The sequence below is a fragment of the Belliella baltica DSM 15883 genome, from assembly GCF_000265405.1.
GTDB classification, from domain to species: domain Bacteria; phylum Bacteroidota; class Bacteroidia; order Cytophagales; family Cyclobacteriaceae; genus Belliella; species Belliella baltica.
Genome location: NC_018010.1, coordinates 1,439,284 through 1,669,969, shown reverse-complemented (window position 1 = coordinate 1,669,969; position 230,686 = coordinate 1,439,284). Strand labels below are relative to the sequence as shown.

Below are 230,686 nucleotides of genomic sequence, written 5' to 3'. Positions count from 1 at the left end.
GCCAATAGAAAATCAAAAAGGCGAAGGTGTTCATTCTCTAGTAAGTTCCCCTCGACATCGGAAATTTCAGTATCCCAAACATGAACCCGGAAGGCTGAAAAACCAAGCCTTGCCATATGATAAACATCTCCGGTAATACTTTCCTCAATGTTAATTTGTTTCCTGGTCAAGGCCCTGAATCCATAAGCAAAGGGAGAGGAATAGTTGACTCCAAAAAAGGAAGCTTCCACACCATCACTTTCCCATACAAGAAGTCCCTCATCACTTATCCTCACAATATCCTCCATTCTATTCTGGTTTTGGGAATACCCCGGCAGAACCTGAAACAGCAAAGCAGGTAAGAGAAAGAATATAGGTACTATCTTCTTAATATCATTCATGGATTGATTTTATATTTATTATTCAACAAATTCACATAATCAGCTCCATCATGGAGATTCCCTTCAAAGTCAAAAAAAGCACAGTTTTCCCAGGACGAACCTGTTCCCCATAAATCTTTCATATCAGAAGATATCCATCCTGGCTCCCAATAGATGATACCCAAGCCACCTGCATTGATCATACTTTCGGACATACTAACCATGATTTCTCTTTGTCCCTCAATGGTATAAGGAAAGCCGGGAAGAGGAGCTTGTCCCCCAAAAATATTAGTATAGTCATCGTTACCTTCCAAAGTCCAGGGATAGGCGGTTTCCAGCATCATTATATCCTTAGCGAATCTTGATTTGATACGGGAAACAGCACTTTCCAACTGGGTGAGGGAAATCGTGGTATGCCATAAAGGATAATAGGAAAAGCCAATAATATCAAAATCCACTTCATTGGGCGATCCGGTAAAATTTTCAAACCACCAGTCCAGATTTTCGGGATCGGCCACATGAAAAATAACTTTGGTTTCGGAATGACCGGCAGCATCATGAACGGCATTTACAGCAGCTTTTGCTACTGATTTAAAATTCTGCCAGTTCCCCTCACAGACGTTCAGCTTCGGGAAGTTCTCCGGTGCATCGGTAAATAACATACCGCAGTTGGTTTCATTACCTATCTGAACATATTCAGGGAAAAGGCCTTTTGATCCTAGATATTTCAGGGTCTTGTAGGTATATTGATAAATGGAGTCCTGTAGTACTTCAAGACTTTCTATTTCCCTCCATGCTGCTGGAATTTCCTGTCTTCCAGGATCAGCCCAAACATCTGAATAGTGAAAATCAAGGAGAATTTCCATTCCTTCAGATTTTGCCTTACCTATGGCCGATTCGACATCCTCTAAGTCATTGTATAAAGGTGTTTCCCGTCCATAAATTTCTCCCGTCCATAGTGGATTATGCCAAATTCTAAACCTGGCCAATTGTGTTCCGGCTTCAGCAAATATCCTGTAGGGGTCCTGTTGTTCTCCACCTACACTGTAAATTCCTCCGTGATCCAGGATTTGGTTGAGATAGGAAAGATCTGCGCCAAATAAAAAATCCACTTCCTGATCATGCGGTTCCTCCACTTCAGGAGTTTGTCCAGTATCTTGATCACATGCCGTGCACAGCATTGCAACAAAAAGAACAAAATAAAAAGCCTTTTTTATTCCGGTCATTGGGTTTGGGTATTTTGGGTTTGCTTTCCTGACAATAGTCTTGGAAAGTAGATACTCAAAAGTACTTTTTATTGAGACCAAGCATCGATTCAAATCGTACAGATAATGACACAAATCATTCAGAGCTGAAAAAAATGCTGATTTTTCACTTCAAAAGACTTATTATTAACCTTGGATCAAGGAGAGAACAATTCGAAAAATTCAAGATCCAAAAACCTGTGTTTAGTTTATAAACCTTGCCAAAACCCAAAATGATTTACAGGTTCTTCGTGTTTTTATTTAGTACCTTTCTACTTCTTTTCTGGTCAGCCAATGCCCAAAAGAATCCCTATTTTTTCACTTTAACAACTCAGGACGGATTACCTTCCAACACCATCAGTGCGATTACCCAGGATAAAAATGATTTTATTTGGGTAGGTACTGCCAACGGGGTCTCCAGGTATGATGGCAACAGTTTTCAGAACTTCAAAAAAGAGGTGTTCCCACTATTGGCAGCCAATGAAATAAGTGCTCTGGAAGCTGTTGGAGATGAAATTTGGATAGGTACCTGGAAAGGTCTTTCGAAGATCAATATTTACAATTTTGAGGTAATTCCCGTTGAGCTGGGCGCTTCCATTGCCGTAAGAACAATTTATTTGGATCCTGAGGGTACAGTCTGGGTAGGCACCCCTGCGGGGCTTTTCTACTTTAAGGAAGGAAAAACAGGAAAACTGGACAGGGAAAACAGTGGGTTAAGCCATAACATGATCAGATCAGTTTTTATGGACCGTTTTGACAACCTTTGGGTGGGTACATATGACAAGTTGAATAAACTAAGTCCGGGCAGCGAAAAGTTTGAGCAGTTCGAATTAAAAGAAAATTACAAGCCTTCTCTCCAAAATAACCTGATCATGGACATACAGCCCGACAACTACAACCCAGAGTGGTTATGGCTCGGAACTGAAACCGGTCTGGTACACTTTCATATTCATACCGGAGAAAAGAAAACCTATAACGAAGCAAACACAGCTTTAAGCAATGAGGTAATAAAAAGTATTTATACTTCTACCGATGGCAGCCTTGCTTTGGGGACTGATTTCGGGATAAACATTCTGAACCCCGAAAATGGTGACATCAAGCAGCTTTTCAACCATCCAGAACTGGCCTACTCAGTAGGCAGCAATGTCAATTGGCAAATTTTTGAGGATTCTGGCGGGGTGGTTTGGTTTGTGACTTCCAACGGTTTAAGTTTCACTAACAAAAACAACAGTTTTTACAGCTTTCATGAGATCAACCATAGGCAAAATAACCAAAAAATCGGAAGCCAGGTAAAGTCTATCCTGCATACCAAAAACGGAGATACTTGGTTGGCGACTCTTAATGGAGTAATACGAATAAGTCCTGATGGTAAGGAAGAAGTTTTTGATATCCACTCCGGAATGGGGAAGCAACTCCTTCTTAACAATGTGTATGCATTAGAGGAAGATGATCTGGGAAGAATCTGGATAGGAACAGCTGGGGGGATCAATATCTGGGATCCGAAAATCTTAAAAATGCATTCGATAAGTTCTGGTAACCAAAATGGACTTGACAGCAATTACATCGCAAAATTTATAAAAGCGAGTGATGGGACTTTCTGGGTAAGTGCATGGGAAGGCGGTTTATATAAAGTATCAGGCAAATTGAATGATATCGAGAGTTTATATTTTGAAAAAGCCAGTGAGGTAGGTTCTGAAAAGGTAGCTACAGGGGCCAATGCCCTATGGGCTGTCAACTATGATGAATTGTTTAGGATCGATTTACAGACACACAGAAACAGTAGTGTCAGTATTTTTAACGAAGTGTCAAACAGAAGAAGCCTAAATGCCATTTACTTTTCCAAAAAAGGAGTTTTGTGGGCTGCTACTACCAATGGACTTATAGAGTACCAACCACAGAATGACAAAGCTGTTTACCATCCTATACAGATGGGTACAGATTTTCTTTTTAACAGTATCACTGAGGACAATCAGGGAAATATTTGGGGTGCCGCATCAGGGCTTTTGATTAAGTTCAAGCCTGGATTGGATGCCTATGAACTATTTCCTTTGGATAGTGGACTGCCTATCAAAAGTTTCTTTGAAGGCTGCTTATCCAAGGATAAAGAAGGAAGGCTATTTTTTGGAGGGGACAACGGTTTTATAAGGCTAGCCACTGATGCAGAAGCCAGCAGCTTCAAGCCAAAACTGTTTTTCTCCAATCTAAGAATCAATAATGAAAGGATTCTTCCCGGAAAAAATACGGATTCGGGCCTTGAACTGCCCATGGATATTGCATTCATGAAAAAGCTCAGTCTGAATTATGCCCAAAGGTCATTTGCAATTGATTTTTCTGCTCTGCATTATTGGCAACCGAAAAGGAATATCTATGCCTACAAGCTTGAAGGATTTGATGAAGATTGGTCATATGCTTCAGGCTCCACAAATACAGCTGTCTATTCCAAACTTCCTTCAGGGAAATATATCTTAAAGCTCAAAGGGAGCAACAATCATGGTATTTGGTCAGATGAAATCCATACTTTGGACATAGAAGTCAAGCCACCACTTTTTTTAAGCACCCCTTTCATTGTCATTTATATTTTTCTTGTCCTGGCATTGTTGGCCTTCGCTTTCAGGTTTTACACTTTGCGCATACACTTCAAAAATGAAGTCAACCTTGCCAAAATTGAGAAGCAGCACAGTGAGGAAATCGCAAAAACCAAACAACAGTTTTTCACCAACATTTCCCATGAACTCAGGACGCCTATCAGTCTGATCCTTCCCCCTATCCAACAGGCCCTTAGCTCAAAAGAACTTGACCTAAAATCCAAGGAACTCCTTAGATTGGCTGAAAAAAACTCCAATAGGTTATTAAGGGTTGTCAATCAGATTCTTGATTTCAGAAAACTTGAGCAGGATAGTCTCGAGCTGAAAGTACGGGTTTTTGACCTTGTCAGCTTTAGTAGGGAAGTGTGTGAGCTGTTTAAAGACAAAGCTGCAAGAAAAAATATCAATTTCCGGTTTAATTCAGAAATAGAATCCTGTGAAATATGGGCAGACAGTGAGAAGCTTGAGACGGTACTTTACAACCTGCTGTCCAATGCATTCAAATTCACCCCAGATCAGGGGACTGTTGAGTTAAGTATTAGAAAACACCCTGATAAAAATCACTATAAGAACGGTGCAGTAGATATCCAGGTCCATGATACAGGTATAGGAATAGAGCCTCAAGAGATACCAAAGGTTTTTGACCGCTTCTATCAGGGCAGCAGGGGCAGACAGGTTGATTCAGGTTCGGGCATTGGACTTTCTATGGTGAAGGAATATACAAAACTTCACTTTGGAGAAGTCAATGTGGAGAGCCAGCCAGGTGAAGGGTCTTATTTTACAGTCACCTTGCCATTGGGCAATGTACATTTCCCTGTTGAGGTTGAGCAAAAAGACGAAACCATAAATCTTTTGGTGAGTAAGGACGCTGACAACTTTGAGGAATACGAATATGATTTTGACACTTCCAAGCCTGTGATCTTGGTAGTGGAAGATTATCCCGATATGGTTGATTATCTCCTTTTACATTTAAGGGAAAGTTATCACATTGTGGTGGCACAGAATGGACAGGAAGCATTGGATAAAACCAGAAACTTTACTCCTGAAGTGATTATCAGCGATATTATGATGCCCGTTATGGACGGGTTGACCTTGTGTAAAAAGGTAAAACAAAATCCAAAAACAAGTCATATCGGTGTCATACTCCTTTCCGCAAAAAGTCTTACCTCACAAAAAGTGGAAGGGCTGAGAACAGGTGCAGATGCCTACATAACAAAGCCCTTTGACCTGGAATTGTTAAAAGCAAACATTGAGCAGCTTATCAAAAGAAAAGATGTTTTACTAAACTATTTCAAAGCCGAGATCATAACGCAACCAGAATTCAAAGAAGAAGGTGAAAACATAGATGATAAGTTTGTGAAAAAAGTTGTAGGCATAATAGAAGCCAATATTTCTAACCCTGAGTTTACCGTAGAGCTACTAAGCGAGGAAATAGGCATGAGCACTGCACATCTCTATAGAAAACTTAAGGCATTGACCCATTATTCAGCAAAAGAAATCATCCGGAAATACAGATTGAAAAAGGCCTCCATTCTTTTAAGAAATAAAGAAGGAAATATTTCCGAAATCATGTATGAAGTTGGTTTTTCTAACCTTTCCTATTTCGCAAAATGCTTTAAAAAGGAGTATGGTGTTTCTCCTAGGGATTATCAACAAAACCCACAAAATGAGCAAACAAAAACGCTTGACAGAATTTAAGTGAAACAGAAAAATTTATATTTTGGATACAGTTGATTTTTTTCATGAAGAGCGATTTATGTTCTCCGTTCATTCAGCAAAATAATTGGAACACAGATCAATCGCGTACAACTAAACCACCTCATTTTCAGAGGATTCAAAATTTTTTCATAACTTTAAGTATCACCAAATCAACCCACATCATGACTGAATCACTCAAATCAAATCAGTCCAATCAATTGATCTTTTTAGGGCTGTTACTCTTCCTTCTAGGACTTATTTCCGGGCTTTTTGTTCACAATATGACCAATCTGCAAAAAATGATGAAGTTGACCCCCTTCTGACGATTTAAATTGACCCCCAGCTGGTGATTCAAATTGACCCCCGGCTGGTGATGTAAATTGACCCCCGTCAAAAGTTATTTTTCTGGAATGGAATAAGAGGCTTTTAAGTCCTGTTAGGAGTGCAAACAATTAAGCATTCCCATGGCCAATCGCACTCTTACCATGAACAAGATCAAACAAATTTTACGAGGCCATTTTGAAGGCCATGGCTCCAAGCAGCTCAGCAAATTGACGGGAGTCTCCCGCAATACTGTCAAGTCCTATCTTAAAAGATTTCAACAAACAGGCCTTTCCTTTGAAGAGGTTAATCAGCTTTCCGATGAAGGTTTAGCTGAATTAATATTAGGTCCACCAGCCCCTGTGCAGCAAAGTGACAGGCTGGAAGTATTACTTCCTTTATTGCCTGGGATCGTTAAGAAGTTGCGAATAAAAGGCATGACACGTCAGCGTCTCTGGGAAGAATACCGACAGAAGCATCCTGACGGTTTTCAGGCCAGCCAGTTCCGCAAACATATTCGGCAATACGTGGGTAAGCAGGGGCTAACGATGCATTTTGAGCACCTAGCCGGAGATAAAGTATTCATCGACTATGCGGGTAAAAAGCTCTATGTCACTGATCCCGATACAGGGGAGCATTTTCCTGTAGAGGTATTTGTGGCTACGCTGGGCTGTACTCAATACACTTATGTGGAAGCCACTTACACCCAGAAGAAACCCGACTTCATCGGAAGCTGCACAAGGATGCTGGAGTTCTTCGGCGGGGTTCCAAGGGTAATCGTGCCTGACAACCTCCGGTCTGCAGTTACCAAAGGCAGCAAATACTCTCCAGTCCTGAACGAGACCTTTGAAACCTTTGCTGAGCATTACAACACCACTATCATTCCGGCAAGACCGCGTCAGCCAAGAGAAAAGTCTCTGGTCGAAGGTGCTGTAAGACTGGTATATCAGCGGATTTATGTAGCTCTTCAGGGAAAGGTGTTTTTATCCTTAGAAAGCCTTAATGAAGCACTTGTTCCTTTGGTATCCAACTACAATGACTATGCACTCAGAGGTGAGGAAAGTCGCAGGGAACAGTTTGAGACACTTGAGCGGAACAGTCTGCTGGCACTTCCCGAACTTCCTTATCAGCTGATGAGTGTCAAAGTGTGCACTGTAATGAAAAACACCCACATATGTCTTGGGGAGGATAAACACTACTACAGTGTTCCCCATCAGTATATGGGAAAGAAAGTCAAAGTCCTTTTCAATGATGACCAGGTAGAGATCTTTTACAAGTATCATCCTATAGCCAAACACAAACGCGATAAAAGGAAGCATAAGTACACGACACTAAGGGATCATCTGGCCGGAAACCAGAAGTATGTATCCGATTGGAGTTATGAATTCTTTGTAAGTGAAGGCAATAAGATCAGCAAGGAGGTAGGGAAATTCCTATCCAGCCTGATGGAATCTATTCCCCATCCGGAGCAAGGTTATAGATCCTGCTCCGGAATCCTTCATCTTGCCCGTAAAGTGGGTTCACAGCGGATCACTGGAGCCTGCAAAAGAGCGTCAGAGTATGGTGTTTACACCTATCCTATGATTGAACAGATCCTTTCCAAAAATTTAGACGCAATCAGTTTTTCCGATGAACAGCTGGATGAGTCTTCCCAGATGCCCAAACACCACAACATCCGTGGCAACAGATACTTCAGTTAACAAACACCAATTCCAATGATACAAGAAACAATTGAAAAAATGAGAAAAATGAAGCTTTACGGCATGTCACGAAGCTTCAGTCATGCCACAGAATCCGGCTCTCTGTCATCCCTTACACCGGATGAACTGATTAGTCTGCTCGTGGAAAACGAATGGGATGACCGTCAAAACCGCAGGATGGATCGAAGCCTTCGTGGTGCACGTTTCCGATACAAAGCCACTGTCGAGGAACTGGATTTTCGTCCCGGGCGTGAACTGGACAAAAATCAACTATTGAGACTCGCAGACGGAGCATACATCCACAAAGGAGAAAACATTCTGATGACAGGAAGTACAGGCACAGGTAAGAGTTATCTTGCCTGTGCCTTGGGCAATCAGGCTTGTAGCAAGGGACACAAAGTCCTTTATGCGAATACGACTAAGTTGCTTACCCAACTGAAAATGGCTAAGGCTGATGGATCTTCTATCAAAGAGATGCTCAAACTCGAAAAACTTGATGTGTTGATACTCGATGACTTTGGGATACAACCCCTGGATGTTCAGAGCAGAATGTTGCTGATGGAGATTATAGAGGACCGACATGGTAAAAAGTCCACCATCATCACTTCGCAGTTACCGGTCAGTGCATGGTATGAAATAATCGGAGATCAAACTCTTGCAGATGCTATTTTGGATAGAATTGTGCACGATGCTCACCGGATAGAACTAAAGGGAGAATCCCTGAGAAGAAAACGTAATATTAATCCCGAAAAACAATAACTTTAACGCGATGTAAGTCCACTATTCCTGACCAAAAAAACTACTTAACTCCGGGGGGTCACTTTGCAGCGCTGATAGGGGGTCACTTTGACCGCTATATGCACCTTAAAGTAGCAAGAAGCATTAAATCCCGGACTTTTTGGATCGTCCGCGAGGCAGATGAGCTCATTGGTTCCTTTGCGCAAGATGATAAATTCTCCTTTTTCATCATATCCATAGACCATGGCACCAGCTTTCATTTCTTCTGGAGCAGCGAGCAAGGCTGTTTTGATTTGGATTTCTTTGCTTGGAATTTCTTGAGCTTTTGCCAGCGATAAACAAAGTATCAATACGATAAAAGTGATGTGGTATTTCATAGCTTCTCATAGTTTGGGGTTCTCTTAAAGTTAGGGAATAATCAGTGAAAAGGGAAATCTGGACTATGCATGATTATAACACAGTTTCGATTTAGTTTAGAGAAGCTTAATGTAAAATTAGAATATTAAAGATACTGTTATTGATCCAGTTTCAACTTAACATAGCTCATTTGATCATCGGTAAAGCTCGGACTATTCATATTATTAGTTGAGACATAAAGCCCTTCTTTACCAACAAGAAAATTATCTGAAGAGTGAACTTGAAATAAATCAAATATATGCTCTGAAAGAATATTCAAATCTGCATCAAGAACCATGATTCCTGTTTTTGGTCTTGATCTTTCCATTAATCTAAGTTCCTCTATTTCATACTGCTTTTCGATCGGATAAGGTGGGAGGAAAACTCTATAAAAAACATCTCTATATTTATCATATAAAAAAGTCTCATATTGACCTGACTCCAAGGTAGCGATTACTGATTTACTTTCGTTTTCAGGCATTTGATTCACCACATTGAAATTATCCACTTGACTTGACTTGACGGTTTTGACATTTACAACTTGATTTGTTTTGGTATCAAAAACCTGAATTTGATGATCGTAAAATGGAGAAATATAAATCAAATCACCACGCTTTGCCCAAGAAAAATAGGAAAGCTTTTTCCCTTCATCCCAATAAGTCGGACTATAAAAAACTTCATGCCAGGCCGCACCATCTTCCTCCAAACTCACACTGTAAACCAACTGCTGTTTTTGAACATCTTCCTTTGACATTCTATGATGATCCATTAGGAATGGCTGAGCACCATAAATTCTACCATTCGATTTGAAAAGTGGGATCATGCTCCCATTCCCGATATGTGAAACTCTATAATTAGATTCAGGTAATTTTTGTTCAAAGGTTAAATCACCTTTAAAATTTATCATTCCAAGTGAAGGAGGATAAAATGTCACAAAAATCGAATCTTCAGCAATCAGAGTTCCTCCTGTAAATCGCTTAGTTCTTTTCTCGCTCTCAAACTCTAATGGAATATTTAATTTCAATTTTCCAGATGGAAATTCTGAAATCTGCAGTTTGTTGATTACATGATTGTAAATCATTACATGTTCTCCAGAGTCTGAGTCGTAAATACTAATCATTCCTGGATTGGATAATGCGAAATCATTAACAGGGACAACAATCTCATCCAATTCCTTTAAAATAAATTTTCCATAATCTTGATCATTACATGAGAAAATGAAAATGAAAATTACCGGTATCAATTTTTTTTTTAAATACATATTTTTGTTTTTTAATTAATAAAGCCCACTTCAAAAATGATTGAAGTGGGCTAAAGAAATTATTCGCAAGGACAAATATGATCGAAATAAGCAACTTTACAACCATCTATTTCAGGTCTATCTGGTCTATCAATAAATTGACACCACTCATATTCATCATCCGGCACTTCTTCTTGACCTACCACAGGGTTCGAATAAAATGCAAAAACTCCAAGAATCGCCATTAATAATGTGTACTTTTTCATAATTCACTAAAGTAAAATAAATAAAAAACTTTGGCCAAAGTCAACTCTCGCCTAAGAGCTTTTGCAATATTATTATTATTATTATTATACGCAATAGTTAGTTTGATTTTTTTTATAAGATTCTAAAGTGGATCAGAGTTAATTAGTTTATCAGAAAAGTCACAAAAAAATCTTATATATTAATTATTACGTTTTGTTTCTAAAATTTGACTTTTCAAATTTAAATTTTCGTAACTACTCAGGTACATTATTTACTGACCGATATTCAAGTATTTGGAGTCTTGTTGCCCTCTGTGGTGTATTGATGCGTATTTGTATGTGAATGTACGAAAATCAGCTTTAAAGTTGGTTTATCCACATTTTTTTGTGGGGAAAAACAGCGTGGATTATTGGTATTCATGGGATTATGTGCTGATATTCAGGAAACATTTCTATAGTATATTGGACCACAGGGATACGCTTATTCAGGAACTGATCAAGATGAACCTCCAGCTTATGGAGCAGGTCAAGTCTTTAAAATCTAGGGTATCCGATTTGGAAAATGAGCTTGCCCGTTACCGTAATCCCAAAAACAGCCGCAACAGCTCGGTTCCCCCTTCAAAAGACGAGAACCGCCCCAAAAAAAATCAGAGTCTCCGTCAGGATACAGGGCGCAAAACCGGCGGTCAGCCTGGACACAAAGGCCATACCCTTGAAATGACATCCTCCCCGGACATAATAGAAAACCACATCCCTTTATTCTGTACCTGCTGTGGTGGTGATCTGTCGGCGGTTCCAGCAGAACTGTCCTCCAAAAGACAGGTCCTGGATCTTCCTGTGATTAAAGTGGTATGTACCGAGCATAGAATCTTTTCCAAAAACTGTTCCTGTGGAGAAAGATCAGTGGGTCATTCCCTGACAATATCAATGCCCCCATACAGTACGGGAGCGGTGTTGAAACCATTGTCGGTTATCTGCATGCCAGACAGTATGTTCCCTATAGAAGGATGAAAGAACTTCTCAGGGACTGCTTCGGTATTAATCTCAGCGAGGGGAGTATCGATAACATTATCGGTAGGTTTGCCCGCAAGTCTGCACCAATATATGCAAAGATAAAGACGGCAGTCTCTAAAAGTCCTGTGATAGGAGCTGACGAGACTGGGGCTAAAGTGGATGGAAACAAACAGTGGGTCTGGACTTATCAGACCGAGGAACTCACCCTGTTAGCTATATCTGAATCACGTGGACTTAAGGCGATGAATACACATTTTCCCGATGGGTTCGGAAAGGCAGTATTGTGCCACGATGCATGGAGGGCATACTTCAACTATTCGGAAAACCTGCACCAGCTCTGTTGTGCACATCTGCTTAGGGAGCTCAACTACATTGTTGAACGCTATAAATCTAAATGGGCTGACAGCCTTAGGGCCCTGTTCAGGGAAGCTATCTCACTGAAGAGAAAACTCAAAAAACTACCAGATCCAGAGAATAGCAGGAGTATTGCTTCCATTGAAGAGAAGATGGATAACCTACTCGCCCAACCTGTAGAGTCAAAACATAAAGAAGCAGTATCCCTACAAAAAAGACTCCTGAAATACAGAAAGTCACTTTTTACTTTTCTCTATCACCAAAAAGTACCACCGGATAACAATGCCTCTGAAAGAGCCATACGCAACATCAAGGTGAAACAAAAAATATCAGGACAGTTCAAATCCAACAATGGAGCTGAAAACTTCAGTGTTATAAGATCCGTCGTGGATACCCTGATCAAACGTTCGGGAAATATCTTAGAAAATCTAAATCATATAGCTAATTTACAACCTGAGTAGTTACATAACTTTTAATTAAAGGAAATCTTTGACTTCAAATGCATATTCGGTAATCGCTATATTATCAGGATTATTGGGGTCTGTTTGAATAAAATAGATCATGATTTTTTGATAATCTTCTATTTTTGAAAAGCCTTCTGCATAAAGTTCAGCACATTTTCTCGCTGTTCCTTCTTCATTGAGTCTCAGTGCTTCAGAATTTCCATTATAAAGCTTCAATTCAATGGTTCCGGCTGATTCACCATTTTCTGTTTTCTGCTGAACATTCACTTCAGTTCGTTGAAAAGCTCCTAAAGCAATTATTTCCTCAGAAGGCAAAAAGCCTTCTCCAATGAAACTATCTACACTCCATTTAAATACCTTAAATACATCCTCCACATCACAAGAAGACAGGGAAAAAACCAAGAAAAGGGCTAATAAAATAGAGTGTTTGTAACTACTCAGGTACATTATTTACTGACCGATATTCAAGTATTTGGAGTCTTGTTGCCCTCTGTGGTGTATTGATGCGTATTTGTATGTGAATGTACGAAAATCAGCTTTAAAGTTGGTTTATCCACATTTTTTTGTGGGGAAAAACAGCGTGGATTATTGGTATTCATGGGATTATGTGCTGATATTCAGGAAACATTTCTATAGTATATTGGACCACAGGGATACGCTTATTCAGGAACTGATCAAGATGAACCTCCAGCTTATGGAGCAGGTCAAGTCTTTAAAATCTAGGGTATCCGATTTGGAAAATGAGCTTGCCCGTTACCGTAATCCAAAAAACAGCCGCAACAGCTCGGTTCCCCCTTCAAAAGACGAGAACCGCCCCAAAAAAAATCAGAGTCTCCGTCAGGATACAGGGCGCAAAACCGGCGGTCAGCCTGGACACAAAGGCCATACCCTTGAAATGACATCCTCCCCGGACATAATAGAAAACCACATCCCTTTATTCTGTACCTGCTGTGGTGGTGATCTGTCGGCGGTTCCAGCAGAACTGTCCTCCAAAAGACAGGTCCTGGATCTTCCTGTGATTAAAGTGGTATGTACCGAGCATAGAATCTTTTCCAAAAACTGTTCCTGTGGAGAAAAGATCAGTGGGTCATTCCCTGACAATATCAATGCCCCCATACAGTACGGGAGCGGTGTTGAAACCATTGTCGGTTATCTGCATGCCAGACAGTATGTTCCCTATAGAAGGATGAAAGAACTTCTCAGGGACTGCTTCGGTATTAATCTCAGCGAGGGGAGTATCGATAACATTATCGGTAGGTTTGCCCGCAAGTCTGCACCAATATATGCAAAGATAAAGACGGCAGTCTCTAAAAGTCCTGTGATAGGAGCTGACGAGACTGGGGCTAAAGTGGATGGAAACAAACAGTGGGTCTGGACTTATCAGACCGAGGAACTCACCCTGTTAGCTATATCTGAATCACGTGGACTTAAGGCGATGAATACACATTTTCCCGATGGGTTCGGAAAGGCAGTATTGTGCCACGATGCATGGAGGGCATACTTCAACTATTCGGAAAACCTGCACCAGCTCTGTTGTGCACATCTGCTTAGGGAGCTCAACTACATTGTTGAACGCTATAAATCTAAATGGGCTGACAGCCTTAGGGCCCTGTTCAGGGAAGCTATCTCACTGAAGAGAAAACTCAAAAAACTACCAGATCCAGAGAATAGCAGGAGTATTGCTTCCATTGAAGAGAAGATGGATAACCTACTCGCCCAACCTGTAGAGTCAAAACATAAAGAAGCAGTATCCCTACAAAAAAGACTCCTGAAATACAGAAAGTCACTTTTTACTTTTCTCTATCACCAAAAAGTACCACCGGATAACAATGCCTCTGAAAGAGCCATACGCAACATCAAGGTGAAACAAAAAATATCAGGACAGTTCAAATCCAACAATGGAGCTGAAAACTTCTGTGTTATAAGATCCGTCGTGGATACCCTGATCAAACGTTCGGGAAATATCTTAGAAAATCTAAATCATATAGCTAATTTACAACCTGAGTAGTTACGAGTGTTTTTTCATTTGGCAGCTACGGCTTCAATTTCTATCAATAAATCAGGGTTAGCCAAAGCATAAACGGCTATGGTGCTTCTAGCCACTTTATTTGGATTTTCATCATTGTTGAAATACTCACCATACGCATCAAACCAAGCCTGCCAATCTACTTCACCTTCTTGATTTGGAGCTAAGTAAACTCGGAGAAAAAACACATCTTTCATCTCAAAATCAGCTTCTTTCAAGGTTGCTTTTATTTTTTCTAACGTGCTTATGCTTTGTTGATAAGTATTACCGTAGCGTTCGTAGGTACCTGCTTCTACATTGGGGTTGATAACATCAGCAACTAATCCGGAAGTATAAAAATATTCTTTATCAGAAGGAATATGCACCCCCTTCAAAATACTAGCATCTGGTCTATCAAATCTAGTGATCGTAGTTTCTAATTCTTCACTGCTCGTAACATCTGCTTTATCTTCGGTTTTTAAAACACAGGAATTTAAAGCCAATAATAAGACGAATAAAGAAAACAATCCCTTATTTTTCATATCATGTTTTTTTATTTTTCTAAGACCTTTAAACTGATTCTATCAAACTGTCTTTATTTCCTTGATTTTCTTTTCAACTCTAAGAATAAAATCGCTCAGAACATTCATATAGTTGATAAATGCATCATAAGGAGAATCATACGGGCTAAAGTAAGCGTGAATATCTCCATCAGAGAAAAACTTGGTGCACATATAATAGAAGTGATCTGAAGTTTGTAAATAAACCCAATCCCTCTGAATTTCAGCATCATCGATTTTCTTTACCTTATCTTCCAATTCATATAATTTCCCAAAAGCTTCATCTTGCAAATCATTACCCAACCAAGCTGTCAAATCTCGTTCTTCATCGGCCCAAGAAATCGGTGTTGGTACGTGAATTGGCGAAATCATCTTGGCATGCTTAAGAACTTCTGAAGGTGTAGAAAAACCAAAATCACTTCCATTAAACACAGCATTAGGCAAAGCCTTCATAAATTCAAATATCCCTGAGTCTGCCCACTGATGCTCTCCAAAAGTTTCATAATCCATAAAAAGATTGAGAGTTTCTTCTTCTTTTGGAATGTTATTGATCCACTTTACAAATTTATCAGTGGTCAAAGGGTAATCAGCCCAAGTTTTATTTGAAAACCTGAAAGCAATATCATCACTGAGTTGGAAGTTTTTCAAGAGAACTTTTAATTCAGGCTTGATTGAATTTTGATAAACATAGTTTGGACTTTTCCAACCTAATATATGCTTTGCTCCTTCAGTCAATATTCCCTCGTAACCCATTTCTGACACCGTTGCCCCAATAGTATCAGAATAAATCAACTCGGTGTTTCTAAATACCTTTGGCTCATATCCATCAAAATGTTTTTTTATTTTTTCCTTATGCTTTTTGACCATTCTGGTAAATTCATCCTTGCTTTTTAAAGCACATAGAGCATGTCCATCTGTTTCACTCAAAAGCTCTACATGCCCCGTAGCAACTAGTTTTTTGAAACTATCAAGCACATCTGGAGCATAAGCTTCAAATTGATCTAAACAAACGCCTGAGATTGAAAAACTTACTTTAAATGCACCATTATATTGATTGATCAAATCTAACAAAAGCGCATTCATAGGTAAATAGCATTTTTGAGCTACTTTACGCATGATACTTTTATTGCTATAATCATCCCAATAATAATGATCATCCCCTATGTCAAAAAAACGATAAGGCTTAATCCTTAAAGGTTGATGTACTTGAAAATAAAAACAAATCGTTCTCATAGCTATTCTTTAGTTATTTTTTCATAAACAGTGACTAATTTGGCAGCGACGTGTTCCCATTTCAAATTTTTCAATTCTTCGCTACCCAACTCTTTAAACATTTTAGAAATGCTGGGATAATGAAGTAGCGCAAAAACAGCATCTGCCATGGCATCAACATCCCAAAAATCAATTTTAACTGCATTTTGAAGCACTTCTGCTACCCCTGATTGTTTTGAAATAATCACAGGAGTATTGTGCCTCACCGCCTCTAGAGGTGCAATTCCAAATGGCTCAGAAACAGACGGCATCACATAAACATCTGACATGGCATACATGTCATCAACATCTTGACCTTTGAGGAATCCTGTAAAATGAAATCGCGTTCCCATTCCCAATTCAGCAACTCGGTCAATCATCCGATTGAGCAAATCCCCATTACCTGCCATCACAAATCGTACATTTGGGTCTCTGTCGATAACTTTCTTGGCAGCTTCTACAAAATACTCTGGTCCTTTTTGGAAAGTAATCCTACCTAAGAAAGTCACGATTTTTTCAGGAACCTTCTTCTTTACTTTAGACTCAATGATGCTTGCATCCAAAACGGCATTGTGAAGTACACTGACTTTATCTGGATGAACACCATATTTGTTAATTACAATATTCCTAGTCAAATGACTTACTGCTACTACATGGTCAGCAGCATGAAGCCCGGCATATTCAATATCAAAAACAGGCTTGTTTACTGATTCTCCAGAACGATCAAATTCAGTGGCGTGAATATGTGCTACAAGTGGCTTACCGCTCATGTGTTTGGCAGCAATCCCAGCAGGGTAGGCTAACCAATCATGGGCATGAATGACATCATGATCTTTTGATTTTGCTATTTGAGCTGCAACTAAGGCGTATCTAGAAACTTCCTTCATCAAGTCTTTCCCATATTTACCACTAAACTCAAACTTGTTGCTAAACACACTTTCATCTACATCAACTCTATCGTGCATAGCATAATCAGTGTATTTCTTAAATTCTTCTGGACTTAAATAAGGAACCAAGAAACTACCTACTTCTAAATAGGTGAGATTTTTCCAAATCTGCTTGAATTTCTTTTCTCTGTAATCGATGGTAACCCCACTGGCATTAACAAAATCTGCAAGTGGTTCTTCATCACCCCATAATTTTGGCACAACAAAAATTATATCTTGCTTATGATGCACAAGTCCCTTAACCAAGCCATAACAGGCAGTTCCAAGTCCTCCAGATATATGTGGTGGAAATTCCCACCCAAACATTAAAACCTTCATAAAATAGCGTTAAACTTTGTTCACTAGATACATCATTCTCAATAATTCACCAATACTCCAAGCTTGAGAAATAGCCCCTTTAGCACGATGTGGGGGATCCCCATCAAAAATCTCAGCAACAGTACCAACTCCATATTGGGTCATCACACTATCAAACCCTTTAATAATTTTTTCAATAAAATTCTTTCCTGACTTTCCATGAAGCTTCAGGTAAGCCTCTGAAAAATGACCTAAAAGCCATGCCCAGACTGTTCCATTATGATAAGCAATATCACGAGTATATTGGTTGCCAAAGTAATACCCTTTATACCCGGGGTCATCTGGAGATAAGGACCTCAACCCTCTTGGTGTAAGCAATTTAGATTTTACAATTTCCAAAACACTATCCATCTGACTTTCTTCTAAAGCACTATATGGCAATGAAGTAGCAATAACCATATTTGGTCTAATTGACCAATCTTTATACTCATTGTTAAAAAAGTCTGCCAAATAGCCTTTCTTTTCATCCCAAAACTCTTCAATAAAACTTGTTTTGACCTTCAATGCCAAATCTTCTATCTCCTTATCCCCAGTCAATTCATGATAAAAGGAAAGTGCATTGTACCAAAGTGCATTTATTTCTACTGGACAGCCGATTCTAGGAGTAACAGGTCCATCTGAGTTGACGGCATCCATCCAAGTAAGAGCAATACCTTCTTCACCACCGAACATTAGTCCATTTTCAAGCATGTGGATATTGTAGTCTGTTCCCGCCTTATAGCCTTCAATAATCCCTTTCATTTTTTCCAAATACTTCTTTTTGACAGTTTTCGAATCTCCAGTAAAGGCAATATATTGCTGCAGTGACCAAAAAAACCAAAGTGGAGCATCCATAGAGTTCATGTTTCGCATTACTCCACTACCTACATTGGGGAAAAGCGGTCCATGCAAATCAGCGACCATGGTATCCATAATTTCTAAAAAAGTATCTTTATCTCCATTTGGCAAGGTCAATCCAGGTGAGGCGATAAAGGTATCTCTTCCCCACCAACCAAACCAAGGATATCCAGCAATCACATGTGTTTTCCCTTCTCTTTTTTGAATAAACTGACCAGCAGAGTTTTTAAGACAATTTTCAAAATTACTTCTTGGGATTCTTCTTGCTAATTCTTTTTCAAAAGCACGTTGCCTAGTACTTGGATCAGCTTCTGTCAAACCTGCGGAAAATATTACAGATTCTCCTTTTTCAATGTCAAATTCAAAAAACCCTGGTACAAACAAATCTTCCTGGTAATCATAACCACGTTCTCTTTCTAGGATATACTCAATATTGTTGTACCAATTAGGGTTAGATTCAAAGTGGTTTTTCTTTGACAATTGTAAAAATAATGGTGAATAATTTGGATACAACTGGAAAATCGCACCATTTGGGGCCTTTTGAAAATCTTTGTTGATATCACCATTTTCTTTTGAAAGACTGTGATAACCTCGGAATGCTAAGAAAGGGCTGATTCTGATTTTGGTTGGTGAATGGGCATCCAAAAGAGTATATCTAATCATCACTCTATCTCGATTGGTGTCAAGAATCAGTTCTTTTTGCAAGACAACACCTCCCACACGATAGGTCAATTTTGGAATAGGCTCCGAATCAAAATCCTCCAAATATTTATGCCCACGAGGGGAATAATTTCCCGGATACTTATTGATACCTAAGTTAAAACTAGCTCCTCTTTGTATAACTGTTTCATGAACTGTAGAAAGCAAAACATGGAGCTGTGAGTCTATTTGTGGTTGAGGAGACACCAAAAGCCCGTGATATTTTCTTGTATTACATCCAATGATTGTTGTGCTGGTGTAAGAACCTCCTCTATTAGTTCTGATTATTTCGCGATCGAGAGAATAATTAAGATTTATTAGTTGGGTTTTGTCAAAATGGATATAACTCATTTGGTTAAAAGTTTGGAGATTTCCATAAAAATAGTTTATACTAATTGAAAGAAAAACTAATTAGACAAAAAATAAAGGTTATGTTTCCATAACCTTTAAATCTATGCTCAAATTAAGAGCTAACACTTTCTTTTTGGAGTTCTTCAAAAGTCTTAATTGACTCTTCAAACTTCTCAAAATATCGCTGAATGAATTTAACATTTAGCGGTTGCACCTTTGGGAATTTTGGTGAAGCTTTAAATAATGTAAACATTACAGTATAGTTGATTTGTTTTTTTACTTTTTTTAGACAAAATATATGCCATTTGAGTTCATTTTTATTCCTGAAAAATGAAAAAACCCCTCCATAGGAGGGGTCAAAGGGTGGAAGACCGGGTTCGAACCGGCGACCCCTGGATCCACAAACCAGTGCTCTAACCAGCTGAGCTACAACCACCATATAAATTACTTTTCAGATCATCTATCTGAACGGACTGCAAAAGTAGTATTTCGGATTTTTGTAAGCAAACAAAATCAATTTATTTTCTTGAAAATTTTATTCGCTCTCCTTTCTTTTCTTCATTGAATGTACCATTATCGTACGCCAAGTGACCCGAAACGATCGTATGCGTGATTTTTGACTTGAATGTATGGCCTTCAAAAGGTGACCAACCACATTTAGATAGTACATTTTCTCTATTTACTTCCCATGGACTATCTAAATCTACAATGACCAAATCCGCATGGTATCCTGGTCTGATATATCCCCTTTTTTCGATTTCAAATAAAATCGCAACATTATGACTCGTCTTTTGAGCTATCTCCTCAAGTCTAATCTTGCGGTCATGGTATAGATCCAATAAAGCGACTAAGCTGTGCTGTGCCAAAGGGCCTCCAGATGGAGCTTTGAGATACTTTTCGCTTTTCTCTTCCAATGTATGCGGCGCATGATCTGTCGCAATCACATCTATATTACCTTCCAGAACACCCTTTAATATCCCTGCTCTATCTTCAGCAGTTTTGATCGCTGGATTCCATTTGATAAAATTTCCCTTCTCTTGATAATCTTCCTCCGAAAACCAAAGGTGGTGAACACAAGCTTCTGCTGTGATCCTTTTTTCCTCTAGAGGTAATCGATTATCAAACAGCTCGACTTCCCGGGCTGTACTTATATGTAAAACATGCAATTTGGATCCATACTGTCTCGCTAAATCTACTACTCTTTTTGATGCATCGTAACAGGCCTCCTCTGTTCGAATTTTAGGATGATATTCAGTCGGGATATCTTCACCAAACTCTGCTTTGTACTTTTCTAGATTTTCTTTGATGATATTGTCATTTTCACTGTGTGTAGCGATCAAGAGTTTACATTCAGAAAAAATTCTTTTGAGACTTTCTTGATTATCGACCAGCATATTCCCGGTGGATGAACCTTGAAAAACCTTAATCCCACAAACATTTTCTGGATCTACTTTTAAAATTTCATCAATATTATCATTGGTTGCCCCTAAATAAAAAGAATAATTCGCCAAAGATTTTTCGGATGCGATTTTGTATTTGTCTTCAAGCAATTCTATCGTAGTAGCTTGAGGAACAGTATTGGGCATTTCCATATAAGTGGTGATCCCGCCTGCTACGGCAGATTTACTTTCTGTATAAATGTCAGCCTTATGCGTCAATCCTGGCTCTCTAAAATGAACTTGATCATCAATAAGGCCAGGAAAAATGTATTTTCCCTTTGCATCAATTTTGATATCCGCATCAAATTCTGACAGATCATTTCCAACATTATAAAATAAGCCATCTTGGATAAGAATATCTAGAGGGGTAATCTTGCCTTCATTTACTATATTTGCACCGGTGATCAAGATACTTTTCATGGAATTTTAATTTTGTATGAAAGGTTGTTCATATCTGTAATTGACATTGGGAGAAAATCAATTACAAAAATCAACCAGAAAAACTTTGTTTGAGTTTAATTTCTAATGTTTTCCCAATTCTTCAAAAATAATCAATCATGTCCGATAGCACTCCATCTTTTGAAAATTTTAAATTAAATAAACAGCTTTTAGAAGCAGTCAAAGAGGCAGGCTACACCAAACCTACCCCAATTCAGGAAAAAGCTATACCACTTGCTTTAGCTGGACATGATGTTTTAGGTATTGCGCAGACCGGAACAGGCAAGACCGCAGCCTATGTGCTACCGATTTTATTTAAAGCAAAATATGCTCAAGGACAACATCCGAGAGTTCTAATCCTTGCTCCAACACGTGAACTTTGCATGCAAATTGAGGAAGCTGTGATTGATTTTGGGAAATTCACAGACTTGAGATTTGTATGTCTTTATGGTGGACTTGGCCCTAAACCGCAAATCGAAAAATTAAAAGCAGGAGTTGATATTATCATTTCGACCCCAGGCAGATTTATGGATCTGTACAAAAAAGGTGAAATCTTCGTCCGTGAAATCAAAACCATGGTCATGGATGAAGCCGATAAGATGCTAGACATGGGATTCACCCCACAAATCAGAGCAATTCTAGAAGTGATCCCTACCAAAAGACAAAACCTTCTTTTCTCTGCCACTTTCAGTGAAAAAGTAGAACGACTTTCTACAGAATTTTTAGAATTTCCTGAAAGGGTAGAAATCTCAGCACAAGCGACAACAGCTGAGACCATTTATCAGATCAAGTATCTTGTCCCAAATATCAAAACCAAAACAAATCTCCTTGAACACATTCTAGCAGACGAAAATGTAAAACGAGTGATCGTTTTTACCAAATCGAGAAAAAATGCGGAATCTGTTTTTACATATTTAAGCAGGAAAAATCTTGGAGAAATCCGTGTGATTCACGCCAACAAAGGACAAAATACACGGATCAACTCCATGGAGGATTTTAAAGCGGGTGATGTAAGAATTCTGGTTGCAACAGACGTGGCGGCAAGAGGGCTTGACATCACCATGGTGAGTCATGTGATCAATTTTGATGTGCCTTTGATCTATGAAGATTATGTTCACCGAATTGGAAGAACAGGTCGCGCAGAGCAAGATGGTGCGGCCATTACTTTTGTCAATCCTGCGGAAATCTATCACTTCGAAAGGATAGAAGAAATCATCCGAATGACTGTTATGGAAGCCAACATTCCAGATGAAGTTTCCATTACTCCAACGCCATTTATAGAAAAACAAATCTATGATCGTGAGATTGATGGTCAGAAGCGGAAGGAAAACCCTGATTTCAAAGGGGGCTTTCACGAGAAAAAAGCGATCCCAAGACCCAACCCCAACAAGCCAAAAGAAAAACGTGGAAACAAAAACTCTAAGGCCAAACGCAACAGAAACCAAATGAAAACCCAAGGGAAATGGAAGAAGAAAGGGGGGTAGACGTTGGAAGATTGGGAAAGTTGGAAGATTGGAAGGTTGGAAAAGCTCGATTTTGGGAGAGGATAGAAGATTGGAAAAACTTGTCAGACGTGGCGGATTGAAAGATTGGAAAAACTTGCCCGCCATTGTTGATTAGAATTTTTTGGGAAGGTTGAAATGTTAGAAGATTCTGATGTTTTAAAGTTGGCTAACGCAAAATAATCTTTTTACTACAAAAAACGCCAAGGTTGCACAAAGAGCACAGTGATATTCCTTAGGGGAGTTAGACTTTGTGACCCTTGTGAATTCTTCGTAACCCTTGTGGTTAAAGATTTTTGACCAATCACTTAATCAACAAATAACTACCCTAATTCCTCGGTGGATTGATCATGATGTGGGCGCGGTGTGTTCCGGGATCCATGATCCATGGCATAGCTGGTCCAGAAGGGCGAAGTGGCAAACCTGTACTTTCTGAAGTTGCCCATGGGATATAGACCACATAGCGGAGATAAGAATCTTTGACTTCTCCAGTATTCCGATTGTAATCAGCATCTTCGGCTGTCAATACAAAAAGCGTCGCTCCATCCTTAGGCATTTTTAATTTTCCACTCTTTGCCTCTGCTTCTCTAATATCAAAAATTTCCTTAGTGTTTTTTCCTTCCTTTTTCAGCTGTCTACCTCTTTCCATAAAAATATCCAGTTCCTTAAAGTAGCAAGAAGCATTAAATCCCGGACTTTTTGGATCGTCCGCGAGGCAGATGAGCTCATTGGTTCCTTTGCGCAAGATGATAAATTCTCCTTTTTCATCATATCCATAGACCATGGCACCAGCTTTCATTTCTTCTGGAGCAGCGAGCAAGGCTGTTTTGATTTGGATTTCTTTGCTTGGAATTTCTTGAGCTTTTGCCAGCGATAAACAAAGTATCAATACGATAAAAGTGATGTGGTATTTCATAGCTTCTCATAGTTTGGGGTTCTCTTAAAGTTAGGGAATAATCAGTGAAAAGGGAAATCTGGACTATGCATGATTATAACACAGTTTCGATTTAGTTTAGAGAAGCTTAATGTAAAATTAGAATATTAAAGATACTGTTATTGATCCAGTTTCAACTTAACATAGCTCATTTGATCATCGGTAAAGCTCGGACTATTCATATTATTAGTTGAGACATAAAGCCCTTCTTTACCAACAAGAAAATTATCTGAAGAGTGAACTTGAAATAAATCAAATATATGCTCTGAAAGAATATTCAAATCTGCATCAAGAACCATGATTCCTGTTTTTGGTCTTGATCTTTCCATTAATCTAAGTTCCTCTATTTCATACTGCTTTTCGATCGGATAAGGTGGGAGGAAAACTCTATAAAAAACATCTCTATATTTATCATATAAAAAAGTCTCATATTGACCTGACTCCAAGGTAGCGATTACTGATTTACTTTCGTTTTCAGGCATTTGATTCACCACATTGAAATTATCCACTTGACTTGACTTGACGGTTTTGACATTTACAACTTGATTTGTTTTGGTATCAAAAACCTGAATTTGATGATCGTAAAATGGAGAAATATAAATCAAATCACCACGCTTTGCCCAAGAAAAATAGGAAAGCTTTTTCCCTTCATCCCAATAAGTCGGACTATAAAAAACTTCATGCCAGGCCGCACCATCTTCCTCCAAACTCACACTGTAAACCAACTGCTGTTTTTGAACATCTTCCTTTGACATTCTATGATGATCCATTAGGAATGGCTGAGCACCATAAATTCTACCATTCGATTTGAAAAGTGGGATCATGCTCCCATTCCCGATATGTGAAACTCTATAATTAGATTCAGGTAATTTTTGTTCAAAGGTTAAATCACCTTTAAAATTTATCATTCCAAGTGAAGGAGGATAAAATGTCACAAAAATCGAATCTTCAGCAATCAGAGTTCCTCCTGTAAATCGCTTAGTTCTTTTCTCGCTCTCAAACTCTAATGGAATATTTAATTTCAATTTTCCAGATGGAAATTCTGAAATCTGCAGTTTGTTGATTACATGATTGTAAATCATTACATGTTCTCCAGAGTCTGAGTCGTAAATACTAATCATTCCTGGATTGGATAATGCGAAATCATTAACAGGGACAACAATCTCATCCAATTCCTTTAAAATAAATTTTCCATAATCTTGATCATTACATGAGAAAATGAAAATGAAAATTACCGGTATCAATTTTTTTTTAAATACATATTTTTGTTTTTTAATTAATAAAGCCCACTTCAAAAATGATTGAAGTGGGCTAAAGAAATTATTCGCAAGGACAAATATGATCGAAATAAGCAACTTTACAACCATCTATTTCAGGTCTATCTGGTCTATCAATAAATTGACACCACTCATATTCATCATCCGGCACTTCTTCTTGACCTACCACAGGGTTCGAATAAAATGCAAAAACTCCAAGAATCGCCATTAATAATGTGTACTTTTTCATAATTCACTAAAGTAAAATAAATAAAAAACTTTGGCCAAAGTCAACTCTCGCCTAAGAGCTTTTGCAATATTATTATTATACGCAAGAATTAGTTTATTTTTTAATAAAGATTTTAAAGTAGATTAGAGTTAATTAGCTTGTCAAAAAAGTCACTATAAAAATCTTCTTTCTAAATTCTTACGTTTCGCTTCTTATATTTAAAGTTTCAAATTTAAATTTTCAAATCATTTCCCTTGCCAAAATAAAACAAAAAAACCTGCCAGACTTAATGTCCAGCAGGTCTTATTTTATAATTTTTTGAGATAAATCTAAAATCTGAATTCTAAAATCTTAAATCTTAATTGTAAGATTCTTCATCCCTTAGATTTCATCCTTTTATTATCTGTCTGTTCTTGTGTTCGTTCCGTCTACAGGAGTTCTTTGCTCTCTGTTGGCTAGGTCCCAAGAGGTATGGAAGATTAATTTTGCTCTTTTTGTCATCAATGGGAATTCGATTTTGTCCACTGTGTCCGTGTGCTGATGATAGTCATCATGAACACCATTGAAGAAGAAGATTACAGGAATATTGTTTTTAGCAAAGTTGTAATGATCCGATCTGTAGTAAAATCTGTTTGGATCATCCTCTGCATCATATCTGTAATCCAATTTCAAACCAGTGTAAGTAATGTTATTGTATTCGTTGATCACTTTCAATTGTGAAGAAAGCATCTCAGAACCGATGACATACACATAGTCTTGGTTTTCGGCGTCTTGATATTCATAATCAATTCTACCGACCATATCGATGTTGATGTTGTTCACAGTATTTTCCAATGGGAAAATTGGGTTATTGGAATAGTATTCAGAACCCAAAAGCCCTTTTTCTTCACCTGTGACGTTCAAGAAAAGAATGCTTCTTCTTGGTCTGATACCGTCTTTGGCGGCAGCAGCAAAAGCCTCAGCAATCTGCATTACAGAGACAGTTCCAGAACCGTCATCATCTGCACCATTGTTGATTCTTCCTTGGCTGTCGATACCAGTATGGTCATAGTGAGATGAAATCACCAAAACTTCCTCTTTCTTGTCAGTTCCTTCCAAGTAGCCCATTACATTTTCAGTAGGAACCAATTTTGTACTTTTCTTAATCAAATAAGAAGCTTTTTGAGACTTGATAGATTCAGGATTGTTTTTAGCTGCTTCTTTCAAAATCTCCACAGGAGTTCCAAATAAAGAAGACATTTTATCTGAGCTCACTAGGAAGATCGGTTCTTGTTTAGAAGGTTGTTCGAACCCTAATCTACCCCTACCGCTAAGTGATTTATATCTGTTTGCCAGTCTATCAAAATTTGCCTGACCTTCCATAGTTACGATTACGATACCTGCAGCACCTGCATCCATCACATCTCTCACAACAGTCTGTGCTCTTTCACCAATCGCCCAAAGGCCGACAAGCTTACCTTTTACATCTACTTTGGCTAAATTCTCTTCAGAAGCAAGACCCAAGAATACCAAGTCAGCTTTGGCAGCTTTTTTCATATCGCCATCACCTATGAAAACAAAATCTTCATTGTTGACTAATTTCTGTTTTCCAACTGTCATACTGACTTCGGAGAAAGAAACTGAGGCTAAGTTGAATTTTTGAAGGTACTCACCATTCACAGGGCCTGCTAAGCCTAAATTTTTATAATGATTTACTAGGTATTCCGCAGCCATTTTTTGACCTTTTTCACCTGTATCTCTTCCTTCCATTTCGTCAGAAGCTAGGTAAGTTAGTTTTTCTTCTAAGCCAGCAGCAGTGATTTTTTCTGCATATTTCAGTGCTGTAGCATCTTGTGCGCTTACCTGATAGGTTAGGCACAAGGATAACATTCCTGCTATCAAATAATTTCTCTTCATAAATAAAATCTAATGGTTTTCTAAACTAGACGATAAACTTAGAAATATTTCTTAATAGAATAAAACCGTTTATCAATTTGAACTGTTACGAAGGTATAAATCTTGAAGTTATCAAATTGATATACTGCAATAATTTATACCTTTGCGCTACGAAAAATCAATGAGGATATAACCCCAATAAATTCCCTTTACATTATTGATTATGAAGATTAATCTTTCCCCATCTACAAAGTTTGAAAATAGGCATAATGGATCATCTCAGGAAGATGTGAACATGATGCTTGAGAAAATTGGTGCCGCTTCAATTGACGAGTTAATTGATCAAACCATCCCAAAATCTATTCAATTGACGAAGCCTTTGGACTTGCCAAGCGCAAAATCTGAAGCTGCTTTTTTGAAAGAATTCAAGACTTTGGCTTCTAAGAATAAAATCTTCAAATCATTTATTGGTTTGGGGTATTATGATACTATTGTTCCTGGAGTGATTTTGAGAAATGTGCTTGAAAATCCAGGATGGTATACCGCTTACACTCCTTATCAAGCTGAAATCGCTCAAGGAAGACTTGAAGCTTTGATCAACTACCAGACGATGGTCATGGATTTGACGAAAATGGAAATGGCAAATGCGTCTCTTCTTGATGAAGCAACGGCTGCTGCTGAAGCGATGACGATGTTACACGCCTCTAAGCCTAGAGAAAAGAAAAACGCAAACAAATTTTTTGTAGATGAAAAAGTATTCCCTCAAACGAGAGATTTGTTGATTACGAGATCTATTCCTGTTGGAATTGAACTGGTGATTGCACCTTTATCTGAGTTGGACTTGACTGATGCTGATATTTTCGGTGTACTGATCCAGTATCCAAATATGGATGGAGAAGTAATCGATCACGCTGCTCTTGTCGCTGCTGCCAAAGAAAATAATGTATTGACTGCATTTTCAACTGATCTTTTGAGCTTAACGCTATTAACACCTCCAGGAGAAATGGGAGCGGATGTGGTAGTAGGTACAAGCCAAAGACTGGGTGTTCCAATGGGATTTGGAGGACCTCACGCAGCATTTTTCGCAACAAAAGAAACTTACAAGAGACAAGTTCCAGGTAGAATCATCGGTGTGTCTCAGGACAGAGATGGTAACAAAGCCTACAGAATGGCTTTGCAAACCCGTGAGCAACATATTAAAAGAGAAAAAGCAACTTCCAACATCTGTACAGCCCAAGTATTGCTTGCAGTGATGGCAGGAATGTATTCTGTATATCACGGACCAAAAGGCTTGAAAGAAATTGCAGCAAAAACTCATGGTTTAGCGAGTTTGACCGCTCAAGCCCTCAAAGAAATGGGATTTGAACAAGAAAACAATAATTTCTTCGATACGATAAAGATCAAAGTAGATCCTGTTCAGCAATCAAAAATTCAAGCGTTTGCACTTTCCGCGGAAATGAACTTCAGATATGAAGAAGGAGCTATTTTCCTTTCTTTTGATGAACCAAAAACGCTTGAAGATGTAAAAGATGTAATTGAAGTATTTGCTAAATCAACCAATCAAAAAGCGGAAATCAACTGGGACACTTTAGTCAATGGATTAGAACTCAACTTACCTGATGGTCTTGAGAGAACTTCTGAATACCTAACTCATCCAGTTTTCAATCAATTCCATTCAGAGCATGAAATGCTCAGATATATCAAGCGCTTAGAAAACAAAGATCTTTCCTTAGTTCATTCAATGATTTCATTGGGTTCATGTACCATGAAATTGAATGCAACAACAGAAATGATTCCTGTTACTTGGCCAGAGTTCGGTCAATTGCATCCATTCTGTCCACAGGATCAAGCAGCAGGATATTATGAATTGTTCCAAAACTTAAGAAATTGGCTAACAGAGATCACTGGTTTTGCTGACACTTCATTGCAGCCAAACTCTGGTGCTCAAGGAGAATATGCTGGCTTGATGGTCATCAGAGCTTACCACATGAGCAGAGGTGATCATCACAGAAATATCGCTATCATCCCAACCTCTGCTCACGGAACAAACCCTGCTTCTGCTGTCATGGCAGGAATGAAAGTGGTCTTAGTGAAGTGTGATGAAAAAGGAAATATAGATATCGATGATTTAAGACAAAAAGCAGAAGCACACAGCAATGAATTGGCTGCTTTGATGGTTACTTATCCTTCTACTCACGGTGTGTTTGAAGAAGCAATCCAGAAAATTTGTCAAATCATCCACGACCATGGTGGACAAGTCTATATGGATGGAGCAAATATGAATGCACAAGTTGGATTGACAAGCCCAGGCAGAATTGGGGCTGATGTTTGTCACTTGAATCTTCACAAGACCTTCTGTATTCCACATGGTGGCGGTGGACCTGGCATGGGACCTATTTCAGTAGCAGAGCAATTGGTACCTTTCCTTCCTGGAAACCCTTTGGTTCAGACAGGCGGAACGCAGGCGATCAATGCAATTTCAGCGGCTCCATTTGGTAGTGCGAGTATCTTGCCTATTTCTTATGCCTATATTGCTATGATGGGGGGAGAAGGCTTAACTAATGCTACAAGAATCGCCATTCTCAATGCAAATTATATCAAAGCAAAATTAGAAGCTCATTATCCAATTTTGTACACTGGTAAAGGAGGAAGAGCTGCACACGAGATGATTTTGGATTGTCGTGCTTTCAAGGAAGTAGGAATAGAAGTAGAAGATATCGCTAAGCGATTGATGGATTATGGATTCCACGCGCCGACAGTTTCATTCCCAGTAGCTGGCACCTTGATGGTAGAACCTACTGAATCAGAAACAGTTTCAGAATTAGACAGGTTCTGTGACGCGATGATCGCAATCAGAGCTGAAATTCAAGAAGTCTATGATGGAATAGCTGACAAAGAAAATAATGTGTTGAAAAACGCACCACATACAGCAAATCTAGCTTTGGCAGAGAATTGGGAACTTCCTTATTCAAGAGAAAAAGCAGTTTATCCACTTCCTTATGTGAGGGGAAACAAATTCTGGCCAACTGTCAGAAGAATTGACTCAGCCTTCGGAGATAGAAATCTAATCTGTAGCTGTATTCCTGTTGAGGAATACGCTTCGGAAGTAGAAGGATAAAAACAAAAAATCCCCTATCGGAAAACGATGGGGGATTTTTGTTAGATAAAATCTTTAAATAATTTTTTTAACATTTTCTGAATATTTTAAAACAAAAAAACCCTCTGATTGCTCAGAGGGTTTTTAAATTTTAGAATTGAGGGTTGATTAACCTTCAACAGTTTCTTCAACTTCAACAGCAACCTCTTCAGTAGCTTCAACAGCTTCTTCGATTACTTCTTCAGTTGCCTCTTCAGTCTCTTCGATTACTACTTCAATCTCAGTTTCTTCAGAAACTTCTTTGTTGCCACAAGATGCAGTGAATAACATTCCTGCTACAGCGAATAATGCAAATACCTTTTTCATTTTTTTGTTTGTTTCTTAAATTAAGCATGCAAATGTAACACCGTTTATGTAACTGTCAAGTGTTTTACACAAATTTATTTTTTACTTCTTTTTATACGTGATTTTGATCGGAACACCCTCAAAATCAAAGTTTTCTCTTAATCTATTTTCCAAGTATCTCGTGTAAGGATTCTTGATATATTGAGGTAAATTACAGAAGAAAGCAAAAACCGGATTTTTGGTCGGAAGTTGAGTCACATACTTGATCTTAATGTACTTTCCTTTCCATGCTGGCGGTGGATATTTTTCAATCTCAGCCAACATAACATCATTGATTTTTGAAGTCGGAACCTTTCTGGTTTTATTTTCATAAACCTTTACAGCAAGCTCAATTGCTTGAAAAATTCTTTGCTTAGTCAGCACCGAAGTGAAGATCATTGGAATCCAGCGATTCTCACCCAACTTCTCAAGCATATCCTTTTTAATGGTATCCATGGTCTTGTGATCTTTTTCGACCAAATCCCATTTATTCACCATGATCATGATTCCCTTATTATTTTTTATCCCTAGAGAGATCAAGTTCATATCCTGAGCTTCAAATCCTCTCTCAGCATCGATCATCACAATAATCACATCAGACTCCTCTAATGTTCTTAAAGAGCGCATCACTGAATAAAATTCGATATCTTCTTTTACTTTGGCTTTCTTACGAATACCCGCAGTATCTGTGATTATGAAATCCTGCCCATAAAGTTTGTATCTTGTATTGATAGCGTCTCTTGTGGTTCCAGCTTCATTAGTTACGATAGACCTTTCAGTTCCAAGAAGTGCGTTTAAAAAAGATGATTTTCCAACATTAGGTCTTCCAAGAATCGAAATTTTTGGAATTCCCTCGTCTGGATCCTCTATACCGCCTTCTGGAAAATGCTTGATTACTTCATCAAGCAAGTCACCTGTACCACTTCCAGAAACAGCTGCAATTGGAAATACATCATTGTCACCCAGCCCTAAAGCATAGAATTCAGATGCATTCAATTCTTTTTCTTGCGTGTCGGCTTTGTTGGCGACGATATAAACTGGTTTTTTAGAAGATCTAAGCACATTGGCAAAGTCCTTATCCAAGTCAGTCAATCCATCATGACAATCCACTACAAAAAGGATAACGTTGGCTTCTTCTATTGCCAAGGTCACTTGCTTTCTGATCTCAGCTTCGAATACATCATCCGAACCGATTACATAACCTCCAGTGTCAATCACTGAAAAGTATTTTCCGCCCCACTGCGCATGACCATAATGTCTATCACGGGTTACCCCAGACATATTGTCTTCTATCGCTTTTCTTTCTTCAACCAAGCGGTTGAAAAAGGTAGACTTCCCTACATTAGGTCTCCCTACAATTGCTACTATATTTGACATTTTCTTATTTCTTATTGGTCGTAACCAAATTTCTTCAACTTATTTTTGTTCTTTCTCCAATCATCTTCCACTTTGACATACGTCTCAAGAAAGATTTTCTTTCCAAAGAAATTTTCCATTTCAGCCCTTGCTTGGATACCAACTCGCTTGAGTGCTTTTCCACCTTCGCCGATGATGATCCCTTTTTGGCTATTGCGCTCTACATAGATGATGGCACGTACCCTGATGATATTTTCTTCTTCATAAAAATCCTCAATAGCAACTTCTGTACTGTATGGGATTTCTTTTTTATAATTAAGGAAAATCTTTTCGCGTACGATTTCAGAGGCAAAGAATCGCTCTGGTTTATCTGTCAGCTCTGCCTTGTCATAAAATGGCGGGTGAACTGGCAATCGATCTAGAATTTCTTGAAGAATTCGCTCGGTGTTGAAGCTTTCGGTTGCAGAAATCGGAATGACGGCTTCTGTTTTGATGCGCTGTGTCCAATAGGCTGTCACCTCTTCAAGCTGTCCTTCCTTAGAAAGATCCACTTTATTGATAACAAGGAGTACAGGTACTCCTGACTGGTTGATCTTTTCTATTACGTCTTCTATTTCTTCGTCTGTTTCGAATAGATCGGTTACGAAAAGTATCACATCTGCATCCTCCAATGACATGTGGACAAAACTCATCATGTTTTTGTGAAGCTCATATTTTGGCTTCAACATCCCCGGAGTATCCGAGAAAACAATCTGATAGTCATCATCATTGATCAAGCCCATAATCCTATGTCGGGTGGTCTGAGCCTTGGAGGAGATAATCGAAAGTCTTTCACCTATAAGCACATTCATTAAGGTGGACTTGCCTACATTGGGTTTCCCAACGATGTTGACAAAGCCTGCTTTGTGTGTGTTTTCGGTCATGACAATAATTTTGCACAAAGGTACTTGATTTTTTCCGAGGGATAATACATCATCAGAAATAAACCAAAGAAAGTTTGGACAATTTTATCTTTTCTTTAAATACTGGCGTGAAAAACTGTCCATTTTCTAAAAAAAAATTGAAAATTTTTCTTCTAAAAAATCATTCCTCTACATCTTCATCAGGAAGCATTTCAATGTCCTGAATCAAAACTCTTTTTGATATATTTTGACCAGTGAGCGTCGCTGCCAATCCTCCCATAGCGGTTTCTTTATACTTGCTCTCCATACTTGAGCCAATTTCACCCATTGCTTCTACACATTCATCTACGGGAATTACAGCACTTACATTGGCCAAGGCAATTTGAGCAGAACTGTTCGCAATAGCTGCTGCACTTGCATTTCTGACCACACAAGGAACCTCTACTAGACCTGCTACCGGATCGCAAACTAATCCCAACATGCATTGAATGGTTATCGCTACTGCATTAAAAATTTGATCAATCGATCCTCCAAGACAATAAACCATTGCTCCTGCAGCCATCGCCGCAGCAGAGCCAGTTTCTGCCTGACAGCCCCCAACAGCTCCCGCTAAACTTGCTTTCTCTTCAATAATTAAAGCGATTCCTGCTCCGACAAGTAGCCCCTCGAGGATTTTTCTATCTGCGAGTTCGTGAATTTCTTGGAGTGTGTATAAGGTTCCTGGTAGAATCCCTGAGGCTCCTGCAGTAGGTGCTGCCACAACTCTACCCATGCAAGAGTTTACTTCTTTCGCTGCTAGTGCTCTGGAAATCAATCTTTGAAACTCGGGGGATAAAACAGAAACAGGATGTTTATAAACTTTCTTTGCTCCATTATTGATCATGCCTGATCGAGAAGTCATTTCTTCGTTTAGGCCTGTTTCTACGGCATCTTTCATGACTTCATAAGCATGTTGCAATCCATCCCAAATGGCTTGCTCTTGCTTCCCCTTTTGGACTGTCTCGTATTCGATTACCGCCTCGAACAATTGTACTTTATTCGCTTCACAATACTGTTTCCAGCCTTCAAAACTGTTAAAAAGAAAACTCATAATTTATTTGGGTTTATAACTGAACAAAGTTGAACAATGAAACGCACAAAACAAATTTCAAGAGATTAAAAAAATCCCCTTCAAAACTAACTGAAGGGGATAAAAAAGCTTACTTGACTTCTTTTATGGTTGCCTTAAAATAAATCGGTTCGAATGGCCTCGCTACTGAGTTGAGTACTCCTCTATTGAATAAATCTTGCCTAATTTGATATGGAAAAACCTGAGCAGTAATCCCAAAGGCCAATTGCGAGGGTGAGAACACTTCGATTTGCATCCCCGCTTTAGAATCCTTTAAAATTAAATTTAAGAAATCTAAATTCCCCTGATCTCCCACCTTTACTTGCAAAGGTGAGTTTTCAGTAGATTTAGAAATTACTGCATCAGATCCCATTTGAGTTAATTCAAAATCAAAAACTACTATATCGTCCACAGCTGCTAATTCTGCGTCCGCTTCGCTTTCATCTATAACTTTGACATAAAGACCTTCTTCCGTTCTTTCAAAACCAACCTTCCCCTGCTCTTCCAAGTAAGCATGAATCAAACTATCCTCTAATTCTTCAACCTCTTCTTCAGAAAGTATATTTGCATACTTTATTTTGATTTCTAGGTTTGAGTTTGGCAAAATCAGCTGTTGGAAACTATATTCTTGATATGCTAGGTAGGAAGGTGCATAAATCTTAAATGTCTCTCCTTCTTTCGCTAAGCCTGCACTGAAATTCATCACACGAGGAATTAGACCTCCTTCATCATGAAGAAAAATTCTTGGTGGCTTTGTCTCATCAAGATAGCTATCAATCATTTGACCATCTATCGTTTTGATTTCATAATAAATCCCCAAAATATCTTTATTCACAATTTGGTTTCCTACGTCATTGGATTCTGTTTTTTGATAGAAATAACCCAAAGGATTTTCAATGGCATCAATTCCATTTCTCTCCAAGTAAGCTTCCAACAACCTCGTATCTCTGCTTACGATTCTTTCATAATCAGATTCTTGGTCGGTAATACAACTTGCCATCACTGTAACCAATGCGATTAGTAGCATCGGTATTTTCATTAATTTCATACTTTATAGATTACTTTTTGATTTGAAAATTCATTCTCAAGTTTAATCCGCCTATGGCAAATTGTTGATTGACGAAAGTTTGACCTCCTACTGATAACTTGTAAAAAGGCTCTACAGAAATAAACGTTCCGTTTTTCAAACTATATTCATAGCCCATGGAAAGATTCAACATTTGACCAACATTGACATCACTTCCATCATTCGAACTACTTGGCGTGACTGTTTCGGTAAATGTCTGCACAGCTTGCTGATTGAACATCAGTCCGCTACTTGCAAAGTTAGCCGAAGTAAATGTTCCAACATTCTTTTGATTCAAATAAACCATATTCGACACACCTGTAATTAGATAAAAATCTGAATCTTTGTTTTCAATGATCTTATACTTAAGATTCAGGGGGATTTCTAACTGACCAAAACTCAATTCATACCTTGCATTTACGAAATTATTTGAGAAACTCGCCGTGCGAAAATCTCCAAGTGGACTACCCATCCTACTAGTCGCTATCACTTCTTGATTGATACTTGGACTAATAGATTGTTGTGCATATGCGAGACCAACATCAAGTTTTAACCTTTTAGAAAAAGAAAATTCCGACATCAAGCCAGCTCCTAAATTCATTGTTTGCGTGTTGCTAGAAATAGTCTGTGGAGCTAAAATCACTCCCAATCTCATCACTTTATCAAGATCTTTTTTTGATTTTTCATCTAAGCCACTTTTGGGCAAATCTTCATTTAGCCAATTATCAATAACCTTTTGAGCATTTTGCTCATCTGTAGCCAATGCATTTTTAAAGTTGAATTCTGTAACAAGGTCTTTTGATTTTCCTACTTTTTCCTTTTCCAAAAGCTTATTTGTCGAACTATTGTTCTCTTGAATATCCTTGGTGATTAAAGTTCTATTTTCGTCTTTGCTATTAGGTGTGGTAGATTTGTCTGTTAATGCCGACATTGGATCAAGGTAAAGCTCTTTCTTTAAATTCTGTTGTTGAGCCAAATTTTTGCTAGATTCAATTTGATCATTTTCAATCTTAGTGGTTACTTCATTGATACTTTGTGTTATTTCTTTTTTGTTTCCTTCTGCTGTATTTTTTTCAATTTCATATTTAGGTTCATCAATTGAAGGAATTTCATCCTTTGAATTTGATTGAATATCTTGATTTACTTCTTCTGTATGTTCTAGTAAAGAGATCATTTCCTGTTCAAATTGATCTTCATCAATACTTGCTAAAAAAAGGAATGCACCGATCAACAAACTTGCTGCGATACCAGAAGCCCACCACGTCCATCCAAAGCGTTTGTTTGGAGTTTTTGAGGTAAAATAAGAAGCTGAGAATTTCTCCCATTGTTTGGGATCAAAAGGCTCTTGGTGATTAGCAAAGGAGTCTTTGATTTTTTCAGCAAGTTTTTTATCGAACTGCTCCTTCATTATTGATATGATTAAGTGCTATTATTTTTTCTCTTAAATTTTGTTTTGCTCGCGCAAGATAGGTCCTTGACGAACTTGCAGGAATGCCAAGTTTTTCTCCAATTTCTTTGTGAGAAAAACCCTCGATCTCGTACATATTAAAGATTATCCTCAATATTTCTGGAAGACTTCTCAAGGCTAGTAGAATATCCTCTAAAGAGAGCTGATCAATAATCTCAGGATTGCTACTTTCAAGCTCCGCGTGATCAATGTCCATCACTGCAAAGTGCTTTACATTTTTTCTATAGTAATCAATTGAGGTATTGACCAAAATTCTTCTAAACCAGCCTTTGAAGGAATTGTTTTCTTTATACTGATCAAGCTTATCAAACATCTTCATAAAGCTATCATTGACAATTTCACAAGCTTCGTCTCTAGAATTGGAGTATCGCAAAGCAATACTTATAGCATAGCCATAGAAATGCTTATAAAGCATTTCCAAAGATTTTGGATCTCCATTTCTAGCTTTTTGAATAAGGTGCTGCTCCAACGAACCGGTTAATTTTCCTAGGTATATTGATAAGACGCAAAAAATTATGAAAGTGCTACAAAGAAAAAAGAATTATGTTGGAATTACTCCTTTAAAAATTAAATATAATTGTTTGCTTGAGTTCTGGATGTAGGCTTAGGGCAACCGGGCAGGTTTTTGCTGCGTTTTTTAGTTTTTGAAGCATTTTTTCATCCTGAGGGGCATTTTCCCAATGAAACTCAACGATTATTTCTGCAATTTTTCTAGGTTGAGGATTCATGACTTTGGTTACTTCCCAACTCAATCCTTCCATCTCCAATCCATCTCTTTCCGCTACGATTCCCATGATCGTCACCATGCAACTTCCCAAAGCAGCGGCTACTAGATCTGTTGGAGAAAAAGCTTCTCCTTTTCCATTGTTATCTAAAGGCGCATCAGTGATTACTTCAGTCCCAGATTGAAGGTGATTCATTTGAGTTCTCAGATTTCCTAGATATGAACTTTTAATAGTAGGCATAAACTCTTACTTTTATTTTTGGTTTAGTAACTTAGAACCAAAATTAGCGTTAATTTCCTGATAACTATGACAAAGGGATTAAAATATATCATCACAGGCCTGTTTGCATTGATTTGGATCAACGGGTATGGACAGAGAGAAGATGCTGGGAATTATGAATATGACCAGGAAGTTTTTTTCGGTCTTAATGAAAACACGAATGGAGGGCTAATTGGAGGTGCTTCTTTTAAAATGGGTTTCAGATTGGACGATACTAATTTTCAGTTGTTCGGTCTTGATCTAGCCAATGTCAAAAACCCAAAAGAAGTAAGATACACCACAGTATTGGGCAACTCCTATGTTTTTGGCAAATCAAACTATCTCTACGCCATTAGACCTTATTATGGAAGAGAGATTATTCTATTCAAAAAAGCCCCACAACAAGGTGTTCAGATTTCAGCATTAGCAGCAGTAGGTCCATCAATCGGACTAATTTCTCCATACATTATAGAATATGCAGTGAGCAGAGTAGAGACAGTTCGCGAGCAATATAATCCAGAAGTGCATCAAAGTAGATTCAATATTTTAGGTCCTGGAAGAATTTTCGAAGGACTGAGTGAATCAGAAATCGCTTTCGGAGGAAATGCAAAGGCAGCACTATTTTTCGAATTTGGTACATTTAAATCAAGTGCCATTGGATTGGAACTTGGTTACCAATTAGAGGGTTTTACAAAGGAAATAGAATTGATGCCGACGACTGAAAACAGACAGTTTTTCCAATCAGCCTATTTCACTTTATATTATGGCTTCAGGAAGTAGCCAAACCATTGGGTTTATAAACCTAATACCTTTAATTTTGCCCAATCAATAAGCTAAAAGAGATGATTGAATTACCTGTAATTTCCGAAGAGACGACAAAAAGAAAAAAACCTGACTGGCTCAGGGTGAAGTTGCCTGTTGGAAAAGAATATGCTAAAGTCAGAAAACTCGTCGATCAACATAAATTAAATACCATTTGTGAAAGTGGAAATTGCCCAAATATGGGTGAATGCTGGGGAGCTGGCACAGCCACTTTCATGATTTTAGGAAATGTGTGTACGAGATCTTGTTCTTTCTGTGCCGTAGCTACAGGAAGACCGCCAGAGTATGACACTGATGAACCTAGAAGAGTGGCAGAAGCCATTCAACTTATGGGAGTAAAACATGCTGTAATTACTTCTGTAAACAGGGATGAATTGAAAGATAAAGGTGCAGAAATCTGGTATCAAACTGTCGTAGAAACTAAAAAACTTTCTCCTCAGACTACCATTGAAACGCTTATCCCAGACGTGAAGTCAAATTGGGACGCTCTTTATAGAATGATCAGTGGAGGACAAGAAGTAGTTTCTCACAACATGGAAACAGTGGAAAGTTTATATAGAAGAGTACGTCCACAAGCCAAGTATGCGAGATCTTTAGAACAAATCAAGTTGACCAAAGAATATGGTAAAAGAACCAAAACGGGCATTATGCTTGGATTGGGAGAAAGCAAAGATGAGGTGTTCAAAGCGATGGATGATCTTGCAGCAAATGGCTGTGACATCCTTACTTTGGGCCAATACCTTCAACCAACAAAAATGCACATCGAAGTAGCTGAATTTATCCATCCGGATATGTTTGCGATATATCGAGAAGAAGGACTAAAAAGAGGATTGAAATATGTAGAATCGGGACCATTGGTAAGGTCATCTTACCATGCCGAAAGACATGTTAATGTATAAAAAAACAGGCTGTGAATTTCACAGCCTGTTTTTTTTCTATTCATCAGCATAATTGAAAGCATCTACTTGCTCAAGCACCCAGTCTTTGTATTTGTCTAGTTTATATTCTGACCAAAGTCCATTGTATTTACCAGAATTGTCTATCAAGAACTTGAAACCGGTCGCAGCCTTAGGCTTGCTCAAGGCATTGAAGAGCTCGTCTTGGAAAGTTTTTTCCTTTACAACCCGATCTGCAAAATTTTCCATCATTTGATGTTCCTGATTGGAATCCATCTTGGTAAACTCAGCATAATTATCTGGATTTTCATCTATTTCATCCAAGACATCCTCTTCGTCGGGAGTTAGATCATAATTGAAATAGTCTTCGTCATCTGGTAGATGATAGATTTTTTTGTTGTTTAATTGATAAAAACAAATCATTCCTTTTTGAAGTAAGGAGGCGATTTTCTCAATTTCTTTTTCTGTGAGGGATAGCATTACAGAGTGTATGTAAATTTTTAGAAAATTAAGTAACTGTTGTTTAAAATCAAACTTTTTAAGGTCATGAAACGATTAAATTTTATTCAATTAGTTTTTCTAAAGTCGGTAGATGAAGTTCATGACCTCCAGGATATTCATATTTATCTACTTGAATATCTAAAACTGAAATTAGCTCATCTTGTTTTTGAATAGATTCCTTTGTGATAAATTCATCTTCATCACCCAAGACTAGTGTGACTGAAGTTTTTTTAAGATGATCTCCTATTTTTCCGATATTCAAATCATGCGCAAACCCTCCACCCCAGAGAATCAGTTTTCCTATAGAAAAATCAACCTGTCCAAGCCACCTACTTGCTGTTGCTGCACCTTGAGAAAAGCCTAGCACATTGATCTTCGGAATTTCATCATATTCTTCCAAGATATGATCAAGGAGTTTATTCAAATATTGATGATTATTGTCAATAGCCAACTCTCTTTCATGCTTGGTCATCCAGTTTGCACCAACTCTTCCTTGGAATCCTTGGAGATATCCATAATTCGTAGCCTCAGGAACAACAAAAAGACGATTTTCTGAAAAAAGTGTCTTAAACTTTCTCAAAAAATACTCTGCCAATTGCCCATAACCATGGAATAAAATCCAAACCTCTTTTTCTTTTCCCGTTGGAACCTGAGAAAGGTGATATTGTGCAGTGTGCTTGTAAGCAATTTCAAATTTCATCAACTATTCAAATCATTAAATCTAAATGGCAGCAATTGTTCAATCCCTGAAGCTTTGAGAATTTCTTCCTGAGGATTTAGCATCAAAATCTCTATTGGGCTTTCGAATTTGATCTCATATTCATTGATCGTCTGCCGGCAAAGCCCACAAGGAGTTACTGTAGCAAACTTCTTTTCAACCCTTCTCTTTGCTACAATTGCAATTTTCAATGGCCTGACTCCCGGAGAATTTGCCATGGCATAGCTTAAGACTGCTCGTTCCGCACATACACCAACAGGAAAAGAGACGTTTTCTTGATTATTGGCAGTGAAAACCTGTCCATTTTCCAAAAGCAATGCAGCTCCAACCAAAAAGTTGGAATAGGGCGCGTGGGCATGTTCGAGGATTGATTTAGCTTTTTCTATCAATTTTGCATCCACTTCCAACCACTCCTCTTTCGGGAAAATCTCCAAAGACACGTTTATTTCTATTTTTTTCACCATGTTTTAATTTAAAAAAGGGATTGAATTAACAAAAAAAAATCGGTTTTTGTTAATAATGATGTTTTTATTGATCTCGATTTTTTACAATCATTCATTTTTCACATCTTCGAATACCATTACTCTCAAATATCTTTTACTATGCACACCATTTTAATTTTAGGAACTGGAAAATCCTCAACTTATTTGATAGATTACTTAATTGGAACGGCAGAAGCAAAAAATAGACAAATCATATTAGCTGATATCAGTGAAAAAATAGCTGCCCAAAAAAGCGGACAAAGTACTTTCGTAACTGCAAAAGCAATTAATCTAAAAGACGACAAAAATCGACAAGAAATCATAAAATTATCGGATGTAGTAATTTCTATGCTGCCTGCCTTCTTGCATCCATTGATCGCTAAAGATTGTCTTGAACTTCACAAACATTTGTTTACAGCCTCATATGAGTCTGAAGAAATCAGAAGCATGAAGCTAGATGTTGAAGAAAAGGGTTTGCTCTTTTTGAATGAATGTGGTTTAGACCCTGGTATAGACCACATGTCAGCGATGAAAATTATCGACCAAGAAAAAGCAAAGGGAAATAAAATTAAAAGCTTCAAGTCCTATACGGGTGGAGTTTTGACCCCTGAAAGTGAGAACAATCCGTGGAAATATAAATTCACCTGGAATGCGAGAAATGTGGTTTTGGCAGGTCAAGGTGTTTCCAGATTTATAAGAAATGGAAAGTACAAATACATTCCTTATCACATGCTTTTTAGGAGACTTGAGACGATAAGTTTTGAAGATGTCGGTGATTTTGATGGCTATCCAAATAGGGACTCTCTAAGTTATAGACAAATTTATGGACTTGATGAGATCCCAACACTTTTAAGAGGAACGCTCCGTAGGGCAGGATTTTGTCAAAGTTGGGATGTATTTGTTCAATTAGGAATGACTGATGACAGCTTCACAATGGATCTTCCCGATGGATTTACTTACAAAATGTTTATCAATTCATTTTTGCCCTATGATGAAATCCAATCTGTCGAAAACAAAATTAAAGAGCTACTCCCTTGGGTGACAGAAGAGATTTTAGAAAAAATAGCTTGGCTTGGACTCTTCGAAGAAATAGAACTTCCACTTAGAAAAGGAAGTCCTGCGGCTATTTTACAGGTGATTTTAGAAGACAAATGGAGCTTGGAATCAGGAGACAAAGACATGATAGTCATGCAGCATTTATTTGAGATAGAAACTCCTCGCGGAACAAAAAAACTCACTTCAAGTCTAGTCTGTAAGGGCACAAACCAAACTTATACTGCTATGGCCAAAACTGTTGGATTGCCACTTGCGATGGCTGTCGACCTTTTTCTTGATGGGAAAATAAAAGTAAGAGGTCTTCATACGCCAATCATCCCTGAAATTTATGAACCAATTCTGAAAATGCTAGAAAAAGAAAATATTGGATTTCTTGAAAAAGTGAGTTTTAATTAGAAAATCAACAAGAAGTCTTTCAAAAGTTTTTGATAAGCTTTGGCAAAAGAACCATCAGGGTTTTTGATAAATAATTCATTTTCTAAAGTGAATTCGCTCCCGTATGAAAAACCTTGAATCACACGAATTACTTTTGTTTCCTGCTTGTCTTTTAGGTTTACTTTATGAAATGGAAGCAGCTGATGTATTTTGCAAATTTCTTCCAAATCCTGCATTTGCCGAGGAGGAAGTATAACCCAAAATTCTCCTGATTCATCTAGGCATTTAATCACTCCTGCCACAAGATCCTCAAAACTTAATGAATCATTGTGAAGCGCTTTATTTCTTTGAGCATCATTAGTTTTGATATGATCTGGAAAGTATGGAGGGTTACTCACGATCATATCAAATTGCTGGTCTGATTTGTCTGAATAAGTTTGAAAGTCTTGGTGTTTTACGCTAACTCTTTTCGCAAATTTTGACGCTTGAATATTTTCTAAAGCTTGACCAAAAGCACTATCTTCAATCTCCACACCAAACACAGTAGCATTGTCAAATCTCTGTGCAAGCATCAAAGAAATCACACCTGTACCAACTCCTACATCCAAGATTGAAAGAGGTGATTTTTTGCCAGCCAAAGCACCTAAAACGACTGCATCAGTACTGACTTTCATCCCGCATCGATCTTGATTTACAATGAATTGCTTAAACTTAAAAAAAGTATTTGACATAAGTTTTTATTGAAAATCAAAACAAACCAGACGGACTTTTATTCTCCGACTCGTATCCAATATCTGCTTTCAGGTTTTTCCCTTCTGCGGCAGCTACAGCAAGCTGATCACATCGTTCATTCAATGGATTCCCAGCGTGTCCTTTTACCCAAATAAACTTCGGTTTAAATTTCATATGAAGAGGAATGTATTTTTTCCACAAATCAACATTTTTCTTGTCTTTGAAACCCTTTTTCTGCCAGGACCAAATCCAACCTTTTTCAACAGAATCAACGACATATTTACTGTCAGAATAAATAGAAACTGGGATTCCTTGGACTTTCAGCTCCTGAAGCCCTCTGATCACTGCCAAAAGTTCCATTCTGTTGTTAGTAGTAAGTCTAAAGCCTTCTGAAAGCTCTTTTCTATGTTGATTGTAGAGCAATACTGTTCCAAATCCACCTGGACCTGGATTACCTTTTGCTGCACCATCTGTATAAATCGAAATCATCTTGCAAAGAAAGAGACTTCTAAAGACTTATCCTCTCTAAAAATAAAAAATCCAAAAAGCTAAGCCTTTTGGATTTTTTGAGAATGATTAAAAATCATCGTCTTCAAAACCGTCTCTTTCTCTTTCCTCTCCACTTCGCTTCTCTTTAAATCCCTCAAATCGGTAGGTAAATGACAAGGTTCCTATCCTAGTTTCTCTATTAAATAGCCTATCCTGAGTAAAACGCTGATCTTCTATTCTGATTTTGAAGATTCTAGTGTTGAAAATATCACTGACATTTAAGCTAATGGTAGCTTTGTTATCTAAAATATCTTTTCTTAAACCTAAATTTACTCCCCAAAGAGGTTCTATTTCGCCTTGTGGCAAAACAATAGGCCCTCGATAATCTCCCTGAATTTGCAGTGTAGCAAATTTTGGGATAGCCATATTAGCAAGTAAATTCAGTGTCCAAGAGAAATTTGAATTATTGAAACCTGACTCAATGTTGTCACCTTGAATTTCTGAATAGAAAAAGTTACCTGATAATGTCGCATCAAACCACTGTGTAACCTGAATTTGATTGATCAACTCAAAACCTGTACTGGCTCTACTATTTGCATTTTCTCTCATTTGGACTGCCACATTATCTTCATTTAAGCGAATCACTCTTGTCTCAACATCTGTAGAATATCGATGATAGACTGTTGCATTTAAAAGGTAATTTTCCCAGCCTTTCATGTATCCCACTTCATAACTATTCGTGAATTCTGGTTGAAGTCTTTGATTTCCGATACTCAGATTATATAAATCTCCAACTCTATAAATCGGAGCTAGAGCCCAAATATTTGGTCTTGAAATTCTTCTACTAAAATTAGCCGTAAACTCTTCTTCGGGCTTAATTTCATAACTCAAGTATGCACTCGGAAAAAGATTAAAATAATTATTTACAAAAGGCTCTTGCGTGCTTTCAAGTCGTGAAATCGTCTCTGTATATTCTGCCCTTAAACCACCTTGATAGCCTAACTTTCCAATTTTATTTCTGTAACTTAAGTATGATGCATAGACATCCTCTTTGAAATTGAACCCATCGCTGAAGAAATCATTCAATACAGGATTAAAATCATTCTCCTCATTTCCTTCAGAAAAATTCTGTGACCTGTTCCACTTTCCAAATGTACCTTTTAGACCAGTCTCTAAACTTCCTCCATTTAAAAAAGGCTTTTCGTAGTCTAATTGAAATACATATAAATTACTAGTCTGTGGGCGATCATTTAATTGTAAAATTCTATTAGAAGGAACTTCTTGGCTATTTTGATTGAAAAATGTCTGATTATATATTTCTTCCTGTGACCGCTCATCTCTAGAGAATGAAGCTGATGTAAAAAGTCTTTGTCCTAATGTGTCAAGCTCAATAGAATAATTTATCCCTGATTCAAAATTTGTAGAAACTCTCGTTTCATCAATATCTCGAACAAATAAGCTATCCAATTCTTGGCTTGAATTGATATTCCTTTGGTTTAACAATTCAGAACCACTTCGATCTCTAAAATTACCTTGAGCATACACCCCAAAAGTTTGATTTTCTGTCAATCTCCAATCGATTCCACCCCTTATCAAATGATTAATGTCTCTATTTAGCTGGTAAGAATCTTGATCTAGGATTGGGGAAACTCCCGTTAAATTTGATTCTCTAAAAGATTCACTTTCTCTGAATCTCCTTCTATCTTGAAAATTATAGGACATATAATAGTTTGCCTTTTCAGTTCCATAATTCATGTTGAGACCAGCGTTATATTTATCTCGCGTACCAATTGAAGCATTAACTTGCCCATTTAGACCTGTTTTTTCGTTCTTTTTTAGAATAATATCGATTATTCCGCCTACTCCCGCTGCATCATATCTAGATGATGGGTTTGTAATTAGTTCAACAGTCTTTATACTATTTGCTGGAAATTGAGCCAATACACTTTCTGCATCATCCCCTGAAAGGTTGGAAGGGCGTCCATTGATATAAATAAGTATGTTACCACTACCTCGCATTGAAATACTTCCTTCATCATCCATTTGAATTGAGGGAAGTGTACTAAGTAACTCAGATGCTGTTGCCCCTTCTGCGACAATACTATTTTCCACATTATAGCGACGTTTATCAATATCACTTTCAAACATGGATGTCACACCTTCTACTACTACTTCATCAAGACTTTGAGCATCTTTTCTTAACCTAACATTACCCACATTCTCTTCTGTTTTATCTCCAAGTGAAATGTTTTTGAACCGGCTTTCATAACCAATAAACCCAACTCTTAAAATGTAATCTCCCGCTGTAGTAGTAAATGAAAATGTACCATCCAATTCACTCACAACACCCGTAACTAAAGCAGAGTCACTTTCTGCAAGCAAGGCAATATTTGCGAATTCTAGTGGATTGGATGTTTCAGCTTCGATAACTTTCCCACGAATAGATATTTCTTGTGCTGTCAAAGGAAGAGTTGATAGCAATAAAAGTGACAGCAATAAATGCGGTAAAATGGTCTTCATGTTTTTGTATTTATAGATTATTTTGAACGCACACAAGGATATGTGTCACTCAAATCTGATTGATAATAGAGTATTCTGGAAGTTGAAAGGGAAATAGAAATATTAGAAATCAAAAGGACTCTGAAAATGCTACTTTTGATGGGATTCCCTAGACATGATGTATAGTATAAAATAAATTTTTACTTTATCTATACACATTATTAAACGGCATAGAAATTACATTGTTCACAAAATACATGTATATACATATATGGTCATATATGCTGTTGTCCTGAAATATTTTTATGTAAGGGGAGTTGTTAAAAGTTAATATTCAGCTATTTTTGATATTCTAGATAATTAATCTTTTAAAGAGTTTTAGTTTACATGCATCTAACAAAAAGAATTCAATCTATATTTTTACCATTAATATTGTGTATTTTTTTCATATTTAGTCTTGAATTATCAGCCTTTCAAATTTCTTTAAAGGACTCGATAAAAAATTATTTAGTCTCTGAATCATCTGAGAATGATAAATTCGAAAAATTAAAGGCAATCATTGATGGATTAACTCAAGACAACAAACAGGAAGATGTTATATTTTTTTATGAACAAGGAATTAAGCTAGCTGAAAAAACAGGGAATTTTAGAGAATTAGGTATTTGGTCAGTACAGCTTTTTGAAATTTTGAATAGTGAATCAAACACAGAAGAGAAAGCATTAGAACTGATGCTTCATGCATCAAAGTTTGTACCTCAGATTGATCAAAGTAGAACCCAAGGGAATATTTATTTAAAACTAGCTGCTGCCCATTACAACCAAACGGACTTTTCTGAAGCAATTGAAGCTTACACCCTCGCAATGAATTATTTCTCAGAAAAGGACTCCATTTTTGTGGCAGATGCCTTATTTTTCAGAGCACAGGCAAAGGATTATAGAGGAGAGTTGATTAGCGCCATGAATGATTATCAGTTGGCTAGAACCTATTACGAGAATCTTGAGGATCAAGATTATGTCAACTATGTTAACAATGGTATGGCAGTACTTTTTAGCAAGTATGGCATCTATTCAGAGGCAGAAAAAATAAGAAAACAACTTGCAGAAAATTACCTTGATCAAGGAAATATTTATGATTGGAGCATCATACTTTACAACCAATCCAGAGATTATGATAAGCAAGATAGAAATGATGAAAGATTTGATTTTCTAAACCGGGTCTATCAAAAAATCGGAAAAGATTCAATTGCAGATTCAGAGGTAAGAGCAATAGTCTGTCTTTCACTTTCAAATCATTATTCAGAAATCCAAGATTATGAAAATCAAGAAAAACTATATCAAGAGGCAAAACAAATCATTGAAGACGAACTCGATGGGAATTCTTTTATCAAACTCCCATTCCTCAAATCAAAAACACTGATTGAAGAAAGTAGAGGAAACTTAAGTGAAGCAAAAAACTTGATTCAACAATATAGAGAAGATGCCTTGGAAGCTGCAAATATGGATCAAATTATAGATGCTTATTTGATTGAGTCTCGAATTTCAAAAAATGTTGGAGACTTCAAAACGGCATTTGAAGCATTAGAAAAATATAAATCATTTAAAGATTCCCTTTTTCAAAGTAATCAAGCAAATAGCTTTGCATATTATCAGACACTATACGAAACAGAAAAAAAAGAACGTGAAATTCTCAATAAAACTCGAGAAATAGAACAAATTACAACCTCCACAAGAACAAAAATTATTACAATTGTCACTATTAGCTTATCTATAATTGCTGGACTTATCTTATGGTTTTTACTGAAAAACTTAAAGGCCGCACAGAAAGCAAAAATCCTTCAAGAAAATTTTTCTAGAGACCTCTTGCTCAGTCAAGAAACTGAGCGAAAAAGAATTTCTAAGGATCTACATGATGGCCTTGGACAAAGTCTCCTCCTTATCAAAAACAAAGTGGCAATGGACAAAGATGAGTCTGCAACGAACCTACTCAATCTAGCAATAGAAGAACTTCGAGGGATTTCAAGATCACTTCATCCATTTCAACTAGAAGAATTAGGATTGACAAATGCCATTCGTAATGTATTAGATCAGATTGACGAGGAAACAGATATTTTTGTTTCATCGGAGCTAGATGAAGTAGATGATTTGTTTGATGCTGATCAACAGCTTCATATTTACAGAATTGTTCAGGAAACATTTAATAATATTTTGAAACATGCGAAAGCTTCAGCGGTTAGGGTAACTATAATTCGAGATGAAAAAATGGTACACCTTTCCATTGCAGATAATGGAATTGGATTTGATTTTTCTAAGAAATTTCAAGACTTCCAAAGTTTGGGTTTGAAAACCCTCAAAGAAAGAACAGCTACACTTGGAGGAATAATGAAAGTTGATTCTGAAAAAGCTAAAGGAACGAGTTTTTCATTTTTATTTTATCCATAAAATGTCAGTAAAACTCATTATTGCAGATGATCATCCTCTCCTTTTGAAAGGCCTCAAAGACTTTTTGGAAGAGAATAATTATGAAATCTTAGGAGCAGCCTCAGATGGCGTCATTGCTTTACAAATGATTGAGAAATTCAATCCTCCTATCGCAATCCTAGATTTAGAAATGCCCAAAATGACAGGTATGGAAGTAGCAAAAGAATGCCTAAAAAGAGGGCTCAAAACTCGTATCATTTTATTAACACTTCATAGAGAAAAATATATTATTCAGCAAGCTAAAAACTTGAATATTTCAGGATATTTATTGAAGAATTTTGCTACCGAAGACTTGATTAATTGTATTCAAAAGGTAAGTGAAGGAGAAGATTATTTTAGTAATTTGATTTTTCCAAAAGACAAAAACCTGAGCCCTACCAGCACTTCTGACAAACTCACTCCATCAGAAATTAAAATTCTTAGGCTTATTGCAGACGGTGTTACTTCGAAGGAAATAGCAGATAAATTATTTATTGCAGAGAGGACTGTAGAAAAACATAGAAGCAACATTATCAACAAGTTAAAGTTAGACAAAAAGCATAACTCTTTACTTATTTGGGCCAAAAACAATAAAGGAATCTTATTCTAAAACCATTTTTTTGTCGATTACCCCCTAAAAATACGTGTTACTACGTATTGCCAAGCGGCTGTTCTCTAAGTACCTTTGATTAAAGTTAAATTTAATTCTTATGGAAATCACATGCACTTTTGGATCATTCAAGATCATGCAAACAATGGAAAACAAGGACGAACTTTTGATTGTATCAAAATGGAAAAGCCTAAGTAAAGTATTTGGTAGTAGTAGAATTTTTATGATAAATAAAAAAGAATCTGTTTTTGGTGTTTATGTATGCAAACAGGAATGTGCCGAAACACTGATTGAGTTAATTAAAAGTATAGATTACAGGGATTGGGAACATTTTAAGATTAACAGTGAAATTTTTTCAACTCGATTATTAGCATAAGGGTGATTACCAAAAAATGGCGGAATTTTATTCCGCCACTTTTTTTAAAGTATGCTTGATCAGATCATCTACGATTTCATAAGCATTGTCAGCAAACTCTTGAGTAATTCTATTTGCCACTATGGCATTCAAACTTAAAACTTCATGACCCAATAACCTCCCCATGGCATAATATCCTGAAGTTTCCATTTCAAAGTTTGTAATCCTGAATTTATCTAGGTTTACAGAAGCTAGCTTTTCAATGATATCTGGGATTGCAGGTTTTATTCTAACTTCTCTTCCTTGGGGACCAAAAAAACCTGGACAAGTTGCGGTATTTCCAATAATCAATCCTTCACTTAACAGATCTAATAACTTTTGAGACCCTTCAATACAATATGGAAGAAAAGGTAAATTCAATGAATCCTGAACTGCTCTAGCTACATTTTTTTCTAATTCAGAATATTTGGTAGTATAAAAAGCCATCAAAGTATCCAAGCCAATACCATAGGCTGATGCTAGAATCGAACCGGCAGGAATGTCTTTTTGCATACTTCCAGAAGTTCCAACTCTTATGATATCCAGACTTGTATGTTGCTTTTTTGGAAGACGTGTTTTAAAATCTACATTAACCAGAGCATCCAGCTCTGTCATAAAGATCTCAATATTGTCAGTTCCCATTCCAGTACTGATCGCTGTAATCCTTTTGCCCTTGAAGTGACCCGTATGTGTCACAAATTCCCTTTTGGAAACTTTGAGCTCTATGCTGTCGAAATACTTTGAGACTTTCTCTACCCTATCAGGATCACCCACAGCAATAACAGTTGAAGCCAGATCTTCTGGCTTCAAATTAAGGTGGTAAATACTTCCATCAGGATTGATGATCAACTCGGATTCAGGAATGCGCTTGGTCATGAACTGATCGATTTAGTTTTTTCTTTATCTTTTTTACGGACCAAACCTTTGTAAGGATTGTATCCATTTGTAATTTTCTGATAGTAGCCTGTTCCATCATAAGGTCTCTTTTCGGGATGTTCTTGACATTCTACGGAACATGCGCCATCAAGTTCCCAACCACAATTTTCACAAATTGCTAAGTGTTCATTGCATTTAGGGTTAGCGCAGTTGACCATTCTATCTGAGTTTGTTCCACAAACATGACATTTGGAAACGATTGTAGGGTTTACCTTATTGACATCAACTGCAATTCTATTATCAAATACGTAACATTTCCCTTCAAAATCTTCTCCACCTGCTTCCAAACCATACTTTATAATTCCTCCATGTAGCTGATAAACATCTTCGAATCCTTGATCTAATAAAAATGCAGATGCTTTTTCACACTTAATTCCTCCTGTACAATAAGTGAGTACTTTTTTTCCTTTCAGGTGCTCAAGTTCTTTTACTTTTTCAGGAAAGTCTCTGAAATTGTCGATATCTAAAGTAATGGCGTTTTTGAAGTGACCTAATTCGTGTTCGTAATTTGATCTTACATCCAAAATCACCACATCTTCCTGATCTTTGAGTGCTTTAAATTCATTAGGGGCTAGATGCTTACCTGTTTTTACTTTTGGATCAATGTGTCTTAAACTACTGTGAACAATCTCAGGCTTTACCCTTACATGAATCTTGGTAAAAGCATGCTTGTCATGGTCTTCTACTTTAAATTCAGTTTTGGCAAATCTAGCATCACTGTGGATATAAGCCATGTACTTTTCGCAGTCCTCTTTGAGACCCGAAACGGTACCATTCAATCCCTCAGAAGAAATGATAATTCTTCCGCGAATATTGTTTTCAATACAGAACAAATGATGTTCTTCTCTGTATGCTTCTGTATCCTCGATATCAGCATAGCAGTAATAAAGTAAGATACTGTAGTCTTTGTTTTCCATAACTAGAGCCTTGTTTCCGACAAGGTGTTTTGGTTTATTTTGAATAAGAAATATTTAATACTAGCTCGAAAGCCTATTTATTTATTATTTTTTGATTGGAGCTGCTGGATTTCCAAATACTGTATCGTTAGCTTTCACATCTGAAATTACTACCGAACCAGCACCAATCCTTGCATTTTTACCCACCGTGATTCCAGACACCAAAATAACTCCTGAACCAATAAATGCACCTTCTTCGATAATAACATTTGAGTTTGCGATCGAGCCAGCACCAAGCTGCACAAAATCTCCAACTTTCGAACCGTGATCTACTATAGCTCCAGAATTGATAATACAGTGACTTCCAATCATGGTTCCTGCACCTATATTAACTTTTGCATTCACAAAATTCCCATGACCAATTGTAGCATCTGTAGAAATGTAGGCAGTTTGATGAATTGCATTGATTGGCTGCACCTTCCGGTTGTCATTCAACATCTTCACCAAAAACTGTCTGTATTTATTATCATCAACAGCTACGAAGGCCTCACATTTTTTACCCACCAACTTCAAAAACCCTTCATCTTCTGGGTTTCCAAGAATTGGGACTACGTTGATTTCTTGACCATGCAATTTTTCATCTTCATCCAAAAATCCATACACAACCACTTTATTGCTATTAAATATCTCTAATGCTGGGTGTGCAATACCTTTAGCTCCTAAAATAATTACTGGTTTTTCCATAATTCTTTCTTAATTGAATGGCAAAAGTACTGCTTATTGCGGTTTTTAACAAAAGTCATTTTTTCGCTGGCTTGAGTAGATTTTGTCCAACTTTACAATCAAGACATTTTTTGAGCTTACAATAACTATGAAATTGACCAATCATTCCCTGTGTATCAAAAGCAGATTTTGGTTCCCAATTATGAGTTTTGAACTTTCGAATAATAAAATTCTCCTCAGGGACCATTTCTTGCAGGAGATCAAAACACTTTTCCTGCCAAGTGCTATCTTGAATATATTTTCCATAAGCAAACCACAAAGGCACCACAAAATTGATTAATAACAAATTGATTGTCTGATTACTGAGCGATTTTGACAGGTTTCCAGTAGAAGGCTTATCTACCTGATAATGATACTGCCAATATTCAGGAATTTGAATTGAAAAGAATTTTTTGAAGTTGAGAAAACTACTAGTTTCATGAAGCACACCAGATAGCAAACTTGGGTTTTTGGCAATAATTTCAGCAACTTGTACAATCCTCAACGTTGGAAAATTACCTGGTCTCACCCCCATAAATTTCCATTCAGAAAAATGCATAGGACTTCCTAAGTTGTATTTTTTGTGATAAAAATCATATTCTCTCTTCAGCATCTGACCATAATCGTCACTTACAGATGCAGGAATCAAACCTGCTTGACCTAACATTAAAGCTTGAATAATTAGACTATTGCCACTATGTTTTTTTAGTGTCTTAAATTGAATCATCTGAGACAAGTTGAGCATGGATTCACTATTCGTTTTGAAACCAAATGCATTCATCAACCACCGAAAGCAAGTCTCCTCCCAGTCAGTATTACTTTGCTCTAACAAATCTAAAATTAGTTTTGCCTTGCTTTCCAATCGCTCAACTAGCGCTTTTTCCAAAGTAGAAAAACGAATAATATCAGGAATAAAATCAAGTCCTGCTGCACATAACAGTTCCCCCTCTCCATTCAGAAGTCTTTCATAATTTCGAATGACATCCAAAAGAACTTTCCCCTTCAAAACTAATGTTGGAATCGACGTCCCATCTTTCCTAAGAATCGGTTTATCATCATCCCAAACTACATGCAATACTACGCTATTGTATCTGTCATCACTGTCATGATCATGATTTTTCCAATCAGAAGATTTGCGATGAATCTCCACATGACCATAATAATCAAAATTCCCTAGGTGAATTTGAGCTTCCAAAAAATCTGGACCTTCATAAAAATTATGATAGCCAATTTTGATGATCGAAAGCGGAGTACCTTCAGTGGTCTGTAAGCCGTTTTTATCAAAATATTGATATTTCCATACAGATTGCAGGAAGTTTTCTTGAAAATCCATCTTTAAAAATTTTATATAAAACAATCATTACCAACACAATAAAAATAAACTAAAAAATTTTATTACAAAAATCTTTAATAACAATACTTGTCCAACAACTCAGACATTTCTTGCTGTAATTTCATTGCCTCCACTTTTGCAGCAGCAGCAAAATCCTTTTCTTGACTTGCGTAAATGATCCCCCTTGAAGAATTGACTAGCAACCCACAAGTCGCATTCATTCCAAACTTCGCTACCTCTTCAAGACTTCCTCCTTGTGCTCCTACTCCAGGAACTAAGAAAAAATGCTCAGGAACAATTTGACGTACCTCAGCAATTTTTTCTCCTCTTGTCGCACCTACTACATACATCATGTTGTCGGTATTTCCCCAAAGTTGACTTTTTTCTAGCACTTCTTGAAATAGAGGTTTTCCTGATTTTGACGCGATCAATTGGAAATCCAAACTGCCTTCATTTGATGTCAATGCAAGCAAAATCACCCATTTCCCTTCAAATGTCAAAAATGGCTTAACACTGTCCACTCCCATGTATGGTGCTACTGTAATTGAATCAAAATCCATTGTCTCAAAAAATGCCTTGGCATATAGACTTGAGGTGTTTCCTATGTCTCCGCGTTTTGCATCGGCGATTGTAAAAATATCATTTGGAATATACTCCAAGGTTTTTTGCAAGCTTTCCCAACCTTTAGGTCCAAGAGCTTCATAGAAAGCAATATTCGGCTTATATGCAATGGCCAAATCAGCTGTTGCATCAATAATTTGTTTATTGAATTCAAAAAGTGGATCACTATTTTTTCTAAGGTGTTGAGGGATTTTAGTTAGGTCGGTATCTAGACCGACACATAAAAATGAAGATTTTTGCTTGATTTGATCAAATAATTCTGCCTTGTTCATGCCTCTATTGGATTTGGGCAAAAGTAGGTAATTTTAGCTTAAAAAATAAAAATGCACCAAAGCTATTCTTTAGCGTAAATCAATAACTTCTACTTTTCCATATTTTGAAGCATTGAAAACAAAGTAATCATCAGGAAGGGAGGTTTTAGTATCTACAGATTTAAATTGGTACATTAATTTACCTCCTTGATCATCAAGGATTTCCCAACCTACTAAGTCTTTTTTATTTTTATCCACCATTAGAGTTACTTTCTCGAAAGGCTCACCCGATTTTTCGGCAGTTAACTCAATAATCTGAACAAGGACTCCGTTTAGAGATTTCTCTCCTTTCAAAGCGTAATTGTATCCTTTTTTATAAATCGTATAAACAGAAGAAGGCTTTAATTCATCTTCCATATCACTCGCAGAATTGATGGTTACTTCTTTGTAAGTACCAGAATTGATAAATGTCCAAACCGTCTTACCATCATTAAAAATTTCTTGTCCTTGATCAGGAAGTAAGAGATGATATTTATTTCCTTTGATCGCAATCTCACCAGTTTGACTTTGAGGAGAAGATTCCCCTTCCAAGCTGTAAGAGTATTCAAAAATAGCTTTTAGACCTGGTAATGATTGGTATTTTTCACTTACGGCATCTAAAATCACTTTGGCTTTTGGGTCTTTTTGCGAAAAAGCTAACCCCGAGGATATAGAAAATATAAGTATAAACAGTAAACATCTTTGTAACATGGCCGTGAACTTGTCTCAGTTTGATAATCGAATATTAAGTTTTACAAACTACTCAACAACCGTTCCAAACTCGCCTCGTCTTGAATCAAAACTTCTCTTGCTTTGCTCCCTTCAAATGCACCTACCACGCCAGCTGCTTCAAGTTGATCAATTATTCTTCCTGCTCGATTATAGCCTAATTTCAATTTTCTTTGAATTAAGGAAGTGCTTCCTTGCTGATGCATAACTATTAACCTAGCAGCATCATCAAAAAGAGGATCTCGGTCAGCCAAATCAACATCAAGGTTACTACTGTCTCCCTCTTCTCCGACGAATTCAGGCAGTAAGTATGCGTCTGGATATCCTTTTTGCTCTCCAATCCAATCACAAATAGCATCAACCTCAGGTGTATCTAAGAAGGCACATTGTAGACGGGTCATTTCCGAACCCGTAGAAAGCAACATATCTCCCATCCCTATCAGTTGATCTGCACCTCCGGCATCCAAAATTGTTCTACTATCAATCTTAGATGTCACCCTAAATGAAAGCCTTGCAGGAAAATTGGCTTTGATAATCCCTGTAATCACATTCACTGAAGGACGCTGTGTCGCAACAACCAAGTGAATCCCAATTGCTCTAGCCAATTGAGCCAATCTCGCTATTGGTGCTTCAATTTCTTTACCAGCAGTCATCATTAAATCCGCCAATTCATCAATGACAAGTACAATATAAGGCATGAATCTATGTCCCTTCTCTGGATTCAGTTTCCTTGCTACAAATTTGGCATTATACTCTTTTAAATTTCTACATCCTGCATCCTTAAGTAAATCGTAGCGATTGTCCATTTCAATACAAAGTGAGTTGAGTGTATAGATCACCTTTTTTGTATCGGTAATGATTGCCTCTTCAGAACCTGGAAGTTTTGCCAAAAAGTGTCTTTCGATTTTGTTGAACAATGTCAATTCCACTTTTTTTGGATCTACAAGTACAAACTTTAATTGTGAAGGGTGTTTTTTGTAAACCAAAGAAGCCAAAATCATATTCAAACCTACTGACTTCCCTTGTCCGGTAGCTCCAGCCATCAGAAGGTGTGGCATTTTTGCCAAATCCATTACAAAAACTTCGTTAGAGATAGTTTTCCCTAAAGCAACAGGAAGGTCTTTGTCACTGTGCATAAACTTTTCTGTGCCTAAAACTGCTCGTGCAGGTACTAATTCTCTATTCTTATTTGGAACCTCAATGCCTATAGTTCCCTTTCCAGGAATTGGAGCAATAATCCTAATTCCTAGAGCCGCCAAACTTAGCGCAATGTCATCTTCCAAATTCTTGATTTTGGAAATTTTTACTCCTGGATCTGGGACTATTTCGTACAAAGTAACTGTGGGCCCAATAGTCGCTTTAATTTCTTGGATACCTATTTTAAAGTTGACAAGGGTCTCAACAATCTTGTTTTTATTTTCCTCTAGTTCTTGGCGTGTTACAGTGACTTTTTTGACATCATATTCATTTAACAAATCAAGCGTAGGATATTGATACTTTGGAAGGTCTAAAGTTGGATCATAAGGATCAAGATTTGAAACTTCATCAGCTGTTTTTTCTTCTCCTACTGGAGTTACAGAAAATTTCTTTGCTTCCGTTTCCTGAGCCTCAATTTCTTCTTCGTCAGGCAAATCTTCGGCTCCTGCTATACTGAATTCTAGTTCTGGTGTAGCCTTTTTATCTTCCTTACTTTTGTTGATTGTCCAAGAACTTCCATCATCATTTTTTTTACTTTCTAATTCATCAATATCATCATCAGAGGAGCCGTACAATGCTTTAAATTCATCATTCAAATCACTTTCTAATACAGTGTCATCTATATCGCTTTCTTCATTATCTGCATCATTTGACACCTCATTTTCTAAGTGTTTATCAGCATTTGAAAACCAATTCAATTGATCAATATTGAAGAAAAAGACAACAAAAATCAATAAAGCACCTGCGATCAGAGCTATAGTTCCCCATCCTAGAAAGTCATTTCCTAATTTCCCCAATTCATAACCGAAGCCTCCACTCAAGTTATTCAGAGCTGAGTATCCTTCAGTTAGCTGAACAATATAACCAGTCAATAAACCAATCCACAGCGTGAAGAAAATGGCAAATATGCTGTAACGCGTTAAGGAGATAAATCTATACTTAAACGTGAGTTTGATGCCCAATAAAATCAAAAATGGAGGCAATAAAAACGCAGCAATTCCAAACCATCTTTTGATGAAAACTTCTGCGAGATAAGCTCCAAAATAACCCTGCCAGTTCTTGGTTTGTGTGGCATTTTCTCGTAAACCCAAGTCTACCTCTGATAAGGTACTTTGATCAGCTTCTCCAGTAAACAAGAAACTTATGAATGCAAAAAACATCACCAAACCCAAAACTATAAGAACTATTCCTATTGTGATTGGGATTTTTTTATCTTTCATAAATTCTAAAGAAAACTTTCTGGAAGGCTTCGCTCCAGCTTTTTCTCTAGACTCATTTTTTTTTCTAAAAGTATTTGTCTTGGGGGTCGATGACGCCATAATTTGAACTTATCAATCTTGATGTGAAAGTGATTTATTCGAAATATACAGAATTCTATTTTATTGATTTTGGAAATGTGACAAAAGCCCTTTTTTGATTTTTTTGATCATTCCTGGACCTTCATAAATCATTCCAGAGTAAACCTGAATCAAACTTGCTCCTGCTTCCAATTTTTCAATGGCATCTTGAGTTGTGAAAATCCCTCCAACTCCAATGATTGGAAAAGATCTGTTTGATTTATCAGCCAAATAACGAATAACTTCTGTACTTCTTGTCCCCAGTACTTTTCCACTCACACCACCTGCACCGATAGATTCGACTTGCGAAGCATCCGTTTTCAACCCACTCCTATCAATTGTTGTGTTCGTAGCAATCACTCCATCTATTTTTGTCTCTTGAACGATCTCTACAATATCATCCAATTGGCCATCTGTTAAGTCAGGTGCAATTTTTAATAAAATTGGCTTTAGCTTACCTTTTTTGTCATTGGCTTCTTTGACTGCCAAGAGGAGTCGCTTCAAAGGTTCTTTTTCCTGCAAATCTCTCAAATTAGGAGTATTCGGTGAGCTCACATTTACTACAAAATAGTCAACATAAGGATGTAAAGCTTCCAAGCAAATCAAATAATCTTCTACAGCATTTTCATTTGGAGTTAATTTATTCTTGCCAATATTTCCCCCAATAATTACATCTGATTTTCTACTTTTCAATCTTTTCACTGCTTCTTCAACTCCCCCATTATTGAATCCCATCCTGTTGATCAAAGCTTCATCTTGTGGAAGTCTAAAAAGTCGAGGTTGTGGATTTCCTTCTTGAGGCTTTGGAGTCAAAGTTCCAATTTCAATAAATCCAAAGCCCAACATAGACATTTCATCAATCAACTTAGCATCTTTATCAAAACCAGCTGCAAGTCCGATAGGATTTTTGAATTTCAAGCCGAACACCTCTTTTTCCAAACGGGAATCTTCAAGTCCAAATTGACTTCTAATAAACGATTTGACTATTGGCAGATTGAAGGTTCTCTTGATCCATGAAAAAGTAAAATGGTGAGCGGACTCTGCATTTTTTTGGAAAAGGATCGGCTTGATGATGGATTTGTACACTTGGTTGGATTTTAATTGCAGCGCTAAATTACAGGATTTAAAAATCTTTTGCGAAGCAAATCGAAAATTCAGGAAGAAATATAACAGAAGGGCATTTTAAACCATTAACTAAACTTCCTATATACTTTCACGTAAAAAATACCAAGTCTATCTACTCTTTAATATCATTTCTATGAAAAATTCAATTTCTCTCCTCAGTCTCTTTTTTCTTCTTTCCTTTACCGCCTACAGTCAAAGCGAAATCGCAGGGATTCATATCAATGCAGGAATTCCAACAGGAGATTTTCAATCGGAAGTTGGTAGCATGATTTTTCCGTCAATCAGTGTCAGTGGCTCATTTAAAATTCCAAAAACACCCATATTTCTTGGCGGAGAATTAGGTTATAGCAGGTATGGCACAGCAATGACCCGCAGCAATAATATCATCAATGGTACAGATCAGAGTTTCCGAATCAGAAGAAATAACAATGCGGTATATCTTTCCGGTATGGTGAGAGTAATGCCTGAAACACCATTTTGGGTTCGTCCTTTTGTAGAAGGGCAGTTTGGTGGAATTCACGCTTACACCCGATCAAGGGTGAGAGAAAATCGAATTTCAGAGCCGCTTTCTTCAGGAACCGAGCTTGCAGATTGGGCATTGATCTATCAAATAGGTGGTGGACTGATGATTCCTTTGGATAAAAACAAAGAGACTTTTTTAGAATTGCGAGTGAATTATGTCAATACTGGGAGTATGAACATCCTTACGGAAGGAGACGCGAGTTACAACGATCAGGGAAATGTAACATTGAGTCCAAGAAATACAGCTTTTCATTTGATTCAGCCAAGTATAGCCGTGAAATTTGCGTTGTAATCATTTCCTCGGATGAAATTCATTGAGCACTTGACGTAGATAGTCTCTATCTAAATGCGTATAAATCTCGGTGGTCGTAATACTTTCGTGACCGAGCATTTCTTGTACTGCTCGGAGATCTGCACCGCCTTCTATCAAATGTGTTGCGAAACTATGTCGGAAAGTATGTGGACTTACATTCTTTTTAAGTCCAATAACCTCCACTTGCTTTTTAATGATCAAAAAAACCATTACTCTAGTCAGTTTTTTACCCCTTCGATTGAGAAAAACATATTCTTCTTGGCCTTTGGCGATGTTCAGATGAACACGAAATTCTTCCAAATATATTTTTAAATACTTTAAAGCATCTCTTCCTACAGGTACTAGCCTTTCTTTATTCCCTTTTCCGATCACTCTCAAAAAGCCAATGTCTGCGTAAACATTTCCTATTTTCAATTCAGTCAATTCAGAAACGCGTAAGCCACTGGAATACAAAATTTCTAACATAGCTCGGTTTCTATGTCCTTCGGGATACCCCAGCTCAATTCCATCTAGGATTTGGCTAATCTCGTGATAGCTTAGCGTATCAGGCAATTTCCTTCCAAGTTTAGGGGCTTCGAGCAGCTGCGCTGGATCTTCGAAAATCAAATCTTCATACATCAAAAATTTGTAGAAAGCTTTAATTCCAGAAATAATTCGGGCTTGTGTATATTCAGAAATCTCAAGCTCAGCTAATCCATTTATAAAAAATTGAAGATGCTGAAGTTGAACTTGTAATGGACTAATTTCGGGGAAACTTGTTTCCATATAGCGAATCAATTTTGTCATATCTTGCTGATAAGCCAAAATGGAGTTTTTGCTCAAAGACCTTTCGATTTTGAGATAATGTTGAAATCGCTTGAGATAAGAAGTCCAATCGGACATATTTGAATTTATTTCGGAGATTTTATTGCAACATGAAAATTAATGTATTTGACTCAATGATCTTTAGACCATATCTTTTATAAATAGAGAGCAAATACCTTTGTATCAACGTTGCCTTCTTGAGTAAATAAAGTATAGATTGCTAGAGCAGAATCACTATTTTTTTTGCCAATCCACATCAGTTTGAAAGATAATTTAAAATAGGTTAATTTTTCTTCATTATTCAAGCTTCACTTGCTCAAAGATTCACTTTTTATTTGAATCCTATATCTGAAAAAACAGACTTATATAATTTGAATAAATCTTTGCAGATTAGAAATCGGGTAACCTAAAAAGTATCCTTAACTTGGTCTAAGAAAATTTACAATCATGAAATATTTTCCTATAATCCTTGCTTTTTTTGGACTTTTTAGCTGTCAAAAGCAAGAGAATAAAACCCTGACTCTAGAGGAGACGACTACTGCATCTACTGAAAAAATCGAAGTGGCGGTTCATTCAAGGGTTGATATGACCAATACTGAAGTTAAAGAAATTGCTAGTCTTTGGACAAACTATTTGAACACAGAACCAGACAAAATCTCCGATAATAACAACTGGAATAAAGAAGAAAAAGAAATTTATAGAGATTTTGATCTTTCTAGAGCACTTCTATATCAATTCCCTTCCAAGGACCTTTTACAATATTTTAAGCCTAAAATTCTATCTATCACAAAAGAAGGTGAAAATTACAGCATTCGAACAATCTATTCAGCTGATGGACTTGAAGGTGAGTATAGCAAATCTGATCCTTGGGCAATCCAAAAGTTGTATGCTATAAAAGAAGACAAGTCCTGGAAATTAAAAAACTCCTTACCCATCTTAACAGCCGATTGGGCGAAAAAGAAAATAGGTAAAATTACTTTTATCTACCCTTCCAACCATACTTTCAATCAATCCATGGCTGAAAAGGCTGGTGAGTTTTGCCAAAGCATAATCGAAGAGTTTGAATTCCCAGACTATGAGCCTTTTGACTATTATATTACTCAAAATGGTGACGAATTAGGGCAGCTTTTAAATTTTGACTTCTTCTTTGCAGGTTATACAACTGGAATTGGCTTCAATGAAAATAGAATTCTAATGAGTGGATTTGGTTCAGAATATTATCCTCACGAATTTATTCACTTGATAGTCCCTAAATTTGATAGGCACAGTTTATTAGAAGAAGGTTTTGCTACATGGAAGGGAGGGCAAGGTGGAATTAGCTTTGGTGAAAGTGCCAAAATCTTTGCAAATGCTTTGTCAAGAAATGAGGCTGTAACTTTTTTGGAGATTATAAATAAAAAATGGGGTTGGGAATATGCATCATTCTACACTTCGGGTGCCATCCTTTGCCATGCAGCTTTTGAAAAAGGTGGTGTAGCGTTGGTCAATGAATTGTTGACAGTTCCACAAAATGATGAAAGGTTAATTAAAAACCTCTGTTTGATTTTCGATATTGAGGAAAAAAACTTTGAAGCATTTTGGAGAGCTGAAGCGTTAAAATTCAAAAGTGATTCAAATTCAAAATAACATAGAGGATAGGAAACTAAAAAATTTAAATTTTACTTACTTTGGTTAATCTTGAAATACTTTGAGTCAAAAACTACTGACTCCAAATGAAATCAGCAGCCTCAATTTTTATTTGCCCAAAAACTTCATCAAAATATTGTAAGGTTTTGACCAAGTGCGTTGAAACCTGAGCGGGCCATGGAGTTCGCGTTCAAAAAAATCGGCATGCTTGGCATTGAGGTAATCTATTCTTAGTCTTTTTTTGTTATTTGTCCCTGTTTTTTTCCTCTTACTTTCTGGGGTCAGCCTATAGTAAAAGCCAATAAATGTAAGCTGCACAACTTCTCCTCCATTCTTTAACATTTTGATCCAAAACTCCCAGTCCTCTCTCCCCATCACCATATCTTCAGAAAACCCTCCAATATCATCAAAATCTTTTTTCCTAAATAAGGAAGCAACAAAAATCATATTGTCCCGAGCGAGTTGATATCTTGAAAAAGGCTTTAATTTCCAGAGTTTCTCTCCTTGATTACTAAACTTTACAGCTTTGCAATAAACTACTTTTACCTCAGCCTTTTTTTTCAACACCTCTATCGCTTTTTCGAGGTATTGAGGTGAAATTTTATCATCTCCATCAAGCGGTAAAATAAATTCTCCAGAAGCCAATCTGACACCGGAATTTCTAGCTTTTGCTACACCACCGTTTTTTTGATCAAGCAACTTCACTTCAGCATAGTTTTCTTTTATCTCTTCAGCTATGCTCAAAGAATTGTCAGTAGAACCATCGTTGACGATGATGATTTCGATAGGTCTATAGGTTGAAGCCAGAACAGAATCAACTGTTTCTTTGAGGTACTTCCCTTGATTGTAACAAGGAATCACTACAGACACCAAATCCTTCTCCATTAGGCAAAATATTTTTGAAATTGAGAATAACTCTTCTTAAGAGCCAAAGTGTTTGGTCCAAACTTTCTGGTATTGTATCCCATTTCTTGTAAGTGCGAAAGGTAATTCTGATAGTCACTTTCTGCTAAGCCTACATTTTCGAAAATAATAGCCTCAGGTTGGGTATTTGGAATGTCAAAAATGCGAATCACTTCCAAATCATAACCCTCAGCATCTATTTGTAAAAGATCTATTTTTGACAAATTGTATTTTTCCAGCAAGGTCTTTGGGGAGATGACATCAACTTCTTCCTCACTAATCCATTTACTTTTGTCTTGAGGGATTTCAATTCCAAACTTTGAACAATTGATTTCAACAATTCCATTTTGAAAAGCGTCTTCAATTTTTTCTTTTGAAAAAGAAGTCAAACCAGTTGCCCATCGCATATCAGAGAAAGCGATTTTATAAATTGGTAGAGAACCGTCCTCCTCTCCAATAGCCGCACAAAGCGTTACGATGCCTTTATTCTTGGAATAGATTTTCTTCAGAAATTGATTGAAAACAAATGATTGAGGTTCCAAAAGAACGCCTTTCCAATTGTCTCTTTTGATAAATTTATGAATAGGATCATGTGTAATTCCATCGTTTGCCCCAATTTGAATTACTGTAAAGCCTTCCTGCTTCTTAGACAAGGAATAGGAGTTGAGGAATCCACTTAGACTACCTTCTTTTGGGTTATAGAAATATTTATAAAACCCAAGAAATAAGGGGTTATTGGAAGCACTGAGATTAAATCTCAGAGACTTCCATTTACTTTGCAACTTTCTTTTGATAGGTAAGATGGACAAAGCTAATCGAGACATAGGCTGAATTGTTGATTTAAAACAAACCCCTAATCTACAATAATTTTGAAACTTGGATCATCATCCGTGTAATTGACGTTGATGATTTTTTCTGCTTTTTCTAACAAGACCTTGCTAGAGGTATTCAAATGGCGGATGTAAACAGTTTTCCCGAGTTTTTGGTAGCGTTCAGTTACTTTATGAATGGCATCAATACCTGAATGATCTACAATTCTACTTTCCGCAAAATCAATAACAATTTCATCTGGATCATTAGTGGGATCAAACTTTTGTCCGAAAGTCAACGCTGAGGCAAAAAACAAGGGACCAAAAACTTCATAATGCTTGACCCCATTTTCGTCTATTCGTTTTCTTGTACGGATCATTTTAGCATTTTGCCATGCAAAAACCAAAGCTGAAATAATTACCCCAATCAAGACTGCAAGTGCAAGATTATGTAAGAATACAGTTACCAAAGTCACGATCACCATCACCAAAACATCATGAAAAGGCACTTTACGAAAAACTTTCAATGAAGCCCATTCGAATGTTCCAATAGCCACCATAAACATCAGTCCCACCAATGCAGCCATTGGGACCATTTCTATATAAGTAGAAAGAAAAAGAATGAATACCAAAAGTCCTACTGAAGCCACAATTCCTGATATTCGGTTTCTTCCTCCCGCATTGACATTAATTAAAGATTGACCGATCATTGCACATCCTCCCATTCCACCGAAAAAGCCAGTGGTAAGATTCGCCACTCCTTGCGCTACACACTCTTTATTTCCATGTCCTCTAGTTTCTGTGATCTCATCAATCAAAGTCAGTGTCAGCAAGCTCTCAATCAATCCTACTCCAGCCATAATTGCTGAGTAAGGAAGAATAATCATAAAAGTCTCCAAATTCAAAGGAACCATTGGAAGATGAAATTCTGGTAATCCTCCACTGATCGAAGCCAAATCACCAACAGTACGGGTATCAACCCCTCCAAAAATCACAATGAAGGATACGGTAGTTATTGCCACCAATGCTGAAGGAACAGCACTGGTCAACTTCGGTAAAAATTTAATGATGATCATGGTCAAAGCAACAAGTGCCAGCATGATGTAGAGTGGGCTACCAGACATCCACTCTACAGCACCTGTTGCAGTAGTGAATTTAAACTGATCAAACTGCGCCATGGCAATTACTATTGCCAAACCATTTACAAAACCAAACATTACAGGGTGTGGAACTAGTCTGATTAATTTTCCTAGTTTTAAAACACCAACCAAAATCTGAATCAGACCCATCAAAATCACAGCCGCAAAAAGGTATTCTACACCATGAGTAGCTACTAAAGCTACCACAACTACAGCAATTGCTCCAGTCGCTCCTGAGATCATCCCAGGTCTACCACCTAAAATAGAAGTAATCAAACCAATGATAAAAGCAGTATAAAGCCCAATCAATGGACTTACGCCAGCGATCAATGAAAATGCAACTGCTTCAGGCACTAAAGCCAAGGCTACAGTCAACCCAGATAATACTTCATCTTTCAGATTTGCCTGCGTAGGTTTAAACAGGCGATAAAACATCTGTGTCATTGTTTTATAAATTTAATAGGAATGTAATATATGAAATGCACTCAGGCACATCTCCTTATCAAAAGATAATGAGTAATCTAGGTTAAAAATTATATATCAGGGTGGAGTACAAGTCATCCTGGAGGCTTGTGATTTGGTGAAAAGAAGGTGCAAAGCTATTCAATTTAAAGACAAAAGACAATTTGTTCTTTGGATTGCTGCCGATGTGTTATTTTTTTTCTTCAATTTTAACAAATGTTTCACAGCTGTCCACTTTGTCTTTCCACGAATCAAGTCTTTGAGTTTAAAAATGAATTTACTCACTGTCTTGAATGTGATTTCATTTTTAGAGAGCCTAAACAAAATTTTATTGGATCTGGTGAAAAGGAACATTATCAGAAGCATAAAAATGGCCCTCAATATAAAGGCTACGTATCATTTTTAATGCAAGCAATAGAGCCAATCAAAAATTATTTGAAGCCAAATCTTCGAGCTTTAGATTTTGGCTGTGGGCCTGGTCCAGCCATCAGTCATGTCCTTCAACCCTTCCAGATCCAATGTGATAATTATGACCCCTTTTTCTTTCCTGAAGGCATTGATGCAGGATCCTATGACTTTATTTTTGCTACTGAATGTGTGGAGCATTTTTATCAACCAAATCAAGAATTTGAAAAAATCTTAGGCCTTTTAAAAGTAGGTGGGATCCTTTCTATTATGACTGAAATCCACCCTGGATTAAATAACATCAATGTTTGGTATTATATCAAAGATGCTACACATGTTAGCTTTTATTCTGAAAAAACTTTTAAGTGGATAACTTTAAAATATAGTCTTCAAATTATATTTTCTGATCATAAAAGGGTGATAATTTTTAGAAAAAAATCATCTTGAAAACAAAAAAAAGGAAGACCAATTGAATTTGATCTCCCTTTTTATCACAATAAAATAACTTTGAATGCCTTATATCTTTTTGTTGAAATACTGCACAAGTTTAAAAATTTCCTGATCAAGCGCTTTGTTAGCCATCTCAAATCTTTCAGGTGTATTCACAGATTCTCTTACTGAAATGTAATAAGTCAATTTATCTTCAGAAGGAACCAATGAAATACTTACTCCTTCTACCGTTTCAATCTTAAGAATGTTTGTTCCTGAAATTGGATATTGATAAACTTTATCTGTTAGAATATTCTTTTTTACTCCTTTGTTGAAGTCAGTCACAGCACTTACCGAGAATATCTCCTCTAGGAATTTTGGACTTTTCCTGACTTCAGACATAAACTTATTGAGTTGCTTTCTGTGAATATCTAGGCTCAAATCTAGTGCAACCGCCTTTTCTTTGAAAAATCCATTGTAATAATAGACTTCAAGAAGTGCATCATAAATCGTCAATTCCTTAACTCTCTGAGCTCCTTCCAAGACAACCAATTGCTCTACTATATCTTCAAAACTCAAGTCTGAGTGCATCACTTGTTGATCAATATTGAATGCAGCTACTGGTAAATCTGCAAATTTTGCGTTGGTTTCTTTGAACATCGGCTCCAAACCGCCCGCAGGAATGATTTGGTCGAGGGTTTCTACATTTCCTTTGCGAGAAACTACATCCAATAAATCTGACATCAAGATAGATTTTAACAAATGCATTCCTTCATATTTCTTGGATTTGATCCATTCTTGGAGCAAAACAGCTGCAACTTGGTGAACATTAAGCACCATAAACGCTCCTGCGACGCCTCCCTTTTTCACAACTAAAGAAACTTTATTTTCCTCAGGTTCTACTGCTACGATAATATTATACCCTTGCTCCTTTGCTTGATCGATGGCAGGCTTTAGGGAGGTGAAATTAAATATCCTATCTTCCGGTGCCTCTTCTAAGACAAACTCTCCCACTTCATCAGCAGATTGAGCTAGCTTTTTGGCTAGTTTTGGCTGCTTATCGAAGGATACAAGGAGAACTTTATTTTGAATTGTTGTCGTGGGGGCTGCTTGAACTTCTGATTCTGTATTCATATTTTTATTTATTTCTCGGATTCATAAATGATAAAGCTTAAATTTCTTTAGAGCGGATTAATTGAATGCCTTGGAGGCAGCGGGCTTGGTGCGTTGTGCTGAGGCTTTGATGCGTTCAAAAAATCACAACATTGAATTCCGTTAATCTTCACAGCTAATCATCTTTCAAATTTACACATTCTATCAAGGACTCAAAAGCCGACTGTAACAAAAGACCCAATTTAACCCTTTATTTATTCTGATTTCACATAAAAAACGAAATGAAGTAGGAGAAATGAGTAATTCATTAGCTAAAAAGCAGTAATAAATTTTTTTACAAGAATATAAATTAAGATAGATTGACTCTTAATGGTTGAAAATTGAAACATCAGAATCCAATGCTCTTTTCCAAGTAGTCCGTACCTTGCAAGGAATTTCAAACCTACCTATTCCAGTGAATTATTTTCAATTTATTCAAAAGCACAAAGTTATGGTGTTTTTCGGCATCATGATGACAGCGCTGTCCAGTTTTGGGCAGACTTTTTTACTTGCACTCTACATTCCATTTTTGATTGAGGAATTTGCACTTTCCAATGGACTGATCAGTACATTTTATGGTGTAGCGACGATTACATCCGCAGCAATGCTTCCAAAAGTCGGGAAATTGATCGATACCATTTCTCTAAAAAAATTCACATTGGCTACAACTTTCCTATTCCTTGTAGCTTTGGTATTTTTCAGTTTCGCACAAACTTGGTGGTATATTCCGATTGCCTTTTTGGGATTAAGGCTAGCCGGTCAAGGCTTGTATTCCCATATTGCCATTACAACCATGTCGCGATATTTTGTAGAGAATAGAGGAAAGGCCATCTCCTTGGCTTCCTTGGGACATCCGCTTGGTCAGGCGGTATTGCCAGCAATTATTCTTTTGGTGATCACACAGATTGGTTGGCGGGAATCACTATGGATCAATGCCAGTTTAGTCGCTGTGATTGTGACGGGCTACACGCTTTTTGTAGTGAAGCCGAAGCACTTGGTTCCTGAAAGTGCATCTGAGACTTCAAATTCGAAAGACAAAAAAGAGATAGTTAAAGTAAGACAAAGAGACATCATGAAGTCCAAGGAATTTTTGCTCTTGGCTCCCAATATCTTTTTTATTCCTTTTGCGATTACAGGACTTTTCTTTTATCAATTCCCAATTGTAGAGTTCAAAGGATGGAGCGTTGGAGTAATCGCGGCAGGGCTGACCGCTTATGCTATTTCAAGTACGGTGAGCATCCTGACAGCAGGTCCTTTGATCGATAAATATAGGGCTAGGACTTTCTTTCCTTTCTATTTGATTCCATTTCTGATGGGGATATTTGTGATTTGGTTTGGCCAATCTCCAGTGGCTATGTATGTTTATATGGTTTTGATTGGACTATCGACAGGTTTTGGAAATGCTACCATAGCAGCACTGCAAGTGGAGTTTTTTGGGCAAAAATACATCGGGACGGTAAGGAGTTTGTTTACCTCCTTGATGGTTTTGAGTTCGGCTGTTGGTCCTGCGCTTTATGGGATTCTTTTAGATACAGGCTTTAGCCTTTAGCTTTGATGTGGTCTTTGGAGTGACGGCTTTGATTTTGGTTTTAATTATTCTCCAATCTTTCCGCTCCATCCCTAAATATTCCCGAGCGAAATGGAAATATAAGTTGAGGAAGCGGAGGGGGAAGCTGTGACTGACTGAAGCAGATTAGTCTAAGGAGTGCTTTTCATTTTCAAGGTATTCATCAAAATATTTTCTGACTTTCTAATACTTTGTAAAAATAAACACATTACAACATGCTTATTTGATACAAAAATGTAAGAATAAGCAATTTTCAAAAGATTTTCCCTCTTATTTGAACAAGGGTAAGCTGGGAATGTAGTGGGATTTACTTTTTGGGATTTTGGATCAATGCCACCTCTGCAGCTAAGAAAAAGTTCAACCCTTTCAGGGTTGGTGATTTCTCAGGTAACATTTCTTTGTAATAAATTGAACCCTATATCTCTGCGATCCTTTGTGCCCTCTGCGGTAAACATAAGATGATCAAACCAACATAGTCTATGTAAGGGATATATTCTTTATTCCTCTATACAAAAAATCAAAGTCATGCTACCAAAGTCAAGTCTTGATTCTTGCTTCTAATCTCTTAATTCTTACCTCTAGCTTCTAGTCTCTCGCATCTAACCCCCTATTTTATTCCCTTTCTGTCCCATTCTAAACTTACTTTTGGGTGAACCGATAATCTGGGAATTGTAAATCCCTGCATGTCCACTGAAGATATAAGCTGTCACACAAGCTACTCCGATAAAAATCCCTGACTCAGCATCAAAGAGTTCTATACCCATCAGCGTACAAGCAAGCGGCGTATTGGTCGCTCCCGAGAAAACTCCCACAAAACCCATCCCCGCCAAAAGTGCAACAGGCAAGGGAATCAAGAAAGCTAGTGCATTGCCCAAGGTGGCGCCGGTGTAGAATAATGGCGTTACTTCTCCCCCTTTGAAACCTGCCCCGAGTGTTAAGGATGTCATTCCAATTTTTGCTAAAAAATCATACCAAGGCAAATCCTCTGTAAAAGCATCTACTATGGTGGGAATTCCCAACCCAATATACTTCGTCGTCCCCATTGCAAATACAAGCAAAGCAACCAAAACGCCCCCAACCACAGGTCTCAAGGGTGGGTATTTGATGTATTTCTTAAATATTTCACTCCAAAAATGTGTTGCCTTAGCAAATAATCTTCCCGCCAAACCAAAACATATTCCAGCAGGAATAATCCATAGCAAGTTGATCAAATTGAGGTTGGGTAAAATAGGAATTTCGTATTGAGTATGATGGACTTCCCATAATTCCGCACATGCATAATGTGCGACAAAAGCGCCGATAAAAGCTGGCAAAATCGCTTCATAGCGAATTCTCCCAATCACCAACCACTCCAAAGCAAAAACTGCACCCGCCAAGGGCGTCCCAAATACAGAAGCAAAACCTGCTGCCACTCCAATGGTAATCAATATTCTTCGATCTTCTTTTTTGAGCTTAAACCACTTCGTAAACTGATCTGCTATCGCTCCACCCATCTGCACCGCTGTCCCTTCTCGTCCTGCCGAACCCCCAAAAAGATGCGTCACCAGCGTTCCGAAAAGCACCAAAGGAGCCATTCTAAGAGGGATGGTTTGCTGTGGATTATAGAATTCCTCTAAGAGTTGGTTGTTCCCCTTGACTACATTCTGACCATATTGATGATAGGTCCAGCCAATTAGCAATCCGCCCAAAGGCAATAGCGCAATGATCCAAATATTGGACTCTCGATATTCGGTAACCCAATGCAGGGAAACCAAAAATCCTGCTGATGCAGAACCAGCCAAAAGACCAATAATCGTGGCTATCAAAAGCCATTTGATGGTAAATTGGAAACTTGGGAAAAACTCTTCTTTTGAAAACTCTTTAATTTTTAAATATGCCATAGCCCACTCCAACAAGAGATAAAGGTGAAATCTTCCTTCGAGAAATCCCGATAAAGAAGAAAATGAAAGTTGAAGTAGGAGTCATCAGCACCAAAAATGGGCGGTTGAAGGTGGAACCCCATCACCTAAGCATCACAAAAATAGAAAATAATGATTCTAAAGCTAAGGCAAGCCTTTCCTTTTTTATCAAAATAATTATGTCTAACTTTTAAATATTAAAACAAAGACATCCTTTTTTGATTATTTTAACTAAGAAAAGTTAACCAGCAAAACATGAAAAACATTTTGATCACAGGAGGATCTGGATTGGTAGGAAAACGAATCACAGCACATTTAGAAGCGAAAGGACATGCAGTCGCGTGGCTTAGCCGATCTCCTGATAAATACAAACAAAAATCATTTTCTTGGGATGTAGAAGCGATGAAAATCGACCAAGAAGCCATTGAATGGGCTGATGCTGTCATCCACTTGGCAGGCGAAGGTGTGGCAGATAGCCGCTGGACGGCCAAGAGAAAACAAGCGATTCTTGAAAGCAGAACGCATTCCACACAGATTTTAGCTGAAGCAATATCAAAAGCGGAAAATAAACCGAGTTCATTTATCGCAGCAAGTGCTGTAGGTTATTATGGGTTCAATACCAAAAATGACATCATCACAGAAAACAGTCCTGCCGGAGATGATTTCTTGGCTCAGGTAGTTATAGCTTGGGAAAATGAAAGCAAAAAGCTAGAAAAACAAGGTTTGAGAACAGTCATGTTGCGAATCGGTATCGTGCTGGATGAATCTGGTGGAGCGCTCAAAGAAATGCTCAAGCCACCTGTTGCCGCTCCATTGGGCTCGGGCGAACAATGGATGAGTTGGATTCAGATTGAAGATTTGGCAAGGATGTTTGTTTTTGCGATAGATAATGAATCCTTATCGGGTGTGTTCAATGCCGTAGGTCCAAAACCAGTAACGAATAGAACGCTCACTCAAAGTGCTGCAAAGAAAATCAATAAGCTGTTTGTTGGCGTTGGTGTTCCCGGATTTTTGTTGAAAATTATTTTGGGGGAAATGGCGCAGATGGTCCTTGGAGGAAACAAAGCGAGTTCCAAAAAAATCGAAGCCGCTGGTTTCCAATTCCGCTATCCAAGCATCGAAGAAGCGCTAGAGAAGACTTTTAAATAAATGGTTGTAAGGTTTTAAGGTTAAAAAGTTTCAAAGTTGGTGGGGTAGCGAAGTGGATATTTAAAATTTTGAAAGTTATAAATTTTAACGTTGATGGGGTAGCTAAGAAATAATTTTAAAGCTGGAAAGTTTTAAGGTTTTAAGGTTGATGGAATAGCTAGATTTTGTTGATCTGCAGAGTGAAAAAGCTTTGTGCTCGTGGTGAAACCTTGGTGCTCTTCGTGGTTAAAAAATTTGAAGTGGATTTAGAATAATAAAGTAATGTCCACACTTTATCACTTTGTACAACTCGTCCGTGGCGAATTGTACTAAAAAACGAAACTCCGCTCCTACCCTGACTTTGCGAGAAACTAACCGTATTAAGAAGTCCCCTTTCTACCGAAGAGAAACCAAAGAATGGTGCCAAGAAGTGGCAAAAACAAGACCACTAGGATCCAGACAATTTTGTCATTTCCTCCACCACCGAATTTTCTTGTCAACACATCATAAATTGTATAGGCGTAAATCAAAAGGCCCACTATTCCCAATCCAAACATAGTATTTTATTTAAAGTGATTAAATTGATTGAAATTATTAATTTTCTGATTTGGTGCAATTATCCAATAGATAATCATGCCTATGGGATTTGTAAAAATTAAATCCAAAATCCAAATCAGCTTCATGTTTGGATCTTTGAAATTAGACCTGACTATATCCACTAAAGTAATGATCCAAAAGACGAAAAAAGCAAAAGCTACTATCGAAAAGAGAATCAATATAAAACTTCCGGGACTTATACTTCCTATAAATAATAAATTCATCTGTATCTAAGTTTTTGTTTTCTGGCAATTTGACTATAAAGAAAAGGAGCAAGTGGATTTGCAAAAATCAAAATCACAACCCAAAGCAACTTTATTGAATTATCCGTAAATTCGGACTTTATTAAATCTACCAAACACCAAAGCCAAAGTATTCCATAAAGAGCTATAGTAAATATAATGGCATTTGGGATGAAGCTTGGCATAGATGACGGCGTTATAAATTCCATACTCTTTTGTTTAAAGTGAAAAACGAAGAAAACGAATCTACTAAAAATAGTTTAAATCACTCTATTCATATCTATAAAATAATTCAAATATGATTTTAAAAAGAAGTTTATTCCTGCTCTTTAGCTTTATCACTTCGGTAAGTTTTGCACAAATTGACCTCCAATATCATCTCCCCGAAAACCACACCTACAATCCAGATATCCCAACACCAAAAGAAGTGTTGGGCTTCGAAGTGGGTGAATGGCATGCTTCCTACGATCAGGTGGTCATGTACATGAAAACCCTTGCGGCTGCCTCCGATCGGGTAACGATCCAAGAAATTGGCAGAACTTACGAGCAAAGACCACAGCTCACTTTGACCATTACAAGTCCATCGAATCACAATCAGATAGATGAAATCAAGGCTGAAAGAAAAAAACTCCGACAGCCAAATGCGGCTGTGAATATCAAGGATATGCCAATTGTCGTATATGCAGGCTACTCTGTTCATGGCAATGAACCTTCAGCAGTCAATGCTTCTCTGCTTGCCGCTTATCACTTTGCTGCAGCCAATGAAATTGAATCAGATTTAGAAGATGTGATTATCTTGATTGATCCTGCCTTGAACCCTGATGGAGTAAATAGATTTGCTTCTTGGGTGAATTCCCATAAAAGCTATGTTCCAAATGGCGATCCCGTCAATAGGGAGCTGAATGAGCCGTGGCCAAGAGGAAGAACCAATCATTATTGGTTTGACTTGAATAGAGACTGGCTGCCTGTTCAGCATCCTGAGTCGAGAAATCGCGTGGCAGTGATCCAAGATTGGTTGCCAAATATTCAGCTTGATTTCCATGAAATGGGAACGAATAGTACTTTCTTTTTCCAGCCGGGAGTCCCTGCTAGAAATCATCCTTTGACACCAAAGAAAAATTTTGAATTGACTGAGAAAATCGGGCAATATCATGCCAAGTACCTTGATAACATTGGTTCACTTTACTACAGTCAAGAGAATTTCGATGATTTCTATTATGGAAAAGGCTCCACTTATCCTGACGTACAAGGTTCGATTGGAATTCTATTTGAGCAAGCCTCTTCGCGAGGCCACCTTCAGGAAAGCATTTATGGTCCTGTGAGATTTGAATTTACGATCAAAAATCAATTTACAACCACACTTTCTTCCTTTGAAGCGGCAACAGAAATGCGGGTAGAAATGAATCAATATTTACGTGATTTCTACACTGAGGCCAAGTCAGAATCTGATTCAGACACCAACAAAGCCTATATTTTTGGCGCCAAAGAAGATGGTGGAAAAATTTTCCATCTAGCAGATATTATTCTTCAGCATGACATTGATGTCTTTAGCTTGAAAGAAGACATCACAGTGAATGGAATGGAATTCAAAAAAGACAAAGCCTATATCGTCCCACTCAATCAACCTCAATACAGGTTGGTCAAAGGGATTTTTGAAACAAGAACAAGCTTTGCAGACAGTCTATTCTATGACGTATCTGCATGGACGTTGCCTATGGCATTTAATGTTGAACATATGGCATTGAGTAGCCGAATCTTAAATTTAGCGAGTGTAGAGCAAGTTGATAAAAGCTTAAAACTTCCAAAGGGTCAAGTAATCGGTGGGGCTGGCGCTTATGCTTATGCTTTTGAGTGGACTGAATATTACGCACCAAAAGCTGCTTATGAGTTAATGGACAAAGGCTACCTAGTCCGTGTAAGTCATGCCGAGATGGAAACTGAGGGTGAAGTCAAATTCAAAAGAGGCAGCATCTTTATCAGCAAGGGATTGTCAAAAGTAAGCGATCAGGAGTTTTACAATGATCTCCAAGCAGCTGCCAAAACCTCAGGCGTAGAAATCTATGCTATCAGCAGTGGCTACACCAAAGGAGTCAATGTGGGTTCACCAAGCCTTGATGTCTTGAACAAACCAAGTATCGCAATGCTGGTAGATGGAGGTGTTTCGAGTAGTGAAGCTGGAGAAATCTGGCATTTGCTTGATCAAAGGTATGAAATGCCAATCACGCTGATGCCCATGGATCGATTCAACGGAACAGATATTAATCGATATAACACGATCATACTTCCAAATGGAAGTTATTATAGTTTAGGAAAATCAGGTGCCGAAAAGTTGAAAGGCTGGGTAAGCGCTGGAGGGACATTAATCGCTCGTGGTTCAGCGTTGAATTGGTTGGATCAAAATGAAATCGGTTCTTTCAAATTCAAAGTTGATTCAGAAGATAAAAAGGATGAAAGCACAATTCAAAAACCTTATGCCGATTACAGTAATGCAACCGGAGCAAGGGTAACGGGAGGCGCAATCTTCAATGTCAAACTTGATATCACACATCCATTAGGGTATGGCTATACAAGTCCTGATTTATTCACTTTCAGAAGTGGGAATCAATTTATGCAGCCATCTGCAAATGCCTACGCCAATCCAATGATTTACACCTCTGAGCCCTTGGCAAGCGGTTATGTCCACCTCAGCAACCTAGAGCAGATGAAAGATTCAGCTGCCATTCGTGTAGCTACAGTTGGTCGAGGTCGAGTAATCGGTTTTGTTGACAACCCCAACTTTAGAGCATTCTGGTTTGGTACCAACAAATTGTTTATGAATGCGATTTTCTTCGGGAGTACCATTAATGGAGGAACGGGGAGATAGAGATTTGATTATCCGCAATGAAGTCAGTAGTTACATTCCCCCGAAAGCTTTCGGGGGAATAATAGCGGATAATCGACGATAGTCAAAAGCTTATGAGCTGTAGCGTTTTCAACCGATGATTTGAATTCAATAAAGAATTGATTTAGGTAAAATTAAATATGAAAAATATATCAATCATATTATTCTTCTTCCTTATTGCATCATGTTCATCAAAGGAAAAAAACCACAACTCTACTATTGAGGTTGATGATAATTATCAAGAAGATCAAAACTTTGAAAATTATATTCATAAATACGGATTTGCTGAAAATGACACTCCCGCTTGGTATATGAAGGATACTGACGGAATAGTAATTGAAGAAATAGCCGAAAGCTTTGAAAAATCATCTGTTGAGATCCAAGGCTTTACTTTAGACAGCTTACTAAAAGGAAATGCTGTCAAAAATCTGGGATTAACGCTAAATAATAGTAGATCTGAAATCAATTTCAATGATTATTTGAATGAAAAAAAGACCTTGTACTTAACTGAAAAAAATAATCTGCTCAAACATATCAGCATCTATGATTTAAGGGCAATTGATGTTTCTCTTGAAGAAATCAATTTAAGTACGCTAAACCTGGTTAGTTATAAAAATAAATATCCAGGGTCTTACAGTTTAAGGAATTTGTTTAATTTGTCAGCTTCTTCACATTTAGCACCTTTAGATTCTGTCAAATCCATTCTACATACATTTTTATGGACAAGCAATGGAAGATTAGACTTGATTTGGGTTAACGAAAGACCGCACATGCTTGATTATTGGGTGTTTTAAAAAACAAAGCCCCAAGGAACCCTTGGGGCATGTTTGATTTCCGGAGTTAACCTCCCTTTAATTAACCTAATCCAATCTATTTTTTTCTAGCTATTATGAATTAATAATTTCCCCATTAATTCAACCTGTCTCTCTCCTCAGTACTTCCACTTCGGTTAGAAATTCTAAAGCTTTCGCCTTGGGCAAATTTGTATCTTAATGTTAACCTTACGCCTTGGTTGCTGCGGTATTGTCTGAAAGAAGTATCAATTTGCTCAAAGTTGACATTCGCTCTGATGACCTGAGTTCTCAGTAAATCTGTTCCGTTGACAGTTAAGGTGAATTTGTCCTTCGCAAATGACTTGGTAATACCTGCATCCAATCCACCCATGGCTCCGATAGTGGCCTGACCCCAAAGCATCGGTCCCATATACATCCCAATTAATTCTGCTATGAAGCCTTTTGGTAGGATAAAGTTATGCTGGCTTCGCATCATGTAAGACACCTGAGAGACATCCAATAAAGCATCACCAATCATCGATTTCCACTTCATATAATTTGCCTGAACCATGTTGTTTGTATTCCACCAAGGTGTAATTTCTATGGGAACAATCGCCCTGAAATTCAAATTCTGTGATTTATCTAGGTTCGAAGTAAAGGTGGTCGTCGTTCTTGACGCTTCATCCTGTTCAAAGATCTGCTGGAAAACATCGGTGGTCAGTGCATAACTAAAACTGAATTGATATGCTCCTTTGATGATATGATTCATTTCCAAGTTGTGTGCATACTGTGGTCTGAGGTTTGGATTTCCTCGTTCGGTTGTCAGCGGATCAATGTAGAACACAAAAGGATTGAGTAAGCGATAGTTTGGTCTGGTGATTCTTCTGTTGGCATTATACACGATCTGATAATCCTTGCTCACTTTGTGCTGAATGAAGACACTTGGGAAAAGGTTGAAGTATTTTTGTTCGTTTTCTTGTTCCAAAGTCACAGAAGTGCCCAAAATATCTGAGTATTCCCCCCTTAATCCAGCTTGGAAACTCACTTTTTCGGAAAACTTACTTTTGTAGGAAGCATAAGCTGCCAGTACATTTTCTCTGTAGATAAATCGATTGCTATTAGGGTCGGGCATGTATGGTTCTTCTTCTTCAGCACGTGCCAAATCAAGGTTATTGTCAGATTTCACCCAGCTTCCTTTTACCCCTGTCTCCAAAACTCTTCCCTTCCCAAAAGGCTTCACAAAATCTGCTTTGGCTGTGAATATGTTATAATCCATATTGTTCAAGTTGCGGATTCTATCCATCGAAGCTTGATCTTCATTTTGATTGAACCAATAGGCATTGGACAATACAGCCGATGCATCAGAATGCATATTGGTGAAGTCAAAATCTGCGGTAAGCTTTGTTCACAAAGTGTCCAACAAGCCAACATAGTGGAGATTCGTGAAGAATCGCTGTCTTTTATTTTCACTGTCATTCAATGACCTTAAGAAATTTCTGTCCGTCGTCCCAGGATTAGAAATTTCGGTCAAGGCATCGCTGACATCCACTCCATTAGAGCCTGAAGCTTGAACACTCACACCTACACTGTGATTTTTATTAATTTCATAGTCAGACCCTCCGCTGAAAAACAAACTTTTGTTTCTGGTAGTGATTCTACTGTTTTGATCAAAGTTGGAAATCCCTTCCTCCAATTGGAAATTCCTGTTGATTTCAAGGTCGTTGAATACAGCATATTCACTGTAATTCAAACTGGCATTGTTTGTCCATTTTCCTTTTTTGGCATTGATAGTGACACCTGTATTAGGGGCAAACTGACCATTGTACTGTCCTCCTACCTGCACGTTTCCGAATACTCCATCCAGATTGCTTTTCTTCAACTTGATATTGATCACTCCTGCACCACCTTCTGCATCATACCTTGAAGTTGGATTGTTGATGATTTCCAAGCTTTTGATGTTGTCGGCAGGCATGGCTCTGAGGAAATTTGCCAAGTCATCTGCACTCATGTAGGTTTGTCTGTCATTGATCATGACGGTGACGCCTGACCGACCATTGAGATTGATATTGCCATCTTGATCGACATAGACTCCTGGAGACCTACCGATCACATCAAGTGCTGTATTGCCTTCAGCCATGACAGTTCCTTCTATATTGACGGTGGTTTTATTTGGTTCAATGATGACTTCAGGCCGGTTTGCCCGGACAGTCACTTCACCTAAGGCAGCTACTTCTTCTGTTACTATCACTGCACCAAAATCTTTCTTTTCGCCTGCTTTCATCATAAAAGCTTCAGAGGTGAAAGTTTCATATCCGATAGAGGAAACCATCAGCTTCACATTTCCCGAACGGGCTGATTCTAGGGTGAAATTTCCGGACTCATCAGTCACGGAGCCGGTAATCATATTTTCAGACTCCGCATCCACCAACATCACGTTAGCGAATGGAAGCACTTCTCCCTTTTGATCCTTCACATGGCCTTGGATCACGGCAATCTCTTTTGCTGCTATGTTGCTCACACCCAAAAGGAAAGCAAAAAAGATGGTAAAAACTTGGATAGAAATTTTCATTGGTTTAGAAATTAATTGTGTCTGAGTTATTTGGTACAGACCAGTATGAAAAAGCAGTGCCAAGAGAGATTTTAATTTATAATATGTTGATTATCATTATATTATATAAATTCAAAAAAATATCTTTGTTCCAATTCCGAACAGTTTGATTGTTCGCTTTGGGTACAATGGGAGTGATGAATTGTAGTGCGGGGTTCCAAATCTCAACTAGGAGTAGATTGCATCTACGCTATAATATAAATCTACACTTACGCTTTCTAAAGTTTGGTAACTTCTTATCGTAGAATAGACTAAGCGTAGATTGCATCTAAGCCAAACTATTCTGTGAATTTGCAATTCTATTTCTAAAAATATTGAATACCCTTTTATTAAAGGTGAAAGATTAGCATAAGTTTAAATATATCCCCTATATCGTGGTATACATATATAACCAATTGATTATAAATTTGATATATGAGAATTTCTTCCAAAGAATTAAGGCTTGAACATGGGCAGCTTGACTATTATTTTTTAAAACTATTTATTAAATTGAAACAGGTTAGATTTTTGACTCGTCTTAACATTATCAGGGATTAGATTACTTGAGTCAGATTCGAAAGCCATAAAAACTGTAGAAATAATGAAAAATAAAAAGATTCAATCAGTAAGAGCGTGGGGGGTTGGATTGCTGTTTTTGGTATTAATGATGATAGCTTCTTGTCAGGAAGATGCTGCTCCAGATGATGAATTGAGATGTCAGGTGGAGGCAATAGATGGCTCAGAAGACGATGTAGTAGGAAAATGGAAATACGTGTTAAGAAAAAATTTCAGAATGATTGACGGTACAATGGAGATAACTGATCTTTCCTGTGAAGAAATCACATTGCATTTCAAATCAGAGGGTATGGTTGAAGTTAATAACCAAAGCCAAATCTGGTTTTTTGAATCTGGTGATAAATTACCTTTTGAATTATTACCAGCTGATACAGGAACTGGTTTTTCGTTAAAAATAGGTTCGTCAACTAGGCCTGCTAGTATTTCTAAAAGTAAAATGATTTGGAATAGCATGCCTCTTGATGGAGGGATATCTGAATTCATCAGAATCGAATAAGTTGAGAAAAGACTGGCTTATCACATTTCAGGACGCTACTATATCCACATCTACTACAAAGAAGCGATCATTAGAAAGCAGATCAAAGTGGAATAGATCAGGAGAAAGAAGCGAGGAAAAAGAAGAAAGGTGAACTGTACCTACCTCCATAATTTCAAATAATAGAACGTGAACAATACTTGAAAGCTCTTCTATTAAAGGTGAAAGATTATCATACCATTTAAATTTACCCCCCAAATCGGAGTATAAATGTATATCTAATTGATTATAAATTTGATATAGGAGTATTTCTTCCAAAGAATTAAGACTTGAACATGGACACCTTGCCTATTATTTTTAAAAACTATTTCTTAAATTGAGACAAGTTAACGTTGGGGTACGTCTCGATATTAGGACGCATCTTGAAAGTTTTAAGCGACAATCAATTGATGAGTAACTTAATTTGTCATATAGTTTTGTTTCCATTTTAATTTAAAATTATGATTGAAAAATATAAAAAGATACTGCACCAAATTGTAAAATTAAAGTTTCTGGTTTCAACACCTCTAGTAATATTTTTATCTGCTGCCTGTATGGAGCAAAACAACCAAGTATGCGAAGAGTCTACTCCTATAGGATTTGACATTACTGCTTTGCTGGTCGATGAACTCGACTGTGTTTTAATAGAGCAGACTGAACAGGATCAACAAACATTTAAGATCACATCACAAAGTAAATTTGAAGAACTGTTGACTTGCCAAACCCCTTTAACTGAAATAGATTTTGAAAATGAATTTATTGTTGGAGGTCAAGTGAAATCTTATCAATGTGGGAGTTTTAAAGAAGCGTTTTCTGAAAGAAAATGTGATAAAATCAAAATTGGAGTGAATATTCAGCCACAAGACTGCACTGGTATAACTGATGTTTTGTTTTTTGTTTCTTTACCTATAGAATACTTAGATAGTGACGTAGAATTTGAATTTATAAAGTTTGAACTATGAAAAATCTATTTACATTCATATTTACCTATTTGGTGATTTTTTCCCTTTATGGCCAGCATTATTATTACTACAAGGGTGTGAAGCAACCTTTGGAGCTGATGGATAACAAAAAATATATTCTTTTAGATAAAAATATTGACAGACAAAGCTTTGCTAGGCTTTTGAAAATAGAAAACTCTCAAATAAATGAATTCCGTACAACTGCTTTTTCTAAATATTTAAAAAGAAATCCAGGTATTGACATGGAGATGCAATGGGCTGTAGTTTCAGATTTGCGAGAGCCTGAATTACTCAAAAGGATATCCAATTCATACGTAGCTCCATACTTTAAAACTGAAAATGGCAAAGAGGTTGGGTTATCCCATTTGTTGTACGTCAAACTTTTTAATCAGAATGATTTTTCGGTATTGGATTCTATTACACAAGTCCATAATGTTGAAATTTTAGGCAATAACCAGTTTATGCCCTTATGGTATGTTTTGGCATGTTCTGAAAAATCAGATAGAAACGCCTTGGAAATAGCCAATTACTTCTTTGAAACAGGATTGTTTAAATCGTCCCAGCCGGACTTAATGGAGGATAATATTTCAGCCTGCGTAAATGACCTCCAATTCAATACCCAATGGTCATTGTTAAATACAGGTCAGAATGGTGGTACAGCAGGTGCAGATATAAAAATATGTCCCGCGTGGGAGATTTCTACCGGATGTGAAGATATAATTGTTGCAGTGCTCGATCAGGGATTGGAGCCTCATGAAGATTTGAATAATATTCTACCTCTAAGATTTAATACAGAGGTTGGGATTCCCCCATTTGGAGATCATGGAATGCTAGTAAGTGGGATTCTTGGAGCTGAAAGAAACAATTCTATTGGTATTGCAGGTATAAGTTATGATAGTCCATTAATGGATATAGCTAACAGTTTAATGTCAGTTCCAGGTTCAAGGATCGCTAGAGCAGATGGAATAAATTGGGCTTGGGAAAACCAAGCAAGTGTAATAAATAATTCCTGGGGTTCAAGTGTTATATATGATGTTATCGATGAAGCTATAGAAAATGCTGTAATCAATGGAAGAAATGGTTTAGGATCGATCGTCGTTTTTGCTACTGGAAATGATTCTAATAATTCAATTGGATACCCTTCCACAAATCCTCATGCAATTGCAGTAGGTGCAACGAATAGAAACGACCAAAGAGCCTCTTTTTCCAACTATGGGACAGGCATTGATGTGGTAGCACCTGGGCAGGATATTAGGACTACCACATTGAATGATGGATACGCAACTGTATCAGGCACCTCCTTTGCCGCTCCTCAGGTTGCAGGAATTGCAGCTTTAATTCTTTCGGTAAACCCTAGTCTAACCCAACAGGAAGTCAGAAATATAATTGAGAGTACTGCAGACAAAGTAGGTGGTTATAACTACACATTAGGAGCAGGAGAAAACTCTAATCTCACTTGGAATAATCAAATGGGTTATGGTCGAGTAAATGCTGAAAAAGCTGTAAAAGCAGCCTTACCCACCATTTCAGGCCCCGACAACCTCTGCTCCACATCTTCCTATTCTCTTCAAAACCAACCTACTGGAAGTACGGTCTCTTGGTCTGTTTCTCCTACAAATTTATTCTCGGGAGCTACCTCGGGGACAGGTGCTACAGTCAATTTAAGTCCAGCCAACAGTTCAGTTTCAGGATCAGCCACCCTTACTTTTAGTGTCACGACAGATTGTGGAATTGTGGATATAGAAAAAAGTATTTGGATTGGTGAGGCTGCAGTTAATTGGATAGAATTTTCAAATAGCGCAAATGAGTTTGAACAATGGTGTTCGAGTCATGATGGCAACATCTTTAATATTTATTACCAGATGTCTCCTGATAATGCGCAGTGGGAGGCTAGGCTCCTGCGTTGGCCTAGCCTTACTGTAGCATACACATCTTCACAAGTATATACAGGCAGTGGACCACATCAACTGTATCATATCCCACCATTTCCAACCTTAGATAATGGCTATTATGTATTTCAAATGCGAAATATCAATGGTTGCAATCCGTCTGATTGGGTGTCTTACTACGAAATAGAATACGTGGATTGTACAGAATATAATGAAGATCCTTTTAGAGTCTATCCTAATCCCACCACTGACTACGTGACCGTCAGTAAAGTAAGCCATCAAAAACTTGGGGAAGAAATACAAAGAGATCAAACGTCTTTTGAAGTAAGTCTTTTCGATGTCGTGGGACAGGAAATCATCAGCAGGGCAGCAGCCACAGATGAAGCAACCCTAGACCTCAGCAAACTCAAAAAGGGACGCTACTATATCCACATCTACTACAAAGAAGCGATTATTAGAAAGCAAATCAAAGTGGAATAGGTCAGGAAAAAGGGGCGAGGAAAGATAAGAAAGGTGAACTGTACCTACCTTATATAATTTTTGAATATTAGAACTGGACAATCCTTGAATGCTCTTTTATTAAGGGTGAAAGATTAGCATACGTTTATATATATCACCCAAATCGCGGTATGATTATATAACTAATTGATTATAAATTTGAGATATGAGTATTTTTTCCAATGAATTAAATGTTTGAACATAGGCAGTTTGACTATTATTCTTAAAAACTATTTATTAAATTGAGGACATATTATTTTTTGGATACGTCTTGATATCGAAAATGATACTTCATAGAAAAGAATTTGATATGAAAAAATTAAGCAACTTATTGATTTTGGGAATGATCATGTTGGGGTCTTGTACAGAAGACGGTATACCTAATCCTCCAGTAGAAGTGGAAGCTCAGCTTACAAATACAGACGGAGAACCCACTTGGGTTTTTCAGGAAGGAGAAGATATTTTATTCGAATACTCCATAATAAACCTGACGGAGGAGACGCTCACTTGGTATTTCGACAGTCTGTTTAATTTCCAAGGGATGTTTACAGTCTATAAGGACGTAGCTCCAAATCCGGAAATGCCAAACGGGGGAGTTGTCAAAATAGGTTCTCCGCAAACAGGGAAATTGTTTAGGGATGCTAGACTAGGTAGAGTTTTACCTGAAAATGGTGAAATGAAGGTAATATTATCTTGGTTAGGAGATAGTGAATACACGTATATGTTTGATAAATGGTCTATTTTTTACCATGAAGAAAGAAATGCACTACCTCCAGGGAAGTATTTTACGGAATTTGAACAAAGGATTAACTTCGCAAAGTTCAATCCATTTTATGGGAAATTCAGGATTGATTTTGAAATAAGGTAAGACTTGAACATGGGCAACTTTACTTTTATTTTTTAAAACTATTTATTAAATTGAAACAGGTTAGATTTTTGACTCGTCTTAATATTATCAGGGATTAGATTACTTGAGTCAGATTCGAAAGCCATAAAAACTGTAGAAATAATGAAAAATAAAAAGATTCAATCAGTAAGAGCGTGGGGGGTTGGATTGCTGTTTTTGGTATTAATGATGATAGCTTCTTGTCAGGAAGATGCTGCTCCAGATGATGAATTGAGATGTCAGGTGGAGGCAATAGATGGCTCAGAAGACGATGTAGTAGGAAAATGGAAATACGTGTTAAGAAAAAATTTCAGAATGATTGACGGTACAATGGAGATAACTGATCTTTCCTGTGAAGAAATCACATTGCATTTCAAATCAGAGGGTATGGTTGAAGTTAATAACCAAAGCCAAATCTGGTTTTTTGAATCTGGTGATAAATTACCTTTTGAATTATTACCAGCTGATACAGGAACTGGTTTTTCGTTAAAAATAGGTTCGTCAACTAGGCCTGCTAGTATTTCTAAAAGTAAAATGATTTGGAATAGCATGCCTCTTGATGGAGGGATATCTGAATTCATCAGAATCGAATAAGTTGAGAAAAGACTGGCTTATCACATTTCAGGACGCTACTATATCCACATCTACTACAAAGAGGCGATCATCAGAAAGCAGATCAAAGTGGAATAAGTCAGGAGAAAGAAGCGAGGAAAAAGAAGAAAGGTGAACTGAAAGTAGGATTACAAATCCTTCTAATCTGGTTTCGAGATTGCAAATCTCAAAAAGCTAGATGGTGATCAAAACACAAAAAAAACCCTGCAAGCTGAAAGCCTACAGGGTTTGAGGTGATATCAAGCAACTTAATTATTTAGCTGCTGCAAATCTTTTGCTTACTTCGTCCCAATTGACCAAGTTCCAGAAAGCTCCTACGTAGTCAGGTCTTCTGTTTTGATAGTTCAAATAATAAGCATGCTCCCAAACATCAAGACCTAGGATTGGCGTACCCGGGCATTCCGCTACATCCATCAAAGGATTATCTTGGTTTGGAGAAGAGCACACACAAAGTTCTTTTTTCTCATCTACACAAAGCCAAGCCCAGCCAGAACCGAATCTAGTCGCTGCTGCCTTGTTGAATTCTTCTTTGAAAGCATCAAAAGAACCAAACTTAGCATCTATAGCAGCTGCCAAATCCCCAGAAGGTTGACCTCCACCATTAGGAGCTAAGACAGTCCAAAAAAGGCTGTGATTATAGTGACCACCACCATTGTTTCTTACTGCTGCATTTGAGCCAGCTACTTTCATTAACTCTTCCAGAGACTTGCCTTCAAGGTCAGTTCCTGCGATGGCATTGTTCAAGTTAGTCACATAAGCATTGTGGTGCTTACCATGGTGGATTTCCATAGTTTTTGCATCAATATGCGGCTCTAGCGCATTAAAGTCGTAGGGTAATTTTGGAAGTTCAAAAGCCATTTTTTATAAAGTTTTATAGTTTGAAATAAATATTAAATTCTCTTTTTGAGATACAATAAACAAACCAACAGTTTACGTAAATGGTTCTCTTTTGTGTCAAAACATCTCAATTTCTTAACTTTTTGAAAAAATCATCCAAAAGTTGTTTGGCTTCAGTAGCCATCAAACCTGCTTTTACTTTCGTCTTGGGGTGGATGATTGTTTCCGATAGTCTAGCGAAACCTCTATTGGGATCAGAGGCTCCATAATGAATTTCACCAAGCTGCGACCAAAAACTTGCCCCTGCACACATCACACAAGGCTCTAAGGTCACATAGAGTTTGCATTCATTCAGATATTTTGAGCCAAGAGAATTTGCAGCTGAAGTGAGGGCCAACATCTCTGCATGTGCGGTTGCATCTGTTAGTTTTTCAGTTTGATTATAAGCTCTTGCGATGATCTTATTGCGGCAAACGATCACTGCTCCTACTGGAATTTCATTTTCCTCAAAGGCAATTTTCGCCATTTTCATGGCTTCATTCATAAAATACTCGTCAGTGTATAATTCCATCTCAGCTCAAAAATACAAGAAATGCTTCAATTTAAAAGCAATAAAAAAAGCACAAATAATCCACGGACGAAAGTTGAAAGCCGTCCGTGGACTATTTTTTTTAAAATATCAGATCAATCATTTCTTTTCTAACTCCTTCATTGATAATCAGGGCTAAAATCAAAGATACAATCAATCCGATCATTGCGCGTACGATATCTTTTCTTGCTAATCGGTAAGCTCTTACCAATCTTGCCCTTCTTTTCTTCAATTTTCTGGATTTGGCAAGTGCAATAGATAATTCTCTACCTCCCAAAAGACCTATGAATACCCAAGTAGTACTCATGGGTACGTTACTCATGATTTTGAAATAAAAGAGAATGATGGCATATACAAAATCTACAATCGTCGCTGCCCTAACATCTGTCACTTTTGTTTTTTCTGTGACTATACCCTGTATTCTGTCTCCTTTAAGATAGAATAAAAATCCTAAGCCAATAAATACAAATCCAGCATAAGCTACAAATTCCCAAACATTCAGCTGACGCGGCAAGAAAACAGCGATATTGGCAGCATCTTGCATAATCCAAACCGCCCAAAGCGTGCCTGAGGTAATCCACTGAAGTACGTACCAATAGGGTTTTGCTTGACCTTTTAAGTAGGTTTTCACAAATTTCTCTAGTGTAAACCAAACGATAATTGCTATAAAAAAAGCAAGTAAATACCCTAAGAAACTTTTCTGCATCACACTTACAATTGTCCCTGCTTTGTAAGTAAATACATTGAGCAAAAGGAAGGTAGTGGATACAGGCATTCTAAGCCTTGTCATTACTAACAACACAATAGGTGCTGCTAGCTGCAAAAACACAAAGTTGGTAGGTGCTACTTCAAGACCCGGAACTTGCAGTCTTTCATAACTCACATCTCCATTGTAAGTCAACCAACTATAGGTAACTGTACCGACGAAAATCAAGCCCATGAAAAGCCAAAGCCAGTACCATTTCCTGTTTTGGTTTGATGCAATGAAAGTACCGATGGTCTGAATACTGTCATTAGCAATTGCAGAATAGGCAGCAAGTGCAAATCCAAACCACATAGCAGCGTAGGTATAAGGAGTAATTATACCGGCTATGGAAACCAATACTAAAATAACTATAAGAAAGGGTTTTTCTTTTCTTGTGAAATCAAAAAGTGAATAGGAGGCTTTGGATAATGCGTCCTGATTGATGTTTTGATCTTTGAGTTTAGCCATGATATAGTTTTGGCGGTGATAAATTCAGCTGCAAAGTTAAAGAAGATTCTTTGGCTTAAATGTTAATAAATTGTTAAGTCAATAATACCATTTCTTAACAGTGGATCATAACCACTATCTATAATCCTATTAGAGCTTAAACCAAATTATAGATTAATTTATATTGGAAGTAAAGAATAAAATTTCAAAAAATCAATTTATAGATTTCTTAAATCAGATTTATTATTAACAATATCTTCATACGTTTTCAGCTGTAATTTGCCGTATCTACCATTAATTTGTATAAAAATTTAGACTACTGAACCCTATTCTTGGGTTTGCTCTACATGACTGAATTAACTGAAGCTGTAAAACAACCCAATAAAGCGATCTTCTTTATAAGAATGATCCTTGCAATGCTATTGTTTATGTTTTCCATAGACCTGCTTACAGTGTCTATGCTTCAAATGAACAGTGGTCTAGCTCAGGACATACTTCAGGCTACCAACAATCCATTTGTTGGGTTATTTATAGGCTTATTGATGACTGCCTTAATTCAGAGCAGCTCAACAGTCACAGCCATGATTGTGGCTGTGGTCGCATCTGGAAATCTAAATCTGATGCAAGCTGTTCCTCTGATCATGGGAGCTAACATAGGTACTACCTTGACAAGTACTTTGGTGTCTTTTTCCTTTATCATGAAAAAAGGTGAGTTCAAAAAAGCCTTATCTGCGGGAGTTATTCACGATATTTTCAATATCATTACAGTGATCATTCTTTTCCCTCTTGAAATATATTTTGGGCTATTGAGTAATGCTGCAATGTTTCTTACCAATACTTTTTTTGATTCTGAATCAAGTTTGAGCAATAAATATCAATACAATGTCATTTTCACAAGACCTGCTACTCTTTGGTTTATCAGTTTGATAAAAACACCCATTTTTGGGTTAATCTTAAGTGTGATATTGGTCTTTTTAGCCATTAAGTTTCTTTCAGAGACTGTATTCAAATCTTTTGTTTCTGGAAATTTCAAAAAGGTCAGCAAACATATCTTCAAGAACCCAGGAGTTGCATTTCTTTATGGAATATTCTTTACAGCAGCAGTACAATCCAGCACGGTAACTACTTCACTGATTGTTCCAGCTGTGGCAAATAGAAAAGTATCTTTGATCAAAGTATTCCCTTTTATCATTGGAGCAAATATTGGAACGACCATTACTGCTGTTATCGCAGCCATTTATAAAACTGAAGCTGCAATCAGCATCGCTATTGTCCATATTTTATTCAACTTGGTAGGAGCTGCTATATTTTTACCATTTCCATCAATTCGAAAAATTCCGGTAAAAATCGCGACATTCTTGGGAAGAGAGTCAGTCAAAACAAGAATTGTAGGTCTTGCATACATACTTTTGACTTTTTTTATCATCCCCTTCCTATTGATATACTTCAATAAAAACGAGGATTTAAGACAATCCCATTACAAATACAAAAAACCTGTGGAAACAGAGATTTCAAAAAAGCTTTAACTTTGTTGAGCTTGTTGTTCTGCTACAATCTGCACACCTGAACTCGTGCCAATTCTATCGGCACCTGCTTCAATCAAAGCTTTGGCTTGTGCGAATGTTTTAATCCCGCCACTGGCTTTGATCCCCACATTACTCGGTAAGTTTGCTCTCATCAAAGCAATATGCTCCACCTTAGCTCCTTCAGGAGCAAAACCGGTTGAAGTCTTCACATAATCTACTCCTGCATCACGACAGATTTCACAGGCTTGCACAATTTCTTCCTCACTGAGGTAGGCAGTTTCTATGATTACTTTCAAAATTCTTTCATGGTCATGACATAAATTGGCCAACTTTGCTAATTCAATTTTCGGCCAATTCAATCCTGCCTTAAATGCTGTTATAGACCAAACCACATCGATTTCATCCGCCCCTTCTTTGATAGCCAATTCGGTTTCAAAAACTTTGGTTTCTGTCATGTTGTAACCCAAAGGAAATCCAATGACTGTAACAAGTTGGATAGGCGCCTCACCGATTTCTCTCTTTGCTTTTTTTACCCAAAAAGGCGGAACGCAAATCCCAACAAATCCATACTTCTTGGCTTCTTCCACAAGATTTTCAATATCTGAATCTACGGTGAGCGGTTTCAATATGGTCTGCTCAATATATCTTTCTATATGCTTCATTCTTTCTCTGAATTGGTATTATTCAAATAGTCTCTCAAATATAAAAAATCAAAAGTCAAATCTCCCTCTTGAGCAATTGTTGCTTTCTCTAAAATAGTCGATTGTGATTTATGCAATTCAGGGACAACATACTTGATCAACTGCTCTCCAAAATCCTTCGATGCATCTCTTGGAAGTTCGGTAGGTAAGTTATCAATGGCCATTACAGAAATACTGAACTGCTTCCCAAAAGCAGGAAGCTCCTCAAAGGTATCTCTATCAATATCATAAACAGGAGCATGAACCTTACTTGCTCTGATGGTAGTAGGTAATGATCCACGGATATCACAAGTAATATCTGCAATTACTGAGATACTGAAATCCTCTGATTTAATATCAGCTTCTCTGAATAAACGAGGTGCTCTATTATCCCAATATGCTCCTGAAATCAAGATGTCGCTGACTTCTGCATATTTTAGAAAATGACTTTCGTACTTTTCCGGATAGCTGTAAAATTCATTTTTGTCAAAGCCTCCATCAGTCCTTCTCCTGTTATAATGAGAAGAGGAAAGTAGGGTAAATACAGGTTCTTCATAATAATTAAAAAGGAAATCATGAGGTTCTATTTCACGAATACCTAATGTACTTAGGACTTCTAGCGTACCTTTACCCACTCTTCCTGTTCCAGTCACTACAATCTTGATGGGAGGCAACTGCACCTTTTTCAATTCTACTTTGAGCTCTTGACGATCGAAGCAATCAAAAGCACGCTTGATATGATACAAATCCGTTTTCTTTCCATAAGTCCAAAATGCATTGTAAGCACCAACTATCCCCGCCCACCTTCCAAAGGCGGCAACTCGCTCTCCAGTATCATTTTTGAGCACTTCATAATCTATTAGTTTGATGTTTTTTTCAAGCACTGATTGAAGTAGTGCTCTGTTATATGCTTGTTTTTTGATTGTATGGGAAAAAAAGAAGTAATTTTTATTAGGAATCAATTGTTGAATTGGTACTTCTTTGATCCCAAAAAACACATCGCATGCCGAAACATCTTTCACAACTTGAATCCCTAAAGCAGCGTACTCTTCATCGTCATAACATCTCACATCACTAGACTCAACAAAAATCTCTGTGTCTTTATACATCCGATGAATTTCCAAAACTTGTTCAGGAGTAAATGCAACTCTTTTATCAGCAGGGGTTTTCCCTTCTTTGATTAATGCTATTTTCATTTCAGTCAAACAATAAGCGTGTAAGATTCTTTATCTTTGGAATAGTACGGTGTTGCTTCTTAGCTCCATCTACTCTGAAAAACTTGTCAGAATAAACTGGATTTTCTTAAAAACTTTAGCTTCATGATGTACTTTGTTTTGGTTATTCTTTGGGTTATTTTTTATGCTTCGCATACGCTGCTCGCGAGTCTCAAGATAAAAAGAAAAATCCAAGGAATCATAGGTAAGGCCTATAAATGGTATCGCTTGATCTACAGTTTGATTTCAATAAGCTTTATTTTCTTTATTTTACTCTATGCAGGAAGCATCCAAAAGCTTATGATTTTCCAGCAATCCCCAAGTCTGTTGTACCTAGGATATTTGACTGCGGGTTTAGGAACTATTATAATTGTCAGGTCTTTGAAGTATTTCAGCGGGGCTAAATTCATCGGATTGATTCCCCATAATGATTTGGAAAGGGAAAAAGAGGATTTGGTTACTTCAGGGATTTACAAATACATTAGACATCCCATCTATACTGGCCTGATAGGGATTTTTATCGGATATTTTCTATTCAACCCCAATGCTGCAGCGATGATCCATTTGATCGCATTGTTAGTATATCTTCCTTTTGGGATATTTTATGAAGAGAAAAAGTTAATTGAGCTATATGGTCAGGAATACCTTGATTACAAAAAATACGTTCCTGCGCTATTCCCGAAAACAACAAAGGCAGCTAAATAAGCTGCCTTTGTTCATTATATTACTGATTTCCTTAATCTATTCCTCGGAAATCTACATCAAACCTGAGAACAGAGTTTGGCGGAATATTTTCTCTATCATCATCATCTCTATATCCCAAAGGCGAAGGAATCAACAGCACTGCTTTGGATTTTGGTCTCAGTCTTCTAAAGCCGAAATTAAAACCTTGAATATTACCTCCTGACACGCCTGGAGGCGGGATTGTAAATACCAAAGGGCTGTATGTTCTTGATTCTTGAAAGATGTCATTTTCTATGGCAACTGCTTCATAACTCGTATCAAATACAGACCCATCAAGCAAGCTTCCAGTATAATCAGTGTAAACAACTGTATTTGAGACAGGTCTTGAACCTTCACCCTCTTCTTGCACAATGATCACAACACCTGATGGGTCCCTGATTATATCGCCTGCAATTGGATTATTTCTCAGGTAATCTTCGATTATCAAACTATCTTTAGCCAGATTCCCTTCAAAATCATAAACAGGGCCTCCAAAGGGATTTTGCTGTTCACAAGATGAAAGAGCAATCAAAATGGCAAAAACTATTAAACTAACTCTTTTCATGGATTATTCGTCATCTTCACTTTCTGCTTGTGCAGGAAGGAATTCTAATTCAAAGATAAGTGGGGTATTTCCTGGTATCCTTGGAGGACTTCCTGCTGGACCATATGCATAAAGTGAAGGAATGAACGCAATCATTTTATCACCTTCTTCCATTTTGGAAATAGCAAAGTCGAATCCAGGGATAACAGTACCTCTATCAAATCTATATAATAAAGGCTCGTAAGCTCTATTTTGATTATAAATATTATTCTCCCTTGCTACATCTTCCAAAGAAGTATCAAAGACTAAATCGTTTAGAAACTTTCCAGTGTAATTTACTAAAATCGTATCACCAGACGTAGGCAATAGACCACTTCCAGAAACTTCCTGCCAAATAAAGACAAAGCCTAAGGTTTCATCTCTGAATTCTTTGACACCTGTGACATTGTTGTCGGCGATATATTTCTCAATGGCTTGCTTATCCTTTTCTAATACAACTTCCGTATTTTCTTGATCTGAAATACAACCAGTCATTAAAAAGAAAAATGATAAAATACCTACGCTTAATCTTTTCATATACTTTATTTATTTAACATCTGTCACTTCTACGTCGAAGACCAAGACTGAGTTTGGTTTGATGATCGCTCCAGAACCTCTTTCACCGTAAGCCAATGTAGAAGGTATCAAGAATTTAGCTTTAGAACCCTTTTTCAACATTCCCAGACCTTCATCCCATCCTGGTATTACTCTTCCCATGCCTACTTGAACTTCAAATGGCGCATAACCGCCCATCTGATCTCTTTGCTCACTAAATACTCCTGCTGCTTCAGCTTTTTCTTTATTACTGGTATCGAATACAGTTCCATCCAAAAGGTATCCAGCATAATCAACCATTGCAGTCTGACCAGTTGCAATTTGATCTCCTGTGCCTTCTTCTTCTATGACGTAGAAAAGACCCGACTCTGTCCTGCTTGCATTCAAATTATTTGCAGCAACATACTCTTCAATGATTTTCACATCTTCTTCAAGTTGCTTTACAGACAATTCAGCTTGCTTCTTCATTTGTGCTTCTTGCAAAGAAGTAAAGTATGCCTGTACCCCTTGCTCATCCAAGACGTCAACTACACCGATTTGAATCTTTACATTTCCACCTTCTTTAATAAATGGAGGTGTATTAAATTCTCCAAAAACTTTTGTTGCATTGGCTTCGAAAGCAATGCTATCACCTTTTCTTAACCCAAGGAATATTTCATCCATTCCATTTGTAGCTTGGGCAGAATCATTGTACATCATATATGCCGGAGCCATTTGATCATAAGTAGAGATGAAAGTAGAATCACTTTCAGTTTGTACGATCAAATTATATAACACATATTCCCCATTTTTTGGACTTTCTTTACCTTCTTTGATATAGGTATATTCAATCCCATCACTAGTCGTTTTTTTCGTTTTAGTACAAGAAACCATTCCGATTGCCAATGCAAAAACGACGGTTGATATTAGAAGATTTTTAATTTTTTTCATGGATAAGTTCAAGTTGTTTGAATAAGGTGTTATAATTTTCTTTAATTAATTTTTCAAATTTCTCTGTTGTTTCGCTCAAAGTCAAGTCCGATTTTCCACCGGAGGCATTTTTATGACCTCCACCATTGAAATGCTCTTGTGCAAATTTATTGACAGCCACCTCTTCTGTTGATCGAAAAGAGATCTTAATCCCATCTTCTCTTTCTGTGAAAAGTGCTGCAATCTTAATTCCTCCTATAGAAAGTGCATAATTGACGAGACCTTCAGTGTCCCCTGTTTGTGAAGAATACTTACGTAAATCCTTTTTGCTGATGGAAAAATATGCGATTTTGAGTTCTTCATTGATCACCAATCTTCTCGATATCGCAAAACCTATAAATTTCAATCTATTGACACTGTTTGTATCATAGATCAATTTGGAGATTTTAGAATTATCAGCACCTAGCTCAATGAGTTCGGCGGTAATCAAATGGACATTTTTGGTAGTATTTGGATGTCTAAAGCCTCCTGTATCTGTCATGATTCCAGCATAAAGACAATCTGCAATATCTGAATCCAACAAACCTTTGTCCCCTACTTTTTCAATCAATTCATAGATCAATTCACAAGTAGCAGCAGCCTCTGTGCTCCAATACCGAAAAGCACAGAAATCTTTTGGATCTTGATGATGGTCAATATTTACTTTGTAGGCTTTGGATTCTTTGACATAATCTTGCATAGACTGAAGCCTACTCAAACAAGAAAAATCAAGACAAAAAATAATTTCAGCTTCCTGAATTTTTTTGATCGCTTTTTCTTGAACGCTCTTATCTTCAAAATTGATCACATCTTCATTTCCTTTCATCCAATGCAGGAAGGAAGGGTAATCAGAAGGGGTAATCACGGTTACCTCGTGGCCTTTTTTGATTAAGTAATTGGCCAATCCCAAAGAAGACCCCAATGCATCTGCATCAGGCTTGTGGTGGGTGGTAATTACAATTTTGGCTGGGGAGGCGATTTTATTTTTAAATAACTCGAATGCTTGCATTTTAAAGCTTTTGTAACTGCTCTTTTTAGAACACAGTCTGCAAAGGTCAGGATAATTTTCCGAAAATCCCAATATCCTTAAGCTCCTCAAAACAAAAGAGATAACAGAGATTTCACATGCAACATTCGGAACTTCATTTATTTCCCGTATTTTTGCACCTTAATTCTAAAAACGATATAAATCTATCAATATGGCAACTAACAGAACTTTCACAATGATCAAGCCTGATGCTTTTGGCGCGGGTAATTCAGGTGCAATTTTAAAAATGATCGAAGAAGCAGGTTTCAAGGTAGTAGCAATGAAAGCTACAAAATTGACTCCCGAATTGGCAGGCAAATTTTATGAAGTACACCAAGCTAGACCTTTCTATGCTGACCTTTGTGCATACATGTCTTCTGGACCTATTTTCGCTGCGATTTTGGAAAAAGACAATGCAGTAGAAGAGTTCCGAAAATTGATCGGAGCGACCAATCCTGCTGATGCAGCTGAAGGAACGATCAGAAAAATCTTCGCTAAATCTATCGAAGCAAATGCGGTTCACGGTTCTGACTCTGACGAAAACGCAGCGATCGAAGGAAACTTCTTCTTTAATCAGGCGGAGAGAGTGCTTTAATTCATAAAGATAAAAAAACAGAAAAGCCCATGTCCTTGTGAAAGAGATGGGCTTTTTTTATTTAGGAATTTTATTTTTTGAACATTTATTATGGAGACTAAGAGATGTCAGGGCTACGCCCCTTATATTAATTATTAGACCTTATTTTCTACGAAGATTGCAGGGCTAACGCCCCTTTTTATTCACAACCCTTTTAACCACTTACTAAATTGTTTTTCGACATCAGACTGAGGAATAAGTTGATTTGGATCTTCACTTTCTTGGTAACTTATCTCTATTTCATTTTTTTCTTGAGCAGACAAACCTGATAGAAGCTCTCCTTGTGTATTTAAACTTAATCGTTGAATTAGGTGATAATAAGAATTCAGCTCCCTTTCATTCTCAATACCTTCAATCAATAAATGAAACTTTTCTTTTGTGTTCATCTTCTTATGTTTTTCTCAAAGTTCACTCCTATAAATATAAAACAAGATTCAAATAAATTCAATTATCATCCTCATCAAAGTCATCTTCATCGGGGGCGCCCATGTCAAACATGGAGCTGAAAAGGTCTTTGAACTGCATGCCTGTATCCAGAAGCTTCTTGCTCAACTGACTGTATTCTGCCAATCCATGAAGTGCAAATTCCATAAAAAATTCTTTCTCTTTTTCAGGAAGTCCTTTGATGGTTGCCGTGATGATATCTTCTAAGCCTGGCACTTTGTGCAATTCAGATTTATATTCCTTGTCTGATTGTGATGCCAAGACATCCAAGGAATTTCCTTCACCAAACCAGGATAATGGCAACACATAAGGATTGCCCTCTTTGTCTTTTTTCTTTTGTTCGGGTGAAGGGAAATAATCCACAAACAATGTTCTGATTGCTTTTCCTATCAAGTTGTAAGCAACCAAGCCTGCGCCTTCCTGCTCTCCTTCATAGACCAATTCTACTTTCCCGGTTATTGCTGGAATGATCCCAATCAAATCTGAAATCCGAACAACTGTATTTTCTTCCTTATTTTTATAAAGTCTTCTTTCAGCAGCTGAAATCAAGTTTTCGTAAGCCGAGATGGTCAATCTTGCTGATACGCCACTTTTCTCATCCACATACTCACTGTGTCTCGCTACTATCGCAATCTGCTCAATCAAATCCTTCATCAACTCAGGCACATGAATTTTGTCCAAAGGCTTTCCATCCAATTTGACTTCCTGTGCAGTGATTTGTTTCCCGATTTCAATAGTTTTGGGATAATGGGTGATAATCTGACTTTCGATCCTATCCTTCAATGGTGTCACGATCGATCCCCTATTGGTATAATCTTCCGGATTGGCAGTGAAGACAAACTGAATATCCAAAGGCAGCCTCAACTTAAATCCTCTGATCTGAATATCTCCTTCTTGCAAAATATTAAAGAGCGCAACTTGAATCCTCGCTTGTAAATCAGGAAGTTCGTTGATCACGAAAATGGATCTGTGCGATCGTGGTACCAATCCATAATGAATTACCCGTTCGTCATTGTATGAAAGCTTCATCGTGGCAGCTTTGATCGGATCTACATCTCCAATCAAATCGGCAACAGAAACATCTGGCGTGGCCAATTTTTCAGTATAGCGATCTGCTCGATGCCACCACCCGATTGGCGTATGATCATCCCCTTTCGCTTCTATCAATGCTAACGAAGAAGCTGAAAGAGGCGCAAGTGGATCGTCATTCAATTCGGATCCTTCTATCACGGGCACAAATTCGTCCAATAAAAAAGTCATCATTCGAGCGATTCTAGTTTTTGCCTGACCTCTCAAGCCAAGCAAATTGATATTGTGTCTAGAGAGAATGGCTCTTTCAATATCTGGAATAACCGTATCCTCGTAGCCCCAAATTCCCTCAAAGACATTTTCGCCCTTTTGGATTTTTGAGATCAAGTTCTGTCTGAGTTCTTCTTTGATAGACTTGGGTTCGTAGCCGGCGGCTTTCAGTTCTCCCAAGGTTTTTATTTTCAGTAATTCTTTAGCAGTCAATTTATTGTACTCCATTTTTTAAAATCTTTTAGTTCTGTTACGCTTATAATCTTCAAAAATCAAATCTCCGAGCCCTTTCAAGCTACTGTAATAGGCATTTCCATTGTTGACTTTGGTAAATTCTTTGACAAACTCCTTCAGATAAGGATCTGAAGCAATCATAAATGTTGTCACGGGGATTTTTAGCTTTCGGCATTGCGCAGCTAACTTGAGCGTTTCACTCAATATCTTGCTGTCGATTCCAAAGCTATTTTTATAATATTTGATGCCGACTTTTAGACAGGTGGGTTTACCATCTGTGATCATGAATATTTGCTTATTTGGATTCTTTCTTCTTCGAAGCAAATCCATGGCAAGTTCTAATCCAGCGACGGTATTGGTGTGATACGGGCCAACTTGCAAATAAGGTAAATCCTTGATTTCTATTTGCCAAGCATCATTCCCAAACACAATGATATCGAGCGTGTCTTTTGGATAGCGGGTTTTGATTAGTTCGGCAAGGGCCATAGCCACTTTTTTCGCAGGCGTGATTCTGTCTTCACCATAGAGAATCATGGAATGGGAAATGTCGATCATCAAAACAGTGGAAGTCTGCGTTCTGACTTCATTTTCCACTACTTCCAAATCATCCTCAGTCAACAAGTAATCTCCAGAAAAACCATGATTCACTTGGGCATTTCTCAAAGAATCCGTCAAAGCTATCTGATTTAAATTATCTCCGAAAGTATAAGGTCTTCTGTCAGTTCCTTTTTCATCTCCTGTTCCGGAGTGGGTAGTTTTATGCTGTCCACCTTTCGACTTTTTCAATTTGCCGAAAATTTCCTCCAAAGCTGATTTTCTGATTGATTGCTCAGCTTTGCCAGTGATTTTAAATTCACCTTTTTGATTTTCTTCTGTCAAATAGCCCTTAGACTTCAGGTCTTCAATAAAATCTCCAATACCATATTGTGGCGTAGTGAGGTTGTATTGCTTATCCAAATTGGTCAACCAACTCAAGGCTTCTGCTGCATCACCGCCTGTCATCGTCACCAATTGCAGAAAAATATTGAGCAAATTTTCAAAATTGTTTTTTTCTGGATCTTGTGGGGGTATATATTTTGTAAATCTGAATCCTTTCATAACAGGCACATAACAAGAATAGGTGCTCGCTAGTTTATCATATTCAAAGAATAAGGAAAAAAATTATGAAAAATCACCTTTCTCCTGTGTATTGGGTCACATCCATATTGATCATTTATATCACTGCCATTTTTGCTAATATCAATTTGGCTTTGATCTTACTTGTTTTCTCACTTTCACCTCTTTTCATCATTTGGATGGTTTATAAAGTACTGAATGCAGATATTGAGGTGAATTCTACCTTTGAAGAAAAATGGTATGAGGATAGGGGAAATTAAAATTGCAAAAAATTTATTCACAAGCACCTTTGGTGTAAGAGGTGACGCCAGCATTGATTGCGATGCAATCATTCCCATAAGTCTTATTATCACAACCACATACTGGGTCATAAATCATATAACAAGCTGCATCTGTACGGATTTTTGACTCATCAATGCAGTTCACAACTTCATTTGGATTTATTTCCTCACATTGAAATGCTAACAAAAGAGCTGAGCCACTTAATAAAAAAACTGCGATCCAATTTTTCATAGTTTTCCAAGTTTACAAATCTCTAGACGAAACTCAATCCGAAAGTGCGACACGGAAAATGATTTTTTTTAATTTACTATTTGTTTTTGCTTACCTTAGTTCAATTTTGAATCTTATTTTGTCTCGTTAATGGATTTACAATACCCTTTAGAATTAGCTGGTACATTTGTTTTTGCGATCTCAGGAGCTTTAGCAGTCAAAGACCGGGAGCATGATCTTTTTGGGGCAGGATTTACAGGTTTTGTAACGGCCATTGGTGGAGGTACGCTTCGTGACCTTTTGTTAGATAGCAATCCATTGGTTTGGATTGGGGATGTTCAGTTTGTTTATGCGATTTTTGCAGGAATTATTTGTGCCTTTTTATTTCAGAAGTTCTTGTTGAAGCTTCGCAAAACCATGTTTCTATTTGATACCCTGGGAATCGGTTTTTTTACGGTTTTAGGTGTAGAAAAAGCATTGAGTCTAGGAGTAAGTGTAGAAATTGCTGCCATCATGGGCATGTTTTCGGCTGTCATGGGCGGTGTACTGCGGGATACCTTGACCAATGAAATCCCGATCTTATTCAGAAAAGAAATTTACGCATCCGCTTGTTTGGCAGGTGCAATTTTGTATCTGGTGTTGAATTATTTTGGGCTAGAGCGCGATTATAATCTGCTTATCTCTATGTCTGTGGTGATATCCATTCGAATGATCGCCGTGAAGTACAAATTGAGTTTGCCGAGTTTGGATTGAAAATTCCCTTGACCAACCCGGTGCTTGAAAAGTGTATAAATATTTATAGAAATTTTTTAAATAATTTGTTTCCTAGATTTTTTTTTGTAAAATTAAAAACTCTTTAGTTTAATGATTTTTCCGTAATAAAATCGAACAAGAAGCTTAAATATGAAATCTTTATTCACCCTAAATACATAAGACAAAAAAAGCCTGTCTTAAAAGGAGATTTTGAGACAGGCTTTACATTTCGTCGGGGTGACTGGATTCGAACCAGCGACCCCTTGCACCCCATGCAAGTACGCTACCAGGCTGCGCTACACCCCGTTTGTTATGCGAAATAAATGGATTATATGATTATCTGCAATACTTTAAGTGCGATTATTAGAGATCTTTTGTGCGCGAATACTCGTCAACAGCTAACAGTCAACTGATGATCGAAATATAATGATCCAATCATTTTGAATGGCTACTGCTGTGAAATCGGATAGAAATAAAATCTAATCTCTTTTATCCTCAGGCCAAGCTACATATTCAACTTCTTTGTACGTTGTACTTGGTACTTTGTACCTTTTTCACTTGAGAAAAGCCTTTACCGTGTCAATCACGGCTTGAGGCTGCTCGGCATGAAGCCAATGTCCAGCATTTTTGATATAAATCAGATGACTGTTTGGGAAGTATCGGTCAATATCAGCCTTGTCTTTGTCTTGGATATAGTTGGAATTTTCCCCACCCATGAACAATGTTGGTTTATCGAAGCTGTTCTTGTAATCTAAAGCTTCTCCAACATTTTCTATCTTGTCGATGATGACAGACAAATTGATCTTCCAAATAAAGTCTCCTTCGCCATTTCTCCCCAAACTTTTGAGCAAAAACTGTCGGATTCCTGGTTCGGGAACAAACTTTGCCAATTGCTCGTCTGCTTCTTTTCTAGATCTGATTTCTGATAAATTGACAGAAGATAAGCCTTCTAAAATTGTTTGATGATGCACAGGATAATGCCTTGGTGCAATATCAGCCACAATCAACTTCATTACTTTTTCTGGATATCTTAAAGCAAAATTCATTACTGTTTTCCCTCCCATGGAGTGCCCCATAAAAAAGGCTTTTTCTATCCCCTCTTCTTCCATCAATTCATTGATGTCTTCTGCCATGACCTTATAATTCCACTCGTCACTGTGTGGAGAATCTCCATGATTTCTCTGATCGACGAGATATAAGGTGAAATCTTTCTCAAGTTCTTTGGCTATTGAAAACCAGTTATCCGCAGATCCAAAAAGTCCGTGCAATATTATCATTGGCTCTCCTGAGCCTGTTTTTCTAAAATTAAGTTTCATTTGCTTATCCTATAAGTTTCAATAAAATACCTTCTTCTAAATCGGTTTACTTCACAACCAAGGCGCCACTTTTTAAATATTTCGACAACCCTGTCTGCTGTTAGTCAGAGGCGTATTTCTATCTTATTTCAATCTCTAAACTTCATCAGTTCGATCTTTTTGAAATATCTTTTCTAGTCTAGTGAATTAGAATTTAAACCTCCAACTGCCTCCTGTACATCTGAATAGTATTTTCCAAACCATAGTACAAAGCATCGCAAACCAAAGCATGACCAATGGAAACTTCATCAAGATAAGGAATCTGTTCTTTGAGGAATTTGAGATTGTGCAAATCTAAATCATGACCTGCATTGAGACCCAGTCCGAGTTGTCTCGCAAGCTCGGACACCTCCACATAAGGTTTGATGGCAGCTTGTTTGTCCTTCGGGAAATTCACGGCATATGGCTCAGTGTAAAGCTCCACTCTATCTGTCCCCGTCTCTTTGGCAGGTTCAAAATATTTGGTTTCCGGATTGATGAAAATGGATACTCTCGTTCCGTAGGAATGCAATTCTGCAACAATATCTTTCAAATAATCCAAATGCTTGATGGTATCCCAACCTGAATTGGAGGTGATCGCCTCTGGTGGATCAGGAACCAAGGTAGCTTGTGCAGGCTTGACCAGTTTGATCAAATCCATAAATCTTCTGTCTGGGTAACCTTCTATGTTGAATTCTGTAGTCACCACTTTGCTCAAGTCAAGGACATCTTGGTAACGAATATGTCTTTCGTCAGGTCTTGGATGAACAGTAATCCCCTGAGCACCAAATCGCTCTGCATCCAAAGCTACTTGGACAACATTTGGGTTATTTGCTCCACGAGCGTTTCTTAAGGTGGCGATTTTGTTAATATTTACACTTAACTTGGTCATTTTCCTAAATTAAAAGATAATTTTGTGACAAATTTACACCTATAACACAAACAACAAGGGAATGAGTTTAAAGCAAAGTGTAGAAAGTGAAATTAAAAAAGCCATGTTGGCTAAAGACAAAGACAGGTTACGTGCTTTGAGAGCGATCAAATCATTGATCATGTTGGAAGAAACCAAAGGAGGAGCTTCTGAGAGTTTATCTGAAGAGGATGAATTGAAGCTGCTTACCAAGGCTGCGAAACAGCGAAGAGATTCAGCTGATATTTATCAACAACAAAATAGAGAAGATCTTTTGGCAGTGGAATTGGCAGAATTAGAAATTATTTCTGAGTTTTTGCCAAAGCAATTATCTGAAGAGGAATTGGAAGCTGAGTTGAAGAAAATCATCGCCGAATCCGGTGCAGAAGGTCTCAAAGATATGGGTAAAGTGATGGGACTCGCTACCAAAGCATTGGCAGGAAAAGCTGATGGGAAAGCCATCTCCATGAAGGTAAAATCATTGTTAGCATAAAATCATTTGGCCACTTTAGATATCATCATTTTCATAATTTTAGCCATCGGAGCTTACAGCGGCTATCGACAAGGATTATTTATTGGAATCATATCTATAGTGGCTTTTTTTGTTGCCATCGTATTGGCCTTTCATCTGATGGATTGGGGAGCAGAGGTATTGGCTGCGAAAATCGAAAACCTCACTTTTATGTTGCCTTTTGTAGCATTTCTGATCATATTTTTGATTGTCATCATCAGCATTCGTGGTTTGGCTTTTTTGGTGAAGAAAACGATGGATTTAACCATTTTAGGTTCTTTAGACAATGTCGCAGGGTCTGTTTTGGGGATTTTGAAGACCGGGTTTATATTAAGTCTTTTGCTTTGGGTAGCCAATTCATTTGAATTTAAGGTTTCAGAAGAATGGATTGCGGAGTCGAAAGTTTATCCGATCATTCAACCCATTGCTCCATTTGTCATCACCCTCGTGGATGCTTACACTCCTATCATCAACCAAGCGGTTTCCACCATCCAAGAGCTTGTAAATACTGCCAAGAATGCTCCTCTTAATTGACAATTTTGATTCGTTTTCTCATATTTTGGCAGATTACTTTCGGCAGTCGGGTAAAGAATTGAAGATTGTCAGAAATGATGTTGATCTCAATTCTATCAAGGATGAAGAATTTGAGGGAGTCATTTTATCTCCAGGACCCGAATCTCCTGACAAGGCGGGGAATTTGATGGAAATCTTACGCTACTATCATGACAAACTCCCTATTTTGGGTGTGTGCTTAGGTCATCAGGCTATTGGAGAGTTTTTTGGAGCTGCATTAGTGAAAGGCAAAGTTCCGGTACACGGTAAGGTTCACCGAGTGAGAAAATGTGCATCCCATCCGATTTTTGATTCGCTCCCGGCAGAATTTGAGGTGACTAGATATCACTCGTTGATCTTGGAAGAACTTCCAGACTGTTTAGAAAAAATCTTGGAGACGTCTCAAGGAGAAATCATGGCCATCGCTCATCGGCACCTTCCCATCGTAGGAATTCAGTATCATCCTGAGGCGCATTTGACGGAGTTTGGTTTAGAGGTGATTAGGAATTGGGCAGGAATGAAAGGTTAAAGGATGAAGGATGATTTTTTTTGTACAAAGTACTAAGTACCAAGAAATGCAGCATTGAGAGTGAATGTTAATTCATGATTCATAATTCATCATTCTTTTTCACTTTAAATTTTTTACCACCAAGAGCACGAAAGTTGCACAAAGAGCACAATGTTTTTTTCCTCAGCGTCACTCTGTGCCCTCAGTGGTTAATAAAAACTGTGGTGGAAAACTTCATTATTCTTAATTTGTTAATTTCCGAACCTCTTCATTCGCTTTTTAGTTTTATTATCCGAATTGAATTAATATATTTAGCTTATGCAGGCATACGAATTTATCAACAATCTTATTCCCCCATTGAAAGTGACTGACAATACCAAAAAGGCTTTGGCTTGGATGGAGGAGATCCGTATCAATGTTTTGCCTGTTGTAGATGACACTCAATTCAAGGGGTTGATCACAGACGACTTGATTTACACGCTTAATGACCCCACACTTAAAGTTGGGGACATTGAAACGGAAGGAATCGCTTGTTTTGTGTACCAAGACAAGCACATTTATGATGTCCTTCGAGTAGCCTCTGAGCATCATTCTAATATGGTGGCAGTTTTGGATCGAGACCTCAAGTACCAAGGAGTAATCACGATGGAAGATGCTATTTCAGCCTTTGCTGACAGTTTTTCAATTCAATCACAAGGCGCTGTGGTGGTTTTGTCCATGTTTATGACAGACTACAGCATGTATGAAATCGCCAGAGTGATAGAATCTGAAAATGCGAAAATCCTGTCCAGCTTTATCTCAGTAGATCCGCTTGATGACAGTAAAATCAAAGTAACATTGAAATTAGACAAAACTGAGTTGAGACATATCAAAGCTACCTTAGAGCGCTTTGGATATAGAATTATTGACCATTACCAAGAAGAAAACGAACCTGACAAAGAACAGGACCGCATAGGAAATCTTTTAAGATTTTTGGACATCTAAATGACCCATCAATGAACATTGCAATTCATGGAATAGGATTTCCCAAAGAATTTGTGCCCCATATTGAGTTGTTGATTGCTAGTTTGAAATCACATAATATTCGCATCTTTTTTACAGAATCTTTTTCAAAGTCACTCAAAAAAAATCATTTGAAAATAGAGGGTTACGAACCTCTTTTACCAAAGAGCCTTATCCAAGAAATGGATTTTGTGCTTTCTGTAGGAGGCGATGGAACCCTCTTGGATACAGTCTGTTTGGTGGGTGAATATGAAATCCCCATCGTGGGAATCAACTCCGGAAGGCTGGGGTTTTTAGCCACAGTGGCAAAAGAAAACATTGATTTGGCCATTGAGGCATTGATAGCTGGTGATTTCACCATAGAAAACCGAGCATTGGTGAGCGTGCATACAGAAAAACAGATTTTCAATGGTGTGAATTTTGGATTGAATGAATTCACGATTCATAAAAGGGATACATCTTCCATGATAACCATTCATACGTATATCGACGGACAGTATCTCAACAGTTATTGGGCTGATGGATTGATTATAGCCACACCTACCGGGTCTACAGGATACTCTTTGAGTTGTGGTGGGCCATTGATCACTCCCGGAGCTCGCAATTTTGTAATCACACCGGTGAGTCCACATAATTTAAATGTGAGGCCCATCATCATTTCAGACGAATCCGAAATGAGTTTTAGAATAGAAGGTAGAGGAGAGAAATTTCTTGTTTCTTTGGATTCCAGATCGACTACGATTGATGCATCTGATGAATTGCGATTAAAAAAAGCGGATTTCTCAGCCAAGCTTGTGAAGTTTTCTAGTTATTCCTTTTTCGACACACTAAGGCAAAAGCTGAATTGGGGCTTTGATATGAGGAATTGAAAAGTCGACGGTCGACGGACGGTGGTCAATTGCTGATGTAAAAAAGATAGATACTTTCTTTTAAGTGGTTATTTTTAAGAAGCAGGAATTTCAAAATCACAGGTCATCACTTGTGACAACCAAGCTTTTAAACTTGTGAATTGGAAGTAATATTTCCATATTTGCTTGAATTGAAAATGTCTTAACATAAATTAACCCGCTAAAGACTAAACTAGGTTTTAATATCGTTTAGTACTTCATAAATTGCAACGTCTTGAAAAAAGTCAACTTTAGTCTCCTTGTATTATTCATGACACTTGGCCTCTATGGCTCAATGTCTTTTGCAGAATTAAAAGCTCAAAAATATGAATTTGGAGGGGGCTTAGGAATGGCGACTTACACAGGTGATATTGTCCGAAGGTTGGACAAAGGAAATGTTGGGATTCAAGGAACGTTATTTGGCAGACGAAATTTTGACAATGTATGGTCACTTAGGGCTGGTCTTTCTTATGGAAGAATCAGTGCCGCAGACAGCATCAATCCAATTGATCCACTTGCGGAAGTGCGCAACGCCTATTTTAAGGCAAATGTATTTGAGATCTCTGCCGTGATGGAGTATCATTTTCTGGATTATCTACATCCGCAATCGGCCTTCAGATTTTCTCCATATGGTTTCTTTGGAATAGGCTATTCGCTTATTTCTGGAAATGGTGCTTTCAATTATGATGGAGATGACGAAAGAGGCAAGTATGCAGTTTCTACTCCCATAATTCCTTTTGGTATTGGGATGAAATATAAGCTTACCAATAATTGGATTTTAGGAGCGGAAATGGGCTTTAGGCCCACCTTTAGTGACTTAGTAGATCGCTTGGACAGCAAACCTAGATTTCAAAGGAACCCTGACACGGGGCAAGTTGACCCTCCTAGTCAAGTTGGGGGTTTTTATTATGGGAACTACAGTGATAGAGACTGGTATTATTTTTTAGGCGTGACTTTGAGTTATTCGATTACTTCAGTCAAATGCTACGCTTATTAATTATTTGACCGTTAGGTTAGAATATTGGAAAAGAAATAGCATTTTTGTACCTCCAAAAAACTACCGAAATCGGTTTTGAACGGAATGAAGGAATCAATAGACAGTACAAAAATCCCTCAACACATCGCGATAATCATGGACGGCAATGGGCGTTGGGCTCAGAAAAAGGGTGCTATGAGAGTTTTTGGTCATAAGCATGCCTTGGCAGCTGTGAGAGACACCATAGAAGCTGCGGACGATTTAGGTGTAAAAATAGTGACACTCTATGCTTTTTCGACAGAAAACTGGTCTAGACCAGCGGATGAAGTGAGTGCCTTGATGGAAATCATGATCAATAGCTTTATCAGTGAACTTCCTAGGATGGTAAAAAACAATGTCCGTCTGACGGCCATTGGAGATATTCAGAGCTTACCCGAGGGGATGCAAAAAAATCTTAGAAATACAGTAGAAACCACCAAAAATAATACTGGTGTTCGAGTAAATTTAGCCTTGAGCTATAGCGGAAGGTGGGAAATTGAGCAAGCGGTAAAAAACATTGCCAAAAAAGTAGTTGATGGTCAGATGACCGTAGAAGAAATCAATCAGGAAGCGATTGCTTCCCATTTGAATACCAATGATATGCCTGATCCAGAATTGCTGATCAGGACAAGTGGAGAACTGAGAATCAGTAATTTCCTCCTTTGGCAAATGGCCTATACAGAGCTGTATTTTACAGATGTGTTGTGGCCGGATTTCAGAAAAGAGCATTTAGAGGCTGCTATTCTGGACTATCAAAAAAGAGAGCGAAGGTTTGGTAAAACCGGAACTCAGATTAAATCATAATTATTGATGAAAAAGTATTTTATTATCCTAGCTTTCCTCCTTGTGGCAGGTTCACTTCAAGCTCAGATTCGTTTGGGTCAGAGTCGCTACACCTCCTCCAAGCCGGTGGATATTTTGGAACTTAATTATTCAAAACCTCAACAGTATAGGATAGCTGAAATTAAGGCAGTGGGTTTAGCCACGCTTGATGAGATTGCGATTATTTCACTTTCTGGATTGCGCGTAGATGATAGGATCAATGTACCTGGCGATGCCATTTCTAATGCTTTGAAAAAACTTTGGGGACAGGGTATCATTGGAGATGTCAAAATTTTGGTAACCAAAATTGAAGGAGATGATATTTATCTTCTCCTAGATTTGACAGAAAGGCCGAGGTTTAGTAGGGTAGAGTTTTCTGGTGTCAACAAGACACAAGAAAGTGAATTGAAGGATAAAGTAAATATCAGAGGACGTGTAGTAAGAGATGATGTATTGAATACATCTCAGCGTAATATCCGTCAATATTTTGTGGATAAAGGTTTTCTCAATACTGAAGTCAGAGTTGTGCAGGAAAGAGATACCACTTTGCCAAATAGTGTAAAGCTAAAATTTGATGTTGATACAAAATCAAAAGTTAAAATCAATGAAGTCATTGTAGATGGGAATGAAGAGATCAGTGATAGAAAAGTAAAAGGAAAACTAAAAGGCACTAAAGAGCATCCGAGGTTGCATTTTTTCAGAGATGTGTACAGCCGATTGACCAATACAACTCCTAAATCTGCCAAAGAGGCTATCGTGTACAGAAACCCTGTTTCTGACGAAGAGGTTTTGACTTACATGAATAAAAATTTCAAACTGAATTTCTTCAATGCCTCTAAATTTGTCACGAAAGATTTTAGAGAAGATAAGACAAAGGTCATAGATTTTTATAATTCCAAAGGTTTCCGAGACGCTGAAATCCTCTCTGATACTGTTTATAAGTATTCTGAGAATACAGTTAATGTAGGCCTAAAAATTGAAGAGGGAAAGAAATACTATTATAGAAATATTGATTTTACGGGTAACTATATTTACTCAGATAGCATCTTAATGGCTAAGTTAGGAATTGAGAAAGGTGACCCCTACAATAAAGAAAAATTAAGTACAAGATTGAATTATGATCCAGCGAAGGGTGATGATATATCTTCCATTTATCAAGATGACGGATACCTATTTTTCAACATTGATCCAGTGGAGGTGAATGTACAAAATGACTCCATAGACATCGAACTTAGAATTATAGAAGGTCCTCAAGTCACGGTAAACTCTGTAACTATAGAAGGAAATGAAAGGACCTCTGACCATGTAGTGATGCGAGAGATTAGGATCTTACCTGGACAAAAATTCAATAGAAGTTTATTGGTTAGAACCATTCGGGAACTCTCACAATTAGGATATTTTGATCCTGAGAATATTGAGCCGGATATGCGTCCTAATTTTGAGGATGCTACAGTAGATATTGTCTTTAAATTAGAAGAAAGACCAAATGATCAGGTAGAATTGTCTGGTGGATGGGGAGGTTTCTTCGGTTTTGTAGGAACCGTTGGGTTGGTTTTCAATAATTTCTCTATCAAAAACATTGGTAATTTCGATAAGTGGAGACCACTTCCTGTGGGAGACGGACAGAAACTTTCCTTGAGGGTTCAGGCAAATGGTAGGTCTTTCCAAAACTACAGTGCCTCCCTTACCGAACCTTGGTTTGGAGGTAAGAAACCAAATGCACTTAGCTTAAGCTTTAACCATTCGGTACAAAGACAGATAGCATTTCCAGGGTTTGGAGGGCAATTAAATCAAAACCCATTTGGTGGTGACGGCGGATCATTTAGCATTACAGGAGCTACGCTAGGTTTGGCTAAAAGAGTCACTTGGCCTGATGATTACTTTATGATAAGTAACTCCATACAATATCAAGTTTACAATTTTGACAGGTTTGGACAGAGATTTGGTCTCACATATGATACAGGTAAATCTAATAGTATAGCTTTAAATACAACGATCACTAGAAATAATGTGGATAACCCCATCTACCCGAGAATGGGTTCTAATATCTCGTTAGCTACATCCTTTACTCCTCCATACTCTTCGCTGAATAGAAATATTAATCGAGAATCTCCTGATCAGGAAAGGTTCAAGTGGTTAGAATATCACAAGTGGATGTTTGACGCAACTTTCTACACTCCTGTATTCGGGTCTAACAAATGGGTAGTAAGTGCAAGGACACATATGGGCTTCTTAGGTTCCTATGGAAGTAGAATTGGAGTGATTCCACTGGAAAGGTTTGTGATGGGAGGAGATGGCATGAATTTCAATAACTTTGCGTTAGGACAAGAAATTATAGGTTTGAGAGGATACGAAAACCAGACTATTACTCCAGGTGCTGCGACAAGATTTGATCCAAATTCTACTCAAGGCTATGGTGGTATTGTTTATAACAAATATGTGATGGAGTTGAGATTCTTAGTTTCTCCAAATCCTTCTGCGACAATTTTCCTTCTCGGTTTTGCTGAGGCGGGGAATAACTGGGGATCCTATGCTGAATATAACCCGTACATCCTTTACAAGTCTGCGGGATTTGGTGCAAGGATATTTATGCCGGCATTCGGTCTATTGGGTATTGATTGGGGATATGGATTCGATGATGCTCCTGGAACCAATCAAAGAAGTGGACCACAATTCCACTTCACTATTGGTCAACAATTCAGATAAACATGAAAAAGGTTATCAATTTGTTACTTTTGTCAGGTATATTTTTCCTGACAATAGGTACACATCAAGTGTCCGCTCAAAAATGGGGTTATATAGATTCAGAGTATATTCTGAACAAACATCCTGACTACAAGCTTGTTCAGAATGAATTAGAAGCACTCAAAACGGAGTGGCAAAAAGAGGCACAAAATTTGGAAAGAGAAGTAAGAGAAATGCTTACAACACTCAAAGCAGAGGAAGTTTTATTGACAGAGGAGATGTATCAAGAGCGTATGGCGGCCATAGAGGCAAAGCAAAAAAGCGCCGTAGCATTCAACAATCAGGTATTTGGTATCAATGGTCAGTATTACCAAAAACAAACAGAATTGCTTCAGCCCTTGCAATCCAAAATCTTTGATGCGATCGATCGAGTAGCAAAGAGAAATGGATTGGCAGCCTTGCATGACAAAGCAGCAACTATGGGCTTGATTTATACAGATCCCCGTCATGACTACTCTGAATTTGTCTTGGAAGAATTAGGAATAGAAAACAAATAAAAAACAAATAAAAACTAAAATGATGAAAGCAAAATTTATCCTTTCAGCAATTGCAATCTTTTGCGTAGGATTCGTAGCACAGGCTCAAGATGTGAAAATTGGCTATACCAATGTAGAATTGATTATGGATTTGATGCCAGAAATGGAACAAATAGGTGCGGATATTCAAGATTATTCACAACAGTTACAGACTCAAATTCAAACTAAAAGCGCAGATTTCCAAAGACAAGTTCAGGCTTATCAGCAAGCAGCTCAAACGATGACAGAGGAAGCTAGAAACGCTAAAGAGCAGGAATTGACAAAAGTTCAGCAAGATCTTCAAAAATATCAGCAAGACTCTGAAGTTTCTTACCAAAGAAAATTGCAGGAGCTCTTAGATCCTGTTCAGACTAAGGTTTTCAATGCGATCAATGCAGTAGCAGCTGAAAACAACTATACGCATGTATTTGCAGAGTCAGCAGGTCAATCACCTATATTGCTTTACACAAGAGACGAAGACAAATTCACTGAATTAGTTCTTGCCAAATTAGGTATTGAATTACCAGAAGGTGGAGCTCCAGGACAGCAATAATTAATAGAAACAGTGTGCACCTAGCACGCATAGAAAAAGTTAAAAAGCCCCTGATTTGGGGCTTTTTTATTTTAGTAATATTTGGTTTATAAAGGAGATGGCGTCTTTGATTTTTTGTTGATCTTCTGTTGTGTTGAGGTCAAGACCACAGAAAGTTCCATTGTTTGAAACTGCGGGAAGTCCCAAATAATAGAGTGCAGCAACATTGATTGCAGATACTGCCCGAAAATCTACTGCTGTTTCTTTGATTTCTGCTTTGGCTGCCTCAAAGAGATTTTCTCCTCTACCTCTTCTCGTTTGGTGATAAATGATTTCATCAATTCATTCTCTTCAGAGACACTCCACAACATTAATTTCTGGAATTGTTTGTCTGCCAAGACGGTATCAAATTGTTTGTGTAAGTAGTAATCTACTATTTGTCTGAAGGTAAAAGGGGCATCATTGGCCATCACTTCATTTAGAACACCTACACGAGTAGACCAATAATCTTTGTGGATAAAGTAAGACTCCAATAATTTTTCAAAAGTCTCAAATCTTCTGTAGATGTAAGTTTTGTCTACACCTGATTTTTTTGCTACCGCATTGACACCAAGAGCTTAATGTCCCTTTTTTGAAAATAATTCTTCTATTGTTGCAAATAACCTTTCGTCTTTACTGTTGAATTTTTCCATATAATGTTATTTGATATTTATAATTTCATTTATTTGAATTAATGCCATGACAGCCTTATCTAGATGATCTAATTCATGATTTGCTGTTAAATTAAATCTAATTCTAGCGTCTTTTTTTGCCACTGCAGGATACATTATGGGATTGGCATGTATTCCCTTTTCTAGTAATAATTTCCCAACCAATAATGTTTTATTTATATCACCAATTTTTACAGGAATAATTGCCGAAGTCGGAGAACCAATATTAAATCCATTAGATAATAACAAATCCTTAAAATAATTAATGTTTCTCCACAATTTCATCATGTATTGAGGATTTGTTTCTATGATAATAAATTCAATATTTAACAATTCAATTAGTGTATTTCACACAATTTAAATCGTATTATTTGCATTTAAATAACTACTTTATAAACTAAGATTTTAATGAAATAAAATAATTTAAATTATATCTTGTTATTTATTTATTATTTTTTTATTTACATAGAATTTATTTGACAAGTGTTAAATAAATTATAAATAACTTATTAATCTTAAAAAAATAACAACATGAAAAAAAACTTTATTTTAGGACTTTCTTTATTAGTAATGGTTTCCTTACTCTCTATGATTAGTCAGCCTAACCTCAAAGCTCAACATACAGGACCCATTTATGAATCTTGCTTTGGTAATCAAAATGAAGTAGGCCATCATATTTATGCCGTGAAATCGAAGTTTTGTGGATCAGGGACTTGGGGTCAGGGTGAAATCTTTTGGGAAGACTGTGATCCTTACTTACAGCAATGTTGTCCAATGATGGATTTTGAACCAGAGCCTCCATGTCTTTATTAATGATGACTAATTCCAATTTAAGCCCCCAAAAATATTTGAATTTTTTTTTGGGGTTGATTTTATTTTGCAGCACAGTAGCTTGTGATAATCCTTCATCTCAAGATATTATTCTTGTTGACTTGAATACAGAGAAATTAATTAATTACTCAGATATATTTGATGACTTAAAGATCGTCCAACTTGATAATGAAGTTTTAGTTGGTGATTGTGATGATTTGCTAATAACTGATAATAGAATAATTGTTTTGGATGGTAGAATATCCAATTCGGTTCATTTTTTTGATTCCAATGGGAATTTATTAAAATCTATCGCAGCCCAAGATGGCCCAGAAGTATTTACTTCCCCAAGCACCATTTCTCTAATCAATAAAAATACAGAAGTATTAGTAACAGATGGAATGAGCTTTAATTGTTATGTCTATGATTTAAGTGGAAACTTTGTTAGACAAGTTCAGACAAATGGTTCGGTAAAGGGCTGCTTTTTTGCGACAAGTTAAAAATAGAGTTTTAACTTTATAAATAGCAAAAAAGAGTATGAAAAAGTCAAAGTTTACAGAAGCACAGATCTTGAAAGTGCTAAAAACCCAAGAGGAGGGAAAAAAGGTAAGTGAGATCTGCCGCGAGTTCGGTATTTCAGAGCCAACATTTTACAATTGGAAGAGCCGATATGGCGGAATGACATTGTCTGAGCTACAGCGCGTTAAAGAGCTGGAGGCTGAAAATGCACGCTTAAAGCGGTTAGTTGCAGATTTATCTTTAGACAACCAAGTGCTTAAAGAGATTAACTCAAAAAAGTGGTAACGTCTTATCAAAAGGAGCAATGCTTAACTTTTGTGCAAGAAGTTTTTCCTAAGTTAAGTTATGCTAAGACGTGTAAGTTGGTTAGTTGCTCAAGAACAAATAAGTATTACAAAAAAGTAATGCCTGAGAAGGATGTCGTGGTTAAAGAGGCTATTTCAAGTGTGATTGGTACGAGTCGATTAGGGCGAAGAAAAGTAATTGTAAAAGTGCAAAAGAAGTATCCGGGTATTGGAGCAGCAAAAATCAGACGTGTTTACGAAAAGGAAGGTTTTTCACTGTATAAGCGAATGAAGAAAAGACGCATTGATAATCCTGCAAATCCGATTGAAGTACCATTAGCTGCAAATGTAGAATGGGCAATGGATTTCATGTCTGATTCACTGGCAAGTGGTAAAAAGTTCAGAACACTCAATATTGTCGATCAATACAATCGAAAATGCCTAGAAATAGGCATAAACTACTCACTTCCATCAAGAAAAGTGATTGAAATCTTAGAAAGAACCATTATTGAGCACGGAAAACCTTTAGGAATTAGAACCGACAATGGACCAGAGTTTACATCGTGTTTATTTCAAATCTGGCTAGACAAAAACGATATAGAGTGGATAAAAATCCAGAAAGGGAAGCCACAACAGAACGCTATCGTTGAGCGATTTAACAGGACTTACCGCGAAGACATTCTTGATGCTAACTTATTCTTTTCATTGGATCATGTCTATGAAGTAACTCAACCCTGGAAAGAAGATTACAACCAAGAAAGACCCCACGAGTCCCTGAACTATTGTACACCAAATGAATACGCGGCATGATGTGGGTTTTTGAAGGCATAGCACTCGGAAAATGGGTAAAAAGAAAGACGTCCAACAATCGAACGCCTCCCTTTCATTTTCGTCGGTCAATTTATCCCTGATGAGTTGCTCCCCAGCAGAGCTCATTTCCGTTTCAATTGAACAGTTCAAATTTCAATTTAATCAACTATATTTACAAACTGTCGAAAAAAGCAACCACTTACCGTTCTACTTTAAGTAACACTGCTAATAACGGTGATATGATTTATACTTTTTCCTTGAATCAACATGAATGGGATAAAAAAATAGAAATTAGAAATCAGTCAACATTTGACATAAAAGACTATGTTGAAATTGAAAAGGAATTGGAATTTAAAGTGATCAATGGAAATTCCTCACAATTGACAAACAATATTGGTAATTCAAATCTATTTTTTACAGAAAAATTTCATCCTAAAATACTTGAAATCAGAGATGGGGAGGTTAAAAAGAGTTACTTTTTCAACTTTCAAAAATCTAATTTAAATTATACTAAAGGGGAAGCCTATCAAATGATGGATATTTATAGGCAAGTTAAAAATGAAAACTTAAATTCTCTCACTGGAAATCTTGTAGCAATTGAAGATAATTTATTATGATTATCCGCTACTTTGCCAGTAGGGTTGGATAGAAGCAATAATAAGTCGGTCAAAGAGTCTTTCTCCAAAGTATCTTCGGTTTAGTTTGTAGCAAAACTCGTCGATGTAGTTCTGAAGCCTTCTTTCTGATATCATTTTATACTTTCTAAGATCACTTTTGAGGTTACTGATTGCTGTATGAGCCCATTTAAGGTTGAATCTACCCTCTTTTGTTGAAGATAATTCAGTGACATGAACATCCACGAAGTCTTCAAACTTAGCGTAAGTGGTACTGTCATCGGTTTGAAGAACAGCATCTTTATTGATGAAGTCTTTAATCAGTTTCTCTGCCGTTTTGGCCTTTAAGTCCTCTATTTTCTTCATCTTGAAGTATCGGCAGCTTTTGGATAACTTCTTTGTTTTAGGATCCTCCAGAATGGTTGATTCAGCCATCACAGCAACTGTGGACTTCTGCTGGGTTCCTCGGCCCCGATTGAGAGACTTCTTTTTCTCTGCTGCGGTTGCCTTGGTGATGTAAGCTTCATCATATTCTACCATGTCTTCCAGTTTATATTCATCATCCCGCTTACCCATGATTACACGAATCTTATGGCATAAATCAAAGACGGTTTGGTAGCGACTAAACCCCATTTGTCGCTGGAGTTCAAGAGCGGTAAACCCCTGCTTAGTGGCACTAAAGAAGGTCATGGCCATCAACCACTTACGGAGTGACAAGTTGCTGTTTTCCATCACAGTCCCACTTTTCAAACTGGTACGGAATCCGCAACTTTTGCATTGAAACATACTTTTACTGTGGAGCCAATAGTGCTCTTTTTCCTCGCACTTTTTGCAAACCACGCCTTCCTGCTCTCGTTTAGCTTTGAAAAAGCTAATACAGGATTCTTCATCTGGAAAGCGCTCTTCAAACTTCAAAATATTCATGGTCAGAACCTTTGTTTTGACCAAGTAACCTCTCTTTAGCTTGATTACCAATCGATTGTCACCAACTGTCAGTATATAATTTGGCTACTGGCAGAATTACGTATATTCATATAATTTATTTTTAGATTTTGTCTATAGTGGAGATCCCTATATCAGAACTCTATTTTTTAATACGATATCAAAAGAATGTGTGATACTAGAAGGATTTATAAACGATATGGATGTAGTTATGAGAAATAGAAGAAGTCTTTTCAAATTTCCTGTCAGAAATAAATATTTGGCATATGCATACCATCCCTTTGATATTCAAGAAGCATTAAACCTTTTGGACAATGGTATTACGAATACTTATATCAATCAAGTAAAATCATTAGATTTGAGCAAAGATTCTAATCCTGTGATTTTCATATATTCTATAAAAGATGAGATTAAAATTAGAATGTGATTTGATTTTCTGTTATTCAAATCAAAAAGGCAGCTTTCCCAAATCTACATTTCCACCACTTAGGATAATTCCTACTTTTTGACCTTTGAATTGCTCTTTGTTTTTGAGCAAAGCAGCGAGGGGAACAGCACAGCTGGGTTCGATAACGATCTTCATTCTTTCATAAATCAAGCGCATGGCCGCAATAATTTCTTCGTCATTGACGGTAAAAATATCATCTACATGCTCCATGATGATCTGAAAATTGAGTTTACCCAGAGAAGTCAGTAATCCATCCGCAATGGTATTGGGCACATCCATGGGAATTAACTTCTTGGCTTGAAAAGAGCGATACGCATCATCAGCTCCTTCAGGTTCTCCGGCGATAACTTTGGTGCGAGGTGAAATATACTTGGTCGTCAAAGCTGTACCTCCCAACAAACCTCCACCACCAACGGGCGCCATGATCGTATCAAAATCAATTCCTTCCTCCCACATTTCTAGCGCACAAGTTGCCTGACCTTCCACTACGTCAAAATAATCGTAAGGAGGAATAAAAGTTGCCTCTGTCTTGTCCACCACTGCCTGAAGTGTAGTTTCCCTAGCCATCAAATTGGGTTCACATTCGATGATTTCTCCCCCATAGGATTTCACCGCTTTCTTTTTGATCTCTGGTGCGGAAGAAGGCATGACGATGTAGGATTTGATTCCCGCGACTGTTGCCGCTCTGGCAAGGGCAGCGGCATGATTACCCGAGGAATGCGTAGCTACGCCATTTTTCTTTTGTTCATCACTGAGTTTGACAACTGCATTTGCTGCGCCACGTGCTTTGAAAGCCCCTACTTTTTGGAAGTTTTCACATTTGAAATACACCTCACAACCCGCCATTTCATTGATTACCTCGGACTTTAGGATTGGTGTACGGTGAATGAAAGGCTGAATGCGCTCGTGAGCCAATTTGATTTCTTCTAAAGTAGGAAAAGTGTACATGGAGGGGTCAGTTTTGAATTGTTCGTTGTAAAGTTAATAAGTTTTGGGAATTGGAAGTTTTTTACCACAGATGAACACGAATGAACTCTGTTTTTACCACTGAAGAGCTTTCCTTCGCGATTCTTTGTATTTCTCCGCAGCTAAAAACATTAAACCACTGAGGTTCTCAAGGATGCGCAGAGTGAATTTATCAAATATGAAATCAATTTAAAAACCGCGTCTTTTGTGTTTATCTGTGGTTATTTCTTATCCCTTACTAGTCATATCGACCGCATGGGAGATATCTCAACTGTTCGATATGACCCTTTGTATTTACTTGCCTCTTGTTTCTAAATATATCGCCGAAGGCTTATTTCTATTTATATCGCGAAGCTTATATCATTATCTATCCTTTTATTCTACCTTTCAAAAGTTAGTATATCTGTCTAGCCTAAGGGTTTTCATAAATTCGAGTATTTTTTGTATCATAGATGCGCCAAGTACATTTTACGTTGGCGTTTGATTTAAACCTTAAAGACTTTATGAAGAAGATTTATCTGTCGTTGGTTGCAGGAGCGGGATTGCTTTTTTCCCTTACTTCAACCACGCTGGCTCAGGGAGACTATCCTACCCTCAGTCAGGTCAACCAAAGGCTACAAGCGATTTCCGGCAGTGGAAGTCCTGCCAAACTCACTTCCCTCACCAAGACTGAAGGAGGCAAAGACATCTGGGTGCTCAAAGTGGGCACTGGAGACTTAGACAACAAACCTGCAATTGCAGTAGTCGGTGGTATCGAAGGTTTCCATGTGTTAAGTGTGGAATTAGCATTACAATTTGCCGAGAAATTGGTCAATGAACATGCAGCCAAATTGGAAAACACTACTTTTTACATTTTCCCAAACATGTCCCCCGATGCTTACGAGCAATATCATGCTTCGTTGAAGTATGAAAGAAGAGGAAATGCAGCCAAAATAGATCATGACCGTGACGGCATGGTTAGCGAAGATGGCTATGAAGACCTTAATAAAGATGGGATGATCACCATGATGCGTGTAGAAAGCCCTTTGGGTGACTATATCCCACATGAAAAAGACCCTCGAGTTTTGGTGAAAGCCGACAGGTCAAAAGGCCAAAAAGGAAGCTACATGATGTTTCCAGAAAGCAGAGATAAAGACAAGGACGGCTCTTTTGGAGAAGACCTTGCTGAAGGAATCGCTTTCAATAAAAGTTTAACTTACAAATTCCCGATTTTCGAACCTTTGGCTGGAGATTTTGCAGCTTCTCAGGTAGAGACAAGAGTATTGTTAGACTATTTGTTTGATCAGTGGAATATTTTCGCTTTTGTATCATTCAGTTCATCCAATAATCTTTCTGCTCCACTGAAATACAATGCAGCAGATGCAAGAAAGAGGATTCTTACTTCCATGTTGGACAAAGATGTCGCGATCAACAGTATGGTTTCCGGGATTTACAATGAGACAGTAAATCAAAAAGCATTTAACCAAACCAATCAAGGTACTGAAGGTGATTTCTTCCAGTGGGCCTATTTCCACTTTGCAAGGATGAGCTTCAGCACACCGGGTTGGTGGGCTCCAGAAGTAAAAGATGCAGATGGAAAAAGTGTAGGAAATGCAGAAGCTAATTTCTTAGCATGGGCAGAGCAAGAAGGAGTGAATGATGTTTTTGTTCCTTGGACAAGCATCGATCATCCAGATTTCCCAGGTCAGAAAGTAGAAGTTGGAGGTATTAAGCCATTTGCCATGTACAACCCACCTTTCAGCAAAGTAAGTGAGATTGCGGATGAGCATACTGCATTTATTCTCAAACTGGCAGATATGCAGCCCAAACTTGAGTTTTTGAATGTGAAAACAGAGAAACTTGGTAATGGCTTGACCAGAATCACCGCAGATCTTTTCAATAATTCTCCACTACCTACCCATTCACAATTGGGAGAGAGATCTAGATGGTTGAGAAAAGTTAGGGTTGACATTTCAAAAGACGCCGATGATTTGGTGGCAGGAGAAAAGAAGCAACTGATCAGAAGTATTGGTGCTTTCGAAAAAGCCAGTGTAAGCTGGATTGTCAAAGGAGGCGGAAACGTGGACATCAAGGCAGGTGCTGCGCATACTGGCTTTGCTACCTTGAATGTAAAACTCTAATCACATCGAAAAATTGAAATTATGAAATTCAAAAACTGGATATATACAACGGCTCTCAGCGCTGCGATGTGCTTTGGATCTACACAGACTTCTGATGCTCAAGTGGCGGCAGAACGCTATTTCCGTGCAAACGGAACCCCACACAACCCTAAGGTCCAAGTTTCTTGGAATAGATACCACACCAACAAGGCTTTGTTGGAAATCATGCGAGATATGGTCGCCAAGCATCCTGATTTGGTGAAACTGGAAAGTATCGGAAAATCTTACCAAAACAATGACATCTGGGTTCTTACTGTAACAGACTTCAAAGCTGGAAAAGCTGAAGATAAGCCTGCGATGTGGATTGATGGTAATATTCACTCCAATGAGATTCAAGGGACAGAATTTACACTTTATACTGCTTGGTATTTGATGGAGATGTATGGAGAGTTAGAATTTATCACCGAATTGTTAAAAGACAAAACTTTCTACTTCGCTCCTACGATCAATCCTGATGCCCATGATTACTTCATGACAGGTCCTAACAATGGAAATACTCCAAGATCAGGCATGATGGTATTTGACAACAATGGTGATGGCGAATTTGGTGAAGATCCTATGGATGATTTGGATGGAGATGGCAACATCACACAAATGATCAGAAAATCTCCAACAGGTAATTTTATCAAAGACCCAATGGATCCTAGAAAATTGATCCGAGTTGGAATTGATGAAAAAGGAGAATATGAAATGATCGGTCAAGAAGGTCTCGACAGAGATGGTGATGGCCGAGTGAACAGTGATGGCATTGGCTATTATGATCCTAATAGAGATTGGGGTTGGAATTGGCAACCTGATTATGTGCAAAGTGGAGCCTTGAGATATCCATTCTCAGTTCCTGAAAACCGTGCAGTAGTTGACTTTGTGATGAAGAGACCAAATATCGCTGCAGCACAATCTTACCACAACTATGGTGGAATGATCTTGAGAGGTCCTGGAGCTGAAGAGGATTTGGGAACTTACAATTCCAGTGATGTAAGAATCTATGATGCTATTGCCAAAAAAGGTGAGGAATTTATGCCAGGCTATAGATACTTGGTAGTTTACAAAGATCTTTATTCTGTATTTGGAGGTCAGCTGGATTGGTTCTATGGTGGCAGAGGGATCTTCACTTATTCCAATGAATTGATGACTTCTTACCTTTATTTTCATAAAAATGCAGGTAGAGGCAATCAAGACGAGCAAATGGATGTAGACAAGTATTTGACATTCGGAGATGCATTTGTGAAGTGGAAAGAATACGAACACCCACAATTCGGAACGGTTGAAATCGGTGGATTTAAGAAAAATTTCGGGAGGTTACACCCAGGTTTCTTGCTGGAGCAGGATGCGCATAGAAATGCAGCCTTCTCCATTCTTCATGCTTACCATACACCAAAATTGAGTGTAATGGATGTAAAAGAAGTTGATTTGGGTGGTGGATTGAAAGAAATCACTGCTACAATCTATAACGAAAGATTGATTCCTACGCACTCTAGTCAGGATTTGAAATACAAAATCGAAAGACCTGATTACGTTACCATTTCTGGAGCGAAGGTAGTTACAGGTTTTATTGTGGAGAATGAAGACTTCAACCGAGTAACAGAACAAAAAGTTAATCCTGAGAAAATTTCAGTAGCTAATATCACTGGAATGGGAGCAGTAAAAGTTAGATGGATTGTAACCGGAGGTGGAAACTACAGCATCACTGTGGATTCAGCCAAAGGTGGGAAAGCGAGTTGGAAGAAGTGAGTTTAGTGAATTTGTTATTAGTTACTGGTGATTAGTGAATTATTTATCAGTAAACAGATTAAATATATTAAAACCTCCTCTAGAAAAATTTAGGGGAGGTTTTTTTGTGTGAATGAGTTTCGAGAAACCATAAACAAATGGTTAAATGATTACAAAAAAAACTAGGAGTGAATCGCAGAGGGCGTTAGCCCTATCATCATCATAGAATTATCACATAACCTAATGGAAGAGGAGCGTAGCTCTGATATCTTCGTAGGACGAAGATTTTTTTTCCAGAAGGGGCTTTAGCCCTGACATCTTAATTTATTTCAATTTTAAAAAACATATTGACAGAGATCCTTCAATATTGTCGGTATTTACAAGTCACAACTTCCTCTCATCCCACAAAGCCTTTCATCGCCTGTAACAAATCTCTTTTGGTCATGTAGCCTCCTTTTCTCCATAGGATTTTGCCTCTTTTGAATAAGATATAATGAGGAATAGAGCGCACTCCAAACTGTTGCGCTGCTTGTGGATTTTTGTCAATATTGAGTTTGAACAGCTTGATTTTTCCATCCAATTCAGCAATCACTTCATCGAGCACGGGATTCATCGTCTGACAAGGCCCACACCAATCCGCATAAAAATCCACCAAAATGGCTTCCTCTCTTTTCTGAAGAATTAAATGTCAAAAATATAATTGAAAACAGTTTCCTAACTGTTACGCTTTTTGTCACCAAAACACAAAGCTTAACACTCAATTTTTTTCTAACTTAAATAAGAATAGATTTCACTTTTTTAAATCTTTTACTACAAAATATTTGCTTATATATATATATATATATATTATTACCTGAGATTAATTATTAACGACTAAATTTATAACAAATGAAAAAAATCAAAATTTTAACAATTGCAGGTTCCCTAACAGCGCTATCACTTGTTGGGATAAGTTTTTTAGGTAATAACTCAGCCGAAGCGCAACGTTCAATTCCTACATGCCAAGATGATGGGAAAAGATGTGTCAAACCAGTCGAAACAAACACATGTGTTTGTGAAAGTGAAATAGGAGCGATTCAATAAACATGTTATACTTGGAAGATTATACATCTTTAATCTTCCAGGTTCTTTTTAATTTCTCAGTCAATTATTCCCCTAATAATGAAGCACGTTTTCTTCCTTAGTTTTTTGCTCATCTTTTTTTCTTGTGAGGAAAAAAAACAATTTGAAAAAACAGAATTAAGCTATGAAGTGATTGAAGAAATTCAATTAAAGCTCGATAGTATTACTTCTCCTCTAACTATTCGTACTCAATTGATAGAGTCAGACTCAGGTACTTTCCTCTATACCATGCATAGTCAGCAAATGTCCATGAATATTTACAACCTGCAGACTAAAAAGAACATCAAGAAAATAAAATTTTCACATGATGGAATCAATAGAATTGGACTTCTTCAAGGATTTGATGTTTATAACAAAGACACCCTCTTAGTTGCAACCTACCCTCCTCATTTGGTTATTTTTGACCATGCAGGAAATAAGATAAATGAACTTATAGTAAGCGGTGAAGATCAATATATTCAAACTATAGAATCGACAAATGCGCTTCCTTTTTTTATTTTTAAAAATAAAATATATGGAGCATATCCGTTTATAACTAGGTACTGGGAAACCCCCATTAAAGAAGTTTCAAATTTTAGACATGTTTATGAAATAGATTTTAAAAACATGTCTATCCAATGGAAGAATTTAAGCTTGCCTTCAAGATTCTGGGATAAGGGAAAAATTTCTCCAGAATTTAGCTGGACTTCCAAAGGAGATTCTATAATTACTGTTTTTAAAGAAAACGCTCAAATTCAAGTTTTTTCAATAAATCAAAATCAACTATTAAATATCCTTGATCTAAAAACTCCTGAAAAAATAGATTTTATTAAATTTCAGCAAAGACCTACTGGGAATGAAGGGGCTATAAAACAACTTGGGAAAGGAGCATTTAGAAGTATACATTATGACAAATATCGAAGGGTGTACTATGTATTTTACGATTTGCCCGTTGATCCAGAACAATTTACAATCCCAATCTCCAAATTACACAGTACTCGGCCTGATCATAAAATATTTTTGTTGGATGAAAACTTTGAATACATTGGCGAGCATACGTTTAAAGAATTTTCTTCAGACCCTTATGATGCATTTGTTGGTAAAAAAGGATTGTACCTGCCTACCAATAGAGAATACAGTGATTCGTTTGATGAGGATTATTTGAAATTTAAGGTCATTCAATTTAAAAAACCTAAAGAATGAAGCAGATTCTTTTATTGGGCATATTAATGCTTTCTTTAGCAGCTTGTACGATGCGAGACAGTAGATTTGACTTGGTGAAAAATAAGTTCCAAATACCTGATTCAGTAGATTGGATATTAGTCATCAATGCTTCTACGTGTAAAACATGTTTAAATACTTTTCTTGAAGAAATAGCTAAAGAAAATCTCGAAAGTGGAGCTTTTCTAATAATTAGCCCTAGTAAAAAAACGTTTCTGAACCAAATTTCGGGTTTAGGATTAACAATTCCTGTAATATTTGACTCTGCCAAAGTCTTAATTGATGAAAAATATATTTCAGTTGAAGATGAACTCGCATTAATTCAGCATCAAAACTCAAAAAAAATAAAAATTCAAGATTGGGAGGGGTTAAAAAGTCATTTGAAATAGTTAACAAACGATCTAGATTATATTTAAATCCTAAAATAAATTATACTCATCCCACAAAGCCTTTCATCGCCTGTAACAAATCTCTTTTGGTCATGTAGCCTCCTTTTCTCCAGAGGATTTTGCCTCTTTTGAATAAAATATAATGAGGAATAGAGCGCACTCCAAACTGTTGCGCTGCTTGTGGATTTTTGTCGATATTGAGTTTGAATAGCTTGATTTTCCCATCCAATTCATCAATCACTTCATCGAGCACGGGATTCATCGTCTGACAAGGCCCACACCAATCCGCATAGAAATCCACCAAAATCGCTTCTTCACTTTTCTGAATTACATCTTTGAATTTTTTCTTGGCCATGGGATGGTTGATTAGGGATTAGTTGATTAGAGAATAGTTGATTGAGTTAATGGTGGATTGGAGATTCTTGGAATGAGTTATTGTAAAATTGAAAGAACTTGTCCGCCATGGCGGATTACAAAATTGCAAAATTGGGAGAAATTGAGCTGAAGAATACTTAGTTAGATCCTGAAAATAGTTGACACTTTTTTGTTTCAAATAGAGAAGTTCAACCCTTTCAGTTTTGTTGTTTCTTTACTATCACCTTTATTCCCCGCATTTCATACGGGGTTCAGCCACGGCCGACAAGTATTCAAAGTTTAACCACTTCGTGGTTTTTATTTGTCTATTCGTCATTTTCTAAAATCACTACTCTCGCTTCTTGTTTCTTGTTTCTAATTTCTTGTTTCTTGAATCTAATGTCTCATATCTAACGTCTCAAATCTCCACTAGTGTTGATGTCCGCCGGGTCCGTGAACGTGTCCATGGTCGATTTCTTCTGGATCGGCTTCTCGGATGGAGATAATTTCTCCTTTGAAATAAAGATCTAAACCTGCTAAAGGTGAATTGAAATCCATGTGAACTCCCTTATAATCAATCTTAGTGATTTCTCCACGAAGTTGGTTTCCTTGGTCATCTTTCATAGGAATGACTTTCCCTACTTTGAGCATATCTGCATTCTTTTTGCCATTATCCTTGAAATTGGATTTTGGTACGATCGCTTTTTTGCTTTCATCGTAATCTCCATAAGCATTTTCAAAGTCTATAAATACCTCAAAACTCTCGCCTGCTGCTTTTCCTTCCATCGCAGCCTCCAAGGCTGGCAAAACATGCCCTGTTCCAAACAGAAATTGGAATGGTTTGTCTTTTTCTACTTTCTCAAAAAACTCTTTCCCATTTTCTCCATCATCTACATGGAGTTCGTAGCTCACTGCTACTACTTTATTTTTCTCTGCTTTCATTTTGATTGACTGGTTGACTTTCCCTAATCCAAAGAAAACAAAATTCTAAGAGTAAAATTCGATTTTATGGAAAATACAAAGCTAAAATCTCCAACAAATTATCATTATACAGGTTAGTTGGGTAAATTGCGCTTTATGAATTCAAGCCACACTGTTCAGAAAATTTCTATAGACGACCTTGATCCCAAGGAATATATTATCATCAAAAATGCCAAGGTAAACAATCTGAAAAGCCTCAGCGTAGCCATTCCAAGGAATAAATTGGTGGTGGTCACAGGACTTTCGGGATCTGGAAAATCCTCTTTGGCTTTTGACACACTTTTTGCCGAAGGCCAAAGAATGTATGTGGAGAGTTTGAGTTCCTATGCAAGACAGTTTCTCGGCAGAATGGAAAAACCGGATGTGGAATACATCAAAGGTGTCTCCCCTGCCATCGCGATACAACAAAAGGTAAGTACCAAAAATCCGCGATCCACAGTCGGTACGACCACAGAGATTTACGATTACCTCAAATTGCTTTTTAGTAGAATTGGGAGAACTTTTTCTCCAGTCAGTGGCGAAGAAGTGAAGCATCATACGGTGACCGATGTGGTGGATTTTATTCATTCTTTCGAAGAAGGCGACAGGGTGATGATTTCTTGTCCCTTGCAGATCTTAAATGATCGATCTATCAAACAAGAGTTAGAACTTTTTCTACAAAAAGGTTTCACTCGAATCCTGATCGATGGAGAAGCTTATTTTGTCGAGGATCTCGTCATTGAAAAGAAAATGCCAAAAGGGCATTATGAAATTTTGATTGACAGAGCAACTGTACAAAAAGAAGACGAAGACAATCAATTTAGGATTGCTGATTCCGTGCAAACTGCCTTTTTTGAAGGACATGGCGAATGTACCATTATGATTCCTGAAAAGGATAAAAGGACCTTTTCTGATAAATTTGAACTAGACGATATCTTGTTCGAACTGCCTTCAGTAAATTTCTTCAGCTTCAACAATCCGTATGGAGCGTGTCGAACTTGCGAAGGGTTTGGTTCTGTATTGGGACTTGATCCTGATTTGGTTATCCCTGACAAATCACTTTCTGTATATGAAGGGGCAATTGCCCCTTGGAGAGGTGAAACGACTGGCAAATGGCTCGAACCTTTGGTTAAAAAAGGTATTTACTTTGATTTCCCTATTCACCGTGCTTACGAAGATCTTACTGAAGCAGAGCAAGAATTGCTTTGGACAGGGAATTCACACTTCAAAGGTTTGAATGAATTTTTCAAGGAATTAGAAAGTAAAACACATAAGATTCAATATCGGGTGATGCTTTCCCGCTTCCGTGGGAGAACCACTTGCCCGGATTGTAGAGGAACTCGCTTAAGAAAAGATGCTTCTTATGTCAAAATCGCCGGACATTCTATCACTGATATTGTCTTGATGCCAATAGAAAAAGCACTTCCTTTCTTTCAAACCCTTGACATCAGCCCTGCTGAGCAAAAAGTAGCCAATCGCCTTTTGAAAGAGATTCTAAATCGCTTGGAATATATAGATAAAGTGGGTTTGGGTTATCTCACGCTCAATAGACTGACTTCTTCCCTCTCGGGAGGTGAGTTTCAGAGAATCAAATTGGCGACATCTTTGGGTTCGGCCTTGGTGGGCTCTATGTACATTTTGGATGAACCGAGCATAGGACTTCACCCTAGAGATACAGACCGCTTGATTGAAGTGCTAAAGGCTTTACGAGACATGGGGAATACGGTCATCGTGGTAGAACACGAGGAAAAAATCATGAAAGCTGCCGACGAGATCATTGATATTGGACCTGATGCAGGAGTAAAAGGAGGTAATTTGATGTTTCAGGGAAATCTAGAAGAATTGCTAGCCAGCTCGGATACCTACACAGCAAAGTACCTGAAAGGTGAGGAAAAAATTAATATCAAAAAGGCAAATAGAAAGTGGAGAGACAGCATTGTGGTGAGAGGTGCTCGAGAGAACAACCTTAAAAACGTCACGACTAAATTTCCTCTCAACACGCTTACCGTTGTCACAGGAGTAAGTGGATCGGGAAAGTCAACTTTGATCAAAAAAGTACTCTATCCTGCTTTGGGGAAAATCCATGGAACCGTCATCGACGAAACCGGGAAATTTGACAAGCTAGAAGGGGATTACAAGAAAATCACTCAGATTGAATTTGTCGATCAAAATCCAATCGGAAAATCTTCCCGTTCGAATCCTGTAACCTATGTAAAAGCTTATGATGCGATAAGAGCTTTATTCTCCGAACTCCCTGTTTCCAAACAAAGAGGTTACAAACCAGCATTTTTCTCTTTCAATGTCGATGGAGGTCGCTGCGAAGCTTGTCAGGGCGAGGGTACGCAAACAGTAGAAATGCAGTTTATGGCAGACATTCACCTCACTTGTGAATCTTGCAAAGGCAAACGGTTCAAAGCTGAGATTTTGGATGCTAAATACAAAGAAAAAGATATCTCCGATATTCTTGATATGACGATCGATGAGGCGATGGAATTTTTCGCAGGAAAAAACCAAATCATCAATAAACTTCAGCCACTTCAAGAAGTAGGTCTTGGCTACATCGGTATGGGACAATCCTCTAACACCCTATCAGGTGGTGAAGCGCAAAGAGTAAAATTAGCGTCTTTCCTTGGTAAAGGAGGAAATAAATCCGGAGAACATATTCTATTTATTTTCGATGAACCTACGACGGGTTTGCATTTCCACGACATCAAAAAACTCCTCCATTCTATCAATGCATTGATTGATCAGGGTCATACAGTTATCATCATCGAGCACAATACTGAGGTGATTAAATCTGCTGATTGGGTGATTGATATTGGACCGGAAGGTGGAGAAAGAGGTGGAAATATCACCTTTGAAGGTACGCCGGAGGCTTTGATGGAAGTGAAAGATAATTATACGGCCAAGTATTTGCGAGAAGCTTTTGATGGGAATTGAGTTTTTCCAATAATCGCAATTCACTCTGCTACAACCTTGAGTTTTCAAATACATTGCCTTTATCAATAAAGATGAAGCAATAACTCAACTCATCTTATTACAATCATCAGTTAGCTGTGGTCAGTCGACCGTGGACAAATTATCCGCATAAATTCTAAGTATATAAGCAATTGGTGTATTTGCGGATAATTATAAAATATTTTATTCCTAGGCTTAGACAAGCTATCTTTGCCATTCTTATCAAAAAAACGAAATCCCTATGCTTGACAAATTACAAGCGCTAAAAGATAGATTTATAGAAGTCGGACAGTTGATCATCCAGCCGGATGCCATGTCTGACATGAGCAAATACACCAAACTTTCTAAAGAATATAAAGATTTAGAAAAAGTAGTTGAACTTTTAGATGAGTACTCTTTGGTCTTGGACAACATCAAAAGTTCTAAGGAAATCTTGGAAAAAGAAAAAGATCCTGATTTCAGGAACATGGCCAAGGCGGAATTAGACGAGTTAAAAGATCGTCAGATTCAACTGGAGGAAGACTTGAAACAGCAGTTGATTCCTAAAGACCCCAATGATTCCAAAGACTGTATTTTGGAAATCAGAGGTGGAACAGGAGGAGATGAAGCCGCTATTTTTGCCGGAGATTTGTTCAGGATGTATCAGCGCTTTTGTGACAAACAAGGTTGGAAACTCACTGTGCTCGATTTGACTTTTGGCTCTTCGGGCGGCTACAAAGAGATCATCAGCACCATTACTGGAGCGGATGTCTATGGTATGATGAAATTTGAATCGGGTGTACACCGTGTTCAGCGTGTTCCAATGACAGAAACCCAAGGAAGAGTTCATACTTCTGCGGCCTCTGTAGCTGTTCTTCCTGAAATGGACGAAGTAGAAGTGAACATCGATATGAATGAAGTTCGAAAAGACACTTACTGCTCTTCCGGTCCAGGTGGTCAGTCGGTGAACACGACTTATTCAGCTGTTCGACTGACGCATATTCCTTCTGGACTTGTTGTGACTTGTCAGGATGAAAAATCCCAGATCAAAAACTTCGAAAAAGCGCTGAAAGTATTGCGATCAAGGTTATATGAAATCGAACTCGCAAAGCACAATGATGCTGTAGGGGCACAGAGAAAATCCATGGTAGGAAGTGGTGACCGATCTGACAAAATCAGAACCTACAATTATCCTCAAAGCCGCGTAACTGATCATAGAATCAATAAAACTGTTTATAACCTTCCCGATGTGATGGAAGGGAATATTGAAGATTTCATCTCCGCCCTTCGATTTGCTGAAAATGTTGAGAAGATGAAGACTTCTGGGATGGAAGAATAGTGGGGAAAGAAGGAAATAATGTACCAAGTACAAAGTATGAAGTACCAAGAAATAAAAGAGAGCCTAATTTTATAGTGATGGATGAAAAAGGGAAACCAGTAAAAATTAGTACATTATAATCTTAAAGATACTGATTTTCATGTTTTCACAGAACCGCCCACAGTATCCAAGGTGATGTTGTATTACGTTTTTTTCTCTCAAATTTAAATACATACATCAGAACCATACTCAATTAGCTTAAGATTAATAGGGTCAGATCCAAAATTCTTACTTTTTCATTAATAATAAAAATATGTGTATTGATCTGTGTTTTTTTTCAACTCTTCAAATTCTTTAGAAGATACTTTATTTATTATTAATTTTCCATTCGTTGCAATTGTGTCAAAAGTTCCATATTGAGAATAAATTTCAATTCCGTTAACAGTCCATTTAGCTAATCCTGTATGATATTCGTAAAAATTATCAGATTTTAAATAGTCAAAATTCGGTTTTATGTTAGAGTTGTATTTACCATCAACTATATATTTTCCATTCCCAAAATATAAGACAGTCAATTGATTTTTTCCATTATTTGAATCAATTATTTTCTTTTCTATTCTTCCGCAACTTGTGAGAATAACAACTGTAATTAACAGAACTATTTTGAATAATTTAATCATTTGAATAATTAGTGTCTGCATTTTGGATAAATGTGCTACAACTCCGATATGTTAACGTATTTGTAGTTTAAAGCCTTCCATTCTGGCAGGCTTTGCACTACTTTTATTATTTTTATTAAAACTAATACTATTTTTCAAATCATAAAATGCTCCCCTAAATTAACTTAACTGACCCTTTGTTTAAATTATTATGAACTAATTTCTCACAAAATAAAATACGGCTCTATTCTTGAACCTTATTATGGGCAACAAAAAATTTGTCTTCCTCACAAAAGGAGCTTAACTTAAGTCTAACTAACCCAACAACACCAAATGAAGATCACTGGAAAAGGAAATATTGCCCTAGTCCGATGGAATGACGGCCATTTCCACAACCTTTACCCTATTGCCAATAACCCAAAAATTGCTCAAAATCTGAGAGATACTTTTCCGCATCCTTACACCATTCATGATGCAAGGCATTGGATCGAGCACAATATGAAATTCAACCCTCCACAAAATTTTGCTATTGAATACAATGATCAGTTGGTGGGTTCCGTCGGTGGAGAAATAGGCAAGGATGAATTGCGAACCAATCTTGAAATTGGTTTTTGGGTTGCCGAGCCATTTTGGGGAAAAGGAATCGCTACAGAAGCTGTTCAGTTGTATGCAGAATACATACTAGATAAATTTGCCGAAATCAAAAGAATCTATTCCCAAGTCTATGACTTCAATACTTCAAGTATGAAAGTGCTGGAAAATGCTGGTTTCATTCCCGAAGCAATCCTAAAAGATGCCTATATAAAAAATGGGAAAATCGGAGACCTTTTCCAATATGTGATCATCAGGTCAGAAGTAGAGAAGGAGGAGAGATAACTTAAGATTTAGACATTTATAATAAGGAATGAAGGTAATCAGCTGCTTGCTTTAATCCTCTATTTCTTAAAATATTCAAAACTTCATATTCATCTAAACTTGGTTTTCTTCTATTCAAAACCATCTCTTTAAATGCCAATAAAGCCTTTTCACCAATTCCTTTTCGTCTCATCACATCTTTCCATTCATCAAAAATATGATCACTCCATTTCGGAGTGTACATATCGTAATAAGCAAACCAAAACAGCAAATCTCTAATTTCAATGGGATAAATTACATTAGTATCCAATACGCAAATAAATCTCACACTATGTATCATACAAACCCAAATCTTCATCTGAACTCATAATTTCAATTATCTTCCTTTTCTGCTCCTCTTTCATCTTTTTTCTATAATTCATGACTTCATCAAACCTGACTCTCCTATGCCTACCGACTTTTGTGAATTGCATTTTTCCTTCTTCAAGTAATTTTACTAAATGAGGTCTTGAGCATCCTAAGATTTCAGCTGCCTTCTGAGTAGTGACTTCAGTGGCAATTGGTACAAGTGAAAATGGTTTCCCATCACCCATTGTCTTTAATATGTCTTTCAAAAATATCAATGCACTTAAAGGGATTTTAAACCTTTCTTGCGTCTCTTCAATTTCAATTTCTGGGTTTTCTGATTTCAAATGACCTATTACAGAAACCAAAGCATCGTAAGATTCTAATGCTAATTTTTGATCTTCTTTTGATGGTCTATTTATAATATTGAATGTTTCCATATTCCATGATATTATTAATATACAATTATAAACGAAATAAACGAAAAATGTTTTCTCTCTGGTAAACTTTTAAAAATTGATTCAATATAATCTATAAACATCTCAAAATTCAAATAAAAAGCCATACCCATTTCAAATAGGTATGGCTTTTTGATATAGATTGAATTAAACCTAAACCTTCTCCAAAGCTTGCTCTATATCCCAAATGATATCTGAGTAATGCTCCACGCCAACAGAGATTCTTACGAGTTTTTCAGAAATCTCTAACAAAGCCCGATCCTCTGCAGACACATCGCTATGCGTCATCGTCGCAGGATGTTCGGCAAGAGATTCTGTGCTTCCAAGGGAAACAGCTAGTTTCATTAATTTGAGGTTGTTTAAGAAAGTAAATGCTTCTTTTTCTCCACCTTTTATATCAAAAGAAATCATCGCTCCGGCAGAATTGAGTTGTCTTTTGAAGATTTCATATTGTGCAGTTCCTTCTTCCAAGTGCCCCAGGTAATATACCTTTTCTACTTTTGGATGTGCTTGAAGGAAATCTGCCACTTGGATGGTGTTTTCAGCTTGTTTTGTCATTCTGACTTTCAGCGTTTCGAGACTTCGCATCAGCAACCAACCTGTCCATGGACCAGCCATATTGCCAAGAAAAGTTCTGAGTGTTCTCACCCTAACCATGTGCTTGGATTTTCCCAAAACTGCACCTGCGATCAAATCAGAATGCCCACCAATGTATTTTGTTGCTGAATATACAATCAGGTCAGCACCATGCTTCAGTGGGTGTTGCCACAAAGGCCCCATGTAGGTATTATCCACACAGACTACCACTTCTTTATCTTCTGCGGAAAGTTTATCTGCTACTTCACGACAGATTTGAAGGTCAAAAAGTGCGTTGGTGGGATTTGCAGGAGTCTCTACATAGACCATTTTAACATTTTCCTCCTGTCCTTTGACCAATTCCAAGATTTCCTCTTTTGATTGGGTACTTGTGAAACCTATACCTTTTATTCCATACTGTGGAAGTACTTTATTGACAAAATGATCTGTACCTCCATAGACAGGCTTGCTGTAAAGCAAAATATCTCCCGGTCTTAAAAATTCCAACATTACTGTTGAGATTGCCGACATGCCACTTTCGAAAACAGCACATTCATCCGCCTCGTCCCATAAGCAAAGTCGTTCTTCCAAAATCTGTAAATCAGGGTTGTTGAGTCTACTGTAAATCAATCCTAACTCTTCATTTGGCTCTTTTTCTCTCTGTCCATAAGCAACTTGGAAAAAGGCTTTCCCTTCTTCGGCTGACTTGAATACAAAAGTTGAAGTTTGGAAAATAGGACACTTGATTGCGCCTTCTGAAAGTTCGGGCTTGTATCCATGAGTCATCATCAAACTCTCTGGATGAAATTCTCTATTCATCATAACTATCTGGGTTTATGACTGCAAAACAGCAAAAATCCCAGATCATTATCAAAAAAAGCATAAAAATATAATTTTGCAAATGGGTCAATATTTTAATCATTATTCTGATTATTGATATTAAAATGATGATATTACTAAAAAACAAAATATAATTTTGTTAAGATCGGTAAAATTTAAAAATAAATTCAAAAAATATGGGACAAGAATTTTTGATAAATTCTTGTCCCATTTATACTTACTCTACAATTATTTTCTTGTAGAATTCTTGTTCTCTAGTTCTCAAGATAATCGTATGAACTCCTCTTGGAAGTCCTTTGATGCTGTATTCAAATATCCCTTGACTTGGCTGGACTTGTTGAAAATTTTGTCCTAGGCTATTGATGATTGAGATTTCTCTAATATCTGTCAGACCTGAGGTAGATAAGGTGACATTTCCTTTAGAAGGATTTGGATAAACTTGAATGTACGTATCTACAATTCGCTCTTCTTCAATACTCGTTATCAAGTTTACATTGACCAACTTTGTACTTGCTGGTCCAGTGTTACAGGTGTTCATCGGAGTCACTGTCAAATTAAAGTCACCCTCTCTAGTCCACCTAACTCGTACCCTGTTGGTTCCCTGTCCATCTATGATTGTTCCTCCATTTCCGGAAACTGACCAGATATAATTGGTATTGGCCACATTTTCGATTTCATAATCATGCTCTACAAGACCAACCATTTCTTCACCTTCGATTTCTGAGGGCTCTTCAGGGGGATTTTGAATAGCTATTGGTTTGGTGAATACCGTTCCATTGCCACAAGGATTTCTTGGAGTCACAGTGAGATTTTGAGCACCTATTCCTGACCATTCTACAGTTACGTTTGCCGTACCTTGACCTTCTCTAATCAAGCCCCCAGTAGCCTGCCAAACAAACTCTGTCCCTGGAACATCATCAACAAAATAATCTACAAAAGTCCCCGTACAAACCACTCCTTCCCCATTGATTTCAGGAATATCTTGTGGTTCTACAGAAACCAAGACTTCAAGACCTTTGGTACCTCCATTTCCACATTCATTTTGCCCTCTTACCAAAACTGCATTTCTACCAGGTGTATCCCATCTCACTACAATTCTATTAGACCCTTGACCTTCTAAAATAGTCCCTCCGTCCACTCTCCAGTCGAATACTTCACCTATACCAGAAGTCTGTACACTATAAATTTGCTGACTGAGACAAATATTATCTTCACCAAAAATCAATGTTGGCGTTGGTGGTACTGCGCAACTGTATTGAAATAATGTCCCTCTTTCTCCTACTGCGTATCCGATACTCAAAGAGCCGAAGCTCAAATCTGTAAAATCCTGAAAAGTACCAGTTGGCATTTTTTCCCAAGTCTCACCTCCATCTAGTGTCTTCAGGATAAGGCCTTTTCCTCCAGAAATAAAACCGACGGATTCATCTAAAAAATCGACCCCTGTGAAATTTTCAGTATATGAAGTGCTGATACTTTCCCAAGTAAGGCCTTTATCTACTGACTTGATTATTGTACCACTATTACCTATTGCTACTGCGGTGGAATCATCAAGTAAAGTTAAATCTATCAAGTCTTCAGTAGTAGGAACAGCTACCTGATTCCATTCTTGTCCGCCTTCTGTCCTACTTACAAATCCACCATTGCCAATAACTACACCAAAAGCAAAATCGAAATATAAGATTTCATTCAGATTTACATTCGTATTACTTGCTTGGACCACTTGCCAGTTGACTCCTGCATTGTCTGTCTTGGAAATGAATCCATTATCGCCAACGACATAACCTGTATTATTGTTAAAAAAATAAATTCCATTTAAATTTTCTTCGGTATTTAGATTCAGGGAGGTCCAGTTAGAACCAGAATTTGACGTTCTGAGTGCTGTTCCGTTTTGACCGATGATATAGCCGAATGCATTTGTTGTAAAATAAAGATTATTAAAATCTATGGTTAGTGGTCTAGAACGGTCAATAATTGAGACTCCTCCATTAGATGTGACAAGGAACTTCCCTATTGGGCCCACGATATAGCCGAGATTTTCTGTCCTAAATTGAGTCGCATTATAATCACTATCCACCCCTGCTAATCTCTGCGCCCAAGACCCTCCTGAATTTGTCGATGATAAAAGGTATCCATTGGTACCAACCGCAAAAACAACATTCGAAGTGGCTCTGAAACTTGCTGCTAAGTAGTCTTGGGTATTGTTTACATTGATTCCATCAAAAGTAAGTCCCGCATTGGTAGTACGGAGTAATGTGGCATTTTCACCAACAACAACTCCTAAGTTGATATTGGCTCTGTTGAAGGCAACACCTATCAAATTCCTTTCTGTACCAGAATTTACTGGCTCCCAATTTGCTCCTGCGTCTAAAGTTTTTAGAATTGTACCATTGTTACCAACCGCAAAGCCTATTTTCCCATTTGTAAAATAGACGTCATTCAACGGTCGGGAATTTTGTGTATTCAAAGTTGTCCAAGTATTTCCTTGGTTGACAGTTCTTAATATTGCACCACTAGAAGTAGCAACATAACCAGTGTCCGCATTTGCAAATGTAAGACCTGTTAAGTCCGCTGTAGTTCCAACATTTTGTTTTGCCCAAGATTGACCACCATTAGTAGATCGATAGACTTCTCCATTATCTCCAACAATATAAGCACTAATTTGATTGAGGAACTTAACTTTTCTGAGCGTTTGTGTAGTCGCTAATGAAATTAAAGTCCATGTATTCCCCGCATTTTCAGTCCGATAAACTTGTCCATTTTCACCTACTATCAAACCAAGGTTTTCATTGTAAAAATCAACTCCCTGCATTTTGACTTTAGTAGGAGCCTCTTGTTCTATCCAACTCAGTCCACCATCGATAGTTTTCAAGATCACTTGATCTCCAGACATGTAGCCGACTTCATCATTGACCCAAGAAATCCCGGTTAATTCATTTCCCCAAGCTCCTACTCTTCTCCAGGTTTGAGCAAAAGTCAAAGTCTCAAGAAATAGTAAAAACAGTGTTAAAAATAAAAGCTTCTTCATATTGCAGTATCAGTATCAACAATTGTTCATTACAAAATTAGGATTATAAACCATAAAATAAAGTTATTTTCTCCTGATTATATGGAACTTAACAAGGGTTTCTTTCTCAAATCTAACAAACAGCTTTTTACCTTTTAAGAAACGGTTTTTTCCTTCTATTTTTAAGAAAAAAAATAATGATGAAAAAAATAATTTATATCTCCATAATTCTTCCTTTCGTTTTTTCTTGCAATTCAAATGAAAAAATAAGCAAAGACATCTTTGAAGAAGTGAATAAAAGCATGGAAGTAAAAAAGCTGAGCGAGGTAGAAATACTCGATGAGGCAATGGCTTGGGGAGAGGAAATCAGTAGCGAAGCTCAAAATCAACTTATCTCTGCACTTCAAAAAGCAATAGAGGAAAAGGGCATTTCAGAAGCAGTCGAATACTGTAACATTGAAGCAATCCCCATGGTGCAAGAGCTCAGTACCAAGCATAAGGTGACCATCAAAAGAGCATCTTTTGCTTATAGAAATCCAACTGATAAGCCTTCAGAAGATGAAGCCGCAATACTTGATGCATACGCATACAATGCAGAAAATGATATTAAAAATGAGCCCAACATTCAAAAATTAGAAAATGGCGAAATTTTACTTTATACCAAAGCCATTCAAATCCCAAACAGCTTTTGTCTAAACTGCCATGGGAAGGAAGGAATAGACATCTCTGAAGAAACTTTAGGGAAAATAGATAGATTGTACCCTGATGATAAAGCTAAAGGACACAAAATTGGCGACCTTCGTGGAATGTGGAGTATCAAGATTCCCAAATCAGAAGTAATCAAGAGGCTATAAATCATCTCAAATCAATTTATGAAAACAAGATACCTATTCGTATTAAGTATATTTTATTTATTTCTTTCCTGCAAGAGCGATCAAAAAGGAAATATAATCACCGAACCCAAAGGTTGGGAAATAATAGAAACTCCAGTCAATGCTTCAATCCGTGGACTTTCTCCATTGACTTCTGAGATTGTTTGGGCGAGTGGCTCAAATGGCACTTGGCTACTTACTTTGGATGCAGGAAAATCATGGTCTTCAGGAATTATTGCAGGCTTGGATTCAGTTGATTTTAGGGATATTGAAGGATTAGATGCCACATCTGCAATTGCAGTCTCTGCTGGTCAGCCTGCTGTAATTTACAAAACAATAGATAGTGGAGCTACTTGGGAAAAAAAATATGAAGGTCCAGGGACAGCTTTTTTGGATGGAATTTCATTTTACAAAAATCAAAAAGGATATGCCATTGGCGACCCCATTGATGGGAAATGGATGGTCTTGGAAACCATTGATGCCGGCGAAACTTGGACTTGGCTAGAATCGAGTCCTATGGCAGAGCCCGGAGAAGGTTCTTTTGCCGCGAGCGGATCTACGATATTGACGGATCAAGATCATATTTGGTTTACCAGCGGAGGGATCAAAAGCAAAGTTTACATGTCAGCAGATGGGGGACATGATTGGGAAATAACGGACACACCTATTATCCAAGGAGAACCTTCGCAAGGTATTTTCTCAATTTCAAAACTCGATAATAACAACCTTATCGCAGTCGGAGGGGATTATTTACAACCTGACTTAGCTTACAACAACACGATTTATTCAATGGAGGTGGGAAAGAATTGGGAATTGATTTCTACAACTTTCCCAAGTGGATACCGATCAGGAGTCACCTACTTTCCTAGATTTCACTGGGTTATTTCTGTAGGCACTAATGGATCAGATTATTCGGTTGATGGTGGTATCAACTGGCAAAAATTTTCAGATGAAGGTTTTCATGCTGTTTTTATGGACAAGGCTCAAGGAAGCATTTGGGCTTCAGGCCTTGATGGGAAAATAGCACGATTGGTATATTGAGTTTATAAAGTCTCATATTTGTATATTATTGGTAAAAGTCAATAAAGATTTTTGGAGAGTATTGCTAAATAATGCGTTCTTATATTATCTTTAGAAAACCAAAATCTGGAACAATTCTATTCCTCTCAGATTTTGTGATTCATCCCAAGCATTAAATTTTAATAAAAAGCCTACTGAACCATGTTCGATATAATCCCTTCTATATACCTCATCAACGGAAAATGTGTCCGATTAAAACGAGGCGATTTTGCCACCGAAGAAGTTATTTCAAATAATCCTTTAGAGATTGCACAGGCATTTGAAGATCATGGAATCAGATGGTTGCACTTGGTGGATTTAGATGGAGCACGTCGTGGAGAACCAAAGAACTATCATATTTTAGAAGCGATCGCTGGTTATACAAATCTTAATGTTGATTTCACTGGTGGGGTTTCTACCGATGGAGATGTGATCAAGTCCTTTGAGCATGGAGCGCATGCCATTACGGCCGCTTCAGTGGCCGTGACTTATCCTGAGAGGTTCGCTCAATGGATTATGTCTTATGGTAGAGAAAAAATATTCTTAGCCGCTGACACCAATCCTGCTGATCATAAAATCAAAACAAGAGGATGGATCAAAAAAACGGAGGTCGACCTCTTTGATCACATAGAAAACTTCCATGGAAGAGGTCTCAAATACCTCAAATGCTCTGATGTGACTAGAGATGGAGTCATGGAAGGTCCTAATTTTGAATTGTATAAAGATGTAGTAAAGAAATTCCCCTCAATACATTTGGCAGCCAATGGCGGAGTGCGAAATATTTCTGATTTCAAAGAATTAAAAGACATTGGCGTGACTGCAGTAGTTTTTGGGAGAGCATACTATGAAGGAAAAATTTCTCTTCAAGACTTAGATAAGTTTATGTCAGAGCACGGAAATTAAATCTCTGTAAGAATCAATCAAATAAAGTCTATCGATCTTATGATTCATAGACTTTTTATTTTTTCTTTCTGTCTATTTCAAGTTCATACAGGTAAGAACCCAATTCTTCGAAAAACGGAAAGCCAATTTCTTCATATTCATACTTGTTGTCATTGAGAGTTTTATTTTCATTGACATAAATCACTGCTGTTACAAAAAATTCTATACATTATTCTAGAGGTCTATTTTCATTACCTTTGTGAAATACTAGAATTACACTCCCAACATTATGCAAGCTTACTTTGAGTCATTTGGAATATCCGTAGAGCTCTTCAATTATGTCATTATGCCATTGTTGATTTTCTTAGCAAGAGTGACAGACGTCTCTATCAATACTTTGAGAATCATGTTTATGCTCAATGGAAAAAAGAAAATTGCGCCTATTTTGGGTTTTTTTGAAGCTTTGATTTGGTTGTTGGCGATAGGACAGATTTTTCAAAACATCAATAACCCTATGTCCTATCTAGCCTATGCAGGTGGATTTGCGATGGGGACTTTTGTCGGGATGACTATTGAAGAAAAATTAGCATTGGGCCGAGTGCTTGTTAGAGTGATTACACCTACACCCATGCCGGAATTGATCGAATATATGAAAGAAAAAAACTTCAGGTTCACTTCTGTAGGTGCTGAAGGCAGGTTTGGCAAAGTTAACTTACTCTTTACTGTGATGAAAAGGGATGCTCTAACTGAATTTGTTGGTAAAGTCAAAGCCTTCAATGACAAAGCCTTCTACACGATAGAAAGCGTGAAGCGTGTCAGCGAAGATGACTTAAACGTAATGGAAGACAGACCGAGATTTACCACCAAGCTTTGGAGTAGAATCAGGAAATAAGTTTGAGTTTGAAATTCACAAATGTTATTTCTCCATTTGACTTTCCTTCCCACCCATATATTTCTTGGATAAATTACAAGCGTGGTTTGAATCCTTTACTCAAAGCGTGTAAATTACAAAAGCGAAATTTAAAATGCTTAACACATCATATATGAAAAAAATTTATACCCTTGTCCTCAGCCTGTTGGTAGTTGGGACTTCATTAGCACAAAAAAGTCCCGATGAATTTTTGGGATACAAAGCAGGTGAAAGATTCACTCCACACCATAGAGTGGTTGATTATTTCGAACATCTCGCAAGCACTTTGCCCAATGTCGAGTTGGTATATTATGGAGAGTCTGTGGAGCATCGTCCATTATTTGTCGCGATCGTCTCATCGCCCGAAAACATGCAAAACCTTGAGCAAATCCGAACTGATAACTTGAAAAGAACGGGTTTATTAGAAGGAAGCCCAAGCACGAAAGTTGCCATCAACTGGATGCAATATAATGTACATGGTAATGAAGCTGTGGCTACTGAGGCGGCGATGATGACATTTTGGGAGGTTGCGAATCCAAACAATTCAGAGTCAAAATCATGGTTACAAAATCAAGTTTTGATCATTGACCCTTGTGCAAACCCTGACGGAAAAGACCGCTACACAGTATGGTATAATCAAAAAGGGAATAAAATTTTACAACCTGACCCACAATCCACTGAGCACTCAGAGCCATGGCCGGGAGGTCGCCCAAACCATTATTTGATGGATTTGAACCGAGATTGGGCTTGGCAAACACAAGCAGAAACTGAGCAAAGAATCAAACTTTACCATGAATGGATGCCGCATCTATTTGTAGATTACCACGAACAGGGAATCAATGATCCATTTTATTTTGCCCCTGCAGCAAAGCCAATTCATGAACAAGTATCTCCATTTCAGCACGAATTTCAAGATATTTATGGCAAAAATACAGCTGCAAAGTTTGACGCAAATAATTGGCAATATTTCACAAAGGAGAGATTTGATTTGCTTTACCCATCTTATGGTGACACCTATCCCATGTACAATGGAGCTATTGGGATGACAATTGAAAAAGGTGGATCTGGCAGAGCTGGCTTGGGAATGCTGAATGCACTAGGAGATACAGTAACTTTAGAAGAAAGAATCATCCATCAACATACCGCCGGAATTTCAGCCGTGGAAGTAACTTCCAAAAATGCAGCAAGATTGACTGAGGAATTCGCTAAATATTTCAAAGACAATAGCACTAACCCAAAGGCTAAGTATAAGAGTTTTGTAATCAAAGGAGATGGAAATCATGATAGATTAAAAGCCCTACTCACTTTGCTTGACAAAAATAAAATCACCTATGGCTTTGCGGGTAATCGCTCAGGACTAAGAGGTTTGGATTACAATACAGGGAAATCAACTTCATTTTCTACAACAGAAGAAGATATTATCGTCAATGCTTATCAAGTAAAATCTGTTTTGACCCAAGTGTTATTTGAACCTGAGGCCATTTTGGAAGACAGCATTACTTATGATATCACCAGCTGGGCTTTGCCATTTGCTTATGGCTTGCAGGCTTATGCATTAGAGACTAAGTTGGATGCTGCAAAAGCATATCAAAAACCTGTTTTTGAAAAGAATGTGGTAAACGGTGCTCCTCTGGCTTATATCGCTCCATGGAATGCCACAGTTCACGCAAAGTTTCTTGCAGCCTTGCTTCAGGAAGGAATCAGAGCAAGAGTAACAGAATTTGCCTTTGAAATCAATGGTGAATCTTATCCTGCTGGAACACTTTTATTGATGAGAAATGGAAATCAATATGTCCATGATTATGACAAAAAAGTAGTAGATCTTGCAAACAAATTCGAGATCACCCTAGCCACTTCAAATTCTTCTTATGTTGATAAAGGAAAAGACTTTGGCTCATCAGATGTAAAAGTGGTCAAAGCTCCAAAAGTAGCAGTTGTAAGTGGGGCAGGAACTTCTTCGTTAAATTTCGGTGAGATTTGGTATTTTTTCGAACAAGAATTGAATTACCCTATCAGCATTTTAGAAGCCGATATGTTGGGTAGATTTGATTTGAACAAATATGACGTTTTGATTCTTCCTTCTGGGAATTATCTTAATGGAGGAAGTTTTACAAAAGTAATGGACTGGGTAAAAGCAGGTGGAAAAGCCATCGCTATAGAAGGTTCAGTTGGGATGTTTGCCGATAAAGAAGGTTTTAGCTTGAGTAGATTTGACACAGAGGAAGAGAAAAAAGCACAACAAAAAACAGACACTGAATTCCAAAAATCAGCAAGAATCGAACCTTATCAGGATCGAGAGAGAATGGGAATTTCAACTACTGCTGCTGGCGCTATTTTCGAGGTGAAAATGGACCAAACCCATCCTTTGTCATTTGGAGTTGGTAAAAATTATTACACACTCAAAAATAACGGACGAAGATATGCCTATCTAACAAATGGTGTCAATGCGGGTATCATTCCAAGTTTAGAAAATTACCGTTTTGGATTTATCGGAAATAAATTGAAACCCCAAATGAACCAGTCGATGGTCTATGGAATGGAAAATCAAGGAAGAGGTCAAATTGTGTATATGGTAGATAACCCGATGTTCAGAAGTTTCTGGGAGTCAGGAAAATTGATCATGGCTAATGCGATTTTCTTTGTTGGTCAATAAAAAACTAAAAAAGTCGAGTTAAATCAATATCAAGAAGTCTGCTCTACGCTTGGGGCAGACTTCTTGATTTTTACATATTTAGAATTGGAACATGTTTCTTTAATACTTTTTCAAGACTTATAAGGCACAGTTATTGTTTCGACAACAAAATTAGGATTTAACTATAAAAATTATTAACTAGATTAAACAAATAACACCAATTCCCCCATGAATAAAACCATTTTCCTTGCATTGATCGCCTTTTCATTTTTTATCAGTACAAGTCACGCACAAGAGGTTTCTGAAGAAACCGGTTCATTGAATAGTGGAACAATTTCAAGTCAGTTTGATTATTTGAATAAAATTTCAAATAATTTTCAAGAGTACAAAGTTGTAAAAAAAACGAATTTGGATAAGATCAAATCAAATGTCTTGGATTCATTAAGTGTTTTTGAAAAAGATTTGCAAGCCGTTCAACAAACCGTAAAAGATCAGCAAGAAAAAATCAATCAGCTTGAATCACAAGTAGCAGGCACACAAAGTGAATTAGAAGAAGCTTTAGAAGCTCGAGATAGTTTTTTCTTTTTGGGAATTCCGATCCATAAAAACCTTTATAATACCATCATGTGGACTATAGTTGCAGGATTACTCGGAGCATTTTTGTTTTTCTTATATCAATTCAGCAGAAGCCATAAGGTGATCAAACAAGCTCGAAAAAATCTTGAGGAGACAGTAGAAGAATTTGAGCAGCACAGAAAAAATACGTTAGACAGAGAAAGAAAATTGAAAAGAGAACTTGTAGATGCGCTGAATGGAAAATCTTCTTAAACTCTCTAAATAATATGGAATTAAAAGAAAAAAGCCTCCAAAAAATGAGAGGCTTTTTTCTTTTAAAGATGAATCTTACTAGGTCAGAAGTATCAAAATCAAAAGAATGATAATAATAGCTCCTACTGAAAGGTAAACACCATTTCCTAGAGCCTTTGCTTCTTCCCTCATTTCTTTCAATTCATTTCTTACTTCTTTTCTTTCAGCTTTGCTCATATCAGCAAAGTCCATCGCCTTGATTTCTTCAACTCTGTTGTTGATTTCATCTAATCTTTCTTGCTCTTCAACTGTAAGCTCAGACTTTTCTTTGTTTGTATCACTAGCAGTAGCAATAGGTGCGTAGGCTAGGAATAAAAACATAATCGATAAAAAGTACGCGATCTTTTTCATAGTAATTAGTTTTGGTTAGTAAATAAATTAAGAATAATAAGTAAGGATTCATTCCTTCTGTGTAATATAACCAAGAATTAGACCAGAAGTAAGAATTCATCTATTAATATAATCATTATAATTCATATTGATAAAAATTAGCCTCTCCCCTTTATATTATTATTTGTAATTTAGCTTTTCATAGTTTTGCGAAATCTCGCTAGTCAAAAATATATTCAACTTTAAAAATCACCTTCCTATGTCCTCAAAAGGAGATAAAAAGCTTTTCATACTTGATGCCATGGCATTGATCTACAGGGCTCATTTTGCATTCAGTAAGAATCCTAGGATTAATTCAAAAGGTCTCAATACAGGTATTATGCTAGGCTTCACCAATACCTTATTAGAAGTTTTAGAAAAAGAAAAGCCCACCCATATTGCTGTTGCATTTGATACCAAAGCTCCCACTTTTAGACATATTCAATTTGAAGCATACAAAGCCAATAGACAAGCACAGCCCGAAGATATTGAAATTGGTATTCCTTGGGTGAAGCAGATTGTAGAAGCTTTTGACATTCCAATTTTGGAGTTGGATGGATATGAGGCTGATGACATTATTGGTACAATAGCAAAAAAAGCAGAGAGAACAAGCTTTCAAGTGTTCATGATGACTCCTGATAAGGATTATGGTCAGTTAGTTGAAGAACATATTTTCTTGTACAAGCCTGCTTTCATGGGCAATGCCGTGGACGTCATGGGACCAAAGGAAGTCTGTGCTAAATGGGATATTGAAAATGTGGATCAGGTCAGAGATATCTTAGGCTTGATGGGAGATGCAGTTGATAATATCCCTGGAATTCCTGGAATTGGAGAAAAAACAGCTGTTAAACTATTAAAACAATACGGTTCTATTGAAGAATTATTGAAAAATACGCAAGACCTTAAAGGAAAGCAGAAGGAAAATGTAGAAAACTTTGGAGCTCAGGGGCTGCTATCTAAAGAATTGGCAACCATTAGCCTCGAAGTTCCTGTTGAATTTGACGAAGTATCTTTAAAATATAATGGACCAAAAGAAGAACAACTGAAGGCCCTTTTTGCTGAATTGGAATTTAGAACACTTACCCAACGTGTCTTTGGCGAAGCGATCAAAAAACCAAAAATCAAAGTCAGTGAACAGCTGGGTCTTTTTACAGGCCCTGCACCGTCTGAAGAAGATGATGATTTGGAAGTAATTACTGAGGAAAACCCACTTCCTGCAATTCAACTTCATGATAATATTCTTACCTCTGCCCATGATTACCATAAAGTAGATGGTGAAGCTGCGATTAAGGAATTGCTCAGCTATTTAGAAAAGCAGGATGAATTCTGTTTTGATACCGAAACAACTGCTCTCAATCCGAATGAAGCAGAATTGGTCGGTTTATCATTCGCATACATTGCTGGAGAAGCTTTTTACATTCCTTTTCCCTCAGATCAAAAAGAAGCAAAACAAAAGTTGGAATTATTCCGAGCCATTTTTGAAAATGAAAACATCATCAAAATCGGTCAGAATGTAAAGTATGATATTTTGGTGTTGAAAAATTACGGTATGGAAGTCAAGGGCAAGCTTTATGACACCATGCTAGCCCATTACTTGATCGAGCCTGAAGGCAAACATTCCATGGATTGGTTGGCACAACAATACCTGAATTACAAGCCTGTTTCTATAGAATCCTTGATAGGAAAAAAAGGCAAAAATCAAGGCAATATGCGTGATGTAGACGAAGATGAAGTGAGTAAATATGCAGCAGAAGATGCAGACATTACTTTGAAGCTCAAGCAGACTTTTGATCCAATGATCAAAGAGAATGGACTGGAGAAATTACTTCATGAAGTAGAAAACCCTTTGATCAATGTGCTTGCAGCGATGGAATTTGAAGGGGTAAGAATAGATACTGAGAGTTTGGCAGAATTGTCGGAAGTCTTGGAGGAAGAAAGTAAAGCGATTGAAAAGCGTGTATATGAATTGGCCGGAGAAGAATTTAACCTTGCTTCTCCTAAGCAATTGGGAGAGATTTTATTTGTGAAATTAGCACTCGATCCGAAGGCAAAAAAAACCAAAACAGGCCAATTTGCTACAGGAGAGGAAGTATTGAGCAAAATGGCTGGCGAGCACGAGATCGCCGCAGCTATCTTGGAATACCGACAAATGGTGAAGCTCAAATCTACTTATGTAGATGCACTACCTACCATGATCAATCCAAAAACAGGAAGAATCCACACAACTTATAATCAGTTTGTCGCAGCTACTGGAAGACTTTCTTCCATTAATCCAAACCTACAGAATATACCAATTAGGACAGAACGAGGTCGTGAGATTAGGAAAGCTTTTGTTCCAAGAGATGAAAACCATGTGATCTTAGCTGCGGATTATTCGCAAATTGAGTTGAGAATAATGGCTGCTTTTTCGAAGGATGAATCTATGATAGAAGCTTTTAGAAATGGAAGAGATATTCACGCCACAACAGCTGCAAAAATCTTCCAAGTTCCACTAGAAGAAGTGACCTCAGATATGCGGAGAAAGGCTAAAACAGCCAACTTTGGAATCATCTACGGAATCTCCGTTTTTGGACTTTCACAAAGACTTAATATTCCAAGATCAGAGGCAAAAGAAATCATTGATTCTTATTTCAAGGAGTTTTCAGCTGTCAAGGAATATATGGATGGCTGTATCGAAAAAGCGAGGAAAAACGAATATGTGGAAACTATTCTCGGAAGAAGAAGATATTTAAGAGATATCAATAGCCGAAACCAAACCATGCGTGGATTTGCTGAACGCAACGCCATCAACGCTCCTATTCAAGGTTCAGCAGCTGATATGATCAAGGTTGCAATGATCCAAGTGCACAATTGGATGATCAAAGAAAAACTAAAATCAAAAATGATCCTTCAAGTGCATGATGAATTGGTTTTCGATGCACACAAGGATGAGGTGGAACTATTGAAAAGTGAAATCCCTAAAATCATGTCTAACGCTGTGAAAATCACCGTTCCTTTAGAAGTGGAAGTTGGCCTAGGCAAGGATTGGTTGGAAGCTCACTAAGAGGAAGGGTGAAGGAAGAAGGAGGAAGGGTGAAGTTTAAAAACCTAGGTAAAAGAGATAAGAGTCAAGAAGTAAGATAAGTATATTAGTTGTGAATTATTAAAACACCCAAGAACCATGGCCAGAGACATCAGATGGGAACAGCGATTTGCTAATTACAGAAAGGCTTTAAAAAAATTATCTGAAGCAGTAAATTATATTCAGCTTCATCTTCAAAAAGATGATGAAATAAAACTCGATGATGTATTGGATGAAATGATTAAAGAGGGTTTAATTCAAAGATTTGAATATACACATGAATTGGCTTGGAATCTTATGAAGGACTATGCTTCTTATCAAGGAAACTCTACAATCGGAGGAAGTAGAGATGCTACCCGCGAGGCTTTTCAATTGCAATTAATTGAAGATGGAAAAGTGTGGATGGATATGATTGGAAGTAGAAATAAAACTTCACATACTGACAACGAAGAAACTGCTGATGAAATTTATCTCAAAATTTTAGAAGCGTATTATCCTGCATTTCTTGCATTTGACGGTATAATGGAACTAAAGTTAAATAATGGAAATAATGATCAGTTCGACTGAAATAACAAATTCCGGATTAACTGAAGAAGAAATTCAAAATATCCAAGATATTTTTTCTCAATACAACTCCGTAGAACAGGTACTACTTTACGGCTCAAGAGCTATTGGGAGTTTCAAACCTGCATCAGACATAGATTTATGCATGAAAGGCATTAATTTAAATCTAACTATCCAACAAGAGATAGAGACAGATTTGGATGATCTTCTATTACCCTATAAAATTGATCTTTCTATTTACCATAAAATCACAAATCCTAATTTTAAAGAACATATCGATCGGGTTGGAAAAGAACTTTACACAAAAACTTGATCATCAACTAAATAACTATAACCTAAATTTTCCCAAACCACCCTCTACTAATCGCCAAATAACTATTTCCAAAATTCCACTCAATCTAAAATCTACCCTCTAAAATCTAAAATAGAAATGGCCAAAACCAAAACCACCTTCTTCTGCCAAAACTGTGGCGCACAAAGTCCTAAATGGCTGGGTAAATGTTCTTCTTGCGGAGAATGGAATACCTACGTGGAAGAAGTAGTCCAAAAAGAGGAAGTGGGACGTGGATCATGGAAACAAGGGGGTACCAAAGAAAAAAGAGCTAGTGTTCCAAAAAGATTACAAGAGATCAACTTTGAAGATCAACCTAGATTGATCACCCATGACGCGGAATTAGATCGGGTACTCGGAGGTGGAATTGTTGCGGGTTCTTTGGTCTTGATAGGTGGTGAGCCAGGAATTGGGAAATCTACATTAATGCTTCAGATCGCGCTGATGCTCAATCAGACAAAAATCCTTTATGTTTCCGGTGAAGAAAGCGAGTCACAGATCAAGATGCGAGCAGAGCGTATGCCTCTCAAATCAGAGAACTGCTACGTCCTTTCTGAAACTAATACTCAGGCTATTTTTCAACAAATAGAAGCGCTCGATCCTGATATCTTGGTCATTGATTCAATCCAAACATTACACAGCAAACATGTGGAATCGGCTGCTGGATCTGTGAGCCAAGTCAGAGAATGTACTGCTGAATTGATGAAGTTTGCCAAAGAAACTGGAACTCCTGTGTTTTTGGTAGGACACATTACCAAAGATGGTGCGATTGCTGGTCCAAAAGTGTTGGAACACATGGTGGATACGGTCTTACAGTTTGAAGGTGATCGACATTTGACTTATAGAATCCTGCGAACTTCCAAAAACAGATTTGGCTCAACACATGAATTGGGAATCTACGAAATGCGTGCAGAAGGACTGCGACCTGTAGCCAACCCTTCAGAGATCTTATTAACCCAAAGAGAAGAATTGCTCAATGGCGTGGCCATAGGAGCTATGATGGAGGGGAATAGACCACTTTTAATTGAAATTCAATCACTTGTAAGCCCAGCAACATACGGAACTCCACAGCGAAGTAGTACCGGACATGACGCCAAGCGATTGAACATGCTTTTAGCCGTTTTGGAAAAAAGAGGTGGTATGCGGTTAGGTCAGCAGGATGTCTTCCTGAATGTTGCCGGCGGATTAAGAGTGGATGATCCTGCTTTGGACTTGGCTGTTTGTGCTTCTTTGATTTCGTCCTATGAAGACACGCCCGTGCCGGCAGATTTATGTTTTGCAGGAGAAGTTGGATTAGGCGGCGAAATTCGAGCTGTTCACAGAATTGAAAATAGAATTGCTGAAGCAGAGAAGTTGGGCTTCAAAAGAATCATGGTTTCCAAATATGCGGTCAAGGGAATGGATATTCATAAATACAAAATCAAAGTCATTCAAGTCAGCAAGCTAGAGGAAATGTATCAGGGTTTGTTTTCTTAGTAGACCCTTTATTTTTTGAAAAATTCTCAAATGCTATTCAGTAGAGTTCCACGATAGTGCTATTTTTTCTAAGCTATTTTTATTGTAAAAATAATTACTGTAATTTCTATTACAATAATTAAGGAAATGAAATTTTATAATAGAGAAGAGGAATTAGCTGTACTTGATAAATTAATCCTTAAGTCAAAAAAACAGGCACAAATGACTATGGTTGTTGGGAGAAGGAGGATTGGTAAAACTAGTCTATTGAGGAAAGCAAGCGATAATCAGGAGTCCATCTATCTGTTTGTAGCAAAAAAAAGTGAGCCTTTACTATGCAAGGAGTTTGTAGAGATAATACAGACAACGCTTGGAGTGACTGCATATGGTGAAATCAGCCAATTCAAAAGTGTTTTTGCTTGGTTAATGGAGCTTTCAAAAGAAAGAAACTTCATGTTGATCATAGATGAATTTCAAGAGTTTTATCAGATCAACCCATCTGTTTTCAATGATATGCAAAACATTTGGGACACGAATAAAGCTCAAAGTAAAATCAACTTAATTCTTTGTGGTTCTGTCTATTCCTTAATGACAAAGATATATGAAAATGCCAAAGAGCCGCTATTTGCCAGAGCAACTGCAAAAATGCATATCAAACCATTTCAAGTTTCAGTGTTAAAAGAAATCCTTGCTGATAATACCCCAAGTTTTACACCCAAAAATCTCTTGGCATTTTATGCACTCACAGGAGGAGCTGCAAAATATGTAGAGACTTTTGTTTTAGCAGAGGCTTTTACGCTAGAAAGTATGCTAGAAGAAGTATTCAAAACAAGTTCTTTATTGCTAGAGGAGGGGAAAAATGTCTTGATTGAAGAATTTGGTAAAGATTATAGCACATACTTTTCAATTCTCTCTTTAATAGCATCCTCCAAAACTTCAAGACCTGAGATTGAATCAATTTTAGATGTGAGTGCGGGCGTTTATTTAGATAAATTAGAAAAAGATTTTGGCATCATTAAAAAGATCAGACCGATTTTATCAAAACCCTCAAGTAGAAAAATAAAATATAAAATTGAAGATAATTTCATTTCGTTTTGGTTCCGATTTATCTATAAATACCGAAGTGCTGTAGAAATTGAAAATTACCAACTTGTTAAAGAAATAATTCTGAGAGACTACCCGATCTTTGTTGGCCCAATCTTAGAAAAGTATTTTATAGAAAAATTAAAAGCAACAAATTCATTTACCGAAATCGGTTGCTATTGGTCTAAGGATAATCAAGATGAAATAGATATTGTAGCAATAAATGAAATTGAAAAAACTGTAACTTTTGCAGAGGTGAAATTGAACAAACAAAAAATTAGCATTCCCATTTTGGAAATGAAATCCAAATTCATTCTATCTCAATTGCCAAACTACACGCCAACATATCTAGCGCTTTCACTAGAAGATTTATAAATCAGAAAGCCTCTCCAATAAATAAATAAAACCCTGAACCTTCTCTAGTTAAGGCATAGTCAATTCGTGTATAAATATCTTTTTTAGGAAATAATAAAAATCTCAATCCTCCACCCGCAGACCAGGCTATTTTATTCAGGTTTAAATTCTCAAAATTTGGGAATACAGTCGCTACTCCTCCGAAAACTGCTGCTCCAATTCTATTTGAAAACCCCAAAGGAAGAGGTAAAAACCTTAACTCTGCTTGAGTAGCAAGCTGATTATTGTCCCTAAATCTCCCAGTGTAATATCCCCGCATCATTGACTCTCCTCCCATCAATGCAAGTTGATTGAAGGGAACATCACCTGAATTGAATTGACCTAGCAATTGAGCGGCAAAAACAGTATTCTTACTAACTGGCCTATAAATTCGAGTATCAGAAATAATCGAATTGAATCCAAACGTACTTATCGCAGAGGAATATCTAAGGTAGGCTAGTTCAGAAAAGAATCCATTTCTGACATTTAGGACATTGTGTCTATTGTCATAAACAAGCCCTGCACCAAAACCCAAATTGGAGGAACCCTCACTACCTCGAGGGAATTCAAAAACTGGGCTTTCAGGAGCTCTTTTGAACTCTGCTTGTGCTAGTCTTTGAAAATCGACTTCCAAACCAAAAAATAAATTGTTTTTTATTTTTCGCAAGACTCTCTCTTTGATTAAAATCTGATTGGCATCTACTAAAGCAAGGTAATCTGCGGGTGAATCCATACCTATCCCATAATACTTAAGAGGGAAACTTTGTAACCGCAATCGACCTAAAAAAAACCATTTACTCTGATCTGAATAAATTGCATGATCAAACCAAAGCCCATACTGATTTTCTAATGTAATGAAAGTAAATCCATTGATCTCACTTAATCGATTGGAAGTATCTCTTTTTGCATAATAAACATAGAGTGAGGACAAGCCAATTTCCCAACTTGTCTCTGGAGCATAGGCCAAAGTAGGGTAAATCAAAAACTGCGGTTTACTGATATCAGAAGTATCATTCACCAAGGTATTGATATACTTTTTCACAAAAGACTGTGAATGGATTGGATTTCCCAAACTTGAAACGAAAACAAGTAGTAGAATTGAAGTAAACTTCCTTATCATAAGATCAGAAACATCAAAACGCGAAGTAAGTTTCCGCATAAAATAAAAGTAATGAATCTTTTTATTTAAATCTTACAATTTTACCATGAGCTCGAGATGTCATCTCTTGAGGAATCGAAGCAGTAATCTCCTGATAGAGCAATTCTACGAGCTTACTTTTCAGGAAACTTCGAGAAATTATGATACTAACTTCTCGTGTAGGTTGCTCTCCGTCAAATGTTCTCAGTCTTTTCCTTTCCTCTGAACTCATTGAAAATGTTGCCAATTCAGGAAGTAAGGTTACTCCTTTATATTCGTTGACCATATTTTTCAACCCTTCCAAAGAGCCACTTTCATAGTGGAAATTCATCTTTTGAAATTTAACTCTATTACAAAGATTTAAAACCTGATCTCTGAAACAATGTCCTTGTTGAAGAACCCACATATCTGTGGTTTCGATATCATTTACAGTGATTTTCTCTTTTGATAGTAAGGGATGTCCCTCCGACAAATACGCAAAAAATTTCTCGTAAAACATGGGCTTTTCTACAAGTCCGTTTTCATTCAAAGGAGTGACCACGACACCTAGATCAAGTTCATCATTTTTTAATTTTCTTACAACATCTTCTGTAACCATTTCTTCTACTTGAAGCTGTACATTTGGATATTTTTCTAAAAAATTTTTGATGAATCTATGCAAAAGATATGGAGCTAAAGTTGGAATAATCCCCAGTTTAACAACTCCACTTACATCACCTTTCAGCTGAGAAACCAATTCATAAATTCCTTTGCTATGAGAGACTACCTTTTTGGCCTGCTCAATAATCCTAGCACCAGTTTCAGTTGGGATTACAGGCATCTTTGATCGATCAAAAATAATTACTTCAAGTTCTTTCTCAAGCTTATTTACTTGCGCACTTAGAGTAGGCTGTGTGACAAAACATGATTCTGCCGCTTGTCCAAAATGCCTGAACTTATCGATAGCCAAGATGTACTCTAATTGTTGGATTGTCATATTCAAATGTCAGTAATTTCCCGAAAAAATAAAACCTTAACCTCCTATCAATGGAGCGCTGCAAATATAAAAATCTTTTTCTTTTTATTTAGATTTGATTTAAATAATGATTAATTTTGCCCCGTTAAATAAACAAAACGTCATGAAAAATTTATTTAAAACAGGTTTAATAGCGATTGTTGCCCTTTCTCTTTATGCATGTGGAGGATCAACAGAAAGTGTCAAAGAAGTAAATGTCTATACCCATAGACATTATGAAGCAGATCAAAAACTCTTTGACATGTTCACAGAAAAAACTGGCATCAAAGTTAATGTGGTAAGTGCAAGTGCTGATGAATTAATCCAAAAACTAGAACTCGAAGGAGCTAATTCACCTGCTGATGTCTTGATCACAGTAGATGCAGGCAGATTGAATAGAGCTGTTGAAAAAGACCTTGTTCAGCCAATAGAATCAGAGATTTTGAAAAATAATATCCCATCTAAATTCAGAGATCCTGAAAACAAATGGTTTGGATTAACTTACCGCGCAAGAATTTTTGCATACAGCAAAGAAAGGGTTGACCCTTCTGAATTGTCCACATACGAGGCATTGACAGAGGAACAATGGAAAGGTAGAATATTGACTAGGTCTTCTGAAAACATTTATAATCAATCTTTGCTAGCTTCGATCATTGCGAATAATGGAGAAGAAGCTGCTACAGAATGGGCAGCAGGTGTCTTAGCGAACATGGCTAGAAGTCCTAAAGGAAGTGATAGAGATCAAGTAAAGGCTGTTGCTTCTGGGGAAGGAGATGTCGCCATTGTAAACACCTACTACATTGGAATTATGCTGAATGATGCCAATGAAGAAGAAAGAAAAGCCGCAGAGAAAATTGCTCTTTTCTTCCCAAATCAAGAAGATAGAGGAACACACATCAATGTGTCCGGAGCAGCTGTCACTAAATATGCCCCAAACAAAGACAATGCAACAGCGTTAATTGAATTCCTTTCTGAAGTAGAATCACAAAACTTCCTCGCAAGTATTAATTTTGAATATCCTGTAAACCCGAATGCAGAATTTTCAGATTTATTAAAAGAATGGGGAAATTTCAAAGCTGATGAAATCAATTTATCAGAGCTGGGAAAAAGAAACAAAGATGCAGTTGTCATTTTTGATCGTGTAGGTTGGAAATAAGCAAAAGCTTTGGACATAACAAAAAGAAAGTATTACTGGTGGAATAAATGGACTGGTTTTGCGCTACTTATACTTTTATTTGTAGCGACACCATTATTCACTATTTTATTCAAATTATTTACAAGCCCGGGAGGTAGTTGGTCGCATATTGCCAACAACCTCCTTTTTGGGTATTTCCAAAATACGCTCTTAATTTTGCTAGGAGTGGCATTCAGTACTTTTTTGCTGGGTGTAAGTACGGCATGGTTAGTTTCCAATTATGAATTCCCTGGAAGAAGATATTTCGAATGGTTGCTGATATTGCCATTGGGTTTCCCGGGGTATATCATGGCTTACACTTACGTAGGCATATTAGACTATACAGGTCCTATTCAGACTTTTTTGAGAAATACTTTTGACATTCAAGTCAAAGGCAGTTTAATTGATATCATGAACTTGCCTGGAGCAATTTTTATTTTATCTATCACTTTATTCCCTTATGTTTTTCTGATTGCTCGCTCTTCATTTTTACAACAATCCAAAACAATGCAGGAGGCATCTTTTCTTTTGGGTGCAAATAGAACAAGGACATTCTTCAAAGTAGCTTTACCTATGGCTAGGCCTGCTATCGTTGCAGGCATTGCATTGGCATCCATGGAAGTATTGAATGATTATGGCACAGTCAAATATTTTGGAGTAAATACATTTACAACAGGGATTTTCAGAGCTTGGTTTTCAATGGGAGATTCCACTACTGCCATTTATCTTGCAGCGATTTTGATGATTTTTGTTTTTGCAATTCTTTATCTTGAATCCATTCAAAGAGGGAACAGACAATATTCATCAGTCAACGGGGTTAATAAACCCACTGTCAGAGTTCAAGTTTCTACAAAAAATAAAATCTTTTACACTACCATCTGCTCACTAGTATTTTTGATCAGTTTCTTTATTCCATTCCTTCAGCTTCTCCAGTGGGTAAGTATGACCTTCATGAAAGTTGTCAATCAAGATTTTTTCCTTTTGATTTTTAGAAGTTTTGCATTAGCTGCGTTAGTCGGCATTTTGATAGTTATTTTATCAGTGATTTTACTTTACGCACTCCGATTAAGCCCATTCAAATGGGTGAAAAGTATTACCAAAATTGCAACTCTTGGATATGCTATTCCTGGTGCTGTAATAGCAGTAGGAGTAATGATTCCATTACTGGCTTTTGACAAATGGCTATATGATGCCATTTTCTCCTCAAGAGTAGCAGGGCTATTTTTGTCAGGAACCTTATTTGCCTTGACATTTGCTTATCTTGTGAGGTTTATGGCTGTGGGGTACAATCCTGTAGAAGCGGGATTTCAAAAAATTGGAATTCATATCAATGAAGCCAGTAGACTCCTTGGAATTCGAAGTACAAAGACCCTTTTGAGAATCGACCTTCCTTTGATCAAATCAAGTTTATTTTCAGGTATTTTACTGGTTTTTGTGGATGTGTTGAAAGAATTACCCCTAACCTTGATTCTTCGTCCTTTCAATTATCAGACCTTGGCTACCAAAGCATTTGATATGGCTACCAACGAAATGATTGCGGAATCTGCAAATGCAGCTTTGATCATCATCCTGACAGGAATTATCCCGATTATTTTTTTAAATAAAATGATCAAAAAAAGAGAATTATAAGTTTAAAGAAAAAAACGAAGATGCCAATCTTATCACTTCAACATATCAACAAGAAATATGGACAGTCAAAAGACTTTGCTGTCAACGATGTATCCTTCGATGTCACAGAAGGTGAAATCTTAGCCTTGGTTGGAGAAAGTGGATCTGGTAAGACGACTTTATTGAGACTGATTGCAGGTCTAGAACATCCTGACCAGGGAAGCATTTCCTTATCAGGTAGGGTGATTGTAGAAGGAAGTGAATCCGTACCTTCTCACGAGCGTAAGGTTGGTATGGTGTTTCAAGATTATGCCCTTTTTCCCCATTTGACAATATTAGAAAATGTCACTTTTGGTATTCAAAAGTCAAAGGGAAACCCAGAAAAAATCGCAAAAGAAACCTTACAACTTGTTGGCTTAACTGAAGATTATAACAAGTATCCACACCAACTTTCAGGAGGACAGCAGCAACGCGTAGCATTAGCAAGAGCTATTGCCCCGAACCCAAGAATTCTATTAATGGATGAGCCATTCAGTAATTTGGATGCCATGCTCAAGGATCAAGTAAGAGAAGAGATACGTCAAATTATAAAGAAAACAGGCATAACTGCTATTTTTGTTACGCATGATACCAAAGATGCACTTTCCACTGCCGATCGCGTGGCTATCTTGCATAAGGGTTTTTTGCAGCAGCTTGACATTCCAAAAGTCCTTTATGAAAACCCTGTGAATCCCTACGTAGCCAATTTTTTTGGAAAGAGAAATGAAATTTTGGCAACTCCAAGTGAAGAAGGCTTTTATACCTCCTTCGGTTTTATCAATGATCCTGAAGCCAAGAAATATAAAACAAAAGTAAAGCTTCTATTCAGACCTGAACATGGTGAAGTTGTTCAAAGAAAAGGACAACAAATCAGTGGTACAATTGTAAAAGTATCCTATTTTGGAAGTCATCAATTGGTCAAGATTTCAGATGATGAAGGTTTCCGAGTTACGATCAGAACAAATCCAGGTAGAATTTTCAATGAAGTAGAAAGAGCTTTTTTCTACCTTTGGAAATATGATATTGAAGAAGCATTTTAAAATGCAAGAATCTCAATAAAGTTTTTTTATTCGTGAAAATTGTATTAAATTCAATTGTTTACAATTAAAAAAGCCATGTCAGAGACTCAGAATTCACTTTTGTTAGAAGATCAAATTTGCTTTCCACTCTATGCAGCTTCGAGATTAATTATTCAAACTTACAGAGAACCCTTAGAAGAATTGGGACTAACCTACCCTCAGTATCTAGTCATGCTAGTGCTATGGGAAAAAGATGGGCAGGCTGTAAACGAGATTGGGAAAAAATTACTTCTTGATTCTGGAACTTTGACACCTTTACTAAAAAGGTTAGAAGCAAATAACCTTATCAAAAGAGTCAGAAGTGAACAAGATGAAAGAAAAGTAGAAATTGAGTTGACTTTTCAGGGAAAGTCGTTGAAATCAAAAGCTGAAAAGATTCCAAAAAAAATAGCTGAATCTCTAAATAGCTGGGAACCCCAAGAGTTAATCAACTTGACAACAGAAGTAAATAAATTAGTACATACTTTAAACCAACCAATATAATGGAAAAAATAACAATCGATTACACAGCAACAGCAGTAAACACAGGAGGAAGAAAGGGTCATATAAAAACAGATGATGGCCAATTAGATTTTGATGTAGCTATGCCGAAGGAAATTGGTGGACAAGGAGGAAAAACCAACCCTGAACAACTATTTGCTGCAGGATATGCCGCTTGCTTTGGAGGTGCATTAGGCGCAGTAGCAAAAGGGGTAAAATTGGATGATGCTGAAATTACAGTAAAAGCACATCTAGGCAAAACCGAAGCGGGTGGTTTTGGATTAGCAGTAGATATTCATTGCAAAATTCCACAAGCTGGATCCTTAGAAGAAGCTCAAAAGTTAGTAGAAGCAGCGCATGAAGTTTGCCCATATTCTAAAGCCACAAGGGGAAATATTGAAGTGAATGTAAAAGCAATAGATTAAAAAATAGTAAGAGCCATCAAAATTGATGGCTCTTTTATTATAGTTTTTTTTTTAACTTGATCCCCTAGGGCTCAACCAAAACTCGGTAAGAATTATATAATATCAAAATATCCTCCACATAGTTGACCGCTACATGCCCTTTGGCATAGCCACTCCGAACAATCGGGTCACGATAATATTCCGGATCAGTCTTTAATTTTAGGAAATGAGATACATGTTCCCAGTATTGTGGGTTTTTACCATATTTCATTGTCAACTTCCAAGCATCTTCTACATGTCCATGCCCAATATTATAAGAAGCTAATATAAATTTAATTCGCTCATTTGACTCAGGAATTCTCTCTCTCCAAAATTTATCCAAATACTTCAAAAAATTCACTCCCCCCATCAAACTTTGGTAAGGGTCATTGGCGTCCTCCACTCCAAACCTTTCTAAAGTTACGGGCATCAACTGAAGCAAGCCAGTAGCTCCCGCATAAGAAGTTGCTTCAGGATTAAATGCCGATTCTTTATAGACTAAAGAAGCGAGTAATCTCCAGTCCCAACCTAAGTTCTCAGCTGCTGTTTTGATGATTTCATCATAAACTGAAATTCTATTTCCCCCAAGGGAAGAAAATGCACTATTCGTTCTAAAATAATTATTTTTGGAATTGAGAAAATATTTAGCGTAAAGAGTAGCCAAATAACCTGATTTAGTCCGCTTCGCTATCCAAGAATTAATTTCCTTTTCTAGATCAGGAGCATTAGTTCTTACTGCCCAAGCTACTGGAGATTTTTCGCTTATTTCCAAACTTACATCCAAATCATCATAATAAGTAGAGTTAACCAAAGCAAGGTCTTTGTCAACCACAGTATATTTGATTTCATTTTCTAGGACTTTTGTAATCAATTGCTCCCTTCCATCACGCATTTCGACAATAGATAAACTGAAAGTGCTATCCTGACTTATATTTTGAAGCTGTGATTTATAAATCGCACCTTGAGGTATATGGATTGTTTGATTTCTCAGTTCATTGATGTCAGTTATCAAGCCTCCTTGCTTTCTTTGCACCAAAACTGTACTTACCTCACCTATAGGAATACTGAAGTTTGCATATTTCTTTCGCTCTTTTGAGATTTCCAGATTCATAGCAACAATGTCTGCTTTGCCATTATTTAGAAGAACAAAGGCTTCTTCAATATCAGATTTAATGATCAGATGAAGTCGTACACCTAGGCTACTAGCAAGATTCCTTAAGAGTTCAAATTCATAGCCCATTCTTCTCCCTCTATAGATATAATAGCTAGTTGAAGAATTATCGACTACAGCTCTGATATAACCTCTTTTTTTGATATCCTCTAAGTCAAGGGTAACTGGCTCTTCCCAAAATGCTACCTCTTTCTTTTTTTCTAAAAAAGTACATTGTACTCCAAAAGTGATTAGAAGTAGGGTAAATATGAAAGTTGTTATAATTTTTTTCATGTATCGCGGTTCAAAATCCTGAACACTTCTTGATAACTTGGTATCAATCACCACATTTAACAAATAATATACCAATATTCTACGAGCAAATACAGCCTAGCATTAAAATAAAAAGAAAACCTCTTTATAATATATAAAGAGGCTTTCTCGTAAATTATATGAAAGTATATCGACTATCTATCTAATAATCCAAGTGGCTCTTCACTATTCTGAAAATAAATTTTTCCTGAAAGCCTCAATAACTCAATTTCGCTTTCTTTAATATTAAAAAGTGACGTGATCAATCTGTCTTCAGCAGTTAATAAATTCACTTGGGCATCTCTAAACTCCAGGTAATTTGCAATCCCTAATCTAAATCTTTCCAAAGCAATGTCGGTATTTTCAACAGCAACTTCGTAATTTTTTCTTTCAATTTCCAATAACCGCTTGCTATTTTCATAAGCAGTATAAGCCCGATGAACATCTGAAGTCATTTGAATTTCATATTGGTCTAAAGCCAACTCAGAGTTGTATCTTGCTACTTTTGCACTTTGTATTCTCTTATTTAATGTAAATCCACTAAATAAATTTAAGGTAATATTCGCACCATAGTTGAAACCTTGCCTTTGATTTTGCAAGAGAATTCCAGCGTCTGAGTTAAGTGTATTGTTAGAATAAGCACCATTTAGGTTTATCGACGGCAAACGTTGGGCTTGCAATTCTCTTAGTTGAAGAAAAGCTACATTTTCTTGTCTTTGGGTTACCAGAAACTGCTTATTGTTGAGATACGCATTTTCTATCAAATCTTCCAATCTCAAATCTTCTGTAATGACGATTGTATCTTTTACAACAAATTGATCATTGGGTGACAAAGCCAGCAATTCATTCAAATTTATTCTTGCTGTTTGAATCACTTGATCTTGATTGACTGAAAGAGATAAATCAGAATTATAATCTACTTGAGCAGTTAGAAAATCCCTTTTTCCTGCGCCTCCCAACTCATATCGTGCCTCAGCGATTTCGAGTCTTGATTTAGAAAATTCAAGCGTTTTTTCAAGTAGTTTTTTTCTTTGAAGCTCTAGCACCAATCTATAATAAGAGGAAGATACAGAGGCTACTAAATTCTCTACAGCTACTTTCGCATCTAATTCACTTATTTCAGCTAATTTCCCCAATCTTTTCATGGTGATGACCACTTCAGGATTGAAACCATAAATGGCAGAAACAGTAAAGTTTTCTGTATCTGAACTTGCTCCAACAATCTGATTCGGTTCATTTGAAGTTGCAAATAACTGTTCTACATCCTCTTTACTATAACTATGAGCATACACAGCATTTACTGTTGGCAAGAAAGAAGTTCCAAAACCAATTTGCTTATCATAATCAGCTAGAAGAACATTGTTTACGGCTATTTTTACGCCATAATTTTTCTCCAAACCAATCATGATCGCTTTTTCAAGATTCAGCATCTCACCTTCTTGTGCGAGTAAGATCATTGAATATTGGGACAATAAGAATATTGTTAAAAGAAGTTTTTTCATTATGCTCTTGCTAATCTTCCCTGCTTGGAGGTCAGGAAAGTATAAATTGCTGGGATTATAAATAATGTCAATACAGTAGCGAATGTCAATCCACCAATAACTGCAACGCCCATAGGAACCCTGCCTTCTGAACCTGCCCCGAGTGCCAAGGCAATAGGAAGGATACCTAAAATAGTAGATAAACTTGTCATTAGAATAGGTCGGAATCTTGCACTTGCGGCTCCAATGATTGCCTCATCAATGGACATTCCTTGTGCCTTTCTTTGATTTGCAAATTCCACAATCAAAATACCATTTTTGGTCACCAAACCTATGAGCATGATGATTCCGATCTGACTAAAGATATTCAGCGTAAAATCAAAGATCCACAAAGATGCCAAAGCCCCAAACAAAGCCAAAGGAACAGTAAACATAATTGTAAGTGGATCCAAGAAGCTTTCAAATTGCGCAGACAGTACCAGATAAATCAACACAAGTGCAAATAAGAATGCAAAAATCAAACTGTTGGAACTTTCGCGATATTCTTTGGAAAGTCCTGCAACATCCGTACTGAATGATTCATCAAGAACCTCGGAAGCGATTCTATCCATTTCTTCTAGACCATCTCCAATAGTAAATCCTGGAGCAAGGTTTGCTGAAACTGTAGCACTTACAAACCTATTGAACCTATAAAGCTGAGGTGGGGTGCTTTTTTCTCTAATCCTTACAAGATTATCTAATTGAACAAGGCTTCCATTTTCAGCTCTTACATAGAGTGTTCTTAGATTAATAGGCTCATTTCTATCCTCTATTTGCATTTCACCGACAACTTGATATTGCTTGCCATTCATGATGAAATACGCGAATCGTTGGCCTGAGTAGGACAATTGTAATGTCCTAGCAATTTCTTGGACAGATACTCCTACATTTCTAGCTTTTTCTCTATCAATTTCTACCTCAATTTCAGGCTTTGTAAATTTAAGATTGATATCCGCATAGCTGAAAATATTACTTTGATTTGCTTGATTCATAAACTCAGGAATGACCTCCTTTAGTTTTTCTAAAGTAGGTGCCTGCAACACATACTGAACAGGAAGACCTGCTCTTCTATCACCAATAGATGGTGCTTGGGTGGCAAATGCTCTGACTGATGTGAATTTTGTCAACCTTTTGGAAACTTCATCATAGATTTCCTGTTGTGACCTTTCTCTGTCTTCAGCATCCTTGAGTATCAGTCTCAAAAATCCTGAGTTTGTACTAGAAGTACCAAATCCAGGTGAAGTAACAGTAATTATCCCCGCTCTTTCTTCATCTGGGATTTCGGTTAGAAACTCCTCAGTCATATTATCTATGACCTTATCCATATACTCGAAGGTAGCTCCTTCTGGTCCACTAAGATTTACTCTCATTTCACCTCTATCTTCTATAGGTGAAAGCTCAGTAGGTATGACTTGGAAAAGTTGATAAATCCCAAAAGCCATGAAAACCACCACCAAGAAAGCTACCCATCTTACTTTCATAAACCCATCTAAGGCGTAACTATATTTGTCATTAAGCCATAAAAAAATGGGTTCAGTTTTATTATAAAACCAGTTTTGTTTCTCTCTTTTTTTCAACAATTTAGAACTCAACATAGGAGTCATCGTCAGCGCTACGAATGATGAAATAATTACAGCACCTGCGACCACTACACCAAACTCTCTAAATAGTCTTCCTGTCGTTCCTGTCAAAAATATAACTGGTAGAAATACCGCTGCCAAAGCAACTGTAGTGGCGATTACAGCAAAGAATATTTCCTCAGCGCCTTTTTCAGCAGCCGTATCGGGATTTTCTCCCTTTTCTATTCTTGTATAGATATTTTCTAATACCACAATAGCATCATCTACCACTAGACCAATAGATAATACTATTCCCAACAATGTCAATACATTGATAGAGAAATCAGCCACATACATAATGAAAAATACCCCAATCAAAGAAATTGGTATAGTCAAAACAGGTATAAATGTAGTCCTCCAATCTCTTAAGAATAGAAATATAATAGTAACAACAAGAATAAAAGCAAGAATGATAGTCTCTTGAACTTCTGCTATTGAAGATCTAATAAATCTTGTAGAGTCAAATCCGATATCTAGCAATATATCTTCAGGAAGATCTTTTTTAATAGAGACTAATCTCTTATTAAATTCATCTACAATTTCTATATTGTTTGATCCAGGTAAAGGAACTAGAACTACACCTACCATAGGTATCCCATCCCTCTTTAATACAGTCCTCTCATTGAGAGCGGCCAATTCTGCTTTACCAATATCTTGAAACTTAACGATATTATTTTGATCCTCTTTTATAATCAAATCATTGAACTCTTGGGGAGAGCTCAATCTACTTTTTGTTCTTACGGACAATTCAATAGTTGATCCTTCAATTCTTCCAGAGGGAAGTTCCACATTTTCGCTCTGAACCTTGTTCAGCACATCCAATGGAGTAACACCATAAGAGGCCATTCTAAGTGGATCCATTCGTAGTCGAATGGCATATTCCTTTTCTCCCCAAATCTGAACAGTACTCACTCCAGGGATAGTTTGGAGTCTTTCTTTGAAAATATTATTTGCGATTTCAGATAGCTCCAATAAAGAACGTTTATCACTCTGAACATTCAAGAACACAATTGGCTGAGAATCAGAATCTGCTTTTGAAACTACCGGAGGTTCTGTGTCAGGTGGAAGATTTCTTTGCGCTCCAGATACTTTATCCCTTACATCATTTGCAGCAGCTTCTAAATCAGCTCCTACATCAAATTCAACTGTAATATTGCTAGTTCCGTCATTACTAGTGGATGTCAATGATTTGATCCCTGCAATACCATTGATAGCCTCTTCGAGCGGCTCGGTGATCTGAGCTTCAATAACATCCGCATTAGCTCCAACGTAGGTAGTTCTTACATTGATAATAGGAGGATCCACACTTGGAAATTCTCTTACACCTAAAAAACTGATACCAATAATCCCGAACAGCGTGATCGTTAGTGACATTACTATAGCCAATACAGGCCTTCGAATACTAATGGTAGATAAACTCGCCATGATTAATTTATTTTAGTTGGGTTCAAAGGTGAACCTACTCTAACTTGCAAAATACCTGTAGTGAGTACCAAGTCTCCCTTTTCCAAACCATCCAAGATTTGTACTTCTTTATCTGTTCTGGTTCCGATAGTTACGATTCTTTCCTCAGCCTTATTTTCCTTATCTACTACATATACTTTATATCCACTCAGTTCAGGAATAACTGATTGAGCAGGAACTAACAATGCATTCTCTTCTACGTCCAAAGTGTATTTAATTCTAATAAACATACCTGGCAAGAATCTTCTATCTCTATTTGGGCTTTCCGCTCTTAACTTTAAAGTTCTTGTTGCAGCATCAATTGTAGGTTCGTAAGCGTAAACTGTTCCTACACCATCTAGGCCTCCTCCATCATTTGAGAACGCTATTTTGGAGCCGATTTTCACTTCACCTGCATACCGCTCAGGAATAGAAAATTCAATTTTGATAGGATCTATATTAACAATACTTGCAATTACATCTGAAGTTCCTATTACAGACCCTTCTGATATTTGTCTTAATCCTAAGACTCCATCAAAAGGTGCTCTGATAACCGTTTTGCTTAATTGAGCTTCGACCAATCTCAAATCAGCCAAATTGGTATTGAATTGATTTAATGAAATGTCATATTCTTCTTGACTAATCGCCTCCCTAGCCAAAAGTTGTTTTTGCCTGTTTTCTTGACTTTCATAAAGCTTTTTGGTGTAGTCTAATCTTTGATATTGTGCTTCAAGCTCATCATCATTGAGGTAAAGTAAGGGCGTACCTTTTTTTACAAATTCTCCTTCTTTAAAAGAAATTCTTTCTACTAAACCAGAAATCTCTGATCTTAGATTTACAGTTTCATTAGGAATCACAGTCCCTGTGATGTTCAAATTGTTCTCAAGACGCTCAGGGCGAATTTCTACAACATTTACAGGAATTTCGCTATTCTGACCAGAAGCTCCTGCTGAACTTGCAGGAGAGTCGTCTTTACTGATGTATTGTCCAAGTCTAGGATAGATAAAAATAATGGCGACAACCAAAATGATGACTACGCCAAGAATCGTTTTTGTTTGTTTTTTCATTACAAGTGCTACAGGGAATTTTGAAGAGAATTATTTTGGTTTTTTAACCAGTCCAATGATAGTTTATTAAATATTTCAGGCTGCTCTACATTGACCACATGGCCACATGCTTCTATTACTTTCAAAAAAGATTGTTTGTGATCTTTCACTATATTCTTTACAGATTCTAAAAACATCACATCTTCTTCACCCATGATATACAGGGTAGGAATAGACAAATCCTTTTCTTTGAAATATCTCAGAAGTGGATTGATGTCTTTGGTAAGTTTGAACCATCTAATAAATTCTTTTTGACACAATCGCTTAGCCTCACGAATAAACAAATTTCTCGATTCGGCATGGTGACCTCTCGGCATGATGATAAATGCAAAGAGACTATACAACCACATGTATGGAAGTACACTTTTGAAAGTATTCCCAAGAAAAACCAAAATCCTGGAAGTAAAATTCAACTGGGTGATTGCTCCGGCCATAATCATAGATTTCACACGAGCGGGTTCCATCTCCGCCAATTGCCGAGCTAAAATGGTTCCTAATGAAACCCCCATGATATGAGCTGGAGGAATATTTAGATGGTCTAATACCTCAATAATATCCTTTGTGACATTAGGGAAAGTATATTTGTCATTCCACAAGTTTTTGATAGAATTTGCAGATTTTCCATGACCTCTAAGATCTATAAGCAAAAGATTAAAATCTTCTTTAAATTCTCGGATTTGCTTGAACCATATAGACGAAGAGCCTCCTGCCCCATGAATAAATACAACCCATTCATTACTTGTGGGGTGTTCGTAGGTTTTATAGTATAGAATTTCTTTTTTCGTCATAGTAATGGTAATAACCCAAAAGAACCAAATAAAGTTACTTACTTCAAAACTAAATCTAATACCAGCCAAAAAAAATCAAATAAGATACAAATGGCGACAGTAATCGATTAATGGTTTCAAATTATAATTTGGTTTGTACTCTTTTATGAAATAAAAGTAATATCACTGATCAAGACCTTATTAAAAGCAAATGGAAAGTAATTTCACTTTCCATTAATACTTCTAAATTCACAGTCATTTACTTTGCGAAAATCTGACTAGGATCTTGAAAAGATTTGAATTCCAAAGCATTTCCTGATGGATCTAAAAAGAACATCGTAGCTTGCTCGCCCACCTCTCCTTTGAAACGGATATAAGGTTCAATTACAAATTCAATTCCATGAGCATGAAGCTTATCTGCTAACGAATGCCATTCTTCCCAGGGTAAAATCGCACCAAAATGCCTCACTGGGACATTTTTGCCATCTACTTCATTCTTGTGAGCAGCGGCAAGTTCATCTGGTTTGACATGAGCAGAAAGCTGATGACCAAAAAAATTAAAATCAATCCACTTTTCTGTACTTCGTCCAATTTCACAACCCAGCAGATCTCCATAAAATTTTCTTGTTTCTTCAATATCTCTAATTGGGAAAGCAAGATGAAAAGGCTTAAACTGATTCATAGCGATAGAATTTTTTCGGAAAGTTAATTCACTAAGTTAAATAAATGTATCACTTTTATACCATGAGTAAAAAAACAGTATCGTTGGTTCTTTCTAGTGGTGGTGCTAGAGGAATGGCACATATTGGTGTTATTGAAGCTTTAGAAGAAGCTGGGTTTGAGATTGTCTCGATCGCTGGCTCCTCTGCGGGTGCTTTAGTTGGGGGTATTTATGCAGCAGGTCAGCTTCCTGCATTCAAAGATTGGATATGCAACTTGGATAGGATAGATGTTTTTTCCTTAATGGATTTTACATTATCAAGTAAAGGCTTTATCAAAGGTGATAAAGTGTTTAATGAAATAAAAAAAATCATTAAAGATTGTGACATTGAATCTTTAGCCATCCCATTTACATGTACTGCAGTAGAAATTCCCCAAGGTAAAGAAAAGATTTTTGATAAAGGTTCTCTTTTTGAAGCTATCAGAGCATCTGTCTCGATTCCAACTGTTTTGACTCCTGCTAGACTTCATGGCAAGGAATATATTGATGGAGGGATCATCAACCCTATTCCATTAAATCTTTTACCAAAAACAAATAGAGGTGAATTGATGATTGCAGTAGATTTGAATGGCCCAAAGGAAACACTAGTAAAATTACAACCTAAAAAGAATTCTCCTGAAGAACGCGAAGGCATTATCAAAATCCCCAAATGGGTTTCTGAGTATCATACCAAAGTTTCTAAATACTTCAATTCTGAATTGAAAGAAGAAAAATACAAAGGCATGAGTTCTTTAGAATTACTGAATTTCTCCTTTGATTTACTTCAGGATAAACTTTCTTCTGTTGTCCTTGATAAGTATAGAGTCGATGTACTTATCGAAATTTCCAGAATCCAAGCAGGCACATTGGAGTTTCATCGAGCAAGTGAATTGATCGAAATCGGTAAAAGCAAAACGATAAAAGCCCTAAATAACCTTGAAAATGGAAGTAAATAAACTGAATCAACTTTTGGGTAATATTGATATTTATCTGCTTGATCAGATTCTCAAGGAAAGGTTTAGTAAGGAAATGAAAATCCTAGATGCCGGCTGTGGCGAAGGTAGAAATTGCATTTATTTTCTGAATCAGGGATTTCAAATATTTGGGGTAGATGCCAATCCTATCGCAATTCAAATGGCAAGAATCTATGCCCAAACGATTCAGCCCACTTATGATATTTATAGATTCCAAACGGCAACTGTTCAGGATATGCCTTTTCACAAAGGCGCTTTCGATGTAGTCATCAGTTCTGCTGTCTTACATTTTGCTACGAGTGAATCGGATTTCTTTAAAATGATGGACGAAATGATGCGTGTTTTGAAGGATGATGGGATATTTTTTCTACGAATGACAACAGGGTTTGGAGGGGTTCAAGAATCATCTCCAAATCTAGGTGATGGTGTATTTGCTCTTCCTGATGGGAGTGAACGCTTTCTTTTGACTAAAGAGTTGTTAGAAAAAGTTGAGCTGAAATATGGCTTAAAAAATCTTGAAAATCCCAAAAGTGTATTGGTTCATGGTCAAAGAGCAATGGGGGTATTTGTGTGGGAAAAATCAATTTTAGAAGATTAATTTATCGGCCAAAAACCACATTTATTACTATTTTTTAATCGTATCTCGCCGATAACGGCCAAATTTTAATTTAATATGAATTATATTTCAGTAAGTGAGTTAGCAAAAAAATGGAAAATGCCTGAAAGGACAATAAGAAATTATTGTGCTCAAGGTAAAATTTAAGGTGCATTTATTACAGGAGTGGAAAAAGGTACCTGATTATTTATCAGATACCTGTCTCACTGCTCAAGATATTTATAAGTCTATCCTTAAGTATTTTGAAATTGACTTTAAAGAAGAGTAAGTTAAATTTAGAACCTACTTAATATCAATCACTTTAAATTCTGTTCTTCTGTTGACTTGATGTTCATCTTCTGTTTGGGCATTTTCTATGATCAACTGACGCTTGCCATAACCTTTTGCTACTAATCTTTCTGGGGCTATACCTTTGGACACAATGTAAGCTACTGCTGACTCTGCTCTTCTTTGTGAAAGTGCATCATTGTAGGCATCTGTCGCTCGTGCATCTGTATGTGAACTCAACTCAATGGATATCGTCGGATTGTCTTTTAAGATTGTGACAAGCTTATCCAACTCAAGAGCTGCATCAGGTCTGATCTCAGCCTTGTCCAAGTCATAATAAATATTATCCAAGACGATAGATTTTTCTAAGATCAAAGCATCCAAAATTATCGTAGTGTCTAAGGTAATATTGGTAATTTCTTGAATCAATTCTTCTTGGCTAGGGGTTTTCCCTTTTGTGGTATACGTTATACTTTTTGTGAAATATCCACTTTTGGAAGCGATCATTGAAAAATCCGCATTCGGAGCCAAAGTTAATCTTACTCTACCGCTTTGATTTGTAAAATCGCCGCCAGTCATCTTATTTGCGGAATCATAAAGTGCAATTCTTGTTTGTGGAAGAATCACTTCTGAACCATTTTCTTGTTTTTCTTTTGTAGTTACGTTGAGAAATATATTGACAAGCTTAGGTTTTGGCGTTTTATCTTCAAAGTAATAAATATCATCATCTCCAGCCCCACCTTCTCTATTGGAAGTAATAAAACCTTCTTGAGGATAATTTGTGAAATAAATCCCAAAGTCATCTGCTACTGAGTTGATCTTTGGCCCTAAATTTTTAACGACTGTTCCTTGTTCAGAAGGCTCTGCAACAAACATGTCTAATTTCCCAAACCCAGCATGTCCATCTGAAGCAAAGAAAAATTTCCCATCAGCTACCAAACGTGGAAACATTTCGTTTCCAGGAGTATTGATTTCAGGTCCTAAATTGACAGGATTTCCAAAGTCTCCATTAGCTAGTTTTGTGGCTTTGTAAAGGTCTGTTCCTCCATATCCTCCTGGTCTATTGGAAGCAAAATAAAGAACCGATCCATCAGGGCTGAAAGCTGGAGTACTATTCCACCAAAATTCATCTTCATTCAAAGGCATCCAAATCGGCTGCGTGAATCCTCCACCCCTAAAGTAAGATGCAAATAAATGTACGTCTGGTAAATCTTTCTTGGAAGTTGAATTTCCTCTTGCATAAATAATGGTATTTCCATCAGGGCTAATTGCAATAGCTCCTTGGTTCAACCCTTCTTCATTACGAAACTCAGGAAGCGCTTGAATATTCTGTACATCAACCTTGATTCCTTCAGCTCTAGTTCTAAAAAGTTTGGTGTACGCCGTGCCTGTGCCTGGATAGATCCCTGATGCTTGTCTTGAACTCGTGAAATACATGTAACCCTCATTGACAATGGGAGCATAATCAGGTCCTGCAGTATTCAGCAAAGTATAATTCTCTAACTCCAAGTAAGGCCAGTAATCTTCTATTTCATCTGATTTTTCAAGATTTGCGATTTCTCTTTTTAACTCATTCGAATACGCATCATCTAAAGTCAAACCTTGAGCTTCTTTGAATGCCTCTAGCGCTTCTTCTGCTCTTCCTTGACTTTTATAACTTTGTCCTAGTCTATAATAATTTTCAAAAGTACCATCCTCTTCTACCAATTTTTCATAATACGAGGAAGATTTTTCTATTCTATTGGAAAGTCTGTAGCTCTCAGCAACGTAAAAATTAGCCTCCTTATTTTCAGGATCTTTTTCCAAAACCTTTGAAAAGGTACTGATTGCATATTGATATTCTCCAGAGGAGAACTGCTTTTGGCCTTTCTTGTACAAACTGGTACAGGCTGTGCCTAACAAACCAAAAAGAATAATAAAAAAGAGACTTCGCTTCATTGCAATTATCAGTCGGATGATTTCTTAATTTTTAAATATAGGATAATTATAATAATTAATTTTCAAAGTATTTGTTTAACCAGCTTTCTTTAGCAGGAATAAGCCATTTATTCTCTAAATCTGCTTTTTCCTTTACAAGTGGATTCAGCACAAGTGTCTCAGGGTTGACCAATCCTGATTGTACACTTTCCTTAATCCCAAAGACGGAATTTACAGCCAATGTGTCCTCAGATGCTAGAAACCCTACTTTCCCCTGATCTATCAAATTCACCCCAAGTTTTTGTTCAATCTCTCGAAGTGTTTTGACTGAGCTATCTATCGAGCATCCACTTGCACCCAAATTACTTTCATCTACTGAAAGGATTATTACTTGATCAAATTTGATTTCGAAAGATGTCGGCATCAATGCACCATGCGTATTCCATTGCTCACAGAAAGCTTTCAAGCGATCCTTGATCCAAGAAACTTCTTCTTGAGTAAATTTTCTATCTGACTGATAAATCCAAATGCGTGCGTGAGCAGCTATATCTTCAAATTCTAAATACATTTTTAGGCAATTTTGTTGTTCCCAAGAATAAGGACTTTCGTCTTATTTTAGTTCTTTTTCTTAACGGATAAATTTGGTGTTTGGGTATAAATTTAGAGCGATTCGATAAAGTTAAATCTTACCTTCTATAAACTGCTGAGCATAGTCTCCAATTTTTGTCCCCAAATAATATGGGAGATTCAATAGACGATAGGGCTTTCCATTTGGAGTAGTAGTCTCTTCGGTCAATAGTTTCCCGCCATAAATCCTAATGGCATAATGATGTTCTGCTACATCTACAAATTGATGCAATGACCTCAAGGAACCTGTTGCTCCAGATTTAATTTCTATTGGAATTAACTTATCCTCAAATGTGTAAACCAAATCAACTTCTGCACTTGACTGCCTTTTCCCTCTTACCCAGAAATTAGGTTTATGATCTGTTATATTTTGAATCGATAATAACTCCTGCGTCACCAAATGTGGAATCAATACTCCCTTGAATGCAGGACTCAAATCCTCCATTTTCAAAAGTTGACCTTGAATCCCTAATGCATAATTCACCAAACCAGAATCCAAAAACTGAAGCCTAGGGGATTTTTTGAGGTCATATTGAACTGGTGGCTTGAGATCAGTGGTTGGATAGATCAACTTAATTACTCTTGCATCATCCAGAATCCTGAAACATTCACCTATTTCTCTTGATTTATAATTTGAGTTTCCAAAACCTTGAAATTTGATTCTTTGATCTAATTCCAGAGGGGCTGCATTCATAATGTGTTTGATGATTTTCCTCTCAGTATCATTAGAAGTGTATTTTTCGATATCATTTTTATAGGTTCCCCATATACTCTCGTAAGTTGATGTGAGATTTGCTAGGTTATTTTTCTCGATATCAGTTTTGACTACTTCGGGCATTCCCCCAATAATTGCATATCTATGAAAGAGGCCCATCAAAACTTTGTGAGCTACAGCCTTAACAGGAAACTGATTTAATTGCTCTAATGCAGCATCTTGGCCAATTGCCTTAAGATATTCGGGAAAGTTCATTGGATGAAGGTATAGGAACTGGACTCTTCCTACGGGAAAACTGGAAACCTTCTTCATTGCGAACTCCAATAAGGACCCTGCTGCTACTACATGAAGCTGGGGCAACTCTTCATAGAAATACCTGAGTAACTTTATTGCTTTGGGTGATTCTTGAATTTCATCTAAGAAAAGAAGTGTATCTCCTAAATGCTCAATTTTTAAGTTTTTTGTTAAAAAAATTGTCTCAATGATACTTTGGACATCATCAAAGTCATTAAAAAATGATCTGTCAGATTCTTTTTCCAAATTCATAAAAATAGAATATGGATATAACTCGGAAAATTGCTTGATTAAGGTGGTCTTACCAACTTGTCTTGCCCCTCTAATGATTAGAGGTTTTCTTTCCTTATCTAACTTCCAATTCTCTAAATGACTGAAAACATGTCTTTTGAAGCTCATAAAATCCTATATTTGCTACAAAGTAAGGGCATTTTTTTCAATTTATTGTAACAAAGTAAGGGTAGATTTTAAAAGTTTTGTCACAAAGTAAGGGCAAATTTTGCTGATTTTTGTAACAAAGTAAGGGCATTTTAGAAAATCACTAGATATATTCAAAAAATTTAACGCCACAAAATCTTCAATTAATCGCTTTAAATATTTTTTTCTATCAAGAAATTTAAAAAGATATCAGGGCTACGCCCCTTCTCGGGATAATTACAAAATCTTTATTCTACGAAGATGGCAGGAATAACGCCCCTTTAGTAAAAATCAAATTCCCGAATTAAAAAAAAGACCTGCCAGATTTCAAAAATCTGGCAGGTCTCTGGTTAATAAACTGGAATTATCTAAAATCAAATTCCCATATCCTTAGCGATCATTTCTGCCAAATCATAGACTTGAACATCATGTTCTCTTTCTTTATTTTTCACTCCATCCGTCATCATAGTCAAGCAGAATGGGCATCCTACCGCTATTGCTGACGCACCTGTTGCTAGAGCTTCTTCTGTTCGCTCGATGTTGATATCTTTTTTCCCGTTTTCTGGTTCTTTGAACATCTGTGCCCCACCTGCTCCACAACATAGTCCTTTGGTTTTGCAACGCTTCATTTCCACCAACTCTACATCCAAGGCTTTGATGACGTCTCTTGGCGCTTCGTAAACGTCATTAGCGCGCCCGAGGTAACATGAATCATGGAATGTGATTTTCTTTCCTTTGAATTCTCCTCCACCTTGAAGAGCCACTTTGCCTTCATTGATCAGTTGCTGGAGAAATTGCGAATGGTGAATAACTTCATAATTCCCACCCAATGCAGGGTATTCATTTTTAATAGTGTTGAAGCAGTGTGGACATGCTGTAACTACTTTTTTGATATTGTAACCATTCATCACCTGAACATTCGCTACGGCTTGCATCTGAAACAGGAATTCATTCCCGGCTCTTCTTGCAGGGTCACCAGTACATGCTTCTTCAGGACCAAGCACTGCAAAGCTTACCCCGACTTTATTCAAAATTTTTACAAATGCTTGTGTTACGGCTTTGTATCTTTCATCAAATGAACCGGCACAACCTACCCAAAAAAGAATTTCTGGGCTATCTCCTGAGGCCGACATTTCGGCCATTGTTGGTACTTTATATGTTGACATACTTAGAATTTTAGATTGTAGATTTTTGATTTCAGATTTAAGAAGCTCTTCCTTCTTGCATCTTGGATCTTATCTCTTGCTTCTTATTTTGCTTCTTCATTTTTCACTGAATCTGCCCAGTTGAATCTGTCTGTTGGAGCAAATTTCCATGGAGAAAAGCTTGTTTCCATATTTTGGAACATCGCATTCCACTGTGCTGGACTGCCTGATTCCTCCATAGCCACATATCTACGCATTTGAAGAATGATAGAAAGTGGGTCAATATTTACAGGACATGCTTCAACACAAGCATTGCAAGAAGTACAAGCATTGATTTCTTCTTTGGTAATGTAATCTCCTAGTAGTGATTTACCATCCTCCAAACCTGGCCCGCCGGCATCGATACTTTTACCAACTTCTTCTGCCCGATCTCGGACATCCATCATGATTTTACGTGGAGATAGTTTTTTACCTGTGAGATTCGCTGGACATTCAGAAGTACACCTGCCACATTCAGTACAACTGTAGGCATTCATCACGTTGACCCAACTCAGGTCATTGATGTCTTTTGCTCCAAATCTGCTGATTTCTGCAGGAGGCTCTTGACTTCCTTCTACTGGAATTCCGAGCATCATATTTACTTCATTCGTTACTTCAGGCATATTGCTGATTTCACCTTTTGGCTTTAGATTTGAATACCAAGTATTAGGGAATGCTAAGAAAATGTGAAGATGCTTAGAGTAAGTCACGTAAATGGCAAATGCCAAGATGCCAATGATGTGGAACCACCAAGCAAATCTTTCAATAATGACCAAAGAAGAATCACTCATACCTACAAACAATGGCTGAATCATATCGCTAAAGAAAAGTCCATTCAACAATGCATAACCTTCAACTCCTCTAGTCGCTAAGATCTGATCAGTAGCATTCATCGTAAGAATGGCAAACATCAGGACGATCTCAATCACTAAGATTAAATTTGCATCTAAAGCTGGCCAACCTTTTAATTCTGGCATGGTGAGCCTCTCAACTTTGGTTACGTTTCTTCGAATCAGAAAAGCCACACAAGAAACCAAAACAGCGATTGCCAAAAACTCAAAAATATTCATGGCCACTCCATAAAATGAACCTAAAAATGGCTCAAAAATTCGGTGACTTCCTGTAAGGCCATCGATGATAAATTCTAACACTTCCAAATTGATCACGATAAAAGCTACGTAAATCAGCAAATGAAGAAATGCAGGAATGATTCTCTTAAACATCTTCTTTTGACCTAAAGCCACCAAGAGCATAGTTTTCCAACGTGCTTCGGGCTGATCATTTCTAGTCTCTTTTTTGCCAAGGAAAATATTTCTTCTGAGGTAAGTGATTCTCTTATACAAAAAGAACCCTGCAACGGCAAAAATCAAGAGAAAAGCTATCTGAGGTAAAATGCTCATATTGATTTGATTAGTATAGATTGATTGAAATTAATATATTTTTTTTATGCGTTTCATTTGCAAGAAAGCGACAAATATCTACCTTTGCATCACTTTAAACGGTAACGGTGATATAGCTCAGTTGGTAGAGCATCGGACTGAAAATCCGTGAGTCGGTGGTTCGAGTCCACTTATCACCACAAGCCTCGATGATATCGAGGCTTTTTTTATGCCTTTTACTTTTTGAGATTGTTGATTTTTTGGGTTCATTGATTCTAATATTCACAGTGCAAAATAATAAATAGTAGGCATGCATACTATTTATTGTAATAATTTAAATTGAGTCTAAGTTGAGATTTTTTTTCAAATTGCTGTAACAATTCCAAAACTTATGCATCATCTACCCGAATGAAGACATTTTTTGAAGCACATATTTGGCCTTTGAAAAGCAAGCTGTATCGCATGGCTTATCTCTGGGTAAAGGATCGGGATATCGCCAATGATGTATTGCAGCAGGTATTCGAAAAAGCTTGGCGACAGAAAAATGATCTTCAAAAAATGGATAATCCAACAGGTTGGATGGTAAGGAGCTTGAAAAATGAGGCATTGCAACATTTTCGAGCAAATAAAAAGCTAGAACCACTCGGAGATCAAGAGTTTGAAGTAGAAACACCTGAATACAAAGAGAATACTTCGGAAAAATTGAAGCTTGTATTCAATTTTCTAGAGAAGCTACCCGAAAAACAAAGAGAGGTATTTCAACTACGGGAAGTAGAAGGATTGACTTATGAAGAAATCGCAGAATACCTGGAAGTCAGTTTGGATCAAGTCAAAGTGAATCTTCACCGAGCCAGAAAATCATTGAGAGAATACCTAATACAAAAGAAATGAAAGAGCAAATCGAAATTCTATTGGATAAATATTGGGAAGGAGAAACTTCACTAGAAGAGGAGAAAATGCTTCGACAACTCCTTGCTACTTCTGAAGGATTTGAATCAGAAAAAGCTTTTTTTCTAGGTGTTGAAGAAATAGCAGCTTTAGAAGAGGCTCCTTTTTCTCTTCAGAAAAAGAATCCTTGGATTGCAAACTGGATGAGCATTGCGGCTGGGATTGTCCTATTCCTTGTTTCAGGATTGGCGATTTATCAATACGAAAAGGAAAAGGCTGAAAGAGCAGCATACCAAGAAGTCATGCAAGCATTTGCTTTGATCAACACACAGCTAGAAAAAGGAACTAAGAGTATGCAGGTGATGGGGGAGTTCAAGCATTTAAATACCACTCAGGAATTATTCGAGACAAAAGAAGAAAATTAAGCAGTATGAAAAGAAGTATATTAATCCTGTTTTTATTCCTGATCGTCTCAGGAGTTCAGGCACAAGATGATGCGATTGTCAAGTTTTTCTCCAAATACATGGACGATGATCGCTTTTCAAGAGTCTATATCAGTCCAAAAATGATGCAAATGGCTGGCGGATTTCTTAAATCCAATGAAGTCAAATCTGATCAAGAAGCAGCTGATTTGGGAGAATTGATTACCAAAGTCAGAGGTATAAGAATACTCACTGCCGAAAAAATCAATGGGAAACCACTCTATACTGAAGCCATGTCCACATTGACCAAAAACAAATATGAAGAACTCATGGACATTCAAGACAAATCTTCCAGTGTCAAATTTATGGTAAGAGAAGAAGGCGGTAGAGTTCGTGAATTATTGATGATTACTGGATCGACTGAAAATTTCACCTTGCTTAGCATGCTTGGAAATTTCACATATCAAGACCTCAATATCTTGGCTGATAAAACCAATATTCCGGGGATGGATAAGTATAAGAGAGGGAAATGAAGGATGAGGGATGAAAAACCTGAGATTTGAAAAATAAAATTTGAAAATGAAAATATTAAAACTTTAATATAAATGAAAAAGCAACATATACTTCTTACAGTAGCATTTTTAGTGCTGAGTATTCACAGCGGGTTTGGGCAAACTGAACCTTATGAAACTATCAATAAGAGTTTAGAAACTCCTGTTGAACCAAAATTACTGTGGCCGATGGAGGAAATAGATTTAATCCCCGAATTGAAAAGTGTCGAAATTAATGTCACTTACAAACTTTCTTTTAATGACCCAAATAAGTCCGAACTATCTATAGACTTTAATCAATTCGAAAAAATGGTTTCTGCAGTCTATTTGAAAGATCAAGTTTCAGGAACTCTTCTGGCAGAAATCTTAGAAAACACAATTTCGGATGAATTTAAGCCAGTTTTTGAACAAACTGATGGAGAGGATATCTTTTATATGTTCTCAGATGGCGACAAGGATCAAGAAGAGGTCTATTTTTTAGCAACTAGCGACGAAAAATATGAGCTCTTATATTTCAAGTATAAGCCCGATACCAATGAAAAAGAAAGGCTTCAATTTCAAATTCAAAATGTTTTCAACAAATAATCCCAACTATGAAAAAGTACCTTCTATTATCCGCCGCATTCTTGATGCTTTTTGCTCAAAGCAGTTTTGCTCAAAGCAAATCAGTTGATGCGCTTTATCAAAAACATAAAAATAACCCAGATTTCTTCCACATGGATCTTGGCGGTAACTTTATGAATTTTGCAAAAGGTTTTGACATCAAACTCGATGAAGAGCAATCTTCTCTACTTATTAGATCTCTTGAGAAAGTGAAGCTTTTCAAACTCCCCGCTCAATCTAGTTCCAAAGCTGAATTTATTGGACTTAGAAAAGGACTGGAAAAAGAAAAATTCGAGTTGATGATGGAAGTGAGTGAGAAAAACAACAATGTGATGATTTATACCAAAGGCAATTCAACGATCAATGATATCGTCTTGATGGTTAATGATAAGAACAGTGATTTTATCATTATCGAACTGAAAGGAGATTTTGATTCGAAGATGCTTACTGAAGTGGGGAAAACAGTAGGGAAGTAAATCATATTTTAATTGCCACGAAGGCGCTAAGACACCAAGGTAATCTTTGTGGTTTTGCGCCTTTGTGGCAAATTTCTATACCCACTCTCTATCAGAAATCTAAAGCAGCAGAAATATAGAAAAGCTATATATTTGAATATCTTCTTTGTGGCTTGGTGGCTTGGTGGCTAAAAGCAGCACTTTTTCAAACATATCTAAGTAAGATTGACTTTTTCAATGGTATAATTCTAACCAAAGGATGTATTTTTGGTTCTGATTATTGATTCTTTTCGTATATACCTCCATTATGACAAAAAATAAAGCAAAAATAGGCGTCCTTTTAGTAAACCTTGGCACACCAGATAGTACTGCTACAGGAGATGTGAGAAAATATTTAAGAGAATTCTTGATGGATGGAAGAGTGATTGATTTTCCATTTATCCCTAGATGGATGCTTGTGAATTTGATTATTGCTCCATTCCGAGCGCCCAAATCTGCCAAAGAATACCGTAAACTGTGGACAGACCGAGGTTCTCCCCTACTTTTTCATACCGAAGATCTGCGTGACAAACTAATTCCAAAACTAGATTCTAATAAATACATTGTTGAAATAGCCATGCGCTATCAAACTCCAAGTATTGAGAATGGACTCAAAAAATTGAATCAAGCCAATGTAAAAAAAATCATTGTCATTCCACTTTTTCCTCAATATGCCTCAGCAACCAATGGCTCTGTAGCAGATCGGGTTATGGAAATCGCGAGAACTTGGCAAATCATTCCAAACATCACTTTCGTCAATAATTTTGTTGAGCATCCTCTATTCCTACAAGCTTGGGAAGAATTGGGAAGAGAGATGATGGCAAAAGACGAGTATGAAATGTATTTATTCTCCTATCATGGTTTGCCAGAAAGACAAATCAGAAAAGGATCGGTAGACGGATATTGCCAGCTTTCTGATAAATGCTGTGGAAATTACACCAAGAAAAACCAGTTCTGCTACCGAGGACAGTGCTTTCATACCACAAGATTACTAGCTGCTAAACTTGGTTTGCCAGAAGAAAAAGTCTTGACCTGTTTCCAATCAAGACTAGGAAAAGATCCCTGGATCAAACCTTACACAGAGGATATCATTAAGGAACTTGCAGAAAAAGGAATCAAAAAAGTACTTGTTTTTTCTCCTGCTTTTGTAGCTGACTGTTTAGAAACTACAGTAGAAGTAGGTGAGGAATACAAAGAAGAATTTGAAGAGCTTGGAGGAGAAAAATGGGATTTGGTTCCAAGTTTGAATTCCAGCGATACTTGGGTGGAATGTGTGAAGGATTTGGTGGTGACGAATAGTTGAATTTGTCGAAAGTCGACTGTCAACGGCCAACAAAAAAGGTCTTAACAACAATAACGGTTCGTGAATGAAGGAAAAACCTTCGCACGAACCTCTTTTTTTTGCAAATTGCGAGTCAAAAACAAAACATGTCAACAGAAAAATCGAAGCAGCCATTTTATCTTAAATCAGGATTTTTATTTCTAGGGATCATGTTGGTGGCATTCAACCTTCGTCCATCGATCACAGCTATTGGCCCACTTGTCCCTTTGATTCGATCAGATTTAGGATTATCGAATGGCTGGGCTGGTTTTTTGACCACTTTACCTCTTCTGACATTTGCCACTTTTTCTTTGTTTTCAGCGTCTTTGGGCAAAAAATTAGGGAATCCTCAAGCCATCTTACTTGCATTATTTATTCTACTTCTTGGGTCAACTATCCGAGTTCTAGGTGGATCAGATTTACTTTTTATCGGAACTGGGTTGACAGGCATCGGCATAGTAATTTGCAATGTGCTGCTTATTCCCCTGATCAAAAATCGACTTCCAAAAAAAATCGGAATCGTAACAGCATCTTATTCAGCAGGCATGACTTTAACCGCTGCAATTGCTTCAGGAATCAGTGCACCGTTAGCTATTGATTTGGATTTAGGTTGGCAAGGCTCCTTGTTGTCTTGGTCTGCTTTGATTCTAGTCGGAATCCTCGTTTGGGCACCACAAATCAAAGTCCCAAAACCTATCATTCAAGCCAATATCAATGAAATTAAAATTAATGTTTGGAAATCTAGGCTGGCATGGCAAGTGAGTTTGTTTATGGGAGTACAATCTTTACTATTCTTCACCTTGGTTGCTTGGCTTCCTGATATGATGATCACACGAGGACTTTCAGCTGTTGAAGCTGGAATTCTGATTTCTGCAATGCAAATCATTGGATTGATAGGAACATTTATTTCACCAATTGTCGCAGTGAAATTCAAAGATCAAATTGGAATTATTTTGGTATTGGGTGCAATGTACTTATTAGGATTTAGCTCATTATTTATCCATGTTTTATGGATCAACTTTATTGGCTTGACCCTGGTGGGATTGGCATTGGGTTCGAGTATTTCCTTGGCTTACACGTTGATTGGCTTGCGAACTGGAAGTGATCAAGTTACTGCATCTCTTTCTGGAATGGCACAATCAGCAGGATATTATTTGGCTGCTTTGGGACCTTTATTGTTTGGCATAGCATTCGATATTTTCAGTAACTGGAATCACTTAATTTACTTGACGCTTACTTTCTCCATCTTGTTCATCTTTTTTGGATTAAAGAGTGGCAGAGCAAGAGTAATTGGAGTTGGAAGATTGGGAAATTAATAAGTTGAAAAATTGAAAAGTTGGCTTACGCGAAATATAGAAAATTCTTTACATGGAAAAATAGGTTTTCTTAACCACTAAGAACACCAAGGAGGCACAAAGGACACTAGGTTTCCAGCTTATAAGATTAATCCCCCTTGTGACCCTAGTGAAAAACTTTATGCCCTTTGTGGTTAGATCTTTAAAACCTTAACCAAGGCCAATAAATCTTCTTTTTCGTGCCAAGCTGAAATGACGATTCGGTGGACGGGCGGGTCGTTTGGTGAGGGATAGGGAAAGGAAGAGATGATGATTTGATGCTCTTGGAGCTTTTGCAACAAGTTAGCATCATCAAATCTAAATACTGGAAAATCTTCCTTAGTAGTTTGCAAATCGAGATTCTGTGACAACTTTTTGAAAAACTGAATATTGTCTTTTAATTTTTGTTGTTGCTTTCTATAGATTTCTTGACTTTGCAGAAAAGCCCATAAATAAGCAGGTGGCGGTGGAGATGCTCCCCTATAAATAGATTGCTTAGTGAGTTCCCGGATGAATTCGTGGCTACCCAAAATAATCCCCGCTGGAAGACCAAGTCCTTTACCTAAGGAACCAGAAATCACCAAATCCACAGGAAGCTCTTTCCACCTTTTATACGTCCCAAAAACATCCTCCCCTACAGCACCAAAAGCATGGCTATCATCAAGCAACAGCGTATAATTATTGTTTTTCGAAAGCGCTCTGACCCAGGAGAAATCATGAATTTCAGGTTTCAAAGCATCCACAGCATTGGCGATTAATAAGATTTGTTTACCCTCATTTTGGTTAGCAAACTTGATACAAGAGTCAATCCAATTATGTGCTGGATCGATTTGATTTTGAATAGCGGCTGAAAGAATAGCGGGATGTGTGTGAGGAGCTACAAAAATAGCGTCAGCCTTGTTTTCAAGTAAAGAGACCACAGCATGACCAGCTAAAAATCCACTGCTGTAGACGGCAGTTTTTTGCGCCTCAGCATGATGTGCAAAGTAGATCTCAAACTCCTCAAAAACCCTTAAACGAACAGTATTAATTCTACTCAGACCATGGTTAGTTCCGTAGATATCTATTCCCTCTTTAAGATAAGCCGAGAACTCACTAGAAGCCGAAATTCCTAGATAAGCGGTCCCACTAAAGAAAAGATGTTCTGTGCCTTCTGCGAAGATGGTTCGATTGAGTTGATATTGAGGAAAAATAGAATCCATAGCTTACAACAGGAATGTTGAAAATAGTAAAAAGAAAATTGGTATCATAAAAAGAGAAAATATGAAGGAAATCAATAGAAAAAAACACTTTGATATTAAAAATATAAATATAATTCTTAATAGTGGTGAAATAATTAAATTTAATTAACTATTTTAACGCAAATATTTATAGTCGCATAAAATCTAAAAAAATAATTAAGTACTTCAAAAGGAATAAAACATGAAAAACAAGATACTTTTAACTTTTTCTACACTACTTATAATATTTTCATGCAATAATGAAGACCAAACACCAATACTACCTACAGGGGTAATTGAATCTTCTAAAGAATTTTATGTAGTACGAGATTTGGTTGAATTGAAATTAGAGTCATCTTCCTTAGTAGAAAAAGTTACATGGGATTTTGGTAATGGAGAAACTAGCGATAATCAGATTGGACGAGTTTTATACACCGAACCAGGAATTTATGAAGTCAAACTTACGCTAACAGATACTAAAGGAAACACCAATGTTCTTACCAAAAAAGTGATTGTAGGTCAATATTATGGGTATGAAGCCATCTTGCACAGAGTATCAAATGGATATGATGGGACGACTGGAGACGTTCAGCTTCAGTTGAGGAATTCTTTTTCGGACGAAGAACCTTTTTGGGCCAGTGCTGTCTTTGAAAACTTTGATTTCGAAGACCTTCCATTAGCAATTGAAATTGACGTTCCATTAGGAGGAGGTAATAAATATATTGTTGATAGTCCAGTTGTTAGATTTATTGAGACAAACACAGGAATAACTTTAGGAGGTCAAGGTGCCTCTACTGGATATCAATATTTTGAAGGTGAGTTTTTCGTAGGCGGTTTAGGCACGTATTCAATTAAATATAGGTTGGTACTGCCTGAAGAATAAGTTTTAGATTCCAATAAGTTATTATTACTTGAGTAAAACATCTTGTTTCTATATTAGCATTATCTATTAAAATTATATGCAATCCTGCATTTAGTTAAATAATAGGATCACTATCTACCACTATTTCTTGAATGTACTGAACTATTGTATGAACAGGAAAGATATCATCTCCTTCTAGACTTGTTTATTGCTGATTGAAATCGGCGTTGAAAATAGATTTGTGAATCGGAAAGGTATTATTTGCAGAAACTATTTTTGTTTTATTCAAATTCTTCTGGAGCGTATTAGCAAATAATTTTCTATTTCTATCTTGATCTAGGCTATTAAATCTTGTGTTGCTAACAAAGTCATAGTTCTATTCATCCCATTGATAGAAAGTTTGATTTGAGTAACAAAATACAACCTAAAGCAAGTTGAAATTTTTAACTTCTTCTGAAATTTTATATTCAGTCATATAGATGCAAACACAGGAGGAGATTAAAAATTTAAAATAATTAAACTAAGCCATTTTTTTTCACTTTATTATACTTAAGATTTAACCTAAGTTTTTTTATTTTAAAAAATCAATTTTTGAACATGCCAAATCTTAAAAATCTTGTAAATAAAAAAGCCCTCAATTGCTTGAGGACTTTTTTAAAAATTAATTGAGTTATGATATTAGTTGAAGCTATATCTGATACCCACTTGCATTCTCCAAACGTTACCAATAGAGTTTGATTTTCTATAAGTTTCATCTAGGATTTCAGTAGTACCTGGCTTAGCAGCTAATCTGTAAATAGGCTCGTTTGAAGCATTTCTTCCTCTGTATACCAAAGGAGTACTTGTCCACTGAAAATCTGGAACACCCCAGTTAGAGTTAAGAAGATTATTTACATTCAAGAAGTCTAATCTGAACTCAAGACGATTCTTGTTGTCTTTCGTAACATCTACTCTTTGAGTTAAACTAAAGTCGAATTTATGAACCCAAGGTCTTACTACACCATTTCTTTCTGCAATTTGACCTCTTCTGCTGCTTAAGTATTTATCTTGATCAATGTAGGCATCAAACAACTCAGCTTGCATAGCAGGTGTATAAACAACACCACCTAAAGTATATTGCTGGAAATTTAACTCTGATGCATTATTTGGAACGTAGATCAATCTTGCTGCATTGTCGCCGAAGTCACCTGAATAGAAGTAACTGAATCTACCAGCATTTCCTCCATCATACAATAATGAAATTGTTGTGTTTTTAGTTGTGTAGCCAATAGTAGAGATGATTCTATGTGGTTGATCAAAACTTGCAAAACTCAATTCTGGTCTGTTTCTATCTACCTGAACAGTTTGTGTCCACAAAGAACCTGCTTGCGATCCACCAGCATTGTCTAAGTCTCTAGCTCTTGATAGTGTGTAAGCAGCAGTTGCATACAAACCATTATCAAATGCTTTTTCAAAGCTAACTGTCGCTGAAACATAATCAGCTTTTTCTTTTGCATTTGTAAGATAATAGACATTATCAAAATCGCGATCATTAGAATACCTTCTAAATCCTGGCTGGTCTACCCAGTAAGGCCTTTCGTCAGGGCCAGACAATGTACCCTCTGGATTTCTAAGTATAAGGTTTTGAGCAATAGGTGATGATACATCTCTAGAGTAAATAAATTCAAAAGAACCTACAATTCCTCCTGGTAAAAGTTTATCAACGCCTAAGTTTGTTCTCCAAACTTGAGGAAGCGTAAAATTGCGATCCGTTAAAGCTAATTCTCTTGATAATGTTTGTCCAGGGTTTGCAGGGTTATAAGCTGTAACATCTGGATTAAAGACAATATTTGCATCAATTACATCTTGACCTTCTAAACCATATCCACCTCTAATCACACCAGATCCATTTACTTGGTTAGACAACCATACGAATGGAATTCTACCTGAGAACACACCTGTTCCACCTCTTAATACAAAAGATCTATCACCTTTAACATCATAGTTAAAACCAACTCTTGGAGAAATCAAAGGATTTACTTTAGGGAAAGTTGCAACATCAGGGGTAAATGTATTTCCATCTATATCAGAGAAAGTTTTATTGAGGTCGTTCAACAACTCATTCTGAGGGATATCGATTGGGTAGAATGGTAAATCCACTCTCAAACCACCTGTCACTTTTAGTCTTGAATTTACTTGGTATTCATCCTGAACATAGAAACCTAACTGACCAAATCTAGTCGCATCAGTTGGAGGTGTAGTAGAACCATCCAATGCAAAACCTTTAGAGAAAGCATCAGGATAAACGTTAGGATTTTGATTAATTACTGCATCTACAAACTTATCATATCCAATATACCTGTAAAAACCATTAAATACAGGATTGAATGCATTATCAAAGGTCATGAATTCAAAATTACCACCAAATGTGTAAGTGTGCTTACCTTTATATAAGGAGAAGTTATTAGTGATGTTAAGAGTTGTATTTTCCAACAAGTTACCAACTGTAAATAACTCATTACCCATTGTCATATAATACAGCAAGTTACCTGATTCATCTGGCTCAAGGACTTCAACCATTGGGAAATTCTGACCACCTGGAATACCTCTTTTAGGATCTGTAACAGATGTGTAACCAATGTTCAATTGATTTGACATATTGGTACCAATTCTAGAATTCAATTCTGCAACAATTGACTGAACATTTCTGTCATTGGTGTAATTGTTATTTCTAAAGTTAATACTTTCTACACCAGTTCTGTTTGTATTTCTGTATCTTGTTTGGTTGTATCTGATTGAGTTTCCATTTGTAGGTACATCAGTAAATGCAGTGTAATTGTTATATCTCAAAGACACTTTGTGATTTTGATTGATGTTATAATCTAATCTAGCATTAAATCTAGTCTGCTCAGAAGCGAAAGAATATGAATCTGGAGCACCAGGATCATAACCATAAATGCTATTGATTTGATCTCTAACAAATTCAGCTTGTGAAAGAGGAACTCTAGAAATAAACTGACCATCAGGAGTTTCACCCTCTCTAGCAGCTCTTCTTAAAATAGAAGGTCTCAATTCAGATTCTTTTTCGTAATTAACAAAGAAGAATAGCTTATCCTTGATAATTGGACCACCTAGTCTAAATCCACCAATTTCATTTCTTGCGTTATTTTGAGGTAAGAAATCATCACCAATTTTGGTACCCTGCATTTGATCATTTCTTAAGAAATAATAAGCTGAACCTCTAAAAGTGTTATCTCCTGATTTTGTAACCGCATTAACACCCGCTCCAGTAAAACCACCTTGTCTCACATCGTATGGTGCTAAGTTTACTTGAATCTCTTCAATTGCATCAATTGAGATAGGATTACCTCCTGCAAATTGACCTGATCCTAAACCGAAGTTGTTGTTGTAAATGTTTCCATCTACAGTAAAGTTGTTGAATCTAGAACTTGTACCAGCAAATGAATTTCCATTTGATTGAGGTGTTAGTCTAGTGAAGTCATTTACACTTCTATTGATCGTTGGTAAAGCGTTCAATCTTTCATTAGATAAACTCAAAGAAGCTCCAGTCTTGTCAGCATCCATGATGCCTCCTCTTACTGCAACAACCTCAATTGCATCTAAATTCATTCCATCTTTCAATACAGCGTTAATGCTATAGTTTTGACCCAGTGAAAGGTTAATGTTTTCATATACTTGATCATCGAAACCTATGTAGGTAATCGTAACTGTATATGGTCCACCAACTCTAACATTTGGTATCACGAATCTACCTTCCTCGTTGGAAACAGATCCATATCTTGTTCCTGAAGGTGTATGAACTGCAACAATGTTGGCTCCCGGAAGGGTTTCTCCAGCATTATCTCTTACCGACCCCTGAAAACTAGCAGTGGTCACACCTTGCGAAAATGCAATTCCTGTAGTGAATACAAGCATTGCAAACGCAAATAAACTTTTAAGTAATGATTGCCTCATAATTTTTGTTTTTTTGTGGAAAATTTTAGAATTACAGTTTTAGGATTTACTTATTTTTTCCGAGTACAAATGTATAGGACTTAGACAAGTATTTTTTTTTGTAATTGTTAAGTTTTAACATTTATTCACAATACTACTTAACAATTTCTTAACATTGAAAAAAGAAGGAAATTTTCTTTTTGCTTGTTTTTTCAATTTTCAAACGGTTTAAACCCCTTTAAATCCCATTTATTTTGAAATTAAGTTTGTTTGCCTTATTTAATGTTAAGTTTGTTTTATCACAATGTTAACAAGAAGGCTTTAGAAAAAAAGAGAAGGTAGAAATCGATTTTCTGTATATATTTAAATGTTAAATTTTATTATTCATGAAAAATAAAAATATCCTTTGGCTCTATGTTTTTTTGATTGTTGGAATCATCGATCTTGTTCTAACAGCGGAACAGAATGCTGAGCTAAGAATCTATACCAAACCCTTTATTATTCTCCCACTTGCTATTTATTTTTATCAGATAAGCAAGGACTTAAAAGGAACAATTCTAAGGAAAGCCATGATTGCGGCCTTAGCTTTTTCATGGCTTGGCGATATTCTCCTACTGTATCCACAATTATTTTTATATGGGCTTGGTGCATTTCTAATGGCACATATATGTTTTATCATCAGTTTTAAACTCAGTCAAGAAAAGCCTTTTGAGATTGGCCAGGTCAATTTTATTAAACTGTTTTTCTACAACCTGCCTATTTACATTCCGGCAGCTATTATGTACTACTTGATACAAGCTAATTTAGGAGCATTAAAAATACCTGTAGTAATCTATATCCTTGTGATTGTGACCATGGTCACTACTGCAAGAGAACGCTTCAAGAAAACCAACTCTTCCAGCTTTTGGCAGGTGTTTATCGGAGCGTTTGTATTTATGATTTCTGATGGGATTTTAGCTTTGAATATGTTCTTTCAGCAGTTTCCAGAATCAGGTGTGATGGTCATGGGTACTTACCTGCTTGCACAATTATTGATTGTGATGGGGGTTAGAGCACATTTTATCAATTAACTTTGAACTAAAACCAAACATTTAATTTGCTTTGGCGTAATTATTCAAAAACAAGAAAAAATATGAAAAAATCAATCCTTTTTTTGGCGCTTTTATCACTTCTCAGTCATTTCTCATCAGCTCAATCAAATAATTGGGATCTAGCTGGATTTACACCTCCGAACGAAATCATAATTTTAGACCAAATAGAAGATGCAAAAGACCTTAGAAAAGGTGAGCTAATATTTTCTAAAGCTAAAGGAATATTTTCTTTTTCACCTATAAATACGATCAACCATAGAGCATTACAAAAATTAAAAACTGAAGCCTCCCTAAAAGGTGCAAGTCATCTCTATATTGATTACCGCAACATAGAAAATAGTGTTTTTTCTAAATCTGCTGTGTATTCTGCAAGACTCTATAAGCAAAAAAATCTTAGCTTGAATGAAGTGAGTAAAGCTATTGAGGGTAAAAAACTTATTCTGAAAATAGAAAAATCTTACTCAAGAAATTTTTGGAAGATGAATGTTACTCTTCTCAATGACCTTATCGACTTTAATCTTGATGCTCCCTTGAGAGAAGAAAATGGGAAAATCTTTATAGACATCAGAAATAGAAATGATAGTTTTAAAGAAAAAAAATATGAAGGCAAAGAATCTTACGAGGTGATTGCTTTGGAGGGAAATAGAATGTTAATTTTTAAAGGCGATGATTTAGGCACTTCAAATAGTCTTATTGGTATTGAAATTCAGTAAAAAAATAAGATAATTATCCACAATAACGACAGTACTTAAAATTTCGTTAGCAATCTCTATGAGTTATCAGTCGATTAGTTATCTGTGCTTTTTGTAATGAACTTTATACAATTTTTAAATAGCAACTGATAATAAGTGAAAACTAAACCAACTCATAAAAAAACCTGTCAGATTTTAAAAATCTGACAGGTTTAGGTTAAAGCTGACACTTAAAAGGAGTTTTGTAATCAATCCTACTTTAAAGCTACCTGAATTGACAATTCTTTCAACTGCTCTTCAGCAATTGTACTGGGAGAATCAATCATCACATCTCTTCCAGAGTTATTTTTGGGGAAGGCAATATAATCTCTTATCGAGTCAGATCCTCCAAAAATTGCACAGAATCGATCGAAACCAAAGGCGATTCCTCCATGTGGTGGTGCACCGTACTCAAATGCTTCCATTAAGAAACCAAATTGCTTTTGCGCTTCCTCTTCCGTAAATCCAAGATGCTTGAACATCAACTGTTGTGTTGGTCTGTCATGAATTCGGATAGATCCACCACCAATTTCTACTCCATTGATAACCAAATCATAAGCATTGGCACGAACTACTCCAGGGTTTGTTTCCAATAACGGGATATCTTCAATTTTCGGAGATGTAAATGGATGATGCATTGCATGAAACCTATTGGTTTCTTCATCCCATTCCAAAAGCGGAAAGTCCACCACCCAAAGTGGCTTGAATACATTTCTGTCTCTTAATCCTAAGTCCTCACCCATTTTCAGACGAAGCTCTGACATTTGTTTTCTGGTAGATTTTGCATCTCCAGACAATACCAATATCAAATCACCGGCTTTTGCATTGGATTTTTCCGCCCAAGCCTTTAAATCCTCTTGATTGTAGAACTTATCGACAGAAGATTTGTAAGTACCATCTTCATTACATTTGACATAGACCAAACCTTTGGCGCCAATCTGTGGCCTTTTCACCCATTCGGTCAACGCATCAATTTGCTTTCTTGTGTATTCTCCTGCTCCAGTAGCACAAATTCCCACTACCAATTCGGCTTGATCAAAGATTGAAAACCCTTTGCCTTGAGCCACATCATTCAATTCTGCAAATTTCATATCAAACCTTAAATCAGGTTTGTCATTGCCATAATATTTCATCGCATCAGCAAAAGTCATTCTTTCTACCTCACCCAGCTGTACTTCTTTAACATTGGTGAATAAATGTTTTACTAAGCCTTCAAAAGTATTGAGAATATCTTCTTGTGTAACAAATGACATTTCGCAGTCAATTTGCGTAAACTCAGGCTGTCTATCTGCTCGAAGGTCTTCATCTCTGAAGCATTTGACAATCTGAAAATACCTATCAAATCCACTCACCATAAGCAATTGCTTAAAAGTTTGTGGCGATTGCGGCAAAGCATAGAATTCTCCTGGATTGACCCTAGAGGGAACAACAAAATCCCTAGCCCCCTCAGGTGTAGACTTGATCAAAACTGGAGTCTCGACTTCAATGAAGTTTTGAGCATCCATGTATTTCCTTGTCTCTTGCATCATGCGATGTCTGAGTTGAAGTTTTTCGCGGACGATATTTCTTCTGAGATCCAAGTATCTGTATTTCATCCTCAATTCGTCCCCACCATCTGTCTCGTCTTCTATGATAAATGGAGGCACTTTCGCTGCATTAAGCACTTCTAAAGATTCCACTTTAATTTCAATAGCACCTGTTGGAATTTTATCATTTTTTGAGGTTCTTTCGATCACTTTTCCACTTGCCTGAATAACAAATTCGCGACCAAGTGATGCTGCCTTATCTAAAAGGGCTTTGTCTGTAGAGCCTTCTTCAAAAATCAATTGCGTAACTCCATAACGATCTCGAAGATCGACCCAAATCAATCCGCCTTTATTTCTGACGCGCTGAACCCAGCCAGCTAAGGTAACTTCTATATTGACATCGGTGAGACGTAACTCTCCACAAGTATGAGATCTAAGCATGATAAACAATGATTTTAATTAAAGTGGACAAAGATAGACAAACTTTAGGAGTATGCTAAATCCGTGCAAAGGAATCGAAATAAAGGCTTTATTTCGATAAAATATTTGCCTTTTGAGAGGAAAATAAATAAAAATCTTGTCACTAGATAATTAAAATCTTTGCCTTGCGTTTCAAATCTGAAAAAATGCAAATGTTTGCAAGTTTTATGCTTTGTACAAAAACAGATCAAAACTGATCGGTAAAGATTAGGAATTTGACTAGAATTTAAATTTCTTTGAAGAGTTAAGAACCCAAGTAAGACAAAAAATCATGCAGAAAAAATGGATAAGTGCAGGCTTAATAGCTATTGTACTGGGAGGAGGTTTATATTTTAGCTGGGATCAGCTTAACCCCAAAAATCAAGAAGAAATAGTTGTAGTTGAGGATTTCAAAGAAGAAATGGAGCAAGATCTATTACTTTATGGAATCAATATCAATGAACTAGATGTAGTAGAAGGTGTGGTAGGAAAGAATCAAACGCTTTCAACGATCTTGGCTCCTTTTAATGTTTCTTATCAAATCATCGATGAAATTGCGAAAAAGTCTAAAGATATTTTTGATGTAAGAAAAATCGCATTCAATAAAAAATTTACTGTCCTGACTGGACGCGATTCCTCAGAAGCTCAATTTTTCATTTACGAGCCCAATCCTTCGGAATATGTGGTTTTCAAATTAGATGAGGTTTCCGTTTACAAGGAAGCAAAGCCTGTAGAATTAAGAAATGTAGAAATCGGTGGTGAAATTTCAAGTAGTCTTTACGTAAACATGACACAATTAGGTATTACTCCTGATTTAATAGATCAGTTTGCTGATATGTATGGTTGGGTAGTGGATTTTCAAAGACTTCAAAAAGGAGATAAATTCAAAGTTGTCTACAAAGAAAAAGTGGTAGATGATCAGGTGGTTGGAATTACTGACATAGAAGCTGCTTATTTTGAACATATGGGAGAACCTTATCATGCGATACCTTTTGAGCAAAATGGAGAATTGAGCTTTTTTGATCAGGAAGGCAACAGTTTCAAAAAAGCATTTTTGAGAGACCCGCTGAAATACACAAGAATCAGCTCAAGATATAACCTCAATAGATATCACCCAGTACAAAAAAGATACAAACCACATTTAGGAACTGATTATGCTGCACCAACTGGAACTGAAATCAGGACAGTTGGTGAAGGCACAGTGGTTGAGGCTAGATATACAAGTGCGAATGGCAATTATGTGAAAATCAAACATAATGGTACATATACCACCCAATATCTTCACATGTCCAAAATCGCTTCAGGGATGAAACCTGGATCGAGAGTAAAACAAGGTCAAGTCATCGGGTACGTTGGAAGTACCGGATTAGCTACTGGTCCACATTTATGCTTTAGATTCTGGAAAAATGGAAAACAAGTAGATTGGCTTAAGGAAAAAATTCCACCATCCGACCCTATTCTTCCTGCCAATAGAATGGCATTTGATCAGGTTAAAATGGATAAACTACAATTACTTGCTAATATTCCATTAAGCTATCCTACTGATAACCTTGTAGCTGAGAAATAAAGGAAAGCTGTGAAATTCACAGCTTTCCTTTATTTAGAAGAATTCATAAAAAAAACCACCCGAAGCAGGTGGTTTTTTAATAAATCTACAGGTTAGGGATCTTAAGCTTCCGGGGTGATTGCTTCACCTGTATGTTGCTTTAATATTTTTATTGTTTTATTACTCTATTGTTTTCTTCTTTTTACCCGATGCTTGATACTTCGTGCTTGTACTTTGTACTCTCTACTTCCTCAGCTTCAACTCTGTCCTTCTGTTCTCTTGGTGTTGAGCTTCGCTGCATGTTCCGCAGTCGTGGATAGGTTGGGTCTTGCCAAACCATTCGTGTTGCATCCTTGCTGCTTCCACGCCTCTATTCACCAAGTATTCCATCACTACTGCCGATCTGCGCTCTGACAAGGATTTGTTGTACTCCTCACTGCCTCGCTGATCTGTATGGCCTGCAATGTACAGATTCAGGTTCTTCATCCGCTTCATCATGATCGCTGTTCTCTCCAACTCTTTCTTGTGAACCGGTCTGATGTTGCTCTTGTCAAAGTCGAAGTACACTATCGGCACTGCGTTCAACTCTCTCTGCAATTCTTCAAAGATGCCCAACTCGTCACAGATATCTTTGTCCAACAATTCCTTCGGCAACTCGTAGTCTTTGTCAGGGTCAGGGAAGGCTTCCAAGACCAACTCCGATCTTCTGTTCAGCTGATGATCAGGCTCTGGGCATGGTACACCATCCCCACAGTCGTTGGTCAGCTTCTCTTCACCAAACCACTCTGCTCTCACTCTTTCTTTGCCGATGTTGTACTTGTTCAGGAACTCCAATACTGCATCTGCTCTGCGCTGACTCAAGGCTTCGTTGTATTCATCGCTCGCTCTTGCATCGGTATGTGAGGCTACGCGTAAGTCTAGGAAGCTATACTTCTGCATCAACTCTCCTAGTTTGTCTAGCGTCGGCTCTGCGTCTGTTCTGATTACTGATTTATCCAGATCATAATACACAATATCAACATACACCGGCATCTGATACGGGATCTTCGCCAGTCTGTATTCTCTCTCTAATGTTTCTGCTTCTAGTCCTACTGTGCTCAGTGTATTGTCATAGATGCTGAAGTAGCCTTTCTTGCTGATCTTCAACTCAAAGTTACTCTCCGGGTTTAGGTCTGCGTTCAGTGATCCATCTGCTCCTCTTGTTGTTTCGATGGTTCCCCTATTGTCTTTCTCTGTAAGGATTGCCGTAAAGCTTTCTGTGATCATATTGTCATCACAGTCCTTCACTCTTGCAATCAGCTTCTTGTTCAGCGCTTCTATGCTATAAATATCATCTAATCCCTGACCTCCTGTTCTGTCGCTTGACAGGTATCTCTTTCCTTCTTCTGTTATGCTGTAGGCAAAGTCGTCTCTGTTCGAGTTGATCGGGGCGCCCATGTTGGTCACATTACCGATCTGTGATTCGCTGTAGTCTGCCTTGAACACATCCAAGCCGCCCAAGCCGGGATGGCCGTTGCTCGAAAAGTAAAGCTTGTCGCCTACTCTATACGGATGGCTTTCGTTTTTGCCCGTGTTGATTTCTGAACCCAAGTTGGTTGGGGTTCCAAAGTTCAGATCTTCGTCATAGCTCACATAGTAGAGGTCAAAGCCTCCCTGTCCGCCTGACATGTCTGAACTGAAGTAAATCCTCTTGGCTTCTTCATCCACAAAGGGATGCATCACTCCGTATTTGGTAGCTGCGTTGAAGGGCATCGCCTGGTGCTCCGACATCATCCCCGATTCATCGATCTTGCTGTAATAGATCTCTGTGCCTACCGCAAACTCCGGGGTTTTCTTCGCCTTGGTGATCCTTCTTGTAACTGTATAAAACATCAGCCCTTTTTCATGCATGAAGCTGGGGTCTGAGAAGTGCAACACTTCTTCATTGCCTGTGTTCAGCTCGGTCAGGTTCCCTGATGTATCTTTTCTTATAATCCTGAAAAACTCCCTGTCGTTGAAGTCATATTTCTCCTCACTGTAGATGTTGTTCAGGTCAAGTCTGATCGCTGGCTTCTCCGTAGGGGTGACTGCTCCCCTGTCCGAGGCAAAGTACATGTTCTTATTCCTGTCTACTGACATCCCCATGTCTGATCCGCTGCTGTTCACTCCTGCCACGGGCACTAGCTTCAGGTTCGCTCGCTCACTGTAAAGCGTCTTCATCTTCTGCGCATCGATCTCCGGAAAGTCGTCTGCCGTGAAGTCTGAACCTTCTAGTAAGGCTTCCATCTCCACTTCTCCGCTATTCACCAGGTAGGAGGACAACAGGTACTCGTAGTAGTCTTCTCTGTCTGCTTCTTCAAACTTCACTACTTTAGCCCACCATTCGTTTGCCTTTTCGTAGTCTCTGATCTTATCGTAGGATTGTGCTATCTGTCTAGCTGTTTGGTGTTTTTCCTTCTTGGCATAGGCCTGCTCGTACACTTCTGCCGCATGCTGGTAGTTATCCAAACTGTACTGCTTGTCTGCATAGCGTAATAGTGCACTCTGCGCATGTAGTTCCCTTAACCCTGTTCCTAAAAACAGAAGGAAGCCTATCAATATTGTTGTAAAAAGATTTTTCATAGTTAGAACCATCTTGGATTTTTCATGGTGACACTTCTCGGTGCAATGTAATATCCTACCGATATCTCGTGGGAGTTGTTCCTGTAATCGCTCAGCACGTTCATGCTGTGGTCATACGCATAGCCAAGTCGCAAATTGTTGGTCGCAAAAACTTCCAGCAAAAAGGCAACTGCATTCCGCTGATTCAGGTTGTCCTGTAGGTTTTCCATTCCCATCTGCATATTAGACCTGTACGAAGCTCCCAGCCATAACCTTTCCTTGAACAGCACCATCCCGTTGATGTCGTAACTCGTCGGGGCTCCTTTCACTTCTTTGATCAAAAAGCTTGGCTTGAACTGTACACTGCTTGAGATAGGTATCATTACTCCCGCTGTAATGTAGTAATGAAAGTCATGATACGCTAAGGCGATATCTTCTCGCTCCAAAGCTCCTCTGCCGATCATGTTATACGCACTCACTCCTGCATAAAACCTGCTGTTGTGAAAAAACATCCCCAGGTTCATGTTCGGTGTGAACATATTCACCCGACCTTGAGGTAGGTTCGGATCATCCGGATTATTGGCTCTGAGCATGTCTCCATCTATCGCATACTCACTCGCTCCGATGCTTGCCCCCAAACCCAAAAACGACTCTCTGCCTGTCTGTATCCTATACGCATACGACAGCATCGCCCCGTTCGTGGTGGTCGGGCCCATCTTGTCCGACAGAACCGATACACCAAAACCCATCAGCCCTTCGTTGGCACTCAGGTCGGCGGTCACCGTAAAGGTGGTCGGCGCACCCTCAAAACCAACCCACTGACTCCGGTAGGTGCTCTGTATATACGGCTCTCCCTTGTAGCCCGCATACGCAGGGTTGATGTGAAGGCCGTTGAATATGTACTGGCTAAACTGCGGCAGCTGCTGCCCTTCGACCATGCCGATGGCTAGAACCGCCATCAGCATTGTCATTCCTAGTGTTTTAAAAATCCCTCTCATAGCTCTCGGATTATTCTTTGATTACTTGTATCCATTCTGACAGATGCAGAGGATTTTATAAAATGTGCTTGATTGAAAATATGAATTTTAGCAAGAGGTTTATTTGAAAAAGATTCCTGCAACTCAATTTTGTAAATGCTTTCCGAAATTTGATTAAAAATTAATTTCTCGCTTCCCGTAAAGAACTTCTCTTTGTTCCTTTGCTTTTTGAAACTGCTTGATTTAATAAAATAATTTCCCATACCTGTATTATTAAGTTCCCCTAAATATGTAAAGCAACTCGTTACACTAGTCACTTAAACATATCAAATAATTTAATTTGTTGTAAAAATACATTTTTTTGTATTTCATACCCTAATTTTTTTACAATTATTTTTATTGAAATGCATTTTTATTATTTTAAAAGTGGTTTTAATTACTATAAAAGATGATTAAAAAAGACTCAATAAAAATATAAAACCGCATTAAAACATAAAAAAGAGGCTGTTTAGCCTCTTTTTTTGTTGATTATTTTTTGATTTCTTAATCGCTTTGTGTATTCTTTAATAATTCTTCTCAATTGACTATCTCCCAAAAAATTATGGGGAATAATCCTTTCCAAACTCCATTGCATATTACTTATATTAAATTTAGGTGATAAGATTTAAACGACAAAAACACCTATATGTTCAGTAAGAAAGTAAAACCGTACTGCTGATAGAGTTATCTTACTGTCCTAAATTTCATAAATAATAAAATTTCATTACCTTTTATATCACTTAAAATCCAAACTAGATGAATCAAAATTTTAACTCAATAGCAATAGATAGCACTTTCAATTCCCAAAAATCAAAATCTATTTCACTTAGAAATTCCACAACTGCTGAAAGAGTCCGACAACTCGAAAAACTTCAAGATTGGATCAAATCTCACTTGGAAGATATTCGAAAAGCAATCTATGCTGACTTCAAAAAGCCATACCCAGAAATTGATGCTTCGGAAATCTTTGTCGTCACTTCGGAAATCAAACATGCCATAAAAAATCTAGCGTCTTGGATGAGTCCAAAAAAGGTATCTACTCCAACGCCTATGTTGGGAAGTAAGGCTCATATTCAGTATGAACCAAAAGGAACCACGTTGATCATTGCACCTTGGAATTATCCATTCAATTTGGCTATTGGTCCACTCGTCTCCGCACTTGCTGCGGGATGTACTGCGATTGTCAAACCATCAGAACTGACTCCACATACCTCTGCTTTGATAAGGAGAATGATTGAAGAAATCTATGAACCTGAATTGGTAGCTGTAGTTGAAGGTGAAGTAGAAGTTGCTCAGTATTTATTATCCAAGCCATTTGATCATATTTTCTTTACAGGAAGTCCCGCTGTAGGGAAAATCATCATGAAAGCTGCTGCCGAAAATCTAGCATCAGTGACTTTAGAACTAGGAGGAAAGTCACCTGCAATAGTCGACTCAGACGTTGATATTCAAGACGCAGCCTCCAAGATAGTCTGGGGAAAATATGTCAACTGTGGTCAAACTTGTATCGCTCCTGACTATATATTGGTACAGGAAAACATCAAAAATGAACTGATTGAAGCTATTCATAGTAAAATCAATGAAATGTACGATCCTAAAATCAAAGGTATAGATGAATCCAAGGATTATGCAAGAATTGTCAACGATAAGCATCTTAAAAGACTGAAACACTTACTGGATGATGCTAATCGCAAAGGGGCAAAAATTGCAGTTGGAGGGAAAATAATAGAAACTGAGAATTATTTCGAACCAACTGTTATGATAGATCTAACTGAAGAAATGGATGTCATGCAGGAGGAAATATTCGGCCCAATTCTCCCAATTATCACTTATTCATCAATTGAGGAAGCGATCAATTATATCAATGAAAAATCAAAACCACTTGCTTTATATATCTTTTCAAATTCCAAAAATGTCTCTGAAACAATTCTAACTCAAACTTCTTCAGGAGGTGCCGTAGTCAACGATTGTGTGGTTCACTTTCTTCAGAATGAACTTCCTTTTGGAGGTGTAAATAATTCTGGGATTGGGAAAGCTCACGGACACTTTGGATTCCTTTCATTTAGCAATGAAAAGGCAATTCTAGAACAACGCGTAGGATTAACCCCTTCAAAATCCCTCTATCCTCCTTATAATTTTATAACTAAGAAAATCTCTCAAGCACTTTTGAAATGGTTCTAAATCAAAAAATCATAAAGCTCTTCTTTATTTTAAGCATCACATTCACTCAAATTAAAGTCATACTGGCTCAGGGTAGACCAAGAGATTTGGGAATAGAAATCGGTGTAATGTCTCCTGGAGAAAAAAACTCTATCCTAGATGTCAAAGGTATAAGTGTAGGTCATTTGACAAAAATCGAAGGTTCAGACATCAGAACAGGTGTAACAGCAATTCTTCCACATCAAGGTAATTTATTCCAAAAGAAAGTGCCTGCTGCAATTTTTGTTGGAAATGGATTTGGAAAATTGGCAGGAACAACTCAAGTAGAAGAGTTGGGGAATATTGAATCCCCAATAATTCTCACCAATACCATGAGTATTGCAGCGGGCATAGAAGGAGTGATTCAATATACAATCAATCAGAAAGGAAATGAAAATGTGCAATCTGTCAATGCCATTGTCGGTGAAACCAATGATGGATTTTTGAATGATATCAGAGGCATGCATATCTCAAAAGATGATGTAATTCGAGCGATTGAAAATGCAAATTCCATACATGTAGAAGAAGGAAATGTTGGCGCTGGTACTGGCACTGTTTGCTTTGGATTCAAGGGGGGAATTGGAACATCATCTCGACTTTTACCAGAACCTTTGGGTGGATATACAGTTGGCGTATTGGTTCAAAGCAATTTTGGCGGTGTATTGCAAATCAATGGTGCTCCCGTAGGCAAAGAACTTGAGCAATACACCTTTCGGAATCAACTCGAATCAGCAGATGGTTCTTGTATGATTATCGTGGCTACTGACGCCCCAGTAGGAGAGAGAAACCTCAAAAGAATGGCACAACGGGCTATGATGGGTTTGGCCAAAACAGGAGGAATAGCCTCTAACGGTTCTGGTGATTATGTAATTGCTTTTTCAAACTATTCTGAAAATTTGATCCAGCACCAAGAAAAATCATTAAGCCTTAAGGAAATAAAAGAGCTCCGAAATGACGATATGACAGCACTTTTTCTGGCAACAATTGAAGCAACCGAGGAGGCCATTATCAATTCCCTTTTTGCTGCTAAAGATATGACTGGAAAAAATGGCAGAACCATAAAAGCTTTACCAAAAGAAAAAGTCCTTGAAAGGATAAAATGAGGCTGTCCGAAAAGGGCAGCCTTTTTTATGCAGCAAATTTTAGGGATTGATTTTTCGTTGGTTGATTTATGAAAAAATATTCTGTTTCGGTTTTAAAAAGGTAAATTTCGACTTCTGTAAGTCTATTTCGAACTCGCACAGAAAATTTTATATGGGTCTTGTGCTTTTTATTGTTATTTGCCACCATTTTTCTAAAATTGTGTCCAATAGCCATCAATAGAAACTCCATTTCTACTTTATCTAATCCTTTAAAGGTAAATCGATTAAATTTATTGTTGCTTTTTAGCTGTCCAAAGACGGCTTCAACTTCTATTGGGCGTTTACTGCGATGCTCGAGTCCTTTTTTACTGTTAAGGAGCTCTTTTGCTTTGGCTCTTAATTGGTTCAGTCGGTGGTTTACTTCTATTGTTCTGTTTCCTTTGGCTTGATGGCATAAACTTCTAAGTGGGCATCCACTACATCTTCTTACTTGATAATAAAACACTTGCGATTCGTATCCATTGGCCGATGTCCGTTTTCCACTTCCAATGTTCTCCATTCTTTGTCCCATTGGACACACATAAAAATCCTGTTGTATATTGTAGAACAAATTCTGGACAAGAAACGGGTTGCCCTTCATTTTTTTCTTCTGCTCTTTGTGAAAATAATTATACTTTACATAGGCTGTTATTTCTTTATTTTCGAGCATTTCGTAGTTTTCTTCACTTCCATAACCAGCATCGGCCACCACTGTTTTGCTTTGTTTTTGATACCTTTTTTCAAATTCCTCCAGATGGGATTTTAAAGTCGTAGTGTCGTTAGGTGTTTGATGGATGGTTACGTTTGTAATGAATTGATTCTCTGTGGATATCTGAGGGTTGTATGCAGGTTTTAACTGTCCGTTTTTCATATGGTCTTCCTTCATTCTCATAAAGGTAGCGTCAGGATCAGTCTTGCTATAGGAGTTTCTATTGCCTAAAACCACTAAATCTTTTTCGTATTTTTCGAGTTTTGGCAGATGTTCCTCTTGAAGTTTTTGAAGCTCTTTGGCTGTTTTTTTGTTTGGCTCTTTGAGTTTTTTATTTAGCTCAGCCAATTTCTCTTTTAACTCTTCCGAGTTTATTTTTTTTGGCAATTCTTCTTTGTTAATTTCTTGGTTATCTGATGCTATACTATTTTCGATATCGGATAAAATACTATTGATTTTTACTTCGAGTTTTTCTTTGTATTTCTCTATAGAACCGCGCCAAACAAAGGTATATTTATTGGATTTGGCTTCTATCTTTGTTCCATCGATATACTGAATATCAAGACTTATGTATTTCATTTCCACAAGCATTTTGACTACCTCGGCAAATAAATCTTTGATGTTCTCTTTTAAAATCTTTCCTCTAAAATCGTTGATAGTTCTAAAATCAGGGGTTGAGTTGCCTGAAATAAACATAAAATGAATGTTCTCGGTGAGTGCTTTTGCTATTTTTCGACAAGAATAAGTGTTGCTCAAATAACTGTAAAACAAAACCTTAAGCATCATTCTGGGATGGTAAGCCGAGGTGCCACCTCCTTTATATTTCTTAAGAATGGTATTGATATCCAATGAATTGACAACTTGATCTACTAAGCGAACAGGATGGTTTTCTGGGATTTTGTCAAAAATATTTATCGGAAAAAGTTCCGGAGTATTGATCGATTGCGATTTAAATATTACTTTAGCCATTGCTTGTTTTTTATGCAACTCTAAGATAATATTTTAGATTAAAAACAGAAAAAAAAGGCTGTCCTTACTTTTTGGACAGCCTCATTGTTTTAAAAAATCTAAAAAAATGAAAAAAGTAATTCTTTCAGCCGTAATAATGGCTTACGTATTAGTTTCTTGTAATCAAAAAAACAAAGAAGCCACGACAGATCATTCTAATATGATGAGCAATGACAGTACTATGATGGAAAATGATAGTACTATGATGAGTAATGATAGCACAGTAATGAATGATAAAACTAAAATGATGAACAATCAAACAAAAATGTATGCCTGCCCAATGCACCCAGAAGTACAAGGAAAACTGAATGACAAATTCTCAAAATGTAGTATGAAATTAACCGAACCTGTTCCAGAAAAAACGGAAGAAAGTAAATAACACTTTATCTGGGCGGAAATTCTAAATTAACCTTGTTATTGTGTTAGCAGGGTTAGTTTATATAATTCATTTAAAATCGGTTTACTATGAAAGGTCTAAATACCTATACCTAAAAAATTATTTCTTGATTTTGTTTTTTTTATTTGTAATTTGCTTATATTTAATATCTTAAAAAAAAGACTAATTTGTGTTTTTTTTCTAAATATGATAAATATCATTTTTTTTTAGAAATATGCCTAATAAATTTATATCATAAAAAAATAAATTAAAGTTAAACTTAAAATTAATTAAAAAATGAAAAATATTCAAGTAAGTGTTGAAGCGTGTTTAGCCTGTATGGTTGAATGTGAAAAATGTGCTGATGGTTGTCTAATAGTAAAAGACCATTTAGAATGTGTAAAATTGTGTCGTGATTGTGCCGACATTTGTGCCCTTTGTGCAAGATTATGTGCGAGAGGTTCAAAATTTGCCGATGCACTTTGTGAATTATGCGTAAAATGTTGTGAAGATTGTGCCAACGAGTGCAAAAAACACGATATGGAATGTTGCAAAAAATGCGCCGATGCTTGCAAAAAATGTGCAGAAGCTTGCAAAATGTAAAAAAATCAATTCAATGAGGCTGTCCGAAAAGGGCAGCCTTTTTTATGCAGCAAATTTTAGGGATTGATTTTTCGTTGGTTGATTTATGAAAAAACATTCTGTTTCGGTTTTAAAAAGGTAAATTTCAAGTTCTACAACTCTATTTAGAGCTTGCAGAGAAAATTCTATATGAGTCTTGTGCTTTTTATTGCTATTTGCTATCATTTTTCTAAAATTGTGTCCGATAGCCATCAATAGAAACTCCATTTCTACTTTATCTAATCCTTTAAAGGTAAATCGATTAAATTTATTGTTGCTTTTTAGCTGTCCAAAGACGGCTTCAACTTCTATTGGGCGTTTACTGCGATGCTCGAGTCCTTTTTTACTGTTAAGGAGCTCTTTTGCTTTGGCTCTTAATTGGTTCAGTCGGTGGTTTACTTCTATTGTTCTGTTTCCTTTGGCTTGATGGCATAAACTTCTAAGTGGGCATCCACTACATCTTCTTACTTGATAATAAAACACTTGCGATTCGTATCCATTGGCCGATGTCCGTTTTCCACTTCCAATGTTCTCCATTCTTTGTCCCATTGGACACACATAAAAATCCTATTGTATATTGTAGAACAAATTCTGGACAAGAAACGGGTTGCCCTTCATTTTTTTCTTCTGCTCTTTGTGAAAATAATTATACTTTACATAGGCTGTTATTTCTTTATTTTCGAGCATTTCGTAGTTTTCTTCACTTCCATAACCAGCATCGGCCACCACTGTTTTGCTTTGTTTTTGATACCTTTTTTCAAATTCCTCCAGATGGGATTTTAAAGTCGTAGCGTCGTTAGGTGTTTGATGGATGGTTACGTTTGTAATGAATTGATTCTCTGTGGATATCTGAGGGTTGTATGCAGGTTTTAACTGTCCGTTTTTCATATGGTCTTCCTTCATTCTCATAAAGGTAGCGTCAGGATCAGTCTTGCTATAGGAGTTTCTATTGCCTAAAACCACTAAATCTTTTTCGTATTTTTCGAGTTTTGGCAGATGTTCCTCTTGAAGTTTTTGAAGCTCTTTGGCTGTTTTTTGTTTGGCTCTTTGAGTTTTTTATTTAGCTCAGCCAATTTCTCTTTTAACTCTTCCGAGTTTATTTTTTTGGCAATTCTTCTTTGTTAATTTCTTGGTTATCTGATGCTATACTATTTTCGATATCGGATAAAATACTATTGATTTTTACTTCGAGTTTTTCTTTGTATTTCTCTATAGAACCGCGCCAAACAAAGGTATATTTATTGGATTTGGCTTCTATCTTTGTTCCATCGATATACTGAATATCAAGACTTATGTATTTCATTTCCACAAGCATTTTGACTACCTCGGCAAATAAATCTTTGATGTTCTCTTTTAAAATCTTTCCTCTAAAATCGTTGATAGTTCTAAAATCAGGGGTTGAGTTGCCTGAAATAAACATAAAATGAATGTTCTCGGTGAGTGCTTTTGCTATTTTTCGACAAGAATAAGTGTTGCTCAAATAACTGTAAAACAAAACCTTAAGCATCATTCTGGGATGGTAAGCCGAGGTGCCACCTCCTTTATATTTCTTAAGAATGGTATTGATATCCAATGAATTGACAACTTGATCTACTAAGCGAACAGGATGGTTTTCTGGGATTTTGTCAAAAATATTTATCGGAAAAAGTTCCGGAGTATTGATCGATTGCGATTTAAATATTACTTTAGCCATTGCTTGTTTTTTGTACAACTCTAAGATAATATTTTAGATTAAAAACAGCAAAAAAAAGGCTGTCCTTACTTTTTGGACAGCCTCATTTTCAAGATAATAATCACCTTGTTTCAGGATAGCTTCCTGATCTTTCATTTTTGAAAGTGTTCTGTATGCCATACCAATCCTAGGGTTTTTAGCAAGTTTAGATTCATTTCTAGCATAAAAATGCCAGTAAAGACTGTTAAAGGGACAAGCTTTTTCACCAACTTTTAAGGCTTTCTTATAAAAACAAGCTCCACAATAATCACTCATTTTATCGATATAGTTTGCAGAAGATACATAAGGTTTGGTTCCAACTATTCCACCATCAGCAAATTGACTCATTCCTCGGGTATTAGTGATTTCTACCCATTCGATCGCGTCTATATAAATCCCCAAATACCACTCATCGAGTTCATCTGGAGAAATACCAGCTAAGAGCGCAAAATTCCCCGTGACCATCAATCTTTGAATATGGTGCGCATAGGCCGTTTCTAAGGATTGCACTACAGCATGTTTGACACAACTCATTTTAGTCTTTCCTGTCCAAAAATAATCAGGAAGTTTTCTGTCATGGTTGAAGAAATTCATGGTCTTGAATTCGGGCATTTTTGCCCAATATATTCCTCTCATATATTCACGCCAACCTATAATCTGTCTAATAAAACCCTCTACCTGGGCTATAGAAACAGAATCTTGGTGCGTCAGCCAATATTTCTCTACTTCTTGGACTACTTCTAGCGGAGAGAGCATTTTGGAATTCATCGCAAAACTCAGTCTGCTATGAAAGAGAAAATTATCTCCTGAGTACATCGCATCTTGATATTCACCAAAGTTTGACAATAATTTTGTGCAGAAATATGTAATCAAGTCCAAACTTTCTTCCCTACTTACGGGCCATTCAAAATGCTTTGGGTCACAATTGCCAATTGTCTTGACTTTCATTTTTACCAATAAATCGAGAATTTCTGACACATCTTTGTTAAAGACTTTTGGAGGAACGAGTAAAATGGGATCTTTCAACTTATTCCTATTTTCATGGTCATAGTTCCATTTTCCAGTAATTGGATCTTTCCCTTCCATCAAGATATTATATTTCCTGCGCATCTCTCGGTAGAAACTCTCCATCAAATATGTCTTTTTCCCTTTGAAAAAATCCTTGAGAAAGTTCCTTTCTGTCAAGAAGTGTTCAGTATCAACATACTCAGTGGGAACTGATAAGTTTTCACAGATTGCTTTAAGCTGTTCATCTAAGCGGTATTCATCAGGTAATTGATATTCAAATTTTTCAAAACCATGTTCCTGAACTAGCTTATTAATATTTTTTTTCTAGATTTTGCTCGTTTTCTTTGTCATCCAATTTCAAATAGATAACATGATGACCGGCTTTTGAAATCTTATTAGTAAAATTCCTCATAGAAAGAAAAAAGGCAACAACTTTTTGAATATGATGCTTGACATAATCTGTTTCCTGCTTCATTTCCATCAAAAGGTAGGTAATATCAGAAGATTGATTTTGGAACCAAGAATGCTTGATATTTAATTGATCACCGAGAATTAATCTTAGCGTTTTTTTCATCTTTTGAATCTGTTGAACTTGAATATAAAGCTAAAAAAATCAGTATTTGTTTATACAAAAAAAAGCCTCCATCACGAATGACAGAGGCGTACCAATAAACCTAAAAATCCCTAACCAAATGTTTTTATCAATACTTGAAACAAGGCATACTGCTTACTTTTCTACCCTTTTGACTAGAGTCGCCCGCTAGGAAAGAGAATCTCATGGAGATCTCATGGGCTCCACCTGTATTGGCATGTCCGAGTTTTGATAAGGTATAATCGTAGCTATAGCCGATGTCAAGTCCAGATGCCAAAGAGATTCCAAAGACTCCGATCAATGACTCATTATTAGGCAATGCATTGTTGAATGTTGGCATTCCTCTATACCAAAGGCCAAATACAATCGGCTGAAGATTCACTTGAGCACCCAAATCCAATTGATTGAATGGATCCTGATGTTTGTAATTAAATGCCAAAACCAACTCTCTAGCTCCCATGGTATTGTTGTAAAAATTTTGTGTCATACCATTTGACAAATCAAACTTTACTCCACCGTGAGCAGAGAGTTTCATTGGTAACTGACTTGTGCCATCCTCTATAAAAGAGATATTTGGCTGAGTGATATGATGTGCAGAAACTCCCAACCATAAATTCTCATTATTGAATAGCAACCCGAAGTTGTAATCTAGGAATCTATGTTTGGCATCCGCACCTAAGTTTTCTCCACTAAAATCTCCAATGTTTCCATTGGCATCAATCTGACTTCCGAAGACCATGTTACTGAAGTTTGCATCTCTAGAAACAAAACTTGCCTGTCCACCAAATCTTAAAAAACTTCTAAAACCCAATTGTAATCTGTAAGAATATACAGCTCCTACTTCCATAGTGCTTAGGTTTGCCATTGATTCTTGAGTTCCATTCACAATCAGACCTATACCACTATTCAAGTTGAATAGATAATGGTCGATATATGCAGAATAAGAATTTAACGTTTGACCCAAACCTGGCCACTGATTTCTATAATTTACCCCTATTCTGGTCATTTCTGATGCTCCCGCAAAAGCCGGATTCAGGTACATTGGTGCAGCATAAAATTGAGAATACTGCATATCCTGAGCTTTCACCGAAAGCGAGAAGAGTAAAAGGGCGATAATTGTCCATATCTTTTTCATGGAATTATCTGATTAGAGTTACACCCCCTGTTTTGTTAATCACATTACCCTCAGGGTTGGTGTAAGTGATTTTGTATACATAGTTGCCTTGTGGCAAAAGACTGCCTTTGAAATAACCATCCCAGCCATTGATCTCAAGTCCAGCTTCTGAATAAAGATGCTCTCCCCAGTGATTGAAGATGTTCATTTCAAAAGAAGAAACTCCTTTCATTACTGGTAGAAATTTATCGTTTAATCCATCTCCGTTTGGAGTGAAAGCATTTGGCATTACTACTAATTCACCATTTGATAGTACTTGCACTGTATTCACTTCTACAGTTGAACAGCCATAGATATCAAAAGCAGTAAGCTTCACTTCGTATTCTCCTGCTTTTTTGAAAGTATGAACAGGATCCTTGTCTTTGCAGACTCTTCCATCTCCAAAATCCCATCCCCAGCTGATAAAATCAGTAGCGATAAAACTTTCAAATTGAATAGAGTCATTGACAAAAACTTGAGGTTCAGAAGTGATCTCTAGTTTTCTATATTCGAAATCTAACCTTGCATTTCCAGTGACTTCTGGGAAGTTTACTTTCATTTTGTCTGTAGTGGTACAGCCATTTGCATCTGTGATTTCTATAGTCAATTCAGAGCTAGTGAAAAAATTAATCTCTCTACTTCCTGCACCTGTGTTCCATTTGATATTATAAGGTGATTTTCCCCCAGTGATTTGAACCCAAGCTACTCCTGTAATATCACCAGTAGCACAATTGATATCTAAGGTATTATCTAATCTAGCAATGAGTTGAGTTGGCTCTTGTATGATGGTTTCTTGAGAAGCATTGCAGCCTTTAGAATCAACTACTGAAACTTTGTAGCTACCTGCTTTTAAGTTTTCTCTTTTCAAAGTGCCAGAAACTCCATCTGACCAAGTGACTATAAATGGACCAACACCGCCTGAAATCTCCACTTCAATACTTCCATCTTCAGCACCATTACATGTAATGTCCTTTGAAGACAGGAGATTTACGTTTATTGCATTTACACCTTCTTTTACTTCAAATGAAGCGTTTACAAAACAGCCTGCGGCATCTGTTACTTTTACTTGATATTGACCTGCTTTTAGATTTGCTATATTTTGACTGCTAGCACCATTACTCCATTCAAATGTAAATGGCGCTTTACCTCCTGAGACGTTTATCTTTATAGAACTGCTTTCTTCACCGCTACAAGAAATATCTGTTGTACTGTCCAAAGAAACTTCCAAAGGGGTAGAAGCTTTCACTTCAAATGATTTTGAAACGCTACATCCACCAGCATCCTGAATCAACACTTCGTATTTACCAGCAGCAAGACCTTCAATGTCTTTGGTAGTTTTTCCATTTGACCACTGATAGGTAAACGGCGCTGTTCCACCTGACACTTGAAGCTTAATAGCTCCATTTTGATCAGATGAACAAGCGATATCTATGATATTTTCTTGCACTTCTATAGCTGGGCCATCAGAAGCAATTGAAAAAGCGATAGTAGTACTACAATTATATACATCATATACTGTAGCGGTGTAGTCACCAGCAGGAAGGTTGGTAGCTTCCATTTTATTCATCAAACCGTGGCTCCACTCTACTTTATATGGCTCACCTCGTCCTACTTTAACATTGATTTTTGCAGATCCGGTGTTGCTACTTCCACAGCTTGCATTTTTAGTTTCTACCATTTCCACGATCAATGGATATGGAGGCTGAATGACAATTTTCTCAGTGTGTTCTGTTCCGTAGCTGTCTTTTATATATACAGTATAAGTACCAGCAAAAAGATTATATCTATTTTGAACAGTTTCATTATTATTCCATCTAAAAGTATATGGCTCTACCCCTCCTTTTACGTCAAGTATGATGTGACCTTTTTCACTATGTGAACACAAAGCTAACTTTCCAGAAACATTCACCTCAATGTTTCCAACAGTAGAACTTTGGTTGGCAGCATTTATTCTTGCGTTGTTAGAAGTTGGGATATTGGTTTTAACCTCCGACTTTGTTGTCTGAGCTGTCAACAACATCATAGGCGCATTGAAACCGAACCAAATCATGATTCCTATCGCAATTATTTTCCCATATTTAATTTTGTGCGCTTCCATCGTTTTACCGATCTATGTTGAACCTTTGTGTGATGATTTCACTCTGATATTTTGCTCTTTAAATGCATAATTCTGTTTTTCAAACTTTAAAACATTATTTTATGCTTTTTATATTTATCAAAATGAAATTCTTTTTTTCAAGTCGTTTCAATTAATTAATGAAATAAAAATCTTATTTCCAACACTAGCTACGAGAAAAAACACAAAGTAAGATTGCTCAGAAAAATGCAATTTTTCCCCTTTTAATACCATGTTCAAATATTTGATGAGCAGTTGCTTTTTTGATATATTTAAAAGCAAAAAAGTAGCAAATGGAAGTCAAAAAAATTTTTAAAATATTTTCATTTTTTTTTGAAAAAAGTTTTAGAAATAAAATTGGGCTTTCGATTAACCCATTTTTGATCTACTTGATTTCATTGGTTTTCAATAGATGATTGCGTAGAAATTCTATTCATGTTCATAAATATTTTACTCCATTTTAGAAAATATGATTCTCCACTATGACATTAGGATGCATATTTATAAAAAAATGTCCCTGCAGAAAATGGTTCTGGGTCAATATCTGAGCGCAGCTGATTGATTAAGCATATCATACAGCAATAGATCTGGCTACTGGTAAAAAAGGGGATCTACAGATATCCAAGAAATCACTCTCTTCAACATAAATAAAAAAGTGAAAGCATAAAAAAACCCGATAATTTTATCGGGTCTTTATTGAAATAATTACTACTACTAGGGACTATCAAGTTAGGATGTTACCCCTTGTAAATATATAAGTTATTGCTGTTATTTCAAAGACATCATTCAAACAACTAAATCATATAATACTGAATAATAGCCACTTATACTAAATATCGATATTTATCTGATGCTTTAAGATATCATCAAATGTCTCCCTTTCTCTGATTAAATAATCTTTCCCACCCAAAATCAATACTTCTGGTGGTCGAAGCCTTGAATTATAATTAGAGGCCATACTGAAACCATAAGCTCCTGCATTTTTTATGGCTAGAATATCTCCTTCTTCTACAGTATTCAATTTTCTATCTGCTGCTATCGTGTCTGTTTCGCAAATATATCCAACCACAGAATAAACATGCTGCTCTCCACCAGTTTTAGAAACATTGAAAACACCATGATACGCATCATACATCATAGGTCTTATCAAATGATTTAATCCAGAATCTACGCCAACAAAAGTAGAGGCTGGTGTAGACTTGATCACATTTGCTCTTGCAAGTAAATATCCACTCTCACTTACGATAAATTTTCCTGGTTCAAACCACAACTCTAGCTCTTTTCCATACTCTTTACAAAATTGCTGAAAAGCTACAGATACTTTCTTGCCAACATCCATGATGTCTGTAGAAATATCTCCTTCTTTATAAGCCACTTTGAAACCTCCTCCAAAATCCAAAAACATTAAATCCTTAAATTCTTTTGCAGCATCAAATAGTATTTCGGCTCCTTTTAAAAACACCTCTGCTTCCAATATATCCGAACCCGTGTGTACATGAAGCCCTATGACATTCAAATCATACTCTTTTACAACTTTGAGAATATGCTTCAATTGTAAAATTGAAATTCCAAATTTACTATCAATGTGGCCTACAGAAATTTTTGCATTTCCTCCCGCCATAATATGTGGATTGAGCCTAATGCAGACAGGTACACTATTTCCATAAACCCTTCCAAAATGCTCCAACATTGGAATATTGTCCAAATTAATCATGACTTTCATGTCTACAGCCTCCTTGATTTCATCAAAAGACACACAGTTTGGAGTGTACATAATTTCATTCGGATCAAACCCCACATGCAGCCCCAACTTGACTTCCTCTATTGAAACTGCATCCATGCCTGTCCCAGCTTTTTTGAGCAGTTTCAGTATATTGATATTAGAAAGGGCCTTTGTAGCATATTTTATTTTCATGTTTACACCTGAAAATGCATCCTGCAAAAGCTTTACTTGATTGACAATTTTCTCACCATCATAAACATATACAGGTGTACCATATTTTTCTGCCAAATCAGCTACTCCAATTCCTTGGATCTGATAAGTTTGATCGATTAATTTCATAACAATAAATTGAGTGGCAAAGATAGGGATTGAAAAATAAAAAAAAGGAAGACCTGAGTCTTCCTTTTCGGTATTATGCAAGCTTTCGCTTTATTTAAGAAACAATTAAACAACGATCAAAAATAGTAAAGGTTTTTTTGAAATGAATATTTTACACTTCTAAACTGCTGTTAAAAGATGTTAAGCCTCTCAAAGACTTCATGATAAACTATAAATTTGCAACATGTCTAAGTCCAAAATGAAGTTAATTATCATCCTGATGACGCTCGCAAGCTTTGGCTTGATCGGGTTTCAGTTCTATTGGGTGAGTAATGCACTTAGAATTAGTGAAGAGAGATTTGAACAAAACATTTATCAGTCATTGAACTCTACTATTTCATACCTTGAAAAAGGAGAAACTAGTGATATTTATTTAAGCTATCTGGCAAAGGACACGCTAATGCAGCAGGCTTTGTTTGAAAAAATAGATCCAATAGAGATTCAAGTTATACAGCGTCCTATCAGCAGAAGGAGACCATCCTTAGCCGACTCAGTAATGCAACAACCTATCCCTCAGTTTAGTCAACAATTCAAAAGAATAATAGAATCCACAGGTTTTAGCATCGAAATACTCTCAGACCTTGACAATTTTCTCAATAACCTCACCCCGGAGACGGCAGCTTCCATATTAACTCCAGATGAAATGCAAGTGCTCTTGCAAGAGCGCGAAAGACAATATGCCTATCTCAGTCAGGCAGAAATTACCTATCGAGGTTGGAAATCTAATAGAGTTGAAATAGCAATAGAGCGAGACTATGATATACCAAAGGATCTTTTCGAAAAAATAAGGAGAACAAACGAGAAAATCGAAGCCACCAATAGAGCTATGGAAGAACTTTTACAAGGTCAAAAGGATGTCTTGAGCAGGATCGATACAAGTAAGGTAGCCGTTTATATTTCTAACTTATTAAAGGAAAGAGGTATCAATCAATCTTTTGATTTAGCGATCAAAGACGACCAAGGGACAATAATCCCAATCAAGCCGATCAAAGATGTATTTAAATTAGTAAGAGATGGTCAGCAGGCACTTTTGTTTCCAAGTGATATTATAGGTAGGGAAAACTACCTCATGATTAATTTCCCAACCAAAAAACTTTACGTACTTCAACAAATATGGCTACCAGTTTTGAGTTCATTGATATTTATAGGAATTATAATTTTCTGTTTTGTATATGCGATCAAGGTAATTATTAGACAGAAAAATCTGTCAGAAATCAAAAACGATTTCATCAATAACATGACGCATGAGTTCAAAACTCCAATAGCTACTGTTAGCTTAGCTGTAGAAGCTTTGCAGGATCCTGATTTGGCCAATCAAGACACATTCCGAAATAGATATTTGAGCATTATTAAAGACGAGAACAAAAGACTTGGAACTCAGGTGGAGAAAGTACTTCAATCTGCCACTCTAGATAAAAAAGATTTTAAGCTAAAGATTGAAAAAATCAAAATTCCTGAAATGCTCTCTACAGCAGTTCGTCAGTTTGAATTGCAAATAGAAAATAAAGGAGGTGAAATCAAGTTTGAGAATCAGCTCAAGAATGAAATCATCGAAGGGGATGCCTTTCACCTATCACATATGATCAATAACTTACTCGACAATGCAAACAAATACTCCAAAGAAAACCCTTCTATAAAAATTAAAGCGTGGGACAATAAGGAAGAAGTGTTTATTTCAATCGAGGATAATGGCATAGGAATGTCAAAAGATGCTTTGAAGAAAATTTTTGATAAATTTTATCGTGTCCCAATGGGAAATCTGCATGACGTCAAGGGTTTCGGACTAGGATTATCTTATGTCAAGACAATGCTCGAAGCACACCATGGTGAAATTCAGGTGAGCAGCGAACAAGGAAAAGGAAGTATATTTACACTAAAACTACCAAGAAAACAATGAGTAAACCTAACCTTTTGATCGTAGAAGATGACCCGAACCTTGGGGATATCTTGAATGAATATCTGACCATGAAAGGATACGAAACCACGCTCTGCAGAGATGGAGAAGAAGGGTGGTCCAAATTCAAAAAAGATAAATTCCACCTTTGCATTTTGGATATCATGATGCCTAAAAAAGATGGGTTTACTTTAGGCAAAGAAATTAAGAAAGTTCAGGAGGATCTTCCTATTATTTATCTCTCAGCCAAAAATCTAAAAGAAGATGTGATTGAAGGATTAAAAATCGGGGCAGATGATTACATCACCAAACCCTTTAGTATGGAAGAATTGCTACTTCGAATTGCAGCTATTCTCAAAAGAACTCAAAAAAATGTGGAAAATCAAAATCTAAAAACACTGGTTTTTGGAGATTTTACGCTTCACTACGACGAGCAGCAAATTGAAGGGCCAAGCGGAAAGCATAAACTGACCTCAAAGGAAAATGAGTTGATCAGGTTACTTGCTTCGGAAATGAATAAACTGGTAAATAGAAGTCATGCTTTGAAGCAAATTTGGGGAGATGATAGCTATTTCAATGCTAGAAGCATGGATGTTTACTTAAGCAAAATAAGGAAAATTCTTAAAGAAGATCCTAGAGTTCAAATTATCACGATTCATGGTGAAGGCTTCAAAATGGTCGTGACAGAATAATTGAAATTCAAATCTTTAATAAAAAAAAGGCCCTATTTAATCAAGTTAAATAGGCCCTTTTACTTTTAAAAATGTTTTTTCGAAGTCAGAATTTATTCCTCTTTTCCTGCACCTTTAAAATGGTCTGATTTGTTTGCAAAGAGAATATTGAATGTAGTCAGTGAACCATAAGCTCTAGTGATATATTGCTGCAGATGAACTCGATCTTCATCATCAAGCTTTGGATGATTATTGATATTTTGTTCAAGTACACGCAAGCGTTCTCTTACCATCACGATTTTATGAAAGAAAGTTTCGATAGGTATTTCTTTATTGCTTAGTTCAGGATTGAATGGATTCATTATCAAATTCCCTTTGATCCATTTTTGAGCCATTTCCACTTTCGAAACTTCTGCTTTTGGCTGATTTCTTTTTATCACATTTTCAACTGCCTTTTCAATATCAAAAATTGAAATTGCTTGAAAATCTGATTCCTTTTTTTCAATCATTTCAAAATTTGGAAAGTCCCTAGCAATAGTTTTTACCTCAGCAATAAAGTTAAAATAGATTTTATAATAGGTAGCATCTACCTCCACGATTACTCCCTTTCCAAACTTTGGGTGTCTGATTTGACTACCAATTCCTAAATCGACTGTTGACATAAATAGCAAATTATATAACCTGACAAAAATAAAATTAATCCTGCCAAATTAACAATCAAAATTCTAATCTCCCCAAAAACTATACTTATTCTAAGGGTTTTTTTAACAGATCTAAGGGATTTGATGTTTTAGACAAATTTAAAATAATATATGGTCTAGATGGAATGGTATTTGATCAAAAGGAAGAAATATGTTAATTAATGATTTAATAAAATAAAATTTCGAAATTTTAAAAATCATAACTAAATAGAAAATCTTTTCATCTAAATATAAACAATCATGCAACCCGCAACGCTTCTCATCAAATATGGTGGGAATGCCATGATCAATCAAGAATTAAAATTACAAATCGCAAGCGCACTCAATACGCTTAAATTAGCTGGTCATAAAATAGTTCTTGTTCATGGCGGAGGCCCATTTATCAATAAGGCCTTAGAGAAAGCTCAAATCACTTCTGAATTTATTGAAGGTCAACGACAAACCAATGCTGAGGCACTTTTTGAAATCCAAAAAACTTTGATCGGTGAAGTCAATGCTGATCTTGTTCAATTATTTTCGAATAACAACTTATCTGCCGTAGGGCTTTCAGGCTTGGACGCAGGAATGGTTCAAGTTGAAAAAAAAATATTGAGCAGAAAAAACGCATCTGGAGAACTTGACAACATCGATTTAGGAAGAGTTGGACAAGTCAAAAAAGTGGACTCAAGTCTGATTCAATCACTTTTATCAAATCACTATACTCCTGTAATCGCATGTATAGGTGCTGATGAATCTGGTATAGCATACAATGTAAATGCAGATGATTTTGCTGGAGAAATAGCTTCTGCCCTTCATGCAGACTATTACATTTCATTGACAGATGTAGATGGCTTATATGAAAACTATCCGGATCCTGCTTCCTTGATTTCAACAATTCCATTAGAAGATCTTCCAAAATTATATGGTTCAATTATTCAGGGAGGAATGATTCCAAAAATTCAATCTTGTGAATTAGCACTAAAAAAAGGAGTGAAAAATGCTTTGATTATTAACGGGACGAAACCAGAACAACTATTAGATTTTTTTGAAAAAAACATAAGATTAGGAACAACAATCACACAATAATCCATGGAAAATATAGATTTACACACCATAGACAAGAAGTATTACTTACCTACTTTCAACCGAATTCCAATCACTTTTTTGAAAGGTTCAGGAAGTAGGTTATGGGATATAGAAAACAAAGAATATATCGATATGCTCGCAGGAATTGCAGTGACGAATGTTGGTCATTGCCACCCAAAAGTGGTCAAATCTATTCAAGACCAAGCAGCTGAACTGATGCATATCAGTAATTTTTTTGTAAGCCCAATGCAAGTCGCACTATCGGAACTCTTGGTCAAGATCTCAAAATTAGACAGGGTTTTTTTCACAAATAGCGGTGCAGAATCTGTAGAAGGAGCGATCAAAATCGCACGTAGATATGCACATAGCATAGGCCGAGGTGGAAAGATTGTTTCTATGCAAAATTCATTTCACGGTAGAACGCTCGCTACAATCGCAACAGGTCAACCGAAATATCAAGAAGGGTTTGCTCCAATTCCACAAGGATTTGTACAAGTTCCTTTTAATGATTTGGACGCCATAAAAGCGATTGTTTCCGAAGAAATAGCTGGAATAATTGTAGAACCTATTCAAGGTGAAGGAGGGATCAGGCCTGCCAACAAAGAATATCTAGAAGGTTTGAGAAAAATTTGTGACGAAAACAACATTGCATTAATATTTGATGAGATTCAATCTGGTATTGGAAGAACAGGTAATTGGTTTGCCAAAGACCATTATGGAGTCCAACCTGATATTTTGACTTCTGCCAAAGGGCTTGGAGGTGGTATGCCTATCGGTGCATTTTTATGTAATGAAAAGATCGCCAATGCTATTCAATTTGGCGATCATGGAACTACTTTCGGCGGAAACCCGCTCGCAGCAGCTGCTTCTATGGCTACTCTTTCAGCAATAGTGGAAGAAAACCTCACACAAGCAGCTAAAGAAAAGGGGGATTGGCTGATGAAGCGACTTAATGAATTGAAGGAGAAATTTCCAGTGATCAAAGAAGTTAGAGGTTTAGGTTTGATGATCGGAGTAGAACTCACGGAACCGGCTCTGCCTTATATGCAGCAGCTTCTTAAGGAGGGAGTCGTTGCAAACGCAACCGCTGTAAATGTGCTTAGATTGGTTCCTGCACTAAATATAAGTAAAACTGAATTGAACTCATTTTTGAAGGCTTTAGAGAAGGTTTTAAAAATGAAGGAAGGAGAGAAAAATGGAAAATAAAAAACATAAGATAGCTATCGTTGGTGCGACTGGGTTTACTGGTTCTGAACTCGCAAGACTTCTTTGTCAGCATGAAAATGTTACCATCAAACACATCACTTCAGAAAGACACCAAGGGAAGCTGTTCTCAGATTTACATGCTCAATTTTTAGGAATTATAGATCAAGAATTGGAAAGTGCTGATGTGATAAAAGAATCCGAACTTGATGTGATTTTCTTAGCCCTTCCTCACGGCGTGTCTATGGATTTTGTCAAAAAGTGGAAGCATAAGAAAAGTAAAATCATCGATTTATCTGGTGACTTCAGACTTTCTACACCAGAGGTTTACAAAAATTGGTACCAAAAAGACCACGTTTTCATAGAGGGTTTTGAACATGCTGTATATGGTCAGCCAGAATTATTTGCTGACCAAATCAAAAAAAGTAGTTTGGTTGCAAATCCAGGTTGCTATCCGACAGCATCTATTTTGAGCCTTGCTCCACTTATCTCAGCGGGTTTAATTCAAGAAGGTTCTGTCATCATTGATGCAAAATCGGGATTGACAGGAGCAGGTATAAAAGCGAATGACACCACGCATTTTTCAAATGTAAATGAAAACTTCAAAGCATATGGTATTGGAATTCATCGACATACAGTTGAAATTGAAGAGCAATTTTCAATTTTAGGAAAATCAAAAGTGCAAGTTCAATTTACCCCGCACTTATTGCCGATTGATAGGGGCATTTTAGCTACATCCTACGCAAACACTACTAGGAAACTTGATCAAGAAAGCTTAATTTCAATGTATACTGATTTTTACAAAGAAAAACCATTTGTCAGAATTCGAAATAGCGCTCCAAGTATCAAAGATGTTCGAGGAAGTCATTATTGTGATATTTTCCCCTTTTGGGATCAAAGAACAGATAGGGTAATCGCTATTTCCGCTATAGATAATTTACTCAAAGGAGCCGCAAGTCAAGCAGTTCACAACATGAATTTGATGCTTGGTTTAGATGAAAAAACAGGTTTAGAACAAACACCACTCAGACCTTAAGAAAAAGTTATGATCAAGAATATTACAAATGTAAAAGGAATTAAATGCTGGGGTGCACACACAGGTGTGAAATCTATGCGCAGGGACTTGGCAATTATTTACTCTGAAGTACCAGCAGCAGCAGCAGCTGTATTTACGCAAAATAAAGTCCGCGCCGAACCGATTGAGATTAGCGAAAGGAATATAGCAAATAATCAAGCGCAAGTGATCGTATGTAATGCAGGAAATGCAAATGCCTGCACAGGAGAACAAGGTAGATTGGGTGCTGAAGCTATGATGAAAGTCACGGCAGAATTACTGAATATCCCTGAGGAAGATGTGATTCTTGCTTCTACGGGGCTGATTGGTGAGCCATTCCCAACAGAGGATGTGGTAGAAGGCATCAGAAATAACATTCACAAACTAAGCGATGATGCGAAAGCAGGCTCTTTTGTGGCAAATGCTATTTTGACTACTGATACTTTTGCCAAAGAAGGATTTGTAGAATTCGTCCATGATGGCAAAGAAATCAACATGGGAGGAATAGCTAAGGGGTCAGGAATGATTCATCCTAATATGGCAACAATGCTCAATTTTATTGTGACTGATCTTAATATTGACAAAAAACTTTTAGATAAAGCACTAAGATATTGTGTAGATCGCTCTTTCAATATGATTACCGTAGATGGCGATACTTCCACAAATGATATGGTTGCTATTATGGCTAACGGAATGGCTCAAAATAAAATAATAGCTAAAGAAGACGAACCTGAGTATATTATTTTTAGAGAAAAATTACTTGAGCTAATGACCCATCTAGCAAAACTAATTGTGTCTGATGGTGAAGGAGCTTCGAAGTTTATAGAGTATAAAGTTACCAAAGCTAGAACAGAAGAAACGGCAAGGAAGCTTGTCAGAGCGATTTCTGATTCCACATTGGTCAAGACTGCGATGTTTGGTCGTGATCCCAATTGGGGAAGAATTATTGCTGCTTGTGGCAATGCAGGTATCAACTTCAATTACAAAAAAGTGAATCTATTTATCGGAGATTCTGAACATTTGATTCAAGTTTTGGAAAAGGGGCAACCGCTTCCCATAGATAAAAATTATATCAAAAAACTCCTTAGAGAATCTCAAATCAGGATTCATTTGGAAGTCAACAATGGGAAAGAACAAGGTATAGGATGGGGTTCAGACCTTACCACAGATTATGTGCTATTTAATTCTGTATATACCACTTAAGCTCACAAATAAAAAAGGCTCCTCAATCGGGAGCCATTTTTACTTTATCCAATCTAGATAATTGTCCTGATGGATCACTTCAAACTTCGCTTCAGGATAGGCCTTTCTCCATGCTGCTGGCGGCTTGATACTTTTATTAAGTTGATACTTGAATTCAAAACCTCTCAGCTGATCACCTTCTTCTTCAACCCAGTCCAATTCTTGCTGATCATAAGTTCTCCAAAAGTAATTATTACAATTGATCTGATGGTAACTCTGATATTTGAGTCTTTCCATAGCTAGATAATTCTCCCACAAGTCGCCAACATCCATACGCATATCCAATCTATTGAAATTCTGAATAATGGCATTTCGGATCCCGTTATCATAAAAATACCATCGACTACTTTTGGAAATTTCTTTCCGCAAGTTTTTACTATAACCTCCAACTTTGTACACTACAAATACTTTTGACAGGAGATCCAAATATCGCTCCACTGTATTCTTGGACATTCCCAATTGCTTGCCTAATTCCTCCAGCGAAACTTCCTTGCCAATTTGAAATGCAATCAACTTCAAAAGGGAAAAGAGCTTAGCTGAATTTCGTAAGTTATCATAAATCAAAATATCCTTCAGTAAATAATCATTCATGACTTCCTTTAAATATTCTTCCTTGTCTTTCCAATTCGGATATTGATCAAGCTCTGGATAACTCCCAAAGATTAGCCTTTCTTCTCTGTTGATGATTGTTGTTCGAAAATCTTCAAGTTTACTAATTTCCATTTGAGCTAATGGATAAAGATAAAGTGTACTTTTTCGACCAACGAGAGGTTCTCCTACTTGGTGATAAAGGTCAAAAGCAGAAGAACCCGAAGCGATGACTTTTATCCCATCAATACTATCCACAATCAATTTTAGAATCATGCCGATGTCAGGAATATGTTGCGCTTCATCGATGATTAAATACGATTTTCCTTCCAACAACCTTTTATAATTAGCAACCGATCTTTCACTCAGCAAACCTATATCTAAAACATCATCCCCATTTAAAACTAAGCAATCGCCCTCCGGTAAGGTTTTCAAATAGTTCTTAATAAACACAGTTTTTCCTACCCTTCTAGGTCCAATAAGCAAAACAACCTTGTTGGGACGTAGTTTTTTTTGAAATAAAGATAATATTGCTCTTGGGTATTTCATTTAAACAACTGTTAATCAACACAAAGTTGAATAAAATTAAGTTAAATCGCAAATATACTGACGGTATTAACATTAATTTCGTCAGTTAATTGACGGTATTAACATTAATTCCGTCATTTAACTGACGTTATTAACATTTTTGAATCGTTTAAAACTTCCTATATTTTTTGAATAATCTCTAATAACCAATCTTTAAATAATATTAAAGAAGGGCAAAACCTTTTGAGAAAACAAAAAGTTAATATTTCATGATCGAACACTTTTTTTATTGCCCTTACTGCTCTGAGGAAATTTCTATGCTCCTAGACCCCTCCATAGTAAGACAGCAATACATAGAGGATTGTGAAGTTTGTTGTAACCCAATAGAATTGCGTTTTGAGGTTGAAGAAAGTGGATTGATCTATTTTGAAGCCGATTCAATTGAACAATAATGTTATTTCACGAACAAGAATCTTTATCAGAAATCTTCCATTCTGTTAGACATGAACTTCACCGAGGTGCACTTGATCACAAGCACCCATTTCGCTATATCGCACTAGCCACACAAACTGAGGAAGATCTAGACCTGCGCTATGTAGTCTTGAGGGAAGTAGATGATGATTTGAATTTTTATATATTCAGTGATTCTAGAACACGCAAAGTCTTCCACGCCAATACAAATCCCAAAGTGGCTGTCCTCTTATATCATCCAAATAAGAAAATACAAATCCGAGTTAAAGGTCAAGCTACAGTTCATCAAAGAGATGATCTGAGCACCAAAATGTGGACACGTGTTCAAGGAGATGGTAAGAAAGCTTACAATCCAAGGGTGGCGCCTGGTAGCAGAATTGCCCACCCAGAAGAGGCACATCAATGGCCAGAAACAATGGATGATGAAAACTTTACAGTAATCAAAATCTCACCCAACCATATAGATGCTCTACAACTTAATGCACAAGAGCATCTAAGAGTAGAGTTTTCCAAAAACAATGACGATTGGGAAATGAATTGGATTGCGCCTTAAGGCAAATAATTTGAGCTTGAAAAAAAATTGGAGGACTGAGTACTGTTCCATAAGATTTGAGAACTTATAATGGACTTTTATTCAATGAATAAAGTTGTTGCATGTTCATTTTTAATCACCGAAACCTGATTGGTTTTGAACAAGCCATTCAATATACTTTCTTGACTTTTTCCTCTTTATTTCAATTTCTCGTTTAAGTGATAAAGTCTTGTCTTCAAATTGTTCTGCATATACAATTTCCCAAAACGGCGAACCTGATTTAGTAGATGGAGTTGACCCTGCATTATGATGCCTTAGCCTCGATTCTAAATCATCAGTAGAACCAACATAGTACTTGTTCGTCTTAGTCGAGAATAGAATGTAGGTAAAATACATCAAGGAAAATAAACAAAGAGGCTGTCTCATAAGTCTCTTTTTAAAAAAAATGAAAGGTTACCAAATTTCTCGGGTAGCCTTTTTCTTGTTTAACTCAAAATTGTTATTTTGAGGTGTGCAAAAACAAGACTCAAATATAGTCTTTAAAGACTATGATCACAACCAGTTGATGCTCCTTCCCCACAATTTGGGTGACCTTCTTCCATCAGAGCATCCCGTCCGTGTAGTCAGCACGGTCGTAGACAAGATAAACATCCAGCCGATCTTTTCGCAGTACAGCAATATGGGAGCGAGCAGTTACCATCCCCGTATGCTGTTGAAGGTACTAATATACGGTTATCTGGAAAACTGCTATTCCTCCCGTAAGCTTGAGAAAGCTGTCCGTGAAAATATCGGTTTCATGTGGCTCTCGGGCATGCAGCGACCCGACCATAATACCATCAATCGTTTCCGGGGGGAAAAGCTCCGTGAAGTGATCCGGGAGATTTTTTCACAGGTAGTGCTCATGCTTTACGACGAAGGGCTTCTGGACATAAAAGACGTTTATACAGACGGGACTAAAATAGAGGCCAACGCCAACAGGTACACCTTTGTCTGGGGAAAGGCTGTCAAGAAGAGCAGGGAGAGGATTGCAAAGCAGCTTCAGGAGCTCTGGGATTACGCTGCCGATACGGCAAAGGAAGAACTCGGACAGCCCGAAGAGAAGTTTGAGAATCCCAGTCCCCAAAAAGTACTTGAAACCGTTGAGAAGATCAACACGGCACTACAGGGCAAAGAAGTTGATCCCAAAGTGAGACAGAAGCTCAGGTATGCAGAGAAAAACTGGCCAGGAAAGCTTGCCGAATATGAACAGAAGGAGAAGACCTTACTGGAACGCAACAGCTATTCAAAAACCGATGAAGATGCCACTTTCATGCGGATGAAGGAAGATCACATGAAAAACGGGCAGCTTAAACCCGGCTATAACCTCCAGCTCAGTACCCACGGACACTTTGTGGTCAACTATACCCTGCACCAAAAACCCAACGATACCACCACACTTATCCCGCATATCGATGCCTACCGGCAGATGTACGGAGCTTATCCCGAAACGCTGACTGCCGATGCGGGGTACGGAAGCGAGGAAAACTATGCTGCCCTCGAGCAGAACGGTACATCAGCGTATGTAAAGTATAATTACTTCCATAAGGAACTCAGAGAAGAAAACAAGAAAAACAGGGAATACAGACTACTTGAAAACCTGTATTACGACAGCCAAAAGGACAGGTGTATCTGCCCGATGGGACAGCCAATGGAAAGGAACGGTACCAGAACCAGGACAACAGCGACAGGATACAAACAAGAATACGCAAGATATACAGCATCAAAATGTGTGGGATGTCCTTTGGCTGCTTCCTGCAGGCCGGGAAAGGGAAACAAAACCATTGAAGTCAACAGGGCATTGGAACGGTATAAATCAGAAGCAAAACAAAAGCTGACCTCTCCCGAGGGAATCCAAAAAAGAAAGCAGCGGGCCACAGACGTCGAACCTGTATTCGGACACCTTAAGCAAAACAAGGGGATGAAGAGGTATGTGCTCAGGGGACTGGAAAAGGTGGAAATTGAAACAGGTCTTCATGCAATCGCCCACAACCTTTCCAGAAAGGCAGCAAAAGCAGCATAATTATCATTTTCGGGAAGATTTAAATCAAAAATATAAGAGAAACATCACCAAATCAGATAGAGTAATAAACCATGCTTTTTGACTAGAGTTCAAAAAATAAGAAGCCGATTTGTTGAAAATCGGCCTCTATTGCTAAATTAGGCTGTTTTTAAAATTTAAATTTATTCAAATTTACTTTTAAGACAGCCTCTTTATTGAGAGTACCGAATTTCAAGACGATCAGGTTTTCTTCCCGACAGGTGTCGGGACGCTCTAAAATCTACTATCTATCAAGAAAATAGGCTTGCAGAATTGCAAGCCATTGTGGAGAATACCCCCTGTCTCGTCCTGAAAATGGTTGACACTTTTATTGTTCAAATATAGTTAGTATTTCAATTTCTAAGAAGTTTGGGATAACTTACAATACCACGATGAAGCGGAGGCAAGCTCTGCTGAGGAGCAACTTGCCAAGGAATAGTCGTTTGGTCCGATAGTGTTGCTATTTTCAGACCGGATCTTAACAGGTTCGGTCTTCTTTTTCCAGCTGTACTTATTCCCAATAACGCGTTCGGTATCATGCCTTAGAAAACCTTCGTCATGTACTTGGTTTGGCGTAAGATTACTCCCCAGTCCTTCGTGCGGTCTCATATCATTATAGATTTTGATGATCTGACTTATATATTTTTGTGCATTGACACCTTGTTCTCTAGCAATATCATCCAACCACTCTTCTTTAAGAATACCGTTTACTCTTTCTGCTATGGCATTTTCATGTGGGGAGGCAGGCTTCGTCATACTGATCCAGACTTTTTTCTTTTTTAAAAGGTCCGTGTAATCATAACTGCAGTACTGTACCCCACGGTCTGAGTGATGAATCAGGGAGTATGGTTCAATGTATTTCTGAGATTGAAAAGCCATTTTTAGGGCATCAAGCGCCGATTCAGCCTTCAGGTCAAAAGAAAGATTCCAGCCCACTATTTTCTGGGAATAAGCATCTGTAATAAGATACAGATACATGACTTCCCTGTTAAGCTCGACATAGGTAATATCGGAGACCCATAACTGGTTGGGTCTTGAGACAACCATATTTTCAACAAGATTATGGTACTTCCTTAGCCAATGATGGCTCTGGGTAGTGAAAAACCTCCTTTTTCTCTTAGTAACTAATAATCCGTTCATACGAAGCAGATCAAACAGTTTATCTCTGCCTATCTTGATTTTATGTAGGGTTAAATCTTTCTTTATCAAAGAATACATTTTTCTCAACCCCCACCTGGATGTTTTAGCCTTCTTCCTGATCTTGAGAACAAAACTTAGCACCAAATCTTCCTCAAATGCCTCTTTACAAACATTATTGATACCTTTATAGTAACCTTGTCTGCTCTTGCCAAACAATCCACAAAGTTGAGCCAAGCTTATCCTTGGCTCTTCTTCTTTGAGTCTTTGAACTGCTTGGCACCAGACTTTTTTTCAAGATCCAGCCCATATTCTTCTTTGGCAATATCGACCATGATCTGATATGCCCTGCCCTTTAACTGGCTAAGCTTCAACTCTTCTTCAAGTTGCTTAATACGAGCTTTTAACTCGTTGTTGGAATCCTGTTTTTCTGACATGTTTCTTAATATCGGAAGAGGGTCCTTAGGAACTCTCCTTTCTAAACCAGCAAAAATCCTCATCCATTCCAAGATAGCGGATTTACTTTTAATTCCATAAACATGCCTTGCTTGTTCTTTAGTCAAAGTACCTGATAGTACTTCCATAACAATTTTTCTCTTTGCCTCCTCAGAGAATTTTTCTGTCTTTCGCATTTTGTCCGATTATAGGTTTACAATTTCTAGTAAAATTGTGTCAACCTATTTCAGTACACGACCCCCGATTCGAACCGGTGGCCTTCCCGACAGGTGTCGGGACGCTCTTCACAACTGTGTTCCAAGAAAAAAGGCTCACAAAATTGCAAGCCTTGGTGGAGAATACCGGATTCGAACCGGTGGCCTCTACACTGCCAGTGTAGCGCTCTAGCCAACTGAGCTAATCCCCCTTATATTTTTCTCCCGAGTAACTCGGTGGTCTTCCCGACAGCAGTCGGGACGATCTAGACAACTGTGCTAATCCCCCTTATATTTTTCTCCCGAGTAACTCGGTGGTCTTCCCGACAGCAGTCGGGACGATCTAGACAACTGTGCTAATCCCCCTTATATTTTTCTCCCGAGTAACTCGGTGGTCTTCCCGACAGCAGTCGGGACGATCTAGACAACTGTGCTAATCCCCCTTATATTTTTCTCCCGAGTAACTCGGTGGTCTTCCCGACAGCAGTCGGGACGATCTAGACAACTGTGCTAATCCCCCTTATATTTTTCTCCCGAGTAACTCGGTGGTCTTCCCGACAGCAGTCGGGACGATCTAGACAACTGTGCTAATCCCCCTTATATTTTTCTCCCGAGTAACTCGGTGGTCTTCCCGACAGCAGTCGGGACGATCTAGACAACTGTGCTAATCCCCCTTATATTTTTCTCCCGAGTAACTCGGTGGTCTTCCCGACAGCAGTCGGGACGATCTAGACAACTGTGCTAATCCCCCTTATATTTTTCTCCCGAGTAACTCGGTGGTCTTCCCGACAGCAGTCGGGACGATCTAGACAACTGTGCTAATCCCCCTTATATTTTTCTCCCGAGTAACTCGGTGGTCTTCCCGACAGCAGTCGGGACGCTCTAGCCAACTGAGCTAATCCCCCTTATATTTTTGCCCTGAGTAACTCAGTGGTCTTCCCGACAACAGTCGGGACGATCTAGTCCCGAAGAATTTCGGGAAGGTACCCCCCTATTGGACTGCAAATATAGAAACGCTTTTCAATTGAGCAAAGGAAATTATCAATCAGCAGAATAATTCACTCTTGTCAAAATACTTCGACCCAAGGTAACTTCGTCAGTATATTCTAACTCTCCTCCTACAGGAATTCCTCGCGCAATTGTACTTACTTTTACGCCATACTCTTTGAGCTTTCGAGTAATATAAAAAGAAGTTGTATCACCTTCCATCGTAGCAGGAAGTGCTAATATTACTTCTTCAACATGATTATCTTGATCTGAAATAGTTATTCGACTGAACAAAGAGTCAATTTTTAATTCGTCAGGACCAACGCCTTGTATCGGGGAGATTACTCCACCTAGCACATGATAGAGACCATCATATTGTGAGGTGTTTTCAATAGCCAATACATCAGGTATTTCTTCAACTACACAGATAATTTTACGATTTCTTCTCTGGCTCATACAAATACTGCATGTATCTGCATCAGAAATATTATGGCAGATTTGACAATATTTGATCTCAGTTCTCAATTTTGTGATCGATTGAGAAAGTGATGTTGTTACAGATTCGTTCTGCTTGAGAAGGTGTAAAGCGAGCCTTAATGCTGTTTTTTTGCCTATTCCAGGGAGGCGGCTGATTTCATTTACAGCATCTTCTATCAATTTTGAAGGGAAATTCACTGGCTATCAAAATTAAAGAATGGCAGCTTGAATACCTGCATCTAAGATTGCCTGACACATAGGCTTCAATTTCTCAATACTCCCCTTTTTGACAGCGCACTTTCCTTTGTAATGGATAATAAAAGTGCACTGCTCTGCTTGCTCTGTAGTATGATTACATACTTTGATAAGAATTTTGGTAACGTGCTCGAAAGTGTTGACATCGTCATTGAAAACAACAAGGTCACTCTCCTCAATATCTACCAAATCCTCTAGTAAAACTTCTACTTCGTCTAACTCCGGATGCGCTTGTGTTTGTTGATTCATTTTGCAAATTTAATTATTATAGACAATTTAGCATGCCTTATCATAAATTCTCTATGGATTCAAATTTAGTTCTTGTAGTAATAACCTCATACTTTGCACTGTTGTTTCTGATATCTTGGTTTACCTCAAGAAACATTTCTAAAGATACTTTTTTCACAGGAGATAGACAATCTCCTTGGTTTTTGGTTGCTTTTGGAATGATTGGAGCATCCTTGTCTGGTGTTACATTCATCTCTGTACCTGGCGAGGTTGGTAACAGTAATTTCAATTATTTCCAAGTGGTAATGGGATATACATTAGGGTATTTTGTGATTGCCAAAGTTTTATTACCTCTTTACTATAGATTGAATTTAGTGTCAATTTATGCGTATTTAGAGAATAGATTTGGATTTTGGTCTTACAAAACTGGGGCTTTTTTCTTTATTCTATCTAGAACATTAGGTTCTTCTATCAGGGTGTTTTTAGTGGCAGGAGTCTTACAATTGATACTTTTTGATCAATGGGGAATCCCATTTTGGGTATCTGTTTTGATTACAGTGTCTTTGATTTGGCTCTACACCCATCGTGGAGGAATCAAAACTGTCGTTTGGACTGATACTCTTCAAACATTTTTCATGCTTGCAGCAGTTCTTGTGAGTATTTATCTTATTGGGCGAGATTTAGGAATTCTCACCATTTCCGAATACATAAACACGGTAGCATCAGATTCTAGATCAGAAATTTTTAACTGGAATTGGCAATCGGGACAAAATTTTTTCAAGCAATTTATTTCTGGAGCTTTTATCACTATTGTCATGACTGGCTTAGACCAAGATATGATGCAAAAAAATCTAACCTGTAAAAACATCGGAGACGCACAGAAAAACATGTTCTGGTTTACCATCATCCTAGTTTTCGTGAATTTACTTTTTCTTTCCCTAGGTGTTCTGCTTTACCTCTATGCTGAAACACATGGTATAGCCATTCCTACAAGGTCTGATGATTTATATCCTCTTTTAGCGACTACAGAATTTACTGCTTTTGCTGGAATCGTTTTTGTCTTAGGTATCACGGCAGCAGCTTACTCTAGCGCCGACTCCACGCTAACCGCATTAACAACTTCGTATTGTTATGATTTTTTAGAAATTGAGAAAAAATACCCTAAGAATGAGCAAGTAAAGCTGAGAAAGAAGGTTCACCTCGTATTTACTGCTGTGATGTTTTTTGTAATCTTGATGTTTCGATGGATAAATGATCAAAGCGTAATAAATGCAGTTTTTGTAATTGCGGGTTATACTTACGGTCCGCTACTTGGATTATACGCATTTGGCTTGTTTACCAAATTTCAGGTAAAAGACAAACTTGTTCCCTATTTGGCAATTGTAGCCCCAATTATTACTTTCCTAATCAGTCAAAATTCAGAAAAAATACTTTGGGGCTATAAATTCGGCTTTGAAGCACTTATCTTAAATGGCCTATTGATGTATCTTGGATTATTTTTGATCAGAAAGAAATAATTAAATTTCGTTCTTGGCTAACATCTCGTTGATTTTTTTCAATTTGTTGATATTTCCTTCTAAGGTATGATTGGAACCATCAAGATCTACTAAAATAGATAAAAGTCCATTTGACTTTTTACCATTATCAGAATAGGCCGATACAGAAGGTGTAACAGAAATCAATTCCTGAACATCTACTTCGTATAAATTTGCAAGCTTGATGGCATCTTCCATCTTAAGATTTGACCTTCCTTGCTCGTATCGCGAGTAAGCAGTATAATCTCTTTTTCCTAAGTACTCAGCGATGTATTCCTGAGTGTATCCTCTTAAAACTCTGTGTTTTCTAAGGTTTTCTGCGATGTGACTTTTTAATTCCGCTTCCATATCAAATGTTATTTGAAAGCTTTTTTGCAAAAAGCATACTCAAAAGTCAAAAAACGTTAAAAAATGTCAAAAAAAGATTTATTTTGTCGTATATAACCGTTTAAACTTGTAAAAATACTTATAACAGGTATTTACTAGGATCCCAAAAAACAGTTTCAAAATCCAAAACTTGATCATCTTCTACCACCACACCCTCTTTTTCTAAAAGCTCCTCCATTTCTTTCGGTGAAGAGAAGTGATGTTTTCCTGTGAGCACCCCATTCCGATTTACAACTCTATGTGCTGGGACATCCTTTTCCCCATGTGAAGCATTCATCGCATAGCCAACCATTCTTGCCCCACTTTTTAGCCCAAGATAGTTTGCTATTGCTCCATATGAAGTCACTTTCCCTCTTGGGATCAATTTTACAACTTGAAAAACCTGATCGAAGTAATTCTCACTTTTTGATTTCATCTATGAATTTTAAAATACCTTCTTTGAGCAATTTTTCTAACTTTTGTGCATTATTTGGTTTATCGAAAGCCTTAATTTCAAACTTCTTGCAGTCTTTTAGTAATTCTGCCAAGGAAACAGAAAGCTCCATTTCGGCTACATCTTCACCCTGATCTAACAAATAGGAAGATATTTCATTTTCTACTTCTTGGGTTGAAATCACAGTACCCAAAGGCACTTCAAAATATACTTGAACTTTCTTCCTGAATGGATTTTGATTGACTACTTGAGCAGCAAACACTAAATTGTTTGGAATAATAATCGAGTCTTCATTGTCATTTTTCAATACCAAGTTTAAAAGTGTAATATCTGAAAGTCTCCCAAAATGTTCTCCTATTTTGATTTGGTCTCCTAAGGAAAATTGATTTGTGAACATGATGATTAGACCATTAATCATATTGGTGACATAGTCTTTGCTTAGAATTGCAATAGCTGCTGCTACGATTGTAAGGCTCGTCAGAAATTCGAGTGGCTTGATTGCAAACAAAAACATAAATGCAATCAGAAAAGCAATGACATTCAAAATGTTGGAAATCCAAGTAATCCCAAGTAGAAAATTTCCGTGAATTCTTTGCTCAGCAATTCGCCGAATGTAAAATTTTGCAGCAATTATTCTTCCTAATGAAATAATCAAATTTGCCCCAAAAAGAAATATTAAAGAGGAGTAAAATTGATACATAAAGGAATTAGAAAAAATAAAATCATTGAGAAAAGGTACAATTGGAATCAAAATTACCAAGACTAAAAATACGACTAATTTAATTAGAAAGATTTTTCTCTTCTCATTTTCTACAACTTGGACTGCGGATTTTTTGAAATTCATAATGCTTTCGAGAAATTAACCTTTAATTTTAGATGATAATGCAAACATAATAATAAACTAAATATGGATCGGAATATAATCGTAACCGGTGGAGCCGGAAATCTTGGAAGTGCAGTAATTGAAAAATTTAAGCGTGAAGGGTACAAAATAATTGCAACCATCCTTCCTGGATCTGGAGATGAAATCGAAGAAGCCGATGATGTTTATGAAGTAGATGTTACCGATGATAAATCTGCTGCTGATTTTGCTAAAGAATATATCATGCAATATGGTGAAGTAGAAGCTATCATTCTTTTGGTTGGTGGATATGCAGGCGGAAACATAGAAGAAACATCTACCGATGACATCAATGAAATGGTCAAACTGAATTTTTTCTCTTCCTTCAATATGGTCAAAAACTTTTTACCCATGTTCAAAAAGGCTAATAAAGGAAATTTCTTGTTTGTAGGTGCAAGGCCTGCGTTACAACCTGAAGATGGGAAGAATGTTGTGGCATACGCTTTGAGTAAGGGGATGGTGGTCAGTCTCGCAGATTACGTTGCTGAAGAATCAAAGGGAACAAAAATCAGATCACACATTTTTGTACCAAGCATAATCGATACCCCACCAAACAGGGAATCTATGCCTGATGCTGAATTTACTGATTGGGTTCACCCTTCAGAAATTGCAGAAGCCATGCATTATGCTGTCAACAACCCTGATTTGCGAAACATGACCTTCAAACTTTATGGAGGAGTGTAAACAAAAAAATCATGAAAAAAGTAAGCGCATTATTCATTTTTCTTATCTCTTTTGTGGCCATTGCAGCTCAAGCACAAACAAATAAAGAGACGAGAGACTTAAGAGATTTCTCTAGCATCAAAGTTTCTAATTCTATAGAAGCGGAATTGGTAAAAGGAGACAAAAACTCAATCTCAATTGTTGCTTCGGGAATCGAGTTAGACAAAATAGAAACAAACGTTTCAGAGGATATCTTAGATGTCAAGCTTGGACGTGGGAATTTCAGATCTAGTTCAGTGAAAGTGACTATTACCTACATCGATATCGACGAAATTCAAGCTTCTACAAGTGCAAAAGTTTTTGCTAACAATGAACTTTCTGGGACAAATGTTTATCTCTATAGTAATGCAAATGCTTATATTGAAGTAGCCGTAGAGGCAGAAAACTTATTTATAGAAGCTTCTACCAATTCAAAAATTGCAATTAAAGGAAATGCGAATAATTTAGACTTGAAAGCTTACACCAATGCAGATATTGATGGAAAAAACTTAAGGGTTATAAATGCTGAAATTTTGGCAAACACTGCTGCTAAAGGTGAATTTCAAGTTAAAGAATCCATTGTAGGTTCAGCAGCAACAGCTGCAAAAATCACTTACGTAGGCAATCCAATCTTGATAGATATTAAAACAAACACGGGAGGAGATATTAAAAAGAAATGAAAAAATATTTAATAATCGCTTTCATCATGATCGCTCAGACCATGATAAGTTTTGCTCAAACTGATCAAGTAGAAGTAGAAAAAGTTATTTCATCGCTTTTTGAAGGCATGAAATCCAAGAATCCGATTTTGGTAGAGCAGGCATTTCTGAAAGATGCAATCATGCAAACAACCATAGTCGGAGTAAACGGTGCCACCATAGGGAGTAATTCAGTACAGGATTTTGTCAATAGAATTGCTACCACACCTGATAATACGATTCTAGATGAAAGAATCTTGGAGTATCAAATAAAAGTTGATGGTCACATGGCTTCTGCTTGGACTCCTTATGAATTCTATGTCAATGATGGATTTAGCCACTGTGGTGTAAATTCATTTCAACTGATCAAGACCTCAGGAGGCTGGAAAATAGCTTATATCATAGACACCCGAAGAAAAGAGGGATGTTAAATAAAAAGCCCCAATGAAGATTTTCTGATTTCATTGGGGCTTTTTTTATGAATAAAAATTTTTAATTCCCTTGAGGAATAAAACTCATTAATTCTTTGGCACCATC

General features: G+C 37.2%; 213 protein-coding genes, 4 tRNA genes, 3 pseudogenes and 1 riboswitch (2 of these 221 running past the window's edge). Of the genes and pseudogenes, 104 read left to right on the top strand and 116 right to left on the bottom strand.

The window, feature by feature from the left end; translation table 11 throughout:
* A protein-coding gene (locus BELBA_RS07725) for a glycoside hydrolase 5 family protein (protein ID WP_014772169.1) crosses the window boundary here: on the bottom strand, positions 1-380 show its 5' end (the start). The gene continues 2,212 nt to the left of window position 1, outside the view; 380 of the gene's 2,592 nt are visible here — the first part of the coding sequence; the start codon lies at positions 378-380; its stop codon lies beyond the left edge, outside the window.
* Positions 377-1,585 carry a glycoside hydrolase family 53 protein gene (locus BELBA_RS07720; RefSeq protein ID WP_014772168.1) on the bottom strand — a complete coding sequence of 403 codons (1,209 nt, stop codon included), beginning with the start codon at positions 1,583-1,585 and terminating at the stop codon, positions 377-379. The genes BELBA_RS07725 and BELBA_RS07720 overlap by 4 nt, the downstream gene beginning before the upstream one ends.
* Positions 1,586-1,836: 251 nt before the next feature.
* Between BELBA_RS07720 and BELBA_RS07715 the strand changes: the two genes are divergently transcribed.
* The 3 genes from BELBA_RS07715 to istB all read left to right on the top strand — a co-directional run bounded on the left by BELBA_RS07715 (position 1,837) and on the right by istB (position 8,666).
* Positions 1,837-5,886: a hybrid sensor histidine kinase/response regulator transcription factor gene (locus tag BELBA_RS07715; protein ID WP_014772167.1), complete on the top strand. Its 4,050-nt coding sequence runs from the start codon at positions 1,837-1,839 to the stop codon at positions 5,884-5,886.
* Between the two features lie 464 nt (positions 5,887-6,350).
* A complete protein-coding gene (istA, locus tag BELBA_RS07705) occupies positions 6,351-7,907 on the top strand; it encodes an IS21 family transposase (RefSeq protein ID WP_014771937.1) in 1,557 nt (518 codons plus the stop codon).
* A gap of 15 nt (positions 7,908-7,922) precedes the next feature.
* Complete coding sequence (istB, locus tag BELBA_RS07700; protein ID WP_014770947.1) at positions 7,923-8,666, top strand: IS21-like element helper ATPase IstB; 744 nt, start codon at positions 7,923-7,925, stop codon at positions 8,664-8,666.
* A gap of 44 nt (positions 8,667-8,710) precedes the next feature.
* On the opposite strand, the gene BELBA_RS07695 is transcribed toward istB, so the two are convergent.
* From BELBA_RS07695 to BELBA_RS07685, 3 genes are all read right to left on the bottom strand, one after another.
* Positions 8,711-9,022, bottom strand: coding sequence for a hypothetical protein (locus BELBA_RS07695; RefSeq protein WP_014772166.1), 312 nt, complete (start codon positions 9,020-9,022; stop codon positions 8,711-8,713).
* Positions 9,023-9,159: 137 nt separating this feature from the next.
* Positions 9,160-10,302 carry a DUF4221 family protein gene (locus BELBA_RS07690; RefSeq protein WP_014772165.1) on the bottom strand — a complete coding sequence of 381 codons (1,143 nt, stop codon included), beginning with the start codon at positions 10,300-10,302 and terminating at the stop codon, positions 9,160-9,162.
* Between the two features lie 59 nt (positions 10,303-10,361).
* Positions 10,362-10,547, bottom strand: a complete 186-nt coding sequence (locus BELBA_RS07685) for a hypothetical protein (protein WP_041779280.1) — start codon at positions 10,545-10,547, stop codon at positions 10,362-10,364.
* Between the two features lie 366 nt (positions 10,548-10,913).
* Here BELBA_RS07685 and BELBA_RS20120 point away from each other — a divergent pair, with 366 nt between their 5' ends.
* Positions 10,914-11,537 (top strand): DUF6444 domain-containing protein, encoded by a 624-nt coding sequence (locus tag BELBA_RS20120; protein WP_157466069.1) that lies wholly within the window; start codon positions 10,914-10,916, stop codon positions 11,535-11,537.
* On the top strand, positions 11,426-12,355 hold the full coding sequence (tnpC, locus tag BELBA_RS20115) for an IS66 family transposase (RefSeq protein WP_342626407.1): 930 nt from the start codon (positions 11,426-11,428) through the stop codon (positions 12,353-12,355). The genes BELBA_RS20120 and tnpC (BELBA_RS20115) overlap by 112 nt, the downstream gene beginning before the upstream one ends.
* Positions 12,356-12,370: 15 nt before the next feature.
* Here tnpC (BELBA_RS20115) and BELBA_RS07670 read toward each other — a convergent pair whose 3' ends face one another.
* Positions 12,371-12,805: a hypothetical protein gene (locus tag BELBA_RS07670; RefSeq protein WP_014772164.1), complete on the bottom strand. Its 435-nt coding sequence runs from the start codon at positions 12,803-12,805 to the stop codon at positions 12,371-12,373.
* A gap of 118 nt (positions 12,806-12,923) precedes the next feature.
* Between BELBA_RS07670 and tnpC (BELBA_RS07665) the strand changes: the two genes are divergently transcribed.
* Complete coding sequence (tnpC, locus tag BELBA_RS07665) at positions 12,924-14,366, top strand: IS66 family transposase (protein ID WP_245531063.1); 1,443 nt, start codon at positions 12,924-12,926, stop codon at positions 14,364-14,366.
* A gap of 14 nt (positions 14,367-14,380) precedes the next feature.
* Here tnpC (BELBA_RS07665) and BELBA_RS07660 read toward each other — a convergent pair whose 3' ends face one another.
* The 6 genes from BELBA_RS07660 to BELBA_RS07630 all read right to left on the bottom strand — a co-directional run bounded on the left by BELBA_RS07660 (position 14,381) and on the right by BELBA_RS07630 (position 21,224).
* Positions 14,381-14,905 (bottom strand): RidA family protein, encoded by a 525-nt coding sequence (locus BELBA_RS07660; RefSeq protein ID WP_014772163.1) that lies wholly within the window; start codon positions 14,903-14,905, stop codon positions 14,381-14,383.
* A gap of 42 nt (positions 14,906-14,947) precedes the next feature.
* Positions 14,948-16,156 carry a glycoside hydrolase family 57 protein gene (locus tag BELBA_RS07655; protein ID WP_014772162.1) on the bottom strand — a complete coding sequence of 403 codons (1,209 nt, stop codon included), beginning with the start codon at positions 16,154-16,156 and terminating at the stop codon, positions 14,948-14,950.
* A gap of 2 nt (positions 16,157-16,158) precedes the next feature.
* A complete protein-coding gene (locus BELBA_RS07650) occupies positions 16,159-17,439 on the bottom strand; it encodes a glycosyltransferase family 4 protein (RefSeq protein WP_014772161.1) in 1,281 nt (426 codons plus the stop codon).
* 9 nt (positions 17,440-17,448) lie between these two features.
* Positions 17,449-19,365, bottom strand: a complete 1,917-nt coding sequence (locus tag BELBA_RS07645) for an amylo-alpha-1,6-glucosidase (protein WP_014772160.1) — start codon at positions 19,363-19,365, stop codon at positions 17,449-17,451.
* Positions 19,366-19,726: 361 nt separating this feature from the next.
* A tRNA-His gene (locus BELBA_RS07635) sits at positions 19,727-19,802 on the bottom strand.
* Positions 19,803-19,883: 81 nt separating this feature from the next.
* On the bottom strand, positions 19,884-21,224 hold the full coding sequence (locus BELBA_RS07630) for a dihydroorotase (RefSeq protein ID WP_014772159.1): 1,341 nt from the start codon (positions 21,222-21,224) through the stop codon (positions 19,884-19,886).
* A 137-nt stretch (positions 21,225-21,361) separates the two neighbouring features.
* Between BELBA_RS07630 and BELBA_RS07625 the strand changes: the two genes are divergently transcribed.
* Both BELBA_RS07625 and BELBA_RS20325 read left to right on the top strand, forming a co-directional pair.
* A complete protein-coding gene (locus tag BELBA_RS07625) occupies positions 21,362-22,726 on the top strand; it encodes a DEAD/DEAH box helicase (RefSeq protein WP_014772158.1) in 1,365 nt (454 codons plus the stop codon).
* The gene (locus BELBA_RS20325; RefSeq protein WP_014772157.1) at positions 22,705-22,827 is read left to right on the top strand and encodes a hypothetical protein; all 123 of its coding nucleotides are present in this window, start codon (positions 22,705-22,707) and stop codon (positions 22,825-22,827) included. The genes BELBA_RS07625 and BELBA_RS20325 overlap by 22 nt, the downstream gene beginning before the upstream one ends.
* Before the next feature lie 245 nt (positions 22,828-23,072).
* Here BELBA_RS20325 and BELBA_RS07620 read toward each other — a convergent pair whose 3' ends face one another.
* From BELBA_RS07620 to BELBA_RS07605, 4 genes are all read right to left on the bottom strand, one after another.
* Complete coding sequence (locus tag BELBA_RS07620; protein WP_014772156.1) at positions 23,073-23,660, bottom strand: hypothetical protein; 588 nt, start codon at positions 23,658-23,660, stop codon at positions 23,073-23,075.
* Positions 23,661-23,797: 137 nt separating this feature from the next.
* Positions 23,798-24,922 carry a DUF4221 family protein gene (locus BELBA_RS07615; RefSeq protein WP_245531150.1) on the bottom strand — a complete coding sequence of 375 codons (1,125 nt, stop codon included), beginning with the start codon at positions 24,920-24,922 and terminating at the stop codon, positions 23,798-23,800.
* A 76-nt stretch (positions 24,923-24,998) separates the two neighbouring features.
* The gene (locus BELBA_RS07610; RefSeq protein WP_041779280.1) at positions 24,999-25,184 is read right to left on the bottom strand and encodes a hypothetical protein; all 186 of its coding nucleotides are present in this window, start codon (positions 25,182-25,184) and stop codon (positions 24,999-25,001) included.
* A gap of 378 nt (positions 25,185-25,562) precedes the next feature.
* Positions 25,563-27,059 (bottom strand): M28 family peptidase, encoded by a 1,497-nt coding sequence (locus BELBA_RS07605; protein ID WP_014772153.1) that lies wholly within the window; start codon positions 27,057-27,059, stop codon positions 25,563-25,565.
* A 202-nt stretch (positions 27,060-27,261) separates the two neighbouring features.
* Here BELBA_RS07605 and gcvP point away from each other — a divergent pair, with 202 nt between their 5' ends.
* Positions 27,262-30,156 (top strand): aminomethyl-transferring glycine dehydrogenase, encoded by a 2,895-nt coding sequence (gene gcvP / locus BELBA_RS07600; protein ID WP_014772152.1) that lies wholly within the window; start codon positions 27,262-27,264, stop codon positions 30,154-30,156.
* A gap of 147 nt (positions 30,157-30,303) precedes the next feature.
* On the opposite strand, the gene BELBA_RS07595 is transcribed toward gcvP, so the two are convergent.
* From BELBA_RS07595 to BELBA_RS07560, 8 genes are all read right to left on the bottom strand, one after another.
* A complete protein-coding gene (locus BELBA_RS07595; protein WP_014772151.1) occupies positions 30,304-30,501 on the bottom strand; it encodes a hypothetical protein in 198 nt (65 codons plus the stop codon).
* A gap of 81 nt (positions 30,502-30,582) precedes the next feature.
* Positions 30,583-31,896 (bottom strand): ribosome biogenesis GTPase Der, encoded by a 1,314-nt coding sequence (gene der / locus BELBA_RS07590; RefSeq protein WP_014772150.1) that lies wholly within the window; start codon positions 31,894-31,896, stop codon positions 30,583-30,585.
* 11 nt (positions 31,897-31,907) lie between these two features.
* A complete protein-coding gene (gene era, locus BELBA_RS07585) occupies positions 31,908-32,798 on the bottom strand; it encodes a GTPase Era (protein ID WP_014772149.1) in 891 nt (296 codons plus the stop codon).
* A gap of 160 nt (positions 32,799-32,958) precedes the next feature.
* Positions 32,959-33,867, bottom strand: a complete 909-nt coding sequence (gene sdaAA / locus BELBA_RS07580) for an L-serine ammonia-lyase, iron-sulfur-dependent, subunit alpha (protein WP_014772148.1) — start codon at positions 33,865-33,867, stop codon at positions 32,959-32,961.
* 109 nt (positions 33,868-33,976) lie between these two features.
* A complete protein-coding gene (locus tag BELBA_RS07575; protein ID WP_041779279.1) occupies positions 33,977-34,933 on the bottom strand; it encodes an FKBP-type peptidyl-prolyl cis-trans isomerase in 957 nt (318 codons plus the stop codon).
* Positions 34,934-34,943: 10 nt separating this feature from the next.
* The gene (locus BELBA_RS07570; RefSeq protein WP_014772146.1) at positions 34,944-36,359 is read right to left on the bottom strand and encodes a porin family protein; all 1,416 of its coding nucleotides are present in this window, start codon (positions 36,357-36,359) and stop codon (positions 34,944-34,946) included.
* Complete coding sequence (locus BELBA_RS07565) at positions 36,340-36,888, bottom strand: RNA polymerase sigma factor (protein WP_014772145.1); 549 nt, start codon at positions 36,886-36,888, stop codon at positions 36,340-36,342. Before BELBA_RS07565 ends, BELBA_RS07570 begins: the two co-directional genes overlap by 20 nt.
* A 91-nt stretch (positions 36,889-36,979) precedes the next feature.
* Positions 36,980-37,384 (bottom strand): OsmC family protein, encoded by a 405-nt coding sequence (locus BELBA_RS07560; protein ID WP_014772144.1) that lies wholly within the window; start codon positions 37,382-37,384, stop codon positions 36,980-36,982.
* A 66-nt stretch (positions 37,385-37,450) separates the two neighbouring features.
* Here BELBA_RS07560 and BELBA_RS07555 point away from each other — a divergent pair, with 66 nt between their 5' ends.
* Both BELBA_RS07555 and lipA read left to right on the top strand, forming a co-directional pair.
* Positions 37,451-38,182: a hypothetical protein gene (locus tag BELBA_RS07555; RefSeq protein WP_014772143.1), complete on the top strand. Its 732-nt coding sequence runs from the start codon at positions 37,451-37,453 to the stop codon at positions 38,180-38,182.
* A 62-nt stretch (positions 38,183-38,244) separates the two neighbouring features.
* Positions 38,245-39,123, top strand: a complete 879-nt coding sequence (lipA, locus tag BELBA_RS07550; RefSeq protein WP_014772142.1) for a lipoyl synthase — start codon at positions 38,245-38,247, stop codon at positions 39,121-39,123.
* Positions 39,124-39,159: 36 nt separating this feature from the next.
* Here lipA and BELBA_RS07545 read toward each other — a convergent pair whose 3' ends face one another.
* The 3 genes from BELBA_RS07545 to BELBA_RS07535 all read right to left on the bottom strand — a co-directional run bounded on the left by BELBA_RS07545 (position 39,160) and on the right by BELBA_RS07535 (position 40,803).
* Complete coding sequence (locus BELBA_RS07545; RefSeq protein WP_014772141.1) at positions 39,160-39,600, bottom strand: UPF0158 family protein; 441 nt, start codon at positions 39,598-39,600, stop codon at positions 39,160-39,162.
* Between the two features lie 82 nt (positions 39,601-39,682).
* Positions 39,683-40,321 carry an alpha/beta hydrolase gene (locus BELBA_RS07540; protein WP_014772140.1) on the bottom strand — a complete coding sequence of 213 codons (639 nt, stop codon included), beginning with the start codon at positions 40,319-40,321 and terminating at the stop codon, positions 39,683-39,685.
* Positions 40,321-40,803 carry a cytidine deaminase gene (locus tag BELBA_RS07535; protein WP_014772139.1) on the bottom strand — a complete coding sequence of 161 codons (483 nt, stop codon included), beginning with the start codon at positions 40,801-40,803 and terminating at the stop codon, positions 40,321-40,323. The genes BELBA_RS07540 and BELBA_RS07535 overlap by 1 nt, the downstream gene beginning before the upstream one ends.
* A 138-nt stretch (positions 40,804-40,941) precedes the next feature.
* Between BELBA_RS07535 and BELBA_RS07530 the strand changes: the two genes are divergently transcribed.
* On the top strand, positions 40,942-42,273 hold the full coding sequence (locus BELBA_RS07530) for a saccharopine dehydrogenase C-terminal domain-containing protein (protein WP_014772138.1): 1,332 nt from the start codon (positions 40,942-40,944) through the stop codon (positions 42,271-42,273).
* Here the strand turns inward: BELBA_RS07530 and BELBA_RS07525 are convergent.
* The 3 genes from BELBA_RS07525 to BELBA_RS07515 form a co-directional block, all read right to left on the bottom strand.
* Complete coding sequence (locus BELBA_RS07525) at positions 42,270-42,983, bottom strand: tRNA1(Val) (adenine(37)-N6)-methyltransferase (protein ID WP_014772137.1); 714 nt, start codon at positions 42,981-42,983, stop codon at positions 42,270-42,272. The two genes, BELBA_RS07530 and BELBA_RS07525, sit on opposite strands and share 4 nt — an antisense overlap.
* Positions 42,984-42,999: 16 nt before the next feature.
* Positions 43,000-43,473, bottom strand: a complete 474-nt coding sequence (gene rnhA / locus BELBA_RS07520; RefSeq protein ID WP_014772136.1) for a ribonuclease HI — start codon at positions 43,471-43,473, stop codon at positions 43,000-43,002.
* An 87-nt stretch (positions 43,474-43,560) separates the two neighbouring features.
* Complete coding sequence (locus BELBA_RS07515) at positions 43,561-45,993, bottom strand: TonB-dependent receptor (RefSeq protein WP_014772135.1); 2,433 nt, start codon at positions 45,991-45,993, stop codon at positions 43,561-43,563.
* Between the two features lie 366 nt (positions 45,994-46,359).
* Between BELBA_RS07515 and BELBA_RS07510 the strand changes: the two genes are divergently transcribed.
* The 3 genes from BELBA_RS07510 to BELBA_RS07500 all read left to right on the top strand — a co-directional run bounded on the left by BELBA_RS07510 (position 46,360) and on the right by BELBA_RS07500 (position 49,415).
* The gene (locus BELBA_RS07510; RefSeq protein ID WP_014772134.1) at positions 46,360-48,411 is read left to right on the top strand and encodes an ATP-binding protein; all 2,052 of its coding nucleotides are present in this window, start codon (positions 46,360-46,362) and stop codon (positions 48,409-48,411) included.
* A 1-nt stretch (position 48,412) separates the two neighbouring features.
* Positions 48,413-49,039: a response regulator gene (locus tag BELBA_RS07505; RefSeq protein ID WP_014772133.1), complete on the top strand. Its 627-nt coding sequence runs from the start codon at positions 48,413-48,415 to the stop codon at positions 49,037-49,039.
* A 145-nt stretch (positions 49,040-49,184) separates the two neighbouring features.
* Positions 49,185-49,415: a hypothetical protein gene (locus BELBA_RS07500; protein WP_245531149.1), complete on the top strand. Its 231-nt coding sequence runs from the start codon at positions 49,185-49,187 to the stop codon at positions 49,413-49,415.
* 27 nt (positions 49,416-49,442) lie between these two features.
* On the opposite strand, the gene BELBA_RS07495 is transcribed toward BELBA_RS07500, so the two are convergent.
* From BELBA_RS07495 to BELBA_RS07460, 8 genes are all read right to left on the bottom strand, one after another.
* Entirely contained in the window at positions 49,443-50,309 is an 867-nt protein-coding gene (locus BELBA_RS07495; protein ID WP_014772131.1) for a nucleoside phosphorylase, read from the bottom strand.
* A complete protein-coding gene (trhO, locus tag BELBA_RS07490; RefSeq protein WP_014772130.1) occupies positions 50,306-51,286 on the bottom strand; it encodes an oxygen-dependent tRNA uridine(34) hydroxylase TrhO in 981 nt (326 codons plus the stop codon). The genes BELBA_RS07495 and trhO overlap by 4 nt, the downstream gene beginning before the upstream one ends.
* An 84-nt stretch (positions 51,287-51,370) precedes the next feature.
* Positions 51,371-52,009 carry an acetyltransferase gene (locus BELBA_RS07485; protein ID WP_014772129.1) on the bottom strand — a complete coding sequence of 213 codons (639 nt, stop codon included), beginning with the start codon at positions 52,007-52,009 and terminating at the stop codon, positions 51,371-51,373.
* Positions 52,010-52,064: 55 nt separating this feature from the next.
* Positions 52,065-53,360, bottom strand: coding sequence for a DUF2851 family protein (locus BELBA_RS07480; RefSeq protein ID WP_014772128.1), 1,296 nt, complete (start codon positions 53,358-53,360; stop codon positions 52,065-52,067).
* 74 nt (positions 53,361-53,434) lie between these two features.
* The gene (gene pyrF / locus BELBA_RS07475; RefSeq protein ID WP_041779278.1) at positions 53,435-54,253 is read right to left on the bottom strand and encodes an orotidine-5'-phosphate decarboxylase; all 819 of its coding nucleotides are present in this window, start codon (positions 54,251-54,253) and stop codon (positions 53,435-53,437) included.
* 69 nt (positions 54,254-54,322) lie between these two features.
* Complete coding sequence (gene lolA1 / locus BELBA_RS07470) at positions 54,323-54,982, bottom strand: outer membrane lipoprotein periplasmic chaperone LolA1 (protein WP_014772126.1); 660 nt, start codon at positions 54,980-54,982, stop codon at positions 54,323-54,325.
* Positions 54,983-55,023: 41 nt separating this feature from the next.
* Positions 55,024-57,516, bottom strand: coding sequence for an FtsK/SpoIIIE family DNA translocase (locus tag BELBA_RS07465; protein WP_014772125.1), 2,493 nt, complete (start codon positions 57,514-57,516; stop codon positions 55,024-55,026).
* Between the two features lie 60 nt (positions 57,517-57,576).
* Complete coding sequence (locus BELBA_RS07460) at positions 57,577-58,620, bottom strand: quinone-dependent dihydroorotate dehydrogenase (RefSeq protein ID WP_014772124.1); 1,044 nt, start codon at positions 58,618-58,620, stop codon at positions 57,577-57,579.
* A gap of 172 nt (positions 58,621-58,792) precedes the next feature.
* Between BELBA_RS07460 and BELBA_RS07455 the strand changes: the two genes are divergently transcribed.
* Positions 58,793-59,473, top strand: coding sequence for a hypothetical protein (locus BELBA_RS07455; protein WP_014772123.1), 681 nt, complete (start codon positions 58,793-58,795; stop codon positions 59,471-59,473).
* Here BELBA_RS07455 and xerD read toward each other — a convergent pair whose 3' ends face one another.
* Entirely contained in the window at positions 59,474-60,376 is a 903-nt protein-coding gene (gene xerD / locus BELBA_RS07450; RefSeq protein ID WP_014772122.1) for a site-specific tyrosine recombinase XerD, read from the bottom strand.
* Between the two features lie 369 nt (positions 60,377-60,745).
* On the opposite strand from xerD, the gene BELBA_RS07445 reads away from it, so the two are divergent.
* Entirely contained in the window at positions 60,746-61,924 is a 1,179-nt protein-coding gene (locus BELBA_RS07445; RefSeq protein WP_014772121.1) for a hypothetical protein, read from the top strand.
* A gap of 108 nt (positions 61,925-62,032) precedes the next feature.
* Here the strand turns inward: BELBA_RS07445 and BELBA_RS07440 are convergent, their stop codons facing one another.
* From BELBA_RS07440 to BELBA_RS07430, 3 genes are read right to left on the bottom strand one after another with little or no spacing between them, the layout of a single operon-like run.
* Entirely contained in the window at positions 62,033-62,809 is a 777-nt protein-coding gene (locus BELBA_RS07440; protein ID WP_014772120.1) for a glycosyltransferase family 2 protein, read from the bottom strand.
* Complete coding sequence (locus BELBA_RS07435) at positions 62,809-63,651, bottom strand: FkbM family methyltransferase (protein WP_014772119.1); 843 nt, start codon at positions 63,649-63,651, stop codon at positions 62,809-62,811. The genes BELBA_RS07440 and BELBA_RS07435 overlap by 1 nt, the downstream gene beginning before the upstream one ends.
* 29 nt (positions 63,652-63,680) lie before the next feature.
* A complete protein-coding gene (locus tag BELBA_RS07430) occupies positions 63,681-65,219 on the bottom strand; it encodes a SulP family inorganic anion transporter (RefSeq protein WP_014772118.1) in 1,539 nt (512 codons plus the stop codon).
* 234 nt (positions 65,220-65,453) lie between these two features.
* Between BELBA_RS07430 and BELBA_RS07425 the strand changes: the two genes are divergently transcribed.
* The gene (locus BELBA_RS07425; protein ID WP_014772117.1) at positions 65,454-66,089 is read left to right on the top strand and encodes a class I SAM-dependent methyltransferase; all 636 of its coding nucleotides are present in this window, start codon (positions 65,454-65,456) and stop codon (positions 66,087-66,089) included.
* Between the two features lie 69 nt (positions 66,090-66,158).
* Here the strand turns inward: BELBA_RS07425 and BELBA_RS07420 are convergent, their stop codons facing one another.
* Complete coding sequence (locus BELBA_RS07420) at positions 66,159-67,205, bottom strand: hypothetical protein (protein WP_041779277.1); 1,047 nt, start codon at positions 67,203-67,205, stop codon at positions 66,159-66,161.
* Positions 67,206-67,557: 352 nt separating this feature from the next.
* Here BELBA_RS07420 and BELBA_RS07415 point away from each other — a divergent pair, with 352 nt between their 5' ends.
* Positions 67,558-68,772 (top strand): MFS transporter, encoded by a 1,215-nt coding sequence (locus BELBA_RS07415; protein ID WP_014772116.1) that lies wholly within the window; start codon positions 67,558-67,560, stop codon positions 68,770-68,772.
* 617 nt (positions 68,773-69,389) lie between these two features.
* Here the strand turns inward: BELBA_RS07415 and BELBA_RS07410 are convergent.
* Positions 69,390-70,670, bottom strand: a complete 1,281-nt coding sequence (locus BELBA_RS07410; protein ID WP_014772115.1) for a voltage-gated chloride channel family protein — start codon at positions 70,668-70,670, stop codon at positions 69,390-69,392.
* 68 nt (positions 70,671-70,738) lie between these two features.
* Positions 70,739-70,805, bottom strand: a riboswitch (Fluoride riboswitch).
* Positions 70,806-70,943: 138 nt separating this feature from the next.
* Between BELBA_RS07410 and BELBA_RS07405 the strand changes: the two genes are divergently transcribed.
* A complete protein-coding gene (locus tag BELBA_RS07405; protein WP_014772113.1) occupies positions 70,944-71,837 on the top strand; it encodes a TIGR01777 family oxidoreductase in 894 nt (297 codons plus the stop codon).
* Between the two features lie 359 nt (positions 71,838-72,196).
* Here BELBA_RS07405 and BELBA_RS19275 read toward each other — a convergent pair whose 3' ends face one another.
* From BELBA_RS19275 to BELBA_RS07395, 3 genes are read right to left on the bottom strand one after another with little or no spacing between them, the layout of a single operon-like run.
* Positions 72,197-72,373: a PLDc N-terminal domain-containing protein gene (locus tag BELBA_RS19275; RefSeq protein ID WP_014772112.1), complete on the bottom strand. Its 177-nt coding sequence runs from the start codon at positions 72,371-72,373 to the stop codon at positions 72,197-72,199.
* A gap of 6 nt (positions 72,374-72,379) precedes the next feature.
* The gene (locus BELBA_RS07400; RefSeq protein ID WP_014772111.1) at positions 72,380-72,637 is read right to left on the bottom strand and encodes a PLDc N-terminal domain-containing protein; all 258 of its coding nucleotides are present in this window, start codon (positions 72,635-72,637) and stop codon (positions 72,380-72,382) included.
* Positions 72,634-72,840: a PLDc N-terminal domain-containing protein gene (locus BELBA_RS07395; protein WP_014772110.1), complete on the bottom strand. Its 207-nt coding sequence runs from the start codon at positions 72,838-72,840 to the stop codon at positions 72,634-72,636. Before BELBA_RS07395 ends, BELBA_RS07400 begins: the two co-directional genes overlap by 4 nt.
* 113 nt (positions 72,841-72,953) lie before the next feature.
* Here BELBA_RS07395 and BELBA_RS07390 point away from each other — a divergent pair, with 113 nt between their 5' ends.
* Both BELBA_RS07390 and BELBA_RS07385 read left to right on the top strand, forming a co-directional pair.
* A complete protein-coding gene (locus BELBA_RS07390) occupies positions 72,954-75,518 on the top strand; it encodes a M14 family metallopeptidase (protein WP_014772109.1) in 2,565 nt (854 codons plus the stop codon).
* Between the two features lie 158 nt (positions 75,519-75,676).
* Positions 75,677-76,330 (top strand): hypothetical protein, encoded by a 654-nt coding sequence (locus tag BELBA_RS07385; protein WP_014772108.1) that lies wholly within the window; start codon positions 75,677-75,679, stop codon positions 76,328-76,330.
* A 115-nt stretch (positions 76,331-76,445) separates the two neighbouring features.
* On the opposite strand, the pseudogene BELBA_RS20405 reads toward BELBA_RS07385, so the two are convergent.
* Both BELBA_RS20405 and BELBA_RS20400 read right to left on the bottom strand, forming a co-directional pair.
* Positions 76,446-77,699: pseudogene (locus BELBA_RS20405) on the bottom strand (outer membrane beta-barrel family protein); the annotation flags it as partial.
* Positions 77,700-77,714: 15 nt separating this feature from the next.
* Positions 77,715-78,878 (bottom strand): TonB-dependent receptor, encoded by a 1,164-nt coding sequence (locus BELBA_RS20400; RefSeq protein ID WP_342626400.1) that lies wholly within the window; start codon positions 78,876-78,878, stop codon positions 77,715-77,717.
* A gap of 619 nt (positions 78,879-79,497) precedes the next feature.
* Between BELBA_RS20400 and BELBA_RS07375 the strand changes: the two genes are divergently transcribed.
* On the top strand, positions 79,498-79,968 hold the full coding sequence (locus BELBA_RS07375; RefSeq protein ID WP_014772103.1) for a hypothetical protein: 471 nt from the start codon (positions 79,498-79,500) through the stop codon (positions 79,966-79,968).
* A gap of 27 nt (positions 79,969-79,995) precedes the next feature.
* Here the strand turns inward: BELBA_RS07375 and BELBA_RS19630 are convergent, their stop codons facing one another.
* Positions 79,996-80,265, bottom strand: coding sequence for a hypothetical protein (locus BELBA_RS19630; protein ID WP_014772107.1), 270 nt, complete (start codon positions 80,263-80,265; stop codon positions 79,996-79,998).
* Between the two features lie 182 nt (positions 80,266-80,447).
* Between BELBA_RS19630 and BELBA_RS07370 the strand changes: the two genes are divergently transcribed.
* The 4 genes from BELBA_RS07370 to BELBA_RS07355 all read left to right on the top strand — a co-directional run bounded on the left by BELBA_RS07370 (position 80,448) and on the right by BELBA_RS07355 (position 84,815).
* Entirely contained in the window at positions 80,448-80,948 is a 501-nt protein-coding gene (locus BELBA_RS07370; protein WP_014772106.1) for a hypothetical protein, read from the top strand.
* A complete protein-coding gene (locus BELBA_RS07365) occupies positions 80,945-83,317 on the top strand; it encodes a S8 family serine peptidase (protein ID WP_014772105.1) in 2,373 nt (790 codons plus the stop codon). Before BELBA_RS07370 ends, BELBA_RS07365 begins: the two co-directional genes overlap by 4 nt.
* A 328-nt stretch (positions 83,318-83,645) precedes the next feature.
* Positions 83,646-84,203 (top strand): hypothetical protein, encoded by a 558-nt coding sequence (locus BELBA_RS07360; RefSeq protein WP_014772104.1) that lies wholly within the window; start codon positions 83,646-83,648, stop codon positions 84,201-84,203.
* Positions 84,204-84,344: 141 nt separating this feature from the next.
* Entirely contained in the window at positions 84,345-84,815 is a 471-nt protein-coding gene (locus tag BELBA_RS07355) for a hypothetical protein (protein WP_014772103.1), read from the top strand.
* A gap of 270 nt (positions 84,816-85,085) precedes the next feature.
* Here BELBA_RS07355 and BELBA_RS07350 read toward each other — a convergent pair whose 3' ends face one another.
* The 3 genes from BELBA_RS07350 to BELBA_RS07340 all read right to left on the bottom strand — a co-directional run bounded on the left by BELBA_RS07350 (position 85,086) and on the right by BELBA_RS07340 (position 87,472).
* The gene (locus BELBA_RS07350; RefSeq protein ID WP_014772102.1) at positions 85,086-85,691 is read right to left on the bottom strand and encodes a superoxide dismutase; all 606 of its coding nucleotides are present in this window, start codon (positions 85,689-85,691) and stop codon (positions 85,086-85,088) included.
* A 106-nt stretch (positions 85,692-85,797) separates the two neighbouring features.
* The gene (locus tag BELBA_RS07345) at positions 85,798-86,241 is read right to left on the bottom strand and encodes a nucleoside deaminase (protein WP_014772101.1); all 444 of its coding nucleotides are present in this window, start codon (positions 86,239-86,241) and stop codon (positions 85,798-85,800) included.
* 100 nt (positions 86,242-86,341) lie between these two features.
* Positions 86,342-87,472, bottom strand: a complete 1,131-nt coding sequence (locus tag BELBA_RS07340) for a hypothetical protein (RefSeq protein WP_014772100.1) — start codon at positions 87,470-87,472, stop codon at positions 86,342-86,344.
* Between the two features lie 326 nt (positions 87,473-87,798).
* On the opposite strand from BELBA_RS07340, the gene BELBA_RS07335 reads away from it, so the two are divergent.
* Positions 87,799-88,977, top strand: a complete 1,179-nt coding sequence (locus BELBA_RS07335; protein WP_014772099.1) for a Na/Pi symporter — start codon at positions 87,799-87,801, stop codon at positions 88,975-88,977.
* Here BELBA_RS07335 and deoC read toward each other — a convergent pair.
* Together deoC and BELBA_RS07325 are read right to left on the bottom strand one after the other, a co-directional pair.
* Positions 88,974-89,639, bottom strand: coding sequence for a deoxyribose-phosphate aldolase (deoC, locus tag BELBA_RS07330; protein WP_014772098.1), 666 nt, complete (start codon positions 89,637-89,639; stop codon positions 88,974-88,976). The two genes, BELBA_RS07335 and deoC, sit on opposite strands and share 4 nt — an antisense overlap.
* Positions 89,636-90,853 (bottom strand): NAD(P)-dependent oxidoreductase, encoded by a 1,218-nt coding sequence (locus tag BELBA_RS07325; RefSeq protein WP_014772097.1) that lies wholly within the window; start codon positions 90,851-90,853, stop codon positions 89,636-89,638. Before BELBA_RS07325 ends, deoC begins: the two co-directional genes overlap by 4 nt.
* Positions 90,854-90,976: 123 nt before the next feature.
* On the opposite strand from BELBA_RS07325, the gene BELBA_RS07320 reads away from it, so the two are divergent.
* On the top strand, positions 90,977-91,576 hold the full coding sequence (locus tag BELBA_RS07320) for a methyltransferase family protein (RefSeq protein WP_014772096.1): 600 nt from the start codon (positions 90,977-90,979) through the stop codon (positions 91,574-91,576).
* 31 nt (positions 91,577-91,607) lie between these two features.
* On the opposite strand, the gene BELBA_RS07315 is transcribed toward BELBA_RS07320, so the two are convergent.
* From BELBA_RS07315 to BELBA_RS07300, 4 genes are read right to left on the bottom strand one after another with little or no spacing between them, the layout of a single operon-like run.
* Positions 91,608-92,159 (bottom strand): FKBP-type peptidyl-prolyl cis-trans isomerase, encoded by a 552-nt coding sequence (locus BELBA_RS07315; RefSeq protein WP_014772095.1) that lies wholly within the window; start codon positions 92,157-92,159, stop codon positions 91,608-91,610.
* 3 nt (positions 92,160-92,162) lie between these two features.
* Complete coding sequence (locus BELBA_RS07310) at positions 92,163-92,714, bottom strand: FKBP-type peptidyl-prolyl cis-trans isomerase (RefSeq protein ID WP_014772094.1); 552 nt, start codon at positions 92,712-92,714, stop codon at positions 92,163-92,165.
* 9 nt (positions 92,715-92,723) lie between these two features.
* The gene (locus BELBA_RS07305; RefSeq protein ID WP_014772093.1) at positions 92,724-93,662 is read right to left on the bottom strand and encodes an FKBP-type peptidyl-prolyl cis-trans isomerase; all 939 of its coding nucleotides are present in this window, start codon (positions 93,660-93,662) and stop codon (positions 92,724-92,726) included.
* Positions 93,649-94,689: a DHH family phosphoesterase gene (locus BELBA_RS07300; RefSeq protein WP_014772092.1), complete on the bottom strand. Its 1,041-nt coding sequence runs from the start codon at positions 94,687-94,689 to the stop codon at positions 93,649-93,651. Before BELBA_RS07300 ends, BELBA_RS07305 begins: the two co-directional genes overlap by 14 nt.
* A 190-nt stretch (positions 94,690-94,879) precedes the next feature.
* Between BELBA_RS07300 and BELBA_RS07295 the strand changes: the two genes are divergently transcribed.
* Positions 94,880-95,302 carry a nucleoside-diphosphate kinase gene (locus BELBA_RS07295; protein WP_014772091.1) on the top strand — a complete coding sequence of 141 codons (423 nt, stop codon included), beginning with the start codon at positions 94,880-94,882 and terminating at the stop codon, positions 95,300-95,302.
* Positions 95,303-95,484: 182 nt separating this feature from the next.
* Here the strand turns inward: BELBA_RS07295 and BELBA_RS07290 are convergent, their stop codons facing one another.
* The 3 genes from BELBA_RS07290 to BELBA_RS07280 are packed head-to-tail and all read right to left on the bottom strand — an operon-like array spanning position 95,485 to position 98,416.
* Positions 95,485-95,727, bottom strand: a complete 243-nt coding sequence (locus BELBA_RS07290; protein ID WP_014772090.1) for a hypothetical protein — start codon at positions 95,725-95,727, stop codon at positions 95,485-95,487.
* Between the two features lie 58 nt (positions 95,728-95,785).
* Positions 95,786-97,312: a P-loop NTPase family protein gene (locus BELBA_RS07285; protein WP_014772089.1), complete on the bottom strand. Its 1,527-nt coding sequence runs from the start codon at positions 97,310-97,312 to the stop codon at positions 95,786-95,788.
* 3 nt (positions 97,313-97,315) lie between these two features.
* Complete coding sequence (locus BELBA_RS07280) at positions 97,316-98,416, bottom strand: vWA domain-containing protein (protein ID WP_014772088.1); 1,101 nt, start codon at positions 98,414-98,416, stop codon at positions 97,316-97,318.
* A 65-nt stretch (positions 98,417-98,481) separates the two neighbouring features.
* On the opposite strand from BELBA_RS07280, the gene BELBA_RS07275 reads away from it, so the two are divergent.
* On the top strand, positions 98,482-98,694 hold the full coding sequence (locus BELBA_RS07275; protein ID WP_014772087.1) for a hypothetical protein: 213 nt from the start codon (positions 98,482-98,484) through the stop codon (positions 98,692-98,694).
* Positions 98,695-98,707: 13 nt separating this feature from the next.
* Here BELBA_RS07275 and BELBA_RS07270 read toward each other — a convergent pair whose 3' ends face one another.
* Entirely contained in the window at positions 98,708-98,947 is a 240-nt protein-coding gene (locus BELBA_RS07270) for a Kazal-type serine protease inhibitor family protein (RefSeq protein ID WP_014772086.1), read from the bottom strand.
* Between the two features lie 129 nt (positions 98,948-99,076).
* Between BELBA_RS07270 and BELBA_RS07265 the strand changes: the two genes are divergently transcribed.
* Positions 99,077-99,679 carry a trimeric intracellular cation channel family protein gene (locus tag BELBA_RS07265; RefSeq protein ID WP_014772085.1) on the top strand — a complete coding sequence of 201 codons (603 nt, stop codon included), beginning with the start codon at positions 99,077-99,079 and terminating at the stop codon, positions 99,677-99,679.
* Positions 99,680-99,911: 232 nt separating this feature from the next.
* Here BELBA_RS07265 and BELBA_RS07260 read toward each other — a convergent pair.
* The 3 genes from BELBA_RS07260 to BELBA_RS07250 form a co-directional block, all read right to left on the bottom strand.
* Positions 99,912-99,985, bottom strand: a tRNA-Pro gene (locus BELBA_RS07260).
* A 248-nt stretch (positions 99,986-100,233) separates the two neighbouring features.
* Complete coding sequence (locus BELBA_RS07255; RefSeq protein ID WP_014772084.1) at positions 100,234-100,995, bottom strand: alpha/beta fold hydrolase; 762 nt, start codon at positions 100,993-100,995, stop codon at positions 100,234-100,236.
* Positions 100,996-101,188: 193 nt separating this feature from the next.
* On the bottom strand, positions 101,189-101,905 hold the full coding sequence (locus tag BELBA_RS07250) for a pyridoxine 5'-phosphate synthase (protein ID WP_014772083.1): 717 nt from the start codon (positions 101,903-101,905) through the stop codon (positions 101,189-101,191).
* Between the two features lie 61 nt (positions 101,906-101,966).
* On the opposite strand from BELBA_RS07250, the gene BELBA_RS07245 reads away from it, so the two are divergent.
* The 10 genes from BELBA_RS07245 to BELBA_RS07200 all read left to right on the top strand — a co-directional run bounded on the left by BELBA_RS07245 (position 101,967) and on the right by BELBA_RS07200 (position 111,033).
* Positions 101,967-102,416 (top strand): GatB/YqeY domain-containing protein, encoded by a 450-nt coding sequence (locus BELBA_RS07245; protein ID WP_014772082.1) that lies wholly within the window; start codon positions 101,967-101,969, stop codon positions 102,414-102,416.
* Positions 102,417-102,422: 6 nt separating this feature from the next.
* Positions 102,423-102,968, top strand: coding sequence for a CvpA family protein (locus BELBA_RS07240; RefSeq protein WP_014772081.1), 546 nt, complete (start codon positions 102,423-102,425; stop codon positions 102,966-102,968).
* On the top strand, positions 102,952-103,515 hold the full coding sequence (locus BELBA_RS07235; protein ID WP_014772080.1) for an anthranilate synthase component II: 564 nt from the start codon (positions 102,952-102,954) through the stop codon (positions 103,513-103,515). The genes BELBA_RS07240 and BELBA_RS07235 overlap by 17 nt, the downstream gene beginning before the upstream one ends.
* A 297-nt stretch (positions 103,516-103,812) precedes the next feature.
* Entirely contained in the window at positions 103,813-104,478 is a 666-nt protein-coding gene (locus BELBA_RS07230; RefSeq protein ID WP_014772079.1) for a CBS domain-containing protein, read from the top strand.
* An 11-nt stretch (positions 104,479-104,489) separates the two neighbouring features.
* Entirely contained in the window at positions 104,490-105,365 is an 876-nt protein-coding gene (locus BELBA_RS07225) for an NAD kinase (RefSeq protein WP_014772078.1), read from the top strand.
* Between the two features lie 253 nt (positions 105,366-105,618).
* Positions 105,619-106,380, top strand: coding sequence for a type IX secretion system protein PorG (gene porG / locus BELBA_RS07220; protein ID WP_014772077.1), 762 nt, complete (start codon positions 105,619-105,621; stop codon positions 106,378-106,380).
* An 84-nt stretch (positions 106,381-106,464) separates the two neighbouring features.
* Entirely contained in the window at positions 106,465-107,202 is a 738-nt protein-coding gene (locus tag BELBA_RS07215) for an undecaprenyl pyrophosphate synthase (protein ID WP_014772076.1), read from the top strand.
* A 6-nt stretch (positions 107,203-107,208) separates the two neighbouring features.
* On the top strand, positions 107,209-109,926 hold the full coding sequence (locus BELBA_RS07210) for a BamA/OMP85 family outer membrane protein (protein ID WP_014772075.1): 2,718 nt from the start codon (positions 107,209-107,211) through the stop codon (positions 109,924-109,926).
* A gap of 2 nt (positions 109,927-109,928) precedes the next feature.
* Positions 109,929-110,462: an OmpH/Skp family outer membrane protein gene (locus BELBA_RS07205; RefSeq protein WP_014772074.1), complete on the top strand. Its 534-nt coding sequence runs from the start codon at positions 109,929-109,931 to the stop codon at positions 110,460-110,462.
* Positions 110,463-110,481: 19 nt separating this feature from the next.
* Positions 110,482-111,033 (top strand): OmpH/Skp family outer membrane protein, encoded by a 552-nt coding sequence (locus BELBA_RS07200; RefSeq protein WP_041779273.1) that lies wholly within the window; start codon positions 110,482-110,484, stop codon positions 111,031-111,033.
* 230 nt (positions 111,034-111,263) lie between these two features.
* Here BELBA_RS07200 and BELBA_RS07195 read toward each other — a convergent pair whose 3' ends face one another.
* Both BELBA_RS07195 and BELBA_RS07190 read right to left on the bottom strand, forming a co-directional pair.
* On the bottom strand, positions 111,264-111,545 hold the full coding sequence (locus BELBA_RS07195; RefSeq protein WP_041779272.1) for a hypothetical protein: 282 nt from the start codon (positions 111,543-111,545) through the stop codon (positions 111,264-111,266).
* A gap of 165 nt (positions 111,546-111,710) precedes the next feature.
* Positions 111,711-112,055 (bottom strand): aminotransferase class I/II-fold pyridoxal phosphate-dependent enzyme, encoded by a 345-nt coding sequence (locus BELBA_RS07190; RefSeq protein WP_280956332.1) that lies wholly within the window; start codon positions 112,053-112,055, stop codon positions 111,711-111,713.
* Between the two features lie 198 nt (positions 112,056-112,253).
* Here BELBA_RS07190 and BELBA_RS07185 point away from each other — a divergent pair, with 198 nt between their 5' ends.
* The 5 genes from BELBA_RS07185 to BELBA_RS07165 all read left to right on the top strand — a co-directional run bounded on the left by BELBA_RS07185 (position 112,254) and on the right by BELBA_RS07165 (position 114,762).
* A complete protein-coding gene (locus tag BELBA_RS07185) occupies positions 112,254-112,535 on the top strand; it encodes a hypothetical protein (RefSeq protein WP_014772072.1) in 282 nt (93 codons plus the stop codon).
* Positions 112,523-113,032 carry a 6-bladed beta-propeller gene (locus tag BELBA_RS07180; RefSeq protein ID WP_041779270.1) on the top strand — a complete coding sequence of 170 codons (510 nt, stop codon included), beginning with the start codon at positions 112,523-112,525 and terminating at the stop codon, positions 113,030-113,032. The genes BELBA_RS07185 and BELBA_RS07180 overlap by 13 nt, the downstream gene beginning before the upstream one ends.
* Positions 113,033-113,069: 37 nt before the next feature.
* Positions 113,070-113,336 (top strand): transposase, encoded by a 267-nt coding sequence (locus tag BELBA_RS07175; protein ID WP_014771625.1) that lies wholly within the window; start codon positions 113,070-113,072, stop codon positions 113,334-113,336.
* Between the two features lie 32 nt (positions 113,337-113,368).
* Positions 113,369-114,145 (top strand): IS3 family transposase, encoded by a 777-nt coding sequence (locus BELBA_RS07170; RefSeq protein ID WP_041779522.1) that lies wholly within the window; start codon positions 113,369-113,371, stop codon positions 114,143-114,145.
* 239 nt (positions 114,146-114,384) lie between these two features.
* Positions 114,385-114,762: a hypothetical protein gene (locus BELBA_RS07165; RefSeq protein ID WP_014772070.1), complete on the top strand. Its 378-nt coding sequence runs from the start codon at positions 114,385-114,387 to the stop codon at positions 114,760-114,762.
* Here the strand turns inward: BELBA_RS07165 and BELBA_RS07160 are convergent, their stop codons facing one another.
* Positions 114,763-115,683, bottom strand: a complete 921-nt coding sequence (locus BELBA_RS07160; protein ID WP_014772069.1) for an IS1595-like element ISBeba3 family transposase — start codon at positions 115,681-115,683, stop codon at positions 114,763-114,765.
* A 217-nt stretch (positions 115,684-115,900) separates the two neighbouring features.
* Between BELBA_RS07160 and BELBA_RS07155 the strand changes: the two genes are divergently transcribed.
* Positions 115,901-116,128, top strand: coding sequence for a hypothetical protein (locus tag BELBA_RS07155; RefSeq protein ID WP_014772068.1), 228 nt, complete (start codon positions 115,901-115,903; stop codon positions 116,126-116,128).
* A 21-nt stretch (positions 116,129-116,149) separates the two neighbouring features.
* Here BELBA_RS07155 and BELBA_RS07150 read toward each other — a convergent pair whose 3' ends face one another.
* Positions 116,150-117,097 (bottom strand): pyridoxal-phosphate dependent enzyme, encoded by a 948-nt coding sequence (locus BELBA_RS07150; protein ID WP_014772067.1) that lies wholly within the window; start codon positions 117,095-117,097, stop codon positions 116,150-116,152.
* Positions 117,098-117,618: 521 nt separating this feature from the next.
* Between BELBA_RS07150 and BELBA_RS07145 the strand changes: the two genes are divergently transcribed.
* Both BELBA_RS07145 and BELBA_RS07140 read left to right on the top strand, forming a co-directional pair.
* Positions 117,619-119,235: a M14 family metallopeptidase gene (locus BELBA_RS07145; protein WP_014772066.1), complete on the top strand. Its 1,617-nt coding sequence runs from the start codon at positions 117,619-117,621 to the stop codon at positions 119,233-119,235.
* Between the two features lie 21 nt (positions 119,236-119,256).
* Entirely contained in the window at positions 119,257-121,005 is a 1,749-nt protein-coding gene (locus tag BELBA_RS07140; RefSeq protein ID WP_014772065.1) for a M14 family metallopeptidase, read from the top strand.
* 376 nt (positions 121,006-121,381) lie between these two features.
* On the opposite strand, the gene trxA (BELBA_RS07135) is transcribed toward BELBA_RS07140, so the two are convergent.
* A complete protein-coding gene (gene trxA, locus BELBA_RS07135; RefSeq protein ID WP_041779269.1) occupies positions 121,382-121,666 on the bottom strand; it encodes a thioredoxin in 285 nt (94 codons plus the stop codon).
* 206 nt (positions 121,667-121,872) lie between these two features.
* Between trxA (BELBA_RS07135) and BELBA_RS07130 the strand changes: the two genes are divergently transcribed.
* The 3 genes from BELBA_RS07130 (at position 121,873) to BELBA_RS07120 (ending at position 123,695) form a co-directional block, all read left to right on the top strand.
* Positions 121,873-122,067, top strand: a complete 195-nt coding sequence (locus tag BELBA_RS07130) for a hypothetical protein (RefSeq protein ID WP_014772063.1) — start codon at positions 121,873-121,875, stop codon at positions 122,065-122,067.
* 78 nt (positions 122,068-122,145) lie between these two features.
* A complete protein-coding gene (locus tag BELBA_RS07125) occupies positions 122,146-123,288 on the top strand; it encodes a DUF4221 family protein (RefSeq protein WP_014772062.1) in 1,143 nt (380 codons plus the stop codon).
* Positions 123,285-123,695: a hypothetical protein gene (locus BELBA_RS07120; protein WP_014772061.1), complete on the top strand. Its 411-nt coding sequence runs from the start codon at positions 123,285-123,287 to the stop codon at positions 123,693-123,695. Before BELBA_RS07125 ends, BELBA_RS07120 begins: the two co-directional genes overlap by 4 nt.
* A 46-nt stretch (positions 123,696-123,741) precedes the next feature.
* On the opposite strand, the gene trxA (BELBA_RS07115) is transcribed toward BELBA_RS07120, so the two are convergent.
* Together trxA (BELBA_RS07115) and BELBA_RS07110 are read right to left on the bottom strand one after the other, a co-directional pair.
* A complete protein-coding gene (trxA, locus tag BELBA_RS07115) occupies positions 123,742-124,050 on the bottom strand; it encodes a thioredoxin (protein WP_014772060.1) in 309 nt (102 codons plus the stop codon).
* A 428-nt stretch (positions 124,051-124,478) separates the two neighbouring features.
* Positions 124,479-124,991 (bottom strand): FKBP-type peptidyl-prolyl cis-trans isomerase, encoded by a 513-nt coding sequence (locus BELBA_RS07110; RefSeq protein ID WP_014772059.1) that lies wholly within the window; start codon positions 124,989-124,991, stop codon positions 124,479-124,481.
* A gap of 135 nt (positions 124,992-125,126) precedes the next feature.
* Between BELBA_RS07110 and uvrA the strand changes: the two genes are divergently transcribed.
* Complete coding sequence (gene uvrA, locus BELBA_RS07105) at positions 125,127-127,949, top strand: excinuclease ABC subunit UvrA (protein WP_014772058.1); 2,823 nt, start codon at positions 125,127-125,129, stop codon at positions 127,947-127,949.
* A 259-nt stretch (positions 127,950-128,208) separates the two neighbouring features.
* Positions 128,209-129,285, top strand: a complete 1,077-nt coding sequence (gene prfA, locus BELBA_RS07100; RefSeq protein ID WP_014772057.1) for a peptide chain release factor 1 — start codon at positions 128,209-128,211, stop codon at positions 129,283-129,285.
* A gap of 278 nt (positions 129,286-129,563) precedes the next feature.
* On the opposite strand, the gene BELBA_RS07095 is transcribed toward prfA, so the two are convergent.
* Positions 129,564-129,944 (bottom strand): hypothetical protein, encoded by a 381-nt coding sequence (locus BELBA_RS07095; RefSeq protein ID WP_157466068.1) that lies wholly within the window; start codon positions 129,942-129,944, stop codon positions 129,564-129,566.
* A gap of 312 nt (positions 129,945-130,256) precedes the next feature.
* Between BELBA_RS07095 and BELBA_RS07090 the strand changes: the two genes are divergently transcribed.
* Positions 130,257-130,799 carry a GNAT family N-acetyltransferase gene (locus tag BELBA_RS07090; protein ID WP_014772056.1) on the top strand — a complete coding sequence of 181 codons (543 nt, stop codon included), beginning with the start codon at positions 130,257-130,259 and terminating at the stop codon, positions 130,797-130,799.
* A 16-nt stretch (positions 130,800-130,815) separates the two neighbouring features.
* Here BELBA_RS07090 and BELBA_RS07085 read toward each other — a convergent pair whose 3' ends face one another.
* From BELBA_RS07085 to BELBA_RS07070, 4 genes are all read right to left on the bottom strand, one after another.
* The gene (locus tag BELBA_RS07085; protein WP_245531148.1) at positions 130,816-131,106 is read right to left on the bottom strand and encodes a VapC50 family PIN domain-containing toxin; all 291 of its coding nucleotides are present in this window, start codon (positions 131,104-131,106) and stop codon (positions 130,816-130,818) included.
* Between the two features lies 1 nt (position 131,107).
* On the bottom strand, positions 131,108-131,563 hold the full coding sequence (locus BELBA_RS07080; RefSeq protein ID WP_014772054.1) for a helix-turn-helix domain-containing protein: 456 nt from the start codon (positions 131,561-131,563) through the stop codon (positions 131,108-131,110).
* Positions 131,564-131,734: 171 nt separating this feature from the next.
* Complete coding sequence (locus tag BELBA_RS07075) at positions 131,735-132,979, bottom strand: cystathionine gamma-synthase family protein (protein ID WP_014772053.1); 1,245 nt, start codon at positions 132,977-132,979, stop codon at positions 131,735-131,737.
* 235 nt (positions 132,980-133,214) lie between these two features.
* Positions 133,215-136,022 carry a YCF48-related protein gene (locus tag BELBA_RS07070; RefSeq protein ID WP_014772052.1) on the bottom strand — a complete coding sequence of 936 codons (2,808 nt, stop codon included), beginning with the start codon at positions 136,020-136,022 and terminating at the stop codon, positions 133,215-133,217.
* A gap of 176 nt (positions 136,023-136,198) precedes the next feature.
* Between BELBA_RS07070 and BELBA_RS07065 the strand changes: the two genes are divergently transcribed.
* The 6 genes from BELBA_RS07065 (at position 136,199) to BELBA_RS07040 (ending at position 143,184) form a co-directional block, all read left to right on the top strand.
* Positions 136,199-136,855 (top strand): Tll0287-like domain-containing protein, encoded by a 657-nt coding sequence (locus BELBA_RS07065; protein ID WP_014772051.1) that lies wholly within the window; start codon positions 136,199-136,201, stop codon positions 136,853-136,855.
* An 18-nt stretch (positions 136,856-136,873) separates the two neighbouring features.
* Positions 136,874-137,914, top strand: a complete 1,041-nt coding sequence (locus BELBA_RS07060) for a WD40/YVTN/BNR-like repeat-containing protein (RefSeq protein ID WP_014772050.1) — start codon at positions 136,874-136,876, stop codon at positions 137,912-137,914.
* Positions 137,915-138,094: 180 nt separating this feature from the next.
* Positions 138,095-138,835 (top strand): 1-(5-phosphoribosyl)-5-[(5-phosphoribosylamino)methylideneamino]imidazole-4-carboxamide isomerase, encoded by a 741-nt coding sequence (locus BELBA_RS07055; RefSeq protein WP_014772049.1) that lies wholly within the window; start codon positions 138,095-138,097, stop codon positions 138,833-138,835.
* Positions 138,836-139,103: 268 nt separating this feature from the next.
* Entirely contained in the window at positions 139,104-139,706 is a 603-nt protein-coding gene (locus tag BELBA_RS07050) for a DUF2179 domain-containing protein (RefSeq protein ID WP_014772048.1), read from the top strand.
* Between the two features lie 151 nt (positions 139,707-139,857).
* Positions 139,858-142,377, top strand: coding sequence for a M14 family zinc carboxypeptidase (locus tag BELBA_RS07045; protein WP_041779266.1), 2,520 nt, complete (start codon positions 139,858-139,860; stop codon positions 142,375-142,377).
* A 207-nt stretch (positions 142,378-142,584) separates the two neighbouring features.
* Positions 142,585-143,184: a hypothetical protein gene (locus tag BELBA_RS07040; protein ID WP_014772046.1), complete on the top strand. Its 600-nt coding sequence runs from the start codon at positions 142,585-142,587 to the stop codon at positions 143,182-143,184.
* A 78-nt stretch (positions 143,185-143,262) separates the two neighbouring features.
* On the opposite strand, the gene BELBA_RS07035 is transcribed toward BELBA_RS07040, so the two are convergent.
* Positions 143,263-143,574: a seryl-tRNA synthetase gene (locus tag BELBA_RS07035; RefSeq protein ID WP_014772045.1), complete on the bottom strand. Its 312-nt coding sequence runs from the start codon at positions 143,572-143,574 to the stop codon at positions 143,263-143,265.
* A gap of 238 nt (positions 143,575-143,812) precedes the next feature.
* Between BELBA_RS07035 and polA the strand changes: the two genes are divergently transcribed.
* From polA to BELBA_RS07010, 5 genes are all read left to right on the top strand, one after another.
* Positions 143,813-146,635 carry a DNA polymerase I gene (gene polA / locus BELBA_RS07030; protein WP_014772044.1) on the top strand — a complete coding sequence of 941 codons (2,823 nt, stop codon included), beginning with the start codon at positions 143,813-143,815 and terminating at the stop codon, positions 146,633-146,635.
* A 117-nt stretch (positions 146,636-146,752) separates the two neighbouring features.
* Positions 146,753-147,220: a nucleotidyltransferase substrate binding protein gene (locus tag BELBA_RS07025; protein ID WP_014772043.1), complete on the top strand. Its 468-nt coding sequence runs from the start codon at positions 146,753-146,755 to the stop codon at positions 147,218-147,220.
* Entirely contained in the window at positions 147,204-147,530 is a 327-nt protein-coding gene (locus BELBA_RS07020; protein ID WP_014772042.1) for a nucleotidyltransferase domain-containing protein, read from the top strand. The genes BELBA_RS07025 and BELBA_RS07020 overlap by 17 nt, the downstream gene beginning before the upstream one ends.
* 117 nt (positions 147,531-147,647) lie before the next feature.
* Complete coding sequence (radA, locus tag BELBA_RS07015) at positions 147,648-149,024, top strand: DNA repair protein RadA (protein ID WP_014772041.1); 1,377 nt, start codon at positions 147,648-147,650, stop codon at positions 149,022-149,024.
* 126 nt (positions 149,025-149,150) lie between these two features.
* The gene (locus tag BELBA_RS07010) at positions 149,151-150,461 is read left to right on the top strand and encodes an ATP-binding protein (protein ID WP_014772040.1); all 1,311 of its coding nucleotides are present in this window, start codon (positions 149,151-149,153) and stop codon (positions 150,459-150,461) included.
* Position 150,462: 1 nt separating this feature from the next.
* On the opposite strand, the gene BELBA_RS07005 is transcribed toward BELBA_RS07010, so the two are convergent.
* Together BELBA_RS07005 and BELBA_RS07000 are read right to left on the bottom strand one after the other, a co-directional pair.
* Positions 150,463-151,638 carry a BamA/TamA family outer membrane protein gene (locus BELBA_RS07005; RefSeq protein WP_014772039.1) on the bottom strand — a complete coding sequence of 392 codons (1,176 nt, stop codon included), beginning with the start codon at positions 151,636-151,638 and terminating at the stop codon, positions 150,463-150,465.
* 22 nt (positions 151,639-151,660) lie between these two features.
* Positions 151,661-152,593 (bottom strand): hydrogen peroxide-inducible genes activator, encoded by a 933-nt coding sequence (locus BELBA_RS07000; protein ID WP_014772038.1) that lies wholly within the window; start codon positions 152,591-152,593, stop codon positions 151,661-151,663.
* A gap of 106 nt (positions 152,594-152,699) precedes the next feature.
* Here BELBA_RS07000 and BELBA_RS06995 point away from each other — a divergent pair, with 106 nt between their 5' ends.
* The 6 genes and pseudogenes from BELBA_RS06995 (at position 152,700) to BELBA_RS06975 (ending at position 157,416) form a co-directional block, all read left to right on the top strand.
* Entirely contained in the window at positions 152,700-153,767 is a 1,068-nt protein-coding gene (locus tag BELBA_RS06995; protein WP_014772037.1) for a Fe(3+) ABC transporter substrate-binding protein, read from the top strand.
* A gap of 9 nt (positions 153,768-153,776) precedes the next feature.
* Positions 153,777-155,414: an ABC transporter permease gene (locus BELBA_RS06990; protein ID WP_014772036.1), complete on the top strand. Its 1,638-nt coding sequence runs from the start codon at positions 153,777-153,779 to the stop codon at positions 155,412-155,414.
* A gap of 110 nt (positions 155,415-155,524) precedes the next feature.
* A pseudogene (locus tag BELBA_RS20465) lies at positions 155,525-155,866 on the top strand (ATP-binding cassette domain-containing protein); the annotation flags it as partial.
* 45 nt (positions 155,867-155,911) lie between these two features.
* Positions 155,912-156,472 (top strand): TOBE domain-containing protein, encoded by a 561-nt coding sequence (locus BELBA_RS20460; RefSeq protein ID WP_425358384.1) that lies wholly within the window; start codon positions 155,912-155,914, stop codon positions 156,470-156,472.
* A 75-nt stretch (positions 156,473-156,547) separates the two neighbouring features.
* Positions 156,548-156,994, top strand: a complete 447-nt coding sequence (locus BELBA_RS06980; RefSeq protein ID WP_014772034.1) for a MarR family winged helix-turn-helix transcriptional regulator — start codon at positions 156,548-156,550, stop codon at positions 156,992-156,994.
* Positions 156,994-157,416, top strand: a complete 423-nt coding sequence (locus BELBA_RS06975; protein ID WP_014772033.1) for an organic hydroperoxide resistance protein — start codon at positions 156,994-156,996, stop codon at positions 157,414-157,416. The genes BELBA_RS06980 and BELBA_RS06975 overlap by 1 nt, the downstream gene beginning before the upstream one ends.
* 64 nt (positions 157,417-157,480) lie before the next feature.
* On the opposite strand, the gene BELBA_RS06970 is transcribed toward BELBA_RS06975, so the two are convergent.
* From BELBA_RS06970 to BELBA_RS06945, 6 genes are all read right to left on the bottom strand, one after another.
* Positions 157,481-158,878, bottom strand: a complete 1,398-nt coding sequence (locus BELBA_RS06970) for an MltF family protein (protein ID WP_041779265.1) — start codon at positions 158,876-158,878, stop codon at positions 157,481-157,483.
* A 173-nt stretch (positions 158,879-159,051) separates the two neighbouring features.
* Positions 159,052-160,398 (bottom strand): TolC family protein, encoded by a 1,347-nt coding sequence (locus tag BELBA_RS06965; RefSeq protein ID WP_014772031.1) that lies wholly within the window; start codon positions 160,396-160,398, stop codon positions 159,052-159,054.
* The gene (locus tag BELBA_RS06960; RefSeq protein ID WP_014772030.1) at positions 160,398-163,460 is read right to left on the bottom strand and encodes an efflux RND transporter permease subunit; all 3,063 of its coding nucleotides are present in this window, start codon (positions 163,458-163,460) and stop codon (positions 160,398-160,400) included. The genes BELBA_RS06965 and BELBA_RS06960 overlap by 1 nt, the downstream gene beginning before the upstream one ends.
* A 2-nt stretch (positions 163,461-163,462) precedes the next feature.
* Complete coding sequence (locus BELBA_RS06955) at positions 163,463-164,545, bottom strand: efflux RND transporter periplasmic adaptor subunit (RefSeq protein ID WP_014772029.1); 1,083 nt, start codon at positions 164,543-164,545, stop codon at positions 163,463-163,465.
* An 8-nt stretch (positions 164,546-164,553) separates the two neighbouring features.
* A complete protein-coding gene (locus tag BELBA_RS06950) occupies positions 164,554-165,372 on the bottom strand; it encodes an alpha/beta fold hydrolase (protein ID WP_014772028.1) in 819 nt (272 codons plus the stop codon).
* A gap of 238 nt (positions 165,373-165,610) precedes the next feature.
* Positions 165,611-166,033 (bottom strand): VOC family protein, encoded by a 423-nt coding sequence (locus BELBA_RS06945; RefSeq protein WP_014772027.1) that lies wholly within the window; start codon positions 166,031-166,033, stop codon positions 165,611-165,613.
* A 62-nt stretch (positions 166,034-166,095) separates the two neighbouring features.
* Between BELBA_RS06945 and BELBA_RS06940 the strand changes: the two genes are divergently transcribed.
* Together BELBA_RS06940 and BELBA_RS06935 are read left to right on the top strand one after the other, a co-directional pair.
* Positions 166,096-167,007 (top strand): patatin-like phospholipase family protein, encoded by a 912-nt coding sequence (locus BELBA_RS06940; protein ID WP_041779264.1) that lies wholly within the window; start codon positions 166,096-166,098, stop codon positions 167,005-167,007.
* Positions 166,994-167,623 carry a class I SAM-dependent methyltransferase gene (locus BELBA_RS06935; protein WP_014772025.1) on the top strand — a complete coding sequence of 210 codons (630 nt, stop codon included), beginning with the start codon at positions 166,994-166,996 and terminating at the stop codon, positions 167,621-167,623. The genes BELBA_RS06940 and BELBA_RS06935 overlap by 14 nt, the downstream gene beginning before the upstream one ends.
* 300 nt (positions 167,624-167,923) lie before the next feature.
* On the opposite strand, the gene BELBA_RS06930 is transcribed toward BELBA_RS06935, so the two are convergent.
* The 5 genes from BELBA_RS06930 to BELBA_RS06910 form a co-directional block, all read right to left on the bottom strand.
* Positions 167,924-169,846, bottom strand: coding sequence for a CHU_0125 family OmpA-like outer membrane integrity protein (locus tag BELBA_RS06930; protein WP_014772024.1), 1,923 nt, complete (start codon positions 169,844-169,846; stop codon positions 167,924-167,926).
* Positions 169,847-169,901: 55 nt separating this feature from the next.
* Entirely contained in the window at positions 169,902-170,393 is a 492-nt protein-coding gene (locus BELBA_RS06925) for a hypothetical protein (RefSeq protein ID WP_014772023.1), read from the bottom strand.
* A gap of 111 nt (positions 170,394-170,504) precedes the next feature.
* Entirely contained in the window at positions 170,505-171,860 is a 1,356-nt protein-coding gene (locus BELBA_RS06920; protein ID WP_014772022.1) for an ATP-binding protein, read from the bottom strand.
* Between the two features lie 392 nt (positions 171,861-172,252).
* Positions 172,253-173,044: a (Fe-S)-binding protein gene (locus tag BELBA_RS06915; protein WP_014772021.1), complete on the bottom strand. Its 792-nt coding sequence runs from the start codon at positions 173,042-173,044 to the stop codon at positions 172,253-172,255.
* Positions 173,045-173,127: 83 nt separating this feature from the next.
* On the bottom strand, positions 173,128-174,462 hold the full coding sequence (locus BELBA_RS06910; RefSeq protein WP_014772020.1) for a 4Fe-4S dicluster domain-containing protein: 1,335 nt from the start codon (positions 174,460-174,462) through the stop codon (positions 173,128-173,130).
* Positions 174,463-174,568: 106 nt separating this feature from the next.
* On the opposite strand from BELBA_RS06910, the gene BELBA_RS06905 reads away from it, so the two are divergent.
* The 8 genes from BELBA_RS06905 (at position 174,569) to BELBA_RS06870 (ending at position 180,036) form a co-directional block, all read left to right on the top strand.
* A tRNA-Phe gene (locus tag BELBA_RS06905) sits at positions 174,569-174,641 on the top strand.
* Positions 174,642-174,849: 208 nt separating this feature from the next.
* A complete protein-coding gene (locus BELBA_RS06900; protein ID WP_014772019.1) occupies positions 174,850-175,332 on the top strand; it encodes an RNA polymerase sigma factor in 483 nt (160 codons plus the stop codon).
* The gene (locus BELBA_RS06895) at positions 175,329-175,754 is read left to right on the top strand and encodes a hypothetical protein (protein ID WP_014772018.1); all 426 of its coding nucleotides are present in this window, start codon (positions 175,329-175,331) and stop codon (positions 175,752-175,754) included. Before BELBA_RS06900 ends, BELBA_RS06895 begins: the two co-directional genes overlap by 4 nt.
* Positions 175,755-175,759: 5 nt before the next feature.
* Positions 175,760-176,284, top strand: a complete 525-nt coding sequence (locus BELBA_RS06890; RefSeq protein ID WP_014772017.1) for a DUF4252 domain-containing protein — start codon at positions 175,760-175,762, stop codon at positions 176,282-176,284.
* A gap of 72 nt (positions 176,285-176,356) precedes the next feature.
* Positions 176,357-176,887 (top strand): hypothetical protein, encoded by a 531-nt coding sequence (locus BELBA_RS06885; protein ID WP_014772016.1) that lies wholly within the window; start codon positions 176,357-176,359, stop codon positions 176,885-176,887.
* An 8-nt stretch (positions 176,888-176,895) separates the two neighbouring features.
* Positions 176,896-177,381 (top strand): DUF4252 domain-containing protein, encoded by a 486-nt coding sequence (locus BELBA_RS06880; protein WP_014772015.1) that lies wholly within the window; start codon positions 176,896-176,898, stop codon positions 177,379-177,381.
* Positions 177,382-177,667: 286 nt separating this feature from the next.
* On the top strand, positions 177,668-178,702 hold the full coding sequence (gene hemH / locus BELBA_RS06875) for a ferrochelatase (RefSeq protein ID WP_014772014.1): 1,035 nt from the start codon (positions 177,668-177,670) through the stop codon (positions 178,700-178,702).
* A gap of 125 nt (positions 178,703-178,827) precedes the next feature.
* Positions 178,828-180,036 (top strand): CynX/NimT family MFS transporter, encoded by a 1,209-nt coding sequence (locus BELBA_RS06870; protein ID WP_014772013.1) that lies wholly within the window; start codon positions 178,828-178,830, stop codon positions 180,034-180,036.
* Between the two features lie 173 nt (positions 180,037-180,209).
* Here the strand turns inward: BELBA_RS06870 and BELBA_RS06865 are convergent, their stop codons facing one another.
* The gene (locus BELBA_RS06865) at positions 180,210-181,256 is read right to left on the bottom strand and encodes an aminotransferase class I/II-fold pyridoxal phosphate-dependent enzyme (RefSeq protein WP_014772012.1); all 1,047 of its coding nucleotides are present in this window, start codon (positions 181,254-181,256) and stop codon (positions 180,210-180,212) included.
* A gap of 220 nt (positions 181,257-181,476) precedes the next feature.
* Between BELBA_RS06865 and BELBA_RS06860 the strand changes: the two genes are divergently transcribed.
* Positions 181,477-182,157 (top strand): PKD domain-containing protein, encoded by a 681-nt coding sequence (locus BELBA_RS06860; protein ID WP_014772011.1) that lies wholly within the window; start codon positions 181,477-181,479, stop codon positions 182,155-182,157.
* Between the two features lie 657 nt (positions 182,158-182,814).
* On the opposite strand, the gene BELBA_RS06855 is transcribed toward BELBA_RS06860, so the two are convergent.
* Positions 182,815-186,090: a TonB-dependent receptor gene (locus BELBA_RS06855; protein WP_014772010.1), complete on the bottom strand. Its 3,276-nt coding sequence runs from the start codon at positions 186,088-186,090 to the stop codon at positions 182,815-182,817.
* 365 nt (positions 186,091-186,455) lie between these two features.
* Between BELBA_RS06855 and BELBA_RS06850 the strand changes: the two genes are divergently transcribed.
* Entirely contained in the window at positions 186,456-187,139 is a 684-nt protein-coding gene (locus tag BELBA_RS06850; protein WP_014772009.1) for a lysoplasmalogenase, read from the top strand.
* Positions 187,140-187,201: 62 nt separating this feature from the next.
* A complete protein-coding gene (locus BELBA_RS06845; RefSeq protein WP_014772008.1) occupies positions 187,202-187,873 on the top strand; it encodes a hypothetical protein in 672 nt (223 codons plus the stop codon).
* Positions 187,874-188,106: 233 nt separating this feature from the next.
* On the opposite strand, the gene aspS is transcribed toward BELBA_RS06845, so the two are convergent.
* On the bottom strand, positions 188,107-189,858 hold the full coding sequence (gene aspS, locus BELBA_RS06840) for an aspartate--tRNA ligase (RefSeq protein ID WP_014772007.1): 1,752 nt from the start codon (positions 189,856-189,858) through the stop codon (positions 188,107-188,109).
* Positions 189,859-190,168: 310 nt separating this feature from the next.
* Between aspS and BELBA_RS06835 the strand changes: the two genes are divergently transcribed.
* A complete protein-coding gene (locus tag BELBA_RS06835) occupies positions 190,169-191,443 on the top strand; it encodes a peptidoglycan DD-metalloendopeptidase family protein (protein ID WP_014772006.1) in 1,275 nt (424 codons plus the stop codon).
* A 222-nt stretch (positions 191,444-191,665) separates the two neighbouring features.
* On the opposite strand, the gene BELBA_RS06830 is transcribed toward BELBA_RS06835, so the two are convergent.
* Together BELBA_RS06830 and BELBA_RS06825 are read right to left on the bottom strand one after the other, a co-directional pair.
* A complete protein-coding gene (locus BELBA_RS06830) occupies positions 191,666-194,023 on the bottom strand; it encodes an OmpA family protein (RefSeq protein WP_245531104.1) in 2,358 nt (785 codons plus the stop codon).
* A gap of 2 nt (positions 194,024-194,025) precedes the next feature.
* Positions 194,026-195,000: a PorP/SprF family type IX secretion system membrane protein gene (locus BELBA_RS06825; RefSeq protein ID WP_014772004.1), complete on the bottom strand. Its 975-nt coding sequence runs from the start codon at positions 194,998-195,000 to the stop codon at positions 194,026-194,028.
* 774 nt (positions 195,001-195,774) lie between these two features.
* On the opposite strand from BELBA_RS06825, the gene BELBA_RS06815 reads away from it, so the two are divergent.
* Together BELBA_RS06815 and BELBA_RS06810 are read left to right on the top strand one after the other, a co-directional pair.
* Positions 195,775-197,199: an aldehyde dehydrogenase family protein gene (locus BELBA_RS06815; RefSeq protein WP_014772002.1), complete on the top strand. Its 1,425-nt coding sequence runs from the start codon at positions 195,775-195,777 to the stop codon at positions 197,197-197,199.
* The gene (locus tag BELBA_RS06810) at positions 197,190-198,320 is read left to right on the top strand and encodes a P1 family peptidase (protein WP_014772001.1); all 1,131 of its coding nucleotides are present in this window, start codon (positions 197,190-197,192) and stop codon (positions 198,318-198,320) included. The genes BELBA_RS06815 and BELBA_RS06810 overlap by 10 nt, the downstream gene beginning before the upstream one ends.
* A gap of 25 nt (positions 198,321-198,345) precedes the next feature.
* Here BELBA_RS06810 and BELBA_RS06805 read toward each other — a convergent pair whose 3' ends face one another.
* Complete coding sequence (locus BELBA_RS06805) at positions 198,346-200,016, bottom strand: IS1182 family transposase (RefSeq protein ID WP_014772000.1); 1,671 nt, start codon at positions 200,014-200,016, stop codon at positions 198,346-198,348.
* Between the two features lie 106 nt (positions 200,017-200,122).
* Here BELBA_RS06805 and BELBA_RS06800 point away from each other — a divergent pair, with 106 nt between their 5' ends.
* Positions 200,123-200,434: a heavy metal-binding domain-containing protein gene (locus tag BELBA_RS06800; protein ID WP_014771999.1), complete on the top strand. Its 312-nt coding sequence runs from the start codon at positions 200,123-200,125 to the stop codon at positions 200,432-200,434.
* 294 nt (positions 200,435-200,728) lie between these two features.
* A complete protein-coding gene (locus BELBA_RS06795; RefSeq protein WP_014771998.1) occupies positions 200,729-201,034 on the top strand; it encodes a four-helix bundle copper-binding protein in 306 nt (101 codons plus the stop codon).
* Between the two features lie 42 nt (positions 201,035-201,076).
* Here BELBA_RS06795 and BELBA_RS20455 read toward each other — a convergent pair.
* The 6 genes and pseudogenes from BELBA_RS20455 to lysA form a co-directional block, all read right to left on the bottom strand.
* A pseudogene (locus BELBA_RS20455) lies at positions 201,077-202,745 on the bottom strand (IS1182 family transposase).
* 33 nt (positions 202,746-202,778) lie between these two features.
* Positions 202,779-204,086 carry a cryptochrome/photolyase family protein gene (locus tag BELBA_RS06785; RefSeq protein WP_342626406.1) on the bottom strand — a complete coding sequence of 436 codons (1,308 nt, stop codon included), beginning with the start codon at positions 204,084-204,086 and terminating at the stop codon, positions 202,779-202,781.
* Entirely contained in the window at positions 204,082-204,345 is a 264-nt protein-coding gene (locus BELBA_RS20395) for a cryptochrome/photolyase family protein (RefSeq protein WP_342626398.1), read from the bottom strand. Before BELBA_RS20395 ends, BELBA_RS06785 begins: the two co-directional genes overlap by 5 nt.
* A gap of 127 nt (positions 204,346-204,472) precedes the next feature.
* Positions 204,473-205,498, bottom strand: a complete 1,026-nt coding sequence (locus tag BELBA_RS06780; protein WP_014771997.1) for a PorP/SprF family type IX secretion system membrane protein — start codon at positions 205,496-205,498, stop codon at positions 204,473-204,475.
* A 4-nt stretch (positions 205,499-205,502) separates the two neighbouring features.
* The gene (locus BELBA_RS06775; protein ID WP_014771996.1) at positions 205,503-207,614 is read right to left on the bottom strand and encodes a T9SS C-terminal target domain-containing protein; all 2,112 of its coding nucleotides are present in this window, start codon (positions 207,612-207,614) and stop codon (positions 205,503-205,505) included.
* 847 nt (positions 207,615-208,461) lie between these two features.
* Positions 208,462-209,694, bottom strand: a complete 1,233-nt coding sequence (gene lysA / locus BELBA_RS06770; protein ID WP_041779559.1) for a diaminopimelate decarboxylase — start codon at positions 209,692-209,694, stop codon at positions 208,462-208,464.
* 223 nt (positions 209,695-209,917) lie between these two features.
* Here lysA and BELBA_RS06765 point away from each other — a divergent pair, with 223 nt between their 5' ends.
* Entirely contained in the window at positions 209,918-211,630 is a 1,713-nt protein-coding gene (locus BELBA_RS06765) for a sensor histidine kinase (RefSeq protein WP_014771994.1), read from the top strand.
* Positions 211,627-212,319: a response regulator transcription factor gene (locus tag BELBA_RS06760; RefSeq protein ID WP_014771993.1), complete on the top strand. Its 693-nt coding sequence runs from the start codon at positions 211,627-211,629 to the stop codon at positions 212,317-212,319. Before BELBA_RS06765 ends, BELBA_RS06760 begins: the two co-directional genes overlap by 4 nt.
* A gap of 92 nt (positions 212,320-212,411) precedes the next feature.
* Here the strand turns inward: BELBA_RS06760 and BELBA_RS06755 are convergent, their stop codons facing one another.
* Entirely contained in the window at positions 212,412-212,960 is a 549-nt protein-coding gene (locus tag BELBA_RS06755) for a hypothetical protein (RefSeq protein WP_014771992.1), read from the bottom strand.
* 279 nt (positions 212,961-213,239) lie between these two features.
* Here BELBA_RS06755 and argB point away from each other — a divergent pair, with 279 nt between their 5' ends.
* The 4 genes from argB to argJ are packed head-to-tail and all read left to right on the top strand — an operon-like array spanning position 213,240 to position 217,524.
* Positions 213,240-214,064, top strand: a complete 825-nt coding sequence (gene argB, locus BELBA_RS06750; protein ID WP_014771991.1) for an acetylglutamate kinase — start codon at positions 213,240-213,242, stop codon at positions 214,062-214,064.
* Positions 214,065-214,067: 3 nt separating this feature from the next.
* Positions 214,068-215,270, top strand: coding sequence for an aspartate aminotransferase family protein (locus tag BELBA_RS06745; protein ID WP_014771990.1), 1,203 nt, complete (start codon positions 214,068-214,070; stop codon positions 215,268-215,270).
* Positions 215,260-216,303 carry an N-acetyl-gamma-glutamyl-phosphate reductase gene (argC, locus tag BELBA_RS06740; RefSeq protein WP_014771989.1) on the top strand — a complete coding sequence of 348 codons (1,044 nt, stop codon included), beginning with the start codon at positions 215,260-215,262 and terminating at the stop codon, positions 216,301-216,303. Before BELBA_RS06745 ends, argC begins: the two co-directional genes overlap by 11 nt.
* A gap of 9 nt (positions 216,304-216,312) precedes the next feature.
* Positions 216,313-217,524: a bifunctional glutamate N-acetyltransferase/amino-acid acetyltransferase ArgJ gene (argJ, locus tag BELBA_RS06735; RefSeq protein WP_014771988.1), complete on the top strand. Its 1,212-nt coding sequence runs from the start codon at positions 216,313-216,315 to the stop codon at positions 217,522-217,524.
* 39 nt (positions 217,525-217,563) lie between these two features.
* Here the strand turns inward: argJ and BELBA_RS06730 are convergent, their stop codons facing one another.
* Positions 217,564-218,700, bottom strand: a complete 1,137-nt coding sequence (locus tag BELBA_RS06730; RefSeq protein ID WP_014771987.1) for an ATP-binding protein — start codon at positions 218,698-218,700, stop codon at positions 217,564-217,566.
* 248 nt (positions 218,701-218,948) lie between these two features.
* Here BELBA_RS06730 and BELBA_RS06725 point away from each other — a divergent pair, with 248 nt between their 5' ends.
* Together BELBA_RS06725 and BELBA_RS06720 are read left to right on the top strand one after the other, a co-directional pair.
* Positions 218,949-219,131 carry a CPXCG motif-containing cysteine-rich protein gene (locus BELBA_RS06725; RefSeq protein WP_014771986.1) on the top strand — a complete coding sequence of 61 codons (183 nt, stop codon included), beginning with the start codon at positions 218,949-218,951 and terminating at the stop codon, positions 219,129-219,131.
* Positions 219,131-219,703 (top strand): pyridoxamine 5'-phosphate oxidase family protein, encoded by a 573-nt coding sequence (locus tag BELBA_RS06720; protein ID WP_014771985.1) that lies wholly within the window; start codon positions 219,131-219,133, stop codon positions 219,701-219,703. Before BELBA_RS06725 ends, BELBA_RS06720 begins: the two co-directional genes overlap by 1 nt.
* 111 nt (positions 219,704-219,814) lie before the next feature.
* On the opposite strand, the gene BELBA_RS06715 is transcribed toward BELBA_RS06720, so the two are convergent.
* A complete protein-coding gene (locus BELBA_RS06715; protein ID WP_014771984.1) occupies positions 219,815-220,108 on the bottom strand; it encodes a GIY-YIG nuclease family protein in 294 nt (97 codons plus the stop codon).
* 85 nt (positions 220,109-220,193) lie between these two features.
* Between BELBA_RS06715 and BELBA_RS06710 the strand changes: the two genes are divergently transcribed.
* Positions 220,194-221,741 carry an IS1182 family transposase gene (locus tag BELBA_RS06710; RefSeq protein WP_014771983.1) on the top strand — a complete coding sequence of 516 codons (1,548 nt, stop codon included), beginning with the start codon at positions 220,194-220,196 and terminating at the stop codon, positions 221,739-221,741.
* 378 nt (positions 221,742-222,119) lie between these two features.
* Here the strand turns inward: BELBA_RS06710 and BELBA_RS06705 are convergent, their stop codons facing one another.
* From BELBA_RS06705 to BELBA_RS06685, 5 genes are all read right to left on the bottom strand, one after another.
* Complete coding sequence (locus tag BELBA_RS06705) at positions 222,120-223,133, bottom strand: IS3 family transposase (protein ID WP_014771252.1); 1,014 nt, start codon at positions 223,131-223,133, stop codon at positions 222,120-222,122.
* A 2-nt stretch (positions 223,134-223,135) separates the two neighbouring features.
* Entirely contained in the window at positions 223,136-223,528 is a 393-nt protein-coding gene (locus tag BELBA_RS06700; protein ID WP_014770964.1) for a hypothetical protein, read from the bottom strand.
* A gap of 153 nt (positions 223,529-223,681) precedes the next feature.
* A tRNA-Ala gene (locus tag BELBA_RS06695) sits at positions 223,682-223,758 on the bottom strand.
* A gap of 829 nt (positions 223,759-224,587) precedes the next feature.
* Positions 224,588-225,208 (bottom strand): recombination mediator RecR, encoded by a 621-nt coding sequence (gene recR / locus BELBA_RS06690; RefSeq protein WP_014771982.1) that lies wholly within the window; start codon positions 225,206-225,208, stop codon positions 224,588-224,590.
* Between the two features lie 12 nt (positions 225,209-225,220).
* Complete coding sequence (locus BELBA_RS06685) at positions 225,221-225,514, bottom strand: ATP-dependent Clp protease adaptor ClpS (RefSeq protein WP_014771981.1); 294 nt, start codon at positions 225,512-225,514, stop codon at positions 225,221-225,223.
* 53 nt (positions 225,515-225,567) lie between these two features.
* On the opposite strand from BELBA_RS06685, the gene BELBA_RS06680 reads away from it, so the two are divergent.
* The gene (locus BELBA_RS06680; protein ID WP_014771980.1) at positions 225,568-227,010 is read left to right on the top strand and encodes a sodium:solute symporter; all 1,443 of its coding nucleotides are present in this window, start codon (positions 225,568-225,570) and stop codon (positions 227,008-227,010) included.
* On the opposite strand, the gene BELBA_RS06675 is transcribed toward BELBA_RS06680, so the two are convergent.
* The 3 genes from BELBA_RS06675 to BELBA_RS06665 form a co-directional block, all read right to left on the bottom strand.
* A complete protein-coding gene (locus BELBA_RS06675) occupies positions 227,011-227,376 on the bottom strand; it encodes a helix-turn-helix domain-containing protein (RefSeq protein ID WP_014771979.1) in 366 nt (121 codons plus the stop codon). It lies immediately after the preceding gene.
* 118 nt (positions 227,377-227,494) lie between these two features.
* On the bottom strand, positions 227,495-227,830 hold the full coding sequence (locus BELBA_RS06670; protein WP_014771978.1) for an MGMT family protein: 336 nt from the start codon (positions 227,828-227,830) through the stop codon (positions 227,495-227,497).
* Positions 227,814-228,692 (bottom strand): mechanosensitive ion channel family protein, encoded by an 879-nt coding sequence (locus BELBA_RS06665; protein WP_014771977.1) that lies wholly within the window; start codon positions 228,690-228,692, stop codon positions 227,814-227,816. Before BELBA_RS06665 ends, BELBA_RS06670 begins: the two co-directional genes overlap by 17 nt.
* A gap of 63 nt (positions 228,693-228,755) precedes the next feature.
* On the opposite strand from BELBA_RS06665, the gene BELBA_RS06660 reads away from it, so the two are divergent.
* From BELBA_RS06660 to BELBA_RS06650, 3 genes are read left to right on the top strand one after another with little or no spacing between them, the layout of a single operon-like run.
* Positions 228,756-229,433 (top strand): SDR family NAD(P)-dependent oxidoreductase, encoded by a 678-nt coding sequence (locus BELBA_RS06660; RefSeq protein ID WP_014771976.1) that lies wholly within the window; start codon positions 228,756-228,758, stop codon positions 229,431-229,433.
* 11 nt (positions 229,434-229,444) lie between these two features.
* Positions 229,445-230,131: a head GIN domain-containing protein gene (locus BELBA_RS06655; RefSeq protein ID WP_014771975.1), complete on the top strand. Its 687-nt coding sequence runs from the start codon at positions 229,445-229,447 to the stop codon at positions 230,129-230,131.
* On the top strand, positions 230,128-230,580 hold the full coding sequence (locus BELBA_RS06650; protein WP_157466067.1) for a nuclear transport factor 2 family protein: 453 nt from the start codon (positions 230,128-230,130) through the stop codon (positions 230,578-230,580). Before BELBA_RS06655 ends, BELBA_RS06650 begins: the two co-directional genes overlap by 4 nt.
* 61 nt (positions 230,581-230,641) lie before the next feature.
* Here BELBA_RS06650 and BELBA_RS06645 read toward each other — a convergent pair whose 3' ends face one another.
* A protein-coding gene (locus tag BELBA_RS06645; RefSeq protein WP_041779557.1) for an META domain-containing protein crosses the window boundary here: on the bottom strand, positions 230,642-230,686 show its end. Its footprint extends 381 nt past the window's final position; the window shows 45 of its 426 coding nt (coding positions 382-426); its start codon lies off the right edge, out of view — the gene reads right to left on this strand; its stop codon occupies positions 230,642-230,644.

Coding starts and splice junctions, on each gene's coding strand:
- BELBA_RS20325 (WP_014772157.1), top strand. CDS start 22,705: ATGGAAGAAGAAAGGGGGGTAGACGTTGGAAGATTGGGAAAGTTGGAA.
- BELBA_RS07400 (WP_014772111.1), bottom strand. CDS start 72,637: ATGAATTTATTATTTATAGGAAGTATAAGTCCCGGAAGTTTTATATTG.
- BELBA_RS07320 (WP_014772096.1), top strand. CDS start 90,977: ATGATGTACTTTGTTTTGGTTATTCTTTGGGTTATTTTTTATGCTTCG.
- BELBA_RS06870 (WP_014772013.1), top strand. CDS start 178,828: ATGTCAACAGAAAAATCGAAGCAGCCATTTTATCTTAAATCAGGATTT.
- BELBA_RS06855 (WP_014772010.1), bottom strand. CDS start 186,090: ATGAGGCAATCATTACTTAAAAGTTTATTTGCGTTTGCAATGCTTGTA.
- BELBA_RS07660 (WP_014772163.1), bottom strand. CDS start 14,905: ATGAAAAATAAGGGATTGTTTTCTTTATTCGTCTTATTATTGGCTTTA.
- BELBA_RS07125 (WP_014772062.1), top strand. CDS start 122,146: ATGAAGCACGTTTTCTTCCTTAGTTTTTTGCTCATCTTTTTTTCTTGT.
- BELBA_RS07305 (WP_014772093.1), bottom strand. CDS start 93,662: ATGAAAAAAATTAAAAATCTTCTAATATCAACCGTCGTTTTTGCATTG.
- BELBA_RS06975 (WP_014772033.1), top strand. CDS start 156,994: ATGGAAAAAATAACAATCGATTACACAGCAACAGCAGTAAACACAGGA.
- argC (WP_014771989.1), top strand. CDS start 215,260: ATGGAAAATAAAAAACATAAGATAGCTATCGTTGGTGCGACTGGGTTT.
- BELBA_RS06890 (WP_014772017.1), top strand. CDS start 175,760: ATGAAAAGAAGTATATTAATCCTGTTTTTATTCCTGATCGTCTCAGGA.
- BELBA_RS20400 (WP_342626400.1), bottom strand. CDS start 78,878: ATGAAAATTTCTATCCAAGTTTTTACCATCTTTTTTGCTTTCCTTTTG.
- BELBA_RS20395 (WP_342626398.1), bottom strand. CDS start 204,345: ATGAAAAAAACGCTAAGATTAATTCTCGGTGATCAATTAAATATCAAG.
- BELBA_RS06880 (WP_014772015.1), top strand. CDS start 176,896: ATGAAAAAGTACCTTCTATTATCCGCCGCATTCTTGATGCTTTTTGCT.
- BELBA_RS07355 (WP_014772103.1), top strand. CDS start 84,345: ATGAAAAATAAAAAGATTCAATCAGTAAGAGCGTGGGGGGTTGGATTG.
- BELBA_RS07410 (WP_014772115.1), bottom strand. CDS start 70,670: ATGGCATATTTAAAAATTAAAGAGTTTTCAAAAGAAGAGTTTTTCCCA.
- sdaAA (WP_014772148.1), bottom strand. CDS start 33,867: ATGAGTTTTCTTTTTAACAGTTTTGAAGGCTGGAAACAGTATTGTGAA.
- BELBA_RS07455 (WP_014772123.1), top strand. CDS start 58,793: ATGAAAAATTCAATTTCTCTCCTCAGTCTCTTTTTTCTTCTTTCCTTT.
- BELBA_RS07390 (WP_014772109.1), top strand. CDS start 72,954: ATGATTTTAAAAAGAAGTTTATTCCTGCTCTTTAGCTTTATCACTTCG.
- BELBA_RS06755 (WP_014771992.1), bottom strand. CDS start 212,960: ATGTCAACAGTCGATTTAGGAATTGGTAGTCAAATCAGACACCCAAAG.
- BELBA_RS07525 (WP_014772137.1), bottom strand. CDS start 42,983: ATGTCAAATACTTTTTTTAAGTTTAAGCAATTCATTGTAAATCAAGAT.
- BELBA_RS06795 (WP_014771998.1), top strand. CDS start 200,729: ATGAAAAATATTCAAGTAAGTGTTGAAGCGTGTTTAGCCTGTATGGTT.
- BELBA_RS07500 (WP_245531149.1), top strand. CDS start 49,185: ATGGAAAACAAGGACGAACTTTTGATTGTATCAAAATGGAAAAGCCTA.
- istB (WP_014770947.1), top strand. CDS start 7,923: ATGATACAAGAAACAATTGAAAAAATGAGAAAAATGAAGCTTTACGGC.
- BELBA_RS06920 (WP_014772022.1), bottom strand. CDS start 171,860: ATGAGCTTCAAAAGACATGTTTTCAGTCATTTAGAGAATTGGAAGTTA.
- BELBA_RS07435 (WP_014772119.1), bottom strand. CDS start 63,651: ATGTCTCGATTAGCTTTGTCCATCTTACCTATCAAAAGAAAGTTGCAA.
- BELBA_RS07345 (WP_014772101.1), bottom strand. CDS start 86,241: ATGGAATTATACACTGACGAGTATTTTATGAATGAAGCCATGAAAATG.
- BELBA_RS07465 (WP_014772125.1), bottom strand. CDS start 57,516: ATGGCGTCATCGACCCCCAAGACAAATACTTTTAGAAAAAAAAATGAG.
- BELBA_RS07370 (WP_014772106.1), top strand. CDS start 80,448: ATGATTGAAAAATATAAAAAGATACTGCACCAAATTGTAAAATTAAAG.
- BELBA_RS07315 (WP_014772095.1), bottom strand. CDS start 92,159: ATGAAAAGAGTTAGTTTAATAGTTTTTGCCATTTTGATTGCTCTTTCA.
- BELBA_RS07445 (WP_014772121.1), top strand. CDS start 60,746: ATGAAATATTTTCCTATAATCCTTGCTTTTTTTGGACTTTTTAGCTGT.
- BELBA_RS06950 (WP_014772028.1), bottom strand. CDS start 165,372: ATGACGAAAAAAGAAATTCTATACTATAAAACCTACGAACACCCCACA.
- BELBA_RS07575 (WP_041779279.1), bottom strand. CDS start 34,933: ATGAAATTAATGAAAATACCGATGCTACTAATCGCATTGGTTACAGTG.
- BELBA_RS07365 (WP_014772105.1), top strand. CDS start 80,945: ATGAAAAATCTATTTACATTCATATTTACCTATTTGGTGATTTTTTCC.
- BELBA_RS07000 (WP_014772038.1), bottom strand. CDS start 152,593: ATGACAATCCAACAATTAGAGTACATCTTGGCTATCGATAAGTTCAGG.
- BELBA_RS07175 (WP_014771625.1), top strand. CDS start 113,070: ATGAAAAAGTCAAAGTTTACAGAAGCACAGATCTTGAAAGTGCTAAAA.
- BELBA_RS06955 (WP_014772029.1), bottom strand. CDS start 164,545: ATGAAAAAACAAACAAAAACGATTCTTGGCGTAGTCATCATTTTGGTT.
- BELBA_RS07035 (WP_014772045.1), bottom strand. CDS start 143,574: ATGAAAAAGATCGCGTACTTTTTATCGATTATGTTTTTATTCCTAGCC.
- BELBA_RS06945 (WP_014772027.1), bottom strand. CDS start 166,033: ATGAATCAGTTTAAGCCTTTTCATCTTGCTTTCCCAATTAGAGATATT.
- BELBA_RS06830 (WP_245531104.1), bottom strand. CDS start 194,023: ATGAAAAATCTTTTTACAACAATATTGATAGGCTTCCTTCTGTTTTTA.
- BELBA_RS07620 (WP_014772156.1), bottom strand. CDS start 23,660: ATGAAATACCACATCACTTTTATCGTATTGATACTTTGTTTATCGCTG.
- BELBA_RS06730 (WP_014771987.1), bottom strand. CDS start 218,700: ATGAAATACCCAAGAGCAATATTATCTTTATTTCAAAAAAAACTACGT.
- BELBA_RS06680 (WP_014771980.1), top strand. CDS start 225,568: ATGGATTCAAATTTAGTTCTTGTAGTAATAACCTCATACTTTGCACTG.
- BELBA_RS07425 (WP_014772117.1), top strand. CDS start 65,454: ATGTTTCACAGCTGTCCACTTTGTCTTTCCACGAATCAAGTCTTTGAG.
- BELBA_RS07210 (WP_014772075.1), top strand. CDS start 107,209: ATGAAAAAGTATTTTATTATCCTAGCTTTCCTCCTTGTGGCAGGTTCA.
- BELBA_RS07655 (WP_014772162.1), bottom strand. CDS start 16,156: ATGAGAACGATTTGTTTTTATTTTCAAGTACATCAACCTTTAAGGATT.
- BELBA_RS07610 (WP_041779280.1), bottom strand. CDS start 25,184: ATGAAAAAGTACACATTATTAATGGCGATTCTTGGAGTTTTTGCATTT.
- BELBA_RS07630 (WP_014772159.1), bottom strand. CDS start 21,224: ATGAAAAGTATCTTGATCACCGGTGCAAATATAGTAAATGAAGGCAAG.
- BELBA_RS07255 (WP_014772084.1), bottom strand. CDS start 100,995: ATGAAACTTAATTTTAGAAAAACAGGCTCAGGAGAGCCAATGATAATA.
- radA (WP_014772041.1), top strand. CDS start 147,648: ATGGCCAAAACCAAAACCACCTTCTTCTGCCAAAACTGTGGCGCACAA.
- BELBA_RS07570 (WP_014772146.1), bottom strand. CDS start 36,359: ATGAAGGAGCAGTTCGATAAAAAACTTGCTGAAAAAATCAAAGACTCC.
- BELBA_RS07405 (WP_014772113.1), top strand. CDS start 70,944: ATGAAAAACATTTTGATCACAGGAGGATCTGGATTGGTAGGAAAACGA.
- BELBA_RS07080 (WP_014772054.1), bottom strand. CDS start 131,563: ATGGAAACATTCAATATTATAAATAGACCATCAAAAGAAGATCAAAAA.
- BELBA_RS07025 (WP_014772043.1), top strand. CDS start 146,753: ATGGCCAGAGACATCAGATGGGAACAGCGATTTGCTAATTACAGAAAG.
- BELBA_RS06720 (WP_014771985.1), top strand. CDS start 219,131: ATGTTATTTCACGAACAAGAATCTTTATCAGAAATCTTCCATTCTGTT.
- BELBA_RS07430 (WP_014772118.1), bottom strand. CDS start 65,219: ATGACACAGATGTTTTATCGCCTGTTTAAACCTACGCAGGCAAATCTG.
- BELBA_RS07055 (WP_014772049.1), top strand. CDS start 138,095: ATGTTCGATATAATCCCTTCTATATACCTCATCAACGGAAAATGTGTC.
- BELBA_RS06835 (WP_014772006.1), top strand. CDS start 190,169: ATGCAGAAAAAATGGATAAGTGCAGGCTTAATAGCTATTGTACTGGGA.
- era (WP_014772149.1), bottom strand. CDS start 32,798: ATGACCGAAAACACACACAAAGCAGGCTTTGTCAACATCGTTGGGAAA.
- BELBA_RS07090 (WP_014772056.1), top strand. CDS start 130,257: ATGAAGATCACTGGAAAAGGAAATATTGCCCTAGTCCGATGGAATGAC.
- BELBA_RS07685 (WP_041779280.1), bottom strand. CDS start 10,547: ATGAAAAAGTACACATTATTAATGGCGATTCTTGGAGTTTTTGCATTT.
- BELBA_RS07060 (WP_014772050.1), top strand. CDS start 136,874: ATGAAAACAAGATACCTATTCGTATTAAGTATATTTTATTTATTTCTT.
- gcvP (WP_014772152.1), top strand. CDS start 27,262: ATGAAGATTAATCTTTCCCCATCTACAAAGTTTGAAAATAGGCATAAT.
- BELBA_RS06765 (WP_014771994.1), top strand. CDS start 209,918: ATGTCTAAGTCCAAAATGAAGTTAATTATCATCCTGATGACGCTCGCA.
- BELBA_RS06650 (WP_157466067.1), top strand. CDS start 230,128: ATGAAAAAATATTTAATAATCGCTTTCATCATGATCGCTCAGACCATG.
- BELBA_RS07325 (WP_014772097.1), bottom strand. CDS start 90,853: ATGAAAATAGCATTAATCAAAGAAGGGAAAACCCCTGCTGATAAAAGA.
- BELBA_RS07230 (WP_014772079.1), top strand. CDS start 103,813: ATGCAGGCATACGAATTTATCAACAATCTTATTCCCCCATTGAAAGTG.
- BELBA_RS07510 (WP_014772134.1), top strand. CDS start 46,360: ATGCATCTAACAAAAAGAATTCAATCTATATTTTTACCATTAATATTG.
- BELBA_RS07645 (WP_014772160.1), bottom strand. CDS start 19,365: ATGAGTTATATCCATTTTGACAAAACCCAACTAATAAATCTTAATTAT.
- BELBA_RS07160 (WP_014772069.1), bottom strand. CDS start 115,683: ATGAATATTTTGAAGTTTGAAGAGCGCTTTCCAGATGAAGAATCCTGT.
- rnhA (WP_014772136.1), bottom strand. CDS start 43,473: ATGATTTCGATTTATACAGATGGTGCAGCAAAAGGTAATCCAGGTCCA.
- BELBA_RS07130 (WP_014772063.1), top strand. CDS start 121,873: ATGAAAAAAATCAAAATTTTAACAATTGCAGGTTCCCTAACAGCGCTA.
- BELBA_RS06725 (WP_014771986.1), top strand. CDS start 218,949: ATGATCGAACACTTTTTTTATTGCCCTTACTGCTCTGAGGAAATTTCT.
- BELBA_RS06660 (WP_014771976.1), top strand. CDS start 228,756: ATGGATCGGAATATAATCGTAACCGGTGGAGCCGGAAATCTTGGAAGT.
- BELBA_RS07045 (WP_041779266.1), top strand. CDS start 139,858: ATGAAAAAAATTTATACCCTTGTCCTCAGCCTGTTGGTAGTTGGGACT.
- xerD (WP_014772122.1), bottom strand. CDS start 60,376: ATGTCCGATTGGACTTCTTATCTCAAGCGATTTCAACATTATCTCAAA.
- der (WP_014772150.1), bottom strand. CDS start 31,896: ATGTCAAATATAGTAGCAATTGTAGGGAGACCTAATGTAGGGAAGTCT.
- BELBA_RS07205 (WP_014772074.1), top strand. CDS start 109,929: ATGAAAAAGGTTATCAATTTGTTACTTTTGTCAGGTATATTTTTCCTG.
- BELBA_RS07155 (WP_014772068.1), top strand. CDS start 115,901: ATGGATGTAGTTATGAGAAATAGAAGAAGTCTTTTCAAATTTCCTGTC.
- BELBA_RS06815 (WP_014772002.1), top strand. CDS start 195,775: ATGAATCAAAATTTTAACTCAATAGCAATAGATAGCACTTTCAATTCC.
- BELBA_RS07180 (WP_041779270.1), top strand. CDS start 112,523: ATGTCTTTATTAATGATGACTAATTCCAATTTAAGCCCCCAAAAATAT.
- BELBA_RS07280 (WP_014772088.1), bottom strand. CDS start 98,416: ATGAAAGGATTCAGATTTACAAAATATATACCCCCACAAGATCCAGAA.
- BELBA_RS07275 (WP_014772087.1), top strand. CDS start 98,482: ATGAAAAATCACCTTTCTCCTGTGTATTGGGTCACATCCATATTGATC.
- BELBA_RS07515 (WP_014772135.1), bottom strand. CDS start 45,993: ATGAAGACCATTTTACCGCATTTATTGCTGTCACTTTTATTGCTATCA.
- BELBA_RS06960 (WP_014772030.1), bottom strand. CDS start 163,460: ATGGCGAGTTTATCTACCATTAGTATTCGAAGGCCTGTATTGGCTATA.
- BELBA_RS07625 (WP_014772158.1), top strand. CDS start 21,362: ATGTCCGATAGCACTCCATCTTTTGAAAATTTTAAATTAAATAAACAG.
- argB (WP_014771991.1), top strand. CDS start 213,240: ATGCAACCCGCAACGCTTCTCATCAAATATGGTGGGAATGCCATGATC.
- lipA (WP_014772142.1), top strand. CDS start 38,245: ATGATTGAATTACCTGTAATTTCCGAAGAGACGACAAAAAGAAAAAAA.
- BELBA_RS07360 (WP_014772104.1), top strand. CDS start 83,646: ATGAAAAAATTAAGCAACTTATTGATTTTGGGAATGATCATGTTGGGG.
- polA (WP_014772044.1), top strand. CDS start 143,813: ATGTCCTCAAAAGGAGATAAAAAGCTTTTCATACTTGATGCCATGGCA.
- BELBA_RS06715 (WP_014771984.1), bottom strand. CDS start 220,108: ATGAGACAGCCTCTTTGTTTATTTTCCTTGATGTATTTTACCTACATT.
- BELBA_RS07145 (WP_014772066.1), top strand. CDS start 117,619: ATGAAGAAGATTTATCTGTCGTTGGTTGCAGGAGCGGGATTGCTTTTT.
- BELBA_RS07595 (WP_014772151.1), bottom strand. CDS start 30,501: ATGAAAAAGGTATTTGCATTATTCGCTGTAGCAGGAATGTTATTCACT.
- BELBA_RS07150 (WP_014772067.1), bottom strand. CDS start 117,097: ATGTACACTTTTCCTACTTTAGAAGAAATCAAATTGGCTCACGAGCGC.
- argJ (WP_014771988.1), top strand. CDS start 216,313: ATGATCAAGAATATTACAAATGTAAAAGGAATTAAATGCTGGGGTGCA.
- BELBA_RS06865 (WP_014772012.1), bottom strand. CDS start 181,256: ATGGATTCTATTTTTCCTCAATATCAACTCAATCGAACCATCTTCGCA.
- BELBA_RS06925 (WP_014772023.1), bottom strand. CDS start 170,393: ATGTATTTAGAATTTGAAGATATAGCTGCTCACGCACGCATTTGGATT.
- BELBA_RS07165 (WP_014772070.1), top strand. CDS start 114,385: ATGATTTATACTTTTTCCTTGAATCAACATGAATGGGATAAAAAAATA.
- BELBA_RS06685 (WP_014771981.1), bottom strand. CDS start 225,514: ATGAATCAACAAACACAAGCGCATCCGGAGTTAGACGAAGTAGAAGTT.
- BELBA_RS07485 (WP_014772129.1), bottom strand. CDS start 52,009: ATGGAAAAACCAGTAATTATTTTAGGAGCTAAAGGTATTGCACACCCA.
- BELBA_RS07295 (WP_014772091.1), top strand. CDS start 94,880: ATGGCAACTAACAGAACTTTCACAATGATCAAGCCTGATGCTTTTGGC.
- BELBA_RS06895 (WP_014772018.1), top strand. CDS start 175,329: ATGAAAGAGCAAATCGAAATTCTATTGGATAAATATTGGGAAGGAGAA.
- trhO (WP_014772130.1), bottom strand. CDS start 51,286: ATGGAAAACAAAGACTACAGTATCTTACTTTATTACTGCTATGCTGAT.
- BELBA_RS07695 (WP_014772166.1), bottom strand. CDS start 9,022: ATGAAATACCACATCACTTTTATCGTATTGATACTTTGTTTATCGCTG.
- BELBA_RS06860 (WP_014772011.1), top strand. CDS start 181,477: ATGAAAAACAAGATACTTTTAACTTTTTCTACACTACTTATAATATTT.
- BELBA_RS06825 (WP_014772004.1), bottom strand. CDS start 195,000: ATGAGAGGGATTTTTAAAACACTAGGAATGACAATGCTGATGGCGGTT.
- aspS (WP_014772007.1), bottom strand. CDS start 189,858: ATGCTTAGATCTCATACTTGTGGAGAGTTACGTCTCACCGATGTCAAT.
- BELBA_RS07420 (WP_041779277.1), bottom strand. CDS start 67,205: ATGAATACAGAATCAGAAGTTCAAGCAGCCCCCACGACAACAATTCAA.
- BELBA_RS06900 (WP_014772019.1), top strand. CDS start 174,850: ATGAAGACATTTTTTGAAGCACATATTTGGCCTTTGAAAAGCAAGCTG.
- BELBA_RS07110 (WP_014772059.1), bottom strand. CDS start 124,991: ATGAAAGCAGAGAAAAATAAAGTAGTAGCAGTGAGCTACGAACTCCAT.
- BELBA_RS07235 (WP_014772080.1), top strand. CDS start 102,952: ATGCTCCTCTTAATTGACAATTTTGATTCGTTTTCTCATATTTTGGCA.
- BELBA_RS07340 (WP_014772100.1), bottom strand. CDS start 87,472: ATGGCTAAACTCAAAGATCAAAACATCAATCAGGACGCATTATCCAAA.
- BELBA_RS19275 (WP_014772112.1), bottom strand. CDS start 72,373: ATGTTTGGATTGGGAATAGTGGGCCTTTTGATTTACGCCTATACAATT.
- istA (WP_014771937.1), top strand. CDS start 6,351: ATGGCCAATCGCACTCTTACCATGAACAAGATCAAACAAATTTTACGA.
- BELBA_RS07200 (WP_041779273.1), top strand. CDS start 110,482: ATGATGAAAGCAAAATTTATCCTTTCAGCAATTGCAATCTTTTGCGTA.
- BELBA_RS07245 (WP_014772082.1), top strand. CDS start 101,967: ATGAGTTTAAAGCAAAGTGTAGAAAGTGAAATTAAAAAAGCCATGTTG.
- BELBA_RS06980 (WP_014772034.1), top strand. CDS start 156,548: ATGTCAGAGACTCAGAATTCACTTTTGTTAGAAGATCAAATTTGCTTT.
- BELBA_RS07270 (WP_014772086.1), bottom strand. CDS start 98,947: ATGAAAAATTGGATCGCAGTTTTTTTATTAAGTGGCTCAGCTCTTTTG.
- BELBA_RS07225 (WP_014772078.1), top strand. CDS start 104,490: ATGAACATTGCAATTCATGGAATAGGATTTCCCAAAGAATTTGTGCCC.
- BELBA_RS07185 (WP_014772072.1), top strand. CDS start 112,254: ATGAAAAAAAACTTTATTTTAGGACTTTCTTTATTAGTAATGGTTTCC.
- BELBA_RS20460 (WP_425358384.1), top strand. CDS start 155,912: ATGGATGAGCCATTCAGTAATTTGGATGCCATGCTCAAGGATCAAGTA.
- BELBA_RS07065 (WP_014772051.1), top strand. CDS start 136,199: ATGATGAAAAAAATAATTTATATCTCCATAATTCTTCCTTTCGTTTTT.
- BELBA_RS07120 (WP_014772061.1), top strand. CDS start 123,285: ATGAAGCAGATTCTTTTATTGGGCATATTAATGCTTTCTTTAGCAGCT.
- BELBA_RS06700 (WP_014770964.1), bottom strand. CDS start 223,528: ATGCGAAAGACAGAAAAATTCTCTGAGGAGGCAAAGAGAAAAATTGTT.
- BELBA_RS06800 (WP_014771999.1), top strand. CDS start 200,123: ATGAAAAAAGTAATTCTTTCAGCCGTAATAATGGCTTACGTATTAGTT.
- BELBA_RS06775 (WP_014771996.1), bottom strand. CDS start 207,614: ATGGAAGCGCACAAAATTAAATATGGGAAAATAATTGCGATAGGAATC.
- BELBA_RS07310 (WP_014772094.1), bottom strand. CDS start 92,714: ATGAAAAGATTAAGCGTAGGTATTTTATCATTTTTCTTTTTAATGACT.
- BELBA_RS07005 (WP_014772039.1), bottom strand. CDS start 151,638: ATGCGGAAACTTACTTCGCGTTTTGATGTTTCTGATCTTATGATAAGG.
- BELBA_RS07440 (WP_014772120.1), bottom strand. CDS start 62,809: ATGGAGAAGGATTTGGTGTCTGTAGTGATTCCTTGTTACAATCAAGGG.
- BELBA_RS06850 (WP_014772009.1), top strand. CDS start 186,456: ATGAAAAATAAAAATATCCTTTGGCTCTATGTTTTTTTGATTGTTGGA.
- deoC (WP_014772098.1), bottom strand. CDS start 89,639: ATGAAGCATATAGAAAGATATATTGAGCAGACCATATTGAAACCGCTC.
- BELBA_RS07140 (WP_014772065.1), top strand. CDS start 119,257: ATGAAATTCAAAAACTGGATATATACAACGGCTCTCAGCGCTGCGATG.
- BELBA_RS07075 (WP_014772053.1), bottom strand. CDS start 132,979: ATGATGAATAGAGAATTTCATCCAGAGAGTTTGATGATGACTCATGGA.
- BELBA_RS06665 (WP_014771977.1), bottom strand. CDS start 228,692: ATGAATTTCAAAAAATCCGCAGTCCAAGTTGTAGAAAATGAGAAGAGA.
- BELBA_RS06910 (WP_014772020.1), bottom strand. CDS start 174,462: ATGAGCATTTTACCTCAGATAGCTTTTCTCTTGATTTTTGCCGTTGCA.
- uvrA (WP_014772058.1), top strand. CDS start 125,127: ATGAATTCAAGCCACACTGTTCAGAAAATTTCTATAGACGACCTTGAT.
- BELBA_RS07650 (WP_014772161.1), bottom strand. CDS start 17,439: ATGAAGGTTTTAATGTTTGGGTGGGAATTTCCACCACATATATCTGGA.
- BELBA_RS07095 (WP_157466068.1), bottom strand. CDS start 129,944: ATGATTAAATTATTCAAAATAGTTCTGTTAATTACAGTTGTTATTCTC.
- BELBA_RS07010 (WP_014772040.1), top strand. CDS start 149,151: ATGAAATTTTATAATAGAGAAGAGGAATTAGCTGTACTTGATAAATTA.
- BELBA_RS07250 (WP_014772083.1), bottom strand. CDS start 101,905: ATGACCAAGTTAAGTGTAAATATTAACAAAATCGCCACCTTAAGAAAC.
- BELBA_RS07020 (WP_014772042.1), top strand. CDS start 147,204: ATGATCAGTTCGACTGAAATAACAAATTCCGGATTAACTGAAGAAGAA.
- BELBA_RS07480 (WP_014772128.1), bottom strand. CDS start 53,360: ATGGATTTTCAAGAAAACTTCCTGCAATCTGTATGGAAATATCAATAT.
- BELBA_RS07605 (WP_014772153.1), bottom strand. CDS start 27,059: ATGAAGAGAAATTATTTGATAGCAGGAATGTTATCCTTGTGCCTAACC.
- BELBA_RS06675 (WP_014771979.1), bottom strand. CDS start 227,376: ATGGAAGCGGAATTAAAAAGTCACATCGCAGAAAACCTTAGAAAACAC.
- BELBA_RS07670 (WP_014772164.1), bottom strand. CDS start 12,805: ATGTACCTGAGTAGTTACAAACACTCTATTTTATTAGCCCTTTTCTTG.
- BELBA_RS06965 (WP_014772031.1), bottom strand. CDS start 160,398: ATGAAAAAACTTCTTTTAACAATATTCTTATTGTCCCAATATTCAATG.
- BELBA_RS07535 (WP_014772139.1), bottom strand. CDS start 40,803: ATGGTGAAAAAAATAGAAATAAACGTGTCTTTGGAGATTTTCCCGAAA.
- lysA (WP_041779559.1), bottom strand. CDS start 209,694: ATGAAATTAATCGATCAAACTTATCAGATCCAAGGAATTGGAGTAGCT.
- trxA (WP_014772060.1), bottom strand. CDS start 124,050: ATGGCCAAGAAAAAATTCAAAGATGTAATTCAGAAAAGTGAAGAAGCG.
- BELBA_RS06810 (WP_014772001.1), top strand. CDS start 197,190: ATGGTTCTAAATCAAAAAATCATAAAGCTCTTCTTTATTTTAAGCATC.
- BELBA_RS07285 (WP_014772089.1), bottom strand. CDS start 97,312: ATGGAGTACAATAAATTGACTGCTAAAGAATTACTGAAAATAAAAACC.
- BELBA_RS06805 (WP_014772000.1), bottom strand. CDS start 200,016: ATGGCTAAAGTAATATTTAAATCGCAATCGATCAATACTCCGGAACTT.
- BELBA_RS07540 (WP_014772140.1), bottom strand. CDS start 40,321: ATGAAATTTGAAATTGCTTACAAGCACACTGCACAATATCACCTTTCT.
- BELBA_RS07215 (WP_014772076.1), top strand. CDS start 106,465: ATGAAGGAATCAATAGACAGTACAAAAATCCCTCAACACATCGCGATA.
- BELBA_RS06915 (WP_014772021.1), bottom strand. CDS start 173,044: ATGTCAACATATAAAGTACCAACAATGGCCGAAATGTCGGCCTCAGGA.
- BELBA_RS06745 (WP_014771990.1), top strand. CDS start 214,068: ATGGAAAATATAGATTTACACACCATAGACAAGAAGTATTACTTACCT.
- BELBA_RS07505 (WP_014772133.1), top strand. CDS start 48,413: ATGTCAGTAAAACTCATTATTGCAGATGATCATCCTCTCCTTTTGAAA.
- BELBA_RS06845 (WP_014772008.1), top strand. CDS start 187,202: ATGAAAAAATCAATCCTTTTTTTGGCGCTTTTATCACTTCTCAGTCAT.
- BELBA_RS06780 (WP_014771997.1), bottom strand. CDS start 205,498: ATGAAAAAGATATGGACAATTATCGCCCTTTTACTCTTCTCGCTTTCG.
- BELBA_RS07375 (WP_014772103.1), top strand. CDS start 79,498: ATGAAAAATAAAAAGATTCAATCAGTAAGAGCGTGGGGGGTTGGATTG.
- prfA (WP_014772057.1), top strand. CDS start 128,209: ATGCTTGACAAATTACAAGCGCTAAAAGATAGATTTATAGAAGTCGGA.
- BELBA_RS07385 (WP_014772108.1), top strand. CDS start 75,677: ATGAAAAATATATCAATCATATTATTCTTCTTCCTTATTGCATCATGT.
- BELBA_RS06970 (WP_041779265.1), bottom strand. CDS start 158,878: ATGAAAAAAATTATAACAACTTTCATATTTACCCTACTTCTAATCACT.
- BELBA_RS07560 (WP_014772144.1), bottom strand. CDS start 37,384: ATGCCTACTATTAAAAGTTCATATCTAGGAAATCTGAGAACTCAAATG.
- BELBA_RS07555 (WP_014772143.1), top strand. CDS start 37,451: ATGACAAAGGGATTAAAATATATCATCACAGGCCTGTTTGCATTGATT.
- BELBA_RS07395 (WP_014772110.1), bottom strand. CDS start 72,840: ATGCCAAGCTTCATCCCAAATGCCATTATATTTACTATAGCTCTTTAT.
- BELBA_RS07715 (WP_014772167.1), top strand. CDS start 1,837: ATGATTTACAGGTTCTTCGTGTTTTTATTTAGTACCTTTCTACTTCTT.
- BELBA_RS06995 (WP_014772037.1), top strand. CDS start 152,700: ATGATTAATTTTGCCCCGTTAAATAAACAAAACGTCATGAAAAATTTA.
- BELBA_RS06935 (WP_014772025.1), top strand. CDS start 166,994: ATGGAAGTAAATAAACTGAATCAACTTTTGGGTAATATTGATATTTAT.
- BELBA_RS07040 (WP_014772046.1), top strand. CDS start 142,585: ATGAATAAAACCATTTTCCTTGCATTGATCGCCTTTTCATTTTTTATC.
- BELBA_RS06930 (WP_014772024.1), bottom strand. CDS start 169,846: ATGAAGCGAAGTCTCTTTTTTATTATTCTTTTTGGTTTGTTAGGCACA.
- BELBA_RS07720 (WP_014772168.1), bottom strand. CDS start 1,585: ATGACCGGAATAAAAAAGGCTTTTTATTTTGTTCTTTTTGTTGCAATG.
- pyrF (WP_041779278.1), bottom strand. CDS start 54,253: ATGAACAAGGCAGAATTATTTGATCAAATCAAGCAAAAATCTTCATTT.
- BELBA_RS07530 (WP_014772138.1), top strand. CDS start 40,942: ATGCACACCATTTTAATTTTAGGAACTGGAAAATCCTCAACTTATTTG.
- hemH (WP_014772014.1), top strand. CDS start 177,668: ATGACAAAAAATAAAGCAAAAATAGGCGTCCTTTTAGTAAACCTTGGC.
- BELBA_RS07495 (WP_014772131.1), bottom strand. CDS start 50,309: ATGACCAAGCGCATTCCTGAATCCGAGTTGATCATCAATCCTGATGGA.
- BELBA_RS07070 (WP_014772052.1), bottom strand. CDS start 136,022: ATGAAGAAGCTTTTATTTTTAACACTGTTTTTACTATTTCTTGAGACT.
- BELBA_RS06760 (WP_014771993.1), top strand. CDS start 211,627: ATGAGTAAACCTAACCTTTTGATCGTAGAAGATGACCCGAACCTTGGG.
- BELBA_RS06940 (WP_041779264.1), top strand. CDS start 166,096: ATGAGTAAAAAAACAGTATCGTTGGTTCTTTCTAGTGGTGGTGCTAGA.
- BELBA_RS07350 (WP_014772102.1), bottom strand. CDS start 85,691: ATGGCTTTTGAACTTCCAAAATTACCCTACGACTTTAATGCGCTAGAG.
- BELBA_RS07545 (WP_014772141.1), bottom strand. CDS start 39,600: ATGCTATCCCTCACAGAAAAAGAAATTGAGAAAATCGCCTCCTTACTT.
- BELBA_RS07335 (WP_014772099.1), top strand. CDS start 87,799: ATGACTGAATTAACTGAAGCTGTAAAACAACCCAATAAAGCGATCTTC.
- lolA1 (WP_014772126.1), bottom strand. CDS start 54,982: ATGTTACAAAGATGTTTACTGTTTATACTTATATTTTCTATATCCTCG.
- BELBA_RS06670 (WP_014771978.1), bottom strand. CDS start 227,830: ATGAAATCAAAAAGTGAGAATTACTTCGATCAGGTTTTTCAAGTTGTA.
- BELBA_RS07050 (WP_014772048.1), top strand. CDS start 139,104: ATGCAAGCTTACTTTGAGTCATTTGGAATATCCGTAGAGCTCTTCAAT.
- BELBA_RS07690 (WP_014772165.1), bottom strand. CDS start 10,302: ATGTATTTAAAAAAAAAATTGATACCGGTAATTTTCATTTTCATTTTC.
- BELBA_RS06655 (WP_014771975.1), top strand. CDS start 229,445: ATGAAAAAAGTAAGCGCATTATTCATTTTTCTTATCTCTTTTGTGGCC.
- BELBA_RS06885 (WP_014772016.1), top strand. CDS start 176,357: ATGAAAAAGCAACATATACTTCTTACAGTAGCATTTTTAGTGCTGAGT.
- BELBA_RS07300 (WP_014772092.1), bottom strand. CDS start 94,689: ATGCAAGCATTCGAGTTATTTAAAAATAAAATCGCCTCCCCAGCCAAA.
- BELBA_RS07265 (WP_014772085.1), top strand. CDS start 99,077: ATGGATTTACAATACCCTTTAGAATTAGCTGGTACATTTGTTTTTGCG.
- BELBA_RS07290 (WP_014772090.1), bottom strand. CDS start 95,727: ATGAACACAAAAGAAAAGTTTCATTTATTGATTGAAGGTATTGAGAAT.